The sequence below is a fragment of the Gilliamella sp. Pra-s52 genome, from assembly GCF_009795805.1.
Taxonomy (GTDB): domain Bacteria; phylum Pseudomonadota; class Gammaproteobacteria; order Enterobacterales; family Orbaceae; genus Gilliamella.
This window is the reverse complement of record NZ_WTEY01000002.1, coordinates 1-230,686: the sequence shown is the minus strand read 5'-3', so window position 1 is coordinate 230,686 and position 230,686 is coordinate 1. Positions and strand designations below refer to the sequence as shown.

The 230,686-nt window shown below is 35.0% G+C and carries 207 protein-coding genes, 6 tRNA genes, 1 other RNA gene, 1 CRISPR repeat array and 1 riboswitch (1 of these 216 cut by a window edge); of the genes, 123 read left to right on the top strand and 91 right to left on the bottom strand.

Annotation, left to right across the window (positions count from 1 at the left end; genetic code table 11):
• Positions 1 to 1,105: the 3' portion of a bifunctional D-glycero-beta-D-manno-heptose-7-phosphate kinase/D-glycero-beta-D-manno-heptose 1-phosphate adenylyltransferase HldE gene (gene hldE, locus GQ594_RS03220; protein WP_160411409.1), read on the top strand. The gene continues 320 nt to the left of window position 1, outside the view; only the last 1,105 of its 1,425 coding nucleotides appear in the window; its start codon lies off the left edge, out of view; it ends in the stop codon at positions 1,103 to 1,105.
• 301 nt (positions 1,106 to 1,406) lie between these two features.
• Positions 1,407 to 2,759 (top strand): glutathione-disulfide reductase, encoded by a 1,353-nt coding sequence (gene gorA, locus GQ594_RS03215; RefSeq protein ID WP_160401332.1) that lies wholly within the window; start codon positions 1,407 to 1,409, stop codon positions 2,757 to 2,759.
• A gap of 64 nt (positions 2,760 to 2,823) precedes the next feature.
• On the opposite strand, the gene GQ594_RS03210 is transcribed toward gorA, so the two are convergent.
• Positions 2,824 to 4,173, bottom strand: coding sequence for an MFS transporter (locus GQ594_RS03210; RefSeq protein WP_160401331.1), 1,350 nt, complete (start codon positions 4,171 to 4,173; stop codon positions 2,824 to 2,826).
• Between the two features lie 238 nt (positions 4,174 to 4,411).
• On the opposite strand from GQ594_RS03210, the gene GQ594_RS03205 reads away from it, so the two are divergent.
• The 3 genes from GQ594_RS03205 (at position 4,412) to mnmE (ending at position 7,079) form a co-directional block, all read left to right on the top strand.
• Positions 4,412 to 4,981 (top strand): DNA-3-methyladenine glycosylase I, encoded by a 570-nt coding sequence (locus GQ594_RS03205; protein WP_160401330.1) that lies wholly within the window; start codon positions 4,412 to 4,414, stop codon positions 4,979 to 4,981.
• A 4-nt stretch (positions 4,982 to 4,985) separates the two neighbouring features.
• Positions 4,986 to 5,579 (top strand): YdcF family protein, encoded by a 594-nt coding sequence (locus GQ594_RS03200; protein ID WP_160411408.1) that lies wholly within the window; start codon positions 4,986 to 4,988, stop codon positions 5,577 to 5,579.
• 138 nt (positions 5,580 to 5,717) lie between these two features.
• Complete coding sequence (mnmE, locus tag GQ594_RS03195; protein WP_160401328.1) at positions 5,718 to 7,079, top strand: tRNA uridine-5-carboxymethylaminomethyl(34) synthesis GTPase MnmE; 1,362 nt, start codon at positions 5,718 to 5,720, stop codon at positions 7,077 to 7,079.
• A 131-nt stretch (positions 7,080 to 7,210) separates the two neighbouring features.
• Here the strand turns inward: mnmE and GQ594_RS03190 are convergent, their stop codons facing one another.
• Together GQ594_RS03190 and GQ594_RS03185 are read right to left on the bottom strand one after the other, a co-directional pair.
• Complete coding sequence (locus GQ594_RS03190; protein ID WP_160411407.1) at positions 7,211 to 8,242, bottom strand: AI-2E family transporter; 1,032 nt, start codon at positions 8,240 to 8,242, stop codon at positions 7,211 to 7,213.
• Between the two features lie 517 nt (positions 8,243 to 8,759).
• A complete protein-coding gene (locus tag GQ594_RS03185; RefSeq protein WP_160411406.1) occupies positions 8,760 to 9,701 on the bottom strand; it encodes a hypothetical protein in 942 nt (313 codons plus the stop codon).
• Positions 9,702 to 9,828: 127 nt separating this feature from the next.
• On the opposite strand from GQ594_RS03185, the gene GQ594_RS03180 reads away from it, so the two are divergent.
• Positions 9,829 to 10,035 carry a heavy-metal-associated domain-containing protein gene (locus GQ594_RS03180; protein ID WP_160411405.1) on the top strand — a complete coding sequence of 69 codons (207 nt, stop codon included), beginning with the start codon at positions 9,829 to 9,831 and terminating at the stop codon, positions 10,033 to 10,035.
• Between the two features lie 60 nt (positions 10,036 to 10,095).
• The gene (locus GQ594_RS03175; RefSeq protein WP_160411404.1) at positions 10,096 to 10,542 is read left to right on the top strand and encodes an STY0301 family protein; all 447 of its coding nucleotides are present in this window, start codon (positions 10,096 to 10,098) and stop codon (positions 10,540 to 10,542) included.
• A 67-nt stretch (positions 10,543 to 10,609) separates the two neighbouring features.
• On the opposite strand, the gene thiD is transcribed toward GQ594_RS03175, so the two are convergent.
• The 13 genes from thiD to GQ594_RS03110 all read right to left on the bottom strand — a co-directional run bounded on the left by thiD (position 10,610) and on the right by GQ594_RS03110 (position 22,613).
• Positions 10,610 to 11,404, bottom strand: coding sequence for a bifunctional hydroxymethylpyrimidine kinase/phosphomethylpyrimidine kinase (gene thiD / locus GQ594_RS03170; protein ID WP_160400210.1), 795 nt, complete (start codon positions 11,402 to 11,404; stop codon positions 10,610 to 10,612).
• A complete protein-coding gene (gene thiE, locus GQ594_RS03165; protein ID WP_160411403.1) occupies positions 11,401 to 12,057 on the bottom strand; it encodes a thiamine phosphate synthase in 657 nt (218 codons plus the stop codon). The genes thiD and thiE overlap by 4 nt, the downstream gene beginning before the upstream one ends.
• 8 nt (positions 12,058 to 12,065) lie before the next feature.
• A complete protein-coding gene (gene thiM, locus GQ594_RS03160) occupies positions 12,066 to 12,854 on the bottom strand; it encodes a hydroxyethylthiazole kinase (protein WP_160400208.1) in 789 nt (262 codons plus the stop codon).
• 65 nt (positions 12,855 to 12,919) lie between these two features.
• Positions 12,920 to 13,021: riboswitch (TPP riboswitch) on the bottom strand.
• A gap of 38 nt (positions 13,022 to 13,059) precedes the next feature.
• A complete protein-coding gene (gene trkA, locus GQ594_RS03155) occupies positions 13,060 to 14,421 on the bottom strand; it encodes a Trk system potassium transporter TrkA (protein WP_160411402.1) in 1,362 nt (453 codons plus the stop codon).
• A gap of 106 nt (positions 14,422 to 14,527) precedes the next feature.
• On the bottom strand, positions 14,528 to 15,523 hold the full coding sequence (trpS, locus tag GQ594_RS03150; RefSeq protein WP_160400206.1) for a tryptophan--tRNA ligase: 996 nt from the start codon (positions 15,521 to 15,523) through the stop codon (positions 14,528 to 14,530).
• A 23-nt stretch (positions 15,524 to 15,546) separates the two neighbouring features.
• On the bottom strand, positions 15,547 to 16,242 hold the full coding sequence (locus GQ594_RS03145) for a phosphoglycolate phosphatase (protein ID WP_160400205.1): 696 nt from the start codon (positions 16,240 to 16,242) through the stop codon (positions 15,547 to 15,549).
• Complete coding sequence (gene rpe, locus GQ594_RS03140) at positions 16,235 to 16,912, bottom strand: ribulose-phosphate 3-epimerase (protein ID WP_160400204.1); 678 nt, start codon at positions 16,910 to 16,912, stop codon at positions 16,235 to 16,237. Before rpe ends, GQ594_RS03145 begins: the two co-directional genes overlap by 8 nt.
• A gap of 35 nt (positions 16,913 to 16,947) precedes the next feature.
• Positions 16,948 to 17,769, bottom strand: coding sequence for a Dam family site-specific DNA-(adenine-N6)-methyltransferase (locus tag GQ594_RS03135; RefSeq protein ID WP_160400203.1), 822 nt, complete (start codon positions 17,767 to 17,769; stop codon positions 16,948 to 16,950).
• A 48-nt stretch (positions 17,770 to 17,817) separates the two neighbouring features.
• On the bottom strand, positions 17,818 to 18,639 hold the full coding sequence (locus GQ594_RS03130) for an SPOR domain-containing protein (protein ID WP_160400202.1): 822 nt from the start codon (positions 18,637 to 18,639) through the stop codon (positions 17,818 to 17,820).
• 70 nt (positions 18,640 to 18,709) lie between these two features.
• A complete protein-coding gene (aroK, locus tag GQ594_RS03125; protein WP_160400201.1) occupies positions 18,710 to 19,231 on the bottom strand; it encodes a shikimate kinase AroK in 522 nt (173 codons plus the stop codon).
• Between the two features lie 185 nt (positions 19,232 to 19,416).
• Positions 19,417 to 20,379, bottom strand: a complete 963-nt coding sequence (gene gutQ / locus GQ594_RS03120) for an arabinose-5-phosphate isomerase GutQ (RefSeq protein WP_160400200.1) — start codon at positions 20,377 to 20,379, stop codon at positions 19,417 to 19,419.
• 158 nt (positions 20,380 to 20,537) lie between these two features.
• Positions 20,538 to 21,161 carry a LysE family transporter gene (locus tag GQ594_RS03115; RefSeq protein ID WP_160400199.1) on the bottom strand — a complete coding sequence of 208 codons (624 nt, stop codon included), beginning with the start codon at positions 21,159 to 21,161 and terminating at the stop codon, positions 20,538 to 20,540.
• Between the two features lie 9 nt (positions 21,162 to 21,170).
• Positions 21,171 to 22,613 carry an LTA synthase family protein gene (locus GQ594_RS03110; protein WP_160411401.1) on the bottom strand — a complete coding sequence of 481 codons (1,443 nt, stop codon included), beginning with the start codon at positions 22,611 to 22,613 and terminating at the stop codon, positions 21,171 to 21,173.
• A 216-nt stretch (positions 22,614 to 22,829) separates the two neighbouring features.
• Between GQ594_RS03110 and GQ594_RS03105 the strand changes: the two genes are divergently transcribed.
• The 10 genes from GQ594_RS03105 (at position 22,830) to GQ594_RS03060 (ending at position 32,295) form a co-directional block, all read left to right on the top strand.
• The gene (locus GQ594_RS03105; RefSeq protein ID WP_160400197.1) at positions 22,830 to 23,462 is read left to right on the top strand and encodes a nitroreductase family protein; all 633 of its coding nucleotides are present in this window, start codon (positions 22,830 to 22,832) and stop codon (positions 23,460 to 23,462) included.
• 16 nt (positions 23,463 to 23,478) lie between these two features.
• Positions 23,479 to 24,681 carry an FTR1 family iron permease gene (locus tag GQ594_RS03100; protein WP_160411400.1) on the top strand — a complete coding sequence of 401 codons (1,203 nt, stop codon included), beginning with the start codon at positions 23,479 to 23,481 and terminating at the stop codon, positions 24,679 to 24,681.
• A 72-nt stretch (positions 24,682 to 24,753) separates the two neighbouring features.
• Positions 24,754 to 25,317: an iron transporter gene (locus GQ594_RS03095; RefSeq protein WP_160411399.1), complete on the top strand. Its 564-nt coding sequence runs from the start codon at positions 24,754 to 24,756 to the stop codon at positions 25,315 to 25,317.
• Positions 25,318 to 25,418: 101 nt separating this feature from the next.
• Complete coding sequence (locus GQ594_RS03090) at positions 25,419 to 26,669, top strand: Fe-S-containing protein (RefSeq protein ID WP_160411398.1); 1,251 nt, start codon at positions 25,419 to 25,421, stop codon at positions 26,667 to 26,669.
• 23 nt (positions 26,670 to 26,692) lie between these two features.
• On the top strand, positions 26,693 to 27,979 hold the full coding sequence (locus GQ594_RS03085) for an ABC transporter permease (protein ID WP_160400193.1): 1,287 nt from the start codon (positions 26,693 to 26,695) through the stop codon (positions 27,977 to 27,979).
• A gap of 16 nt (positions 27,980 to 27,995) precedes the next feature.
• The gene (locus GQ594_RS03080) at positions 27,996 to 29,138 is read left to right on the top strand and encodes an ABC transporter permease (RefSeq protein WP_160411397.1); all 1,143 of its coding nucleotides are present in this window, start codon (positions 27,996 to 27,998) and stop codon (positions 29,136 to 29,138) included.
• A 10-nt stretch (positions 29,139 to 29,148) separates the two neighbouring features.
• A complete protein-coding gene (locus tag GQ594_RS03075; RefSeq protein ID WP_160411396.1) occupies positions 29,149 to 29,808 on the top strand; it encodes an ABC transporter ATP-binding protein in 660 nt (219 codons plus the stop codon).
• A gap of 20 nt (positions 29,809 to 29,828) precedes the next feature.
• Positions 29,829 to 30,332, top strand: a complete 504-nt coding sequence (locus tag GQ594_RS03070) for a DUF4418 family protein (protein WP_160400190.1) — start codon at positions 29,829 to 29,831, stop codon at positions 30,330 to 30,332.
• Between the two features lie 86 nt (positions 30,333 to 30,418).
• On the top strand, positions 30,419 to 31,630 hold the full coding sequence (locus tag GQ594_RS03065; RefSeq protein ID WP_160400189.1) for an ABC transporter permease: 1,212 nt from the start codon (positions 30,419 to 30,421) through the stop codon (positions 31,628 to 31,630).
• Complete coding sequence (locus tag GQ594_RS03060) at positions 31,630 to 32,295, top strand: ABC transporter ATP-binding protein (protein WP_160400188.1); 666 nt, start codon at positions 31,630 to 31,632, stop codon at positions 32,293 to 32,295. The genes GQ594_RS03065 and GQ594_RS03060 overlap by 1 nt, the downstream gene beginning before the upstream one ends.
• A 24-nt stretch (positions 32,296 to 32,319) precedes the next feature.
• Here the strand turns inward: GQ594_RS03060 and GQ594_RS03055 are convergent, their stop codons facing one another.
• Together GQ594_RS03055 and GQ594_RS03050 are read right to left on the bottom strand one after the other, a co-directional pair.
• Positions 32,320 to 32,901: a Maf family protein gene (locus GQ594_RS03055; protein ID WP_160411395.1), complete on the bottom strand. Its 582-nt coding sequence runs from the start codon at positions 32,899 to 32,901 to the stop codon at positions 32,320 to 32,322.
• A gap of 1 nt (position 32,902) precedes the next feature.
• Positions 32,903 to 33,307: a GNAT family N-acetyltransferase gene (locus GQ594_RS03050; protein WP_160411394.1), complete on the bottom strand. Its 405-nt coding sequence runs from the start codon at positions 33,305 to 33,307 to the stop codon at positions 32,903 to 32,905.
• Positions 33,308 to 33,441: 134 nt separating this feature from the next.
• On the opposite strand from GQ594_RS03050, the gene GQ594_RS03045 reads away from it, so the two are divergent.
• Positions 33,442 to 33,870 carry a universal stress protein gene (locus tag GQ594_RS03045; protein ID WP_160400185.1) on the top strand — a complete coding sequence of 143 codons (429 nt, stop codon included), beginning with the start codon at positions 33,442 to 33,444 and terminating at the stop codon, positions 33,868 to 33,870.
• Between the two features lie 243 nt (positions 33,871 to 34,113).
• On the opposite strand, the gene GQ594_RS03040 is transcribed toward GQ594_RS03045, so the two are convergent.
• The 8 genes from GQ594_RS03040 to raiA form a co-directional block, all read right to left on the bottom strand.
• Positions 34,114 to 35,193, bottom strand: a complete 1,080-nt coding sequence (locus GQ594_RS03040; RefSeq protein WP_160411393.1) for a hypothetical protein — start codon at positions 35,191 to 35,193, stop codon at positions 34,114 to 34,116.
• Positions 35,194 to 35,788: 595 nt separating this feature from the next.
• Complete coding sequence (locus tag GQ594_RS03035) at positions 35,789 to 36,340, bottom strand: MltR family transcriptional regulator (protein ID WP_160411392.1); 552 nt, start codon at positions 36,338 to 36,340, stop codon at positions 35,789 to 35,791.
• Positions 36,341 to 36,346: 6 nt separating this feature from the next.
• Positions 36,347 to 37,510 (bottom strand): mannitol-1-phosphate 5-dehydrogenase, encoded by a 1,164-nt coding sequence (locus GQ594_RS03030; protein ID WP_160411391.1) that lies wholly within the window; start codon positions 37,508 to 37,510, stop codon positions 36,347 to 36,349.
• 70 nt (positions 37,511 to 37,580) lie between these two features.
• Positions 37,581 to 39,458: a PTS mannitol transporter subunit IICBA gene (locus GQ594_RS03025; protein WP_160411390.1), complete on the bottom strand. Its 1,878-nt coding sequence runs from the start codon at positions 39,456 to 39,458 to the stop codon at positions 37,581 to 37,583.
• A gap of 385 nt (positions 39,459 to 39,843) precedes the next feature.
• Positions 39,844 to 41,964, bottom strand: a complete 2,121-nt coding sequence (rlmKL, locus tag GQ594_RS03020) for a bifunctional 23S rRNA (guanine(2069)-N(7))-methyltransferase RlmK/23S rRNA (guanine(2445)-N(2))-methyltransferase RlmL (RefSeq protein WP_160411389.1) — start codon at positions 41,962 to 41,964, stop codon at positions 39,844 to 39,846.
• Between the two features lie 253 nt (positions 41,965 to 42,217).
• Positions 42,218 to 43,255: an A/G-specific adenine glycosylase gene (gene mutY, locus GQ594_RS03015; RefSeq protein ID WP_160411388.1), complete on the bottom strand. Its 1,038-nt coding sequence runs from the start codon at positions 43,253 to 43,255 to the stop codon at positions 42,218 to 42,220.
• Between the two features lie 4 nt (positions 43,256 to 43,259).
• The gene (gene pheA / locus GQ594_RS03010) at positions 43,260 to 44,411 is read right to left on the bottom strand and encodes a bifunctional chorismate mutase/prephenate dehydratase (RefSeq protein WP_160411387.1); all 1,152 of its coding nucleotides are present in this window, start codon (positions 44,409 to 44,411) and stop codon (positions 43,260 to 43,262) included.
• 99 nt (positions 44,412 to 44,510) lie between these two features.
• A complete protein-coding gene (gene raiA / locus GQ594_RS03005) occupies positions 44,511 to 44,843 on the bottom strand; it encodes a ribosome-associated translation inhibitor RaiA (RefSeq protein ID WP_160400361.1) in 333 nt (110 codons plus the stop codon).
• Positions 44,844 to 45,162: 319 nt separating this feature from the next.
• Between raiA and trmJ the strand changes: the two genes are divergently transcribed.
• The gene (trmJ, locus tag GQ594_RS03000; RefSeq protein ID WP_237398356.1) at positions 45,163 to 45,852 is read left to right on the top strand and encodes a tRNA (cytosine(32)/uridine(32)-2'-O)-methyltransferase TrmJ; all 690 of its coding nucleotides are present in this window, start codon (positions 45,163 to 45,165) and stop codon (positions 45,850 to 45,852) included.
• Positions 45,853 to 45,949: 97 nt separating this feature from the next.
• Here the strand turns inward: trmJ and cysS are convergent, their stop codons facing one another.
• Positions 45,950 to 47,344: a cysteine--tRNA ligase gene (gene cysS / locus GQ594_RS02995; RefSeq protein ID WP_160411386.1), complete on the bottom strand. Its 1,395-nt coding sequence runs from the start codon at positions 47,342 to 47,344 to the stop codon at positions 45,950 to 45,952.
• Between the two features lie 113 nt (positions 47,345 to 47,457).
• Here cysS and GQ594_RS02990 point away from each other — a divergent pair, with 113 nt between their 5' ends.
• Positions 47,458 to 47,790: a hypothetical protein gene (locus GQ594_RS02990; protein WP_160411385.1), complete on the top strand. Its 333-nt coding sequence runs from the start codon at positions 47,458 to 47,460 to the stop codon at positions 47,788 to 47,790.
• A 47-nt stretch (positions 47,791 to 47,837) separates the two neighbouring features.
• Here GQ594_RS02990 and GQ594_RS02985 read toward each other — a convergent pair whose 3' ends face one another.
• A complete protein-coding gene (locus GQ594_RS02985) occupies positions 47,838 to 48,080 on the bottom strand; it encodes a GlsB/YeaQ/YmgE family stress response membrane protein (protein WP_160400365.1) in 243 nt (80 codons plus the stop codon).
• 948 nt (positions 48,081 to 49,028) lie between these two features.
• Here GQ594_RS02985 and GQ594_RS02980 point away from each other — a divergent pair.
• Positions 49,029 to 49,529 (top strand): GNAT family N-acetyltransferase, encoded by a 501-nt coding sequence (locus tag GQ594_RS02980; RefSeq protein WP_160411384.1) that lies wholly within the window; start codon positions 49,029 to 49,031, stop codon positions 49,527 to 49,529.
• Between the two features lie 619 nt (positions 49,530 to 50,148).
• Here the strand turns inward: GQ594_RS02980 and GQ594_RS02975 are convergent.
• Positions 50,149 to 50,236 (bottom strand) — tRNA-Ser (locus GQ594_RS02975).
• A 193-nt stretch (positions 50,237 to 50,429) separates the two neighbouring features.
• On the opposite strand from GQ594_RS02975, the gene GQ594_RS02970 reads away from it, so the two are divergent.
• Genes GQ594_RS02970 through GQ594_RS02945 form a run of 6 tightly spaced genes read left to right on the top strand, consistent with a single transcriptional unit; the run spans position 50,430 to position 53,944 of the window.
• On the top strand, positions 50,430 to 50,747 hold the full coding sequence (locus tag GQ594_RS02970; RefSeq protein ID WP_160400151.1) for a TusE/DsrC/DsvC family sulfur relay protein: 318 nt from the start codon (positions 50,430 to 50,432) through the stop codon (positions 50,745 to 50,747).
• A 21-nt stretch (positions 50,748 to 50,768) separates the two neighbouring features.
• The gene (gene ftsB, locus GQ594_RS02965; RefSeq protein ID WP_160400150.1) at positions 50,769 to 51,065 is read left to right on the top strand and encodes a cell division protein FtsB; all 297 of its coding nucleotides are present in this window, start codon (positions 50,769 to 50,771) and stop codon (positions 51,063 to 51,065) included.
• Complete coding sequence (gene ispD / locus GQ594_RS02960) at positions 51,062 to 51,778, top strand: 2-C-methyl-D-erythritol 4-phosphate cytidylyltransferase (RefSeq protein ID WP_370516479.1); 717 nt, start codon at positions 51,062 to 51,064, stop codon at positions 51,776 to 51,778. The genes ftsB and ispD overlap by 4 nt, the downstream gene beginning before the upstream one ends.
• A 4-nt stretch (positions 51,779 to 51,782) precedes the next feature.
• Positions 51,783 to 52,268, top strand: a complete 486-nt coding sequence (gene ispF, locus GQ594_RS02955) for a 2-C-methyl-D-erythritol 2,4-cyclodiphosphate synthase (RefSeq protein WP_160400148.1) — start codon at positions 51,783 to 51,785, stop codon at positions 52,266 to 52,268.
• 15 nt (positions 52,269 to 52,283) lie between these two features.
• Positions 52,284 to 53,312 (top strand): tRNA pseudouridine(13) synthase TruD, encoded by a 1,029-nt coding sequence (gene truD, locus GQ594_RS02950; RefSeq protein WP_160411476.1) that lies wholly within the window; start codon positions 52,284 to 52,286, stop codon positions 53,310 to 53,312.
• A 5-nt stretch (positions 53,313 to 53,317) separates the two neighbouring features.
• Complete coding sequence (locus GQ594_RS02945) at positions 53,318 to 53,944, top strand: protein-L-isoaspartate(D-aspartate) O-methyltransferase (RefSeq protein WP_160400147.1); 627 nt, start codon at positions 53,318 to 53,320, stop codon at positions 53,942 to 53,944.
• A 103-nt stretch (positions 53,945 to 54,047) separates the two neighbouring features.
• On the opposite strand, the gene pnuC is transcribed toward GQ594_RS02945, so the two are convergent.
• Complete coding sequence (pnuC, locus tag GQ594_RS02940; RefSeq protein ID WP_160411383.1) at positions 54,048 to 54,737, bottom strand: nicotinamide riboside transporter PnuC; 690 nt, start codon at positions 54,735 to 54,737, stop codon at positions 54,048 to 54,050.
• Between the two features lie 2 nt (positions 54,738 to 54,739).
• Positions 54,740 to 55,975, bottom strand: a complete 1,236-nt coding sequence (gene nadR / locus GQ594_RS02935; protein ID WP_160411382.1) for a multifunctional transcriptional regulator/nicotinamide-nucleotide adenylyltransferase/ribosylnicotinamide kinase NadR — start codon at positions 55,973 to 55,975, stop codon at positions 54,740 to 54,742.
• A 244-nt stretch (positions 55,976 to 56,219) separates the two neighbouring features.
• Here nadR and GQ594_RS02930 point away from each other — a divergent pair, with 244 nt between their 5' ends.
• Both GQ594_RS02930 and recD read left to right on the top strand, forming a co-directional pair.
• Positions 56,220 to 57,791, top strand: coding sequence for a DUF4139 domain-containing protein (locus GQ594_RS02930; protein WP_160411381.1), 1,572 nt, complete (start codon positions 56,220 to 56,222; stop codon positions 57,789 to 57,791).
• A 24-nt stretch (positions 57,792 to 57,815) separates the two neighbouring features.
• Entirely contained in the window at positions 57,816 to 59,669 is a 1,854-nt protein-coding gene (recD, locus tag GQ594_RS02925; protein ID WP_160411380.1) for an exodeoxyribonuclease V subunit alpha, read from the top strand.
• Between the two features lie 49 nt (positions 59,670 to 59,718).
• Here the strand turns inward: recD and GQ594_RS02920 are convergent, their stop codons facing one another.
• From GQ594_RS02920 to GQ594_RS02875, 10 genes are all read right to left on the bottom strand, one after another.
• Positions 59,719 to 60,444: an amino acid ABC transporter ATP-binding protein gene (locus tag GQ594_RS02920; RefSeq protein ID WP_160411379.1), complete on the bottom strand. Its 726-nt coding sequence runs from the start codon at positions 60,442 to 60,444 to the stop codon at positions 59,719 to 59,721.
• Positions 60,441 to 61,142, bottom strand: a complete 702-nt coding sequence (locus tag GQ594_RS02915) for an ABC transporter permease subunit (protein WP_160411378.1) — start codon at positions 61,140 to 61,142, stop codon at positions 60,441 to 60,443. The genes GQ594_RS02920 and GQ594_RS02915 overlap by 4 nt, the downstream gene beginning before the upstream one ends.
• Before the next feature lies 1 nt (position 61,143).
• Complete coding sequence (locus GQ594_RS02910; protein ID WP_160411377.1) at positions 61,144 to 61,878, bottom strand: amino acid ABC transporter permease; 735 nt, start codon at positions 61,876 to 61,878, stop codon at positions 61,144 to 61,146.
• Between the two features lie 87 nt (positions 61,879 to 61,965).
• On the bottom strand, positions 61,966 to 62,874 hold the full coding sequence (locus GQ594_RS02905; protein ID WP_160411376.1) for a glutamate/aspartate ABC transporter substrate-binding protein: 909 nt from the start codon (positions 62,872 to 62,874) through the stop codon (positions 61,966 to 61,968).
• 227 nt (positions 62,875 to 63,101) lie between these two features.
• The gene (gene lnt / locus GQ594_RS02900) at positions 63,102 to 64,643 is read right to left on the bottom strand and encodes an apolipoprotein N-acyltransferase (RefSeq protein ID WP_160411375.1); all 1,542 of its coding nucleotides are present in this window, start codon (positions 64,641 to 64,643) and stop codon (positions 63,102 to 63,104) included.
• Entirely contained in the window at positions 64,636 to 65,508 is an 873-nt protein-coding gene (gene corC / locus GQ594_RS02895) for a CNNM family magnesium/cobalt transport protein CorC (protein ID WP_160400137.1), read from the bottom strand. Before corC ends, lnt begins: the two co-directional genes overlap by 8 nt.
• 120 nt (positions 65,509 to 65,628) lie before the next feature.
• Positions 65,629 to 66,096 (bottom strand): rRNA maturation RNase YbeY, encoded by a 468-nt coding sequence (gene ybeY, locus GQ594_RS02890; RefSeq protein WP_160411374.1) that lies wholly within the window; start codon positions 66,094 to 66,096, stop codon positions 65,629 to 65,631.
• A gap of 26 nt (positions 66,097 to 66,122) precedes the next feature.
• Positions 66,123 to 66,593, bottom strand: a complete 471-nt coding sequence (rlmH, locus tag GQ594_RS02885; protein WP_160400135.1) for a 23S rRNA (pseudouridine(1915)-N(3))-methyltransferase RlmH — start codon at positions 66,591 to 66,593, stop codon at positions 66,123 to 66,125.
• A gap of 4 nt (positions 66,594 to 66,597) precedes the next feature.
• The gene (rsfS, locus tag GQ594_RS02880) at positions 66,598 to 66,915 is read right to left on the bottom strand and encodes a ribosome silencing factor (protein WP_091346127.1); all 318 of its coding nucleotides are present in this window, start codon (positions 66,913 to 66,915) and stop codon (positions 66,598 to 66,600) included.
• Between the two features lie 1,094 nt (positions 66,916 to 68,009).
• Positions 68,010 to 68,387 carry a hypothetical protein gene (locus tag GQ594_RS02875; RefSeq protein WP_160411373.1) on the bottom strand — a complete coding sequence of 126 codons (378 nt, stop codon included), beginning with the start codon at positions 68,385 to 68,387 and terminating at the stop codon, positions 68,010 to 68,012.
• A 185-nt stretch (positions 68,388 to 68,572) separates the two neighbouring features.
• Between GQ594_RS02875 and rnr the strand changes: the two genes are divergently transcribed.
• Both rnr and rlmB read left to right on the top strand, forming a co-directional pair.
• Positions 68,573 to 71,020, top strand: coding sequence for a ribonuclease R (rnr, locus tag GQ594_RS02870; RefSeq protein WP_160411372.1), 2,448 nt, complete (start codon positions 68,573 to 68,575; stop codon positions 71,018 to 71,020).
• 27 nt (positions 71,021 to 71,047) lie between these two features.
• Positions 71,048 to 71,809: a 23S rRNA (guanosine(2251)-2'-O)-methyltransferase RlmB gene (rlmB, locus tag GQ594_RS02865; RefSeq protein ID WP_160411371.1), complete on the top strand. Its 762-nt coding sequence runs from the start codon at positions 71,048 to 71,050 to the stop codon at positions 71,807 to 71,809.
• A 101-nt stretch (positions 71,810 to 71,910) separates the two neighbouring features.
• Here the strand turns inward: rlmB and GQ594_RS02860 are convergent, their stop codons facing one another.
• On the bottom strand, positions 71,911 to 72,324 hold the full coding sequence (locus GQ594_RS02860) for an ester cyclase (protein ID WP_160411370.1): 414 nt from the start codon (positions 72,322 to 72,324) through the stop codon (positions 71,911 to 71,913).
• 324 nt (positions 72,325 to 72,648) lie between these two features.
• Between GQ594_RS02860 and GQ594_RS02855 the strand changes: the two genes are divergently transcribed.
• From GQ594_RS02855 to GQ594_RS02830, 6 genes are read left to right on the top strand one after another with little or no spacing between them, the layout of a single operon-like run.
• Positions 72,649 to 74,739, top strand: coding sequence for a BglG family transcription antiterminator (locus tag GQ594_RS02855; RefSeq protein WP_160411369.1), 2,091 nt, complete (start codon positions 72,649 to 72,651; stop codon positions 74,737 to 74,739).
• 26 nt (positions 74,740 to 74,765) lie between these two features.
• Positions 74,766 to 75,068 (top strand): PTS sugar transporter subunit IIB, encoded by a 303-nt coding sequence (locus GQ594_RS02850; RefSeq protein WP_160411368.1) that lies wholly within the window; start codon positions 74,766 to 74,768, stop codon positions 75,066 to 75,068.
• Positions 75,069 to 75,089: 21 nt separating this feature from the next.
• Entirely contained in the window at positions 75,090 to 76,379 is a 1,290-nt protein-coding gene (locus tag GQ594_RS02845; protein ID WP_160411367.1) for a PTS sugar transporter subunit IIC, read from the top strand.
• Between the two features lie 14 nt (positions 76,380 to 76,393).
• Complete coding sequence (locus GQ594_RS02840; protein ID WP_160411366.1) at positions 76,394 to 76,801, top strand: DNA replication initiation control protein YabA; 408 nt, start codon at positions 76,394 to 76,396, stop codon at positions 76,799 to 76,801.
• Positions 76,802 to 76,812: 11 nt separating this feature from the next.
• Positions 76,813 to 77,670: a class II fructose-bisphosphate aldolase gene (locus GQ594_RS02835; RefSeq protein ID WP_160411365.1), complete on the top strand. Its 858-nt coding sequence runs from the start codon at positions 76,813 to 76,815 to the stop codon at positions 77,668 to 77,670.
• An 11-nt stretch (positions 77,671 to 77,681) separates the two neighbouring features.
• Positions 77,682 to 78,293 (top strand): AAA family ATPase, encoded by a 612-nt coding sequence (locus tag GQ594_RS02830; RefSeq protein ID WP_160411364.1) that lies wholly within the window; start codon positions 77,682 to 77,684, stop codon positions 78,291 to 78,293.
• A gap of 959 nt (positions 78,294 to 79,252) precedes the next feature.
• Here GQ594_RS02830 and GQ594_RS02825 read toward each other — a convergent pair.
• The 14 genes from GQ594_RS02825 to GQ594_RS02760 all read right to left on the bottom strand — a co-directional run bounded on the left by GQ594_RS02825 (position 79,253) and on the right by GQ594_RS02760 (position 94,852).
• Positions 79,253 to 80,713, bottom strand: coding sequence for a catalase (locus GQ594_RS02825; RefSeq protein WP_160411363.1), 1,461 nt, complete (start codon positions 80,711 to 80,713; stop codon positions 79,253 to 79,255).
• Positions 80,714 to 80,993: 280 nt separating this feature from the next.
• Positions 80,994 to 81,539, bottom strand: coding sequence for a 5-formyltetrahydrofolate cyclo-ligase (locus GQ594_RS02820; RefSeq protein ID WP_160400424.1), 546 nt, complete (start codon positions 81,537 to 81,539; stop codon positions 80,994 to 80,996).
• A gap of 31 nt (positions 81,540 to 81,570) precedes the next feature.
• Positions 81,571 to 81,752, bottom strand: a non-coding RNA gene (gene ssrS / locus GQ594_RS02815) — 6S RNA.
• A gap of 65 nt (positions 81,753 to 81,817) precedes the next feature.
• A complete protein-coding gene (zapA, locus tag GQ594_RS02810; protein WP_160400425.1) occupies positions 81,818 to 82,102 on the bottom strand; it encodes a cell division protein ZapA in 285 nt (94 codons plus the stop codon).
• A gap of 7 nt (positions 82,103 to 82,109) precedes the next feature.
• On the bottom strand, positions 82,110 to 83,966 hold the full coding sequence (gene dxs, locus GQ594_RS02805; protein WP_160411362.1) for a 1-deoxy-D-xylulose-5-phosphate synthase: 1,857 nt from the start codon (positions 83,964 to 83,966) through the stop codon (positions 82,110 to 82,112).
• Positions 83,967 to 83,993: 27 nt separating this feature from the next.
• Positions 83,994 to 84,869: a (2E,6E)-farnesyl diphosphate synthase gene (ispA, locus tag GQ594_RS02800; protein WP_160411361.1), complete on the bottom strand. Its 876-nt coding sequence runs from the start codon at positions 84,867 to 84,869 to the stop codon at positions 83,994 to 83,996.
• Positions 84,856 to 85,101, bottom strand: a complete 246-nt coding sequence (gene xseB / locus GQ594_RS02795; RefSeq protein ID WP_160400428.1) for an exodeoxyribonuclease VII small subunit — start codon at positions 85,099 to 85,101, stop codon at positions 84,856 to 84,858. Before xseB ends, ispA begins: the two co-directional genes overlap by 14 nt.
• Before the next feature lie 156 nt (positions 85,102 to 85,257).
• A complete protein-coding gene (rmuC, locus tag GQ594_RS02790) occupies positions 85,258 to 86,613 on the bottom strand; it encodes a DNA recombination protein RmuC (RefSeq protein ID WP_160400429.1) in 1,356 nt (451 codons plus the stop codon).
• A 2-nt stretch (positions 86,614 to 86,615) separates the two neighbouring features.
• Positions 86,616 to 87,590: an elongation factor P--(R)-beta-lysine ligase gene (gene epmA, locus GQ594_RS02785; protein WP_160411360.1), complete on the bottom strand. Its 975-nt coding sequence runs from the start codon at positions 87,588 to 87,590 to the stop codon at positions 86,616 to 86,618.
• A 61-nt stretch (positions 87,591 to 87,651) separates the two neighbouring features.
• A complete protein-coding gene (mdoH, locus tag GQ594_RS02780; protein WP_160411359.1) occupies positions 87,652 to 90,012 on the bottom strand; it encodes a glucans biosynthesis glucosyltransferase MdoH in 2,361 nt (786 codons plus the stop codon).
• 21 nt (positions 90,013 to 90,033) lie between these two features.
• Entirely contained in the window at positions 90,034 to 91,596 is a 1,563-nt protein-coding gene (locus tag GQ594_RS02775; RefSeq protein ID WP_160411358.1) for a glucan biosynthesis protein G, read from the bottom strand.
• A gap of 14 nt (positions 91,597 to 91,610) precedes the next feature.
• Positions 91,611 to 92,273, bottom strand: coding sequence for a hypothetical protein (locus GQ594_RS02770; RefSeq protein ID WP_160411357.1), 663 nt, complete (start codon positions 92,271 to 92,273; stop codon positions 91,611 to 91,613).
• A gap of 200 nt (positions 92,274 to 92,473) precedes the next feature.
• Positions 92,474 to 92,713 (bottom strand): YecH family metal-binding protein, encoded by a 240-nt coding sequence (locus tag GQ594_RS02765; RefSeq protein WP_202112439.1) that lies wholly within the window; start codon positions 92,711 to 92,713, stop codon positions 92,474 to 92,476.
• Positions 92,714 to 92,905: 192 nt separating this feature from the next.
• Positions 92,906 to 94,852, bottom strand: coding sequence for an exoribonuclease II (locus GQ594_RS02760; protein ID WP_160411356.1), 1,947 nt, complete (start codon positions 94,850 to 94,852; stop codon positions 92,906 to 92,908).
• 135 nt (positions 94,853 to 94,987) lie between these two features.
• Here GQ594_RS02760 and GQ594_RS02755 point away from each other — a divergent pair, with 135 nt between their 5' ends.
• Positions 94,988 to 95,737 carry an alpha/beta fold hydrolase gene (locus GQ594_RS02755; RefSeq protein WP_160411355.1) on the top strand — a complete coding sequence of 250 codons (750 nt, stop codon included), beginning with the start codon at positions 94,988 to 94,990 and terminating at the stop codon, positions 95,735 to 95,737.
• A gap of 21 nt (positions 95,738 to 95,758) precedes the next feature.
• On the opposite strand, the gene GQ594_RS02750 is transcribed toward GQ594_RS02755, so the two are convergent.
• The 4 genes from GQ594_RS02750 to GQ594_RS02735 are packed head-to-tail and all read right to left on the bottom strand — an operon-like array spanning position 95,759 to position 97,607.
• Complete coding sequence (locus tag GQ594_RS02750) at positions 95,759 to 96,088, bottom strand: prepilin-type N-terminal cleavage/methylation domain-containing protein (RefSeq protein WP_160411354.1); 330 nt, start codon at positions 96,086 to 96,088, stop codon at positions 95,759 to 95,761.
• Positions 96,081 to 96,521 (bottom strand): DUF2509 family protein, encoded by a 441-nt coding sequence (locus GQ594_RS02745; RefSeq protein WP_160411353.1) that lies wholly within the window; start codon positions 96,519 to 96,521, stop codon positions 96,081 to 96,083. Before GQ594_RS02745 ends, GQ594_RS02750 begins: the two co-directional genes overlap by 8 nt.
• Positions 96,505 to 97,068: a prepilin peptidase-dependent protein gene (locus tag GQ594_RS02740; protein WP_160411352.1), complete on the bottom strand. Its 564-nt coding sequence runs from the start codon at positions 97,066 to 97,068 to the stop codon at positions 96,505 to 96,507. The genes GQ594_RS02745 and GQ594_RS02740 overlap by 17 nt, the downstream gene beginning before the upstream one ends.
• A complete protein-coding gene (locus GQ594_RS02735; protein WP_160411351.1) occupies positions 97,062 to 97,607 on the bottom strand; it encodes a prepilin-type N-terminal cleavage/methylation domain-containing protein in 546 nt (181 codons plus the stop codon). The genes GQ594_RS02740 and GQ594_RS02735 overlap by 7 nt, the downstream gene beginning before the upstream one ends.
• Before the next feature lie 313 nt (positions 97,608 to 97,920).
• Between GQ594_RS02735 and dapD the strand changes: the two genes are divergently transcribed.
• From dapD to yqfB, 7 genes are all read left to right on the top strand, one after another.
• On the top strand, positions 97,921 to 98,745 hold the full coding sequence (dapD, locus tag GQ594_RS02730) for a 2,3,4,5-tetrahydropyridine-2,6-dicarboxylate N-succinyltransferase (RefSeq protein ID WP_160411350.1): 825 nt from the start codon (positions 97,921 to 97,923) through the stop codon (positions 98,743 to 98,745).
• A gap of 95 nt (positions 98,746 to 98,840) precedes the next feature.
• On the top strand, positions 98,841 to 99,332 hold the full coding sequence (locus tag GQ594_RS02725; RefSeq protein WP_160400441.1) for a YajQ family cyclic di-GMP-binding protein: 492 nt from the start codon (positions 98,841 to 98,843) through the stop codon (positions 99,330 to 99,332).
• A 259-nt stretch (positions 99,333 to 99,591) separates the two neighbouring features.
• Positions 99,592 to 101,877, top strand: coding sequence for a beta-glucosidase BglX (bglX, locus tag GQ594_RS02720; RefSeq protein WP_160411349.1), 2,286 nt, complete (start codon positions 99,592 to 99,594; stop codon positions 101,875 to 101,877).
• Positions 101,878 to 101,929: 52 nt separating this feature from the next.
• Positions 101,930 to 103,624, top strand: coding sequence for a sensor histidine kinase (locus tag GQ594_RS02715; protein WP_160411348.1), 1,695 nt, complete (start codon positions 101,930 to 101,932; stop codon positions 103,622 to 103,624).
• Complete coding sequence (gene btsR / locus GQ594_RS02710) at positions 103,624 to 104,343, top strand: two-component system response regulator BtsR (RefSeq protein WP_160411347.1); 720 nt, start codon at positions 103,624 to 103,626, stop codon at positions 104,341 to 104,343. The genes GQ594_RS02715 and btsR overlap by 1 nt, the downstream gene beginning before the upstream one ends.
• Positions 104,344 to 104,643: 300 nt before the next feature.
• A complete protein-coding gene (locus GQ594_RS02705) occupies positions 104,644 to 106,794 on the top strand; it encodes a carbon starvation CstA family protein (RefSeq protein ID WP_160411474.1) in 2,151 nt (716 codons plus the stop codon).
• A gap of 180 nt (positions 106,795 to 106,974) precedes the next feature.
• The gene (yqfB, locus tag GQ594_RS02700) at positions 106,975 to 107,283 is read left to right on the top strand and encodes a N(4)-acetylcytidine aminohydrolase (protein WP_160411346.1); all 309 of its coding nucleotides are present in this window, start codon (positions 106,975 to 106,977) and stop codon (positions 107,281 to 107,283) included.
• Positions 107,284 to 107,343: 60 nt separating this feature from the next.
• On the opposite strand, the gene GQ594_RS02695 is transcribed toward yqfB, so the two are convergent.
• Both GQ594_RS02695 and GQ594_RS02690 read right to left on the bottom strand, forming a co-directional pair.
• On the bottom strand, positions 107,344 to 107,808 hold the full coding sequence (locus GQ594_RS02695) for an NfeD family protein (RefSeq protein ID WP_202112437.1): 465 nt from the start codon (positions 107,806 to 107,808) through the stop codon (positions 107,344 to 107,346).
• A gap of 108 nt (positions 107,809 to 107,916) precedes the next feature.
• Positions 107,917 to 108,825 carry an SPFH domain-containing protein gene (locus GQ594_RS02690; RefSeq protein ID WP_160411345.1) on the bottom strand — a complete coding sequence of 303 codons (909 nt, stop codon included), beginning with the start codon at positions 108,823 to 108,825 and terminating at the stop codon, positions 107,917 to 107,919.
• Between the two features lie 430 nt (positions 108,826 to 109,255).
• Here GQ594_RS02690 and GQ594_RS02685 point away from each other — a divergent pair, with 430 nt between their 5' ends.
• From GQ594_RS02685 to GQ594_RS02630, 12 genes are all read left to right on the top strand, one after another.
• Positions 109,256 to 110,818: an anthranilate synthase component 1 gene (locus GQ594_RS02685; RefSeq protein WP_160411344.1), complete on the top strand. Its 1,563-nt coding sequence runs from the start codon at positions 109,256 to 109,258 to the stop codon at positions 110,816 to 110,818.
• Positions 110,818 to 112,449: a bifunctional anthranilate synthase glutamate amidotransferase component TrpG/anthranilate phosphoribosyltransferase TrpD gene (gene trpD / locus GQ594_RS02680; RefSeq protein ID WP_160400448.1), complete on the top strand. Its 1,632-nt coding sequence runs from the start codon at positions 110,818 to 110,820 to the stop codon at positions 112,447 to 112,449. Before GQ594_RS02685 ends, trpD begins: the two co-directional genes overlap by 1 nt.
• 15 nt (positions 112,450 to 112,464) lie before the next feature.
• Positions 112,465 to 113,847, top strand: a complete 1,383-nt coding sequence (trpCF, locus tag GQ594_RS02675) for a bifunctional indole-3-glycerol-phosphate synthase TrpC/phosphoribosylanthranilate isomerase TrpF (protein WP_160400449.1) — start codon at positions 112,465 to 112,467, stop codon at positions 113,845 to 113,847.
• Positions 113,848 to 113,872: 25 nt separating this feature from the next.
• Complete coding sequence (gene trpB / locus GQ594_RS02670) at positions 113,873 to 115,066, top strand: tryptophan synthase subunit beta (protein WP_160411343.1); 1,194 nt, start codon at positions 113,873 to 113,875, stop codon at positions 115,064 to 115,066.
• Positions 115,063 to 115,869, top strand: a complete 807-nt coding sequence (trpA, locus tag GQ594_RS02665) for a tryptophan synthase subunit alpha (protein ID WP_160411342.1) — start codon at positions 115,063 to 115,065, stop codon at positions 115,867 to 115,869. Before trpB ends, trpA begins: the two co-directional genes overlap by 4 nt.
• A 238-nt stretch (positions 115,870 to 116,107) precedes the next feature.
• Positions 116,108 to 116,184 (top strand) — tRNA-Met (locus GQ594_RS02660).
• A 191-nt stretch (positions 116,185 to 116,375) separates the two neighbouring features.
• The gene (rimP, locus tag GQ594_RS02655) at positions 116,376 to 116,837 is read left to right on the top strand and encodes a ribosome maturation factor RimP (protein ID WP_160400452.1); all 462 of its coding nucleotides are present in this window, start codon (positions 116,376 to 116,378) and stop codon (positions 116,835 to 116,837) included.
• 17 nt (positions 116,838 to 116,854) lie between these two features.
• Positions 116,855 to 118,330 carry a transcription termination factor NusA gene (gene nusA, locus GQ594_RS02650; protein ID WP_160400453.1) on the top strand — a complete coding sequence of 492 codons (1,476 nt, stop codon included), beginning with the start codon at positions 116,855 to 116,857 and terminating at the stop codon, positions 118,328 to 118,330.
• 17 nt (positions 118,331 to 118,347) lie between these two features.
• Entirely contained in the window at positions 118,348 to 120,984 is a 2,637-nt protein-coding gene (gene infB / locus GQ594_RS02645; protein WP_160400454.1) for a translation initiation factor IF-2, read from the top strand.
• 66 nt (positions 120,985 to 121,050) lie between these two features.
• Complete coding sequence (gene rbfA, locus GQ594_RS02640) at positions 121,051 to 121,428, top strand: 30S ribosome-binding factor RbfA (protein WP_160400455.1); 378 nt, start codon at positions 121,051 to 121,053, stop codon at positions 121,426 to 121,428.
• Positions 121,429 to 121,494: 66 nt separating this feature from the next.
• A complete protein-coding gene (truB, locus tag GQ594_RS02635; protein WP_160411473.1) occupies positions 121,495 to 122,400 on the top strand; it encodes a tRNA pseudouridine(55) synthase TruB in 906 nt (301 codons plus the stop codon).
• 871 nt (positions 122,401 to 123,271) lie between these two features.
• Positions 123,272 to 124,354: a hypothetical protein gene (locus tag GQ594_RS02630; protein ID WP_160411341.1), complete on the top strand. Its 1,083-nt coding sequence runs from the start codon at positions 123,272 to 123,274 to the stop codon at positions 124,352 to 124,354.
• Between the two features lie 826 nt (positions 124,355 to 125,180).
• Here GQ594_RS02630 and GQ594_RS02625 read toward each other — a convergent pair.
• From GQ594_RS02625 to trxB, 4 genes are all read right to left on the bottom strand, one after another.
• Positions 125,181 to 125,747 carry an NAD(P)H-dependent oxidoreductase gene (locus GQ594_RS02625; protein ID WP_160411340.1) on the bottom strand — a complete coding sequence of 189 codons (567 nt, stop codon included), beginning with the start codon at positions 125,745 to 125,747 and terminating at the stop codon, positions 125,181 to 125,183.
• Between the two features lie 690 nt (positions 125,748 to 126,437).
• Positions 126,438 to 128,072 (bottom strand): heme ABC transporter ATP-binding protein/permease CydC, encoded by a 1,635-nt coding sequence (gene cydC / locus GQ594_RS02620; RefSeq protein ID WP_160411339.1) that lies wholly within the window; start codon positions 128,070 to 128,072, stop codon positions 126,438 to 126,440.
• Positions 128,066 to 129,781 carry a heme ABC transporter permease/ATP-binding protein CydD gene (cydD, locus tag GQ594_RS02615; RefSeq protein WP_160411338.1) on the bottom strand — a complete coding sequence of 572 codons (1,716 nt, stop codon included), beginning with the start codon at positions 129,779 to 129,781 and terminating at the stop codon, positions 128,066 to 128,068. Before cydD ends, cydC begins: the two co-directional genes overlap by 7 nt.
• A gap of 15 nt (positions 129,782 to 129,796) precedes the next feature.
• Positions 129,797 to 130,750: a thioredoxin-disulfide reductase gene (trxB, locus tag GQ594_RS02610; RefSeq protein ID WP_160411337.1), complete on the bottom strand. Its 954-nt coding sequence runs from the start codon at positions 130,748 to 130,750 to the stop codon at positions 129,797 to 129,799.
• A 359-nt stretch (positions 130,751 to 131,109) separates the two neighbouring features.
• Between trxB and GQ594_RS02605 the strand changes: the two genes are divergently transcribed.
• Positions 131,110 to 131,295, top strand: coding sequence for a hypothetical protein (locus GQ594_RS02605; RefSeq protein ID WP_160401520.1), 186 nt, complete (start codon positions 131,110 to 131,112; stop codon positions 131,293 to 131,295).
• Positions 131,296 to 131,379: 84 nt separating this feature from the next.
• Here the strand turns inward: GQ594_RS02605 and GQ594_RS02600 are convergent, their stop codons facing one another.
• Positions 131,380 to 132,042, bottom strand: coding sequence for an NAD(P)H-dependent oxidoreductase (locus GQ594_RS02600; protein WP_160411336.1), 663 nt, complete (start codon positions 132,040 to 132,042; stop codon positions 131,380 to 131,382).
• A gap of 8 nt (positions 132,043 to 132,050) precedes the next feature.
• Entirely contained in the window at positions 132,051 to 133,313 is a 1,263-nt protein-coding gene (locus tag GQ594_RS02595) for an AmpG family muropeptide MFS transporter (RefSeq protein WP_160401523.1), read from the bottom strand.
• 219 nt (positions 133,314 to 133,532) lie between these two features.
• Between GQ594_RS02595 and GQ594_RS02590 the strand changes: the two genes are divergently transcribed.
• On the top strand, positions 133,533 to 134,522 hold the full coding sequence (locus GQ594_RS02590) for a 2-hydroxyacid dehydrogenase (RefSeq protein ID WP_160411472.1): 990 nt from the start codon (positions 133,533 to 133,535) through the stop codon (positions 134,520 to 134,522).
• A gap of 55 nt (positions 134,523 to 134,577) precedes the next feature.
• A complete protein-coding gene (mltB, locus tag GQ594_RS02585) occupies positions 134,578 to 135,651 on the top strand; it encodes a lytic murein transglycosylase B (RefSeq protein ID WP_160401524.1) in 1,074 nt (357 codons plus the stop codon).
• 84 nt (positions 135,652 to 135,735) lie between these two features.
• Here the strand turns inward: mltB and GQ594_RS02580 are convergent, their stop codons facing one another.
• Complete coding sequence (locus tag GQ594_RS02580) at positions 135,736 to 136,542, bottom strand: sulfite exporter TauE/SafE family protein (protein ID WP_160411335.1); 807 nt, start codon at positions 136,540 to 136,542, stop codon at positions 135,736 to 135,738.
• Positions 136,543 to 136,754: 212 nt separating this feature from the next.
• On the opposite strand from GQ594_RS02580, the gene GQ594_RS02575 reads away from it, so the two are divergent.
• Positions 136,755 to 137,381 carry a LysE/ArgO family amino acid transporter gene (locus GQ594_RS02575; protein WP_160411334.1) on the top strand — a complete coding sequence of 209 codons (627 nt, stop codon included), beginning with the start codon at positions 136,755 to 136,757 and terminating at the stop codon, positions 137,379 to 137,381.
• A gap of 209 nt (positions 137,382 to 137,590) precedes the next feature.
• Here GQ594_RS02575 and GQ594_RS02570 read toward each other — a convergent pair.
• The 3 genes from GQ594_RS02570 to GQ594_RS02560 form a co-directional block, all read right to left on the bottom strand.
• Positions 137,591 to 137,666 (bottom strand) — tRNA-Lys (locus tag GQ594_RS02570).
• A gap of 9 nt (positions 137,667 to 137,675) precedes the next feature.
• Positions 137,676 to 137,751, bottom strand: a tRNA-Val gene (locus GQ594_RS02565).
• 36 nt (positions 137,752 to 137,787) lie between these two features.
• Positions 137,788 to 137,863 (bottom strand) — tRNA-Val (locus tag GQ594_RS02560).
• Between the two features lie 203 nt (positions 137,864 to 138,066).
• Here GQ594_RS02560 and GQ594_RS02555 point away from each other — a divergent pair.
• The 6 genes from GQ594_RS02555 (at position 138,067) to tusA (ending at position 142,343) form a co-directional block, all read left to right on the top strand.
• Positions 138,067 to 139,017: a PilN domain-containing protein gene (locus tag GQ594_RS02555; protein ID WP_160411333.1), complete on the top strand. Its 951-nt coding sequence runs from the start codon at positions 138,067 to 138,069 to the stop codon at positions 139,015 to 139,017.
• Positions 139,007 to 139,480, top strand: coding sequence for a hypothetical protein (locus GQ594_RS02550; RefSeq protein WP_160411332.1), 474 nt, complete (start codon positions 139,007 to 139,009; stop codon positions 139,478 to 139,480). The genes GQ594_RS02555 and GQ594_RS02550 overlap by 11 nt, the downstream gene beginning before the upstream one ends.
• Complete coding sequence (locus tag GQ594_RS02545; protein ID WP_160401533.1) at positions 139,480 to 139,848, top strand: hypothetical protein; 369 nt, start codon at positions 139,480 to 139,482, stop codon at positions 139,846 to 139,848. The genes GQ594_RS02550 and GQ594_RS02545 overlap by 1 nt, the downstream gene beginning before the upstream one ends.
• A complete protein-coding gene (locus GQ594_RS02540) occupies positions 139,841 to 141,166 on the top strand; it encodes a secretin N-terminal domain-containing protein (RefSeq protein ID WP_160411331.1) in 1,326 nt (441 codons plus the stop codon). Before GQ594_RS02545 ends, GQ594_RS02540 begins: the two co-directional genes overlap by 8 nt.
• 115 nt (positions 141,167 to 141,281) lie before the next feature.
• On the top strand, positions 141,282 to 142,088 hold the full coding sequence (locus GQ594_RS02535; protein WP_160401564.1) for a Cof-type HAD-IIB family hydrolase: 807 nt from the start codon (positions 141,282 to 141,284) through the stop codon (positions 142,086 to 142,088).
• Positions 142,089 to 142,106: 18 nt separating this feature from the next.
• Positions 142,107 to 142,343, top strand: a complete 237-nt coding sequence (gene tusA, locus GQ594_RS02530) for a sulfurtransferase TusA (RefSeq protein ID WP_160401535.1) — start codon at positions 142,107 to 142,109, stop codon at positions 142,341 to 142,343.
• Between the two features lie 46 nt (positions 142,344 to 142,389).
• Here the strand turns inward: tusA and GQ594_RS02525 are convergent, their stop codons facing one another.
• Entirely contained in the window at positions 142,390 to 142,794 is a 405-nt protein-coding gene (locus GQ594_RS02525; RefSeq protein ID WP_160401536.1) for a protein YgfX, read from the bottom strand.
• Between the two features lie 269 nt (positions 142,795 to 143,063).
• On the opposite strand from GQ594_RS02525, the gene GQ594_RS02520 reads away from it, so the two are divergent.
• From GQ594_RS02520 to GQ594_RS02485, 7 genes are all read left to right on the top strand, one after another.
• Positions 143,064 to 145,589, top strand: coding sequence for a PBP1A family penicillin-binding protein (locus GQ594_RS02520; protein WP_160411471.1), 2,526 nt, complete (start codon positions 143,064 to 143,066; stop codon positions 145,587 to 145,589).
• Between the two features lie 13 nt (positions 145,590 to 145,602).
• Entirely contained in the window at positions 145,603 to 146,166 is a 564-nt protein-coding gene (gene rsmD, locus GQ594_RS02515; RefSeq protein ID WP_160401538.1) for a 16S rRNA (guanine(966)-N(2))-methyltransferase RsmD, read from the top strand.
• Positions 146,166 to 146,423 (top strand): DUF1145 domain-containing protein, encoded by a 258-nt coding sequence (locus GQ594_RS02510; RefSeq protein WP_160401540.1) that lies wholly within the window; start codon positions 146,166 to 146,168, stop codon positions 146,421 to 146,423. Before rsmD ends, GQ594_RS02510 begins: the two co-directional genes overlap by 1 nt.
• Positions 146,424 to 146,495: 72 nt before the next feature.
• Positions 146,496 to 146,571: transfer RNA gene (locus GQ594_RS02505), tRNA-Gly, on the top strand.
• A 255-nt stretch (positions 146,572 to 146,826) separates the two neighbouring features.
• Entirely contained in the window at positions 146,827 to 147,126 is a 300-nt protein-coding gene (locus GQ594_RS02500; protein WP_160411330.1) for a transposase, read from the top strand.
• A gap of 163 nt (positions 147,127 to 147,289) precedes the next feature.
• A complete protein-coding gene (locus GQ594_RS02490; RefSeq protein ID WP_337189475.1) occupies positions 147,290 to 147,970 on the top strand; it encodes an IS3 family transposase in 681 nt (226 codons plus the stop codon).
• Between the two features lie 367 nt (positions 147,971 to 148,337).
• Entirely contained in the window at positions 148,338 to 149,219 is an 882-nt protein-coding gene (locus GQ594_RS02485) for a LysR family transcriptional regulator (RefSeq protein ID WP_160411327.1), read from the top strand.
• A gap of 123 nt (positions 149,220 to 149,342) precedes the next feature.
• Here the strand turns inward: GQ594_RS02485 and GQ594_RS02480 are convergent, their stop codons facing one another.
• From GQ594_RS02480 to GQ594_RS02455, 6 genes are all read right to left on the bottom strand, one after another.
• Positions 149,343 to 149,891, bottom strand: a complete 549-nt coding sequence (locus GQ594_RS02480) for a phosphatase (protein ID WP_202112431.1) — start codon at positions 149,889 to 149,891, stop codon at positions 149,343 to 149,345.
• 151 nt (positions 149,892 to 150,042) lie between these two features.
• Positions 150,043 to 151,230 (bottom strand): MFS transporter, encoded by a 1,188-nt coding sequence (locus GQ594_RS02475; protein ID WP_160401552.1) that lies wholly within the window; start codon positions 151,228 to 151,230, stop codon positions 150,043 to 150,045.
• A 289-nt stretch (positions 151,231 to 151,519) separates the two neighbouring features.
• On the bottom strand, positions 151,520 to 151,669 hold the full coding sequence (locus GQ594_RS12380; protein ID WP_160411326.1) for a beta-ketoacyl synthase N-terminal-like domain-containing protein: 150 nt from the start codon (positions 151,667 to 151,669) through the stop codon (positions 151,520 to 151,522).
• A 15-nt stretch (positions 151,670 to 151,684) separates the two neighbouring features.
• Positions 151,685 to 151,879, bottom strand: a complete 195-nt coding sequence (locus GQ594_RS02465; protein ID WP_160411325.1) for an acyl carrier protein — start codon at positions 151,877 to 151,879, stop codon at positions 151,685 to 151,687.
• Between the two features lie 7 nt (positions 151,880 to 151,886).
• The gene (locus GQ594_RS02460) at positions 151,887 to 152,846 is read right to left on the bottom strand and encodes an AfsA-related hotdog domain-containing protein (protein WP_160411324.1); all 960 of its coding nucleotides are present in this window, start codon (positions 152,844 to 152,846) and stop codon (positions 151,887 to 151,889) included.
• A gap of 768 nt (positions 152,847 to 153,614) precedes the next feature.
• Positions 153,615 to 153,995 carry a VOC family protein gene (locus GQ594_RS02455; protein ID WP_065580414.1) on the bottom strand — a complete coding sequence of 127 codons (381 nt, stop codon included), beginning with the start codon at positions 153,993 to 153,995 and terminating at the stop codon, positions 153,615 to 153,617.
• Positions 153,996 to 154,122: 127 nt separating this feature from the next.
• Between GQ594_RS02455 and GQ594_RS02450 the strand changes: the two genes are divergently transcribed.
• Positions 154,123 to 155,076, top strand: a complete 954-nt coding sequence (locus tag GQ594_RS02450; RefSeq protein ID WP_160411323.1) for a helix-turn-helix transcriptional regulator — start codon at positions 154,123 to 154,125, stop codon at positions 155,074 to 155,076.
• A 413-nt stretch (positions 155,077 to 155,489) separates the two neighbouring features.
• Here the strand turns inward: GQ594_RS02450 and GQ594_RS02445 are convergent, their stop codons facing one another.
• On the bottom strand, positions 155,490 to 156,716 hold the full coding sequence (locus GQ594_RS02445; RefSeq protein ID WP_160411322.1) for an MFS transporter: 1,227 nt from the start codon (positions 156,714 to 156,716) through the stop codon (positions 155,490 to 155,492).
• A gap of 197 nt (positions 156,717 to 156,913) precedes the next feature.
• On the opposite strand from GQ594_RS02445, the gene gap reads away from it, so the two are divergent.
• Both gap and GQ594_RS02435 read left to right on the top strand, forming a co-directional pair.
• Entirely contained in the window at positions 156,914 to 157,915 is a 1,002-nt protein-coding gene (gene gap / locus GQ594_RS02440; RefSeq protein WP_160401594.1) for a type I glyceraldehyde-3-phosphate dehydrogenase, read from the top strand.
• 49 nt (positions 157,916 to 157,964) lie between these two features.
• Positions 157,965 to 158,549, top strand: a complete 585-nt coding sequence (locus GQ594_RS02435) for a TetR/AcrR family transcriptional regulator (RefSeq protein WP_160401571.1) — start codon at positions 157,965 to 157,967, stop codon at positions 158,547 to 158,549.
• Positions 158,550 to 158,629: 80 nt separating this feature from the next.
• On the opposite strand, the gene GQ594_RS02430 is transcribed toward GQ594_RS02435, so the two are convergent.
• The 3 genes from GQ594_RS02430 to GQ594_RS02420 all read right to left on the bottom strand — a co-directional run bounded on the left by GQ594_RS02430 (position 158,630) and on the right by GQ594_RS02420 (position 161,542).
• Positions 158,630 to 159,472: an aldo/keto reductase gene (locus GQ594_RS02430; protein ID WP_160411321.1), complete on the bottom strand. Its 843-nt coding sequence runs from the start codon at positions 159,470 to 159,472 to the stop codon at positions 158,630 to 158,632.
• A 71-nt stretch (positions 159,473 to 159,543) separates the two neighbouring features.
• Positions 159,544 to 160,689, bottom strand: coding sequence for an iron-containing alcohol dehydrogenase (locus tag GQ594_RS02425; protein ID WP_160411320.1), 1,146 nt, complete (start codon positions 160,687 to 160,689; stop codon positions 159,544 to 159,546).
• Between the two features lie 37 nt (positions 160,690 to 160,726).
• On the bottom strand, positions 160,727 to 161,542 hold the full coding sequence (locus GQ594_RS02420) for an SDR family oxidoreductase (RefSeq protein ID WP_160411470.1): 816 nt from the start codon (positions 161,540 to 161,542) through the stop codon (positions 160,727 to 160,729).
• Between the two features lie 135 nt (positions 161,543 to 161,677).
• On the opposite strand from GQ594_RS02420, the gene GQ594_RS02415 reads away from it, so the two are divergent.
• Positions 161,678 to 162,562, top strand: coding sequence for a LysR family transcriptional regulator (locus GQ594_RS02415; protein ID WP_160411319.1), 885 nt, complete (start codon positions 161,678 to 161,680; stop codon positions 162,560 to 162,562).
• A gap of 235 nt (positions 162,563 to 162,797) precedes the next feature.
• On the opposite strand, the gene GQ594_RS02410 is transcribed toward GQ594_RS02415, so the two are convergent.
• Positions 162,798 to 163,901 carry a phosphoethanolamine transferase gene (locus GQ594_RS02410; protein WP_160411318.1) on the bottom strand — a complete coding sequence of 368 codons (1,104 nt, stop codon included), beginning with the start codon at positions 163,899 to 163,901 and terminating at the stop codon, positions 162,798 to 162,800.
• A gap of 720 nt (positions 163,902 to 164,621) precedes the next feature.
• Between GQ594_RS02410 and GQ594_RS02405 the strand changes: the two genes are divergently transcribed.
• The 21 genes from GQ594_RS02405 (at position 164,622) to GQ594_RS02305 (ending at position 191,042) form a co-directional block, all read left to right on the top strand.
• Entirely contained in the window at positions 164,622 to 164,837 is a 216-nt protein-coding gene (locus GQ594_RS02405) for a Flp family type IVb pilin (protein WP_160411317.1), read from the top strand.
• 142 nt (positions 164,838 to 164,979) lie between these two features.
• Positions 164,980 to 166,287 (top strand): CpaF family protein, encoded by a 1,308-nt coding sequence (locus GQ594_RS02400; RefSeq protein ID WP_160411316.1) that lies wholly within the window; start codon positions 164,980 to 164,982, stop codon positions 166,285 to 166,287.
• Positions 166,284 to 167,210 carry a type II secretion system F family protein gene (locus GQ594_RS02395; RefSeq protein WP_160411315.1) on the top strand — a complete coding sequence of 309 codons (927 nt, stop codon included), beginning with the start codon at positions 166,284 to 166,286 and terminating at the stop codon, positions 167,208 to 167,210. The genes GQ594_RS02400 and GQ594_RS02395 overlap by 4 nt, the downstream gene beginning before the upstream one ends.
• A gap of 3 nt (positions 167,211 to 167,213) precedes the next feature.
• Entirely contained in the window at positions 167,214 to 168,086 is an 873-nt protein-coding gene (locus tag GQ594_RS02390; RefSeq protein ID WP_160411314.1) for a type II secretion system F family protein, read from the top strand.
• A gap of 28 nt (positions 168,087 to 168,114) precedes the next feature.
• Positions 168,115 to 169,548, top strand: coding sequence for a tetratricopeptide repeat protein (locus GQ594_RS02385; RefSeq protein ID WP_160411313.1), 1,434 nt, complete (start codon positions 168,115 to 168,117; stop codon positions 169,546 to 169,548).
• Positions 169,549 to 169,595: 47 nt separating this feature from the next.
• On the top strand, positions 169,596 to 170,459 hold the full coding sequence (locus GQ594_RS02380; RefSeq protein ID WP_160411312.1) for a hypothetical protein: 864 nt from the start codon (positions 169,596 to 169,598) through the stop codon (positions 170,457 to 170,459).
• A gap of 2 nt (positions 170,460 to 170,461) precedes the next feature.
• A complete protein-coding gene (locus tag GQ594_RS02375) occupies positions 170,462 to 171,892 on the top strand; it encodes a type II and III secretion system protein family protein (protein WP_160411311.1) in 1,431 nt (476 codons plus the stop codon).
• An 18-nt stretch (positions 171,893 to 171,910) separates the two neighbouring features.
• A complete protein-coding gene (locus tag GQ594_RS02370; RefSeq protein WP_160411310.1) occupies positions 171,911 to 173,074 on the top strand; it encodes a hypothetical protein in 1,164 nt (387 codons plus the stop codon).
• 29 nt (positions 173,075 to 173,103) lie between these two features.
• Positions 173,104 to 173,568, top strand: a complete 465-nt coding sequence (locus tag GQ594_RS02365) for a TadE/TadG family type IV pilus assembly protein (protein WP_160411309.1) — start codon at positions 173,104 to 173,106, stop codon at positions 173,566 to 173,568.
• 23 nt (positions 173,569 to 173,591) lie between these two features.
• Complete coding sequence (gene tadF, locus GQ594_RS02360; RefSeq protein ID WP_160411308.1) at positions 173,592 to 174,374, top strand: tight adherence pilus pseudopilin TadF; 783 nt, start codon at positions 173,592 to 173,594, stop codon at positions 174,372 to 174,374.
• Between the two features lie 24 nt (positions 174,375 to 174,398).
• Positions 174,399 to 176,363, top strand: a complete 1,965-nt coding sequence (locus tag GQ594_RS02355) for a TadE/TadG family type IV pilus assembly protein (protein WP_160411307.1) — start codon at positions 174,399 to 174,401, stop codon at positions 176,361 to 176,363.
• 96 nt (positions 176,364 to 176,459) lie between these two features.
• Positions 176,460 to 177,674: an RCC1 domain-containing protein gene (locus GQ594_RS02350; RefSeq protein ID WP_160411306.1), complete on the top strand. Its 1,215-nt coding sequence runs from the start codon at positions 176,460 to 176,462 to the stop codon at positions 177,672 to 177,674.
• A gap of 2 nt (positions 177,675 to 177,676) precedes the next feature.
• Positions 177,677 to 178,129, top strand: coding sequence for a prepilin peptidase (locus GQ594_RS02345; RefSeq protein WP_160411305.1), 453 nt, complete (start codon positions 177,677 to 177,679; stop codon positions 178,127 to 178,129).
• Between the two features lie 587 nt (positions 178,130 to 178,716).
• Entirely contained in the window at positions 178,717 to 179,952 is a 1,236-nt protein-coding gene (locus tag GQ594_RS02340; RefSeq protein ID WP_160401578.1) for an NRAMP family divalent metal transporter, read from the top strand.
• A 14-nt stretch (positions 179,953 to 179,966) separates the two neighbouring features.
• Positions 179,967 to 180,743, top strand: a complete 777-nt coding sequence (locus GQ594_RS02335) for a 5-oxoprolinase subunit PxpA (RefSeq protein ID WP_160411469.1) — start codon at positions 179,967 to 179,969, stop codon at positions 180,741 to 180,743.
• A 120-nt stretch (positions 180,744 to 180,863) separates the two neighbouring features.
• On the top strand, positions 180,864 to 182,450 hold the full coding sequence (locus tag GQ594_RS02330; RefSeq protein WP_160411304.1) for an urea amidolyase family protein: 1,587 nt from the start codon (positions 180,864 to 180,866) through the stop codon (positions 182,448 to 182,450).
• A gap of 16 nt (positions 182,451 to 182,466) precedes the next feature.
• Positions 182,467 to 184,221: an acetyl/propionyl/methylcrotonyl-CoA carboxylase subunit alpha gene (locus GQ594_RS02325; protein ID WP_202112427.1), complete on the top strand. Its 1,755-nt coding sequence runs from the start codon at positions 182,467 to 182,469 to the stop codon at positions 184,219 to 184,221.
• 288 nt (positions 184,222 to 184,509) lie between these two features.
• Positions 184,510 to 185,757, top strand: a complete 1,248-nt coding sequence (gene sstT, locus GQ594_RS02320; RefSeq protein WP_160411302.1) for a serine/threonine transporter SstT — start codon at positions 184,510 to 184,512, stop codon at positions 185,755 to 185,757.
• 143 nt (positions 185,758 to 185,900) lie between these two features.
• Positions 185,901 to 186,896: an acrylyl-CoA reductase (NADPH) gene (gene acuI / locus GQ594_RS02315; RefSeq protein WP_160411301.1), complete on the top strand. Its 996-nt coding sequence runs from the start codon at positions 185,901 to 185,903 to the stop codon at positions 186,894 to 186,896.
• 447 nt (positions 186,897 to 187,343) lie between these two features.
• Complete coding sequence (locus tag GQ594_RS02310; RefSeq protein WP_160411300.1) at positions 187,344 to 188,783, top strand: hypothetical protein; 1,440 nt, start codon at positions 187,344 to 187,346, stop codon at positions 188,781 to 188,783.
• Between the two features lie 442 nt (positions 188,784 to 189,225).
• A CRISPR array of direct repeats spans positions 189,226 to 189,613; the repeat unit is 28 nt; unit sequence CTTTAACGCCGTGTAGGTGGTTTAGAAA.
• A 232-nt stretch (positions 189,614 to 189,845) separates the two neighbouring features.
• Positions 189,846 to 191,042: a sugar efflux transporter gene (locus GQ594_RS02305; RefSeq protein ID WP_160411299.1), complete on the top strand. Its 1,197-nt coding sequence runs from the start codon at positions 189,846 to 189,848 to the stop codon at positions 191,040 to 191,042.
• A 73-nt stretch (positions 191,043 to 191,115) separates the two neighbouring features.
• Here the strand turns inward: GQ594_RS02305 and ypfJ are convergent, their stop codons facing one another.
• Positions 191,116 to 191,973, bottom strand: coding sequence for a KPN_02809 family neutral zinc metallopeptidase (gene ypfJ / locus GQ594_RS02300; protein ID WP_160411298.1), 858 nt, complete (start codon positions 191,971 to 191,973; stop codon positions 191,116 to 191,118).
• A gap of 219 nt (positions 191,974 to 192,192) precedes the next feature.
• Between ypfJ and GQ594_RS02295 the strand changes: the two genes are divergently transcribed.
• Both GQ594_RS02295 and proP read left to right on the top strand, forming a co-directional pair.
• Complete coding sequence (locus tag GQ594_RS02295; RefSeq protein ID WP_160411297.1) at positions 192,193 to 193,086, top strand: DMT family transporter; 894 nt, start codon at positions 192,193 to 192,195, stop codon at positions 193,084 to 193,086.
• 323 nt (positions 193,087 to 193,409) lie between these two features.
• Positions 193,410 to 194,915, top strand: coding sequence for a glycine betaine/L-proline transporter ProP (proP, locus tag GQ594_RS02290; RefSeq protein WP_160401179.1), 1,506 nt, complete (start codon positions 193,410 to 193,412; stop codon positions 194,913 to 194,915).
• 104 nt (positions 194,916 to 195,019) lie between these two features.
• On the opposite strand, the gene GQ594_RS12345 is transcribed toward proP, so the two are convergent.
• Positions 195,020 to 195,886 carry a helix-turn-helix domain-containing protein gene (locus tag GQ594_RS12345; RefSeq protein WP_160411296.1) on the bottom strand — a complete coding sequence of 289 codons (867 nt, stop codon included), beginning with the start codon at positions 195,884 to 195,886 and terminating at the stop codon, positions 195,020 to 195,022.
• Positions 195,887 to 196,067: 181 nt separating this feature from the next.
• Here GQ594_RS12345 and GQ594_RS02280 point away from each other — a divergent pair, with 181 nt between their 5' ends.
• Positions 196,068 to 196,412, top strand: coding sequence for a fructose PTS transporter subunit IIB (locus GQ594_RS02280; RefSeq protein ID WP_160411295.1), 345 nt, complete (start codon positions 196,068 to 196,070; stop codon positions 196,410 to 196,412).
• 75 nt (positions 196,413 to 196,487) lie between these two features.
• Here GQ594_RS02280 and ptsP read toward each other — a convergent pair whose 3' ends face one another.
• Positions 196,488 to 198,989: a phosphoenolpyruvate--protein phosphotransferase gene (ptsP, locus tag GQ594_RS02275; protein WP_160411294.1), complete on the bottom strand. Its 2,502-nt coding sequence runs from the start codon at positions 198,987 to 198,989 to the stop codon at positions 196,488 to 196,490.
• 338 nt (positions 198,990 to 199,327) lie between these two features.
• Here ptsP and GQ594_RS02270 point away from each other — a divergent pair, with 338 nt between their 5' ends.
• From GQ594_RS02270 to GQ594_RS02240, 7 genes are all read left to right on the top strand, one after another.
• Positions 199,328 to 200,413 (top strand): PTS fructose transporter subunit EIIC, encoded by a 1,086-nt coding sequence (locus GQ594_RS02270; RefSeq protein WP_160411293.1) that lies wholly within the window; start codon positions 199,328 to 199,330, stop codon positions 200,411 to 200,413.
• A 30-nt stretch (positions 200,414 to 200,443) separates the two neighbouring features.
• Positions 200,444 to 200,758 (top strand): PTS fructose-like transporter subunit IIB, encoded by a 315-nt coding sequence (locus tag GQ594_RS02265; RefSeq protein ID WP_160411292.1) that lies wholly within the window; start codon positions 200,444 to 200,446, stop codon positions 200,756 to 200,758.
• Between the two features lie 94 nt (positions 200,759 to 200,852).
• Positions 200,853 to 203,150 carry a formate C-acetyltransferase gene (locus GQ594_RS02260; protein WP_160411291.1) on the top strand — a complete coding sequence of 766 codons (2,298 nt, stop codon included), beginning with the start codon at positions 200,853 to 200,855 and terminating at the stop codon, positions 203,148 to 203,150.
• A gap of 16 nt (positions 203,151 to 203,166) precedes the next feature.
• Positions 203,167 to 204,048, top strand: coding sequence for a [formate-C-acetyltransferase]-activating enzyme (locus GQ594_RS02255; protein ID WP_442903521.1), 882 nt, complete (start codon positions 203,167 to 203,169; stop codon positions 204,046 to 204,048).
• Positions 204,049 to 204,110: 62 nt separating this feature from the next.
• Positions 204,111 to 204,773 carry a fructose-6-phosphate aldolase gene (gene fsa, locus GQ594_RS02250; protein ID WP_160411289.1) on the top strand — a complete coding sequence of 221 codons (663 nt, stop codon included), beginning with the start codon at positions 204,111 to 204,113 and terminating at the stop codon, positions 204,771 to 204,773.
• 147 nt (positions 204,774 to 204,920) lie between these two features.
• Positions 204,921 to 205,727, top strand: a complete 807-nt coding sequence (locus GQ594_RS02245; RefSeq protein ID WP_160411288.1) for a siderophore-interacting protein — start codon at positions 204,921 to 204,923, stop codon at positions 205,725 to 205,727.
• A 17-nt stretch (positions 205,728 to 205,744) separates the two neighbouring features.
• Positions 205,745 to 206,326 (top strand): acyl carrier protein phosphodiesterase, encoded by a 582-nt coding sequence (locus GQ594_RS02240; protein WP_160411287.1) that lies wholly within the window; start codon positions 205,745 to 205,747, stop codon positions 206,324 to 206,326.
• 120 nt (positions 206,327 to 206,446) lie between these two features.
• Here the strand turns inward: GQ594_RS02240 and GQ594_RS02235 are convergent, their stop codons facing one another.
• Both GQ594_RS02235 and ilvY read right to left on the bottom strand, forming a co-directional pair.
• Entirely contained in the window at positions 206,447 to 208,684 is a 2,238-nt protein-coding gene (locus GQ594_RS02235) for a 3-hydroxybutyrate oligomer hydrolase family protein (RefSeq protein WP_160411286.1), read from the bottom strand.
• 128 nt (positions 208,685 to 208,812) lie between these two features.
• The gene (gene ilvY / locus GQ594_RS02230) at positions 208,813 to 209,715 is read right to left on the bottom strand and encodes an HTH-type transcriptional activator IlvY (protein ID WP_160411285.1); all 903 of its coding nucleotides are present in this window, start codon (positions 209,713 to 209,715) and stop codon (positions 208,813 to 208,815) included.
• A gap of 208 nt (positions 209,716 to 209,923) precedes the next feature.
• On the opposite strand from ilvY, the gene prfC reads away from it, so the two are divergent.
• From prfC to ihfB, 7 genes are all read left to right on the top strand, one after another.
• Positions 209,924 to 211,516, top strand: coding sequence for a peptide chain release factor 3 (prfC, locus tag GQ594_RS02225; protein WP_160401184.1), 1,593 nt, complete (start codon positions 209,924 to 209,926; stop codon positions 211,514 to 211,516).
• Positions 211,517 to 211,613: 97 nt separating this feature from the next.
• On the top strand, positions 211,614 to 214,505 hold the full coding sequence (ptrA, locus tag GQ594_RS02220; RefSeq protein ID WP_160411284.1) for a pitrilysin: 2,892 nt from the start codon (positions 211,614 to 211,616) through the stop codon (positions 214,503 to 214,505).
• 114 nt (positions 214,506 to 214,619) lie between these two features.
• Positions 214,620 to 215,492, top strand: a complete 873-nt coding sequence (locus GQ594_RS02215; RefSeq protein ID WP_160411283.1) for a helix-turn-helix domain-containing protein — start codon at positions 214,620 to 214,622, stop codon at positions 215,490 to 215,492.
• A gap of 26 nt (positions 215,493 to 215,518) precedes the next feature.
• Positions 215,519 to 216,802, top strand: a complete 1,284-nt coding sequence (aroA, locus tag GQ594_RS02210; protein WP_370519410.1) for a 3-phosphoshikimate 1-carboxyvinyltransferase — start codon at positions 215,519 to 215,521, stop codon at positions 216,800 to 216,802.
• A gap of 1 nt (position 216,803) precedes the next feature.
• On the top strand, positions 216,804 to 217,484 hold the full coding sequence (gene cmk / locus GQ594_RS02205) for a (d)CMP kinase (protein WP_160411281.1): 681 nt from the start codon (positions 216,804 to 216,806) through the stop codon (positions 217,482 to 217,484).
• Positions 217,485 to 217,600: 116 nt separating this feature from the next.
• Positions 217,601 to 219,283: a 30S ribosomal protein S1 gene (gene rpsA / locus GQ594_RS02200; protein ID WP_160411280.1), complete on the top strand. Its 1,683-nt coding sequence runs from the start codon at positions 217,601 to 217,603 to the stop codon at positions 219,281 to 219,283.
• 98 nt (positions 219,284 to 219,381) lie between these two features.
• Positions 219,382 to 219,672 (top strand): integration host factor subunit beta, encoded by a 291-nt coding sequence (ihfB, locus tag GQ594_RS02195; RefSeq protein WP_160401190.1) that lies wholly within the window; start codon positions 219,382 to 219,384, stop codon positions 219,670 to 219,672.
• Positions 219,673 to 219,928: 256 nt separating this feature from the next.
• Here ihfB and GQ594_RS02190 read toward each other — a convergent pair whose 3' ends face one another.
• The gene (locus GQ594_RS02190; RefSeq protein WP_160411279.1) at positions 219,929 to 220,645 is read right to left on the bottom strand and encodes a GntR family transcriptional regulator; all 717 of its coding nucleotides are present in this window, start codon (positions 220,643 to 220,645) and stop codon (positions 219,929 to 219,931) included.
• 250 nt (positions 220,646 to 220,895) lie between these two features.
• On the opposite strand from GQ594_RS02190, the gene GQ594_RS02185 reads away from it, so the two are divergent.
• From GQ594_RS02185 to GQ594_RS02155, 7 genes are all read left to right on the top strand, one after another.
• Positions 220,896 to 222,224, top strand: coding sequence for a 6-phospho-alpha-glucosidase (locus tag GQ594_RS02185; RefSeq protein ID WP_160411278.1), 1,329 nt, complete (start codon positions 220,896 to 220,898; stop codon positions 222,222 to 222,224).
• 123 nt (positions 222,225 to 222,347) lie between these two features.
• Positions 222,348 to 223,925 carry an alpha-glucoside-specific PTS transporter subunit IIBC gene (locus GQ594_RS02180; protein WP_160411277.1) on the top strand — a complete coding sequence of 526 codons (1,578 nt, stop codon included), beginning with the start codon at positions 222,348 to 222,350 and terminating at the stop codon, positions 223,923 to 223,925.
• A 430-nt stretch (positions 223,926 to 224,355) separates the two neighbouring features.
• Positions 224,356 to 226,665, top strand: coding sequence for a DNA internalization-related competence protein ComEC/Rec2 (locus tag GQ594_RS02175; RefSeq protein WP_160411276.1), 2,310 nt, complete (start codon positions 224,356 to 224,358; stop codon positions 226,663 to 226,665).
• A gap of 100 nt (positions 226,666 to 226,765) precedes the next feature.
• Positions 226,766 to 227,773: a tetraacyldisaccharide 4'-kinase gene (gene lpxK, locus GQ594_RS02170; protein WP_160411275.1), complete on the top strand. Its 1,008-nt coding sequence runs from the start codon at positions 226,766 to 226,768 to the stop codon at positions 227,771 to 227,773.
• A gap of 3 nt (positions 227,774 to 227,776) precedes the next feature.
• Positions 227,777 to 227,962: a Trm112 family protein gene (locus GQ594_RS02165; RefSeq protein WP_160411274.1), complete on the top strand. Its 186-nt coding sequence runs from the start codon at positions 227,777 to 227,779 to the stop codon at positions 227,960 to 227,962.
• 18 nt (positions 227,963 to 227,980) lie between these two features.
• Positions 227,981 to 228,745 (top strand): 3-deoxy-manno-octulosonate cytidylyltransferase, encoded by a 765-nt coding sequence (gene kdsB, locus GQ594_RS02160; RefSeq protein WP_160411273.1) that lies wholly within the window; start codon positions 227,981 to 227,983, stop codon positions 228,743 to 228,745.
• A gap of 3 nt (positions 228,746 to 228,748) precedes the next feature.
• On the top strand, positions 228,749 to 229,441 hold the full coding sequence (locus GQ594_RS02155) for a DUF2461 domain-containing protein (RefSeq protein ID WP_160401195.1): 693 nt from the start codon (positions 228,749 to 228,751) through the stop codon (positions 229,439 to 229,441).
• A gap of 22 nt (positions 229,442 to 229,463) precedes the next feature.
• On the opposite strand, the gene GQ594_RS02150 is transcribed toward GQ594_RS02155, so the two are convergent.
• Positions 229,464 to 230,126 carry a MarC family NAAT transporter gene (locus GQ594_RS02150; RefSeq protein WP_160401196.1) on the bottom strand — a complete coding sequence of 221 codons (663 nt, stop codon included), beginning with the start codon at positions 230,124 to 230,126 and terminating at the stop codon, positions 229,464 to 229,466.
• Between the last annotated feature and the right edge of the window lie 560 nt (positions 230,127 to 230,686).

Below are 230,686 nucleotides of genomic sequence, written 5' to 3'. Positions count from 1 at the left end.
GCGGGTCTTATCACGCAATCAACAACTGATCCGAATTGATTTTGAAGAAGGTTTTGGCAATGTCGAGCCTGCGCCTATTCTTGAACGTATTCAAACAGCCTTGAAGACCAATAAAGTATTAGTTCTGTCGGATTATGCCAAAGGTGCATTATCAGCAGTTCAAGCAATGATTAAGCTGGCAAATCAAGCCAATGTGCCAATTTTAGTTGACCCAAAAGGTACCGATTTTGAGCGTTACCGTGATGCAACATTATTAACACCAAACATGACTGAATTTGAAGCGGTAGTTGGGCATTGCCAAAATGAAGAAGAGATTATCGAAAAAGGTTATCAACTTATCAAAAAGTATGATCTCAAAGCCTTGCTTGTCACGCGTAGTGAAAAGGGCATGACACTACTCCAATTAAACAAACCGATTTACCACCTGCCAACTCAAGCCAAAGAAGTCTTTGATGTCACTGGTGCAGGCGATACCGTCATTGCGACATTAGCCGCAGCCTTAGCTGCTGGGCAGTCTTTAGAAGAAAGCTGCTTTTTAGCCAATGCCGCAGCGGGTGTGGTTGTGGGCAAACTTGGTACATCGACCGTTTCACAAGTCGAACTAGAAAATGCCATCCGCGCTCGAGCTGATGATGGTTTTGGCGTTATGAGCGAAGACGAGCTAAAAGAAGAAGTCAAAAAAGCACGAATGCGTGGCGAAAAAATTGTCATGACTAATGGTTGTTTTGATATTTTACATGCCGGACATGTCTCTTATTTAGCAAATGCTCGAAAACTTGGTGATCGACTAATTGTTGCAGTAAATAGCGATGCCTCGGTTAAAAAACTAAAAGGCGAATCAAGACCAATTAACCCACTCATGCAACGAATGATTGTACTAGGTGCACTTGATTCGGTTGATTGGGTTGTTCCATTTGAAGAAGAAACCCCACAACGACTCATTGCTAATATCTTACCTGATGTCTTAGTCAAAGGTGGCGACTATAAACCCGAAGATATTGCTGGGGGTAAAGAAGTTATTGCGGCTGGCGGAAGCGTTAAAGTGCTTAATTTTGAAGATGGTTGCTCAACGACCAATATTATTAATGCAATCAAAAATCGCTAAATACGACTATCAAGCAAATCGGTTACTTCAATAAGTAACCGATAACAAGTAACCGATCTGTTTTAAAACCGCAAAACTCAGTTGTTTATCTTCTTATTTTAATAGCACTTTAAAGCAAATTAGAAAGTCATCAAAAAACACGCACAACGTTAATCACATCTTTAATAAAAGAAGCGATATCAGTTATTGTATAATCAATCGTTAATAACTATCATTAAATTTAAAAATTAACACTTTTTTTATTATTCACTTTATGCAAAGCTATTACACAATATAGAAAAATCAGTACAGAGGATATTTAATGACCAAACATTATGATTATATCGCCATTGGTGGTGGTAGTGGGGGGATAGCATCAGTTAACCGAGCTGCGTCTTATGGCAAAAAGTGTGCGATTATTGAAGCAAAATTATTAGGTGGCACATGTGTTAACGTTGGCTGTGTTCCAAAAAAAGTGATGTGGTATGGGGCGCAAATAGCTGAAGCTATTAATCATTATGGACCTGATTATGGTTTTGATACGACTATTAATCAATTTAGCTGGGATAAATTAATTGCCAGTCGAAGCGCTTATATTGATCGAATTCACCAATCTTATGATCGTGTGCTGACTAATAATAACGTTGATGTGATTCAAGGTTATGCTAAATTTGTTGATGCTCATACTGTTGAAGTCAATGGTCAGCAGTATAGTGCCGATCACATATTGATCGCTGTTGGTGGAAAACCAACCATTCCTAATATCCCTGGCGCGGAATATGGTATTACATCGGATGGTTTTTTTGCGCTAAACGCATTACCTAAACGGGTTGCTGTTGTTGGGGCTGGCTATATTGCTTGTGAAATTGCCAGCGTACTGCATGCACTTGGCGCGCAAACGCACCAATTTATTCGCCATGCCACACCATTGCGCACTTTTGATCCATTAATTATTGAAACCTTAATGGAAGTCATTAAAACAGAAGGGCAACAACTTCACACTTTTGCCATTCCAAAATCTGTTACTAAAAATAGTGATGAATCATTAACTCTAACGCTAGAAAATGGTGAAACTTACACTGTAGATTGCCTTATTTGGGCGATAGGTCGTCAGCCAGCAACAGAGGATATGAACTTAAATGCAGCAGGTATTCATGTTGATAATAAAGGCTTTGTTATCGTAGATAAATACCAAAACACCAATGTGTCAGGTATTTATTCTGTTGGTGATGACACAGGGGCTCTAGCACTAACACCTGTTGCTGTTGCAGCTGGTCGCCGCTTATCAGAAAGACTTTTTAACAATAAACCTGACGAACATTTAGACTATAATAATATTCCAACAGTGGTATTTACTCACCCAGCTATTGGAACTGTGGGCTTAACTGAACCAGAAGCTGTACAGCAATTTGGTAAACAAAATGTCAAAGTTTATACCTCCACTTTTACTGCTATGTACACCGCAGTAACAACGCACCGTCAACCATGTAGAATGAAATTAGTCTGTGTCGGGGATAATGAAAAAATTGTTGGCATTCATGGTATTGGTTATGGCATGGACGAAATGTTACAAGGCTTTGCGGTAGCACTAAAAATGGGTGCAACGAAAAAAGACTTTGATAATACCGTTGCTATTCACCCAACTGCAGCTGAAGAATTTGTGACTATGCGCTAATTTAATTATGATTGTAAAAATAAAAAAAGCAGGCAATTGTCCTGTTTTTTTTATTTTTTATTAACTAATTGGTCGATTGATCACGCCAACCATTTTTGGCTAATGGATAAAAACCGACAGCTACTGCAATTAATGCCACAAAAGAAATATAAATGCCTGCTCCCAAATAACTATACTCTCCTAATAAATGTTCAGGACTTAATAGATAAAGTGTTAATGTTGGTGTAATAGCACTAAATAACGCATAAGCTAAATTATAAGAAAACGACAAACCAGAATAACGGATTGCAGGGGGAAACGTTCTTGTTCCAATAATTGGTGTCATAGCGACAGATCCGATAAAAAGCCCAAACACTGCCCAAATTACATAAAGTTTGGCGATTGACATATCAGGCGATAAAGAACTATAAAAACATAAACTAGAAATAGCAAGTCCACCCCAACAAATGATTACAGTTTTTGTTGAACCGAGCTTATCATCTAACCAACCAAAAACGATACAACCTAATGTCAAGGTTAAAGCGGCAATACAGCCACCGATCCGCCAATCAAGGTTAGCAAAATGATACATATTGCCAACTATACGTCCCGGCGTAATTAAAATTCCCACCATAATTGCTGTGGACAATGACCATGTTAACAATGCAACAATCAGGCAAGCCGTTTTGTGTTTTTGTAGTACAGTAACAACAGGAATATTTTTTTCAATCGCCTTGCGTGCGGCTAATTCCTTGAAAATGGGGGTTTCAGACAAAAAGCGGCGCAAATAAACGGAAATCACACCAAAAACACCACCAATAATAAACGGAATACGCCATGCATAATCTAAAATATTTTGTTTAGTAAAACACAAATCAATAATAATTGTGACAATAAAACCAAGTAAAATACCGCCAGTAATTCCTGATGTTAATGTACCTACACCCAGTCCATAACGTTGCTTTGGTACATGCTCGGCAATGAATACCCAAGCTCCGGGCATTTCGCCACCGATGGCGGCACCTTGCAACATTCTCATGATCAAAAGCAATAGTGGTGCAAAAATACCGATCATTTCATAAGTCGGTAAAACCCCGATGATAAACGTCGGTAGCGCCATCATTGCGACACTAAGGGTGAACATCTTTTTACGTCCCACCTTATCGCCAAAATGCGCCATAATAATACCACCCACAGGGCGAACTAAATAACCAGCAGCAAAAATACCCCAAGCAAACAAATCTAACGTTAAAGGCGATAATGTATGAGGTAAAAATAGTGGTTTAACGATGGTATCAATATAAAGTGCGTAAATAACAAAATCATAAAACTCGAGTGTACCGCCTAAAGACGATAAAAATAATGTTTTTAAATCCTTACTATTTAATGGCCGCGCATTGGGTTGCCATTGTGCATTGATTTCAGACTGATTCATGAACTAACCTTATTCTTATTGTTAAATTGAGATAGAAAATCAAGAAAATGTATTTTTTTTGACTGAATCTTATAAAGAGTCCTCATTTTGCCACAAAAAAAAGTCTTTTTTTCCATCATAAAAAAATTTAATGAATGACATTAAACTGCATATTTGGTTTATAATCTTAAATTATTTATATTTTATTGGATAACCGATCTCATTATTTATCATGTGGTTAATCTAAAAGGATCATTTAATGACAAATCAAAAAGTAAAACGTTGCAGTTGGGTTACAAACGATCCGCTCTATATTGCTTATCATGACAACGAATGGGGCATTCCCCAATATGATAGCCTTAAGTTATTTGAAAAAATCTGCTTGGAAGGGCAACAAGCGGGGTTATCTTGGATCACAGTACTGAAAAAACGAGACGAGTATCGCCGTTGTTTTTTTGATTTTAATCCTGAAAAAATTGTTCAACTCACTGCACAAGATATTGAATTATTTATGGAGAACAAAGGGTTAATACGCAATCGCTTAAAGCTCAATAGCATAATCAAAAATGCCCAAGCTTATTTATTGATGCAAAAAAATAATGAAGATTTTTCTCAATTTATTTGGTCTTTTGTTGATGGTAAACCGATCACTCATCATTACAAAGACAAAAGCGAATTACCAGTTAGCACTGAAACATCTGACAAAATGTCAAAAGCACTTAAAAAGAAGGGCTTTAGTTTTGTTGGCTCTACTATTTGTTATGCATTTATGCAATCTATGGGATTAGTCAATGACCATTTTGAAGATTGCTTTAAAAAAGGAATTTAAGTTAATGAAAATGATACAACTAGTAAAATATGCCATTATTGCCATATTAAGTTATTTTATTGTCTGTAATGTGGTTATTTTTATTTATGCCGAGCAAAAACCACAAGACAATGCCGACACCATGGTGATTTTAGGATCACAAGTAGTGGGAACACCTGCGCAGGCTCCTTTGACATTACAAGCTCGTTTAGATGTTGCAATTAGCTATTTGCAAAATAATCCCAATACAAAAGTTATTGTTTGTGGCGGGCAAGGTAAAGATGAGTCAGCAAGCGAAGCTAGTGTAATGGCTGATTACTTAATCAACAAAGGCATTGAATCTTCAAGAGTTCATATTGAAGATAAATCAACCCGAACTGCTCAACAATTTATATATGCAAATGACGTATTACCATTAGGAAACACGGTTATTGTAACGAATGATTTTCATCTATTGCGCTCAATTATGTTAGCTAAACGCTCGGGTTTTAATGAAGTATCAGGATTATCGGCACCGTTAAGTTGGACTAATTTTGATAAATATATTGCAATGATAAGAGAACCACTTGCATTAGCAAATTCTTGGGTATTTGATCATCCTAAAGCTAAAAAAAGCTAATGCTTGTGATTAAATCAAATTTTTTACGATTTTTTTAATTCAATCAGCTAATCGTAGCATCACCATAAGCAACAGCTGTTTTTACTTGTTGTCCATGATATTATGGCAACATTGCTGTTTAATTTAAAAATGAAAAGAATGAACTTAGATACGATTGTTGCACAAGCAACCCCGCCAGGGCGTGGGGGGGTTGGTATTTTGCGTGTTTCAGGGCCTCAGGCTCAAACTGTCGCTCAAGCCGTATTGGGCAAATTGCCTAAACCTCGTTATGCCAATTATTTACCTTTTTTAGCATCAGATGGCAGCACGTTAGATGAAGGCATTGCCTTATTTTTTCCTAATCCCCACTCATTTACGGGTGAAGACGTGCTTGAATTACAAGGTCATGGTGGGCCGATTATTTTAGATTTACTTTTAAAACGCATTCTTGAAATCCCAAGTGTCCGCATTGCTCGGCCGGGGGAGTTTTCAGAGCGTGCATTTTTAAATGATAAATTAGATCTTGCTCAAGCCGAAGCAATTGCTGATTTAATTGATGCCAGTTCTGAGCAAGCAGCAAAATCGGCTATTTCATCGCTACAAGGTGTCTTTTCAAAGAAAATAGATGCACTTGTTGAATCGTTGATTCATCTAAGAATTTTTACCGAAGCGGCGATTGACTTTCCTGAAGAAGAAATCGACTTCTTATCTGACGGCAAAATTGAAGCTCAACTTAATGAAGTGATTGCACACTTAAACGAAGTTAGGCAAGAAGCTAAACAAGGATCGCTACTTCGTGAAGGTATGAAAGTTGTCATCGCAGGTCGACCAAATGCAGGTAAATCAAGCTTACTTAATGCCTTAGCTGGACGTGACGCAGCCATTGTTACCGACATCGCTGGCACCACGCGCGATGTACTGCGTGAACATATCCACATCGATGGCATGCCACTGCATATTATTGACACCGCAGGACTACGCGAGGCGAGTGATGAAGTGGAACGAATTGGTATTGAACGTGCTTGGCAAGAAATTGAACAAGCCGACAGGGTACTGTTTATGGTAGACAGCACAACCACAACAGAAACCAACCCCGAAAAGCTATGGCCAGAATTTATTGAACGTTTACCTAAAAATATGCCAGTAACTGTAATTCGTAATAAAGCCGATTTAACGGGTGAAGCACTAGGATATAGCAAAGTAAACGGCTACTCACTCATTCAACTTTCGGCACGAACAGGCGAAGGGATTACCTTATTACGTGAACACCTAAAACAGGCCATGGGCTTTACTAGTAGTACTGAAGGTGGATTCTTAGCCCGACGTCGCCACCTGCAAGCACTTGAAAAGGCAGCAGGGCATTTAAACAATGGTAAGCACCAACTTATCACATTCCATGCTGGTGAATTACTTGCCGAAGAATTAAGATTAGCGCAAGAAGCTTTAAGTGAAATTACAGGGCAATTTACTTCTGATGATTTGTTAGGTCGTATATTTAGTTCGTTTTGTATTGGAAAGTAGAGATAAACTACTTGATGGTCACATTATCTAGTTTCATAACAAACTAGATAATGCCCATAAAATGAATTAGATAATTTATTTTATAAAAATTAGGTAAATATTAATTTATACAAATCTTAATTTGAATAAATTTAAAGAATTCTTAGTTCTTTTAATGACAATTTTATAAATGCATAAAAAATAGGTGCAAAAATTAAACCAATCACGCCAAAAAGCGTCTCTAAAAAAAGCATCGCAATTAACAATTCACAGATACCCGCATGAATTTTAGTCCCAACTATTTTTGCATTAAGCACATATTCCATTTTATGAATTAAAATTAAATACACAATAATTACCATTGCAACGGTAAACGATACCGTAAATGCAACAAAAAAGATTAATACATTGACGATCAAATTTCCAATAATAGGAATAAGCCCAAAAACAAATGTGGCTAGCACTAAACTTTTACTAAACGGTAAATGAATGCCAAACATAGGCAAAATAATAAATAGCAAAATGGCAGTCATTATCGCATTAAATAAAGCAATCACAACTTGAGACATAGCGACATATTGGAATACCACAACTAATCGGTTTAAACTAGCCTTTAACGCTTTAGTTAATGGCCTTTGTGTCACTGAATTATGAACTGTATTACGTTGGTTTTCTTTATAGCCTAAAATTAATCCAATAATCATTCCCACAATTAATATGACGAAATCATGGAATACTTTTTTGATAATCGATTGTAAATAAAAAACATGCTCTTTAAGATAAACCATAATAGTTGATTCAATTTCATCAATATTATCAGGCAAATAATGGGTAACGTTTGTTGGTAAACTGTTTATTACATTGTTTACGATTAATCTTATATTGGTTAACGTTTCGGTTGGATGCTTGACCATATCAACAAACCAAGCAAACAAATACCAAAAACCACCAATAAAAATACCAATAATCACTGTCGTCAGTACTAATACCGAAATTAATTTTGACTGATGACTAAACCGTACCATTTTTCGTGACAAAAAATCATCTAATTTTTGTGTTAACGTATAGGTCAACAACGCCGCTATCACTGCTGGCATTAAATGTACTTGCATTAAAATAATGAAACTAACGGAAAACAGCGCCAAACAAAATAGACCTAATTTTTGATTGTTATTAAGTAGCATAAAGAAAAATATCCTTTAATAAACAAATTGTTTAATTAAAACCGAGATAGATATAACGATAAAAATAAAAGGCGATTATAGCAGATGGCTAATTGTTAGTCCGCTTTTTGTTACTCATTAAATATAAACTACACATCACTAATTAAGAATATTTAATAGCCTAAAAAAAATTACACACCCAAGCAAAATACCGACAGCTAACAAATCAGCAAAACCAAAAATAGCACGTCTAAATAACAGTTTTTAACCTAAAAAATCAGTCAGGAAAGGTATTGATTTTATTGGATTTTTTATTTAACTCTTTTCAAACAAAATCAACCACTTGCATAATTAGCGTTGAACACCAACAACTAGCAACCTTACAAACCAATAAAAGTACGCTTTGGATAACAGCACTTAACTGCAAAAAATCCGTCAGAAAAAGTATTGATTTTATTTAATTTTTTATTTATAAATCCTTAACCAAAAACAAAAAAGGCTGCTTAGCAGCCTCTATTTATCGAAATAATACCCAATACTATTTAATTACATAAAAGTTAATATCACGAGTATTTCGGATAGCATCAACAAATTGTCTTAATGCTTCACTATAAGTTTGCTCTGGATCGTTTTCTTTTGTACATAAACTTTTTGTTTCGTAGTTTTTATGAATTGCATCACTTGATGCTAAATTATCGTATGATTTTGTAAAATCACTACCTTTTAAGGTAATAAGATGATTCCAATCATTTAAAAGACCTTCCATATATTGGCGACCTTCTTTACACTTTATGCTATTTAAATCAACATTAGGAATAACATATTGATTTATTTCGCTGAATTTTTTAGGATGATGAGCAAAGCTAATTTCTACCTGATCAAAATCTTTTTTTAAGTATTCAATAAAATCGCTTTCACGATATAATTTTTTAAATGTTTCATGATAAGTTTGATTTTTTCCTAATTTTAGATCTTGGGTTATTTCTTCAGGAAAAGGTTGATCATAAAAATAAGTCCAACGATTATCACTCTTTTCAATCAATACATCGTTGACTAATTTTGTAGGAAGCTCAATTTCAGTTTCTTCACCGTTAACAGTGATGGGAATGTTATGAAGTTCTCTATCTTCTTTTAGGATTTTATCATATTGTTCATCATTCATATCAGATGTTGAATAAATGATGGTGTGTATAAAATAGTTGCTTTGTGTTGGGTTAATAAAACCTGATTCACTGAATTGAGCTGGTTTTACAACAAAAGTGAAATCGTCATTATTATACGATAAGGTGTGCTTGCCATATTCAAAGGTATAATTAACCCCTGATTTTGCTGGGATGGTTAGTTCGTTTCCGTCAATAGTGACTTTGATTTCATTATTGGTGGGGTTGTCAATCCAACGTTCAATAGAGCTAGGCTTAGAACAGCCAATAAGTGTTAGGCTAAAGGTTAATAGTAAACTGTATTTTATTTTTTTCATCATAAGCGTTTTTATTAATGTTAAAAGAAGTATGATATTATCATATTTTGGGCGAAAAAGTAGCAATTTTAGCTTTTTTATGTAACGCTTTATTATTCTAGTTATTCATTAGCAAAAATAGCGAGGTTTTATGAAATTAATCATTGATGAGATGAGTTGTCAGCATTGTGTGAAAGCAATAACAAAAGCGATCAATGAGATTGATCCAGCGGTAAAGGTGTCTGTTGATTTAACTAAGCACGAGGTTGATATTACAAATAGCACTATATCGCAAGCTGCCGTTATTGATGCGGTTAGCAGAGCTGGCTATACGTCTGTTAAGGTTGTGACATCTTAGCAAGGTATATCTGTTTGTTTATATGTAGTTATTAGTAGGATATCGAATATGAAAGGAAAAATGTTGAACATGACAGTGGCTGTTGTCGCTTGGTTTGGTGGGGTATTTGGGGCTCATACTTATCAGATTGATTGCCCTAAGCAGTTCAATGTTAAAGAAGAAGTTGAAAATATGCCTGATGGGTGGCAGGTTTCTAATGATATAAATAATTTGAATGTATCGTTTAGTAGTATGATGGTTTATTATGATAAGCCTTCTAAAATGGCAGCTTTAGTACCGGCAAAAGGGACGGTTGATGGTAAGAAACATGAGTTAATATGGGAAGTTAATTATAATACAGATGTTGAACCTTATTATGTTAGTTGTTCTTACAGTGGAAGCAGGGTTGAGCTGATAAAACAAATTGATTTATCAATGAAAAGTTGTTGGGCTGATTATTTTGAAGACGATCAAGGAAAAAGTGGATCACTCAGCTGTAGTACAAGTGAAGCAAAAGATCTGCATTAGTTGTGGTATGGGATTTGTTGTTATATGTAATCGTTGATAACATAAATCCCATTAACGTTTTGAACAATTACCACCAGCGGTAAAAATGGTGCGTTGGTCCAATTCCTTTCCCTATATTTAAATCATCAGCATGGCTAATTGCGCCTTGTAGGTAATTTTTTGCTTGGGCGATTGCGTCTTTTAGGTTATTTTTGGGTAATAATGCTGCAATCGCTGCTGATAATGTGCACCCCGTTCCGTGAGTATTTTTAGTTTGAATGCGTGGAAAGGTCATTCTTATTATATTATTGTGTGTTATCAAATAATCGGGGCTTTCCTTGCTTGGTAAGTGTCCGCCTTTCATTAATACTGCTTTGCAACCTAGTTTGAGTAATTTTTGCCCTTGGTTTTGCATTTCATCTTCGTTTTTTGCCTCATCACAATCAAGTAATGCCGCAGCTTCGGGTAGATTGGGAGTGATGATGGTTGCTTGGGGTAATAAGAGCTCACGAATGGCTGTTACGGCATCGGATTTTAAAAGGGGGTGTCCACCTTTGGCGACCATTACAGTATCTAGTACGATAGTTGGAATCGGGTTTGTTTTAAGAAGGTGGTGAACTGTTGTGACTATTTCTTTATTCATCAGCATGCCTATTTTTAGGCTATCAATTTTGATATCTTGATAAAGCGTATTAAACTGGGCTTCGATAAATTCGGGCGATATCGCAAGTACTGCATCAACGCCTTGTGTGCTTTGTGCCGTTAGTGCGGTGATAACTGACATGCCATAAGCACCAAGTGCCGAGAAGGTTTTTAAATCGGCTTGAATACCTGCACCACCGCTAGGGTCTGATCCTGCAATGGTGAGTGCAATTGTTGTCATGATAGTCTTTCCTGTTTAGCTTGTTTGATTTTGTTAATAAGTGATAATGTTGCTTGTTGAATATCTTTTTTCCCACAAATTGCCGAAACGACGGCAACTCCATCAATACCCGTGTGAATGACGTTAGTGATATTGCTGTCATCAATGCCTCCTATGGCAACTGCTGGGCACTGTTTTAGTTTTACTAATTCGGCTAATTGCTCAGTACCAAGCGCTTTGGCGGCATTTTTTTTGGTTGCAGTTGGATAGATTGGACCAATTCCTAAATAATCCACTTTTTGCCAAGGCACAGCATTAAGTTGCTGGTGGTTTGAGATTGAAAATCCTAACCATTTTTTATTGCCAATAAGTTGTCGTGTAACATCGACAGGAAGATCGCTTTGCCCTATGTGTACACCATCAGCATCAACAGCAAGTGCGATATCAACATGATCGTTTATAAATAGTGGTACAGGTGTGCCTTCTAGTGTTTCTTTTAATGCTAATGCGGCGTAATACCAATCTTTACCTGAAAATGTTTGTTCTGATCTTAATTGAATTGCAGTTACACCGTTGGCAATGGCAATTTTGGTGGTGTTTACCATGCCATTAATTCCTTCGCATAATAAGGGATCAAGAACTAAATAAAGAGTAAGATCGAGTTGCTTTTTCATTTGTTTCCTTATTCGTGCGTTGGGTTAAATGTAGAGAGTTGATCTAATATTGAAACAGCAAAAGTGCCTAGTCCTTGCTGTTTATTGGCAAGCTCGCCTGCTTTTTTCATCATTAGGCATGCTGATGCGGTGGCTTGTAATAGATCGGGTGAGTTTGCAATAAAAGCCGCTACCATGGCAGATAATGAACACCCCGTTCCTGTCACTTTTGTTAATGCTATATCACCACCTGTTATGCTATAGGTGGTGTTGCCATCGGTGATGTAATCGACATCACCCGTCATAGCAACAATAGTTTGGTATTGTTGTGCAAGTGCTTTGGCTGTATTTAAAGCCGATTGGGTTGAGTCTTGGCTATCTGGTCCTTTCGATGAGGCGTTTTGTCCATTTAACGCAAGTATTTCTGAAGCATTACCGCGTATTACCGTTGGATTAAATGATAATAATTGATGCGCAATATTGGTTCGATAACTAAGCGCTGGTCCAACTGCGACAGGGTCAAGTACCCATGGGGTTTGTGTTTGTTGGGCTTTTTGGGCTGCAAGTCGCATACTGTTAGCTGTGCTGTTGTGGATGGTGCCAATATTAATCAGTAAACTATCGGCAATGGTGACAAATGATTCGACTTCTTGTTCGGCAATAATCATTGCTGGCGATGCACCAATAGCAAGGAGTACATTAGCGGTAAAGTTTTGGACTACGTCGTTAGTAATACAATGTACTAGTGGACATTGTTGCTTTATATGATTGATAAATGTGATTGCTTGCGCAGTTTGGAATGGTTGAGCTATTGGCATATTTTTCCTTCCTTTTTATTTATTAATCGATAAATGCTGGGAAGAATGTGCCAAACTAAAGTTGGGGGGTATGGCTGAGACTTCCCTACGCTGGTATTATCCAGATCAGGTGCAACGGGTAAGATCTCAGTTTTTTGTTAGAACAAAAAACACCCCGAGTCAAAATTTATTGGTTATTATGAACTGACTATTTGTTTTTAACAAGCTATTGTAGTAATTTTTCTATATCAGTAATTGTCTTTCTATCCGGTAAGAAGATAATCAGGTGATCGTTGTCTTCAATGGTTAGATCGGTATTGACAATAATGATATCTTCACCACGAACTACCGCACCAATAGTTGCCCCCGAAGGGAGTTTTAGGCTATTAATATTTTTGCCAACAAGTTTTGAGGTGTCATTATCACCATTAGCAACGACTTCGATAATTTCAGATTCGCCCTGTCTTAACGAGACAACTTTAACTACGCCTGTTTGCCTTACATGACTTAATAGTTCTGAAATGGTGGCATGTTGTGGGGAAATGGCAATGTCAATCACACTGTCATTAATCAGTTCAAGATAGGCTTGGCGTTGAATTAATACAATGACTTTTTTAGTGCCCATTCTTTTGGCAAGCATGGATGACATAATATTGGATTCATCATCGCTAGTTACCGCAATAAATAGATCGGTAAGCTCGATTTGCTCTTGGGATAATAATTCTTGGTCAGATGATTCCCCATGCAATATAGTGGTGTTTACAAGTTGCTCGGCAATTAATTCTGCACGCTCTGCATTTCGCTCAATTAGTTTGACTTGATAGTCATTTTCTAGACGTTTTGCTAAAGCAACGGCCACTCCGCCACCACCGCTGATAATAATTCGTTTATAGGGTTTTTCTAATCGTTGTAATTCGCTAGTAACAGCTTTGATATTGACTGGTGGGGTAATGAAGTAGACCATATCACCGGCTTCTATTAAGGTTGAGGCAAGTGGGCGAATAAAACGATTTTTACGATAAATAGCAACGACACGAGCTTCAACATGCGGTAAATGCTCTTTGAGCTCGGATAGTTCGTTGCCCACTAAAGCGCCACCATAATAGGCAGTTACAGCCACTAAACAGACACGATTATCACAAAAAGAGGCAAATTGCAGTGAGCCTGGGTATTGTACTAGTTGGCTAATATGGTTGGTGATAAGGTTTTCTGGAGCAATAATATGATCAATGTTAATACAGTCTTTGTTGAAGTAGGGGTAATCTTCGTCATTGTATTCAGGCTCTCTGATACGCGCGACTTTTTGGGGAATGTGAAACATTACATGCCCAATTTGGCAAGCTATCATGTTGATTTCGTCTGAGTTAGTAACGGCAACAAGCATGTCTGCTGATTCTGCACCTGCGTCTTTTAATACTTGCGGATAAGATGGTTTGCCACAAATTATTTGTAAATCAAAGCGTTCTTGCAAAGATTGCAATTTGTCGTGATCTTCATCAACTACTGTAACATCGTTTTGTTTTTCGGTAACGAGATATTCAGCAAGCGCACTACCTGTCTGTCCTGCACCAAGAATAATAATCTTCATAACTAACCTGTATCGTTAAATGGCTTTAATGGTTGTTCGTTTATCTAGTTTATTAAAGCCATTACATACTATTTTATTTTGTAACAATGAGGTATTGTTTTAAGAATTAAACAAAACCGATCGCATCATAGACCTTTTTCAATGTTGGTTCGGCTTTTGAGCGTGCTTTTTCAGCACCTTCTTGCATAATTGAAAATAGGTAGCTTTCATCATCACGATACTCATGATATTTGGCTTGCAATATGTTTAACATGTCAATAACTTGGGTTGCCACTTCGGTTTTTAAGTGACCATACATTTTGCCTTCAAATTCTTTTTCAAGTTCAGCAATTGGTTTCCCTGTGATACCCGTTAAAATATCAAGCAGGTTTGATACGCCAGCTTTATTTTTTATGTCGTAACGAACGACTGGTGGTTCATCAGAATCAGTCATTGCTCGTTTTATTTTCTTTTCGATATCTTTTGGGGTTTCGAGTAATCCTATTACGTTATTGCGGTTTTCGTCTGATTTTGACATTTTTTTAGTTGGTTCTTGTAATGACATAACGCGTGCCCCAACTTTAGCAATAAAGGGTTCTGGAACGGTAAAAACATCCCCATAAAGTGCATTAAAGCGCATAGCAATATCACGTGATAATTCAAGATGTTGCTTTTGATCATCGCCCACAGGTACTAAGTTTGCTTGATAAAGCAAAATGTCTGCAGCCATAAGTACAGGATAGTCAAATAGACCTGCGTTAATGTTTTCGGCGTGTCGTGATGATTTGTCTTTAAATTGTGTCATACGGCTGAGTTCGCCAAAATAGGTATAACAATTTAATGCCCAACCAAGTTCAGCATGTGCAGGGACGTGTGATTGTACAAAAATGGTGCTCTGTTTGGGGTCAATTCCACAAGCTAAATAAAGGGCAAGTGTATCTAATGTGGCTTTGCGTAATTTGTTGGGATCTTGACGTACTGTGATCGCATGTTGATTGACGATACAATAAACGCAATCATATTCACCTTGCAGAGCCACCCAATTTTTTAATGCACCTAAGTAGTTGCCAAGTGTTAGTTCTCCTGATGGCTGAGCGCCACTAAATACAATCGGTTTACTCATAATTTATTCCTAATCTATGCTAATTATTTCTTTGCATCAGCTTTGGGCTGAGGCAATAATGTTAATATGTCTTTAAAATCATCCAATAAAAAATCAGGATTGCTCGTGGCGATCGAGATGCCATAGTTATAACCATAGCTTAATGCCACTGTCGGGCAGTTGGCATTTTGTGCTGCTGTAATATCGTTTTTAGAATCACCAACAAATAGGAGCTGATCACTAAACAATCCAAATGTTGCCATAACTTGATATAAAGGTGCTGGGTGTGGTTTTAATTTAATCACATCTCCACCACCAAGCACTAATGAAAAGTACTCTTTTATACCTAAAGAAGTCAGTAAAGCTGGTAAAAATTGTGCAGGTTTATTGGTTACTAATGCGAGTGGATAATTATTATCATAAAGTGCTTTTAAGGTCTCTTTAACGTTGGGAAATAGTTTAGTTTCTGCATCAATGACTTTATCATAGTGCTGATTAAATAGATCTTTAGCTTTGGTAAAGAGTTCTGTTGATGGATCAACTTCAATTGCTTTAAACACTCTTTCTAGCATAATATCAATACCATTACCTACAAAGTTTTTGATTTGTTCATTGTTGATTGTTGGTAGGTTTAAATCTGCTAGCATTTTTTGTGAGGCCAGCGCAAGCCCTGGGACACTATCGACAAGCGTACCATCTAAATCAAAAGCTACAGCCTGAATGTCATTTAATTTACTCATGTTTAACTCCTGCTAACTCTTTTCGCATTGCATCAATAACAGTTTTATAATCGGGTTGGCTAAATATGGCTGAGCCAGCCACAAACATATCTGCACCAGCTTTTGCTATTTCAGCAATATTTTCTACTTTTACGCCACCATCAATTTCTAATCGAATATCACGTCCAGATTCAATAATACGTTTTTTTACTTGTTGTAATTTTTTTAAGGTTGATGGAATAAATGATTGTCCACCAAAGCCGGGATTAACGCCCATTAATAAAATAATATCAACTTTATCCATGAGATAATCTAAATAGCTTAACGGGGTTGCAGGATTAAATACAATTCCTGCCGTACAACCATGATCTTTTATTAATTGTAATGAACGATCTAAATGAATAGTGGCTTCTGGGTGGATTGATATGTTGGTTGCACCAGCGTTGGCAAAAGTAGTTATTAGCTCTTCAACTGGTGATACCATTAAATGCACATCAATAGGTGCGCTAACGCCATAGTCGCGTAAAGCTTTACAAAACATTGAACCCATGGTTAGATTGGGAACAAAGTGATTGTCCATTACGTCAAAATGGATAACATCAGCCCCCGCATCAAGCACTTTTTGAGTATCTTCACCAAGACGAGCAAAATCGGCTGATAATATTGATGGCGCAATAATGTATTTTTTCATAACCTACCTCTAATAACTTTTACTGTAAAGCTTGCTTATGACTTTTTATATAACGCTAAAATCTCGTCAATTTTTTTACGGCCTTCACCAGCACAGCTGATTGAGCGTCGCATTTCTGCCCGATAAAGCTCACTTGCTTTGCTGTAAAGGGTCATTGTGTAATCAGTATAATGATTAGAAACTAGTACGGGTATATTTTTTTTATATGCCATGGTTTCAGCTAATTTTGATAATTTTTTGTGTTCTTCAAATCCAAATATATTTGAATAATAAGCCGTAAACCCCGCTGATTCATTCGGTGATATATAGGGTGGATCACAATAAATTACTGAATTTTTTTTTGCTTGTTTCATGACTTCATGATAAGGCGCACAAATAAACTGCGCTTTTTGTGCTTTTTCTGCAAAAAAATAGAGTTCCTTTTCAGGAAAATAAATTGTCTTATAACGCCCAAATGGGACATTAAATAGCCCACTATTGTTATAACGGCATAAACCGTTATAACAGTGACGATTTAAATAGACAAATAGAAGTGACCTAAAATATTGGTCTTTACTGCCGTTAAATAAATCACGTAGCTGATAAAATGCATCGGGATTATTATTTTGAGTAGCAAATAGCAATCGAAGATCACCAATAAATTGATCAGGGCTTGATTGCAGCAATTTAAATAACGAAATTAAATCGTGATTAATATCCGCTAAAATATAACTTTTGTAGTTAGTATTTAAAAATACGGAGCCAGCCCCGACAAAAGGTTCAATTAGTTGTTCGCCTTCTGGTAGATACCGTTTAATTGTGTCCACAAGCTCATATTTTCCTCCAGCCCATTTTAAAAAGGCTCGTTGCTTCTTCAACGGAAACTCCTATTTGTCGTCGATCGGATAAATAAACGATATCCTTGATTATTTTGCTGCTTTTTCTTTATTAATCGTTGCACCAGATTTAACCCATGGTTTGTCTTTTTGTAGTGCACTTGGTAAAGACTTGATTGCTTTATGTGCTTCTTCAGATGATGAGTAGTTACCTTTAATTAAAATGTACCATTTTTCATTATTACGTTTAGTTTCATAAATTTGGTAATTAGTTATTTTATGTTGGTTAACATATTTTTTTAGGCCATCAGATGATTTAGATGCAGTAAGTTGTATAGTATAGCTATTATTACTTAGCTTTAAATTATCGCTTGAAGATACATTTTCATTAGGTTTATGAGAAGGTGTTTTTTTATTGATACTGTTTTTATCAAGGTTGTCTTTATTTGTGCTAGTTTTAACTGAATCTGCATTTGTTTTAATATGATTTGAATCTGTAACGCTATTTATATTGGGTGGCGTTAATGGTGTAACCTGATTAGAGGTTACGTCTGGTTGTTGTTGATTATTAGGTTGGTTACCTTGCGTATTGGGCACTGTATTTTGCTCTGAACCAGTTTGGTTTGTATTGATGGATATATCGTTTTGTCCATGTATAGTTGAATCATTCGTAGGCAATTGTGAACCATCAACACCATTAATTTCAGGTGGTGTTAATGGTGTTGGTTTGTTTTTATTTGAAGAATGAAACAAAGCCAAGCCAAGTAATAGCAAAATAGCGGCAACTGCCAGAACAAGAATAATCTGCTTTTTCTTAGAACAGTCTTGTAGCAATTTTGGTAATTTTGATGAGAGTATAGCGCCTTTATTAGGTTGTTCAGTTGTATAACGATCCTCTTTATCTACACGCATTTTTACTCCTTAACCTACTAATAGGTTTATTGCCTTGCTATAACTTGTCATCATCAGTAAAAATGATGGTTTAAATTTGCTCTATTTTATCAATAATATAACTAGCAACGCCTTTGGCACTTTGTTCATCTGTTTTTATTGTAATATCGGCAATCTCTTCGTAAAGTGGTTCGCGTTTATCGGCTAGTTCTTCGTAAATTTCACGGGGTGTGTTACCGCCTTGTAATAGTGGACGACGCTTATCTTTTTGCGTTCTTGCCATTTGTTTTTCAATAGTTGTTTCAAGGTAGACTACGATTCCCCGAGCAGATAATCGATTGCGTGTCTCTTTAGATAAGACCGAACCACCACCTGTTGCAAGTACGACGCCTTGTTTTTCAGTCAATTCGTTAATGACTTTTTCTTCTCTGGCACGGAATCCTTCTTCCCCTTCTAGGTCAAAAATCCATGCGATATCTGCACCAGTACGTTTTTCAATCTCTTGATCTGAGTCAAAAAAATCCATGCCTAACTGTTGTGCAATTTGTCGGCCTATTGTGCTTTTTCCTGCCCCCATAGGGCCAATTAGAAAGATATTTCGCTTTTCTGCCATTGTAGTTTCATCATCTATTAATTTTGGTTAAAATATACAACACAATATCAATCTGCTATGACTTTATAGCGTCATTTGCATTATTACTGTGTAACTTTCTTGGATCTCCGTCTAACGACAAAAATTTAGGTCGGTAATTATCTCAATAGATAGTACCTTTTGGCAATAGGTATTTACCAATAGTTTTAGCTAATACCGGCTTGATGCAAATCATGGATGTTTAATACGCCCACTAATTCGTCTTTGCTATTAACAACTGGCGCAGCAGTAATGTTATGATCATTAAATGATTTTAGTGCTTCAACTGCTTTCCAATTTTCTGGAATCCGATGCCCAGGGCAGGTCATAACGTCTATAATATTATCTTGTAATGTTCCCTTTTTTAATAATAATCGACGCAAATCACCATCGGTAAATACACCAACTATTTTATTATTATCTTGACAGATTGCAACTAATCCTACACCTGTTCGGCTTAATTCTAACATTGTATCAAGAACTGTTGCTGTTTGTGGTACTTTAGGTATTCGATCTCCTGTTCGCATTACGTCTCGTACATGGTTGAGTAATTTGGCGCCTAAACTACCAGCAGGGTGAGATCGTGCAAAGTCTTCTTCCTTAAAGCCCCGTGTGCGCATTACTGCAATTGCTAGCGCATCACCCATTAATAACGTGTTGGTTGAACTTGATGTTGGTGCAAGTCCCATTGGGCAGGCTTCTTTTTCAATTGAAATATCAAGAATTGCTTGAGCTGATTTAGCTAGTGGTGAATCTAATCCTCCGGTAATGGCAATAACGGGTACATTCATTTCAGCAAGAATAGGTAAAATAAAATTAAATTCTTTCGCTCGACCAGAATAAGAAATTAAAATGGCTACGTCGTTTGGAGTAACCATCCCTAAATCACCATGCAAGGCCTCCGATGGATGCATAAAAAAAGCTGGGCTGCCTGTACTTGCTAGTGAAGCGGCTATTTTTTTTCCTATGTGCCCAGATTTTCCAATACCTGAAACAACAACTTTACCTTTGGTACTTAAAATAAGCTGACAAGCATTAATAAAATCTTTGCCAAGTCGATTGGGTAATTTTTGGGCTTCTTGTAACTCTAGTTCTAGAAGCTCTCGACCATATTGTAATATTTTATCCATTTTAATTAGCCTATCGAATAAAAATAAATGAACGGAGAATATAATCGGTGAATAGAGGCAAAACGATTATAAAAGCTAAATTGGTGTTAGTTTAACAATTAATGGTTGAATATTCAAAAAAGTATCATATCAATATCTATTTGTTAACTTTTAATAATCTAAAAACCTAAAGCAACTTTGATTCCTAGTGTAATTAAAATGATACCCAGTAATTTATCAATGATAAATTGAAGTTTAAAGTAACGGCGTTGTACGCTTTGCGTTTGAAAAATAAATACCACAAAAGGCCACCAAAAAATAGCTTCAATCAAAATGATAGATGCGACAATGAGCTTATCAAATATTGATGATTCTGTATTGAGTACTTGAGTAAAGGTAGCTAAAAAGAATAATGTTGCTTTTGGGTTAAGTAAATTACATAAAAAGCCTTGCATAAAGGCTGATTTACTAGGAATTGACTGTAAAATCTGTTGGTTACCAATATAGGTAATATTTGCTTTTTTAGCCAGTAATGCTTTTATGCCAAGCCATATTAAGTAAGCAGCACCAGCATAACGTAAAGCGTTATAAAGTATTGGTGTGGTGGTGATAAGCACTGCAACACCCGCAACACAATAGCTCATATGAACTAAGATGGCGGTGATTACACCTAAACCAGTGAATAAAGCTACTTTTCGGTTATAACTCAAACTATTTTTTAATACTAAAAAGAAATCAGGCCCAGGCGAAATCATACCCAAAAAGTTAATTGTAGTGACTAAAATTAATGTATCAAACGTCATTTTGTTGACCTATTTGTATATTTGTGCTGAATTATTGATTGTTGCAATATTGGCTTTGTTTTGCTCAATAAAGTGTTTTTTATCAAAATTAGGCTCGGTTAAATAGTCTGTCAAAAACTTGGCATTACTTTGCACTTTTGCACCATTTAAAATCAAACGAGGCAAATCAATTTGGTAAATAGTTTGATCAGGTGTTTTTTGTAGATCCTGAGTATTAGCATTCGTTAATAAGTAGAGTTTGCGCTCTTTTTGTGACAGGCGATTGATCGTCGGTGTGCCTGACCCCATCATTAAATGATCTGGAAAAATATAAAATACGGTGTTTTCCAATAATCCTTCATCTTTTAAACTTTTGATAAAAATTCCTAAATTATGATCCAAAGACGCAGCAACAAACGACATATTATCAGATTTAGGCGAAATAATTGTTTTCATTCTTTCATCATCAAATCCATTTGGTGCATGGGTTGAAATTGTTGACACAAACAAGGCAAAAGGTTGGTTGTTTTGACGCATTTGCGTAATTTGTTTTTTCGCTATGTCAAAAATATCTTTGTCATATAATCCAAATGGTGCAGATGGATATTGCCCAACGTAGTTTTTTTCTGAAATGACTTGTATACCTAGCATATCCACTGTATGCCCAATGCCTGCAAAATCAGGTCCTGCTATTACATAACGAGTTTGGTAGCCGGCTTTTTTTAGTACATCCCCCAAACTAACGAGGTTTGTTTCGTTTGCACGCATTAATGGTGATGTTGTGTAGCCTCCAATTAAAAAAGGCATGCCAGTCATATAGGTGTACATTGATGCGGTAGTCCAGCTACTACCAGGGCTCATTGGCATATTAGCGAAAAAAGTATAGTCTTGGCTAAGCGTTTGTAAATTGGGCGTTATATCTTTAAAATCTAAAAATCCTTGTTCAAACGATTCTAACGATAACACAATAATATTTTTACCTTGATGACTAACAAGCTGATTTTTATTAGTGTAGTTAGTCATGTTGAGTGATTTTAGTGCTTGCTCAAATGGTTCTCGTGGGGCACTAGTGACTTGATATATTTCGTATAAACGGCTTAATGGTCCATTGTGATAACTAATTGAGATGATTGCTACAACGGCTAATAATAAACGAACAATGAAATGACATTTACGTTTGCACCAATTTGCTAGTTTTGATAGCAAAAAAATAAGTGTAAAAAAGACGACAATAACTAAGAGCGCTTGTAATTTAAAAATAAATAGGCCTTCTATAATGTCATTGATATTTAAATTGACATAAAACTGGTAATCAATAAATCCACCACTAAAGTAGATGGAGGTGAGCTCCATGACGATAAATATCGTGAATAACGTTATACTTAAAAGCTGCCACTTTTTTTGTTTAAAAAGCGAAGCAAAAACAATGGTAATAATAAAAAGTGGTAAAACAACCAGTGTCGATAATGGCATAAAATATGTTGCTCAATCTATTCAATAATCAATTTTGCCTAAGTATATACTTAATGCATAAAAAAATAAAAATATTGGCTAATTTGTTTAACAAATTACAACATAAAATATGTGATCCTAATATTTGAAATGATACTTGTTATTATTTAATATTGATAATTAATGTCATTCGCAATAATATATCCCTATCCCATTCTTATAATGTTAGGAATTGTTATGCCGTGTTTTGTACGGAAAGTCATTATTATTTTATCTTTATTTTGCTTTTCTTTTTGTTATGCCGATATCACATTACCGACACCGCAAACTAAAGATGGTATGAGTTTATTTGAAAGTTTAAAAAAACGATCTTCAACATCTGGAGGCGGTTTTCCTGCTGGTCAGGTTTCTGATAATGAACTGTCAACTGTACTTTGGGCTGCAAGTGGTTTAAACCGAGGCAAAAGCGGTTGGACAGTGCCCATGGCTAATGGAAATTCTCCTTATGTGCGGATTTATGTCGCTAGCGAAAAGGGAACTTTTTTATATGAATGGGAAGGTCATTATCTAAAAGAAATTAATAATAAAGATATACGTGCCGATATTGGTTTACAAAATTTTACTAGACGAGCCGCTTATTCGTTGATTTTTGTGTCAGACGCTAGTGCATTTACTGGTATCAATCCAGAACAGATTACTAACTTTAGTTACACTGCTGTTGGTGCCATGAGCCAAAATGCTTATTTAGCAGCGGCAGCGTTAAAATTAAGTGCCCGTTATATTCACTCCATCAAACCCGAAGTCATAAGCCAAGAGCTACAATTACCGGAAGGCAGTAAGCCACTTGGTATGCTCTTATTAGGAAAATAACAGGTAATAATAGAATATGAAACGATTTTTGACACTTGTTTTTTTCCTTGTTCTAAGCTTAATGGCTTTTTCTCAATCGTCTTATGCGGCGGAAAAAAAATATGAAAGTTGGAACGCCATTGTTGATGAAATGGATGTAATTTTAAATGATGCTTATGATATCTATTTTATGAAAGATGCTGAGCGTGCTAAAGCTCGAGTCAATAATGCTTATTTTGGCTTTTATGAAAAGCATGGGGTAGAGCGTGCGGTGATGTCTTATATTTCAGGAAAACGAGGAACCGATACCGAATACCAATTTGCTAAAATCAAACGTTTGATGAGCAGTGGAGCTCCGAATAAAGCTGTTCGTGTTGAAATCGATACAATTTTAAAAATGTTACACGAAGATGCGAATGAATTAGATGGTAAAAAAGAGAGTGGTTGGAGTGTTTTCTTTGCTTCATTTATTATTATATTTCGGGAGGGCTTAGAAGCGATTTTAGTGATTGCGGCAATTTCGGCTTATCTTGTCCGTTCTGGAAATATAGCAATGGTGAAAGTGGTTTACATGAGCTCGCTTGCTGCCGTTTTTGCCAGTGTGCTTGCTGCAATAGCTTTGCGTTCTGCAATTAAAATCAGTGGTGCTAATCAAGAAATTATCGAAGGTTCGGCAATGTTACTTGCGACAATAGTCTTGTTTTTTATTAGTAACTGGATGTTTTCTAAAGCCGAGGCCGAAACATGGAAAAATTATGTTCAAGACAAAGTGCAAACAGCAATTTCATCAGGAAGCCGGTTTGCATTAGGTTTTGCCGCTTTTTTAGCTGTTTTTAGAGAAGGAGCTGAAACAATTTTGTTTTATCAAGCCATGTTAGCTGATGCTCAAGATCATATGGATAAGGTTTGGTATGGTCTCGCTGTTGGAACAATTGTTTTGGCGGTAATTTTTATGGTGATTCGTTTTGGTTCGATGAAATTACCTATTAAGCCATTTTTTATCGGTACTAGTGTGTTGATGTATGTTATGGCTATTGCTTTTGCAGGCGGTGGAATGAAAGAGTTACAAGAGGCGGATATTATTTCAGTTACTCCAGTTGATTTTGTTCATTCTGTTGAAATTTTAGGTATTTATCCAACGCTCGAAACATTAATTCCACAAATAATTATGGTGTTAGTTGTGGTATTTTCGGTTATGTATTACACATTTGAACGTAGTCATAAAAATTACAAATTATAAAAAATTCATAATATTAAATAATTAGAAATAATTATTAAAAAAGTCTTTAAAAACAAAGTGAAGGAGTTTTCAATGAAAAATTTATTCTTATCAGCAAGTATTGCTTCAATACTGGCATTATCTTCATTTGCTCATGCCGCAGCACCAGCCCCAGGTGAACAAAAAGGTTTCGAAGAGTTCCCTATTGGTGATGAAGTTACTGTTGGTCCATTACATATTGGCGCTGTTTATTTCCAACCTGTTGATATGGAACCGGCTGGAATTGGTGGCTTACCTGCATCCAAATCAGATATGCATATTGAAGCAGATATTTCGGCAGCCGAAGGTAATAACTTAGGTTATGGCGTGGGTGATTTTATCCCTTACTTAACAGTTAAATACAAAATTAAAAAAGAAGGTAGTGATAAAGTTCTTGAAGGTAACTTTATGCCAATGAGTGCATCAGATGGTCCTCATTATGGTAACAATATTAAGTTAGAAGGGGCGGGTAAATATAAAGTGACTTTTATTATTGAAAATCCTGAAAAACAAGGTTATTTATTACACGTTGATAAAGAAACAGGTGTAGAAGGTCGTTTCTGGACTAAACCGATTGAAGTTTCTTGGGACTTTGATTATATTCCACGTGCATGGTAATTGTTTTTTTATACTAAATATAATTATATTTCAATAATTAATAGTCAATTGTGGTGAGCATTATGCTCACCAATAGCATTTGTAATCACTAGGCAATAAATATGCTTCAATACCTTATCAATATTACCGATAACACTTTCGTTCCAGCCATGATAATGGCACTACTTAGTGCAACGATTGTCAAATCAATACCTAATTACAGTAAAAAAATTATTTTATTCGGTTTTATTGTGGGATTTATTGCAGCATTGATCTATGCCGTTTTAAAACGTAATACAGGTTTTGCTGTTCGTGAATTTTATGATTTAGGCGTAATTATACCTTGGGTTATTATTGCTATACCGCTTATTATTGTTATTTACTTACAAAAATCGACTCATAGCCGAACAGCTAAATTCTTTTTTATACTGCTATTTGTGCTTAGTATTGGTTTGATAAGTGCCCAGTTTTTACCTAATTTAATGCTTTATCCATTCGAATTTGCAGTTGGTATGGATTCCATTTTTAATCATGATTACTTGTTTAAGTGGGTAGGCTATGGAATTGCTCTGTTGGTAGTTTTGTTGACGGGGTTATTTGTTTATCGTACTTGTGGTCGATTATCAGCTCAATTTGTGTTTGTCATTACTTCACTGTCGATTGTTATTTTTACCCTGCAAAATAGTATTAATATTTTACAAATTTTAATTGTTAGGCGTTTTATTTCATCGCAACCATGGATGATGAAACTGGTTATTTTTATCCTTGGTCATGTTAACTTTTTTACTTTTATATTTATCGCTATTGTGCTTTTTTTAGCTATTGTTTTATACGTCAAATCGAAAACAATCTCGTTGATCGGTAGTAATCCTGCTCAAATTCGCAAACTTAAAGCACAATTACGCAGCGATAGACGATGTGCTTTAATGATTATGGCTGGTACAGCGATAACCGCTTATACCGTAACTCGCGCTCGCTATATTTTTGAAAAAGGAGTAGAGCTCACACCTGCTGAGCCAGTAACACCCAATGCCGATAATTTAATTGTTATTCCCCTTGACAAAGTAAACGACGGCAATTTACACCGCTATGGCTATCAAGCCACGGATGGTACATTGGTTCGTTTTATTGTTATTAAAAAAAGTGAAAATGCTTATGGTGTTGGTTTTGATGCTTGTGATATTTGTGGTGCAAGCGGTTACTATCAACGTGGTGATCAAGTGGTTTGTATTTTGTGTGATGTGGTAATGAATATTGCAACTATTGGGTTTTCTGGTGGGTGTAATCCTGTGCCACTTAAGTATGAAATTATTGACGGTAATATGGTGATCCGTCCTGCAAATCTTGAAGCAGAAAAAAGCCGTTTTAAATAAAAGCGAATTAAAAGGAATAGATTATGTTTCGCAGAATGTTACTCAGTGTATTAGTTCGCCAAAAAAAGAAACTCTTTCTTATTGCTTTAACCGTTGCTTTAGGTGTTTCGCTTGCTACTGCTATGCTAAATGTAATGTTTGACGTAGGTGATAAAGTTAATCAAGAGCTAAAAGCCTATGGTGCTAATCTTAATATCGTTCCTCGTGGTAGTGCTGTCATTAATGAAATGTACCAGCTTGATAACAATGATAGTGGGCAAGCTGTGCAGTATATTAAAGAAGATGAACTTGTCAAAATTAAGATGATCTTTTGGGCTTATAATATTGTTGATTTTGCGCCTTTCCTAACAACTCAAGCGACATTTCATGATAAGCCAATTACTGTGGTGGGTACTTGGTTTAATAAACATCTTAATATTCCAACAGGCGATCAGGTTGATACGGGTATGTTGGCTATGAAATCGTGGTGGACCATTGATGGTAAGACCATGACAGATGACAATGTGCAAGGTGCGATGGTGGGTGAAACTGTTGCAAAACAGTGGAATTTAAAACTAGGTGATAAAATAGATATTATTTCAACGCACACAAATAAAAAACTCACGCTCACAATAAATAATATTTTTCATAGTGGGAGCGTTGAAGATGCTCAAATTTATGTTTCCTTACCTGTTGCACAAGATCTTGCCGATAAAAATGGACTAGTTGAACGTGTTGAGGTGAGCGCATTAACCACTCCCGAAAATGAATTAGCGCGCAAAGCAGCACAGGATCCGAATAGTTTATCTAGAACAGAGTGGGATACATGGTATTGCACAGCTTATATTAGCTCGATCGCTTATCAACTTGAAGAATTAATGCCTGATGTTAGAGTTAAAGCCATTATGCAAGTGGCTGAATCTGAAGGTTCTATTTTACAAAAAACACAATTACTAATGTTATTACTAACCGTTTTGTCATTGATTTGTTCGGCGTTAGCAATTTCCAATTTAGTGACTGCGAACGTTATAGAGCGTAGTACCGAAATTGGTTTATTAAAAGCACTAGGCGCAACAAATATGGCAGTATCTTTGCTCATTTTTAGTGAACTATTTATTATTGCCTTTTTAGGTGGAATTTTGGGATATTTTATCGGGATTGGTTTTGCTCAAGTGATTGGTTATACAGTATTTGGATCGTTTGTCGAACCCAAAATGTTGATTATTCCATTAACCATAATAATGGTCTTTTTAATTACACTCTTGGGTAGTTTACCTGCACTTCGGATGATGATGTTTTTACGCCCAACTGATGTATTACATGGTCGATAAGGTGAAAGGAAGTCTCATGATTAATAAAAATAGACGCTTTATAATTAAAACCGTGTTAAGTTCACTTATCCGTCGTCGGTCTCGCATTGCTGTTGCTTTGCTTGGTGTAGCTATTGGTGCAACAGTACTTCTTGGTATGATCACACTTTGTTATGATATTCCACGGCAAATGGGACAAGAATTTCGTTCCTATGGTGCTAATCTTCTGTTGTTGCCTGCTAATAATCAGCCAACGGTAGCAATGACGGATGTTAATAAAGCTGTGAGTTTTTTACCAAAAGATAAATTACTTGGCGTGACACCTTTTCGTTATGAGTCGATTCGCAGTAATCAGCACCCTTATACTATTGTGGGTACTGACTTTAAACAAGTAACCAAAACCAGCCCTTATTGGCACATTGAAGGCGCATTGCCACAAAATCCACATGAAATAATGATTGGTACAGATATAGCTAATTTTGCTAAGTTAAGCGTTGGTGGTACTATGCCAATTTCAGGTAAATCTAAACAAAATTCACGTTTTGATGAGGATCTAAAAATAACCGGAATTGTTAAAACAGGACGAGCAGAAGATGGTTTTATTTTTATTGATCTACATGATTTAGAAAAACTATTAGAAGAAAATGAACAAGCCGAAGTGGTTGAAGTAAGCATTACGGCGACTGAAGCGGAGTTAAATCAGTATATTCAAAACATCAAACAACAATCCACTACAATAACCCCACATTTGATCAAATGGGTGACAAAATCTGAAACATCGGTGCTTGGTAAATTGTCCTCATTACTTTATTTGGTCACTTTTGTGGTATTAGTACTAACTATGATTTGCGTGGCCACAACAATGATGACAGTTGTCATGGAACGCCGTAAGGAAATTGGGCTTAAAAAGGCAATTGGCGCTAATAACCAAAGTATCGCCAAAGAATTTTTAGCTGAAGGGACCGTTTTAGGTATCCTTGGTGGCATTATTGGGGCAATTTGTGGGCTTATTTTTGCACAAATCATTAGTACCAATGTGTTTGGCCGTTCAATTATTATTGAGCTTTATCTGATTCCAACCACAGTTATTATCTCTGTGATAGTTACGGTCATTGCGTGTTTAATCCCGGTAAAACGAGCACTAGAAGTCGAACCTGCGTTAGTTTTGCGAGGTGAATAGGATATAAAGTATGAATATACTCGAAGTAAATAATGTGTCTAAAATTTATGGTTCACTACATGCACTATCTGAAGTGAATTTAGCGGTTGAAGAAGGTAAATGGCTATCAATTATGGGGCCATCTGGTAGTGGTAAAACAACCTTGATGAATATCATTGGTTGTATGGATAAGCCTTCCCTTGGTTCAGTTTATTTTGATGGACAAGATATTACTCAGCTTTCTTTGCCAGAATTAACTGAAATCCGCCGAGACAAAATAGGCTTAATTTTTCAACAATTTCACTTAGTATCATATTTAACCGCACTCGAAAATGTCATGGTTGCTCAGTATTATCATAGTATGGTCGACGAAAAAGAAGCCATGCAAGCTCTTGAACGTGTTGGGCTTGCTGCTCGTGCTAAGCACTTGCCAAGGCAGTTATCGGGTGGTGAACAGCAGCGAGTTTGTATTGCTAGAGCACTGATTAATTATCCAAAATTAATTTTAGCCGATGAACCAACGGGTAATTTAGATGAAAGCAATGAAGCGATGGTCATGGACTTACTACATCAACTGCACGAAGAAGGCAGTACAATCATTGTGGTTACTCATTCACTAGAAGTGTCGAAACATGCACAAACCACGGTAGTACTGGAGCACGGCAAAGTCGCGCGTGTAATTAACAACTAATCAACAAAAGGTTGTCGTATATGAAAAACCGTATTATTTCATCAAGTATCTTTATTATTATTGGCGTATTAATTATTTTGTTTCCATTATATATCTTACCTGTTTGCCCATTGCCAGAGGCGATTGTGACACCCGTTGACACTATGAGCCATGGTATGAGTGCAATGAACGGTGCTAGTAGTGAGCTTGCACATAGTGGACATATGCATGCTAGTACAGGAAAAATTATGAAATGTTTTTGGACAGCAAGAGCCGAAATAGGGATCGGTTGTTTAGTGATAGTCATCGGTGCATTACTACTGATTAGTCGTACGGCTTTTATTCGAATGGGATTAAGCATGGCGACAGCTTGCATATCGTTGTTAGCCGCTGCAATTCCAACGATCCTAATTGGTGTCTGTTCTAACGAAATGATGCGGTGTAATATGGGTGCTAAACCCGCCTTAGTATTATTATCAGGCTTATTATTTATTGCCGCAGTGGTTAATACCTATTATTTAAATAAAAAAACAAAAAATCGATAGCCTTTGTTAGCAAATAAAAACCATACTTATCTTTACCTGATATTAGGTAAAGATAATATTTAAATCCAACAAGCAGGGAAGTCAATATGCACGAAAAACCGATCACCATGGCAAATTTGGCATGGCGAAATATTCAGCGGCGACCGTTTAGAAGTTGCTGTTTGATTATCATCATTATGCTTTTTTCGGCAACGTTGTTTGGGGGAAGTGTATTGATGAAAAACCTTAGTCTTGGCATTTCAGGCATGGCTAATCGATTAGGTGCAGATATTCTTATTGTACCTTATGGTTATGAAAAAAATATGGAAGTTGCCCTATTGCGTGGTGAACCGAGTAGCTTTTATTTAAAAGTTGATTTGATTGATAAAATAAAAGATATCAAAGGGATTGATGCGATTTCACCTCAGCTATTTATTGCCTCATTAAATGCAGGATGTTGTACAACAAAAGTGCAACTAATCGGCTTTGAACAGCAGAGTGACTTTGTCATAAAACCATGGCTACAATCACAATTGACTCAGCCTTTAACTGACAATCAGGTAGTAGTGGGTGCCAAAATTAATTCACAAGTCGGGGATGAAATTATGTTCTTTAATCATCCTTTCAAAATAGCTGCTAAAATGGATAGCACGGGTATGGGATTTGATTCCTCTGTCTTTATGACTATGCCAGCAGCCCAATCATTAATGAAAAATGCAAAATTAATTGAAGGGGATGTTGAACATTTTGCTGATTATGCCTCGTCGATTTTTATTAAGGTCAATCCTAATTATCAAATTAAGGATATTGTTAATCAAATTATGCCCAAATATGCTATTGGCTATAATATCGATTTTGTTATGACTAAAGGAATGCTAAGTAATATATCAAAATGGTTAACAGGCTTTTCAACTATTGTATATAGTTTATCGGCTATTTTTTGGGTTTTGGCCACTATTGTGATTTTTGTCATATTTTCTTCAAGCTTAAATGAACGTAAGCGTGAAATGAGCTTATTACGAATATTAGGCGCTTCACGTCGTGATTTAGTTAAAATGTTGCTTCGTGAATCTTTAATTATTAGTGCATTAGGTGGAATTACAGGCATAGTGATTGCTGCTGTGTTACTTTACGCCTTTAATCTATTAATCTGCCAGTCAATTGGTTTACCGTGTGTGAATATTTCACTATTTGATGCGCTGTTGTATGCAATTGTTGTTTTCATTCTTACACTAATTATTGGACCTTTATCAAGTTCTTATAGTGCCTTATCAATGACTAAATTTGATACTTATAGCACCCTTAGAGAGGGCGAATAATGTTACTGAATGTTAAAAATCTACGTAAAGATTACACTAGAGGACAGCAAATCTTTTCAGCTGTGAATAATGTTAGTTTTTCAATGACAAAAGATGACTTTATTTGCATTATGGGAAAATCAGGCAGTGGTAAAACCACTTTACTAAATATGATTGCAGGCTTATTAACACCAACACAAGGTAACATTACCATTAATCAGACCAATCTGTTTGAGCTTAATGATCAGCAAGTATCCGCCTTTCGTAATCAGCATATTGGTTATATCCCTCAAGGTAGCAGTTTACTGCCTAATTTAACCGCAATTGATAATATTCGACTGCCTTTTTATTTAACTAAGCGAGCAAATCAAAATCCACTAAATGAAGCAAAAAGTCTGCTTGAAAAGGCCAAAATAAGCCACCTGCAAGATACATATCCTGCCCATATGTCAGGTGGTGAAATGCGTCGTATTGCGATATTGAGAGCACTGATTTGTAAGCCCCAAATCATTATTGCTGATGAACCAACCAGTGATCTTGATGAAGAAAGCGCAGCTGAAATCATGCAACTACTGTCTGAAATTCATCAACAAGGTACAGCGTTATTAATTGTCACTCATGATCATGATGTTGCCCGTTATAGCCAAAAAGTTATGAAAATGTCAGCTGGACGATTTATTGACTAATGGGTTTAGTTATTAACTGAATTGTTATATTAAAAGTGGATTACAACCCATTTCGATCATGATTTTATTAAGTTTTAATAATGGTAATCCAACTAATGAATTAATGTCATCACCTTCAAGTTTATCAAATAGGGTGATGCCTAGTTCATCACATTTAAAACTACCAGCACATTGTAGTGGCTTCTCTTTGCTAATGTAGGCATCAATTTCTGAATCAGTTAAATGCCGAAAAGTCACTTTAAATGGTTCGCAAATGGTGATTTGTTGTTGTGTTTTGGTATTAATTACTGTCATCCCAGTATAAAAATAGAAAGCTTTACCACTACTTTGTCGAAGCTGTTTACGGGCATTATCAATTGTATGTGGTTTGCAAACAATATTACCGTCTAACACACCAACTTGATCAGAGCCAATAATTAAACTATCAGCAAACTGCATAGCTAATGATTGGGCTTTAAGTTTAGCTAGCCGAACGACCAATTGCTTAGCTGACTCACCTGCTAGTGGTGTTTCATCACATATAGGAGGCACACACTCGAAAGGAATAGCTAATTTTTCAAGTACTTTTTTACGTGATGGTGAAGTCGAGGCTAATATGATTCTCATTTTAATTATCTCTTAAAATCCAAGCTGAAGGATGCGCATTAAAACCGATATGACCATAATAATCAACTGCTTGTGGCGCTGCTAGCAGAGTAATTGAACATGATTTGCCTGTATTATTTTTTACTTCTTTAACTAATTGCTTTCCGATACCTTGTCGTTGATAATTTTCATCTACTGCGAGATCTGCCAAATAAGTGATATAAACAAAATCCGTTAAACAACGTGCAATACCAATCAGTTTATCATCATGCCAAGCAGTTACCACCAAATTAGCATTATCTAACATAGCTTGAAAGCGTACGGTATCGGTAAGTGGACGACGCTTACCTAATGAACAGTGACGATAAAGGGTAATAGCTTGTTCGAGTGTCGGTTTGACATCAGAACGATAAATAATGCAATTCATGTTGATCTCCATCATAAATTGGATAAAAAATAATTAAAGATTAAAGTTAAAATGAGTATCATACTAGCAAGGTAAAACCTATTTTAGGTCCGCTAAATATATAATTGAATCTATAACAAAGCAAGGAGGGAGTTATGTACAAAAAAATTTTGGTTCCTATTGATGTGCTTGAAGATGAATTAACTAAAAAAGTGATTCCACATGTAGAGTGCTTAGCCCGATTGTCTAATGCTGAAGTAATATTTTTTCATGCCTTGCCTGTTTCATCAGCTATTATCAATGCTTACTCTTTTGGATTTGATGAATTTAAAGATCATGCAACAGTACAAACAGAACAATATCTTCATCAATTAATGAATTCGATTAATTTACCGCATGAACATTTATCGTTTTCTATTGCATTTGGTCATCCAAGAGATGAAATCCTTGCATTAGCTGACGAAATTAAACCAGACTTAATAATTTTAGGTTCACGTCGTCCTAATATTTCAACGCATCTTTTAGGATCGAATGCTTCAGGGGTTGTGCGTGGAGCTAAAACGGCGGTGCTTGTGATTCGGTAGGTTTAGCATTATATGTTAAGTATGTTTTTTAGAGGGCACCTTTGTAATCTAGATTATTTTTGGACAGCATAGTTAGATAAGCAGGAGGAATTTAATGTAAAAATTCCCCCTGATAAATAATTTGAGCTTTTAATTTTAGTCTCTAAACGTGTAATTTATAAAAGATGCAAAATCAATTAATTCTATCTTTTTTGTCGATATTGATGATAGGACAAAATTAAGCTCTAACTTGGTAAGTTAACGCTAATCATCATCTTCTTCATCCTCATCTTTTTCTAAGCTTACTAATGATCGTTTAAAGTACTTAGTTAATAATTCATTGATGCTTATCATATCTTTTAATTGAACAATATTTTTTCTTGTTATTTTTTGGCTGACGTCTTGCAGATCTCCATAAAATACTATTTTTGCACTTTTTTTGTCATTAAGCCATTTTATATAATCTGTTATCTTTTTATCCAAATAGAAATGACACTTTTCAATTACTTCTTGCTTGGTGAAAAGCAACTCATATGCTGTAAGCTTTTCATCAGAGCTGATAGTATAACAACGCGTATTAATAGAAGAATATGTTGCCTTATTTTGATTGATAGTAAACCTTCTAATAAAAGCCTTAGTGCCTTTATATGTAATATCTACTTCGGGATAAACCTCTAGATTTGTATCAATAAGTATGTCAATTTTTATAGGTGATGTTGAATTGTCCATTGAAAATAAATATTGATTACTATATGTTGTTGTAAAAGATAGTTGGTGTTTTTTCATATAGTGAATTAATAATTTTAAATCATCTTGGTTTGTGATTTTTTTGCTTAAATTGAGAAAATCATTGAGATATTCTTTTTGTATTTGTAACCCATTTGAAAAAGTAACTTCATAAATATCATCTTTTGTGACAGTTACGGTTTTAACCACAACATCATTTAGATTAGGAATTTTTATTTTTTTCAAATCCTGTACATTTTTCTCTATTTCGCTGTATTTTTCTGGTTGAACTAGGTAATCTAGTCCATTAAATTCAATTTCTTTTGAAGAACACCGTTCTTTTAAATAAAAAATCTCATCATTTTCTAGATTAAATTTATAGAATACACAATCGTTTGCTACAAAGACATTAGCTAAAACAACTTTCATTGCACTATATTTATTTGCTGGCAAAGATATTTTGGTATCTGTAAGTGGATCTGTGTAGAAATGCGAGTATTCGCCAGTTTTTATAACACTGGGTTCGTATTTGTTGATTATAAATTCAAGGGCTAATGATGTGCTCGAAATAAAATTCGACAATAACATCAATACCAAGTAAAAAATTATTCTTTTCATCCATATCCTTATAAATAATTGTTAGTAATATGTAATTTATGTTGTATTGGCAATAATAAAGTAGCAAAGGTAATTTGATAAATGAGACTAGCTGTATTTTATTATTTCTACTTATTATAATTAAGTACTTTTTAATAAAAAATTAAAAATAAAATCATTTAAAAAACGTTCAGGAAAGGTATTGATTTTATTTAAGTTTTTTATTTCAACTTATTTTTAATAAATTAACCGCCTTATGGCGGTTTTATGTTTATTGATGTTTTACAATAAAACAGCAGTGAATTTTTTTATTGCGTTTAAAATCAAGCGATAGCGTTTTATTGGTAATTTCTTGTGGTTTTTTCACACCAATACTATCCATTCTAAAACTACTAGGACATCAAAGATATTATCCATATGTTTTGAGTTTGAAAATGTTGGTAGAATAATAAAATTTAAATCGAATTATTGAGAGGTTTGAGATAAATAAAGCAAACAATCAGCTTGAATGAATCGATGTTTTTACTAGTTAAATCATTTTATTTTAAATTAACAATAATTTTTTTAAACAAAAATAAATAACATATCGAAAATAGCAAATTTACACCCAATATTATTATGGGAAATAGTCAATCTTTTGTTTATTAATAATGCGAACCGTTAGCTCAGTAATCGCGATGATGAGTGCGGAACGTATCATTTGCTGATAGCGATTTTGATATATTGAGGATTTTAACGTATCTACAATTCCTATTTCTTTGTCTTCATCTTGTTGCAAAGTCCAATTGGGCGGTAATACCATGTCATGTAACAAGCTGATGGGACCTAGAATTTCATCATCTAGATAAGTGTATTTTTTATCGTCTTGGTTTAATTCATCTAAAATAGCTATTAGCAATTCAATGTCTTCATAATCTTCACGAGTGATGATGCCAAGAGCATAAAGTAATTTTAAGCAAACAGCTGTATCATTAAGTGGACCATTTTTACCAATTAACGAAGGGATGACAAATTTAATGGCATGAGGTTCTTTTCGAAAAACTTTAAGAATTAATTTGTCGATATTGTCATTGATTAACTTAATAGCAACTACCAGCAAGCTATGAATATCAGCTTGCTGGTTGAGTTTTTCTAATATCGTATCTTCTTGTAATATCGATTCGGGCATTAGAGATTATATAAAATGATGATTTTGCATTGCAGTATAAAATTCTTCAACCTGCTTAACAATAGAATTATTAAAATCAATCCCCGAAATTTGGCAAAAAGCATGTTTAACACCTTTTTCAGTAATGAGGTTAGCCAATTCAACCGCTTGTTCATCATCATTATTGCGATAATTAAGCGCAGCAGCGATACCTACTAATAAATTCGTATTTTTGACTTGATATTCAAATGTTCCGAGCAATGGTTTTATTAGACGGTCGTTAGTCCCTAATTTACGAATTGGTTGACGACCAACACGAGCAGTATCATCATGTAAATAAGGATTTTCAAAACGAGTTAAGATTTTTTCAATGTAGGCCATGTGTTTTTGCTCATCAAAATTGTAACGTTTAATGAGTACTAGACCACTTTCTTCCATAGCACCACGTACAACTAAACGAATTTTTTCGTTTAAAATTGCATCACGAATGGTAGCAATACCATTATAAAAACCTAAATAAGCTGTGATTGCATGTCCTGTATTTAAGGTAAATAGCTTGCGTTCGACAAAAGCCATTAAATTATCAACAGGTTGCATTCCATTAATTGAGGGGATATTACCGACAAATTGTGTTTCATCAACAATCCATTCCGAAAAAGTTTCAACAGTGACTTCGAGAATATCACCTATTTTTGATGTTGCAGGTGGTACAATGCGATCCACGGCTGAATCGACAAAACCGATATGAGAATTTGTCCATTGGTGAAGATCTTCTGGTAGTGTTTTAAATATTTCTTGTTTAAATTGGCTCGTACCACGAACCATATTTTCACAAGCAATAATGTTAAGTGGTGCTGTGTTTCCCTGTTTGTGCCTTGCAATAATTCCCTGTGCGACAGTAGGGGCGATACGCGCTAAAATTTGTGGACCAACAGCGGTGGTAACTAAATCTACTTTGGCAATATAATCGATAACTTCATTAGAGGTACTGTTAATTCCATCAACATTCTTAACTATTTCGGTGGTAGATTGTTCACCAACAACATTTACTGGATATTCATGACGAGTGGCTATAGCATCAATAATTTGTTGATTTACATCAGCAAATGTGACCTGTACGCCAGCATCGGATAGTAATTTACCTATAAAACCTCGTCCAATGTTACCTGCGCCAAAGTGTAGTGCTTGCATAATAATAATCCTTAAATTTAATTTAACTGTTTAACTTAATTTCCCGCATCAAGCGGGAAATAGAACTAGGTTAGCTGAGTATTGCTAAAACTTCTTCAACACTATTTGTTGTTGCTAGCTTTGCAATAATAGTTTCATCATCTAATGCATTAGTTAATTTTGCTATGACATCAAGATGTTCATTATTGCGAGCAGCAATACCGATCACTATTTTTGCTTTATCGTCTTCTTCATCACCAAATTGAACTCCAGCTGGGTATTGGCAAAATACGATACCAGTTTTAATAACATCGTCTTTTGATTCAATAGTACCATGTGGGACAGCTATTGATTCTCCTAAATAAGTTGATGTTAGTTTTTCACGTTCTAGCATTGCTTCTATATAGGTAGTTTCAACATAACCATTATCGACTAATTTTTGCCCAGCGAAGCGAATGGCTTCTTCTTTATTTTTAGCTGTTAGTCCTAAAAAGATATTTTGTTCTGATAATTTAAATAAAGGGGCATTATCAGTCGATTGATTGCTTGCAGATGCTGTTTCTATTGTGCCACTATTCGCTTGAGAACTTAAAAGGTCAGCCACGAGTTGGCTATATAATTGGCTGTCTAAAAAGTTAGTCAATGAAATATGATGTGCATTTGGTGCATGTTGTTTTGCGCGATCGGTTAAGTCTTTATGTGTGATAACAATGTCAACATCATCTGGTAGATTATTAATCGCTACATTAGTGACAAAAATATCCAAATCTGCATCTTGAACTTTTTTGCGTAAGACACCGGCGCCCATAGCACTTGAGCCCATTCCTGCATCACAAGCTACTATGATTTTCTTAACTTTAGCAAGATCAAGGATACCATTAACAATTCCTTTTGATTCATTTTTCATTGCAGAAATATTCGATTTTGCATCTTCAAGACTTTTATCAGTTTCTTTTGTAGTTTTTAGTAAAATAGCTGAAACGATAAACGTTACTGTTGTTGCCGCAATGACAGAAATAATTACACCAAGCATTGATGATTTTGGAGTGACGGCAAGAACGGCGATAATTGAACCTGGTGATGCCGGTGAGCTTAATCCTGCACCAAATAGTGTCAAAGTAAATACGCCTGTCATTCCACCTAAAATTACTGCAATAATTAAACGAGGGTTCATTAAGACATATGGAAAGTAAATTTCATGAATTCCCCCAAAGAAATGAATGATTGCTGCGCCACCAGCTGAACTTTTTGCAGAACCTTTACCAAAGAACATATAAGCGAGTAATAAACCTAAACCAGGACCAGGATTTGCTTCGATTAAAAAGAAAATAGATTGAGAATACTCAGCGGCTTGTTGAATACCTAATGGTGAAAATATACCGTGGTTAATCGCATTATTTAAGAAAAGAATTTTAGCTGGTTCAATGATGATCGAAGTTAAAGGTAGTAAATTATGCTCAACTAAGAAATTAACGGCAAGGGTTAATTTACCAGATGCAATAACGACAGAAGGTCCAATTGCAAAAAAAGAAAGCAATGCAAGTAACATACCAATAATACCGGCCGAGAAATTGTTAACTAACATTTCAAAACCACTTTTGACTTTTCCATCGATGGCTTTATCAAATTGTTTTATTATCCAACCACCTAGAGGGCCAACTATCATTGCGCCTAAGAACATTGGGATGTCTGCGCCAACAATAACTCCCATTGTTGTGATTGCACCAACAACGGCGCCTCGTTCACCGTGAACTAATTTACCGCCAGTATAACCAATCAACAGTGGTAATAAGTAAGTAATCATCGGTCCAACCAATTTGGCAATGCTTTCGTTTGGGTACCAACCCGTTGGAATAAAAATAGCGGTAATAAATCCCCAAGCAATGAATGCGCCGATATTTGGCATGACCATATTACTTAAGAATCGCCCAAAATTTTGGACTTTTAATTTGATGTTTGAATTTGTCATAATATAAAACTTTCCTTATTGATTGATATAATCATCATGTTGCTATTGTAGAAGGATTTAGTTATTCAATTCATTAAAAAAAATTGATAAATGTGATGAGTGTCACATTGTTAAAATGGGTCTTTTTTTTATTTTTGTGATTAAGATCACTCTTTTGGAAGGTGGTAAGAGAAAATTATACTAAAACGTATAGTTTCCTGAAAATTTTTTACAAGATTGAATTATTATTAATAGTGATTACTTTTTGTATAATTTTTTAGCAAAATAAGCAACCTGATAAGGTTTCATTTTGATTAAAAAATGCTCGGGAAAGGTGTTGATTTTATTGAAGTTTTTTATTTCAACTTATTTTTAATAAATTAACCGCCTTATGGCGGTTTTATGTTTATTGATGTTTTACAATAAAACAGCAGTGAATTTGTTTATTGCGTTTAAAATCAAGCGATAGCGTTTTATTGGTAATTTCTTGATAGATTAGCCCTAAGTTTTGCATACCAATATTATCCATTTTAAAACCACGCTTATTGTTGGAGAAAATGATAGTACCATTAGGTCTTAACAGACGTTTTAAATCCGTCATCAATTTTAGATGATCGCGCTGAACATCAAAGGTATCGTTCATCCGTTTCGAGTTTGAAAATGTCGGCGGATCGATAAAAATTAAATCGAATTGCTCATCAGCTTGAGATAAATAGAGCAAACAATCCGCCTGAATTAATCGATGTTTTTTACCCGTTAAACCGTTTTGTTTTAAATTACGATCAGCCCATTCCAAATAGGTGCGAGACATATCGACCGTGGTGGTTGATTTTGCTCCGCCAAGTCCAGCATAAACCGTTGCACTACCGGTATAGGCAAATAGGTTTAAAAAGTCTTTGCCTGCACTCATTTCACCAATCATTTTTCGTGCTAAGCGATGATCTAAAAACAATCCCGTATCTAAATAATCGGTCACATTAACCCAAAATGCGGTTTTGCGCTGATTAATCGGGTATTCATGGACTAAAAAATAGTCCTGTTTTTGTCCTAGTTTTTGGTATTGCTGTTTGCCTTTTTGCTTTTCTCTTGTTTTTAATACTAACTGATCGGCGGTAAGCTCAAGCACTGACATGGTGGCATTAATAGTATCAAAAAGCCGTTGGCGAGTTTTTTGTGGATCGATGTTTTTCGGCGCTGCGTATTCTTGCATTACTATTTTATCTTTATAACGATCGATAGCGACATTGTATTCAGGCAAATCTGCATCATAAAGCCGATAGCATTCTAGTTGTTCTTGGGTTGCCCACTTTTCTAATTTTTGTTTATTTTTGCGTAATCGGTTAGCAAAATCCGCAGCCGGCATAGTGGAATTTGTGATTGCTTCTTCAGTATTACGCTTAGCAATGACATAATTTTTTTGTATACAGTCGAGAGGACCATTTTTTGCTTTGAATTGTCTTTCTGCTCTCATTTGTAAGCAATCTAACAACTGTGGCGCACCGCTAAATAATGATAATCGCCATCCACCAAAATTTTGTTTGATTTGTCGACCAAGTGCCGTATGCAAAGCAATAAGCGCAGGTTCGCTTTCTAAGCGTTCGCCATAAGGTGGATTACTGATGATCATGCCTACCGTTTCAGTTGGCAATGGATTGGTTAGTTGTGTCACATCTTGCATCAAAAAAGTAATTAAATCCCCCACACCTGCTTGGAGCGCATTTTGTTTGGCTCGTTCAAGTACTGTCGCATTATTATCATAACCGATAAATGCAGTGTTTGTTTTAGATACGTTATGTTTTGCAGTGAAGAGCAATTCGTTCCACAATGTCGGGTTAAAGCCTTTCCAAGCAAAAAATCCCCACTGTTTACGATGTAAACCGGGTGGGATTTGTGATGCGATCATTGCCGCTTCAATTAGTAATGTACCTGAACCACACATCGGATCGAGCAATGGTTCATTTGCTTTCCAACCAGAACGCATAATAATAGCTGCCGCTAGGTTTTCTTTTAGTGGAGCTTGTCCTGTTTGTTGGCGATAGCCACGCTCATGTAAACTATTACCACTTAGATCTAAAGATAGTGTGACGCGGTTTTTATTTAAATAAGCATGAAGTCGAATATCGGGATCTTGTTTTGCGACATTAGGACGTTCATTAGTATGACGCAAAAAGTGATCAACAATCGCATCTTTGATCTTTAGCGCACCATATTGACTATTGCGGATAAACTCGTTGACGCCAACAAAATTAATTACGAAAGCGTTATCAACAGCAAAAATATTTGGCCATTTAATATTAAACACACAAGAGTACAGATCCAAATCGCTATAGATATCGAACTCGGCAATGGGTAGTAAGATTCGAGATGCTAAACGTGACCACAATAATGATTGATATAGTATTTTTTCATCGACATCAAAATAAACACCGCCTTGCGCAATTTTACAATTAATTGCACCAATTTGTTCTAACTCTTTTTTTAATAACTCTTCAAGCCCACGTGATGTGCTGGCAAATAATGTTTTCATGTATAGCTCACTTAACAATAAAATTGCTAGCATTATACTGGCTAATTGCAATGGTGGGAAATTGAGTCTGAATTTAGTTAGAGGAATATTTGATTTAGTTTGTTAATAATCAGAAAGGTTTGTTGGTAATCAAAAGAGAGTATTCGTTCATAAATAACAACTTTTGACATAATCCTTTACTTTACATGAAAGTAATCTTATTTAACAGATTTTTGTATATTATTCATTTTTTGTTCTCTTTTTTAGAGGATAGTTATAATTGTTTTAATAAGTTATAAATAGGTGTAGCAAGTCCAATTTTGTTATTTTTCGATTTAAGGTTATACCAGTATCCATAAGATTTATCCCAATATTTTGTCTTTTTTTTGATAACACAATGAAAAGGAATAATATTTAAGTGAAAATGACTAAATGTGTGACGAAATGCAATAAGCTGTTTTAGAGGTAAGGTTTCGATACCTTGTTTTTTTAACCAGTCAGTTATTTCTTGTTTACTTGAAAACTGTGGTAAGCAATATAATCCTCCCCAAATGCCTGTTGGCGGTCTTTTTTCTAACCAAATAGTTTGATTATATTCAAGCATTAAAAAATAGGCTGTTTTTTCAGGAATAGTATTTTTAGGTTTTTGGGTTGGATATTGTTGCCAACTTTCCGTTTTATGTGCAATGCAATTGCTATGCAAAGGGCATAAAGAACATTTAGGTTTAGTGCGTGTACAAACCATCGCACCAATATCCATCATAGCTTGATTAAATTTTGCAACATCAATTTTGGGAGTAACTTGTTCACTTAAATTCCAGAGTTTATTTTCGACAGTTTTTATACCAGGCCAGCCTTGAACAGCAAAATATCGAGTTAATACACGTTTTACATTACCATCTAAAATAGGGTAATGCTGATTTTGTGAAAGAGATAAAATTGCCCCTGCAGTTGAACGTCCTATACCAGGTAGGGCGATGACGTTATCAAATTGTGTCGGGAATTCGCCATTAAATTTTTCGGTTATTATTTGTGCTGTTTTATGTAAGTTACGAGCTCTTGCATAATAGCCAAGCCCAGTCCAAAGATGCAATACATCATCAATTGATGCCTGTGCTAGATCTGTTATCTTTGGGAAGCGCTCAATAAAACGGTTGAAGTAAGGAATAACAGTTACAACCTGAGTTTGTTGTAACATGACTTCTGATAACCAAACATGATAAGAACTTTTGCTGATTTGCCAAGGTAGCGATTTTCTACCGCACAGTTCATACCAGTTAAGTATAGATTGCGAAAAATATTGCATAGTCATATTATTATATTACAGCAACAACAGAATCAGTTGGATAACATCCGAGCACTTTGGTGTATAGCGTCATTGAAGTGAGTTCTTTAAGCGCTGTTTGCATTTCATAAGAATGGATGTTGCCTTGCAAGTCAATATAAAACATCTCTTCCCATGGTGTACCATGAATTGGACGTGATTCAAGTTTAGTCATGATAATATTATGATTACGTAATACTAATAGCGCATCAACTAAAGCACCTGCTTGCTGACCAGTCTTCATTAAAATTGTAGTTTTAGCTGGAAGTTGATCAGATACTTCGATAGGCTGGCGGGCTAACACAATAAAACGAGTAATGTTTTCTTTTTGATTTGCAAAATTATGTTCAAGTACTTGTAACCCATATAATTCACCGCCATCTTTATTCCCCATTGCTGCAACATTAGGTTTATTCAATTTAGCAACTGTTTTCATTGCTGATGAAGTACTATCGCAGTATACAATTTTCCAATTTGGATAGTTCTCTAAGAAGTTACTACATTGTTGGAACGGTTGTGGATGGCTATAAATGGTATCAATTTTTTCGAGCTGTGAATTTGGCATGGCAAGAATACAATGATCAATAGGCAAAGATAGTTCACCAATAATATGCAAATTAGTTTTTTGCAATAAATCATAAACTTCATTTATTGAGCCAGAACTAGAATTTTCTATTGGTAAAATGCCATAATCTACAGAACTATTTTCGATTTGTTCAAAAACTTCTTTAAAAGTTGAACAGCTTAATTCAACCATTTTATCTAAGTGAGTACTAGCATAGCGACGAGCTGCAGAATGTGAATAAGATCCTTTAGGACCTAAAAATGCGATTTTGGCAGTAGTAATTGTGTTGTGATTAAGTTTTTCTTGTAAGATTTTTTGTTGTAATAGTACAGAATCTTCAATAATTAATTGGTATAAGCGTTTTATAAGCATATCATCAAGATGATGATGTTTCCCTTGATTGATTAAATTTCTAATAAGTGAACGCTCACGCTCAATATCGCGTACAGGAATATTAGCTTCAATTTTTGTATGAACCACTTGCATTGAAAGCTTACGTCGCTGGGAAATAAGTTCTAATAATGTTTTATCGAGTTCATTAATTTTATTTCGTAAAGGTAATAAAGGATTTGTAGTCATTTTTATTAAATATTAAAAGAAGATAGTATGTATTATAACAAGCACAAAAATAAAGGCACCATTAAAGTGCCTTTTTATTTAATTAAGGAAATAGATTAATTAAATTTCTTCTTCTAATACTTTGTCTTTTATGCTACTTATAGCACGACGAGACTCACCTTTATGTTGCAGTTTATTAAGTTGTTTTTCAAGTTTATCAATAAGATCATTAATTGCTGCATACATATCAATATGTTTGGCAGATGCAACTAATGGGGTTCCTTTAGTTGTAATTGTTGCATCAACAATAAATCCATCTGGTTCTTTGGATAAAATAAAATGAGGGTTGATCAGCTGTGCTTTCCATTTATCTAACTTTGAAAATTTATCTTCTAGATAGCTACGAATTGCGGGAGTAATGTCCATTTGTTTACTGGTAATACTTAAAGTCATAATTGATCTCCTTTCTTTTATCAACAAGCTAAGATTTATAATGTTGTTGTTACTACATTGGCAAATTATTTCAGTCTCGTCAATAAGATATTTATTATTAAACTCATTTTTATGAATTTAAATTAGGGAGAGATTCAATTAATTAGATATTGTATAACAGAAGAAGCCAAAACTGATTTTTCAATGATTTTAATATATACTTATTTTTTAAGAATATAGTTTATTCTATTGTTATAGAATGTTATTTAATAATGAGGACGATGTGAGTTATTTAGATAATGTGAAGATTGTTTTGGTTGAAACATCGCATACTGGTAATATGGGATCTGCTGCAAGAGCAATGAAAACCATGGGATTAACTAATCTTTGTTTAGTTAACCCAGTCATAAAACCTGATTCTCAATCGATTTCGTTAGCAGCAGGTGCTAGTGATATTATTAAAAATGCACAAATCTTCTCGTCGATGGAACAAGCTATTGCTGATTGTACTTTAGTGATTGGTACTAGTGCACGCTCTCGTAGTTTACAGTGGCCCTATTTAACGCCAAAAGAGTGTGGTGATAAGATTGTTCAAGAAGCTTCAAATCTCCATACTCAAACTGCTTTGGTATTTGGGCGCGAACGGGTTGGTTTAACTAATGATGAATTGCAAAAATGTCATTATCATGTTGGAATTCCTGCCAATCCTGATTATAGTTCTTTAAATCTTGCCATGTCAGTGCAAGTTTTGTGTTATGAAATTCGTATGTCAATGTTAAACCTTGATAATAAACTGTTTGAATCAAAAGGTAAGAATATGACCGAAACTAAGTTTCCTATAGATGCCGATATAGAGCGTTTCTACCAACATTTAGAACAGACTTTATTACAGACGGGTTTTATTAATAACAATCATCCTGGACAGATTATGGGACGTTTGCGACGGTTATTTACTCGCGCACGCATTGAACAACAGGAACTAAATATTTTGCGAGGTATTTTGACCTCAATTGATAAATCATTACGATGATCATAAATAGACCCACCACAACATTGTGGGGGCTATTTTAGTTGATTAATTTAATGCGTTATTTTATTTATTCAAAAAAATTGTGCTTTTTAAAATATTAGCTTTTTTTGCGCCATGTTGTACCATTAGCTCCATCTTCAAGCACAATATTCATTGCATTTAATTTGTCGCGGGCTTCGTCGGCCAGTGTCCAATTTTTATTTGCTCTTGCTTCATTACGTTGTTTTATTAAAGCTTCAATTAATGTAACATTAACGTCATTTTTTTGATTACTTTGTAAAAAATCAACAGGATCTTGCTCTAATAATCCAAGTACTGCCGATAAGTAACGCAATTGAGCTGCTAATTCATTAGCGAGTAACATATTATTATCAGCTTTGGCCTTATTAATTTCACGTGCTAGGTCAAATAATATTGAATACGCTTCGGGAGTATTGAAGTCATCATCCATTGCATCACAGAATTGACGGTAGTAATTACTGTCACTCGGAGTTATATATGGGTAAGTTGGATCTGTGTCTCGCAGGGCGGTATATAGTCTTTCTAGTGCCATCCTTGCTTGTTTTAAGTTTTCTTCACTATAATTGAGTTGGCTACGATAGTGACCAGATAGTAAAAAATAGCGTACTGTTTCAGCATCATAATGCTTTAATACATCGCGAATTGTGAAAAAGTTATTTAGTGATTTAGACATTTTTTCTTGGTCGATCATCACCATACCCGAGTGCATCCAATAATTGACATATTGCCCATCATGGGCACAAGTTGATTGGGCAATTTCGTTTTCGTGATGCGGAAACATTAAATCTGAACCACCGCCGTGAATATCAAAGTGATTACCTAATTGATAACTGTTCATAGCTGAACATTCAATATGCCAACCTGGGCGACCTTTACCCCATGGAGAATCCCAACTAGGTTCGTTAGGTTTTGACATTTTCCATAACACAAAATCCATTGGATTACGTTTAACATCAACCACATCAACACGAGCACCAGCTTGCAGTTGCTCTAAATTTTGGCGAGATAACACACCATAATTAGGTGCACTATCAACTGCAAACATTACATCACCATTTTCGGCAATATAAGCGTGGTTTTTTTTAATTAAGTCTTCAACTAATTGAATTATTTGTGGCATGTGATGCGTTGCTCTAGGTTCAACATCAGGGCGTTTTATATTCAGTGCATCAAAATCGGCATACATCTCTTGTAACATGCGATCTGTTAATTGTTCGCACGTTTCTCCATTTTCCAATGCTCTTTTAATTATTTTATCATCAACATCAGTGATATTACGGACGTAAGTTAAATCATAACCTAAAAATCGTAAATAACGTGTGACAACATCAAATGCAACAAAGGTACGTCCATGACCAATATGACAAAGATCGTAAATAGTCACACCGCAAACATATAGCCCAATTTTATTGGGGGTAATTGGTTGGAATATTTCTTTTTCTCGGGTTAATGTATTGAATATTTTTAGCATTATAATTACTATTTATTAATAAGTGATTTTTGAATATTAATATAACAAAAATCTAGATACGACGAAATTACTTATTAACATCTTTACAACAAAAATGAAAGGAAATATCGGTTATGCCATTTGCTATTTTTGATGCCATAGACGCAGGCTTGGAAGCTATAGGTATTGCTCTTGATGCTAAACCTAAAAATAAAGTTATGAAAATTTTATATTGGTTAGTATTGATTGCTATAACAATAGTTTTTTTTATACTTTTTAATACTATAACACATATCGATATTATTTACTTTATACCAGTACTTTTTGTCTGTTTTACTTTAGCATTAATTACATTTGGCTTCTTATGGGCAATGACATTTTTTTCTTTATGTATAGGTTATGTTTGTTTTTGGATATTAAAAAAATTATTTAAATTGATGGCGAAAATAATTTCTTTATTTATATAAATCAAACTTGGCGGAAGAATTCAACCAAGTTTGATTGAGACATGATTTTATTTTAAAAGACGATAAAGATATATCAGTAAAATAGCACCCAAAACAGAAATAAATAAGCTTGGGAAATTAAATCCTGTCACACTACCCCAGTCAAAGAAGGTGCTAATATAGCCACCTACTAAGGCACCTGCAATACCTAATAAAATAGTTTTAATTACACCTATACGTCCAAGTGGCATAAAAAATTTTGCAATCCAGCCGGCAATTAATCCTAGAACTATCCAACTTATGATACCCATGATAATTTCCTTTTGTTATTGAAATTGAGTTTAGTTTACTTAAATAAGTTAAAAAATCTAACAGGTGCTGTTGTTTAATATAATAGCTTTAATCGATTGTTCAAAAGTGAGAAATAATATGTAAAATATAAAAGTCATTATCATTAATTAAGTATGAAAATAGATAATTTAATCTGAAGAATAACTATATAAAAATAAGAAATAAATAGAAAATTATATTGTCTGTTTTGGTGTTTCTATTCAATAAATACCATATTGTTTAAATGTTTATTTGATGTTTCGGTATTGTAAATGGTTAGCTGTTATTTTGTTATTTATCTTGCTTCCCCTAGGCTAAAAATCTAACATTATCGGTTCGATAAGTACAATTAAATTGTTCAATGTAACCTGTTTTGATACTAGCTTTACTAGAAATTCCGGCTACTGCTTCTTTTTAATATTGACACAATTTGGTGTTTAATCACCTTTTTCATGATCAAATTTTTTGTTACTTTTATAATGGAGAATTTTTTGTTTTTGGGGTGTACTGATTTAGGAGGTAGTTACAATTATACGAATGATAATTTAACTTGACAGTATCATTGTTTGTACTATTTTTTATGTAATAAAATTTTTTATAAAATAACCTTTTCTAAAATAGCTACTTAGTATTTAGTAGCATTTAATGAAAATTAGGTTGTGAGAATAAAAGCGATATTTGGTAAATATTAGGGGATAGTTACAACTTTCTAATTACACCAAATATAGCAATAAGACGAGAGGACTATTCGATATTTCGTTATTGACTCGACAGATCTTAAAGTTTTGGTAAATGTAAAGTAAAAAAGCAGAACATGGCGCAAACCATACTTAGCTATTGATGTGGATATTCACGAAGCTATTAAACGGAAGCCAGCCATGTCAATGTTGGCGATATTGAAGTGTAAAGTCTTACTAGGGTAAATCATAATGAAAGTAGGAAACAAATTGGGTAATGTTGCATCTAAAATCGAAGTAAAACCATACTCTTCACTCTATGCCACTGAAATATGCGATTTGTTTCATTCGTCCATTCATGCTATTGATACCGATATTTATAGCAAAGCACAGCAAGAAGCATGGTGCTCAACACCACCAGATTATCAGAAGTGGTTAGAACGTTTAGATAACACTCAGCCTTGGATGGCTATCTTTGGCTCAAGCCTTGCGGGGTTTATTGAACTTAGAGATGATGGTTACATAGACTGTCTGTATGTGCATCCTGACTTTCAAAAGTGTGGCATAGCTAGAAAACTCTATGACCATGTGTTTGACTTGGCCCACCAGAAAAAGCTTTCACAATTAAGTGTAGATGCTTCAAAAGTGGCCATGCCAATTTTCAAAAAATGGGGTTTTAAAATAAAGCGGGCTAATAAAATATCCAGAAAAAACCAGATACTTATAAATTACCATATGTATAAACCACTTTGATTTTTATTGAGACCTTTGTGCGGTAAAGCTTCATTCAACTGTAGTAGCTCAAACTAAATTTTTAACTGCGCTTTTTTTGCGGAATTTAGGGTTATATTTAGACCTAAATACCTCTAGATAAGTGACTATTTATCGCCATTCCCCCTGTTTTGGGCGCAACTTTCCTTCTGTACAGATACTCTCGTTTGATATCAAAGAATTTTAATGCCAATAATATACGATTTGATAAATAACTTAACTTATTGATTTTTTTATATCATAATTACTATTAATAAGCTCGCATTTGAAATTCGGTCTCGCTTAATCATAATCATCTCATAAGAAAGGTGTTACTGTTGTCATACTTTTCATATTATGACTCTTGCTTTGAGCAAGAATTTTGTCACATTGTTTTTTTGTTAGTAATAGGATATTAACTTTAAATTAAATAACTATTGCTAATTTTGCTAAATTAGCAGGATGGATTAGCTAGTAATTAATACTTAGTAAATGTTAACATGTTGAGGATAATTGATAAACGACATATTATAGTGTTGTGTAATACTATCTAAAACTAAATGGTACACTGAATAATATTTTTATTTTATGTTATTGCTTTTTAACATGTACTTAGGAAAGATGGCGGAAGCGCAGAGATTCGAACTCTGGGAGGGTCGCCCCTCGCCGGTTTTCAAGACCGGTGCTTTCAACCGCTCAGCCACACTTCCGCAATGGCTGTGAATATTAAAGGAGACTTGCTTATTTGTAAATAGCTATTTTAATATTTTTTATCGTTTGCTTTAAATTTCATCAAATTTTATGGAAATCAGGCAATCGAAGCTGCATTCCTCATCAAAATTAGTGTTGGTTTTTGATTAATTGAGTATAATACAATGCAAATTAAGTAACGTATTTTAAAAAATGTTAGAACAGATAGAAACCGATGATAAAGGTTATTTAAAAAATTGGCAGGATTGGACTGTTGAATTGGTTCCTGAATTGGCCGTAAAAGAGGGAATTAATTTAACGGATGCACATTGGGAGGTAATTTTATTTGTTCGCGATTTTTACTTAGAATATAAAACCTCGCCAGCTATACGCGCATTAGTTAAAGCGATGGAAAAAAAGTTTGGTGTAGAAAAGGGTAATAGCCGTTATTTGTATAAGTTATTTCCAGACGGTCCTGCTAAACAAGCAACTAAACTTGCCGGTTTACCAAAACCCGTTAAATGTATATAGATAAAGGATAATATTAAGCTCATGATAAGATGGAAGCTCCCTTTATTGCTATTGGCTGTGCTTGGTTATTTGCAATATTCTTTGTGGTATGGCAAAAATAACGTGTACGATTATCAAGATAATGTTGATATGTTAATCGATTTGCGTGCTGATAATGAAAAATTAAAAGCTCGTAATGAGCAAATGTTTGCTGAAATTAACGATTTACAACGCGGTTATGAAGCAATAGAAGAGCGTGCGCGCAGTCACTTAGGAATGGTTAAACCTAATGAATATTTTTATCGAATTATTATTGATTCGGATACAAAAAAACGATAATGCATAACGTAAATAATCTTAATGATATCATCGCTATCGTGCCTGCAGCGGGAATTGGTAGCCGTATGAATAGCCAAATTCCCAAACAATATCTAAAAATCGGTGCAAAGACGATTTTAGAACATACGTTATATAAATTATTAACACATCCTCAAATTACACAAGTTATTGTTGTAATTAGCCCTGAAGATCATCTATTTAGCACTTTTTCGATCGCTTTGCATGATAAAATTAAAATTACATTAGGCGGTAAAACTCGAGCTGATTCTGTATTAGCAGGATTACAACTATTAAATGATAAACAGTGGGCGTTAGTTCATGATGCAGCAAGACCTTGTGTTGATCATGATGATATTACGCGCTTGATTGAAACGGTAACAAATAAAAAACAAGGTGGCATATTAGCTACGCGTATTAGTGATACGGTTAAGCGTGCTTATCAAGATAATGATACGGTTATTGATTATTCTGAAGACCGAACTTATTTATGGGGCGCAGCAACCCCTCAATTATTTAATGCTGGCGAACTAAAAACATGTTTGCAACACGCTTTAAATGACCGTATTGCCATTACTGACGAAGCTTCAGCCGTTGAATATTGTGGTGGACATCCTTTATTGGTTGAGTGTCGTCGAGATAATATAAAAATAACTCGCCCTGAAGATTTAGCTTTAGCAACTTTTTATTTAACTAAGCAAACTCCAAATAGGTAAAAGTATGAGAATAGGACAAGGTTTTGATGTGCATAAATTTGGTGGTGAGGGACCAATAACCCTTGCTGGTGTCAAGATCCCTTATCACTATGGTCTTATTGCTCATTCTGATGGTGATGTTGTATTACATGCCATAACCGATGCGTTGATTGGCGCGTTAGCGTTAGGTGATATTGGTAAGCTATTTCCTGATACAGATCCAAAATATAAAGGTATCGATAGTCGAATATTATTGAAAGAGGTGTATGCCCTTGTTCAGGCGAAAGGCTATGAGTTAGTAAATTTAGATACCACAATTATTGCACAAGAACCCAAAATGCGCCCCCATGTTGATCAAATGAGAGTAAATATTGCTGAAGATCTAAATGTCCATTTTGATCAAATTAGCGTTAAAGCAACAACGACAGAACAATTAGGCTTTACAGGGCGTAAAGAAGGCATTGCTTGCCAAGCCGTCGTATTATTAACCAAGAAGCTCAAAATAGATTAAATTTTAAAATAGGTAATACAGGTGTTAGCACAACTTAATTATTTATATGGAGAACCAACCACTACAGGACAATATAAACAGCAATACGAAGATTTTATTGTTACAGAGGATTTAGGTTTTGAATTAACTGGCGACGGTGAGCATGTTTTAGTTTTTTTGCAAAAACGTGATTGTAATACCCTATTTGTGGCAGAACAGTTGGCCAAATATGTTGGTATTTCACCAAAGTTAGTGAGTTATGCTGGGTTGAAAGATCGTCATGCCGTAACTCAGCAGTGGTTTAGTTTACATATGCCAGGTCAGCAAACACCTGACTTTTCGGCATTTGATTTAGCCGGTTGTGAAATATTAGACGTTACTCGACATAATAAAAAATTAAAAATTGGTGCTTTAAAGGGTAATTATTTTAAAATTATTTTAAGAGATTTAAGTGAACAATCCGAAATCGATTCTAAATTAGCATTAATCAAACAACACGGTGTGCCTAATTATTTTGGCGAACAGCGTTTTGGTCGTGATGGAAATAATATTACTCAAGCCATAAGTTGGGCTAAAGGCGAAATTTCGGTAAAAGATCGCAAAAAACGCAGTTTTTATCTTTCGGCAGCACGGAGTGCAATTTTTAATGATATTGTCAGCCAACGAATTGCTCAAAATTTACAGCAATCCGTGCTTGATGGCGATATATTACAATTAGCACAGCGCAGTAGTTGGTTTGTTGCACAGAATGATGAATTAATACTGTTACAACAGCGCTTAGATAGCGGTGAACTTAATATTACAGCCCCTATGATAGGTGATTCACCACTTGGTACATTATGTAAAGCGTTAGAGTTTGAGCAAAAATGTCTAGAAAATTGGTCTGAATTTAATGATCTGTTTAAAAAAGAGCGAATAGAAACAGCAAGGCGGTCAATATTGTTACGAGCACATCAGCTTAATTGGCAATGGCTAGATTGTTGTACTATTGAGCTTGAATTTTATTTGTCATCCGGTTGCTATGCAACAAGTGTGATTCGTGAATTAATAATAGAAAATGAGTAGCCCAAATGCAAAGTTTAAAAATGCAATCCCTAATTAAATCTTTGCGTCAACAAGGCATAAAAGATGAGCGTGTTTTAAATGCTATTGCCTCTGTTCCTCGAGAACATTTTGTTGACGAAGCACTTTCGCATCAAGCCTACGATAATCGTCCGCTACCAATTGGCAGTGGTCAGACTATTTCCCAACCTTATATTGTGGCAAAGATGACAGAGCTATTAAGATTAGAACCTCACTCCAAAGTGCTTGAAATCGGCACAGGATCTGGATATCAAACTGCCGTTTTAGCTAAATTAGTTGAAAATGTCTGTTCGGTAGAACGAATAAAAAGCCTACAATGGAATACTAAGCGCCGTTTAAAACAACTTGATATTCATAACATTGCAACGCGTCATGGCGATGGTTGGTTAGGTTGGCCTGAGCGTGGACCATTTGATGGCATTATTGTTACCGCTGCTGCATCTGAGGTGCCACAACGCTTGCTAGAACAGTTAGCCGATAAAGGTCGATTAGTGATTCCTGTCGGCGAACATAAACAGGTCCTGCAATTAATTGAGCGTAATGGCGATAGTTTTGTAGCTAAAAATATGGGCGAGGTAATATTTGTGCCTTTGGTTAAAGGCGATATAGAATAATGACTTTTCATCATAAATAAAAAATAGAAAATAAGTGCTTTATTTTCTATTTTTTTATATTTAAACGTAATTTTTTTAAAAATTTCTACAAAATTTTAGATAGTTATTCTTTTTGTGCAGAACGCTTCCATTCACAAATTCCATAAATAGCATTAAATAGGTAAATTAAGTATTGTGTTGTGATAATAATATTGTTGGTATAGATATTTAAAACAATGACCAATAAATTTAAGATTACCCATAAATACCAGTTAAAAGAGTATCTCATCATCAGTAATAACTGAGCAACCATACCTAATCCAAAGATGAAACAATTAATAACAAGTTGGTAAGTTGTATTCGGTGCGCCAATTTTATCAGTTAGATAAATATTAATAAAAGCTGCAACAATCAGAAAGATGAGAGTATATAAAAAGCTAGTTTCACTTAGTGAACGGACTTTAACGTTTTTATCATTATCCATGTTCTTTTTCCATGTAAGTAAACCATAGATATGTGAACAAAAATAGTAAATTGATGGTAATCCTGCACCAATATTGCCACCAAGAATATTAGCAGAACATTCTGCAACGCCAGCAAACATGCCTAATACATTACCCATGTTTTTACGCTTTGCTAATAAAATAACACAGACTAGACCACAAAAAGAGCCTATGTAAGAAACCGTATAGCGTATATCAAATTGAGTAAATGGATCAGTGTATAAAAATACCAATGTTACACATAATATACAAAATAATGGATAGAATTTATTGCGTCCGATTAAAATAATAATGTCGCTTAATTTATTCATAATTAATACTCTTCATTGTTAATAAGTTGGTTAACGAGTTCAATACAGCGCAAATAGCGCTCTTCATAGTCGGGCGAATCGATTTGAATGTAATTAATATTATTTTTTTCAAGAATCGAAATGAGTAGTCGTTGAAAGTCTTTACGTTGTTTCGGGCTACCTAAATGGCGTAAACCATCAGCTACCCAAGGGGTGTTATTGCCTAATAAAATCACTAAATCAAAACGGTAATTATTAATCATCGCTTGTAAAAAAGGATGCTCCTTACCCTCGTATTTTTTACAAAAGGCTTGTGTGGTGACAAAATCGGTATCAATAAACGAAACTTTATTGGCATGTTTTATGGCAAAATCGATATATTGTGCATGACCTAAGGCGATTTTATCATAATCGGCATATTGCAAAGCACGTTCATCGCCACCAAGATGTGAAAACACATAATCTCGTCCATATTCCCAAGCACTGGTAGTATTAAATACATTAGCGAGTTTGTTAACTAAGGTTGATTTACCACTTGATTCACCGCCTAAAATAGCCACCGTTCTAACAAAAAATGGTCTAACTTCTGTTGGAATATATTGCCAGTTTTGGAGCGGAGCTTGACGAATTTGTGTACCGCTCACTTGCATAAATTGGCGGTTGGGATCAATGAGCACGGTGTTTAAATTAAATAAATCTTTATACATCGCAACATCCTGTGGTTCGCTTGAGTAAACGCTATCAGGATTTATGCCTTTTTCTTGAAACAATTTTTTGACGCGTTCACTCCATTCATGCCAACCATTAGGATAAGCAGGGATACCGTCTTCTTCTAATAATTCAATGTGGATATTTTTTTGATATTTAAAGGTTTGTAGTAACCAGCGAATGCGGTCATTAATTGTTGGTTGGCGAGACATGGCGCTTTGCTCAAATAATGCCATATCTCGAGTTGTATCAGAACAAAGTATCACATACAACTCATCCACTTGGCTAATTGCTCGTTGAATAAGGTAAATATGCCCAGTATGTAAAGGATAAAATTTACCAAAAATAACGCCCACTTTTTTGTCTTTGGCAGGCTTTTCGATTTGTAAATATTGATGGAGTGATTGCAATTTTTGGGCACTAGGATTTTTAATTTTATCATTAATAAGCTGACTTAAATAACCTTTAGTCATTTGACATGCATCAGCCACAGTTTGTAGTGACAAATTTTTTCGTTTGATTGTTTTCTTTAAATAACTAAAACTACTCATGAAAGTCTCCTTATTTTTTGTTTTTTATTTTTAACGTAATATACATCAAGCCTTATTTTTGTTCAATATCCTAAACAAAAATAATTTGTTTTTATATCAATTTATTAAATTTTATAGAAATTAATCTTAAAATAGTGAATACTTATTTATTATTAATAATATGAAATAACATTATTTTTTAACTGAGATATAAGTTATTTATATTCAAATTTTTAATTTGAATAATTTATTTAAAAGGAATGGTATGAAAATTCAAAAATTAGCTTTTTTAATTGCATTTGCTTCTAGCAGTGTTTTTGCAAATAGTAATGTAATACTTAATAAAGTAACGCTATTTTTACAAGGTGCAGAATTGCAAGGACAATCAACAGTATCGTTGACTAAAGGTGAAAATGAAATTTTATTGACTGGAATTGCCAATGACGTTAAAGCTAATTCAATCAATGTCGGATTTGATAATAATGCTAATGTGAAAGTATTATCAACAACATTCAATAATAACTATATTGATGACAGTAAAGAAAGCCAAGAAATTCAATCTTTACTTGACGAATTACAAAAGTTACAAGAAAAACACGATACAGTCGAAATTCAATTAAAAGCAGTATCAGAACAAGTTACTCTTTTGCAAGGAAATCGTTTAGATTTGTTAGTTAAAGGTGCCAATGATGATTTAAATGGAATGCAAAATGCACTAAATTTTATTAAAACTAATTTAGTTACAGTACTGAATGAACAAAACAAACTACAAAAACAAATCGATCAGATAGATCAGCAGATAGTACAATGTAAAAATAAGATTGATAAACAAAAAGCATCGGCAGAAAACACAAAAAATGCAATTATTGTAAAAGTTTATTCTGATAAAGATATTACACTGCCAGTTAACTTGTCCTATGTGACTAATAAGGCTGGTTGGACACCGATTTATGATGTGCGTGTTGCTGATATCAATTCACCATTACAGTTAACTTATAAAGCGGATATTTATCAAAATAGTGGTTTAGATTGGCAAAATGTTGATTTTAGTTTATCAACTTCAAACCCTAGTGATGGTATAACGGCACCTAATTTATACCCTTGGCGTATTGATGTCTATTCTGAAAAAGGGGGCTTCTTCTTTTCCTCATATGATGATATGAGTGCCAAAAAATCAAAGTCTGTAACTCCTAATGATAATACGCGAACCAATACATTAGGAATTAATACGCGTTTTGAGGTTAAATTACCTTATACAATAAAATCAAATACTCAAAGTAATATTCTTACACTACAAAATAAAGAAGTGGAAGCACAATACCATTATACAGCTACGCCTAAATTAGATAGCAGTGTATACTTACAGGCACAAATTACTGATTGGGATAGACTTAACCTTTTACCAGGAAAGTCGACGGTCTTTTTTAATGGTAATTATGTTGGTGAAAGTTTTATTACCACTAAAAATCTAAAAGAGACGTTAGATATCTCTTTAGGAAAAGATAAAAATATCTTTATTGCTCGTAATCGTAATGTTAATGAAACATCAAAACCTTCGTTATTTGGTAATGATATTTCACAAAGATATGCTTACACCATTGATGTAAAAAATGCCAAAACATTACCTATTGATATTATTGTTTATGATCAATTACCAATTATAGTCAATAAATCTGTTTCACTTGATGACGCTAAATATGACGGTGCAACCTATAATAAAGAAACGGGTGAATTACTATGGAAATTTAAGTTAAATCCAAACGAAAATAAAAATCTTAATTTAAGTTTTAAACTGACTTATCCAAAAGACAAAGTTAACGATATAATTGGCTTATAAGTAAGTGAATAACAGAAATAGAATATGTTAAACGAGTGGTTAAACCAATTTAAACAAGATAGCCAAATTAGTTTGCTAGATATTCATTTGGCAACGTTTTTGACGAATAAAGCGATGTTAAGTGATGATATTACTGCGAAACGTTTTAGTTTTTTGGTTTTATCGCTAAGTAAAGAGGTTAGAGCAGGACACGTTTGTCTTGATCTGACACGCCTAACCACTCCAACTATAGATGCATCACTTTGGTTAGCTTTAGCGTCACCAAACGAACAAGATTGGATCTTCACGCTTGAACAAGCACGCCATAGTCAGGTTGTGAGCGATGGCACAAACTTGTCGCCTCTTGTATTTATTGAAAATAAACTCTACTTTCAACGAATGTGGTTGGACGAAAAGAATGTCGCACAATATTTCAATCATACGACTTTTAATGAACAACCCACTGATTATTCTGATTTAAACACTATACTGAATCAGCTTTTTACTCAGCAGCAATCTCAAATTGATTGGCAAAAAGTAGCTGTTGCAGCGGCATTAACACGCAAAGTGGCAATTATTTCGGGCGGACCGGGAACAGGTAAAACAACCACTGTTGCTAAGATTTTAGCAGGAATTTTATTAACCACTCCTAATGCTCGAATTGTAACGGCAGCACCAACCGGCAAAGCGGCATCAAGGTTAACAGAATCACTGAGTCGAACAATAGAACAACTCAATTTTACATCATTAAACCTAAAGGCCGAGGCGATCACTTTACACCGTTTATTGGGGGCAAAAGCCGATAATAGCTCATTTACACACAACAAAAATAATCTATTACATATTGATGTGTTAGTTATTGATGAAGCCTCAATGGTTGATTTAAATATGATGGCAAGAGTAATAGAAGCGTTACCCGTTTCAGCACGTTTAATTCTGCTTGGTGATAAAGATCAGCTTTCATCCGTTGAAGCTGGAGCTGTATTTGGTGACCTTTGTACTTTTATTACTCAAGGTTATAGTCAACCTCGTGCAAAAGAGCTAAGCCAATTAACTGGTTATAATGTGCCTTCTTGCGAACAAACAGCAACAATTACTGACAGTATTTGCTTATTACAAAAGAGTTACCGTTTTAACGAATCATCAGGCATTGGTTTGTTAGCTAATGCTGTGAAAGAAGGTTGCTTAAGTACCGTTAAAAAACTATTAACAGATAATGAGTCGCTAGAGGATATCCGCTATCATCCGCTATCATCTCAGCAGGTTTATGAAGACGTTTTACATGATAGCATTCATCACTATAAACATTATTTAACTGTTATTAAACAAAATGGAACTAACGATATCGCATTAGTTTTAGCCAAATTTGCTGAATACCGATTACTTTGCGCAGTAAGAGAAGGCCATTTTGGCGTAGAAGGTTTAAATAAACAAATTGAATTACTATTAGCCAAAAATAAGTTGATTCAATTAAAAAACAAAGAAACATGGTATGTAGGGCGACCGATTATGATTTTACGCAATAGCACTTCATTAGGGCTTTATAATGGCGATATTGGCATTACATTAATGGCTGAGCACGACAGTTCAAAATTGCGAGTATATTTTCCTTTTGCTGACGGTTCAATTAAAGGATTTTCACCATTTCGATTACCTGAACACGAAACAGCGTATGCCATGACTATCCATAAATCGCAAGGTTCAGAGTTTGATCATGTCAATATTATTCTGCCAACTGATTATTCGCCATTGCTAAATCGTTCATTGCTTTATACCGCCATTACTCGTGCCAAAAAAACGGTTTCTATTTATGCGACTGAACCGATTTTATTACAAGCAGTCAAAAGTCAAACTCAAAGGCATAGTGGTTTGGTGAATTTATTACAGAATAATAATTAATACTAAAGCTTAGCAAATAAAAACAGGGCAGTTAAGCCCTGTTATTTTATTAGTGGATGATCTTAGCTAAAAAGTCTTTAGCACGATCGGATTGTGGATTAGTAAAGAATTGTTCTTTTGACGTATCTTCAATGATTTCACCCGCATCCATAAAGATCACTCGATGAGCAACTTTACGAGCAAAGCCCATCTCATGAGTAACCACCATCATTGTCATGCCTTCATAAGCGAGCTCAACCATCACATCTAATACTTCGTTAACCATTTCAGGGTCGAGTGCTGAAGTTGGTTCGTCAAACAACATAACAATCGGATCCATACACAGTGCGCGAGCGATTGCTACACGTTGTTGTTGACCACCAGAAAGCTGAGCAGGGTATTTATTTGCATGGGCAAGTAAACCAACACGCTCTAAAAGGTTAAGGGCCTTTTCACCCGCTTCTTTATCTGAACGGCCTAACACTTTAATTTGAGCGAGTGTTAGATTTTTCAAAATTGTTAAATGAGGAAATAACTCAAAGTGTTGAAACACCATACCCACTTTAGAACGTAATTTTGCTAAATTCGTTGACTTGTTAGTAATTTCTGTACCATTAATAACAATTTTACCTTGTTGAATAGGCTCTAAAGCATTTACGGTTTTTATCAGTGTTGATTTCCCTGAACCTGAAGGGCCACACACAACAACAACTTCGCCTTTACCTACTCGCGTGGTGCAGTTTTTTAATACCTGAAATTGTCCATACCATTTTGATATATTTTCTAAGGAGATCATCGATTTATCCCTTTTTTAAAATAATTAACTAAACATGAAGCAGTAAAACAAATTACAAAATAACTTGCTGCTGCAAAAATAACCATTGAATATTTATCTGTACCACCTTGGGTGCTCCCAATTTGAGTCACACTTGCGCCAAATAAATCTATTAACCCCATAACATAAACTAAAGATGTATCTTGGAATAAGATAATACCTTGGGTTAATAATAATGGCACCATTGATCTAAACGCTTGCGGTAAAATAATTAAACGCATTGCTTGGCTTTTAGTCATTCCTAGTGCATAAGCAGCGTGGTATTGTCCTTTTGCAACAGCATTGATACCCGCACGAATGATTTCAGAATAATACGCAGCTTCAAATAGCGCAAAAGCAATCATCGCTGATGCAATACGCACATCGGCATAGGGTGGCAAGTTAAATAGGTACTTAATGGCTTGAGGTAGTGCTAAATAGAACCATAGCAACACTAATAAAAGAGGTATTGAGCGAAACAAAGTAACATAACTTTTCGCAAAAATATTTAATATTTTAATGTTAGATAAGCGCATTAACGCCAGCACGGTTCCCCAAACAATACCAAAAACAACTGCAATAAACGTGATTTTAGTTGTTAGCCATAATCCACTTAATAATAATTCATAATTATTTAATACTAATGAAGGTATATTGGCAATCCAATTAATTAACTGCATATTATCCTCCATGACTCATGTTAGGTAAGCGAGTATATTTTTCAACAATTCGCATCACAGTAATTACCACATAGTTAATCAGCATAAAGGCAATAGTCACACCCAACAATATTTCAACAATGCTATTAGTTGACTCATTGATACGATCGATTTGACCAATCAAATCAATTAACCCAATTGTTGAAGCAACCGATGAGTTTTTAATAATATTAGTCATCTCTGAAGTTAATGGTGGAATAATACGTCGATAAGCATTTGGTAATAAAACATACATATAAGCTTGTCGATTCGTTAAACCAAGAGCAATAGCAGCATAGCGTTGACCTTTTGGTAACGTTTGAATACCGGTTCTTACTTGTTCAGCGATACGTGCTGAAGTAAACAAGCCTAGTGCTATTGCAGCAGTAATAAATGCGCTTACATTGGGCGATAAATCAGATATAAACCAAACTTTTACACGACCACTTAACATTACAGGTAGAATCATATACCACAAAAACATTTGCACAAGTAATGGAATGTTACGAAATAGCTGAATATAGCTTGCTGCAAAGTTGTTTAAAAATTTATTGTCTAATGTTCTACATATCCCAACAAGCGATCCTAGTACAAAAGCAATGATCCACGCAGTAAAAGCTAATGAAGCTGTGACGATAACACCGTCTAAAAGCCAGTTTAAATAAATTCCACTACCATAAGGAGTGGGTTGAAAAAATAGTGTCCAATTAAAACTCATAATATATTTAATTCACTGAATTAGATTATGTACTAAATGCTAAAAACAAAGCACTTAGTACATTGGATTAGAAAGATAAGAAAAGTATTAATCTAATGCTTTATCATTAGGGTTAGCAAATAGCTCAACCATTTTTGGTGAAATTTCAAGACCCATATTTGCACCTTTTGGTGGAACAGGTTGAGTAAACCATTTGTTATATGATTCTAATGCCTTCCCTGATTTTTGTGCATCAGCAATAGTTTTATCCATCAATTGTTTAAATTGAGTATCGCCTTTTCTTAACATACAGCCATAAGATTCATAAGAAAGTGGTTCACCAATAATTTTCCATTCCGCAGGATTAATTGCTCGGGAACGCTCACCAGCAAGTAGTGCATCATCCATTAAAAATGCCACGGCACGGCCTGTTTCAAGCGCATTGAATGCATCGCCATGATCTTTTGGCGTAATAATACGAATACCTAAGTTATCTTTATTATTGATTTGATTTAAACGGATTTCTGACGTTGTGCCAGCGGTTGTTACCACATTTTTTCCTTTTAAGTCTTCAATGCTATTGATATTGCTATCTGCTTTGACTAAGAATCGAGTACCGACAATAAAAATACTGTCTGAAAAATCAACTGTTTTTTGACGTTCAAGGTTATTTGTGGTTGAACCACATTCAAAATCATAAGTATAGTTGTTAAGTAATTGAATACGAGTCTTCGAGGTGACTGGTAAATATTTTACTTGAAGGTTTGGTAAATTTAGTTCTTTTTTAACTGCATCGACAATCAAATTAGAATAATCTTGTGAATAACCAATAACTTCTTGTTTTTCACCATAATAGGAAAATGGAATCGAAGATTCTCGATGACCAACAACAATAACACCTGTATCTTTAATTTTGGCTAATGTACCGCTTAGCTCTTCTGCAACAGCTGAACCAGTCATTAAGCCTAACATTGCAAATGATAGCACTAATTTGGTTAATTTTGTCTTTTTGTTCATACTCATCTCCTACTGTTTAGTTTGTATCATATTAAATAATTTTAATATTTTTACAAAGGCCGTATATTATAACTTATTTTTTTGCATAAAAGTACTTTTTACTGTTTTATTTATCTATCACGGAGCTAGATGTAATCAATAATTAGCGTGTTTTTGCCAATGATTAATCACACCAAAACTTCTTAAACCTAATTATATTTAAGCAAAAATTATGCCAGTATCATAAATTATGAACGTCTTTTTATAAAAAGTGAGATAAGCATAAATGCCATAATAACAAAGTAAGGAACATTCCCCCATCTTGCATAAGGCGTTAATCCTGTTGTTGGCGAAACAGAAGCTGATAAAACATCTGTTTTAAATTGAGGCAATTGTTTAACAATATTACCATGCTGATCAATAATTGCCGTAATACCTGTATTAGTACTACGAATTAACGGCCGACCAAACTCAAGCGCTCTAGCTTGTGCCATTTGTAAATGCTGTTTGGGACCAATACTATCACCAAACCACGCATCATTGGACACCGTCAATAAAAAATCACTATCAGGGGTAAATTTTTGTCGCATTAAATCCGACAAAATAATTTCATAACAAATAGCGGGTGTAAATTTAAAGCCTTTTATAACTAATTGTGGTTGTTTTGCTTGGCCAGACCTCATTGATGACATAGGAATATTAAGTAATTCAGCAATCGGCTCAAGTACTGACTCTAGTGGTGTAAATTCACCAAAAGGCACTAAATGGTGTTTTTGATAACGATTTATTGTTGGGTATTGATAGGGTTCCTTTTCGCCCAATACTAATAGCGTATTATAGATATCACCATTGGATTGATAACCATCCTCACCAAATCGATAATCAATAATACCAACAGCGATTTCAGCATTATGGGCTCTGGCTTCATTATCCAAATGTTGTAAAAAAGACTGCTGATTAATTTCGTAATCGGTAATGCTAGCTTCTGACCATATAATAATCTTATTGTCTTCAAGATTATCTAGAGTTAGTTTGGCATAGGTCTGTAAGGTATTATTCAGCTGTTCTCTTGTCCAACGAATTGACTGTGAAATATTTCCTTGAATTAAAGCAAAATTAGCCGAACGGCTGTTATTGACGGTTGTCCAATCGACATTTTTGAATGAAATTGGTGCAAAAAAGATCATGATTAGTGCAATAAACGCACCGAAAACGAACCTTTTAGGTGTTTTTGTGGTGGCGGTCTTTATACCATAAACTAACAAGCCACATAACACCGTTAAAATCAAATTAACACCATCAATCCCAACGACAGAAAAGTAAGCACGCAAAGGACTATCAAGCTGACTATAACCTAATTGCAACCAAGCAAAACCTGTCAAAATATAGCCACGTAAAAACTCGGTAACTTGCCAAACAATCGGTGCGACAAGCACAAGCTGTTTAAACGAAAATGGTGTAGCAAATCGATTTGTCACTCTTAACAAAAAAGCAAATAGCATTGGATAGAGCGACAAATACAAAACTAAAAGTCCCAAAATAATTATGGCAACAAAAGGCGGTAATTCCCCATACTGTTTAATACTAATATAAACCCAGTGAACGCCAGCCAAAAAGTAGCCAATTCCCCAACTTAATCCAAGCATCACGGCTTGTTTTTTAGATTTATCAGCTATAAGCCATAACAGCCCTGCAAACGACACAAAGGCCAAAGGCCAAAGATGAAAAGGGGCATAGCTAAAAACCGCTATACTACCTAAAAACAAGCTTAATAAAATTGGTTTAAGCATTTTCTGGTAACTCTAAATTAGGTACTTTTGCACCATCAGGGATTGTTACATGCAGTTGAATAATACGCCTTCTATCGGCAATGGTTACTTTAAATTGATAACCATCAATTGTAATACTCTCACCGCGTAAAGGTAAACGACCAAAATGTTGCATCACTAGCCCGCCAATGGTGTCCATTTCGTCATCGCTAAAATCAGTGGCAAAGATTTCATTAAAATCTTCAACGGGTGTAAGTGCTCGAACAGTATAAACCGAAGGGGACAAGCGACGGATATCACGATCTTCAACTTCATCATATTCATCTTCAATATCGCCAACGATCAGTTCTAAAATGTCTTCGATAGTCACAAGACCCGACACACCACCAAACTCATCAATAGCCATTGCCATATGATAACGCTGCATACGAAACTCTTTTAGCATATGATCAACACGTTTACTTTCAGGCACAACAACGGTTGGTCTAAGGATTTTTTTCAAATCAAAGTTATCGACACCTTGGCGAATAAAAATCAACAGATCCTTTGCCAATAAAATCCCTTCAATATGATCGCGATCTTCACTAATAACCGGATAACGGGAATGCCCATGTTCAGAAATAATATCTAAACATTGATCAAGCGAATAATTGTCTTTAATGGTAACAATTTGAGAGCGGGGGATCATAATATCGCGAATACGTTGCTCGGCAATATCCATAACGCCTTCGATCATATCAAGCGTATCGGGATCGATAAGCTCGTTTTCTTCGGCTTCGCGGATCACTTCGATCAGTTCTTCTTTATCTTTTGGTTCTGAATGAAATAACTGACTTAACCATAATGCAAACCCTTTTTTAGGTCTCCGGTGATTATCATCACTCATTTGTTCTTTTCCTTTCTTACTTTATTATTAATGTAATATCTATTTTATGCTTAGTTTACTTAATCTACTTACTAAAAGCGCTTACAAAATAACATAAAACCAAACAGTTTATCATGCATTTTACTCGTCAATGGGTTGATAAGGATCTTCAAACCCCAACTGTTGCATAATATCAATTTCGATATTTTCCATTTCTTCAGCCTCGTCGTCAAGGATATGATCATAGCCTAATAGATGCAAACAACCATGCACAATCATATGTGCCCAGTGCGAAGTTAATGATTTATGTTGCTGAGTAGCTTCAGCTTCAACCACTTGCTGACAAATCACCAAATCGCCAAGCAAAGGAACATCAATTTCAATGGGGGACTCAAATGGAAAAGATAATACATTGGTTGGCTTATCTTTATGACGATAAGTATTATTTAATTGCTGACTTTCTTGCTCATCAACAATACGAATAGTGAGTTCAGCATTATCCACAAATTGCGGCAAAATAACCCCTAACCATTGTAAAATTTGCGCTTCGGTTGGCAGATTTTGGTTATCTTCGGTAGCAATTTGCAAATCTAAAATTATTGCGCTCATTCTATTTTGATTACCTTAGGTTATTATTATTCACGATGATAAGGGTGATTAGTCGTTAAACTCCATGCACGATAAAGGCTCTCGGCCACAATCACGCGCACTAAAGGGTGAGGAAGCGTAAGCGGGGACAGCGACCAACTCTGCTCAGCTGCTGCTTTACAAGCAGGCGATAACCCCTCAGGGCCACCAATCAACAAACTCACATCTCGCCCGTCGGCTTTCCAACGTTCTAATTGTTCAGCTAAATTATGGGTTGTATAAGGTTTACCGGGAATATCGAGTGTCACAATACGATTACTTTTACCGCAGGCACTTAACATCAATTCACCTTCTTTATCTAAAATGCGTACAATATCGGCATTTTTAGTACGCTTACCGGCAGGGATCTCAACAAGCTCTAACGGCATATCTTTAGGAAAGCGAGCACAATAATCATCAAAAGCTGTTGTAACCCAACTTGGCATTTTAGTGCCAACAGCAATAAGCTGAATTTTCACGCCATTAACTCCAAAGTTTTTCCAGTTCGTAAAGCTGACGGCTCTCTTCTTGCATAATATGCACAATCACCGAATCCATATCAACCACAACCCAATCAGCATCAGTTTTCCCTTCACTACCTAATACTAAATGCCCTTGTTTTTTAGCTTCATCAAGTAAATGATTGGCAATAGACGAAACATGACGGTTTGAAGTGCCCGTACAAATAATCATATAATCAGTAATGCTCGACTTACCACGAACATCAAGGGTAACAATATCTTTGCCTTTTAGATCATCAATCTTATCAATAATAAAATCTTGTAACGACTGCTGCAAAATAAACTCTCTATGGTTAAAAAATAAAGCGCTAGTATACCACGAAATTATAAAATAACGGCTATGCAAAAATAGAAACAACATTTAACGGCATAAATGACTGAATCAATACTAACCTTCGGCCTTTAGAATAAAAACAGACTAACAATAGCTAATCAATTACTTCTTATCAAAAAATTGGTCAGGAAAGGTATTGATTTTATTAAAGTTTTTTCTGTCCGTTTTTTTGAATATAAACCTCTACAAACCCTTTTTTTTACAATAATTTAAAATTCAATAAAATCAAAACATTATAAAACAGCTTAAAAAAAGGGTTTTCAAAGTCAAAATTGTTGTTTATCTTTATATAACAAGATTTATCAAATCTTGAGTTCTCCCTTAACGCCGTATAGGCGGTTTAGAAAACAATGTAAACATGCAAGCGCAACTTTTTCTGCCTTAACGCCGTATAGGCGGTTTAGAAAATTTACTAAATCAACCAACTTTTTATAATAAACCTTAACGCCGTATAGGCGGTAATTAAAAAAACAAAATTAATCATATAATTATAAAAACAATCGGCTATGCTATCTGCCTTATTCCGGCGTCAGAATGCGCCGACAACAGAGTGAGGTTAGCACGCCAAACAGGACGTTTGGCGAGTTTGTGGCGCGCTTGACAAATTTGTCTGGAACAAATTTGAACACCTGAGCACAGCGAAGGTGGCCTCGCAGAGGCGAGTATCAGGATGATACGAGTAATCGCACAAACGGTGCGTTAAGACCGAGCGACGTCGGACAAATTTGTCTGGAACAAATTTGAACATCTGAGCACAGCGAAGGTGGCCTCGTAGAGGCGAGTATCAGGATGATACGAGTAGTGCCGAAGGCCACATTCTGACGCCAAAGCGTGGGTTGTCAGGGAATTCGCTTTAATTCCCTGACTCGGACGTGTTCACAACAGCTATTTTATTCACAAAAAGTCAAAACGTCCGAAACCACAGCACTTAATTTATTCTATGCACCAACAAAAAAATCATCATTTTGATAAAAAAATCGGTCAGGAAAGGTATTGATTTTATTGAAGTTTTTTTGCGCGGTTTTTTTCCAAAAAACAAACTACATTGACATCGATGTTAAAATAGCTGGTAGCATATTTATAATTATAAAAAGTCCAAAAGCCATTAAATTATAAAAACCATACCCCCTAACAAAATAAGCAACAGGCGGTGATAAAATTGCAATATAGGATGTTGCTACGGTGATCATTATTGATGAAGTAAGAAAATTACATACGTCTTCATGATATAGATTTAATGAGAAAAATATCATTAATACAGAAATAATTAACAAAAGAGAAATTAAAATAATATTTTTATGTATTAATTCAAAGCAACTGTTTGCTGAGTAATCGAACAAACTTGCTCCTAACAACCCCGGTAGTATAATTAAACTCCAATGCACTATTTTTAATACTGATGGTAGGGTTTTTTCCATTTTTTTATTTCCTTATTTTTAACTGTTATTATTTTAATTATTTTTACTATAACTCAGATACTGAACTATTCTTTTAAAACTAAGCTAATAATCAATTGATTCTTGTTTATTAAATAGAATGTTGATGTTAACTTATACCACTCTATGTTATGCTAGCACTAATATTAGTCACAGGATATTCCTTTATGATAAAAGACCCATTTTTTGACCGCGAAGCCGAGAAGTATGATTCCCCAATTGCCAGTCGAGAGCTTATTTTAGATTACCTTAAACAAGAAGCAAAGCCTGCCAGTTTAGAAAAAATTGCTCAAGCTGTCGACATTAAAAATGATGAGCAAAAAGTGGCATTGCACCGTCGTTTGCGTGCGATGGAGCGTGACGGTCAAGTGGTGTTTACGCGTCGTAAGTGTTATGCCCTGCCAGAAAAGTTCGACATGGTTAAAGGTAAGGTTATTGCCCACCGTGATGGTTTTGGTTTTTTGCGGGTAGAGGGTAATCCTGAGGACTATTTTTTAGCACCAGAACAGATGAAGAAAGTCTTACAGGGAGATGTGATTTTAGCCCAACCTATCGGTACGCAATACCGTGGTAAAACCGAAGCTAGGGTAGTGCGAATTTTAGAGCCTCGTAGTAATCAAATTGTTGGTCGTTATTTTATCGAGCAAGGCGTTGGTTTTGTGGTGCCTGATGATAGCCGTTTGAACTTTGATATTTTAATAACGGGTAAACCCGATCGCACCGTACGCATGGGGGCTGTTGTGGTGGTTGAGTTACAACAACGACCAGAGCGTCGCCAAAAAGCGGTGGGTGTGATTAAGGAAGTGCTTGGCGAAATGATGGGCACAAATTTAGCCATTGATATTGCTTTGCGTAATCACGAAATCCCTTATGAACTACCTAACGAGGTTGAAGCCGAGGCCAGCAAATTTACTGATCAAGTTCCCGAAAGCGCCAAAAACGGTCGTAAAGATTTACGAAATTTGCCATTAGTGACTATTGATGGCGAAGATGCTCGTGATTTTGATGATGCGGTTTATTGTCAAAAAAACCGTGGCGGTGGCTATCGGTTGTGGGTGGCGATTGCGGATGTGAGTTATTATGTTAGGCCCGGCAAAGCGTTAGATAAAGAGGCTTGTTTGCGTGGTACGTCGGTTTACTTTCCATCGCGTGTGGTGCCTATGCTTCCTGAAGTTTTATCTAATGGACTGTGTTCGTTAAATCCGCAAGTGGATCGCTTGTGTTTGGTTTGTGAAATGACGGTGTCTAATCGTGGGCGGTTGACGGGGTATGAGTTTTACGAAGCGGTGATGAATTCGCATGCTCGGTTAACGTATACCAAAGTGGCGAAGATTTTGGAGGGAGATGAAGAACTTCGCGAACATTACCGTGACTTGGTTCCTCATCTTGAGAACCTTTACGGGCTTTATAATGTGCTTGATAAAGCACGGGTTGCTCGTGGGGCGATAGGGTTTGAGTCAGAAGAGCCTAAATTTATCTTTAATGCTGATAAGCGTATTGAAAGTGTCGAACTAGCACAACGTAATGTGGCGCATAAAATCATTGAGGAGTGCATGATTTTAGCCAATGTGGCTGCGGCAAAATTAGTGATTAAAGCGGATATTCCTTCATTATTCCGTGTGCATGACAGGCCTGATGAAGATCGCATTAATAATTTGCGTAGTATTTTAAGTGAACTTGGGTTGTCGCTTGGTGGAGGCGCTAATCCTAAACCTAAAGATATCGCCGAATTAATGACGGTGGTTGAAACGCGTCCTGATCATGATATGCTGCAAACGGTTATTTTGCGTTCCATGAAGCAGGCTATTTATGATCCTGAAAACCGCGGACATTTTGGTTTAGCACTTGAGGAATATGGACATTTTACTTCGCCAATTCGTCGTTATCCTGATTTGCTTTTGCATCGTGCGATTAAATGGATTTTAGCGGATGAACAACAAAAGACCAGTAAAACAGGTGGCTACCGTTATACTACCAGCGAAATGCTCTATTTTGGTGAGCACTGTTCCATGACCGAACGACGTGCGGACGAAGCGGTGCGTGATGTAGTTGATTGGCTTAAATGTGATTATATGCAAGATCATGTCGGCGAGGTTTTTAACGGTACGATTTCGAGCGTGGTGAATTTTGGTTTCTTTGTGCGGTTAGATGATCTATTTATTGATGGCTTAGTGCATGTGTCATCGCTAGAAAATGATTATTATACGTTTGATGGTTCACGCAATCGTTTAATTGGTGAAAATACTCGCTTTACTTATCGTTTGGGCGATAAAGTGCAAGTTAAAGTCGATAACGTCAATCCAGAAGAGCGTAAAATTGATTTTTCGTTAGTGGGTAGTAATAATAAGCCAAAACGTCAAGGTAAAACGGTAAAAGATAAGTCTAAACAAGCCCAAAACGCTCAACAAGCTGACTTACCCGTTAAGCGAAAAGACAAAAAATCAACCAGTAAAAAAAGTAGTACGAAACCAAATACTAAGCCAAGTACTAAATCAAGTACCCCAAAAAAGGCAAAATCGAGCGCTAAATCAAGCATGAAATCAACGGCTAAAGTTGAAGTGAAAGCTAAAAGTAAAAAACGTAGTAAATCAAAATCAACCAATAAAACCAAATAGTTAATAAGATAAAAGAGTAACAAATAAATGAGTGAAACAGTTTATGGCCTGCATGCCATTGAAGCATTATTAACACGTTCGCCAGAAAGAATCATTGAAGTATTTATTATTAAAGGGCGTGAAGATAAACGCCTTCTTGCTGTTGTGCGCCAATTAGAGCAGCTTGGCTTGCCTGTAAAAATAGCTAATCGTCAATGGTTAGATGAAAAGTCAAAAAACGGCGTACACCAAGGTATTTTAGCCATGGTAAAACCAAACCGAGGTTATCAAGAAAACGATATTCCGCTATTAATGGAACAGCAACCAAGCCCCGTTATTTTAATTTTAGATGGCGTGACCGATCCGCACAATTTAGGTGCTTGTATTCGTACTGCTGATGCCGCTGGGGTTGATTTTATTATTGTGCCAAAAGATCGCTCCGCACCGCTGAATTCGACCGCACAAAAAGTTGCCTGTGGTGCAGCTGAAAGCGTACCTGTAGTTAGAGTGACCAATTTGGCGCGTACTATGCGTATGTTGCAAGACGAGTATCAAGTTTGGATTGTGGGCACCGCTGGTGAAGCTGAGCGTACGCTTTATCAAACCGATTTTTATAAAACATCAACTGCAACGTCACTTGCTTTGGTAATGGGAGCTGAAGGTGAAGGTATGCGCCGTTTAACTAAAGAACACTGCGATGAGTTGGTTAGCATCCCAATGGCGGGCATTGTGTCATCGCTTAATGTGTCGGTGGCAACAGGTGTGTGTTTGTTTGAGATTGTTCGGCAAAAAGTAGCTATCAGGATGTAATTTCAATCATTCAGGGTATTCAAGTACGAAAATTTGATATTAACTGGTGACAAAATGAATTGTCACCAGCAGAATGGTTTTATTTAAATAGTGGTGAACTACTAATTTATTGCACCTATTTGTTTTAGTAATCCAAATATATCAGGTTGTCCATATTCTTTGATAATTTTGCCATGTGAAAAATAATAAAAATTCATGGCAGTTACTTCAATTTTCTTTCCTGATGGTTCAATTCCAAAAAAATGACCTTTATGCGTGCCGTTTAGTGTAAAGCGAGTTGCAACAATATTTTGTTCTGCAACAACTTCATCTAGTTTCCATTGAATATCAGGGAAAGCGCTTCGCATCATATTTAGTACACACATATAGCCTGAAGGTCCTTTCAATGGTTCTGGGCTTGTTGGTGCATAAAATATGGCATCTTCTGATATTATTTCTTTAGATAACTCAACATTCCCTGTATTAATAAATTCTAAAAATTTTTGTATAGCCATTTTATTTTCTTTGATTGACATAATTTCTTTTCCTTATGCTATAAATCTTATTAGGTCTGTTGATCACTTTTAGATGGGAAAGATACACAATAAAAAAGGGTTTGCAAAGTGGTTTTTATAGAGTTCGCTAATTTGTAAAGTAGGTAGGTTAAATTTAGTTGATTTTTTAAAATTAATTATAATCAATAGGTTATATTTTATTTTGGACGTAATGTTATCTACTTTCAATCTCCCTTTCCTTTTTTGTTAGTAATTTTTGCAAGTTTTATTGGCAAAAATACCAACTAGGTAAGCAAATTTATCTCACTTATACTTAATTTATGAAGTAAATAGGTGAATAAGTTTATGCGAACAAGAACCATTGAGTTATTTAAAAAATTTATTTCAATCGACTATCCAATCACCTCTGAAATGCTATCGGATGAATTTCAAATTAGTGTACGAACCATTCGCAATGAAATCCAAGAAATTAATGCGTTTTTATCGCAAAGACAGTTTCCTTTAATTTCAACAATACGTAGTAAAGGTTTTATAATAAATGCGTCACAAGATGAAAAACAGTTAATTTATAATGCATTATTGGGGATACCAATCTCATCGATTTTAAGTAAAGATGAACGCCAGTTTGATTTGTTATTGTCTATCGCTTTTTCTGCTTCTCCTACCATTTTAAGCCATAAAGAAGATGTATATTTTGTATCAAAAAGTGTTTTAGATGAAGATGTTAGAAAACTTAAAGCACGACTTAAAAAATATGATATTGAATTAATTAGCCAGCCAAAACAAGGTATGCAGTTCGTGGGGTTGGAGCGTTCTATTCGTTTAATGATGTATGAAGCCATTAATCAGTTTTTGGGAAATCTTGAATTAGATAAACCACTAAATGAGATGAGTTTGATACAGCAGTTACTGTTCAATTATATTCCTCAAGAATTAATAGATAGTCTATTACGACTTGCTCATCAAACACTTAGTCAGATTCATGATGAAATTTATGTTCAGCAATTGGTTGTTTTTACTGCTATTTGGGTAATTCGAAATCAACAGCAACATCACCTTACCATGATAAGAACTGATTTTAATAATAATGATTTGGGAGAAATAGCGAGGTTTATTCATTTAACTTGTCAACAGATTGCTTTGCAGGTCAGCAGGCAAGAGCAACAATATATTATTTATATGTTAGAAGCGTTTAATACCAAGGATATTAATAACTATGTAGAATGGGTAAATGCGCAGTTATTAGCCATTAAGCTAGTTAATTATGTAGAAGAAAAAACGCAAATTCCTTTTTCAACCAAACAAGAGCAATTGTACGAAAATTTATGTAAACATTTAGCAGGGCTTATTGCCCGAGTGAGTAATAATATTCATATTGTTAATCCTTTACTTGATAATATCAAACAAAACTATGGTGAAATTTATTCAGTTATTGCGATGTTTATGCAACAACTTGAAAATACCTTAAGTCATAAAGTATCTGATGATGAAATTGCTTTTTTAACTATTCATTTTTCTACCTTTGCGAGCGCAATTAATCAAGAGCGAAGTTACTATTTTAAAGCGGTGGTCTTTTGTGACCATGGTATAGCAACCTCTAACTTATTAGCAGAAACACTTAAAGAGTTTTTTAATATTGATGTGCTAGCCATTTTGGGACGTAATGATCAGAATTTATTAGCTCAACTCGATTTTGACTTAATTTTTTCCACCTTTCCATTGCAGCACTTAGCTCACCCTGTATTGGTGTTAGAACCCATTTTAAAAGAGAAAAATCATCCTATTATCACTGATTTTTTAGCTAAGCACAGTGCTAATCAACGCGTTGTAAATCATTTGGTTGATGCGACCGATCTTTTCTATTCACTGGTTGATTTGATTCAACAAAGTGGCGGTATTGTGTCTGCTCCTATCTATAACCAACTTGAAAAGTGTTTAGCAATCAATAATCTTAAAATTAATAAAAGGAAAATCCAGCCTATGTTGAAAGATATTCTTACCGATAATGACATTATCTTGCAGCAAGATTGTTCTGATTGGCAACAAGCGATCAAAATTGCTGCTGAACCATTATTAAAAAAACAATTTATTTTACCATCCTATATTGAAGCCATGATTACCTCGGTCGAACAATATGGCCCTTACATAGTCATAGGCAAATATTTAGCTTTGGCACACGCTCGCCCTGAAGATGGCGTAAATCAATTAGGAGTGAGTGTGCTCACCATGCGACACCCCGTTGATTTTGGTAATTATGAAATGGGACCTGTGAAAATCATATTTTGTTTAGCCGCTATCGATTCGTTTTCTCATCTCAATATTATGCGTAGTTTGATTGAATTAATTAATGATGAACAAAAACTTGAATGCTTAACGATGTGTGATTCTGTACAGCAATTTAAAACCATTTTATTTAATGAACCGAATTTAGATTAAACCATTAAATTGTAGGAGGATTGAAAATGAGTAATTTAAAAATTTTATTTGTTTGTGGTGCGGGGCTAGGCAGTAGTTTTGCTGCACAAATGGCAACCGAAGATGTACTAAAAACTAAAGGTATTGAGGCTAAATTAGATCATACTGATATTTCATCTGCCGCGGCAATGAACGCCGATATTATCATCACGGCTGAAAATTTTCGCCCTCAATTTGCTAAATTCAATATTAGTGAACAGACCTCAATTGTCTACCTTAAAAATATTGTTTCAAAAGCCGAAATTGATGAAAAGTTAACCCCAGTGTTGCAACAAAAGGGACTACTTTAAATTGCAAAATAGGAGAATATTATGAGCGTAATTAACTTTATTATTGATAATATTTTAACTCAAGCCTCAATAACCATTAGCTTAATTGCTATGTTTGGGTTGATTTTACAACGTAAATCAGTCGGACAAATTATTTCAGGATCGCTTAAAACATTATTGGGCTTTCAAGTGCTTAATGCAGGGTCAAGTATTATTGTGGGCAGTTTGACCTATTTTGGTCATATTTTTACTGCTGGTTTTAATATGCAAGGGATTATTCCTTCTATTGAAGCGATTAACGGGCAAGCAATGAATCAGTTAGGCTTAGGCCGTGATATTGCTCTTACTTTTTTGATGATCTTTATTTTTAATATTCTTATTGCTCGTTTTACACGCTGGAAATATATCTTTTTAACTGGTCAGGCAATTCTTTGGATGGCAACCATGACCACGGTATTTGGTAGTTTTGCTGGACTTTCTGGAGTCGTGTTAATTGTAGTCGGCGGTTTGGTTGGTGCACTTTTTGCGGTATTTATGCCCGCTATTGCACAGCCGATTATCCGTAGAGTGACGGGATCTAATGATATAGCTCTTGGCCATTTTTGTACAATCGGTTACTTATTTGAGGCAGGTGTTGCCTATGTGGTCGGCGAACGAGGTGAAAACAAACGTTCGATTGAAGAGATGAAATTACCTAAATCATTTGAATTTTTGCAAGATACTTATTTATCAGTCATGGTAGTTATGATACCGCTTTATATCATTACTGTTCTTTTTGCCGGCGAGGAGTATGCCTCGACATTGTCTGGTAGCCAAAATTATGTGATTTATGCCTTTACACAAGCGATTATTTTTGTTGTAGGGATCTATGTGTTATTAGCTGGTGTTAGGTTATTGCTCGGCGAAATTGTGCCTGCATTTAGAGGTATTGCAATGAAAGTTGTACCTAATGCCATACCAGCGCTTGATTGCCCTGTATTTTTCCCTTATAGCCCTAATGCGGTAATTTTAGGTTTTATTACCACGTCAATTGGTACGGTGATTGCGATGTTGACCTTGCCAGTTTTTGGATTAGCCATGATTTTACCAGGCATGTTAACTAATTTTTTTGCAGGCGGTACCGCTGGCATATTTGGTAATGCGGTAGGCGGGCGTCGTGGGGCTCTCATTGGTGGGATCGCACACGGATTCTTTATTACTTTGTTACCAGCATTACTCGTGACTATCTTTAATCAAATGGGCTTTATTAATGCAACAGCCACCGATGTTGATACGGTTACGGCGGCATTGCTCTATGCGTGGATTTTAAGTCCGTTATTAAAGAATTTTTAGTTTAGGAGATTGATATGTTTAGTTTTTTTAAAAAAATTCACCCTAAAATAGAATCAAAAAATAAACCAGAAATAAAAGTCAGTCTGACATCATCACAAATAGACCAAATTGAGCAATCAATTAGTCAATTGTTGCAACAGATTGATTATACAAAGGATGCGGTAACTTTAGCCACATTATATGAAAAAACAGGATTACTTTATTGCCAATTAGATCATGTTGACGTTGCGATTGAATATTTAGAAAAGAGTTTACAACATAAAAAATCAATTGGGGAGGGGTATAAAGCATTAATGAATTTGTACAACCATAAACGTGCCGATGCAGCACAACATGGTTCAATAGACGATATTGATTTTTGGATGAATAAGATGGATTCAATGCGCAACATTGCCAAACAAGTTACAGTTCAACGAGATTAAAGGAAATTATTATGTATACCACACTAAAAGATGTCACATTATTAGCTCAAAAACTCAATTTTACCGTGGGTGCGTTCAACACGCATAATTTAGAGATGTTGCCCGATATGCTACGTGCAGCGAAAGAAGTTGGTGCGCCAATTATTATACAAACTAGCGTTGATACTGCACGTTATATTGGTTTTAAAGTACTGGTTAATGCGGTAAAAGCTATTGCCGATGAAGAGATTGTTGATGCTGTATTGCACTTAGATCATGCAAAAAGTTTTGATGATATTAAAGAAGCGATCGATAGTGGTTTTACCTCGGTGATGTTTGATGGTTCTTCTTTACCATTTAAAGAAAATATTTTAAAAACCCGTGCGGTAGTTGAGTATGCACATGCGCGTGGCGTATCGGTTGAAGGTGAGTTGGGTACAATTGGTGGAACTGAAGAGGGTATTCATGTTGATCCTAACGATCGAATCTATACCAAACCAAATGATGCTTTAGAGTTTGTTAAAGCAACGGGTATTGATGCATTAGCTGTTGCCATTGGTACTAATCATGGGCAGTTTAAATCAAAAACAGAGGTAAATATTCCTTTATTGAAAGAGATTCACGCTATGGTAGATATTCCACTGGTGATTCATGGCGGTACAGGCGTTAAAGAAGAAGATTATCCTGAGCTGATTAATAACGGTATTCGTAAATTTAATGTAGGTACTGAACTATTAGTCAATTGGACGAAAGTTGCTAAAGAAAGATTTGCTGATACCGAAGTGAATAAATCGTTAAGACATAATATTATTCCAGCCAATCAGGCTGTTAAAGAAATTGTCAAACATAAGATGAGTTTGTTTCTTAATGTTAGTAGCCGAATTAATTAAGGTACGTAAGTATGCAGAAATATTTAATTTTACTGGCAGGTTGTCCATGTACAGGAAAAACCTATTTAGTTAATCAATTGCAACAGCAATTTAAAGATAGCTTTGTTATAACCCCCGATGAAGCTAAAATTTTATATGCTGAGTCTATTGGCTTTAATTGTAAAACCGAAAAAGAAGCGTTAGAACACAAAGTTTGGCCGTTTTATTATGGTGTTTTACAACTGTATATGGATGCAGGTAAAAGAGTGATTATTTCTGAATACCCATTTAGTGATAAACAAAAAAAGCAACTGAGTGAATTTGCTGAACAATATCATTATCAAGTGATAACCATTCGCTTAGTTGCTGATTTTGATGTGATATGGCAACGTCGTTACTTGCGTGATCGTTCACCTGAGCGCCATTTATGCCATATTATGCAACATTATCATTATGGCGATACGTTAGAAAATCGAAATCTTGCTGATGATTTAATTACTAAGGAACAATTTTATCAAGTTTGCCAAACACGACAGTATGATCAATTTGTTTTAGGTAAATTGATCGAAGTTGATGTAACCGATTTTACTAAAGTTGATTATTCAGGATTACTGAATGAGTTGAAGCAAATAATTAAATTATAAATAGCACTATTATAAAAATGATAATGCTGGCTAAGTTTAGTCAGCATTATGCAGGTGGTTAATCGTTCGCTCACGCCACAATGTATTGGCTAAATAAGTAATTCATTTTCGTGAATACTGCCTAATATTTTATTTGCAGGAAACATTTATTATTGCTTGAAAACATATTTCTTATATATTTTTTCAATCCCAAAAATCGTGTAATGACAGCACAATAAAATAGCTGGGTATATGATAAAATTAAGCGTGATCCATGATGAGATCAGAAAATCAATACCAATCGAATTGATTAAATAACGATGATATAGATAAGGATATCGAATTAACTGAGGGATAATCATAAAAATAAGGCTAATTAAAATGCCAATAAGTAAACCGCAAATGACTAGTTTTGATGGTTTTTTTATTTTGTTTAAAATGAAGATTGAAATAAGAATAAAACAGAAATAACACAATCCGTAATATATTAAATAATAATATTCAGGTGTATGGTATTGTTTTTTGATAAAGCGATAACACCATTGATAACTTAGCAATCCTCCGGCACAATTAAACAATAATATAACAGCTAGTTTAATGGCTTTCATTGGTTAGTCCTTTTTATCTTCAATCTTTTTAACTGACTTATCTAAAACTGTATATGTACAATATAAACGATCAAAAGGAATTGTTCATTATTATTTTTAGTTGTAATAGATTCTTTAATAAGAATAAATTTAATATTTTTGTTTATTGTATGCAGTTATATTGCTTAATATAACCATTTTGATAACGGTTGACTAATTTAATGATAAGCTATGGCAATACTGTGTAGCCTAGTGGGTGAAAGCTTTCCTGTGAATTTTTGTCATTATTGATGTGTATTTTTAGTCGGTAAGTACAATAGATAGTTATAATAAGTCGTTACAGCTAACAATCTAAAATGCCGACTAGGTTAGCCGGCATTGCTATTTTGTGTACTAACTTTTTATTAGGTCAATATCAATGCCTAATCCTTTGGCAATTCCTGAACCATAATCGGGATGCACTTTGTAGAAGTGTTTGAGCTGTCTGATTTGAATGTCTCGATTTACGTTTTTCATCGAGCCAACGATATTATCAATAAGCAGTTGTTTTTGATCTGGTTGCATTAAATTAAATAATGCGCGTGGTTGTGAGTAATAATCGTCATCAACACGATGATCATGCTTGTCCATTGTGCCAGCCGGTACATGCATTGGTGGTTCGGCATATTGTGGTTGTTGTTTTGGTGCGCTGTCGATGCTATTAGGCTCATAGTTAGGTGCATTATCAGGAGTATAAAAACGCATTGCGCCATCACGTTGATAATTATGCACAGGGCATTTTGGCGCATTGATTGGTAGTTGTTGATAATTAGTTCCAATACGATAGCGGTGCGCATCAGCATAAGCAAAAACACGTCCTTGAAGCATTTTATCTGGTGATAAGCCCGTACCTAGAACCACATTACTTGGTTCAAAAGCTGCTTGTTCAACTTCGGCAAAATAGTTTTCAGGGTTTCGGTTTAATTCCATTACGCCCACTTCAATTAATGGATATTGTTTTTGTGACCAAACTTTAGTGACATCAAACGGGTTTTCAGGGTGGTTATTGGCTTGTTCTTCGGTCATGACTTGCATATAAAGTCGCCATTTTGGATAGTCACCACGTTCAATGGCTTTAAATAGATCTTCTTGTGCTGAATCTGGATTAGTGCCATCCATTTCTGCGGCTTTTTTAGGATGAATATTTTGGATACCTTGTTCGGTTCTAAAATGCCATTTTACCCAAGTACGAATGCCATCTTTATTGATTAAGCTATAAGTATGGCTACCATAACCATGCATATGCCGGTAACCATCAGGAATACCACGGTCAGAAAATAGAATAGTGACTTGGTGAAGCGATTCTGGCGATAAAGACCAAAAATCCCACATCATTTGTGGATCTTTTAAATTAGTTTTAGGATCACGCTTTTGAGTGTGAATAAAATCAGGAAATTTGATTGCATCACGAATAAAAAAAACAGGGGTATTATTGCCGACGATATCCCAGTTGCCTTGATCTGTGTAAAATTTTACTGAAAATCCACGGGGATCTCGCGCTGTGTCAGATGAACCACGCTCTCCGCCAACAGTTGAAAATCTTGCAAAAACAGGTGTTTTTTTGCCAACATTAGCAAATAAGCTGGCATAAGAATAGTTGGTGATATCATTGGTGACTGTAAAGGTGCCATGAGCACCAGATCCTTTGGCGTGAACTCGTCTTTCTGGGATATTTTCACGGTTAAAATGGGCGAGTTTTTCGATAAGTTGAAAATCATCTAACAACACTGGACCACGAGGCCCCGCAGTTCGGGAGTTTTGGTTATCGGCTATTGGTGCACCGTTATTAGTGGTTAGTACTTTTTTGTCTGACATTGCAACACTCCTTTATTTTATATTAAAAAAGCTTTTAAATATGAAAGACTCAATTACTTTTGAATATTATGTATTAGAATTAGAACGGTAGTACGTCGTAACAGTAGTACATGGTAACAGTAGTGCATAGTAATAAAGTTATATTCGATTATTTCTATATTCGAAAAATGCATTTAGCCTTAAGAATAAAATCAGTTTTATTACTAAAATATTAATCTAGATTATTTGCACATTGCTACTTGTTATAAATTTTAGCTATTTTAATTTGTTATTATTAAATTTAAGCGTAAATAATTTCGGGTAGTTTGATATCCCAAGGTTTGTTGTCAATATGTTGTACCTTTTGACAAGCAAAAGCAAGCCCAATAGGTAAGATTTTTTTTGTTTGGTAATTTGCTAGTAATCGGTCATAAAATCCACCCCCCATCCCCATTCGATAGCCACGTTGATCAAAAGCAACTAGTGGTGTAAAAACGATATCAAGTTGGTTGTTAGGTAATACGTCTAATACGTTTAACTTTGGTTCAAATATGCCAAATTTATTTTTAATCAGTTGGGTTTGACTAGTGTATTTTAAAAAGAGTAAATGTGTAGAGACAAAAGGGTGAATAATGGGTAAATAGACAGATTTATTTTGTTGCCATAAATATTCAATGATGGGGGTTGTTTCGACTTCACCATCAAATGATAAAAATATGGCAATATTTTTTGCGGTATTAATGGCTTGATGGTGAAAAATTTGTTGATATATCGTTTGCTGAGCAATATTGCGTTCAGTGGAGGATAATTGCCGTCTTTTTTGACGAATTATTTGCCTGATGTTCACGCCATTTTTACCTTTTAGAAAAAGGTTGAAAGGAAACTCCAAGATGTCGTTAGGGTCGTAACCCTTGAACCCGAGGTTCAAGGTGAACATTGTGTTTTAATTTTTAGGTTTCCTTACAAGTAAGGCATACTCACCAATTAAAAATCACTCCGTTCCTAAGATAAGATTATCGGCTCAGGGGACTAACCCATATCGCGATCATCTCAGAGATGTTTATCATGATACAAAATTTATCAGATCATACAATACTATTTGTATTAAATTTACAATTTAAATGGTTAATTGTTGGTATTTAGTGCAGAATCAAGTAACTGTTGTAACATTTTTAGTCGATCGCCAAATTCGTTGCTTTTTTGTTTTTCTTTTGTCAGTTCGTAAGAAATATTCAGTGCTGCAGTAATAATAAGTTGATCACTGCTAATCTGAGGCGATTTTTCTCGTAAATTTGTTAAGCGCGCATCTAAATCTTTTGCGGCACTATTAAGTGCGTCGACTTCATCAACAGGACAATTGAACTTTAATGTTCGTCCAAAAATTTGAATAGTGACAGCTTGAGTTTCCATATTTAACCTATTGATTCATAAAATTATTAATTTTATCGATAATGTGTTTTTGATCTAACCCTATTTCTTGTCTTATCTCACTTTGAGATCCTTGAGGAATAAACCTATCAGGGAGTCCAATATTTAAAATATCACATTTTATTTTTTTCGATAATAGATATTCATTGACGCCGCTACCGGCACCACCTTTAATACTGTTTTCTTCAATGGTGACAAGTATATTATGAGTTTGGCTTATGTGCAAAAGGACTTTTTCATCCAGTGGCTTAACAAAGCGCATATCGATGACTGTAGCATTAATTTGCTCAGCAGCTTGTAAAGCTTCTGAAAGTAAAGTGCCAAAATTTAGTAAAGCAATGTTTTTCCCTTGTCGACATAATCTAGATTGTCCTAATGGAATGGCTGTTAATGGCATAAGTTGTGCACCAGTGCCTTCACCACGAGGATAACGCACTGCAGCAGGCCCATTATGTAAATAGCCTGTGTAGAGCATTTGTCGGCATTCGTTTTCATCGCTTGGGGTCATGATAACCATATTGGGTACACAGCGTAAATAACTTAAGTCAAATGCACCTTGGTGTGTTTCGCCGTCGGCACCTACAATACCAGCGCGATCGATGGCAAATAATACAGGTAGGTTTTGAATAGCAATATCATGTATTACTTGGTCGTAAGCACGTTGTAAAAAAGTTGAATAGATGGCAACAACCGGTTTTAGATCACTAATAGCAAACCCTGTGGCAAGTGTTACTGCATGTTGTTCAGCTATCGCAACATCAAAAAACTGGTCAGGATAACGATTGGCAAACTCTACCATGCCTGAACCTTCACTCATTGCTGGCGTTATTGCCATTAGACGTTTGTCATTTTGCGCTATTTCGCATAGCCAATCGCCAAAAATCTGTGAATAAGTTGGCGCTACTTTTTGGGTAGTAGGTAATATTCCATCGTTAGGATTGAATTTGGGGACGCCATGCCATAATGTTGGGTCTTTTTCAGCAGGCGCATAGCCTTTACCTTTTTGGGTAATAACATGAAGTAGTTGTGGGCCTTTTAATTGTCGAACCCTTTGTAGGGTTGCAACTAAAGCGTCAATATCGTGCCCATCAACAGGGCCAATATAATTAAAACCAAGTTCTTCAAATAATATTGCGGGGGTGACTAAACCTTTTAAGTGTTCTTCTGTTTTTTTTATGAGCTCTTTTAATGGTGGAATATTTGCTAGCATACGTTTGCTACTTTCACGAAAAGAGGTATAAGCTTTACTTGCTAATATTTGAGCTAGATGTTGTTTAAGCGCACCAGTATTTGCTGAAATTGACATATCATTGTCATTTACAATCACTAACATGTCGGATTTGATATGCCCAGCATGATTCATTGCTTCAAATGCCATTCCTGCTGTTAATGCGCCGTCACCAATAATGGCTACTACTTTTTGCCCTGATTGTTTTTTTTGCTCACTAATTGCAATCCCTAATGCAGCACTGATCGAAGTTGAAGAATGACCCGTGGTAAGCACGTCATATTCGCTCTCACTACGGTGAGGAAACGGGTGTAAACCACCTTTTTGGCGGATAGTGAGCATCTGATCTCGGCGACCCGTTAAGATTTTGTGTGGATAAGCTTGGTGACCTACATCCCAGATGATTTTATCAAACGGCGTGTGATAAACATAATGCAGTGCAGTGGTTAATTCAACCACACCTAATCCCGATGCTAAATGCCCACTTGATTGACTAACGCACGTTAGTAAATATTGTCTAAGCTCTCGACAAATAGCCGATAACTGTGACTGAGGAAACTGCCTTAAATCCTTGGGCGAGTTTATTTGTTTTAACAAAGGATAATTATCTAAATTCATTATGTAATGTTATTTTTTAATTAGCTGTTAGCTATTTCGATTAATAATAAAACCAGCCAGTTCTTGTAGTGGCTGACTATTATAAGGTATTTGTTTTAGACTATCGATAGCTTGCCGATAAAGTTGTTCGGTGAGTTTTATTGCGTTATCAAGTCCAACTAATGCAGGATATGTGCTCTTTTCATGAGCAAGGTCTGATCCTTTCGGTTTGCCCATAATTGATTGTTCACCAATGATATCTAAAATATCATCTTGAATTTGAAATGCCAGTCCAATTGCTTCGGCGTACTGATCAAGCATTAGGTAATAAGGTTTTGCAATTTCACCGCATGCGAAAGCGCCTAGACGGATGGATGCTTTGATTAATGCTCCAGTTTTATAACAATGTATTTTTTGCAAATGTTCAATATCGATTTGTTGATGTGTCGCTTGTAAATCTAGTGATTGTCCAAGGCACATACCAGCAACACCACTAGCATGAGCAAGCTCGGTTATCATATTAATTTTAGCTTCTGCATCAATGAGCTTACTTTTTGCCAACAACGAAAAGGCTAAACTTTGCAAAGCATCGCCAGCAAGGATTGCTTCAGCTTCACCAAATTGGATGTGGCAAGTTGGTTTTCCACGGCGTAAATCGTCATTATCCATGGCAGGTAAGTCATCATGAATCAATGAGTAAGTATGAATAGATTCGATAGCTGCTGCGGCTTCGTCTAATTTAGAAAGTGAGCAATTGAACATTTGACCTGTCAAATAGACCAAAATAGGTCGTATTCGTTTTCCTCCTGCTAGCAAGCTGTACTCCATTGCTTGTTGAAGTGTGGATACTTCGATTTGCGACATGCAAGCAGTTAAAAACGAATCAATTCGTTGTTGTAATGGTTTTAAACTATTCATTATCATCAATTAAGAATTCTGACAGTTCGGCGTCACTATTTTCAGATAATAAAATCTGAATGCGTTGCTCGGCTTGTTGTAACTGTTTTTGTCCTGTTTTTGCTAATTTAATTCCTTTTTCAAACTCACTTAGTGCTTCATCTAATGGAAGATCACCATTTTCTAGTTGAGTTACGATAGTTTCAAGTTGCTTAAGTGTCTCTTCGAAACTTGGTTCCTTGTCTTGTTTTTTGGTCATATTCAATTCCTCTTTACATTCGATGAGTATACACTTATTTCAAATAATCGTGAATCAAGGCTTTTACTTATTTATCATAATGTAATGCTAAAATATAATTTACAACTAGTTAAATGGTACAATGCGTGTTAACTCATTAGCAATGTACTAATTGATTTATTCACTCTCATCATTTTTATTATTTGACTCTTCCATTGAAAGTGAGGCGATGTCCGGATTAATCGGTTTTTTAACTTCAATACCCATTTCACGGAATCGTTCAATTTGTCCTATAACGTTGCCACGACCTTTTGATAATTTATTCATGGAGTTTTGATAAGTTTGTTGTGCTTTGTCTAAACAACTGCCTAGGTTTTCCATATCTTCAACAAAGCCCCGCATTTTGTCGTAGAGTTTGCTTGCTCTATCAGCAATCAGTTCGGCGTTACGGTTTTGATACTCAAAGCGCCATAAATTGTGGATAGTTCGTAATGCAACTAACAAGGTGGTTGGGCTGACTATCATAATGTTACTTTTTAAGGCATCATTGATTAATGCGGGATCATTATCGATTGCACTTAAAAATGCAGGTTCGACAGGAATAAACATCAAAATATAGTCTAATGAATTAATACCAATAAGTTTATGGTAGTCTTTTTGACTAAGCTGTTTTAAATGATTACGGACCGCAGCTAAATGTTCAGTCATCGCTTTTGCTTTGACGGTTTCGTCATCACTATTAAAATGTCGTTCATAGGCGACTAAGGTGACTTTGGAGTCAATAACCACGTCACCGCCTTGCGGTAAATGAACAATGACATCAGGCTGTAATCGTTGGTTGCTTTCGTTGGTTAAGTTGACTTGAGTTTCATATTCATAACCTGAGCGCAATCCTGAATTATCTAAAATCTGGCTTAAGATGAATTCTCCCCAGTTTCCTTGGGTTTTGTTATTGCCTTTTAATGCATTGGTTAGGTTGGTTGCTTCTTTGCTCATTTGTTCATTAAGCTGTTGCAAGTTACGAATTTCATGGGTTAATGTGTGGCGTTCTTTAGCTTCTTGCCCAAAACTATCTTGAACTTGTTTTTTGAAACCTTCTAACTGCTCTTTAAGTGGTGAAAGTAAAAAATCAAGGCTCTGTTTATTTTGTTGTTCAATCTTTTTACCACTGTGTTCAAAAATACGATTGGCCAGGTTTTCAAATTGAGTCGTAAGCCGTTGTTCGCTTTGTTCTAGTATAGTTTGACGTTCTTGTGTTGCACTTAATGTTTCTTCTAAACGAGTTTTGAGTTCGCTAATTTTGACGTTTTGTGCCAAATTCTGTTGTCGATACAGTTCTAACTCATGCTCTAATTGTTTTACTTGAGTTGTTAAAGTTTGGTTTTCTTCCTTTTTTTGTAACAATTGCAGATCAAACAGTTGATGTAAATTATTAATCGTTAGTTGAGACTTTATAATTAACACCAATAAAATTAAGGCGAAAATGCCAATAATAATGGTAAACCATCCACTTAGTCCTAAAGTGCTGAACATGATTAAGCCCTTTCAAAAGTAAATGAAATGACGTCATCTAAGTTGTTGCTTTCTAAGGCGAGCATAATTAAACGATCTAACCCTACGGCAACGCCTGCACAGTCTGGTAGTCCTGCTTCCATTGCGGCTAGTAGCTCAATATCAATATTTTGTGGCGGTAGATTTTGGTTAGCGCGATCTAAATTATTTTGTTCAAAACGCATGCGTTGTTCTTGTGGGTTAGTGAGTTCTTTAAAACCATTGGCAAGTTCAACACCTTTATAATAAAACTCAAAACGGCTAGCAACACGATGATCTTCTGTGCTGATAGCGGCTAATGCGGCTTGTGATGCCGGAAAGTTAAATACTGCAACAGGTTTATCTTTACCTATATGGGGTTCAACGCCAAAAGTAAATAAGCATTGGAGTAATCCATCTTTATCATAACTATCTGTATTAATCCCAATATCAAGTTGTTTGGCAGCATTGATTAACGTTGTATGATCCGCTTCTAAAGGGTCGATATTAAGATGACGCTGAAATGCCTTTTGATAAGAAATTCGTTCAGCAGGTTCACAATCTAGAATGGTTTGTAGTAAGTCATCGACTTCATTGATCATTTGCATCATATCAAATTGGATACGATACCATTCAAGCATGGTAAATTCAGGATTATGATAACGACTGGTTACTTCATGATTGCGGAAACATTTGCATATTTGATAAATAGGACCACTACCAGCGGCAAGTAAACGCTTCATATGGTATTCAGGGCTAGTAATTAATGACATTTTTTGCCCTTGTTGTTCGTCGAGTTCCCCTGGTTTTAAATATGTAGTGTGGAAAGAACTTAAATATACGTCTGTTACAGCATATTGGCTTAAGGTCGGCGTTTCGACTTCTAATATACAGCGATCAGCAAAAAATTGCCGTACTTGAGAAGTAATTTTTGCGCGCTTAAGTAAATTGTTAATAGATGCAGAAGGTTGCCAAGTCATAAAAAATATCCATGGAATTTGATTATTACTAAAAAAGAAAATAGGGCAATAGCCCTATTTTTTATTGTTGGCGTTCATTTTGCCATAAAGTGAATAGATTGTCGTATTTTTCTTGCTGTTGCCAAATATGACGATGTAAAGTTGAAAGAATAATAGGATCTTCTAAAATCGCTAACTGTTGTTCTTTACTTATTTTTTCTAAATCTATTTGTTGATACTGAGCAATAAGCTCATTGCGTTTTTGTTGGTTTTTATTATTAACTCGATGCCGTGATGTTGATAATGCACAAGCAAGCGCATTATAGATAGGATCGACTAACGCCATCACAAAACCGTGTTGCATAAAAGCCGCTTCGGTTTTAACTAGATATTCACCCGTCAGTGTGACTGCTTTTGCAGGGTGGGTTTCTTCCGGTGTTAAAAATAATCCTAATTTTTGGGCTTTCATACCAATACTTGAAAGTCCTGATACTCTAATCACTAAAGGGGAAATAGTTAAAGGTATTAATATGGCAATATACCAATAAGTAAATTGTGGATTTAACCAGATAATCACCCATAACCACACAATACCTAATAATGATAGTGGCCAACAAAAATAACATGACTCGCCCCATGTTAATGCATCGTCACTTCGAGATGGTGATTTCCATTGAATTTTACTTCCCATCCATGCTTTAAGTACAAATTTACTATGAAAGATCATACGTATTGGTGCTAAGATCATTGACCAAATCATTTCAATAAATATTGATAAAGTTAATTTAAATATGCCACCAACATCTTTTGCCCCAGTTCGGGCTATAATAATGCCATAGCTAAAGAATTTTGGTGCAAATAGCAAAACCATGGTGGTGGACAGTAGCTGAATCGCCAATTGTTCATCCCATCTAGGCCAAGTTGGATAAAATTGGTTTGGTTGGAAAAAATATTGAGGCTCAGAAATATTAAATACCAATAACAATAGTGTTGAAAATATTAAAAACACTAACCACAATAATGATGAAATATACGCCATACCACTGGTTGCAAACATGACTCGGTGTGTTAATTTTATGCCACTTTTAAAGATTAGTCTTAGATTGATTAAATTACCCATACACCAGCGGTTATCACGTTTAAGATCTTCAATCATATTACCAGGTAGTTCTTCGTAACTACCATTCATATTATAAGCAATCCAAACGCCATAACCAGCACGGCGCATTAGTGTTGCTTCAACCAGATCGTGCGATAAGATGTGTATTGGACCTTTTCGTTTTTGCAGTGGCGATAGTATGCAATGCTCAATAAAAGGTTTTAAGCGAATCATTGCATTGTGTCCCCAATATTGTGCTTCGCTTAGCTGCCAAAAGTGTGTGCCAGAGCAAAATATATCACTATAAATCTGGTTGGCAAATTGCTGAATCCTTCCGTAAAGTGTCGTCATTCTGACCGATTTTGGCGGTGATTGCAAAATGCCGGCTTTAGGGTTCATTTCCATCATGGCGATCATTTTTAATATACAATCACCTGTCATAATGCTGTCGGCATCAAGGATCATCATGTATTCGTATTGATGCCCCCAACGACGGCAAAAATCATCAATATTACCACTTTTACGTTTAACTCGGCGTTTGCGATGACGATAAAAAATATTGCAGCCATTTTGTTGTTTTGTCGCATTAAATTCAGCCCATGCTTTAAGTTCGTTTACATAAAGATCGGGATCATTTGTATCACTTAAAATATAAAAATCACAACAAGCCGCATGACCTGTTTCAACCAAGGATTGATAAGTGGCTTGCAATCCCGCAAATACTCGAGCGACATCTTCATTGCAAATTGGCATAACAAGTGCAGTTCGATGTTTAGTATCAATATGTGATGCTGGATCATTAGGAATAGCAATAGTATAACGGTCTTTACCCATTACCGCTAATATTAGCCCCATAATGCTGGTCCAAAAACCAATTGAAATCCAGAAAAATAAAATAGCAAATAGGACTATAATTGCACCTTGTATAATATAAGGTATTATGCTGTAAATGGCTAATTCAGGATTGATATCCCAATTGGCCATAAAATTGATTTTTTGCCAACTTTGATAAGGTAGTAAAGAAGCAAGGTAAGTGGTTCCGTAATATGTTTGTACGGCAATAAGTGCAAACATAATAAGACGACGAATGATGGCAAGAATATTGATGCCATGTTTTGACTTGGCGGTATAGCGTTGGTTCCAGATTTGAGGTTGAATTGAAACACGGTCAACTTCAGGGTAACTTGGCTGTTGCCTTCGCTCATCAATAAAAGAAGTAGTGTCACCGACTTGATTTAAACGATATTTTAAAAAATTGACATCGTCAGGCGATATTGCATTGTTTTCTGATTTCTGACGCCAAAGCTCAGCGTCAGAAAGATTGGCAAAGTAATCTTTTTTCATATTTTTATCATATTATAATAATTATTGTGCGGGATATTGCCCACTCCACGTTTCAGAAATCACTTTATTGGTTTCTTGCGAAGCGAGTTGCACGCGAATATCAGTTGCTTTTTTACTGTCTTCAACATTGAAGCGAACAATGACCCGCCAGCCTTTAATTTCCGGATTATATTGTGCCTCAGAACTGACTATAGAACCATTGTTCATACTTGAAATTACTTTAACTGGCAATTTTTCTGATAACTCAGGGCCTGCAAAGTCGATTACATAAGCATTAGAACCGTCAAGTTTACGAATCAGATTGGCTTGTTTTATATCACCAAGCGATAAACGTGTGCTAACCGCTCTTGCAACATCGTTAGGATAACGCTTATTTTCATTTAATGAATAATGTAAGCGATATTTTATGTCAAGCATATCGCCCTCTTTGTATTGCTTTTCAGGCACCCAAAATGCAACGATATTATCGTTAGTTTCGTCAGCGGTTGGAATTTCAACTAATTCAACTCGACCTTTTCCCCAATTTCCCAAAATTTCAGTCCAGACGCTTGGTCGTTTTTCATAGTGATCATCAAGATCTTGATAATCATCAAAGCCTTTATCTCGCTGAATTAAACCGAACGCTTTGGGGTTCTCTAAGCTATAGGATGAAAACGATAAACGCTTAGGATTATTTAATGGACGCCAGATCCACTCGTTATTATTAGCTAAAATTGACAGACCATTAGAATCATGCATAGCTGGACGATAGTTTAGTAATGGAGAGGGTTGATTAGGTCCAAATAAAAACATACTAGTTAATGGGGCAATACCCAATTTTTTTACCGAATTACGGAAAAAGATTTTTGCTTGCATTGTGATAGTCGTATCCACACTTGGAATCAGTGTAATTTTATAAGCACCGGTGACACTTGGTGAGTCGAGCAAAGCATAAATAACTAAGTGTTTTTGATTGGCTTGCGGTCTTTCAATCCAATACTCTTTAAAACGAGGGAACTCTTCACCCGACATTTCCCCCGTATCAATGGCAAGCCCTCTAGCTGAAAGACCATAGTGTTGATCTTTACCTACGGCACGAAAATAACTACCTCCGAGAGCTGAAAATATTTCATCGTCAGTTTTTGTTGGGTTATTGATTGGATAATGAATTTTAAAGCCTGCAAAGCCAAGGTTTTTAGTTTCAAGTTTATCAAGATTGATTTGGCTTAGATCAAAATAGCTAGGGTCATATTGGATTGGATTAACTTGATTATCAACAATTTCATTAATTTTTATTGGAACATCAAAGTACATTCCTTCGTGATAAAATTCAAGTTTAAAACGGCTCTTTCGATCTCCCCAGTAAGCCTTTTGATGATTAAATAAAATTTTTTGATAATCCACAAATTGCAAAGATGCCAATTCATTGGGAATATTTTTAGACGGTTGAACGTAATTTTTTTTTGATAATTTTTCAGCTTTTGCAATCACATCATCAAATGAAAAAGCCCACGAAGAAAAGCTAATGCAAGAAACGCAAGCCACACAAAGCGCCTTGTAAATTAGTTTTTTATTAAACGAATTATTGGGTAATAAATTGTACATAAAGACTCGCATTATTATCTAAAAATATTAAAGTAGTTGATAATATTATCTTTTGGGTTATTCAAGCATTCTTCAACATAATCAGCTTTCATTTCTTGAAGGATGCTAGGGTTTTCTTCGATCAGAAATAGAGAATAGTTATCCTTGGCTATCTTTGTTTGTAAAGATAATATGTCTTGAGCAGACATTTTAAATTTCGGTTGAAAATACTGGGTTATTTTATTTGTATCTTTCGTATAAATTGCAGTAACAAAATCAGCGGAGTATTGACAATAGTTTTTAATATTGTTTTCAGTTACTCTTATCTTTTTTAGTTCAATATTATGTTCAGCTTGATTTTCCTCAACTACTTTTTTGAGTTGCATATCGTACTTTAACTTATAATATTCATTCAGGTAAAAGTTCAAGACACAAGATGACTGATTGTTATTACTTTGACAATTTAAAATGCCATGTTTGATAATATAGTTATCAAAGTTTTTGCTGCCAACAAATTGAATCAATTGATTTCTAGCATCAATAACGTAAGGGTTGTTAATTTCAGTTTTTTGTTTCAATAAAGATATTTGATCCGCTTGCGAAATCGCTTCCTTAGTTTTTGTTGGCAAACTTTTTTTTGCACAACTTACGACAAGAATAGAAACAATGGTGCATATAAAGATATTACTTATTTTCATTTATCAAATTCCATGAATATATTCTTGAATATAATTTTAAAGTAAATAACTCTACTTTTAATATCATCGCATTATTAGCCATAATAATACGACTAACGGTTATTATTGCAAAAAATTATATACTCTTATTTTTTCAAAAACACTAGTAGATTAAACTAAATTTATAAAAAGCGTATTATATATTAGGTACAGTTGTTTTTTTAATGTTTACATATTTTTTTATTATCTACTGTAAATTCAGATTCATGAGCAACAGAAGGTTTAAATTTACCTTTTGCTTTTAAAAAGGTGGTAAGTTGCTCTGCATTCATGTCAGATTGAGAACAAGTATGAAACCTTGCATCTGCTCCAAACTTGTCGTTGATAGCATTAAGTAAGGAAGCTTCCGTGTAACTATTTCCGTCCATCATACGCAATACTTCATGTCCATGAATTGACATTATCGCCCCCCAAGTTGTTGTTGATTCAGATTTTAAAATTTATCATTTTGAGCCGTGAAAGATAGCAGATATTTTTAATAAAAAAAAGGGGGGGAAAGATTAAAAAATATTGTTAATTTGGGTTTGACTTGCCCTGATTTATATCGGGGCAAGCAGTGGTGGTAAAGTCTGTAAGTTCAGATAAAAATAAACTTACTTTTTACCTTCATCAGCAAACTTGGCGATGATTGATTGATTTTGGTTTTTAACTTGGCGAATAATAACAGTAACGATATCAGCAAGTTTATAACACACCTCATCTTTTATTTTGATAGTGCCTTCATCTGGATATGGTGTAATCTCTTCCTTGATTGGGTGAATCATTGAAATTGGCACAAAAGCAAAGGCACCGATATCGCATAAACGTACACGTGCCCCGCCACGATTGATATCGACAATTTCAGCCGAGTAACTTTGATCGATTTTATTTGCTAAATATTGAGCATAAAGGTTTTCGGTCATATCACGTTCAGCAAGCCGTAACATTTTACGCCTTTCATTCATACTTTTTAGGTGCTCTTTATCTGGCGTAGTTAATTCTTGTGAGCGGATATATGCTTTTATTAATCGATGGTTAACCATATCGCCATATTTACGTATTGGTGATGTCCATGTTGCATAGGCATCAAAGCCCAAGCCAAAATGGGGTTGTGGTTCAATTGAAAAATCAGCAGGACTTTGGAACTTACGAAGCTTGGTTGCTAAAAATGGTTCATTATCTATAATACGTCGTAATTTAATATAACCGTCAAAGGATAATAGCGATTCTTTATCAAATTCAGAAATTCCGTTGTCGTTTAAAAATTTTACGACTTGCTCGATATATTTATTATCAAAACCAGAATGAATATTAAAAATCCCAAAACCAATGTTAGTTTGTAATTGTAACGTTAAAGCCTGATTGGCAAGAACCATGGCCTCTTCAACGATATGATTAGCAATTCGACGAGTTTCTTTAATTATTGATTTTACTTGGCGGTTTTCATCTAGTTCAAAACAATAATCACCGTTATCTTTAAAAACCAATGCATGGTTTTGTCGCCATGTGATACGAATTTTAGCTAAGTCAGCTAACCAATGAAGTTGCTGTTTAATAGTAGGGTCACTGGTTGCCAATTCGCCATTATTTTCTAAAAAATCAGAAACATTATTATAAACTAGCTTAGCCTTTGATTCGATCCAAGCCGGCATAAAGGTTGTATCATCGTTAATAATATTGCCAATATTGTCAATGCGCATTTTACAGATCATTGCAGGGCGTTTTTGATTGGCCTTTAATGAGCAGAGTTCATTGGCGAGCTCTTTGGGAAGCATAGGGATATTAAAATCAGGTAAATAAGTGGTAAAATTCCTAGTTTTGGCCACGTTATCAAGTTTGCTATCTTGTAAGATATAAGCTGTAGGATCAGCGATAGCAACCATTAGTTGATAAAAACCCTGTTCATCTTTAGAAACCGCAATAGCATCATCCATATCTTCGGTGTTTTCACTATCGATGGTAAAAAAGTGAATATCGGTTAAATCTTGACGGTTATCAAGTTCTATATCACTAATAGTTAATTCATTGGCTTGAGGGGAATGTGTTTCTAAATCATAGCGTGCTAGAGTTTTTAACCAAAGTTGATAAGGTGAATTACCGTCGGCAACAAAACGAGTAACCTCGGCAAAAAAATGTTTAGTTTCTTTTTGTAAAGGATGAGAAAGTAACGTTGCAACAACCCAATCGCCTTCTTTTAGTTTTTCACTAACCTGCTCGTTTATTTTGCAACGAATAGCAAAATGAGTAGGCATGTTTTCAGGGTAAACAACCATTGCACGATCTTGAAAGCCTATTTTGCCAATAAATTTTTGTAAGCTACTTTCGATCAATAATTCGGGTTCAAAAAATTCTTTATCGTTATTACTGATAATTGATCCTGAAACTTTATCGCCATTACAAACCGTTTTCATTTTAGCAACTGGGATAAAATAACTTTTTTTACTATCGGTATCTAAAAAACCAAATCCTTTTTCATGAGCTCGAACAATACCTTCAATGCGAGGGGTCTGTTCGTGGAGTTCTTGTTTTAATTGTGCAAGTAGAGGATTATTTTGAAACATATGGCTTAACACTAGTTAAAAAGTTGGTGTTAAATTCTATCATATTTATACAAATTATGGTTATTGAATTAATCGGTGATGGTATTGAAAATAGACGTATAATAATGCCACTTAAATAATGAGTTGAATTAAAATATGAAATTAAACTATAGATTACAGGGTAATGGACAACCGATTGTATTTTTGCATGGGGTTTTTGGTAGTTTAGATAATTTAAATATGCTAGCAAAAGAGTTTGCAAAGCATTATCAAACCGTGCAAGTTGATTTGCGTAATCATGGGTATTCGCCTTGGTCTGATAAAATGGACTATCAAGTGATGGCCGAAGATGTGGCCGAACTTTGTCATGATTTAAAGTTAAAAGAGATGATATTAATTGGTCATTCTATGGGCGGAAAGGTTGCTTTGCGATTGTCACAACTGCTCTCTAATGATATTCAAAAAATAGCCGCAATTGATATTGCGCCGATAAAATATTACCGCTCAGCCAATGCGATTATTCTAAGAGTATTAACTTATTGTCTTACAAACCATATTACCGATAAAAAACAGATCATGGATTTGATGAAACAAGCCGGCATTAATGATGCAATCATTCTTTTTTTATTAAAGTCGTTTAAAAATGAACGTTGGTTATTTAATGTTCAAGCTATTAATGATCAGTATGAACATATTTGTGATTGGCAAATAATTTCGCCTTGGTTAAAACCAACGTTATTTATACGAGGTGGCAATTCAACTTATATTACGGATGATGCTTATCAAGCTATTTTTGATCAATTTCCTAACGCGAAAATCGAAGTGGTTGAAGGAGTAGGGCACAATGTCCACGCCGAAAAAACGCAACAAGTTTTACAACTTTTGCATAACTGGTTAGGTGACTAAATGATGTTTAATTGATAAATATTAATGTAAATCACAAAAAAAGCGCTGTTGCTTGGCGACTTGTTTATTCGGTGTGCTAACTGTTATCATCACCATTTTACACTGGGCATTATAGATTTTGTTTGTGATCTTATATTGCCAACCAGAAGGGATAATTTTGTGGCTAGTATAGGGATAACTATCAAGTAGCTGAAACGCAATTTTATTGGCACGTAGATTGTTGGCAAAGTAGCGATGTTTATTGAGTAATGTTTGTTGGTAATTAATAAAACCCAACATAATAATTGAAAATAGTAGTGTAGCTATCATGACTTCAATCAGACTAAAGCCAGCAAAATTTTTATTATTCACAATAAATAGCCTTTTTTTCAGGGCAATAGTCGAGCCAATGGCCTTTTTCAACAATCAATCGATTATTATCAAAATGTGCAAGCGTATATAGAAAAAAATCTTCATCTTCGGCTTCGCCTCGGACTAATACATAATTATCAACTTTTAATAAAGATCGCTTTATACAGGCCTTTAAATGATACGTTGGTTCGGTCATACAATGCCAATTAGCCTTAGGGGCTTGCCAATTTTGAGTTATTGCCCAAGTTAAAGATGAATTAGCTTGATTAAATTGCCGATAATATTGATTTTCTATTAAGATGGCTTTTTGCCACGAGCAAATAAGTAAATTGAAACCAATTAATAACACCAACCCAACAACCATCAAAATGATCATCATCATAATGGTGCTAAATCCAGACGAGGCGGAGTTTGAGTTAAAATCGATTTTCATTTTTGATAATTTCAGTGGTGTGATATTTAATTTGCTTATTTTTTATTAATTCTGCTGTAATTGATAAACTAATTGCATCGGGGAGCTGTTTTATTGCAAAATCGATTACTTTGATTTCGTTTGAATCAAATAAGTTTTCCCATTTTCTCCCAAAACAATTTAATGATCCTGTTCTATAGGCTATGTTGTTTTCTTTATAGCGATAGGTAAAAACATCTGATTTCATGGGGTTTTCAATGTTCCAAACCCAAGAATTGCGGATTTCACTGTCATATCGAAGGATAATACATTTCATCCGTTCATTAATTTCAATCGCTTTGGTTGTCATTTTTTGAGGATCATTTGCAATGAAACCTGCTCGCTTGATATCTTTTTTCATGCCAGCTAATCCAAGATCGATTGCCTGCTGTAAACGTGTTTTTTGGTAATATTGCATAATATTGGTTTGTAATTGAATATAAAATGACGTCATTCCCATAATAATAAGGCTAGATAATATGATGCTAATAAGCATTTCAAATAAGGAAAATCCAGCTATTTTTAACATGGTGGTAGGCCAGGTATATGACTGTTTTCTGCGCAAAAACGAATGCGCCCAAGAAAGGAAACAAAAACTCTGCTGGTACCTATTTTATTTTTTAATTGAAAAGACATCGTTTGTGCTAAGTTACGGCGTCCTAAAATTAAAGCGTCTTTATTGTTTGATAGTTCACTAATTTCAACAGAATTATCTGGTTTTATAAAATAAAGCACACCTTCATTACACGAGGTGGGTTTTTCATCTTGAGTAATTGCGATGCACCATGGTGATGTAAATTGGTGAATAATATAATTTTCATTTTTAGTTGAAGCTTTTACTTGAACTTCATATATAAAATAAGCAAGTTGCTTCGTTGTAGATGCTAACTCGTTTTGAAGTTGCTGTTCTTTCCAATACTCAATACCAATAGCGGCTAAAATAGCACTAATGCAGACAGTTATTAACAACTCCAGTAATGAAAATCCCAAATCTTGCATAAGATTGTCTTTGTAAATATCACGATGCAAGTAGTGTATATTTGAATAAAATAACTGTTTATTTGACATGCTAAATTTGTGATGCATCATCCAAATAAAATATGTTTTTTTCGACAATGTTTTATTTTTTCTTTTAATAAAATTAATTAGTTAAGAATTGCACTAAAAACAGTTCAGGAAAGTTATTGATTTTATTGAATTTTTTATTTTAGGTGTTTTCCCATTATTTGTATTGCATCTGCTAGCATTTCGATTGTTTTGGATTGCTCTTATATTGATCTTGACGATCTGATTAAACCACTTAAAAAGCAGGAAAGATTATATTATACTGTTTGTTCATTTATTATTTGCCAACGGATTTATAAGTTAAAGGAAACTTGAGATGCAACAATTACAAACTATTATTGAAGCAGCATTTGAACGACGTGCTGAAATTACACCATCAAATGTGGATACCGTAACTCGTGATGCAATCAATCAATGTATCGCTTTATTAGACAGCGGTAAGATGCGTGTCGCCGAAAAAATCAATGGCGATTGGGTGACTCACCAATGGTTAAAAAAGGCTGTTTTGCTCTCTTTCCGTATTAACGAAAACCAATTAATCAATGGTGGGGCGACTAACTATTATGACAAAGTGCCATTAAAATTTGCTGAATACGACGAATCAAGATTCCAACAAGAAGGTTTCCGTGTTGTTCCATCTGCTATTGCTCGTAAAGGGGCTTATGTTGCTCGTAATACTGTATTAATGCCATCTTATGTCAATATTGGTGCTTATGTTGATGAAGGTACTATGGTTGATACATGGGTAACTGTTGGTTCTTGTGCACAAATTGGTAAAAATGTTCACCTGTCAGGTGGTGTGGGAATTGGTGGTGTTTTAGAGCCGTTACAAGCTAACCCAACAATTATTGAAGATAACTGTTTTATTGGTGCACGCAGTGAAATTGTTGAAGGTGTAATTGTTGAAGAAGGCAGCGTAATTTCAATGGGCGTGTTTATTGGTCAAAGTACTAAAATTTACGATCGTGCAACGGGTGAAGTTCATTGTGGACGTGTGCCAGCAGGTTCTGTGGTTGTTTCTGGTAATTTACCAACCAAAGATGGTAAATATAGCCTCTATTGTGCGGTTATTGTGAAAAAAGTGGATGCTAAGACTTTAGGTAAAGTTGGCATCAATGAATTACTTCGTACTATTGATTAATTTTACATTTGTTTTTTTAAACCGCTTAACTTGTTAGGCGGTTTTAATATTATTTTATAACCATTAAGTTTATAACCATTAGAAGAGGAGAATTTATGCCTTCTTTTGATATCGTTTCTGAAATCCAAATGCCTGAAGTTAAAAATGGCGTTGAAAATGCTACTCGAGAGCTAACCACCCGTTGGGATTTTAAAAATGTTGAAGCATCGTTTGAGTTAAATGAAAAAAATGAAACGATTAAAGCAACGAGCCAATCTGATTTCCAAGTACAACAATTACTTGATATCTTACGAGATAAACTTGCTAAACGTGGTATTGATGGTGGTGCACTTGAAATCCCTGAAGAAATGGAGCACAGCGGTAAGCTTTATAGTATTACGGTTAAACTTAAGCAGGGGATTGATAAAGAGTTAGCTAAGAAAATTGTAAAAGCAATTAAAGACAGCAAAATTAAAGTACAAGCCCAAGTGCAAGGCGAACAAGTTCGTGTGACAGGTAAATCACGCGATGACCTACAAGCGACGATGGCGTTAGTTAAAAACGGCGAATTTGGTCAACCATTCCAATTTACTAATTTTAGAGATTGATGCTTTTTGTGAGTAATATTGCCGATATTTATCGGTAATATTATCTTTTCCAACTAATTGTTTACCTTCATTTTTGTAAAGAATTTTAAATAAAATAAAGAAAGATTAAGAAAAGGCCTCATTTTAAGCATGATTGTTTATAAAATAAAACGATAGTGCTTTAAAACTTATACATAAGTAGCTTAAAGAGCAAGATTTTTTTTGATGAATACGTTATGCTATTTACTTGTCTATCCTCTTAATTATAACAATATTTATTATGATAAAAAAATTAGCTCTATTTTTATTTTTTCTTGTCTTTTCTGGTCCTTTATTTGCGCAAGAACTAAATGGCAAAACAAACGCAGAAAAGAAAGTCTTTATTGATAATCTATTATCAAAAATGACGATCCAAGAAAAAGTGGGGCAACTGCGTTTAGTCAGTGTTGGTGGTGGTCTAACATTAAATAAAGTACTTGATCAAATCGAAGCAGGTGAAATTGGTGGTATTTTTAATACTATTGTTGAGCCAGATCTTTCTCAAATGCAGGAACGTGCTTTAAAATCCCCTAATAAAATTCCTCTCTATTTTGGATTTGATATCATTCACGGTCATCGAACCGTGTTTCCAATTAATTTAGGTATTGCATCAACGTGGGATCGTAGTGCGATAGCTAAAGCTGCTGAAGTATCAGCCGATGAAGCAACATCGGATGGATTAAACGTTACTTGGGCACCGATGGTTGATATTACACGCGATCCAAGGTGGGGCCGTGTGTCAGAAGGATTTGGTGAAGATCCTTATTTGACATCAGAGGCGGGACGAATTTTTGTTGAAAAAATGCAAAAGCAGTCGCTTGCAGATAAAAAATCTCTAGTTACTACAGTAAAACACTTTGCACTCTATGGTGCAGTTGAAGGCGGACGTGAATATAATAGTACGGATATGAGTGAACGTAAAATGTTCCAAGAGTATCTTGTGCCTTATAAAGCCGCAATTGATGCTGGTAGCCGTGCTGTGATGGTTTCGCTTGTGAGTGTTAATGGTATTCCTGCGACGGCAAATCATTGGTTATTAACCGAAGTATTACGTAATCAGTGGCATTTTGATGGCGTTGTGGTAAGTGATCACGGGGCGATACGTGAACTGATTAATCATGGTGTGGCCAGTGATCCGAAAGATGCCGTGCGAGTTGCGATTAAAGCGGGTATTGATATTAGTATGAACGATGAATACTTCTTACAATTTTTACCTGAATTAGTTAAAGAAGGGGCGATTACCGAAGATGAAATTAATCAAGCTTGCCGTCATGTTTTAGAGTTAAAATACGATATGGGGTTATTTAGTGATCCTTATCGCAATTTAGATCCGAAATTAAATATTGAAACGATGTTTGCTAACGATCGTTTGCATCGTGAGGAAGCGCGTGATGTGGCTCGACGTAGCATTGTTCTATTAAAAAATAACAATGAAATTCTACCATTAACTAAGAATAAAAAAATTGCAGTTATAGGTCCATTAGCTGATTCACAACGTGATATTTTAGGTAGTTGGTCAGGAGCAGGGCGTGCTAATTTGGCGGTAACGCCATTAGAAGGCATTAAACGTGCAGTTAATAATTCAAAATCAGTAAGTTATGCATTTGGTGCTAATCTTTCAGATGATGCAAATTTGTATCGATTTTTAAATTTATACGGAGAAACCACCAAATTTGATCATAGATCAGCGAAACAAATGATTACCGAAGCCATTGGTATCGCTAAAAAATCGGATGTTGTAGTTGCTTTTGTTGGCGAAGCTGAAGGTATGGCTCATGAATCATCAAGTCGAACAAATCTTTCTTTGCCCGCAACCCAAAAACAGTTACTTAACGCATTGAAAAAAACGGGTAAACCGTTGGTTATTGTCTTAATGAATGGTCGTCCATTAACGTTATCTGAAGAATATGCACAAGCTGATGCTATGCTTGAAACGTGGTTTTTAGGAACGGAAGGTGGTAACGCTATTGCTGATGTGTTATTTGGTGATTATAACCCTTCAGGAAAGTTGCCGATGTCTTTTCCTGATAATGTTGGACAAATCCCTGTTTATTATAGTCATCTAAATACAGGACGTCCAAGAGGTACTGAAAATATGGGCAAATATACGACGTCGTATTTTGATAGTCCAAATGATCCGTTATTTCCATTCGGTTTTGGTTTAAGTTATACCAACTTTGCAATGGACTTTTCATTATCGAGTTCTGAAATGAACAAAGATGGCGAAATTATTGTTAAAGTGAATGTTGAAAATATCGGTAATAAAGAAGGGATGCAAACGGTGCAACTTTATTTGCAAGATGTGACAGCATCAGTAAGTCGCCCTGTTAAAGAGTTGATTGGTTTTGAAAATATTAATTTAAAGCCTCATGAAAAAGGCGAAGTTGAGTTTGTTATTAAATATGACATGTTAAAATTTTGGAATGATAAAATGGAATATGTTGCAGAACCAGGAAAATTTAATGTGTTTATTGGTAGTGATTCAAGAACGCAAGATAAGAAAACCTTCTCTTTGCTTGATAAATAAATTTTAATTTCCGTCGACAGTTGTCGACGGTTTTGTTGCTGTGGTCAGTATTATGTTTGAATTTGATCTTATTTTACAGCTTCTTCAACAAATGTGTGTTTATTTAGTGATAGCTTATTTGCTAAGTAAAACACCTATCGTTATTCCGCTTATGCAAGTGACAGTGCATTTGCCTCATAAATTAGTTTGTTACTGCATTTTTTCATTATTTTGTATTATGGGTACCTATTTTGGCCTGCATATTGAAGACACTATTGCCAATACACGAGCCATTGGTGCTATTTTAGGCGGTTTACTTGGTGGCCCTGTCGTTGGTCTGTTGGTTGGGATCACAAGTGGTATTCATCGTTATACTTTAGGGGGAATTACAGCTGAGAGTTGTATGCTATCTACTATTTTAATTGGGTTAATTAGTGGGTTATTGCATTATGTATTGATGAAAAAGGGGCGTGTTGATCTGATTTATAATCCACTTTTAGTTGGTATGTTAGGTTTATTAGTTGAATCGCTTGAAATGATCTTAGTCTTACTTATCTCTCGACCTTTTGATGTAGTGTTACATGCTGTTAGCAGCATTGCAGCTCCCATGATTGTAGCCAATAGTATTGGTGCTGCGATGTTTATGAGGATTTTACTTGATAGACGCGCGATGTTTGAGCGTTATACTTCAGCTTTTTCAGCTAAGGCATTAAAAATCGCTGTGAGTACCGAAGGTTTGTTGCGTGATGGTTTTAATCAGCAAAATAGTACTAAAGTTGCCAATATTATTTATCAAGAACTTGATATCGGTGCTGTTTCAATTACCGATCGGGAAAAAATACTCGCATTTATTGGTATTGGTGATGACCATCATTTGCCTGGAACATTGATAACATCTAATAGTACTTTAGAAGCGATCGAGAAAAATGAAGTGCAATATCTTGATGGCATTCATCAGCCTTATCAATGCTCAATCAATAAAAGCTGTCGTTTAGGATCGACTCTCGTGATTCCTTTGAGAGGAGAAAATAATACTGTTGTGGGGACAATTAAACTTTATGAAGCAAAAAATACGTTATTTAGTTCGATCAATCGAACCCTTGGCGAAGGAATTGCAAGTTTATTGTCTGCACAAATTTTGGCTGGTCAAAATGAGCACTATAAGCAACTGTTATCTAGAACTGAAATTAAATTGTTGCATGCGCAAGTTAATCCTCACTTCTTATTTAATGCCTTAAATACACTATTGGCGGTTATTCGGCGTGATAAAACACAGGCATCACAATTAGTACAAAACTTATCAACCTTTTTCCGGAAAAATTTAAAACGAACAGAAGAAATTGTTACATTAAAAGATGAAATAGAACACGTTAATGCTTATTTACAAATTGAAAAAATGCGTTTTATGGATCAGTTAACTATCAAAATTGATATTTCCCCTCAACTAGAATATGCACAATTGCCTGCTTTTTCATTGCAACCGATTGTTGAAAATGCTATTAAACATGGTACATCTCAATTACTTGGTGATGGTAATGTAACTATTTGTGCTTATAAGTCAGATCAATCATTGGTTTTAGAAGTGATCGATAATGCAGGTCATTATCGTGAACATAAAAAAGATACCAAAGGTTTGGGGCTTAATTTAGTTGATAAACGAATTAAGATTCGTTATGGTGAAAAGTATGGTATAAAAATAGTATGTAAACCTGATGAATATACTAAAGTTATGCTAATACTACCTTTACAAGAGGATATCAGTGCGTAATGTTAAACGTTATTATTGTTGATGATGAATTACTTGCCCGTGAAAATTTACGCTGTTTGCTTGAAACTGATCCTGAAATTAGTATCGTGGCTGAATGTAACAATGCAATTGAAGCGATTCGTGCAATTCATCGACTTCAACCCGATGTCGTGTTTTTAGATATCCAAATGCCTAAAATAGATGGTATGGAAATGTTATCAATGCTTGATCCTGAAACTATGCCAAGAATTGTGTTTTTAACAGCTTATGGTGAATTTGCGGTTAAAGCATTTGAAGAACAAGCATTTGATTATTTGCTTAAGCCTGTTGAACAAGAACGATTAAACAAAACTTTATATCGTTTGCATAATCATTGTTCTTCAGGAAATATCAATCAATTAAATGGCATTAATCAAAATCTAAAATATGTCCCATGTGTTGGCCATAACCGAATTTATTTATTGAATTTTGATGATGTATTTTATGTCTCCTCCAAAATAAGTGGTATTTATGTATTTAATCAAGAAAATAATGAGTATCTAACCGAATTAACATTAAAAACTCTTGAGAATAAAACGGACCTGATCCGTTGCCATCGGCAATATTTGATTAATCTGAAAAAACTTAAAGAAATTCGTTTTAATCAAACTGGAGGGGTTGATGTTATTCTTATCAACGATGTTTCTGTGCCAGTTAGCCGTCGTTATTTAAAATCACTTAAAGAGCTATTGGGATTATAATAACCTTGATATCTTTTTGCCCTATTACTATTTCTTTTACCGCTAAGTTGCCAATTTTAACCACTCATACTCTTTATCTAACCTATAACCTAAATATTGTTATCATTCTTAAAAACAAAAAATTACTATACGCTTGAACACAAAAAGGTCTTTAGTTGTTGCTTATTTCTTTAGTTTGTATGAAAAATAGGTTTCGATATCGGTAAAATTTCCGTTTTATCTTGTCACAATGCCTTTTAACAATACGCATTATGGTACTAAGTAACAAACTAATTAATCTTATAAATCACAAAGAGAATCATTATGAATAATAAAATCTTTAAGCATATTCCATGGTTCATCCTAGCTTTTGTTGGTGCATGTTGTTTAGCTGTTGTTGCACTACGGCGAGGTGAACATATTAGTGCACTTTGGATTGTTGCGGCGGCGGTTTCGATTTACTTAGTCGCATATCGATACTACAGCTTGTATATTGCTAAAAAAGTAATGCAATTAGATCCAACTCGTGCAACTCCAGCAGTCCTCAATAATGACGGTTTAAATTACGTTCCAACAAATAAATATGTATTGTTTGGGCACCATTTTGCCGCTATTGCAGGTGCAGGACCTTTAGTCGGTCCAGTACTTGCTGCGCAAGTAGGTTATCTACCTGGTACGCTCTGGTTACTGGCTGGTGTTGTTTTTGCTGGTGCTGTACAAGATTTTATGGTGCTATTTTTATCTTCTCGTCGTAACGGCTCATCTTTAGGTGAAATGATTAAAGAAGAAATGGGACTAATACCAGGCACGATTGCGCTATTTGGTTGCTTCTTAATTATGTTGATCATTTTAGCTGTATTGGCGCTAATTGTGGTTAAAGCCTTGGCGGAAAGTCCATGGGGTGTTTTCACAGTTTGCTCAACTGTGCCGATTGCTCTGTTTATGGGGATCTACATGCGATTTATTCGACCAGGTAGAGTAGCTGAAGTATCTGTTATTGGTATTGTACTACTTGTTTTATCTATCTGGTTTGGTGGTGTTATTGCTCATGATGCATATTGGGGCCCAGCTTTAACCTTCAAAGCAACAACGATTACTTATGTATTAGTTGGTTATGCATTGGTTTCTGCAATGTTACCTGTATGGTTAATTTTAGCGCCACGAGATTATTTGGCGACTTTCCTAAAAATTGGTGTTATTGTTGGTTTAGCGATTGGTATTGTTATTTTAAATCCTGATTTAAAAATGCCAGCTGTTACACAATACGTTGATGGTACAGGACCTGTTTGGAAAGGGTCGTTATTTCCATTCTTATTTATCACTATTGCCTGTGGTGCAGTTTCTGGTTTCCACGCATTAATTTCGTCAGGTACTACACCTAAATTACTTGCTAATGAAAACGATGCCCGTTTTATTGGTTATGGTGCAATGTTGATGGAATCGTTTGTTGCTATGATGGCTTTGGTTGCGGCGTCAATTATTGAACCTGGTCTTTATTTTGCAATGAATACACCACCTGCAGCATTAGGTATTACTATGCCTGATCTTCATAAACTTGGTACTGAAGATGCGCCGATGATCATGGCTCAATTGCAAGACGTAACAGCACATGCTGCGGCAACAGTGAGCTCTTGGGGGTTTGTTATTTCTCCAGATCAAATTATCCAAACCGCAAAAGACATTGGTGAACCATCAGTACTAAATCGTGCCGGCGGTGCGCCAACATTAGCAGTAGGAATTGCGCATGTGTTCCATCAAATTCTACCTGGTGCAGATATGGGCTTTTGGTACCATTTTGGTATTTTGTTTGAAGCGCTATTTATTTTAACAGCACTTGATGCAGGTACCCGATCTGGCCGCTTTATGCTACAAGATTTATTAGGTAATTTTGTTCCATTTTTGAAAAAAACAGACTCACTTATTGCTGGTTTTATTGGCACAATTGGTTGCGTTGGTTTGTGGGGCTATTTACTCTATCAAGGTGTAGTTGATCCATTAGGTGGCGTTAAGAGCTTATGGCCATTATTTGGTATTTCTAACCAAATGTTAGCCGCGGTTGCATTAGTCTTAGCAACAGTTGTATTAATCAAAATGAAACGAGCGCAATATATTTGGGTAACTATCATTCCGGCTATCTGGTTATTGATTTGTACAACATGGGCATTATCATTGAAATTATTTAGCAATAACCCGCAATTAGAAGGTTTCTTCTATTTAGCGAATGAATACAATCGTCGCATTGCTAAGGGTAGTGATTTAACCGCACAACAAATTGATAATATGCACCATATTGTTATTAATAATTATACCAATGCGGGTTTAAGTATCTTATTCTTATTGGTTGTTTACGGTATTATCTTCTTTGGTATTAAAACGGCGTTAAAAGTACGCAATAATAAACAAAGAACAGATAAAGAAACGGCTTATGTGCCAATTCCTGAGGGTGGCGTGAAGACATCGATGTCGCATTAAATACTAAGCAATAGGATACTATTAATTATAGTATCCTAGCCGTATTATCTAGAATCAATTTGCTATTTTATACTCAACAATCTTAAGTCTATTGTTGAGTATTTTTTTAGGTAATAATGGTTATATACTGTTGTAAAAATAAAATCTAAAGCTAATTAACTTTTTACATAGGATGATACCGTGCAAAATGATATTACTTTTTATCAACGTTTTAAGTCTGATATATTAGCAGGTCTAAAAGTCATTACTATCAGAGATAGAAGTGAATCACATTTTAAAGTTGGTGATAAGCTTCGTGTTGGAACTTTTGAAACTGATGGGTATTTTTGTACTATAAAAATAATTAGCGTTACACCAATTACTCTTGAACAATTAACAGAAGAACACGCAAAACAAGAGAATATGACATTAAGTGAATTGAAAAAGGTGATTTCAAATATTTACCCAAATGAAAATCATTTTTTTGTCATTCATTTTTCGCTCTTATAACAAAAAGACGCATTGTTAATGCGTCCTGTTTATTTTTATAACCAAATAGAATGAATAATATTAATGATTTATAGGCAGTACATCCAAAGTTAAACCATTCACACCAATAACTTCAACTGTTTGGCCAATATCTAAATCTTGATCACAGCTAGCTGACCACGTTCCATCTTTGATTTTTACTCGACCTGAACCATTAACAATAGCATCAGTGACAACTGTTTTAATACCAATTAAATCTTGTTGTGGTTGATTGATTTCGCCTTTACTAGATTTATCTTTACCTTGCTTTTTGAGCCAAAGCCACCAAAGGTAAGCAGATACAAGCGTTAGAATTGCAAATAAAATCCACAAAGTTGGCCAAGAAAGGGGTAAAACCCAAGCAATTAGACCAACAATAATGGCTGCAATTCCACTCCAAAGCCCGTAGCCACCCGTGCCAAGTAACTCTGCAATCAGCAGTAAACCTCCTAAGGCAATAAATACCCAATGAGGCGAATTATAGAAAACCATAAAAAAATCATTCATTATCAATTACCTTTAAAATTCATTCAGTAAAAATCTTAAACATAGCGTTTATAAATTTTGTCAAAAAATTTTAGGAAAACACTATGTTTAAGTATAAAAATTGATTTTTTATTTCGTATTTTTAATCAATTCAGCAATACCGCCAATGCTACCCATTAAACTTGACGCGTCAAGTGGCATCATAATCACTTTACTATTATCAGCTGAGCCAATTTGTTGTAACGCTTCAGTATATTTTTGGGCAACAAAGTAGTTAATTGCATTAATATTACCTGCTGCAATTGCATCAGAAACCATTTGAGTAGCTCTTGCTTCTGCTTCAGCAGCACGTTCACGAGCCTCAGCTTGTAAAAAGGCAGATTGTCTTTCACCTTCTGCTTTTAAGATTTCAGATTGCTTTTCACCTTCTGAGCGTAAAATCGCTGCTTGGCGAACACCTTCCGCTTCAAGAATTTCTGCACGTTTATTACGTTCTGCTTTCATTTGCGCATTCATCGCAGCAATTAATTCTGTTGGTGGGCGAACGTCTCGAATTTCAATACGAGTAATTTTAATTCCCCATGGGCTAGTTGCATCATCAACAATGCTTAATAACTTAGAGTTGATGTGATCACGTTGTGATAACATTTCATCCAATTCCATGCCACCAAGCACGGTACGGATATTGGTCATCATTAAATTAATCACCGCACGTTCAAGCTGATTAACTTGATACGCAGCCCTTGCAGCTTCTTGCACTTGAATAAAACATACCGCATCGATTTGCACATTGGCATTATCTTTTGAAATAACTTCTTGTGATGGAATATCAAGTACCTGTTCCATCATATTAATTTTACGACCAACACCATCCATAAACGGAATAATCATATTTAAACCAGGTTCAAGGGTATGGGTATATTTACCAAAACGTTCAATAGTATATTGATAACCTTGTGGAACGATCGTAATTGCTTTTAAAACCGTAATTAACGCAAGTAAAACAATAACACCAATGACGATATAAAATACTGGCATAGTTCAAAAATCCTTATAATTTTTTATAATAAAAATGAGTTAACTATTTTATAGGCTATTGAATTTTTTGACTAGTTTTAAATAAGAAGTTTTTTATTTAAGTCTTTTTTTATTACCTATTTTAAAAAAATAGTGAGTTATTTAAATTGATTGGTTTTTCATCATAAAATTAAATTTAAATCCTTGACATTGAATCACTGAACTAGTTTAATAGTACAAAGTTTATTTTTAATCGATAAAAATTATGAAAGCACAATATTTACATCTTATTACTCGTCAATTCATTCGTTTTGGTTGGTGGCGTATGACTTTTTGTGGGTGATGTAATGAGATTATCTTATTTTACGAAACCCGTTTTATGCGGGTTTTTTAGTTTTTGGATGTTAAACGAATCAGTCTAAATAAAAATTTAAACAGTAGAGAGTCAACAATGAATAAGCCGACATTAACACAAATAACCCAAACCATCGGTTATTATCAAGATCCAACCCAAGTGTTTTATCAGTTATGTAATAGTAAACCGGCAACATTGTTGCTTGAATCAGCTGAAATTGATAATAAGCAAGGGATTAAAAGTGTAATGATTGTTGATAGTGCATTGCGTATTACGGCAATCAACAATGAAGTCACTTTCCATGCGTTAACCTCTAATGGTGAAAAGCTGTTACCGTTATTACAACAGGCTTTTGCGAATAATGTTGTGGAGCAACGAGTAAATGAGCAAAAGTTAACGTTAGTTTTTCCGACTATTGATAATTTGCAAGACGAAGATTCACGTTTAAAATCGCTATCTGTCTTTGATGCATTAAGAATGCTGTTAACTGTAGTAAATCTACCTTTGACAGCAAGCTCTGATGCGATTTTTGTCGGGGGATTATTTGGTTATGATCTTGTCGCTGGATTTGAAAACTTACCTAAGTTACCTACTGAGCAGCGTTGTCAAGATTTCTGTTTTTATTTAGCTGAAACATTACTAGAAATTAATCACAAAGATCATAAATCCATTTTAAAAACGACGGTTTTTACTTCTGATTCAAAAGAAACTGAGCGTTTAACACAACGGTTAGCTAATTTACAAGCAACATTAAATAGCCCAATGAAAACCATTCATACTCAGTCCCTTGCTAATATCGATGTGACATGTAATAAAAGTGATGATGATTTCAATACAGTTATTAAAAAAATGCAAGATGCAATTGAGCAGGGAGAAATATTTCAAGCTGTGCCTTCGCGGCGTTTTAGTTTACCTTGTCCACAACCGTTATCGGCTTATCAGGTATTAAAAACCAATAATCCAAGCCCTTACATGTTTTATATGCAAGATAGTGATTTTGTGTTATTTGGCGCCTCGCCTGAAAGTGCACTTAAATATACTAAAGCAACAAATCAGATTGAGATATATCCCATTGCAGGAACACGTCCACGAGGTCTAACTGCTAATGGCGATATTGATTATGATTTAGATAGTCGATTAGAACTCGAAATGCGTACCGATAAGAAAGAACTGGCAGAACACTTAATGTTAGTCGATTTAGCGCGCAACGATTTAGCGCGTATTTGTAAACCCGGTACTCGTTACACCAAAGATTTGTTAAAAGTCGATCGTTACTCTTTTGTGATGCATTTAGTTTCAAGAGTTGTTGGGCAACTGCGTGATGATTTAGATGCCCTTCATGCCTATCAAGCAACCATGAATATGGGAACTTTAACTGGGGCACCTAAAATTAGAGCCATGCAATTAATTGCTGAGTCTGAAAAAGTAAAACGTGGTAGTTATGGTGGTGCAGTAGGCTATTTTACTGCTAATGGCGATCTTGATACCTGTATTGTGATTCGTAGTGCCTATGTAGAAGATGGCATAGCGACAGTACAAGCTGGTAGTGGTGTTGTTTTAGATTCGGAACCGCAATCTGAATCAGATGAATCACGAAATAAAGCACGAGCAGTTATTCGAGCTATCATGGCAGCGCATAATGTAGAAGGTGTATTCTAATGGCTAATATCTTATTTATTGATAATATTGATTCTTTTACTTATAACTTGGTCGATCAATTACGTAATAGTAAGCATTGTGTGACGATTTATCGAAATACTATTCCGGCTGATGTGATTATTGAAAAATTATCGCAAATGCAAAACCCTATTTTAATGTTATCACCAGGTCCAGGAGCACCAAGTGATGCAGGATGTATGCCAGAGCTGTTAAAACGTTTAAAAGGTAAATTGCCTATCATTGGTATTTGTCTTGGTCATCAAGCTATTGTGGAGTCTTATGGTGGTAGTATTGTACCTGCTGGTGATATTTTACATGGCAAGGCATCGCTGATTGAGCATGACGAGCAAGCCATGTTTAAAGGGTTACCAAATCCGTTACCTGTTGCACGTTATCATTCTTTAAAAGGGGAGAATATTCCCAAAACACTTACTATCAATGCACTTTGTAATAATGTTGTTATGGCGGTGCGTAATGATGAAGATCGCATTTGTGGTTTTCAATTCCATCCAGAATCGATTTTAACTATTCAAGGCGTAAAATTATTAGAGCAAACGATAGAGTGGGCACTTACGCCACCTCAAAAAGAAGAAAAACCAAAACAAGAAGCCATTGTCGATAAACAAGAATACAATGTTCAATCCATTTTAAATAAATTATATTTGGGGCAAGTGCTCACTCAAGATGAGAGTAAAATCCTCTTTAATTTAATTATTCAAGGTAAGATTGAACCCACCGTCTTGGCTACCGCAGTGATTAGTATGAAAGTTCGCGGTGAAAAACCTGATGAAATTGCAGGTGCCGCTCAAGCCTTACTTGAAAATGCTGATGCTTTTGATATTCCCGATTATGATTTTACTGATATTGTAGGGACAGGTGGCGATGGTACCAATAGTATTAATATCTCAACAGCGAGTGCTTTTGTAGCAGCTGCATTGGGCTATAAAGTGGCAAAACATGGTAATCGTGGGGTATCAAGTAAATCGGGATCTTCGGATGTATTATCTGCTTTAGGTATTAAATTGAATATGCCAGCTCAAGCATCTCGTCAAGCATTAGACGAACTTGGAGTATGTTTTTTATTTGCGCAGCAATATCATTCAGGATTCCGTCATGCAGCACCAATTCGCCAACAGTTAAAAACGCGTACCATTTTTAATGTACTAGGACCATTAATAAACCCATCTCGTCCTAAACGTATTTTATTAGGCGTGTATCATCCTGATTTAATTAAACCAATTGCTGAAACGTTAAAAATGTTGAACTATACCCATGCTTATGTGGTGCATGGTGCAGGAATGGACGAAGTTGCTATTCATGGTGAAACTCAAGTTGCCGAAGTTAAAAATGGCGAAATCCATTACTTCTCAATTACTCCTGATGATTTTGGTTTACCAACATTTACCTTAAAAGATATTGAAGGCGGGACACCAGAGCAGAATCGTGATATGTTGATTGCCATTTTACAAGGTCATGGTAAACCAGCTCATCAGGCAGCTATTGCGGTTAATGTTGCGATGTTAATGAGTTTGTTCGGTGAGGAAGACTTAAAACAAAATGCGCAGCGTGCAATAGAAATGATGCACAGTGGTAAAGCTTATACGCTATTACAACAATTAGCAGCAAGATAATGAGTGGAGAATAATATGGCAATTGCAGCATTAGTAAAAAATGTTGAAATGGCAACAGTATTGAAAAAAATCATTGAGGATAAACAAATTTGGTTAACTGAGCAGCAAGCAGTAAAGCCAGTTAATACCTTTAAATCAGCGATATCCCCTAGTGATCGCAATTTTTATCAGGCGCTAAATCAACCTAAAACTGTCTTTATTTTAGAATGTAAAAAATCGTCACCATCAAAAGGATTAATTCGAGATGACTTTAATCCAGCAAGTATAGCTAAGGTTTATAAAAATTATGCTTCGGCTATTTCGGTGCTGACAGACGAAAAATATTTTCAAGGTAGTTTTGAATTTTTACCCATAGTTCGAAATGAAGTTACACAACCTATACTTTGTAAAGATTTTATTATTGACGAATATCAGATCTACTTGGCACGTTATTATCAAGCTGACGCAATACTTTTAATGCTATCAGTATTGACGGACGATGAGTATCGTCATTTAAGTCATATTGCTCATCAACTTAATATGGGCATATTGACTGAAGCCAGCACCGAAGACGAAGTTGAACGAGCAATCGATCTTGGGGCTAGAGTGATTGGGATTAATAATCGTAATTTACGTGATCTTAGCGTTGATTTAAATCGCGTAAAAAACTTATCTAAATTGATTCCTAATGATCGTATTATTATTAGTGAGTCAGGAATTTATACTCACAATCAAATTAAAGATCTTAGCCATTATGCACATGGCTTTTTAATTGGCAGTGCGTTAATGTCAGAAGCCAACTTAACGTTAGCAATTCGCAAAGTAATGTTAGGGGAAAATAAAGTCTGTGGCTTAACCCGTGCGGAAGATGCGGTTAGTGCTTATCAAGCCGGTGCGGTTTATGGTGGTTTGATTTTTGTTACAAATTCAGCGCGTTATATCCAACCCATTAAAGCAAGAACAGTTATTGCCGCAGCACCACTTAACTGGGTTGGGGTTTTTCGCAATGAAGATATTGAAACCGTATGCCAAATAGCAAAACAGTTATCTTTATATGCAGTGCAATTGCATGGGGATGAAGATGAAAACTATATCAAAACATTGCGCCAAGAATTACCCAAAACTTGTCAAATTTGGCAAGCATTAAGTATTGATGGTGCTGTACCTGAACATGCCAATCCATTAGTGTCTCGTTATATCTTTGATCACGGTACTGGCGGTACAGGGAAAAGCTTTGATTGGTCGCTACTTGATAATCAAGATCTAAATAATGTCATTTTAGCTGGAGGCATTAATCCAGAAAATATCAAATCAGCTTTAGCGACGAATGTGATTGGTGTTGACCTTAATTCAGGGGTTGAAGTTTCACCCGGGGTTAAAGATAAACAGAAGATCCAAGCAGTATTTGAAAAAATTTAATTTTTTAATTTAAAAAGGAATGGTTATGTCTAAATTAAATCCTTACTTTGGCGAATTTGGTGGGCAATATGTTCCTCAAATATTAATGCCAGTACTTGAGCAACTTGAGGATGCCTTCATTTCTGCAATAAATGACCCAAGCTTCCAAAAAGAGTTTAATGACCTATTAGTTAATTATGCTGGTAGACCAACCGCACTGACATTATGTAAAAATTTAACTGCAGGAACTAAAACTAAGCTTTATTTAAAACGAGAGGATTTAGTTCATGGTGGTGCACACAAAACAAATCAAGTATTAGGGCAAGCCTTACTTGCCAAAAGAATGGGAAAAACCGAAATTATAGCTGAAACAGGCGCAGGTCAACATGGTGTTGCATCAGCCTTAGCTTGCGCATTACTTGGTTTAAAATGCCGAATTTATATGGGGGCAAAAGATGTTAAACGTCAAGCCCCAAATGTGTTTAGAATGCGATTAATGGGGGCAACAGTGATCCCTGTTGAAACGGGATCAGCAACTTTGAAAGATGCCTGTAATGAAGCATTGCGAGATTGGTCTGGTAGTTATGAAAAAGCCCACTATATGCTTGGTACAGCAGCTGGACCACACCCATTCCCCACAATTGTGCGTGAATTTCAACAGATGATAAGCCGTGAAGCTAAACAGCAGATTCTTGAAAAAGAAGGACGCTTGCCTGATGCTGTTATTGCTTGTGTTGGTGGTGGTTCAAATGCTATTGGTATGTTTGCTAATTTTATTGACGATAAATCGGTTAGATTAATTGGTGTTGAGCCTGGAGGGCATGGTATTGAATCAGGTGAACATGGCGCATCGCTTAAACACGGCAAATTGGGGATTTATTTTGGTATGAAATCGCCAATGATGCAAACCGACGAAGGACAAATCGAAGAATCCTATTCAATATCAGCAGGGCTTGACTTCCCATCGGTTGGACCACAGCATGCTTACTTAGATAGCATAGGGCGAGCTGATTATGTTTCTATTACTGATGAAGAAGCGTTAGAAGCATTTAAAGCCTTATCACGTAGTGAAGGCATTATTCCTGCATTAGAATCATCGCATGCATTAGCCTATGCCATGAAAATGATCAAAGAAAACCCAACTAAAGATCAGCTATTAATTGTTAATTTATCAGGTCGTGGTGATAAAGATATCTTTACCGTTTATGATATTTTAAAAGCAAAAGGAGAAGTGGAATGAACCGTTATCAAAAACTGTTTACTAAGTTAACAGCTGAAAAACGAGGTGCCTTTGTTCCTTTTGTTCCTATTGGTGATCCAACACCAGAATTGTCGCTTAAAATTATTCAAACATTAATCGAATCGGGTGCTGATGCGTTAGAGCTTGGAATTCCATTTTCAGATCCCATGGCCGATGGTCCAACTATCCAAAATGCCAATATTCGTGCATTTAATGGTGGAATAACGGTTGAAAAGTGTTTTGATATCTTAACCAAGATTAGATCGCAATATGCTGATATTCCAATTGGGTTATTGATTTATGCTAATTTAGTTTTTAAAAAAGGTATTGATAATTTTTATGCCAAATGTGCCAAGGCAGGGGTTGATTCAGTCTTAATTGCTGATGTCCCTGTTGAACATTCATCAGAATTTACAAATTCTGCCGAAAAATACAATATTGCTCCTATTTTTATTTGTCCTCCTAATGCTAACGATGAAGTCATTAAAAATATCGCAAGTCAAGGTAAAGGCTATACCTATTTGGTATCAAGAGCAGGCGTCACAGGTACTGAAAATCGTGCCAATAAACCACTTGCACATTTATTAAAGAAATTAACTGAATTTGGTGCACCACCAGCGATTCAAGGATTTGGTATTTCAGATCCTGAACAAGTGGCCCAAGCCATTAAATCAGGTGCGGTAGGCGCAATCAGTGGCTCAGCAACGGTTAAAATTATTGAGCAAAATCTTAATAATTCAGAACAGATGCTTAACCAGTTAGCCCATTTTGTTAAAACAATGAAAAAGACAACTAATAAGTAATTTATGTAAGTAATTTATGGCAATGAGTTATAGGCACAATAGTTGCATTGAAAATCAAATTATTGTGCTTATATAAACTCAGCTATTATTTCATTTTAAGGAAGCAGGCACCCATACAATGTTAAACACGAAAAAATTAATGTGTAATATTTTTTGTGATTTTAAATCATATTAATAAAACTACCGTGATTTCCAGTTGCATTTTATTCAAAATACCGTATAATTCTCACTCATCTATCGCGGGGTGGAGCAGCTTGGTAGCTCGTCGGGCTCATAACCCGAAGGTCGTTGGTTCAAATCCAGCCCCCGCAACCACTTAAATTTTCATTCATAAACCAATCTACCCTTTTTTATTTATGAAAGTTCGAAACAAGTGGCTTCATTATAGTTAGTATTTAAATGTAAGCCTCGCATGTCGAGGTTTTTTTTCGTGTTATCATTTAAACGTAAGTTTAAAAAAATGTTGGGCTTTATGCCCTTTTTTATTTTCTGCAGTGGAGGTTTGTTTGGCTAATATAGAACAACAATTAACCGGCATTATCCAAGAGCCAGTTAATGCACTTGGTTTTGAATTAGTCGGGGTTGAATATATTCGTGGTCGTTATCCTGTATTACGAGTCTATATCGATAGTGAAAATGGTATAACGGTTGATGATTGTGCTGATGTTAGCCGACAAATCAGTGCAGTTCTTGATGTCGAAGACCCTATCAAAGATGCTTACAATCTTGAAGTTTCATCGCCAGGAATGGACAGGCCTTTGTTTACGCTTGAACATTATCAGCGTTTTATCGGCGAAGAAGTTACAGTGAGTCTGCGTATTCCTGTTGCTAACCGTCGCAAATGGAAAGGACGAATTAAGTCTATCGACAGTGAAATGATCACATTAACTGTTGATGATAATGATGAAGTGTTTGCTTTTAGCAATATACAAAAAGCAAACATTGTACCTAATTTTAACCTTAAATAGAGTACGGATGTAAAAGGATGAATAAAGAAATTTTAGCTGTTGTTGAAGCAGTATCAAACGAAAAAGCGCTTACGCGCGACAAAATTTTCGAAGCACTAGAGACTGCATTAGCAACGGCCACTAAAAAGAAACATGCTGTTGATATTGATGTTGTCGTAAAAATTGATCATAAAACTGGTGACTATGACACATTCCGCCGTTGGCTAGTTGTTAATGACGTTACGCAACCAACGAAAGAAATGACGTTAGATGCAGCACAATACGAAGACCCATCAGTACAACTAGGTGATTATGTTGAAGAACAAATTGAATCCGTTGCTTTCGATCGTATCACCACGCAAACGGCTAAACAAGTGATTGTACAAAAAGTACGTGAAGCAGAACGTGCCATGGTAATTGACATGTTTAGACATCGTATTGGCGATATTGTGACAGGTATTGTTAAAAAGACCAATCGTGATAGTGTGATTCTTGATTTAGGCAACAATGCTGATGCTATGATGTCACGTCATGACATGTTACCGCGTGAAAATTTCCGTATTGGTGATCGTGTTCGTGGTATTTTATATCTTGTAGAGCAAAATAATAAACCTGCCCAACTTTGTATTAGCCGTTCAAACCCAGAAATGATGGAAGAATTATTCCGCATTGAAGTGCCTGAAATTGGTGAAGAAACGATTGACATCAAAGGCGTGGCTCGAGATCCAGGTTCCCGTGCTAAAATTGCCGTAAGCAGTAACGACCGCCGTATTGATCCTGTTGGAGCTTGTGTAGGAATGCGTGGTGCACGTGTGCAAGCCGTATCTAATGAGTTCGGTGGTGAACGTATTGATATTGTTTTATGGGACGACAACCCAGCACAATACGTTATTAATGCTATGGCTCCAGCCGACGTGGTTTCGATCGTTGTTGATGAAGATAAGCACACCATGGATGTTGCGGTTAATGTCGACACTCTACCACAGGCCATTGGTCGAAACGGTCAAAATATTCGCTTAGCATCGCAACTTACTGGTTGGACATTAAACGTAATGAGTACCGAAGATTTACAGGAAAAACATCATGCTGAATCTTTTGCGGCAATCAGTAATTTTGTAAAACATTTGGATATTGAGGAAGACCTTGCTCAATTATTGGTTGAAGAAGGTTTTACTTCGCTTGAAGAACTTGCCTATGTACCGGTTGATGAATTGCTTGAAATCGAAGAACTTGATGAAGATCTGATTGAAGCATTAAGAAGTCGAGCAAAAGATGCATTAACAACACTTGCACTAGCAAATAGTGGTGAAAAACAACCAGCTCAAGATTTACTAAATCTACCTGGTATGACACAAGAGTTAGCTTATCAATTAGTACAACATGACATCATTACTTTGGAAGATTTAGCAGAACAAGGTACTGATGATTTAGCTGATATTGAAGGTATAACAAAAGAACAAGCTGGCGATTTTATTATGGCTGCACGTAATATTTGTTGGTTTGCAGATGAATAATTGAGGAAAAGTAATACATGACCAAAGTATCAATCGAAACACTGGCTAAAGAGATCAACACTCCAGTGCAAACTCTTTTGCAACAGTTTGCCGATGCGGGGATGAACAAATCTGCATCTGATACTGTGACACAAAAGGAAAAAGAAGCTTTGCTTGCTCACTTAAAACCTCAGCAAGGCCCAACAAAGTTAACATTGCAACGTAAAACGCACTCAACCTTGAATGTGTCGAGTGGGGGTGGCAAAAGCAAAGAAATTAAAGTAGAAGTTCGTAAAAAACGAACTTTCGTTAAACGCGATCCCGCCGAAATTGCCGCAGAGCAAGAAAAGGCTCGCCTTGAAGCTGAGCAAAAAGCCCAAAAAGAAGCGGAGGAAAAAGAAAGACTAGCCGCACAAGAGGCAAAAAAACGCGAAGAAGCACAAGCTAAAAAGCGTGCACAAGAAGAAAAGGCAAAAGCAGCGCAAGAACAATCTACTGATCCAAAAGTAAAAAAAGCACAAGAAGAAAAAGCACGATTAGAAGCGGAAGCAAACGAAATTAAACGTAAAGCCGAAGAAGAAAATCGTCGAAAATTAGAAGAAGACGCTAAACGTATGGCTGAAGAAGCACGTAAATTAGCGGAGCAGTATAATGATGTTGATGAAAGCGAAACTACCGAAGAAGAAGATTATCATGTAACAACATCGAAATATGCCCGAGCAGCTGAAGATGACACCGACCGTGAAGTTGAAAGCGCACGTGGTCGAGGTCGCAGTGGTAAACAGAATAAACAGAAAAAAGGTAGCAAATTATCAGAAGGTAAAGCAGAACGCGAAGAAGCACGAGCAGCAACTCGCAGTGGTCATAAAAAGAAAGGTAAAAGTACCTTACAACAAGGCTTTAACAAACCAGTGCAAGCGGTTAATCGTGATGTTGTGATTGGTGAAACGATCACAGTTGCTGAACTTGCAAACAAAATGGCAGTAAAAGGCTCTGAAGTGATCAAAACCATGATGAAAATGGGGGCAATGGCAACCATTAATCAAGTTATTGATCAAGAAACTGCGCAATTAGTTGCTGAAGAAATGGGACATAAAGTGGTATTACGTCGTGAGAATGAACTTGAAGAATCACTCATGAGCGACCGTGATACAGGGGCTGAAAAGGTTTCTCGTGCACCAGTTGTTACTATTATGGGACACGTAGACCATGGTAAAACCTCATTACTTGATTACATCCGTAAAGCCAAAGTCGCATCAGGCGAAGCTGGCGGTATTACTCAGCACATTGGTGCTTATCATGTTAAAACTGCAAGCGGTGAAATTACCTTCTTAGATACTCCAGGGCATGCGGCATTTACCTCAATGCGTGCTCGTGGTGCTAAAGCTACTGATATTGTGGTACTTGTTGTTGCTGCCGATGATGGCGTGATGCCACAAACAATTGAAGCTATTCAGCATGCTAAAGCCGCAAATGTACCAATCGTTGTTGCTGTTAACAAAATTGATAAACCAGAAGCCGATCCTGAACGGGTAAAAGGTGAGCTTGCACAATATGGTGTAATGTCAGAAGATTGGGGTGGAGATACTCAGTTTGTTCATGTTTCAGCAAAAGCGGGAACAGGTATTGATCAACTACTTGAGGCGATTTTACTACAAGCAGAAGTTCTTGAATTAACTGCATACGAAACAGGTATGGCAAGTGGCGTGGTAATTGAATCATTCCTTGATAAAGGTCGTGGTTCGGTAGCAACTGTTCTTGTTCAATCAGGTACTTTGCGTAAAGGTGACATCGTTCTTTGTGGATTTGAATACGGACGTATCCGTGCAATGCGTAACGAACTTGGTAAAGAAGTGACTGAAGCAGGTCCATCAATACCGGTTGAAATTCTTGGCTTATCTGGCGTACCATCTGCCGGTGACGAAGCCACTGTTGTGCGTGATGAAAAGAAAGCCCGTGAAGTTGCCCTTTACCGACAAGGTAAATTCCGTGATGTAAAACTTGCTCGTCAACAAAAAGCGAAACTTGAAAATATGTTTAGTAACATGACTGAAGGGGATGTTTCTGAACTTAATATTGTCTTAAAAGCAGACGTTCAAGGTTCTACTGAGGCGATTTCCGACTCATTACTTAAACTATCTACTGACGAAGTTAAAGTTAAAATTATTGGATCTGGCGTAGGTGGTATCACTGAAACAGACGCATCACTTGCTGCGGCATCGAATGCGATTATTTTAGGTTTCAACGTACGTGCCGATGCCTCTGCGCGTAAAGTGATCGAATCAGAAAACTTAGATCTACGTTACTATTCTGTTATTTATGACTTAATTGACGAAGTTAAACAAGCAATGAGTGGTATGCTTGCACCAGAATATAAACAAGAAATTATTGGTCTTGCTGAAGTGCGTGATGTGTTTAAATCACCTAAATTTGGTGCTATTGCTGGCTGTATGGTCACTGAAGGTGTGGTTAAACGTCATAACCCAATTCGTGTACTGCGTGATAACGTTGTTATTTATGAAGGCGAACTTGAATCATTACGTCGCTTTAAAGATGACGTTAATGAAGTGCGTAACGGAACAGAATGTGGTATTGGTGTGCGTAACTACAACGACGTTCGTGTCGGCGATACGATCGAAGTCTTTGAAACCATCGAAATCAAGCGTACTATCTAATTATTACGCAACATGTTATAAGCAAGGTTTTAGGCCTTGCTTATTCATTTTTTAAGGAAAATAGATATGGCAAAAGCATTTAATCGTTCATCTCGAGTAGGACATGAACTACAAAAAGAAATTGCAATTATCTTACAACGAGAAATTAAAGATCCTCGTCTTGGTATGGTAACGGTTTCAGGTGTTGATATCTCTCGCGATCTTGCCTATGCTAAAGTGTTTGTCACTTTTTTAAATGACGACGATCCTCAAGTGATTGAACAAGGTTTAGCGGTACTTAATGACGCTAAAGGTTATATTCGCACTTTAATTGGCAAAGCGATGCGTTTACGAATCATTCCCGAAATCAAATTCCTTTACGACGAATCGCTAGTTAAGGGGATGCAAATGTCGAGTTTGGTAGCAGATGTTATCAAACAGGATAATGAACGTCATAAAGATTAATATTAAAAATAGCCCTGATTTTGTCAAAAATTTCAGGTAACTATATATTTGTGTATAAAATAAATGATGAATATAAAAAAAACTCGCCGTGATCTTCACGGCGTTTTATTACTAGACAAACCACAAGGCATGACATCTAATGATGCATTGCAAAAAGTAAAATGGTTATTTAACGCTAAAAAAGCGGGGCACACAGGTGCGCTTGATCCATTAGCGACAGGCATGTTACCTATTTGTTTTGGCGAGGCAACCAAGTTCTCGCAGTATTTATTGGATTCAGATAAACGCTACCGTGTGATTGCCAAACTTGGTGAACGAACCGATACATCTGATGCTGATGGTCAAATTATTTGTACTAAACCAGTCAAAGTGACTGAATTACAAATTAACCAAGCATTAACGCATTTTCGTGGCGATATTTTACAAGTGCCAACCATGTTTTCAGCACTAAAATATCAAGGAAAACCACTTTACGAATATGCTCGCCAAGGCATTGTCATTGAACGTGAAGCAAGACCTATTACCGTTTACGAAAATCGATTTATTGATTTTAACGCCAATAATCGAGAATTAACGTTAGAAATACACTGCTCTAAAGGAACTTACATTCGAACGATCATTGATGATTTAGGTGAATTACTTGGTTGTGGGGCACATGTTATTTATTTAAGGCGTTTACAAGTATCCAATTACCCGATTGAAAACATGGTCACCTTAGAGCAGCTACAAAATATCGAACTTAAAGATGATTTACTAATGCCGATAGACAGCCCATTGCAAGAACGCCCAAAAATCATCCTTAGTAATGCGCAAGGTAAAGACATATTATTAGGACGAAGCATCGAACTTGAAAGCTCTGCGCAAGTTGAAACCTTAGTGCGAATTTATCAAGGTAAGCAATTTATCGGTGCAGGAATACAGCTGTATCACAAATTATCGCCAAAGCGTTTAATATCAACATTCATCAACTAGTTTTGCTTAGTTTAAAGCTAACCACAAAAAACAAGTTCTTCAAGCTAGTGTTTTTTAATGACTTGGTTAGATATGAAACGGTATAAAATCCTGAATCTTTTTTACAAGATAATAAGCAATACCAATGTAAAAAATGGGCAAATAGTACCGCAGAAGTTGTGATTGTAAACTAGATTCAGAAAATCTCTGCTTAAACTATAATTTTAATATAAAGACGATTTGGTACTGTGTTATTCTTACCAAAGCGAATGTACTACTTTTTGCTGTACTATTTTAGAGGATAGTTGCATTTACTTTTTCAAAATGAACAAGATTTTCATTAAAAATCTCTATTCCTTTGCTTTGTTCAAGTTGGGCTGTCATTTGCTATCCTTCAACTTGAAAACGTGTATTGTTTTCATGAATTTTTCATTTTTAATCAACATATTATGAAACAGTCTTGTTGCCACAGAATTTGCTGCAATATCTATTTCTTCTAGTTTAGAAAATGTGCCTTGTTTAACCACAATTTTTACGGTTATTCCATTATATTTTGTGAATATCATTATCTTCATTATAATATGTGGAAATATGCAATAGCTGAAAAAATTAGGACATGCGAATTTTTGTTACAATTTTACTCACAATTGAATGCCTTATTATTTTTTCTAGACTTGGTCAAGATAGTAATCTTATACTTAGTGATCAAAAAATAACAACGTTTCTAATTATCGTTTTATTTATTTTTAATTCTCTTGTCGGTGTATCTTACTTACTAATCAAATTCAACAAAAAAAAAGGTGACTATATAACAATTACAATGTTATTTGCGATTATCTTTTTTATCCCGATAAATAACTCAATCATAGAAAATAAAACGCAAAATTATTTTGTGGCAAAAAAAAATCTTAAAGAGGAACTACTTGGCGATACTTTAAAACCTTTCTATCAAGATACTGGGACACCAGATGAAAAACGGATTCAAAATCTAAGAGAGAATTTCGCTGAAGGCTATGCAACAACCGATAAAAAATTTTATTATTACAAACCCAACTATGACAAACCAATTTGTCATAAATTTAAACACTCTTTTGTTACCAACGACCAAATGTACATTATTTTAACCTGCCAAAATCCAGATAACAGCGTACTAAGTTATGCGCTGGCTACCCAAAAAGGTAATTCCTCATTTATTAATCCTTGGTTTGGCGGAGGGTTAGATAACTATGAAGAATATTTTGTTCCAGAATATCCTTATGTTAATTTACTCAATGATGATGATTATAGCATTATCTATACAGATCCTGTTGATGGAACCAGATATGGTAAATATTATGACCAACTATATGTTATACCTATTCTAGATAGGAACAATAGTGAACTAAAATCCCATATTAGTGATAGTATTATTAAATTTCAAAAACAACATACATCCCAATTCCCCCATGATAAAGTAATTAAATTGGCTTACTATTTACTTGCCTCAAATCAATGTCAAGCAATAGAAAATGTTAGCTTATTTGGTAATGATAGGTTAATCATCAAATGTAATCAAAAATCTTTTACCGTCAATTATAAAAAACTTTATCAACCATCCTCCGCTCCATCTTTAGTGATTCCATTAGAAGTATTTGGTGAAAATCAAACGAATGATCAGCAAGACTGTTTAATTTGTGCTTGTTCAAAAACAGGTCAAGCAAATGTGGTAGAAGAACCTGATTTTGATGCATCAGAACTAAGAGAAAGTATTGCTGAACGATGTGAAAATGATAACAAGTGGCCTTATAATCAGTGCGTCGGTATTTATTATGAGAGTTTATTAAAAACCGATTTTGGTAATTACTTAAGAGTATCTATCGTCCATGTAAAAGAGGATACAAAAGTGGCTGAATGTATTGTGGAAGTGTCAGAAAAGAAGTTTACAGCAATACAAAAACAAACTGGACTGAAAACGGATGGCACTAGTCGCTTGTAGCACTTTCCGCCTCTAGTTGTAGTAGTTCAAATTTAACCTGACAATTCTAGTCCATATTAGAGTATTTGTTATTAAAAAGTGATAGTTAACTATGTCACTAAACATAAAAAACACATTAACTCACTATTTTTACTCACAAAAAATTAGTCAGGAAAGGTATTGATTTTATTTAAGTTTTTTGTAATGACAAAGATGATTTTGATAGCAAGGTTGGCAATAACACCGAATTAAAAGCAACAAACAAAGGCCCGTCTTAACCGACAAGTAGTAACAAAAAATCTACGAAGACGCCTACAACAAGCCCATGAACGAAAGGATGTCGGCGATGGGCAGTGACCGTCGCCAAGGCATTGATATGGTGGTTAGCATCATCAACGGCTTAATTGGTGGCAACATGATAGGACTTTATTTTTTGCTTTAACCTTGCACAAGGAAAGTCTGGTGCTGGAGTATCCCTTGCCAGTTTAGTGGAATGTTAGAAGTTATAACTCACAAATATTCTTTCATTCTTTTATATAAAAATTAGTAGTATAAAATTTACATTTAGTAGATGGAAACATAATATATATTGGACATTCTCTATTATCAAATTTTGTGTAATCAAAATAATATAAATCACGAAAATCTTTTTGAATAACAACAATTTGAGTGTCTTTTAGTATATTATTTTTCAGATCAATGAAACGCATAATCAACTGATTGTTATTTGAATTCGACGCTAAATTTTTTAACCGTGATATTTTTCTCTTATGATTTGTATTTATATCATAGCGGTGACTTCTGTACACTTTTTGGTGAGGATCAATCACGGATTTAAGAAGACAAATTAAAATTTGATTTTTTTCAAAAATAGCTGTCTCTTCTCTTGAGAAGTATTTTTAATTTGTCCCATATTTTTCCAAGTCACATTCTTAATTCCTAATTGTTTCAAAGTTGAATTAATAAAAACAGATTTAATGCTGTTTCCTGCAAAGAAACGGATAAACCAAGTAGGGGCATCAGAAGTGGTTAAAACTGTAGTTGAGTTGATATGATTAATCTTACCCTTTATTCCCGTTGGAGTATCAATGTAAGAAAAGTTCTTTTTAAATACTTTATCAATAAAACCTTTTAAGATCGCTGGTAAATCATACCACCAAATAGGAAATATAAAAACGATATCAGATGCATCCGTTATCATTTTCTGATATTTTTCTACTAAAGGATCTGTTGTTTGTCCTGTACTGTATAACCTTAATTCTTCGGGAGTGTATATTGGATTAAAACCGTCTTTATATAAATCAATAATATCAAAGTCTTTTCCGCTTTCTTTTAAAAGAGATACAGTTCTTTCCAAAATAGCATGATTATAGCTCTTTTCATAGGGATGAGAATAAATTATTAATGTTTTCATTGTAAAATCTCATTGTTTTTTAAAAATAAATTTGATCCTAGCCAAAAAATGGACAAAAGTTGCCTCTATGATATAAACAAAACTCATAGGAGACAAATATTATGGTGAAAAAGTTTGACATCGAATTCAAACAACAATCAGTCGATTATGTGTTATTTCTGGCACACTTTCCATAAGTGAACTTAACCACCTAGGTGAGGTAAATCAACTCAACTCTAGATAAGTGGATTAGGCAACTTGCCCCAATAAAACCAGCCGTCGAGAGTCAACGGTTGAGCAACAGCGGATTATAACCTTAGAAAAAATTAAAGAACTGAAAATGGCCAATGACACACTAAAAAGGCACATGTGTACTACATCAACAACCCAAGTCGCTGAAATACGCTTATATAAAAAATTATTTAACCTTCTATCCCATTATCAGGATATGCTCGTTACTTAGTGTCAGTATGTCGGGTTATTATGCTTGGCTAAAAAGCTCCAATAAATCAGTCAAACTTTACTTACAAAAAATCGGTCAGGAAAGATATTGATTTTATTTAAGTTTTTATATAACAAATAAAGTGGTAACAACTTTTGGGCTGTTTGTTAATTTTTTTGGTTTAAAGGTGTAATGGTGGGCATTTTTTCACAAAGATGGAAACGCCCATAACTACACTTTCGATCCTATTTATCTATTATACAAAAAAACTATCCCATCGAAATCACCCGATCAAACAACGGATTATCTGTCAATCGATGTGTCACCATTAGCAACGTTTTACCGTTACAGGTCTTTTTAATTAATTGAATCATTTGCTGTTCTGTTTGTTGATCAAGGCTTTCTGTTGGTTCATCCATTAAAATTAATGGCGAATTATGTAGCAATGCTCTTGCAAGACCAATACGGCGGATTTCGCCACCTGATAGGGAGCGACCACCTTGTCCAAGGAGTAAGTTTAACCCTTGTTCAGTGGTGAGCAGTTTATCGAGTTCGACTTGATGTAATACCGCTATGAGTTGTTCATCAGTTGCTCGTTGGTTTCCGATTAATAAATTGTGCCGTAGGCTATCACTAAAAATAGTAATTACTTGCGGAACAACGGCAATGGCTTGGCGAAGTGTGGGTTCATCGAGTTGGTTTATTGGTTTGTCGTTAATAAAAATTTCCCCCGAATTGGGTTCCCAACTGCGCGTGATCAAACTTAATAAAGTGGATTTGCCACACCCCGTTTTGCCAATTAAGCCAATATGTTCGCCAGCTTTGACTGTTAAGGAAAAATCAGTTAATACCGCAAAAGGTTGATTTGGATAGCTAAAGTTGATGTTGTTTAACTGTAATTTAGCCGATTTTAGATCAATTGGTTGTCCTTGCGTTGTAAATTGTACATCAGGTTTTTGATTGAAAATAGCGGTAGTGCGAGTAGCCGATGTGAGTACTTGCCCTAAAAAGATAAAAGCGCCAGGAATGGGCATGAGTATTTCAGCACTGGCAAGACTGACAAAGACAAATAACGCCACTAAAGGCGATAGGGTGTATTGTGTGATTAGCCATAGTACTAATAAGGTTAAAAATCCTGCAATTAATAAGACAAGTGCACTTGATAGTGCCATTAGTGTTGATTGGCGTTGTTGGTTGTAAAGCCAACTCGATTCAAGTTCATTAAGTTTTGCACGATAGCGTGATTGTGCATTAAATAAAGTAAGTTCGGCTTGTCCTTGTAGGTAGTTAACTAATAGCAGCCGATATTCACTTTGTTGCTTTGCCAGTGTTATTCCTAATTGCTTACCTGCTTGATAAAAGATAACAGGCACCACCAGTAAGGTAGTAGTAAGAATAATACTGATGGTTAAAGCAATCGGTAAGTTTATATTTGCTAACCCAATAAATAAAATACCAATAGTAACAAGTGCGGTAACAATAGGCGAAAACAGTTTTAGATACAGGTGATCAAGAGCATCAATATCGACAATAAAGCGATTAAGTAAGTCCGCCTTTTGATATTGGGCAAGTTGATTGGCACTGAGTGGTAGTATTTTTTTAAACGCCAAGGCTCTTAAATAAGAAAGCAGTTTAAACGTTGTGTTGTGATCAACTAAGCGCTGCATATAACGGGCAGCGGTTCGCGTTATTGCTGCTGCACGTACGCCTGCTGCAGGTAGCATATAGTTAAAGGTATATAAGCCCGCTACACCAACAACAGCCGTGGAGGCTAAAAACCATCCCGATAATGATAGCAAAAATACGCTAGCAAATAGGGTTAGAATAGACAGCGATAATCCCAATAAAATTTGCCCAAAATAGTGTTTGTAAAGTGCAATATAGGGGCGCAGAGTAGTTAGCATGTACTCTCCTTGTTATGATAATGCAGTTTTCCTTCTGATAATTGCCATATTTGATCAAAATATTGCATATCATCATTTTGATGGGTGATGGTGATGCTATTTGTGGCGATATTTTGCTGATCTAAGTTTTGTATGGTTTGTTTATCTAAACTAGCTGTTGGTTCATCAAGGATCAATAGTTGGCAGGGTTTTAACATAGCTCGAGCTAATGCTATACGCTGTGCTTGTCCGACTGATAATCTAATGGCATCTTCTCCAACTTGTGTCTCTAAACCAGCCGGTAATTTGGCGATGACTTCGGTTAACTGCGATTTGTGAATCACTGCTTCAATTTCCTGTTCTGATGCATTTGGTTTACCAAGTAAAATGTTGTCACGCACTGAGCTGTTAATTAAATACGGACTTTGACCAATCCAGCTAATTTGTTGTTGCCAAGTTTTGATATCGAGTTGGTTAAATTCAATACCGTTAATTTTGAGTGATCCTTGATAAGGTAAAAATCCTAGTAAAACATGCATTAACGAGGTTTTACCTTCACCACTTTTTCCAATGAGTGCTAATTTAAAAGGCGCACGTAACGAAAATGATAACGGTCCAACAAGGGGGTGACCTTCGTTTGATATTACAACTAAGTTATCGGCCTGAATGGTTTGTAAGGATTGAGCAAATGGGATATTGGATAATGCTACGTTAGCGTGTTGTTGTGGTGATTTTTGGGTTAAGAATGCTTCGATATTGTCGGCAGCGGCAATGGCTTCGGCTTTGGCGTGATAATAAGTTCCTAGATCTCGTAACGGTTGAAAGTACTCGGGTGCTAAGATCAGCGCAAAAAATCCCGCAAATAAGGTAACTGTTCCGTTATAAGCACCAAAATTAAATTCGCCTAAATATGAAAAACCAAAATAAACGGCAACCACAGCGATCGAAATTGAAGTAAAGAATTCTAATACCGCTGATGATAAAAACGCCATTTTTAATACTTGCATGGTTTTAATGCGAAAATCTTCTGACGCTTTGGCAATTTCGTTGGTTTGTTTATCACCTTGGTTGAATAGGCGAATAGTGCTTAAACCTTTAAGGCGATCTAAGAAGTGACCACTTAAATAAGCAAGTGCTTTAAAATGACGGCGGTTAATATCAGCAGCACCCATGCCTACTAATATCATAAAAATAGGAATGAGTGGCGCAGTACAAAGCAAAATGGCTGCAGCAGCCCAATTAAATGGCAATATTGCAATACTGATTAAAATGGGCGTCATGCTTGCCAATCGCATTTGTGGTAAGTAACGAGCAAAAAAATCATGTAATTTGTCGACTTGTTCAATCAGCAAGGTGCTCCATGCACCAGTGGTGCTTTGATTTAAATAGGCAGGGCCATGCAGTTCAAGTTGATTAATTAATTGGTGCCGAATTTGTTGGCGAACTTTTTTACCTATAGCAAAGTTAATTTTTTCGCGTAGATAAACAAAACACGCCCGTATTAGCAGCACAGCCATTAGTGCACCCAAAAAGGGTAGAATGTCCACAAAATGGTGCTGCTCAATAATGAGTTTTTGTAAGATAATAGCAAGCAATCCAGCTTGGGTTATAACCAAGATTGTTAACATAAACCCCGTTAATGTTGACGCACGCAAATCACTTTTATGTTTTTTTGCCTGCTGTTTTAGCCAGCCTAGTAGATATGTTTGGCGTTTTTTATCTAATGACATGTAGATTGTTACTTTTTATTTTAAGTTGTCTAAATAATTTTCCGCATCTAAAGCAGCCATGCAACCAGTTCCTGCTGATGTAATGGCTTGTCGATAAACATGATCCATAACATCACCTGCAGCAAAAATACCTTCGACACTAGTTTGTGTGGCATTGCCTTGAGTACCTGATTGTACTTTGATATAACCACCATTTAGTTCAAGTTGACCTTCAAATATAGTGGTATTGGGTTTGTGACCAATGGCGATAAATACACCTAAAACTGAGATGTCTTCGGTTATGTTAGGGGCTTGTGTGCTACGGATCCTAACACCTGTTACACCCATATCATCACCTAATACTTCGTCAACGATGCGATGAGTATGTAAAATCACTTTGCCTTCTTTGACTTTTTCAGCCAAGCGATCCATTAATATTTTTTCAGCTCTAAAGCTGTCTCGACGGTGAATTAAGTGTACTTCACTCGCAATATTGGCTAAGTAAAGTGTTTCTTCAACAGCTGTATTACCACCGCCTACGACAGCAACTTTTTGGTTGCGGTAAAAAAATCCGTCGCAGGTTGCACACGCAGATACGCCTTTACTTTTAAACGCCTCTTCAGATGGTAGACCAAGATATTGTGCCGAAGCACCTGTTGCAATAATGAGTGCATCACAGCTATATTCAGTCTCACTACCAAAAAGCTTATAAGGCTTAGTGCTAAAATCGACACGATCAATTTGATCTAAAATAATTTCAGTATTAAATCTTTCGGCATGTTCTTGCATTTTGAGCATTAATTCAGGTCCTGTTAGATCAGGTGCACCTGCTGGCCAGTTTTCAAGGTCGGTGGTGGTAGTGAGTTGCCCACCTTGTTGCATTCCTGTAATTAATACGGGTGAAAGGTTAGCTCGAGCTGCATAAACAGCAGCAGTATAGCCAGCTGGACCAGAACCAAGTATTAATAGGCGTGCGTGTTTGGTTTTCATGTTTAAATCCTTACTTATTTTTAATTTTGATTATTTTAAACAAAATTAACTTAATTTATGACTGATAAGTCTAACATTATCAATCTTCAAGGTGCAAAATAATTCATTATTGTAGTGATAGGCTGTAACAATAAGAACGATTTACTTTGTTGTATTGGTTGTATTGAGCAAGGTTATCTTTTTATTTTCAATTGCTTTATATATCTTTGTTATTTTTTTAAATTATGTTTATTTTTGTTTTTTTATTTTCTGTGTTTAAAATATGCACTTTTATTTTTAACTTTATTTTTCCATTATCTGATAATCTTTTTTGATTATTGGTTTATTTTATATCCTGACAAAAGTAAGGGGAAGACGATATGGATAATCCTTCAAAGGATAATGCAGAAGCCGTGCTTAGAAAAATTAATTGGGCACAAGAGATTTTAAATTCAGTACAACAAAATGTTAGTGACCCTCAAATTGGTAATATTTTATCGGGTATTTCATTTATTATGGATTCGGCCTCAATGGATGCTGAAGCACTTTATCAATCCATTAAGTAATATTCAATAAAGTAATATTTATACTTACTGCCTTCATTCGTTGTTTGGTAATAAAGGACGAAGGTAGTAAGTGGTTAAATTGATTTAACTGTTATCTGATAGATGCGTAGTTAAGTCTGAAAGCGACCAACGGATATGTGCAGTAGGTTCGTTGATTCGGTAACCAAAAGCCAAACAAAGTCCAACACCAAATGAGTCACCGCCAAATTGGGGAATGTGTTTTTCTAGAATTTTTATGACTTTATCATGATCAAATCCACCAATAGCACACGAGTCAATACCACGAAATGCTGCTGCCGTCATCATATTGGCACTAGCGATATAGTTTTGCATTTCTGACCAGTGGTTGATGGTTAAGCCGTCGGCTAAGCCTTGTTCGCAATAATTGATAAAGCCTTGGCAAGCAATATCAATATCGGTTTGATTATTGGGATCGGGTAAGGTGCGTGCAATTGTTTGTCGTAAATAATCGCTCTGTAACGTAAAATTATTCGCTTTGCGGTAAAGCACAATTACAAAATGCGAACAGCTTGTGACTTGCTCTTGGTTGTAGCAAACATTGCGTAATTCAACTTTTATTTTGTGGCTATCAACCACTACAAAATGCCAAGGTTCCATACCAAATGATGAAGGAGATTGTCGCCCTGCCTCTAATATATATTCAATATCATCATTGTTGATCTTTTTTGTGTCGTCAAATTTTTTACATGCATGTCTAAAGTCGAATGCTTGGGTTAGCTTGTCCATATTTTCTCCTAAGATTGGCTATTCCACGGGGCAACTTTTAATAATAATAACATACCAGGAATGGCAAGAATAAAACATAAACAAAAAAAGTTTGTCCATCCTAAATATTCAACCATAATACCTGTAGATGCATTAATTAACGTTCTAGGTATTGAAGCAATACTAGTAAATAAAGCAAATTGGGTTGCTGTATAAAGTGGGTTAGTTGTTTTTGCAATAAATGCGACAAAGGCAGCAGAACCAAGACCTACGCCAAGTGATTCAACTCCAATTACTATGGCTAATAATGTTTTTTGAAATGTTCCTATTGTAGTAAATGGTCCTTCTATCGAAAGCCAAACAAATCCTAAAATTGATATAACTTGAACAACGCCAAAAGACCATAGTGCTCTGTTTATGCCTATTTTGATCATCAAAATACCGCCCATTAATGCACCAAACACACTTGGCCATAACGAGGCATTTTTTGCAATCCAACCAATATCGGGGCGACTGTAACCCATTTGTAAATAAAAATTTGTAGCTAAAGCGGTTGCCATGCTATCGCCTAGTTTATATAAAAATATGAATGTTAAAATTAATATGGCTGTTTTAAGTCCATTTCGAGTAATAAACTCACTAAATGGCTTAATGATGATATCTTCAAAAGTATGATTTTGGGGTGATTGGTTAATCGGCTCTTTCACTAATAGTGTCATGATGATGGCAGGTAGCATAAAAAGTGCTGTGATAATAAAAACACTATTCCATGGTAAGGTATTGGATAATATCAGCGATAATGACCCTGGTACTAAACCTGCAATACGATAGGCATTAGTATGAATACTATTACCAAGTCCTAATTCTTTATCAAGTAATAACTCTCGTCTAAAAGCATCCAGTGCAATATCTTGTGTGGCTGAAAACAGCGCAATAATAAAGCAAATAGTAGCTATTAACCAAATATTTAATGAAGGTGAAAAAAATCCCAATATTGCGATCGAAAATAAAAGTATTATTTGTGAACCAAGCATCCAACCACGTCGTCGCCCTAAATTAAAGAGTGAAATGTTATCCATCAATGGTGACCACATGAATTTTAAAATATAGGGGATCTGTGTTAATGAGAAAGCACTAATCGCTTTGATATTAATACCATCACTTTCTAGCCATGCAGGTAATAGTTGTAATAATAAATAAAAAGGAAGACCAGAAGCAAAACCCGTAAAAATGCAGATCATCATCTTGGTAGTAAAAATGGTTTTTAAAAGTGAATTTTGCGAATTATTCATTATTTAACTTTAATGGTTAGTTTTTTTGCAAAGTGTTATCATATCACACAACACCAAAAAATAATTCTACAAGCCAAGATAAACCGTTACCTAAAGTCATTTTTCAAAAAACCAAGAGTGGTATTGAATAAATATGTTTCAGTATAAAATTTAATGCCAATATTCAGTTAAAAATTAACTAATTATCATCAAAAGGGGTTCAGTAATATGAAAAGTTCAATCAAAGTTGCTGTCTTTAGTAGTAAGCATTATGACAAAGAACATTTAGACATCACAAATAAAAAATTTGGTTTTGATATTGAATATTATGAGCATAAATTAAGTCATAAAACAGTGGTTACTGCCCAAGGTTATGATGCGGTCTGTGCATTTGTGAACGATGAAATAGATAAAAAAGTACTTCAAAAATTAGCCAGTTTTGGTATTAAAATTTTAGCACTTCGCTGTGCTGGGTTTGATAATGTTGATTTAGGCGAGGCTGAAAAACTAGGCATTACTGTTGTCCGTGTTCCTGCTTATTCTCCCGAAGCTGTTGCGGAACATGCAGTGGCATTAATGATGACACTAAACAGAAGAACTCATAAGGCTTATCAACGAACTCGTGATGCAAACTTTTCGTTAGATGGCTTGACTGGCTTTAATATGCACAATCGTACTGCTGGGGTTATTGGTACTGGCAAAATTGGTCAAGCTGTTATCCGCATCTTGAAAGGTTTTGGTATGCATATTCTTGCTTATGATCCTTATCCAAATGATATTGCAGTTGAGTTAGGGGCACAATATGTTGAGTTAGATGAGTTATATGCAAAATCAGATGTGATTACGCTACATTGCCCAATGACGCCTGAAAATTATCATTTATTGAATAAAGAATCTTTTCAAAAGATGAAAGATGGTGTGATGATTATCAATACCAGTCGTGGAGCATTACTTGACGCAACAGCCGCAATTGATGCATTAAAACAATCAAAAATAGGTGCTTTGGGGATGGATGTTTATGAAAATGAACGTGATCTCTTTTTTGAAGATAAATCTAATGATGTTATTTTAGATGATGTTTTTCGCCGTTTGTCTTCTTGTCATAACGTTATTTTTACTGGTCATCAAGCCTTTTTAACACAAGAAGCGTTATTGAATATTTCTGATACCACGTTAAATAATATTAAGCAAATATCTGAAGGTAAACCATGTCCAAATATTGTTAAATAACAATAAATATTTTATGATGTTGTCGATTTTTCAACTACTTAAAATATGGTTTTTTATGCAACGCATTATCGTTTTTGTTAGTTTAATTTTATTACTTACAGCTTGTAGTAATAAGCGATCGCCAACATCACCAATGAAAGAACACCGTGGACATACCAATGTCAAAGGTGGGGTTTATCTTGAAAAAGATCACAATCAGGAAAAAAACACAAGTGCCCCATTAGCGGTCGATCAAGAAAAGTTTATCGATAGAATGGTTAGTAAACATGGTTTTAACCGCCAACAGTTGCGTAATGTGCTTGCACAAGCCAATAAGCTTGATTGGGCCATTAATTTAATGGATAAACAAGCGCCAAAAGCAGGTTCATCAACAGTACCAAATGGCGCTTGGATTCGATATAAAAATAAATTTATTACTGCAAGTAACCTTCCTCGAGGTGTTGAATTTTGGAATCAATACCAAAAAGAACTACAGCGTGCTTATAATGAATACGGTGTTCCACCCGAAATTATTGTTGGTATTATTGGTGTCGAAACCGGTTGGGGCAGAGTAATGGGTAAAACCAAAATTATTGATGCTCTATCAACGCTGGCTTTTTATTACCCAAGGCGTGCACAGTACTTTTCTAATGAGCTAGAAGACTTTTTGGTAATGTGTCGAGATGAAGGCGTTGATCCTTTTGATTTAAGCGGATCGTTTGCCGGAGCAATGGGATATGGTCAATTTATGCCTTCAGCATTTAGACGTCACGCTGTCGATTTTAATCATGATGGGCATATTGATTTATGGGATCCTGTTGATGCTATCGGTAGTGTAGCTAATTATTTTAAATCACATGGTTGGCAACGAGGTAAAAAAGTAGCGGTCATTGCTGATGGTCAAGCTCCATCTCTTAATACTGGTTTTAGTACCAAATACTCAATTGAAGAGCTTGCAAAATCGGGATTAAAGCCTCGAAGCTCTTTAGATGGACATACGCAAGTTAGCTTATTACGGCTTGATGTGGGGGATAGTTATCAATTTTGGTATGGATTACCAAACTTTTATACTATCACCCGTTATAATCACAGTACACATTATGCCATGGCCGTTTGGCAATTAGGGCTGGCGGTAAAAGACGCAAGATAACGATTTTTTGCTTAGTACTAATCGAATATTGGCTTGTGTTATAGGTTTAAGGTCGCAATTGCGACCTTTTTTGTGGCAATAATACTAAGAAATGGTTAACTTTATGGCTAGCAATAATAGAAAAAGACCAAAAAATCGGATTAATTTTTTTATTGATAATTTTTGCGCAATTTGCACACCTACTTTAGCCATCGGTATACTTGCTAACATAATAACTAATGCTGCAGGTAAATAAACAAAACCTAAACAATATTGTGGCAATTGTGAGTTATTCCAACCAGCTATTATATAACCAATGGTTCCACCAATCGCAACTGGTAAGGTAAATGCGGCCGATGTCCCAATTGCTTTACGCATATCTACACCACACCTTTTCAAAAAAGGAATAACTAATACACCGCCACCAACGCCGACAAGAGCGGAGAAAATACCAATTACAGTGCCAGCAAATACAAAAATGTAATTATTAAAAGAAGTATCTTTACTGAATTGATTTTCTTGTTTTTTGTCTATCTGTAAAATAAATTTAACACTTACATAGATAAGAAATAGAATAAAAATCCATTTTAACCAATTTCCTGGAATATAAGGCGTCATATACGAACCACATAACGTACCAATTATACAACCTAAAACCATTTTTTTTAGGATTGGCCACTGAATATTGTGGTTTTTATTGTGTATATAGCTAGATGATAAACTAGTGCCAATAATTGTGGCTAATGATGTCGCAATAGCAATATGGTTAATCCATGCCTCGCCCAGATTGAAATAACTCAAAGTGAAGATTAAAGCAGGCACAATTAATGCGCCACCCCCAACACCAAACATACCCGCTAATAACCCTGCGGCTGCACCAATACAGAGAAAGATTAGAAACTCAAAAATCATATTCAATCCTTAAGGTGACGCTAAACAAATAACCAGTTTATTGGTCGTTAAGTGAAAATTGAAGCTAGGATATATTCGTTGCAAAATTCTCTTTATTTTACCTGAGTTATTTAAGATATATCAATGTGTCGATTAGTAGTTTATTGACGATTTACAAAGGAGATGATATATATTCTCCCCCTGTTTTACATTTGCATAACAATTATCACAAAATGCTATCAGAAATATTACGAGGTGCATTAATTTCAGCAAGTCTAATTATTGCCATTGGGGCTCAAAATTTATTTGTGCTTAAACAAGGGATATTAAAAAATTATATCTTTTTTGTAGTAGTAATCTGCTTTGTCTGTGATTTTGCACTAATGTCAGTAGGTATTTTGGGAGTGGGGACATTTATTAGTACTAATCTGCTAATAACTCGTATTCTTGCCACTTTAGGAGCGATTTTTTTGAGTTGGTATGGTTTTTCAGCTTTTAAAAGTGCCGTTCAAGGTAATAGTTATTTGCAAATAGAATCTCAAAATTTGCAAAATAGTCGTTTATCCAAAGTGATACTAGCAACCTTGGCTGTTACTTTACTCAATCCTCATGTTTATTTAGATACCGTTGTTATTGTGGGTGGTATTGCTAGTACATTAACAAATGAACAAAAATTGGCTTTTTTAATTGGTGCTGTTTGTGTTTCGTTCATTTGGTTTTTTGGGATAGGTTATGGTGCAAGACTGCTAACACCGCTATTTAAACAAAAAAAGGTTTGGATCATATTGGACTTTTTGATTGGGTGTACGATGTTTTATATCGCTTATCAATTAGCTTGGTATGTTTTTGATAGTTATTAATATTATGGTACTTTATAAGATAAAAAGAACTGTTTTTTCTTTTTATCTTAAAGACAAATTTAACCATGAATGGAAAACCTTAAAAAGGTTGTTATGATTTTTGTAACTATTTGTTGTTTTGGGGAGATTTTCTAACGTTAGCGTAGTGTTATCTTCGATTTTTTGTTTAATTAGATTAATCTGATTTGTTTTGGAATAGTATAATCAAATGGTGGGTCGTGAGCGATTCGAACGCTCGACCAACGGATTAAAAGTCCGCTGCTCTACCGACTGAGCTAACGACCCATCTTAAGATGGTGGGTGATACCGGGTTCGAACCAGTGACCCCCTCCTTGTAAGGGAGGTGCTCTCCCAACTGAGCTAATCACCCCAAATGTTTTTATTTCTAAAACGTCACGGTAAAGATTGGTGGGTGATACCGGGTTCGAACCAGTGACCCCCTCCTTGTAAGGGAGGTGCTCTCCCAACTGAGCTAATCACCCTTACCGTGTGGATGTGCATTATAAGGCACGTCTTATTTCAGTCAACCTTTTTTTTTAAATTTCTCTAAAATCGGCTTTGTTCGATTTAATTTTAAACATTTTTTGGGTGATAGTTCGCAAAAATTACTTTTCTCTATTTTTATTTAGTAAAGAATTACTATGATGAAGCGATTCGGTTATCACAAATAAAAAGTTAATCAATCATGGTTTTTAATAAAGAACGTGTCATTATTTATGTTCAGCCCACTATTTTACGATATAAGACAGTGAGCTCTGCCAAGCAAGTCACTACATTAGATATGAGCGATGATTTAGTTGCATTTCATTATCAAAATGAAGCTGATATCGATTTATTTTTAAGTGATTTACAAAAGAAATTTGTGGGACGGACTGAATTTGAACTTAATTTGGACGTCAATTTAATCCAAACACAACAACTTACTTTACCAGACATAAAGTTAAAATTAAGTGAATTAATTTTATATATTGAAGCTAACATTTATAAATTATTTCAATTACCCACTAAAAATGTATTTTTTGATTTTGTTTATCCAACCAAACAAAATAAATACGTTACAGTGATGATAACTGAGCGCAATAACATTGAAAATTGGGTAAATATTTTTAAAAAATATGAACTACGATTAACATTTGTTGGTTGTCGATTTGACCATGCTGAAATTAATTTTTTACCTTGGCGACAAGAAAAGCAAATAAAACATCAACAGCAATTAGCGTACACAATTGTTAGTTTTATCGGCATAATTAGCTGTTTGCTTTGTTATTGGTGGATTCAAGCGCGAAATGAACAGCAATATTATGAGCAAAAACTACTAGAACAACAGCAGGTAGTACAAAAACTCACGGCTGAATTATCTAGTTACTTACCTAACCCATCATTAAGTCAAAAGCAGATCCAAAATGCATTATTGTTGTTTTCAGAACAATTGCCTTCGGTTATTTGGTTGAATTCTTTTTATTATGAACACCAAAAAATTAGGATTGATGGGCAAAGTTTTAGCTATGTTGAATTAACTAATTTTAATCAGAATCTGTTAACAATGAAAAATATCAACAACAGTCAAATAAATAGCGTCTTATCTAATAAAACGAACTTAGTTTTTGAAATGGAAATGCGCCTTAATGAACAATGATTTTTTTAATCGCCCAATTTGGCAACAATATCTGCTGTCTATATTTTGTTGTTTGGCAGTTTTTGCAGTTGTTTATCTATTTTTTATCCACGATATTGAGCAACAAGCTAGATTAAATGCCAACGCATATCAACAAAAAATCACTGAAACGCAGCTATTACAGAACAAAGTGAATCGTTATCAAACAAGTAAAAATAGTTTATATAGTTTGATATCAGAACAAGAGCTAGCACAGGCGATCGAACAACATCACCTAGTGTTAAGTGCCTTTAAGCGCTATCAAGCAGACCAAACAGTGAACTGGGATATAGAGCTAAATGGTCAGTTTTTTAATTTTATGAATTTAATTTCATCATTAACCAATGATTTTTATTTTCTTGATTTTCAAAACCTAAAAATTAGTAAACAAGATCAGCAGTTACAGATCACCTTTACATTATTGTTTAAAAAGGATAATGAGTGATGCGTTATTTATTTTTATGCATCGGTTTATTGTTTTTTGTCTGTTTTGACCTAAAAGCAGACAAGCCTTTAGAACGGGATCCTTTTCAACCATATTATTCGATTTCTTGTAGTGAACAAACCGAACAACTGCTTGAACAAATTCAAATTTGGCATTTTAGGGGAATAATGAAACAAATAGATCAAAATTATCAACAGATTTGGCTAGTATCCGATAATCAATGGCTAGCAATAACCGATGATGCTGTGCCAAATGTCTTATTTCCTTGGCATGTGCAATCTTTACTTAACGATAAAATTATTTGGCAAGCAAATCTACCTGATTATTGCCATAACACTGTATCATGGACAATGCCTATCAATGAATAACAATGTTAAGAACCAACGGCTAAATCACTATATTAGCCTTATTACTCAAACTAAAAGCAATTTGGCAATAACAATTATTTTTATTTTTTTTATCATTGGAATAAAAGCCTGTTATGCCCATATCGATCAATCATTAAATGCCAAACAGCAAAAAAATGTCTCAATGACATTTTATCAAACCGACATTGCCATCATTTTACAGGCACTAGCTGATAGTAAACAGATGAATTTGGTTATGATAGAAGATTTACCCATAAAGCAAACCATTAAACTAAATAACGTTGATTGGAATAAAGCATTAAAGATCGTATTAGATTCAGCAAATTTACACGCAGAAATTGATGACAATATTTTGTTTATTTCTAAATCACCAGATCCTGAAATATTGTTACAAAAACAACAATTAGCGCAAAAAGAACAAGAGTTTAACCAACCGCTTAGCTCGTTATCAATACCGATTAATCATGCAGATCCAACAACGTTAATCGAGACAATTCACCAGCAAGGGCTACTTTCAGAAAGGGGAAAGGTAGCACTCGATAAACGTACCAATTCACTGATTATTACTGATTTAGCTAAACAATTTACTCAAATCAAAAAATTGGTAAAAACACTTGATAAACCCATGCCTCAAGTTCATATTTCAGCTCATATTGTCACTATGAGTGATGAAAGCATGTCACAGCTTGGTATTAAATGGGGGTATGCTGGTAAGTCATCGCAATTATTGGATCAGTTTGATGTTAGTCTTGGTGTAGCACATCCTACTACAACGGTGGGGTTTAATTTAGCAAAACTATCGGGAAGTTTGTTGAATTTGGAATTATCAGCGCTTGAATCTGAAAATCAACTAGAAATTATTGCTAGTCCAAATTTACTTACTTCTAATCAAAACATGGCATCGATAAAACAAGGTACCGAAATTCCTTACGAAGTGTCTAGTGGTAGCAATGGCGCGACATCGATTGAGTTTAAACCAGCGGTATTGGGGTTAGAAGTGACCCCTAAAATACTGTCTGATGATCGCATGATTTTAGATTTATATATTACACAAAATACAGCAGGGCGTTCAATAAAACGTAGTGATGGTGGCGAAGCGCTTGCAATTGATACACAAGAAATCAAAACACAAGTGCAAATAAAAAATGGGGAAACCCTTGTATTAGGGGGAATCTTTCAACAGGTTAATACTAATAACAAACGTAAAGTTCCAGGTGTTGGTGACGTGCCTGTAATTGGCAATTTATTTATACACAACAGCAAAAAACAGCAAAAACGTGAGTTAGTTATTTTTATTACACCACAATTAGTTGAGTAAATGTTAACGGAGTTGTATTATACTTTGACCTATTTTTGTTTTACTTTGATGCCTCATTACAGTTCAAAGTATATTATCTTAGTCATTATTATCATTTATTATAAAAGTCGAGAATATTATGCATGTTGTTGCTTCTGATTTAGACGGGACTTTATTAACGCCTGAACATAGCTTATCACCTTATACCAAACAAGTTCTTCAAGCACTCCGTAATAAAGGAATTCATTTTGTGTTTGCAACTGGCAGACACCATATTGATGTCGCACAAATGCGCGAAAATATGGAAATAGATGCTTTTATGATAACCTCAAATGGCGCAAGGGTGCATGATAGTCAAGGTAATTTAATCTTTAGCCAAAGTATTTCCCCCTTGCTTGCGAGTGAAATTGCTCAAATGAGTATGGATGATCCATTAATTTATACTCATTTATATCGTGGTGATCATTGGTTGATTAATAAAGAGGATACTTTCTCGTTAGAATTTTATCGTGATACACAGTTTACTTATCAATTATTCAATCCACTTGATTTTGATACTAATGATATTGCTAAAATTTATTTTACAACAACCGATGATGCACTTTATCCACATCTTGTTCAGTTAAAAAATCGACTAGAGGCTAAATTTGGCAATAAAATTAGTGTTGCCTTTTCAACATTAAATTGTCTTGAAGTCATGTCAGAAAATGTTTCAAAAGGCAGCGCATTAAAAAAAGTTGTTGAGAAACTCGGTTACAGTTTAAAAGACAGCATCGCTTTTGGTGATGGCATGAACGACTACGAAATGCTAAAAGTGGCAGGTAAAGGATGTATAATGCAAAATGGTAGTGCAGAATTAAAGAAACTATTACCAGAATTAGAAGTGATTGGATCGAACGCTCAAGATGCTGTTCCTCATTATCTAAGTAAGCTATTTTTATAATTATCAATACATTAAAAAATGAACATAACTATAGACAAAGAACTCAATACACTTGGATTGCGTTGTCCTGAACCTATTATGCTAATTAGAAAAACCATTCGAGAACTTGCTATAGGGCAAGTTCTTTATGTTATTGCCGATGATTTTGCTACGACGCGCGATGTTCCTAGTTTTTGCCGCCACATGGATCACGAATTACTCTCATTACAGATAGAATCAGAACCATATCAATATTGGATTAAAAAATCGCATTGATTAACAGTCATCTTAATAAAAAATTTTAGAAAAGTATGTCGTTGCATCAAGTGAATTCAATCTGTTTTAAGTAAAAACGTAATGTTCGCCAGTCATTCGGTTGGAGGTTATCAACCATTAGCCAAAGTGTACCGTTTTTTCCGTTTCGTCGAGATTTTAAATTTAAAATAACAACATAACGGAATATCAAAGGTTTATGCATTAGATGCCAGCGTTGTTTGTGCCAATATATTTGATTAATATAATGAAATAGTGCAAATTCACCTTTAATTATTTTCAAATAATGCAGGCAACGCCACCATTCTATTATTAATAATGGAATGATAACAGAAGTACAACAGTTGAAAGCCGTGTTAGCAAACAAAACTAGACAAAGTGTTATTAGCACTGTATAAAAAAGCGTTGCAATGCATAATTGTTGCTTTGATATGCTAAGTTGTGTGCTCCACATAATACTTGTTTAACCTCAATTAAGTAAAAATAGAATTATTTCAAAATTCTGATAAAAATAGCTTAAAATAAAACTAAATATGGGAGATAATGCGCACAATTTTTTGTGATTTAATCAATGAACGATCGAATATTTGCATTTTTTGAAATGCTAAAATGAAGATCCTTACCTAAAGATAGGTTACGAACATTGGCGCAGAAAATTCTGATGCCATTATTTTTGCCTTAAAAAAATCTAAATAGGAAAGATTTGTGATATTAGTTAGAGTGTTGAAATTACTTCTAAAATTATTTATTGGTGCATTTCTTTGTGCTGTAGTTATTGGTATTGCAGGTTATGCTCATTATTCAAAAGAGCTTCCTGATGTTGCTACATTAAAAAATGTTCGCTTACAAACACCAATGCAAGTGCTAAGCAAAGATGGTGAATTAATTGCCATTTTTGGTGAACGACGCAGAACGCCGTTAAAATATGACGAGATCCCACCAATAGTCGTTAATGCCGTTATCGCAACAGAAGACTCACGCTTTTACGAACATTTTGGTATTGACCCGATTGGTATTGTTCGAGCCATGTATATTGGCTTAAAGCAAAAAGGGTTCTCCCAAGGTGGTAGTACTATCACTCAGCAAGTTGCTAAAAACTTCTTCCTAACACCTGAAAAAAGCATTGCACGGAAAGCAAAAGAGATAATCCTTGCGATTCGTATGGAAAAAGAACTATCAAAAGAAGAGATCATGGCACTATATCTTAACATGATCAATTTTGGTTCAAGAGCATACGGCGTTGCGGCAGCATCTTACACCTTCTTTGGTAAAACACCCGATCAATTAACAATTGATGAAGCGGCTTTATTGGCAGGCTTACCTAATGCACCATCGGCATATAATCCCATTTCTCATCCAGATCGTGCATTAATTAGACGTAATTGGGTATTAGGACGTATGTTAGATCAATCTTATATCACCCAAGCGCAATACGACGAAGCTATCAAAAAACCAATTAACGTAAGTTATCACTCGCCACAAATTGAATTTTCTGCCCCTTATGTTGCTGAAATGGCGCGTCAATTTATGTATGATAAATTTGGTGAAAACGCCTACACAGATGGCTATAAAGTCTATACAACTATTTCAAGAACCGATCAAATAGCAGCAACAGAAACAGTAAAAAAACATATTATTGATTACGACATCAGACATGGCTATCGTGGTGCTGAAAAAGTTCTATGGCAACCTAACGAAACTGCATGGGAAACAGATAAAATTCAACAAGCGCTTAACAAATACATATGCTATAGTGGCATGTGTCCTGCGGTTGTCATGACATCATCAGATAAAGAAGCAACAGCGATACTATCTGATAAAAGTAATATAACCATTACATACCAAAACATGAAATGGGCACGCCCATTTATTAGCGATACAAGACAAGGTGCATTTCCGAAAAAAGTATCTGATACGCTCAAAGCAGGACAACTTATTTGGGTTAAAAAATCGGCTGAAGACTGGGAGCTAGCACAAATCCCTGCAGTTAATTCTGCGCTGGTGTCACTTGATTCAGATAATGGTGCAATCAAAGCGATAGTGGGTGGTTATGATTTTAACTTAAGCAAATTTAATCGAGCCACACAAGCACTAAGGCAATTAGGTTCTAACATTAAACCATTTATTTATGCTTCAACTTTAGAGCAAGGGCTAACAATGGCGACACTTCTTAATGATGCACCTATTGTTCGTTCAACGGGTAGTGCTACTTGGCGTCCTAAAAACTCACCACCAACTTATGCTGGACCATTAAGATTAAGAATTGGTTTAGGAATGTCTAAAAACGTCATGATGGTAAGAGCCTTACGTGCTGTTGGTATAGATTATGCGGCAAATTATTTAGAGCGTTTTGGCTTCCCTAAAGAAAACATCTCGCATAATGAATCATTAGCATTAGGTTCGGCATCGTTTACCCCGTTACAAGTAGCAAGAGCGTATTCGGTTATTGCTAATGGTGGTTACTTAATTACACCATATTTGATTGAGAAGATAGAATACAGTAATGGCACAGGTATGATTTATCAACATCAACCAATGATTGCGTGTCCAAGTTGTAATGACGATGTTGTCCCCGAGGATATCAAACCAGTGGTATCGTTAGATAATGTCGAAAACGAAGCTAACCAATCGGATAACGAAGAGCCAGAACAAGCTAACCTTAAGGCTGATGACGATTTAGTATTGCCTAATATCAACCCAAATGACAATAATACAGACGGCACACCAAAATATGCTCCACATACACTAAATAGTGGCATTGCATTTATTATGAAAGATGGCCTTCGCTCTATTGTATTTGGTGGTTCAGATTGGCAAGGTACTGCATGGCGAGTAAAAGCGCTCGGTCGTAAAGACGTTGGTGGTAAAACAGGAACAACCAACTCATCTAAAGATGTTTGGTTTTCGGGCTTTGGTGGCAATATTGTGACCACTGTATGGATGGGATTTGACGATCACCGTCGTGATTTAGGTCGAACATTCCGAGCCGAAGCAGGCGCTGTAACAGCAAATCCTATATGGGTTGATTATATGAAAGTTGCTCTAAAAGATGTTCCTGTAAAACAAGATGTAAAACCTGACAATGTGATTTCGGTCACTATTGACCAAAAAACAGGATTATTACCTAGTTCTGGCTCTAAAACCATGTCAGAATATTTTATCAAAGGTACTGAACCAACAGGTTATGCGACAAAAGAAGTGGGTACAAAAGTAACAGATTCAGAGGGCAACACATCAGAACTATTCTGATAAAGGACTTAACATGAATGGTTCAATAAGAATTATTGGCGGAAAGTGGCGTGGGCGAAAATTAGCGGTGCTTGACAAGCAAGGACTACGCCCAACAACTGATCGCATTAAAGAAACCCTATATAACTGGTTAATGCCAGTTATCCAAGGTAGCTATTGTTTGGATTGTTTTTCAGGTAGCGGATCACTTGGCTTTGAAGCCGCATCAAGAGGTGCAAAAAGCGTTACCCTGCTTGAAAAAGACAAACAAGTTGCCATGCTACTCAACAAAAACAAACAACTGATTGCTAGCGATGCTATTGATATTTATCATACTGATACTCTAAAGTGGCTAAACAAACCAGCATCAAAACAGTTTGATGTGGTCTTTATTGATCCGCCGTTTCACCAATCATTGGTTGCCAAAACAGTTAGCCAACTTGAGCAAAATAATTGGCTCAAACCATCGGCTTATGTCTATATTGAAACAGAAATAGGGCACGACCTAACAACTTATATCCCCATTCACTGGCGCTTACATCGCGAAAAAACCGCTGGCCAAGTTCACAGCTACCTTTTTATACGGGAAGATAATTAATGTTCATCTTTATTGGCAAAACTTTATACTCATTAATGTGGCTATTTTTATTATTTAACTTAATCCACCCTTACCCAAAACCGGCGAATGTGGTTGCTATTATCGGCTTAATCGCTTTTGCGGTTACTCATGGCTTACAAGCATGGATGTTAAACTCAACCATGACCAAACAGGAAAAACAACAAGACAAGTTCAAAGTATTGCGCCTGTTCTTATTTGGCGTTTTTGAATCACTTAGTTGGAAAGATAAAAAATAATAATAAAAAGTGGTTGCTAGATACAAAAATTTTTGTATAATGCTCACCACTTCTTTTGAAGCACCTCAATAAGCGGGAATAGCTCAGTTGGTAGAGCACGACCTTGCCAAGGTCGGGGTCGCGAGTTCGAACCTCGTTTCCCGCTCCAATATAATATCCAGTATACTTCATTAAAGTTCGCAAATTTTAGCGTTTGCAAGTGATATATAACGGTTTTACTTTCCAGTATGGAACCGAATAATCCTGAGTCATCCAAAATAATTTAGTCCAAAAATCCGTCCAAAAACGGAATGAGTTTTTTGGGATTAGTCCAAAAAATGTGTGATTGTGATATGTAACGGTATACTTTTCTTGTAGACATTCTTAGCGGGTATGATAAATCCTCAACAAAGGAGATTATCTGATGACAAGACAACTAAGTAGTGAATTTAAACGAGAGTGTGCAGAATTAGTTCTGAATTATGGTTATGCACATAAAGATGCCGCAAAAACAATGAATGTTAGTATTTCATCAATCCAGCGTTGGGTAACGCAATATAGAAAAGAACGACAAGGTATTACGCCTAAAAGTAGTGCGCTGACACCTGAGCAAAAACGAATACAAGCTTTAGAGAAACAAGTTAAACAGCTGCAAAGTGATAATCAATTATTAAAAAAAGCTTCAGCCTTCTTCGCAATGGAAATGACAAGCGGCAACAAATAGCGTTAATGTTGAAGAAGGCAGGAAATAAACTATCTCAAATCTGCCGATGTTTATTAGTGTCACCCAGTACTTTTTATTATCGAACTCAACATCGTGCATTTAAATTGATTAATACTAGGCTTGAAATAGCCATGAAATCAATTCATAACGAAATGGATGGCATATTGGAAAAAGAAGAATGCTCGTTGAACTGATTAAAAAAGGGTTTAAGCTTGGTTTAGATAAGGCCAGACGCTTAATAAAGACATTAGGTCTCGTTGCAAAAAGACCGAAACAACATGTCTATCCTAGCGGTGGTAAATCGTCGACACTTGCACCAAACCATTTAAATCGACAATTTAATCCTGCGACAATTAATCGATATTGGACTGATGATATTACCTATATTCGAACAAGGCAAGGCTGGTTTTATCTGGCTGTTGTCATGGATTTATGCTCTCGGCGTATTATTGGATGGGCTTTTTCTGACAAGCCTAATAGTAACCTTACGGTTAAAGCATTAAATATGGCAATACAGCGGCGTAAAGGAGAAAGCCCAACTTTATTTCATTGCGATCAGGAAATTCAATATCGCAGTGAACAGTCCCAACGGATATTAGCATCTTATCAAATTACCTTTAGCATGAGCCGAGCAGGAAATTGCTTAGACAATGCCGTGACTGAGCGATTTTTTAGATCATTAAAATCAGAAAGGAGCAACTATCGAGATTATGTAACCAGAGAGCAAGCAATAGCTGATATTATTGATTATATCGAACCTATTTATAATCAAAAAAGAAGACATTATAAACGGGAATTTATTTCACCTGCAGAATTTGAATACAATTTACTAAAAACTGCCTAAGATTGTCTCCAAGTTTTGTTGACTGTTACACAAGAAAGCTGGATACTTAAACAAAAGGAACATTTCAGAATGTCAATCTACAACATTAATATTTTCAGCAAAAGAAAGCATATTTAAAGCCGTATTTAATCAAACTAATGGCAATATTCACCTTAAATCTTCGGCATTAACAGATCTCGATAATGTATATAATATTCTTTTATTTAAAATTGATCCTGAATTAGTAAAAAAATATAAACTTCCATCTTTAATTAAAGTTAATTATTTGTTTTGTCCTCCATTTGTTAGAACAGGCGTAATCATTAGATCAGAAAAATCTAAGAAATGAGATATAAAATAACACAATGTAAAATTAGAGGATTTCTTAATGTATGTAAAAAAAATCAAATCATTTATTGTATTGGCTACTAGTACTAGTTTTCGAGACGCAGCCGATAAATTAAATATCACGCAACCTACACTTACGAAGCAAATTCAGCTTCTTGAAGAAAGATTAGGTTTTCTCTTGTTTCTTAGAGATAATCAAGGTTGTTATTTAACCGATGAAGGAAAGATAATATATAATTATGCAATTAATTTAACTAATGAACTAGATAAATTTCTGTGTGTCGCGAAAAAAATAAAGACAGGCAGAACAGGCATTTTGAATGTTGGCCATACATTCTCATTTATAAACATATTACCTAAACTCCTAAACAAATATACTGAGCATCATCCAATGGTTAGAATCAAAATATATGATTTAAACTCAGGAGAGCTAGAAAAAGGATTAATATCAGGTAAATTAGATGTGGCTTTTATGGAAAAACCAAGTAATAAACAATTAATGTTTGAAGAGATGGGGACAGACCATTTATTAATTATCTCGAACAAAGAGAATAATTTCCAACTCAACCAGCTTGCTGACTTAATTCCAATTTTAGATAAAAATACTCTTTGTTTACCTAACAATAAGTTACATTCTGATTTATTTCAAAAAATTTCAAAATTTCTTTCTGCAAATTCACTACATTCTTCGAATATACACTATACAAATAATATTTACAGTACTATATCTATGACGGAACTACATTCCAATATAGCTATATTAGCCAATAGCTTAGTCCAGAATATTAAAACACAAATTAAGTATGAACGTCTTACTGGGCGAGGAACTAAGTGGAAAATAGGAATGTGTTGGAATGAAGTAAAAGCCAGTACACAGGCTCTTACTTTAATCAATGAGATAAAAAATGGAAACAATGACTAATTGTTTCATTTTGAACTAGACTAAATTGAATCTTAAATATTTAACTAGGACACAACCAATGCCTTATCACTTCATTATTTATTTTTTCAGTCTAATATTTCTTAATAAGAATAGAAAATACTACTAATTTTTAATTTTTTTATACTTAAAAAAATTGACTACTTTATTTACACTATTATTTAAAACCATTTCCTTATTAAAATTCATTTTTCTAATTATTGACTCACAATAATCTAGATCCCCAACCCTAGAACAAAAATGAGCGTCAGATCCCAAGGATATATAACCGCTGAATTTTTCTACAGCTTTTAGCATATCAATACATTTTATATCACTACCTGGCCGAGCCAATACAGACCCCGAATTAAATTCAAGTGCAACGTTATTTTCATAAGCAGCTCTGGCAACTTCATCAAAATCAACAGGGTATTTAGGATTGTCAGGATGGCTAATAATACTAACAATTGGATTTTTAATTACATTCAGCATTGCTTGGGTATTTTTATAAATATCTGTACTTTCAATTAATGGATAATGGAAACCAGCCATAACAAAATCTAAATTCTGAAACATCTCGCCATCACAATCGATGTTCCCATCGATATCTAAAATGTTAGCCTCAATACCTTTGAGAACTATGACATTATCTACCTCGTTAGGTATTGAGTTCATATTTAAAAAATGTCATCTATGAGGTGAGTCATCAAGTTTAGGTCCATGATCGGTTATAGCAATAAGTTTAAGTTTTTTTTGCTTAGCAATCATTATATTTTCATATACGTAACTATATGCATGAGCACTTGACATTGTATGTACATGCAAATCAATTAGAAACACTATCATCTCCTTTTGAGTATCCAACGCCATTCTTACCGGAAGCTAAAACTATTAAAAGCGCTAATGTTAATAAAACGAACATCACAATAGGCAACACCCTAGCATTTGAGATATTTAGTAATACACCACCAAAGAAACCACCTCCCGCGATTGCTAGATTCCAAAGCGAAACCAGTAATGATTGTGCTATATCAGCAGAATTTCCTGTGATTTTTGCTGATGCTGTTTGAAATAAAGTCGCTCCACCACCAAAAGCTAATCCCCAAAGAATAATTGAGATGAGAATTAATGAATATGCACTGTCAAACACATAAAACAATATTCCTGATATAGCAAACAAACATAAAGATGAAATAATTAATTGGCGTAAATATTTATCAATAAAAATACCAACAATAGTAATACTTATAATTGAAGAAATACCAAAAATTAACAAAATAATATCTACATTGTTTTCATTACCAGAAAGTTGCAAATATGGTGATATATAGGTATAAAAAATATTATGTCCAAAAGCAAAAACAAAGTTGATTATTAAGACAGATTTTACGTAGGGAATAGCTAATACAGAAAAAATTGGATTCTTTTTCTCAGTTTTCAGCGCAGGTAAGTTAGGTAGTTTTAACCAGATAAAAAATACTAAGACCAAAGATATTATTGTAATTAACTGAAAAGTTAATCTCCAACCAATCAGTTTACCAATAAAAGTACCCAATGGAATACCAATTGATAAGGCTATAGGAACTCCTAGCATAACAACAGTTATTGCTCTTCCTTTTTTTTCATCACTAACCATTCTTATTGCATAGCCAGCCACCATCGCCCACAGAAGACCAGCAAAAACACCGGCCAAAAATCTAGATACTAATATTAAAATAAAAGATGCTAAATAAGCTGTCATAAAATTGGTGATTGTAAAACCTAGCATTATCGTTATTAACAATTTTCGCCTATTCCAACCTTGTGTTACAATTGTTAATGGTATAGCGGATATCAAAGACCCTAATGCATAAAGAGTAACTAATTGACCAGCTTGTGACTCGGTAACACCTAAATCCTTGCTTATTAGCAATAAAAAGCCTGCTGGTAGTGCTTCTGTCATTATTGAAATAAATAATGCTGTAGATAACAGAAGAAGATTAAATGTTGGGAAAGTATTACTTTTTATTTCCATATAATTCACCTATAATTATAAATGTTATTTTTAAAATTGTTTATTCATCAAGACAATATGTATTCATGTCTTCCTTCGGATAACGTTCTCCATAAATAATAAACGCAGCTATATTTTGTTCTATAAGATCATAGCCCTCATGACTTAAATTAACATTGGAAGCTTCAATGTTTTCAAGTAAATGGTTCAATTTTTTGTCCCTGGTATAGGGATAATTTGCTTAGGTTTACTTAGTAATCAAGCTAAACATAATTGCGAAACAGTACACTCATTTTTTGTGCAATAGGCGTCAGAACAGTGTCTTAAGTATTGGGTCAAATTTACAAGCACTTACTCCAGATAAAAGATTATTCCAAGAATCATCTACACCTATGCCCAATGGGGTTACCAATCCAAGTCCCGTTACAGCCACGTGGCAATTATTTTTAAGTGAATTCATAATGCAAAAGAAGCCTTATTGATTTATATTTTCTATATAATTGACCACATCTCTTAAATTTAGCTGTGCATTTATTATCCCGTCAGGAATTTCAACATTAAATTTTTGTTCAAGATCGAAGTGAATATCTAGGCTCACAATTGAATCCCCCCCCAGTTGTTCAAAAGTAAGCCCTTTATTTAAATCTTCATTATTTACTCTCCTTTTCATTACACATTTAAAATACAAAACATAAACTTGCTGCTAATTTTTCTTTTTGCAAAAAATTAATATCTAATTGATTTGAATATGAATATTTTTTATCAACCAAAATAGTTACTGTAGAATCAAACTCAACATAGTTAAAAAAATGAGACTGAATACTTTTTGGACAAAGAGTATTAAAATTTTTTGTTTTATGAAAATATAGCGTACATAGTTGTCTTCCTACCTCCATTAAAATCATTGCTGGATAATGGTCTTGATGATGGTCAAAAAAACTAACATTAGTGAAATCAACATTAAGTAAAGCTGCAAAATTTTGCTCATCGAAGTTGCAAGAACTAATAACTACATTTTCATTTCTTGTTCTGGACAATAATTGAGGAGAAACAATATTGTTATAATCTTTTCTTTTCAGATTTTTTATTAGATTGAAATTAGAAATATTTAAGTCGCTATTTGGTCTAATTTTTCTATATTTTTTATCTGGCACATAGCTTACATTCATTTCAATTTGGCAAATTAAATCATTATTAGAATAAAGATTCACTTCATATTGCTGTTTATATAAAATATTTTTAACTATTTTTGTGTCATATATGAATGTCTCAATTTTCAATTCAGCGTTTAAAGAGGACATTTTGAGGTTAGCTATATAATTAAATGACCAATTATTTAGTACGAATTTTGTAGTTAGCGGTATATCATAATAAGCATGAGCTATATATGTTTCAACTTGACGAGCGCATTCTAATAAGAAAATAAAGTCTAATGATTCATTTTCATAATGATCATTAAAGTAGTTATGATTTTGGGGAATAGTTGCTTTTGCATAGTAACAGTCTTTTTTTTCTAAAAAACATGATTGTAGAAAAGTTTCTGGACTGTGCAATCTATGAAGAAATCTTCTATCAATTTTTGATGATTTATTAAATAAATTTGTTGATGTTTCAATTTTTTCATTACCTATGCACATAATTTTTCTCGATAATATTCTTTTAAAACAGACAAACGAGCTAACCCATCTAGAGTAAAATAATGCTACCAAATAACTTTCTAACTGTATAATTCCAATGCTTTATTGCATAATAGAAATTATTTATCACAATCAATACCATAAGTAATGATATAGATAAGACTACGTTACTTAAAATAAAGAAATGAAGTAAATAAGACTGTTTTGTTGAAAGTGGTCGTTTAAAATGCCAGATAATTCGATAGAATTAATCTAAAACTTAAATTTTATATTTACCGAAATATAAAAAGATCGAAGAATAATTAACTGTAACTTTCTAGTACTTCAACGTTTTTCGATTCAATTGACACGACTATTTTATTAAATTAATAGAATCTAATGAAAATAACTTGTCAATAAATGGCTTAGTGCCAAAAAATGAGGGTTCGAGGATTAGTAAAAAAGTGGTTCTTTGTACTTTGAGTCCGTGGCAGTCCATAAAACCCCATTAAGCGCCACGAAGAACTAGTCCAAAAATCCGTTCCAAAAACGTGTTGTAAATCCCCTAAAATAGTACAGCAAAAAAGTAGAAAACTCTCTATGATAAAAGTAAAGGGGGGTTTAATTATAAAAAAATGACTGAACATCAAATTGTAGCTATTTTAAAAGAAGCCTTTGCCGTAGATAGGGTATGTGGGCAACTCGACTTTTTCTAAATGGTGAGAATCACGGCCTTGTTTCCATTTTTACAGGGCTAAAAAGACCATAACCAGCTTTTATGATAATTTTCTATTCAAATTTTGAAGTGTCTGTCGCACAAACTCGAAGACGATGTCCATCAGGATCATTACCCACGAAAGTGTACCCAAAATCGAGCATTTGGGGTTCAAGTTCAATTTTGACGTTTAGTTCCTTCCATGTCGCATAAATCTCATCTACATCATTTTTTGTTACATCACTAAATGACAACTCAAAACCACCATAATGATTGGGTGCCTTTGGAGTTATTTCATCAGCCCCTTGTAGCCCCAAAATAAAATTATCATTCAATAAAAATACAGCGAAGCCAGGATAAGTTTCAATAGGTGGGCGCCCTAGTATTTTTGTGTAAAATTCAGTACTAGTATCGACATCTTTGACATAAACAATAACGCTATTAGGTTTAAACATTTTTTGTTTCCTCTTGGTGATAAAAATTAATTTACTTAATTTTGGTTATCTATATTATGATGTTGCATTGATGACATCTGTATGTCATATTTAAAATTTAATGTAAATTATTTTGTAAACATAAAGCATGAAAATTAATCGTATAATTACTATCATCATGGTATTGCTTCAAAGAGAAAAAATAAGTGGTAAAGAATTAGCAGAAAAATTAAATGTATCATTGCGTACTATTTATCGAGATATACAAGTTATTGAGGGAGCTGGTATACCCATTATTACGTATCAAGGAAGTGCGGGTGGAATAAGTATTTTAAAAAATTATAAAGTTAATAAAGGTTTATTCACTAAAGAAGATGTCATTGTTTTATTAAAAGGCCTCAACTTATTATCCTCACCGGTTTTAAAAGAAAGTGAAAATTTAAGAACACTTGAAAAAATTAAGAGTTTTTTATCAGAACAAGAACTTGATGAAGTTACAAATAACTTAAATCAACTTATTGTTGATATATCACCTTGGTTTTCCAAACAAAATATTAATAATAAAATTTCCATTATAAGACTGGCACTGAATGAGCAACTACTTTTATCGTTTGATTATTTGAGTGTTAAAAATAAACAAGCATCGCGTTTGGTTGAGCCATATAAACTTATTTTTAAGGAAAAACAATGGTATTTACAAGCTTTTTGCCTAAATAGAAATGATTTTCGTATATTTAAATTGTCAAAGATGTCAAACATTAGAGAAACTAATACTAAATTTATTAGTCAGACAACTCCTGAAGTATTTTCTTTATTCGAAAAGGATATGAAAAAAAAGATTTTTAAAATAAAATTACTAATAGATGAATCTGTTTTAACTCGCATTTTAGATTTTTGTGATGAAAAAGACATTAAGAAATTAAACGAACAACAATATCTTGTAAATTTTAACTTTATTGATGATGACTACAGTTATGGCATTTTGCTGAGCTTAGGTCATAAATGTATTTGTTTAGAGCCTGAGCATATACGTCATGAAATGGTTAAACGAGCGGAAGAATTAGTTAAATCTTATAAAAAATCTGTCAATTCATTTATTTAATTGATTAGATATTTTATTAAATAACTTGTCAATGAATGGTTTAGTGCCAAAAAATGAGGGTTCGAGGATTAGTAAAAAAGTGGTTCTTTGTACTTTGAGTCAGTCCGTGGCAGTCCATAAAACCCCATTAGGCGCCACGAAGAACTAGTCCAAAAATCCGTCCAAAAGGTTAGCTAGCACAGTAGATAACAAAGAGTAAGTGTTTTATTTTCAAATGGTTACATATTTTAGTTTGGAGTGGGTTTCCCGCTCCAAATTTCAAAATTCTTATAAAAAATAACGAAGATGTTAATCAATAATTAATGGAAAAATTACTATCTAAAAAATGGTCAGGAAAGGTATTGATTTTATTAAAGTTTTTATTTTCTATTTTTTATACTAACACTCAAACCTTACCTAAATTTTTAATATTGCTAAATATCTTCTGTTGAAAGTAACGCTTTCTTCTTTTTTGTGAATGAAATAAAACACAACAACGAAGCAAATGTCATAACCGAAACAGTCCCCCAGACTATACTCCATCCATAACAATGAATAATATAAGCAATGATAAGTGGTGTTAAAAATGAAGTGATAAATACAGTAGTGCCAATCATGCCTAGTGCCGTTCCTACCCGTTCAATACCCGCTTTTACAGCCGCTTCAGTGTAAGCAATACCATGCCATGCATGCCCAAATAAACCAGTAAGCACAAGAAACGTAATGCCCATATAAGTGTTATTAACGACTAAGCACAACACTAAAGAAGTTATCCCTCCTAATATGGCGTAGTACTTTAATAATGGGATTCGGTTATTTTTTTTGTCAGTATAGTAACCAGACCAGATTCGCAGCATTCCACCCCCTATTTGTACGCCAATAAGAATAATTGATATTGATGTTAAACTGATGTTTAAAATATCTTGCATATAAATACTACCAAATGTCAGCACTGACATTTGAGGGACAGTTAGAAAACCTGCTACTATAACAATTCGCCATACTTCAATATTTTTTAATGGTGAAGATATTACGTTTTTTGATTGGTTTGTATGCTTCAACTCGCTATGTTTGGTATTGATAAATAATGCAACCACAACACCAACACTTGCGCCTGTAATAGCTAATACAATAAACATTAGTTCGAAACCATATGAATACGCTAGCCAAGGAAGTAATCCTGTACCAATCGCACCACCAACAGGAATAGCGGTTTGACGAATACTCATAGCAAAACCGCGCTCTTTATTACTAAACCATGACATTATCGTTCTGCCTGATGATGAATTAATGCTACCACTAAAAAAGCCTGCTATTGCTAAGGCAAATCCTAATTGTAAATATTGAATGTTGCCAACCGATACTTCAGGTGTTAGTAGTATGGCTATTAAGGCATAGACTATTGATGATGATAATAGTCCTAGAATTAATACGCGCTTGTCCCCCAGTTTGTCAGTCAAGATCCCCCAGATTATTTCTGAAGCGGCTACCCCTAATCCCATTGAACCTAAAACAAAGCCAAGTTCGTACAATGAAAAATGATAAGCGTCTCGCATTAAAATTCCTGTAATTGGAATACCTGCAAACCCCATCGCAAATGTTGCTTGTGCAAGAACACCAATGCCAAGCACAAACCAACGATAGTTGCTTTTTTCATTCATTTTTATTTTCCTTATTTTATTTTTTACATACTAATTGGTATGTATTTTATTTATGGTATTCTTGTTTTGAGTATAAGTAAATTTTAATAAATTGTTTTTTTATAATTATATGTAAATTAAAATTATTTTAATTAGGGGATAAGGTGCTTTTGTGCTACCGTACCAGTTGGTATTTTTTATTAATCTAATTGGAGGTAATAATGACTAATGTAGCAATTAATGGCTTTGGCCGTATCGGACGTAGTTTTATACGCACATTACAAACATGTTCAGACGATATTAACATTGTAGCGATCAATGATCTGGGTTCAATTGAACAACTTGCTCATCTTTTAAAATATGACACCGCTTTTGGGCGTTTTGCTAAAAGTGTTGATGTAAAGAGCGGTTGTTTAATTATTGGTGATCAAAAAATTGCTGTATATCAAGAACGTAATCCTGAAAATCTACCATGGACTAAACACCAAGTTGATGTGGTACTAGAATCAACGGGTGTTTTTAATGATGGTAAAAAAGCACAAGCTCATCTTAACGCTGGCGCTAAAAAAGTGCTTATTTCTGCACCAGCAAAAAACGTTGATTTGACCATTGTTCAGGGAGTGAACGAGCACTTATATAATAAAGATGTGCACCATATTATTTCTAATGCTTCGTGTACCACTAATTGTTTAGCTCCTTTAGTAAAAGTGTTACATGATAATTTTGGCATTAAATCTGGTTTTATGACGACTATTCATGCTTATACACAAGATCAGCATCTTCAAGATGCTCCCCATCGTGATATGAGACGAGCACGTTGTGCTGCTCAAAATATTGTGCCAACTTCAACGGGGGCTGCGCAGTCAATTGGACTTGTTATTCCTGAATTAAAAGGAAAACTGGATGGTGGTTCGGTGCGTGTGCCTGTCATTACTGGCTCTATGATAGATCTCACATTAAATCTAGAGAAAGAAGTGACAGTACAATTAGTAAATGATACGATCAAAAAGGTCGTAAGCTCGAAAAAAATGGCGGGTATTCTTGCCTATACAGAAGATGAGATTGTTTCTTCTGATGTGATTTGTAATCCTGCTTCTTCTATTTTTGATGCAAAGCTAACGAAAGTGATGAATGGTACTTTACTCAAAGTTGTCAGTTGGTACGATAATGAATGGGGCTTTTCGAGCCGTTTAGTGGATACCATTTTACAAATCAAATAATCAATTAATTAAACATACCATCTATTGATGGTGTGTTGAGTTATAGGACATGAATAACGAACAAAAAACCAAACAAAACTCCAGAGAAAAGCTCATTATTGCTATGGCTGATCTTTTATTAGAAAAAGGTCTTGCTAACACAAGCCCCAAAGATATTTTAGAACGGTCAGGCGTTGGACAAGGTAGTCTTTATCACCATTTTAATGGTAAAGAGGATTTAGCTTTGTATGCCATAACTTACAATGTAAAGCAGTTAATAAGCATTAATGATTCGGTACTAAATATTGATACCAATGCCTATAATAAACTGTCAAATTTGCTATTAAAACCGCGTAATATAGAACGAGGTTGTTTAGTTGGTCAAATGGCACGAGATCGGTCTATTATGACAAATCCTCATTTAGCGGCAGAAGTTACCCGCGGATTTTTAACAATGAAACAAACGTTAGAAAATCTTATAAGAATGGGAATTTCTGATGGTAGTATTTCTAATATTCTTGCCCCCTTAGAGGCGGTAACACTTATCATATCCACTTTGCAAGGCGCTTATATTTCTGCAAAAGGTTTACAAGATGAGTCTTATTTTTATCTAACCATTAATTCATTATTGAAAATATTCACACCAAAAACATAGCGCAATTTATATTGACTGCATAGGTAAATTTTAGATTACCTACGCAGTACCGAATAAAAACAGTATTTATTACCTTTTTACTATTTTAAAATGGACATAAACCATTCCACGGTTTTGGGATCTTGATGCGAGAAGAATAAGCTATTGCCCGTATCCAAAGCCGCTATACTTGCCATTTCTTGATTTGAAAGCGAGAAGTTTAATACGTCAAAATTTTCTATCATTCGTTCTTTTTGAGTCGATTTTGGAATGACCACAATTCCATTTTGAATCAAAAAGCGTAATGCAACTTGAGCAACCGACTTTTGGTGTTTTTTGCCGATTTCAATAAGCTCAGAGTTTTGAAAGAAGTTGTTTTTGCCCTCGGCAAAGGGAGCCCATGAGACAATTTGTATATTTAGTTTTTGCATTACTTCGCGGGCAACTTTTTGTTGTTGAAAGACATGAGTTTCAATTTGGTTGACAGCAGGTTTTATGCGCACAAAATGTTCTAAATCAATGAGGCGATCTGGATAAAAGTTACTGACACCGATTGCTTTAGCTTTGCCTTGTTCGTAAGCGTCTTCCATTGCACGATAAGTGCCATAGTAATCGTTAAATGGTTGATGAATTAGGAGTAAATCAATATAGTCGGTTTTTAATTTGCGTAATGATTCATCGATCGATTGTTTGGCTTTTTCGTAGCCAGCATTAGTGATCCATATTTTGGTGGTAATAAACAACTCTTGACGAGGGATGCCACATTTGATGATGGCATTGCCAACTTGTTCTTCATTACCATAAGCTTGTGCGGTATCAATGGCACGATAACCGACACTAATGGCATCTAATACACATTGCTCACATGCTTCTGGAGGAATTTGGTAGACGCCATAACCAAGAATGGGCATTTTTATGTCATTATTTAATGTGATATTTTCCAAACTACTTCTCCTTTTTTAATGAGTAATCATTGAAGATGATTTTTGATAAAAGATGGTGCAAGTACAACGGATCACTTCGCTAAATCAAAAATCCCCGCAATAACTTGCCGACTATAAACATCACTCATTTGCCAATCAATCGCATTTTGCGCTGCGTTATCAATCACCCGTTTTAAGTCATGCTCATTTATATTAAGTTGCCCAAGCGTGGTTGGTGTGCCGATTTTGTTAAACCAAGCTCTTAATGCTTCAATACCTTGTTCAGCCGTTGATAAACCAAAAATCTCTTTAGCAAAACGTTGGAACTGTTTGGGGTTACGGTTGTGATACCATGTCATCCAAGCAGGCATAACTACCGATAATCCCGCACCATGAGGGACATCACAAATGGCGCTCATAGCGTGTTCAATCATATGGTTTGGGTAGCTAAATCCTGCGGTACCGACATAAGTTATACCATTTAAAGCTAATGTTGCAGCCCAAGCAAATTCACCACGCGCCTCTAAATCCATTGGATCTTGTAGTAACTGTTCAGTTGTGCGCATGACGGTTTTTATGTTGGCTTCGATTTGTAAATTAATCAATTCGGGTTGCACAGTTGCGGTGAAGTATCCCTCAATAGAATGCGCAATAATGTCAGCGGCAGAATAGACTAGATAATCACGGCTGATGGTAGTTTGTAATTTAGGATTAATCACTGACACTTTCGGAAACAAACTAAAACCATGAATTGGATATTTTTGTTTTGTATCTTCGTTGGTGATAACGCCGCCATTGTTCATTTCGCTACCGGTTGCTGCGAGTGTCATGACATCAAAAATATTAAGCGCTTTGGTTACTTGGGTTCCAGTAAAAAAATCCCAAACATCGCCATCGTACAAACTACCAGCTGCGATCGCTTTTGCGCTATCTAAGCACGATCCACCACCAATGCTAAGTACACTATCAGCACCAAATTGTTTAGCTATTGCAATCCCTTCACGAACTTTGCTTAAAACAGGGTTGCTTTTTATTTTACTGCATTCGGTAAATTCAATGCTGTTTTCGCGTAGACTGGTTGTGATATCATCAAATAAACCAGACTTTTTAATGCGATCACTGCCAAAGAGGATAACGACTTTTTTTGCGCCAAACGCTTTCATATAGCGCCCTATGTTTTTTTCTTTATCAATACCAAACTCTATACGCGTTGGATTTTGAAAACTGAATTCATGCATGATTTATTCCTTTAGATAATATAATGTTCATTCAAAATTAATTGTTGTTATCCCACCAATATTTTGCTGTGGCGCCACCATCGATTAATATGTCACTGCCTGTTATATAGGCCCCTTTATCTGACATAATAAATTCGGCAAGATTAGCGATTTCGTCAGGTGTACCACCTCGGCCAGCGGGAAGTTGTTTTAGCATATTGCGATAAAAGTCCTTGCGTTCACCATTAAGTTCGTCATTTGCTAATGGTGTGTGGATAATGCCTGCGCTAATACAGTTTATTCTGGCACCACGATGCCCCCATTTAACCGCTTCCACTTGCACTTTTATAGCGTTGCCACGCTTGGCCAGTTGATAAGCTTTTAAGGTATCGTTAACGTTTTTTATAAATGGTAAATCAAGCAAAGATTCTGTTGGGGTTAAGGCTAGGGCTTGGGTTTGTTCTTGTGTTAGTGGTGCTAAGCGGTGCGAAGATTGTGAACCAATGACTAACGCTGAAGATCCTTTTTCCATAACAGGGGCAAAAGCATCTAATAATAGTGCATTGCCGTATAAGTCAACGTTAAATATTTGGGCTACAGATGCTTGCGATGGTGATACCCCAGCCGTATTCACTAAGCCCATTATTTTGCCTAGTTTTGTGGCTGTTTCGACTAATTTGTTGACCGATTGTGGGTTTGATACATCGCAAGCTGTGGTGTGCACATTAAACCCGGCATTGCGTAGTTGTTGTGCTTGATGTTCTGCATGTTCTGGGTTTTTGTCGGCTAATAGAAGTTGTTTGCCTATTGCTATGCGTCTGACGATCGCAATGCCTATCGCACCTGATCCACATAATACAATCACGTCTTTTATCATGATCTCCCCCTTAATTTTGTGGGTTATTTATTTTGGATGTAATTAGTTGCTATTTTAACGAGGGCTTTTATTGAGATAAATAGGGGCTTGTTTTATAGTGTAGTGAATTAAATTCACGAATAGGGACTGATTATGTATAACCTAAATGAGTTGAATTACTTTATTACCGTGGCGCAGACGTCTAGCTTTGTTAAAGCTGGGCAATTGTTGGGAGTGACTTCATCAGCACTGAGTCATAGTATGCGAAACCTAGAAACTCGGTTAAATCTGCGTTTATTTAATCGCACCACGCGTAATGTTTCACTGACCGAAGCAGGTGAACAGCTATATCGGCAAATTTCGCCGTTATTTGATTCTATTCATCAAGAAGTTGATGCGTTAAGTCATTTTGTTAATACGCCATCAGGAACAATCCGAATTAATGCCCCAAGCATTGCGGTTGAACAGATCATTTATCCTAAATTACGCGACTTTTTGCCCCGTTATCCACAAATTAAAATTGAAATTCAAGCCGATAATAGCTGGGCGGATATTGTTAAACAGGGCTTTGATATGGGATGTCGTTTAGGGAGCGATATCGCTAAAGAGATGATTGCCGTAAAAATATCCCCGCCATTAAAAATGGCCTTAGTCGCTAGCCCCCATTATTTGCAGGAAACGTCTGAACCAACATCCGTTAACGATCTAGATAATCACCGTTTAATTGGTATGCGAATATCTTCGGAGCATGGTATCGAATTGCCGTGGGAATTTTTACAAGCAGGCAAAATGGTTAAATACCATCCGCACTCGCAATTTATGATTAATAACCATTTACGCAAGCAAGCAGCATTAGATGGTTTAGGTATTACTTGGCTTGCTGATTCTAGTGTTGAGCAAGAATTGGCATCGGGTCAATTAATTGAGTTGTTGGCCGATTTTGCGATTACTTATGATTCATTTTACCTTTACTACCCAAGTCGCAAAGGGCATTCGAATGTTTTTAAGTTGATTGTTGATTTGTTAAAGTGTGAGTAATTTACTTAATTAATATCTTGAATTAAAACGCAATTATTGTTGAGTGTGATGCTTTTACTTGTTTTATCTGCGATGATTATCTAACTTCGTATAGTAATTCAACGGTTTTAGTGGCAATAGTTAAGTTCAGAATATAATGATAAAAAAGGGGGCAGTTAGCCCCCCCCATTTAATGTTGTATAAAATCTATAATAGATATTCCTAACTCATTACTCAACGTATAACAAGTAACAACTTAATGTTTGTTAAGAATTTCTGAAAAAGGTCTGACAGTACTATTAGGCATAAATACGCGATCATTGCTTTTTTCTTTATCAAGGATAGTCTGATCAATCTCATAACCCAGAAGATTAGATAAAATATATTTATTCATCAGGCCACTTAAATAGCCAGTTTCTCCTCGAAACGACTCAATAAACTGGCAGTTATAGTTCGGATTGGTTGATATAAACATAAAAGGGATTAGAAACTGATCAACGTTGTCCCCTATACCATGCCCAACATTGACAATTTCACCATGATCCGAGGTATAAATTATTGTATAGTTATCACTGTATTTATTGATAACATCATACAACTCCTTAACCGCACGATCGGTATGATGAATAGTCAGATCATATTCTTCGGCATCAGGTAAAGCCTGTTTATCAATATCATCATAACCTGTTGCATAAGGTTGATGGCTACCACGTAAATGTAAAAAAATAAATTTTTTCGGAGAATTATCTTTTTGTAGCGTTTCTTCTAATAATGGACTTAAAGTAGTATCAAGACGGTTTTTACTAAAAGACACAACATCGCTTTTACGTGCAATAAAACCAAATTTAGTATTAAATGTCCCTTTAATTGCTTGCCCAGCCGATGCTAACCAATAGGTTTTGTAATGATTGGATTTAGCCATTTCAATAATCGATTTATTATTAAATAAATTATCATCACTTTCAGGTGTATTAAATGAAAGTGTCATGGGTATCGAATCTCGAGTAAAGGCGGCAGCTGAATGACTGTTTGGAATAATACATCCCTCATTTTGGCTAAAAATGTTGGTCATCAAAGGCGTAGTTTGCTTATGATATCCATAGGAACTATAGCGATTAACGAAAGAAGATTCCCCCATGATAAAAACGATCAAGTCATTAACTGGTTTGTTAGGAGGTAAAATAACCGCTTCATTGAATTTTTCTATTTCATGAGTATTTGAATAAATATCTGTTGAAGTGTAACTAGCTAAAATATAGGATAAATCACCCAGTACTGCAGGGAAAAATTCACGAATGATAATTGCACCACCTTTAAGGTAACCTTTTTTAATTTCGGGTATTATTGATGTTTGTTTCATTAGATATAAATTACTCCCTAACACCGCAAAATATAAAAATAGAGGGATATAAAGCTTAAATTTAATAAAAATTAGTTTTTTAAAAATAAACAAAATAAAGACAGTTGCGATAAATGCAGGACCCATTATGACTAGAGTTTGCTTAGCCATTGATAGAACTTCGTGAGAATTAGTCTCAACAATAGAATCAAGCACACCTTCTGATATTCTTTCTCCATAAAAAAAGAAATAACTGATTTCAGATAAAAAAAGAAATAAAAATAAAGCGCCAAAAGCTACAATAAGGTTATGATGGCTACAAACACATCTATGTATTAACAGAATAAAGCATAAAGTTGTTATTATTACTATATAAAAAAGAATATCTTCCAAAAAAGAAAGAGAGCTAGAGCTAGAGCTAGAGCTAGAGTTAGTAATATAGCTAAAAGAAATACTAATTAAAGTGTAAATTAATAGCAAAGTTAAGCGTTGATTTATTTTGATTCCATATGATTTCATAATGACTCTTTAATTATTAAAATTTTTATTATGAATAATTATAATAATCGGTTATTTTTATTGCAAATAAATTAATCTCAATGGGGAAATATTATAATTAATTGAATTTTTATTGATTAGATACTAGTCATTTTTATTAAAATAGTATACTATGTGAAAACTTCTTGAAAAAGAGGTATAAATAAATAGTAAAATTTAAGAAATATTTAAAGGAGAAAAATAATGATGTATTTATCAGCAGTCCGTGCTCAAACAAGAGCTTTTTTAGGTAAATTTGTTAAAAGTGAGAAAGGTGTTACAGCGATCGAATATGCAATCGTTGCCGCTGGTGTTGCCGCTGTTGTATTTGTTATCTTTGGGAATTCAGGTCCAGTCAAACAAATGTTAGATGGCGTATTCAATAAATTAAGTAGTAGAATGAGTAGTATGATCAGCTAACCCTTAAAAGCTAAAATAAGCAACATAGTATCTTAAACATATATTTTGAGGATGCTATGTTGCTATTTTGGGTGAAAGTGAGGTCTCTAGCTTAAGAAAAAACTAGTGACTGTTGTTGATATTAAAATAATATAGTAATGTTATGGCTAATGAAGAATCTAGATTTTCTAAAGAATGGGGTAAGGTTCGTGACTTGGTTTTTCAAGTTATTGACCTTGACTTAATTGAGCAGTTAAGGACAGAACCCAACCGGGTCTTGCGTGAAATTCAAACAATAATCAGAGATATTGTTAATTCTGGCAATGCTTATATTACTGCTGATGAATCTAGTGTATTGGCAGGTATGATTTGTGATGAGATTGTTGGTTATGGTCCAATTGACTCCTTGATGAAAGACGAATCAGTTAACGATATTTTAGTTAATGGTCCTTATAGTATTTATGTTGAGCGTGGCGGAATTCTTAGTAAAACTGATAAATTTTTCATCAACGAACGTCAACTGCTGGATATTGCAAGGCGTTTAGTCAATAAAGTTGGCAAAAATATCGACGAGGCACATCCTCTTATCGACTCACGAATGCCCGATGGAAGTCGCCTTAATGTTGTTATCCCACCAATTGCCATTGATGGCACCTCGATGTCAATTCGTAAATTTGGTACTGGTCGCCGAACGTTCCATGACTTAATCAACTATGGGTCACTAAATGAAGACATGGCTAATTTTTTAGTGATTGCAGCTCGTTGCCGAATGAATATTATTATTTCAGGAGGAACAGGTTCTGGTAAAACGACGATGCTTAATGCGTTGTCTGGATTTATTGGTGAAAATGAGCGCACTATTACACTCGAAGATGCTGCTGAATTAAGGTTGCAACAAGACCATGTACTTAGAATGGAAACTAAATTAGGTGGTGAGGATGGACGTGGAAGAGTAACCATGCAAAATCTATTAGTTAATGCATTGCGGATGCGACCTGATAGAATTGTTTTAGGTGAGTGCCGAGGTGAAGAAGCTTTTGAGATGCTTCAAGCAATGAATACTGGTCACAATGGTTCAATGTCAACGTTACATGCTAATAGTGCTAAAGATGCTTTATCCCGACTAGAAAGCATGATTATCATGGCTCAGCCAGAGTTACCTATTGTTGCAATTAGGCATTATATTTCTTCCTCTATTAACTTTATTATTCAAGTTTCTCGTCTTCCTGATGGACAACGTAAGGTAATGAGTATTACTGAAGTTATGGGGATGGAATCTGAAAATATTATTACTCATGATGTGTTTAAATTTAAAATTCATGATGAAAGAGATGAACAAGGTAAGATTCAAGGCGAATTTATTTGTAATGGATTAGTTAGGCGCTCTGCACTTTATGATAGTGCTCAATATTATGAAATGTCAGATACATTAGAAAAGTTAATGTTAAATGCGGTAGGTATAGAAGTATGATTCTAATTCTTTCTATTGTACTTATTTTAGTTGCCATTATAAATATTTTTACATTGGGTCGTCGTAAGGGGCGATTGCAGGTTTTTTATAATGTTGAAACTAAAAATACTTCGTTATCTAGCTTGGTTGAAAACCAGTTATCTCAGCAGCGACAGTCGTATTGGAAGCGTATTAGCTTCGATTTTGGAATAACGATTAGATCCTATTACAGTTTACTTATAATAGGGCAGTCTAAAACGCAGTTGTTTATTTACATTTTTGTAGGTACAGTTTTGGGTATCATACTGAATCAAAGTTATATTAATTATAATAGTTATGTTGCGGTTTTAGTCAGCTTTATTTGCTCGATCGCTGTAGTGATCTTTATTAAAAAGAGAAAGTTGAAAAAAGAGTTTTATGAAACATTTCCTGAAGCGTTAAATACTATTGCAGGGGTTGTATCATCGGGGGGAGCGATAGTAACAACTTTTAAAACGTGTGGAAACACTATTAGTGGTATTGTTGGGAAAACTATGAAGGATGTGGATAGCCGAATAGAAATTGGCGAAAATATTGAAGATGTCTTAATAAGATCTTATTTACGGCTTCCTTTTCCAGAATATTACTTTTTTATTTTAACTGTAATGGTGAATCTAGATAGTGGTGGAGAGTTAAAAGAAGTTCTTTCTCGTTTAGCAAAAATGTTAGCAAGTAATAGAATTTTAAGTAAAACAAGAGACGGTAAAACTGCTGAATTAAGAATGAGTATGAGGATATTAGGTTGTATGCCTTTTGCTTTTGCTCTTGTTCTTAAATTTCTTTCAGAGGATAATTATAAATATTTAGTTGATACAACGGTTGGTCACTATATCTTTTATTATGTTATTGGTAGTGTGGTTGTTGGTATTTTCATTATAAAGGGGATGATTAGCAGGATCATTTAAATTATGATTAGTTTACTAAATATATTAATTCCTATTATTTTAATTTATATTGCAGCTAGAGAGTTAGCCAACTTTTATTTATTGTATAAAAGAAGAGAAAAGCTTAATTTACTATTAAATAGTGAAACCCAAGAAAATAAAACAGCTAAAAAGAATATTAATCAGAATAATCTTGCTTTTGAAAAAATTGCTGCAAAAAATAGTATAAGCCTAAATTTTTTGCGTCGCTTTCAAGAGCAAAATACTTGGAAGATTTATGCTGTTGTTATCGTATTTTCGTTTTTTTATCTTATAAATCAACTGTTTTCTTTTATTGAAGTTAGTTCTAATGGATTAATAATAATGCTAGTTCTCATTATTATTGCAGTTATTGTTTTACCAGATAGGTTGGTAAAAAGACAAACAGCAAAAAGAATTGCAAGGATTTCAAGAGACTTACCATTGGTCATTGATATGATGGCTATTATGATAAAATCTGGCATGACAGTTGAAAATGCTTTTAGGTATTTAAGCACTAGAGTAAAACCAATTAATAAAGATGTGGCAGCTATTTTAGAAAGGGCTTGTTTAATGATGGACGTCAATGGGATTGAACTTTCTATTGACTTAATTCTGCGTGAAGTACCTTGTAAAGAGGTTAGAATGTTTTGCATCACTTTAAAAAGAAGTATTAGTTATGGTAATTCTATTTATGATGCTTTATTAGAGTTATCAGCTGAAATCAGAGAGTTGCAAAGATTGAACATAGAAGAAAAAATAGCTGCTATTGCGGCTAAAATGACAATACCAATGATGGCATTCTTTTTAGCACCTGTTCTTGTTATTGTTGCAGGACCTGTTGTCATGAATATTATATCAGTAATGGGCAATCTTTGAGTAATAAATAATTAAGGATCTAGAGATAATGAATGATTTTTCAAAATGCTGTAAATTAAGAACGTTAATAAATTCAAAGTTTCTTGTGGTATGTTCAGTGTTGTTTGTTGCTACTGGATGTCAAAATAGCACTATCAAATATGATTTAAATGAGAAACAAAAAATTTATATTCATGAAACAACGAAAAATTATGGTGGTTTAATCGAACTTTATAAACAACGTTTGCAACGTTCAGATAGCGAAGATACAAGATATAAACTTGCTCAAGTCTATTACCTGTCTAATGATTATGAAGCGGCAAAAAGAACATTAACTCCAGTCCTAAATAAAAGTAAAAATGATAATCTTTTTGTTTTATATGGTCATGTTGAGTCAAAAATGGGAAATAACGACATAGCATTACAGTATTTAGACAAAGCAATCACAATTAATCGTAAAAATGGTGAGGCATATAATGTAAAAGGTATTGTTTTATTAAAGAAAAAACAATATGATGCGGCACGGTATTCGTTCAATCTAGCTAGAGAAAATTTTTATGACGAGAACAAAGTCACAAATAATCTAGCAATGCTATCAATTTTGAACAAAGACTATAATGAAGCTTACAAGCATTTAAATATTTTATATACAAAAGGATATCGTGACCAAACTATTCTTCATAACTTGCTTTATACATTAGTTAAATTAAATAAAATGCAATTAGCTAAGTCATTTTGTTTAGGGCATCGATTATCTAATGAGCCTGAAATTTTAATCCAAGAGTTAAAGCAAGTCGAGCCAGTTGATGCGATTAAATTTAATGAAATTGTGCCAACGCAAAGTAATAATCAAAAACAGTATACAATTGAAAAAATAGCATCACAGCAAATTACTAAAGCAGGTAAAGCTGTTAAACCTGGAAAGATAACTAATTTGCCATCTACTAATAAGTCACAGATTAGCGCTAAATTATCGAAAGTCACTAAATTGAAAACCGATACAGAACCTGAATCTAAAACAGAAAAAGAAGAAGCTTCTCAACAATCTATGGTAAGTAATTCAGTAACTTCTGATAATAAAACAAGTTCTAAGAAAAATAATCTAGTTAATCAAGTAACGACTACGTTGAATATTTTAGCTGTCCGATCTGGAGAACACAAAGCATTTAGCCGAATCACCTTTGAAACAGCTAATCAATTGAGCAAAAATCAATATAAGATTGAAAAAATATCACCAACAGAATTTAAATTATCATTTTATGATGTAACGCTACCTAGCAAAGGAATAAATCATATCATTAATCTAATTTCTCGTAGTGATCGTGATTTTGCTAGTGTGACAGGAACTTTAACTGCGGAAAATACATTAATTCTGCAAATAAAAACTAAAAAGGACTCAATTGTGAAAGATTTTGACGCAGGTCCTAATTCTAATGGTAGAGCACATTGTTTTGCCTTTGATTTTTATTCAGAAAATAAATAAGTGCAAAAAAAATAATAACAATAAATATAAAATCTTACGGAGCTTGCATGAAACAAAAAAAAATAATTATTCTGTATATATTAATGCTATTTGTCGGACTAGCATTACTTTTTACAAAATCATCTCCTACACCTGTTGCTGAACCAGTGGTTCAACCTCAAGTTGAAGTTAAAGAAAAACCGAAAACAGAGAACATAACAGTAGCAGTTGCAAAACACGATATTAACAAAAAAACAATTTTGACTAAGGATGATTATTATTTTAAATCAATAGAGATTGCTATTGGGTCTAATGAAAAATCTAAATATATAGGTGATGCGGATGAAATTGATGCTTATGTCACTAAAAATAATATTTCGAAAGATACGATTATAGAAAGTAACTTTATAGCTTCTCCTAATTCAGAAGATTATATATTGTTAGCTCTAAAGGAAGGAAACTATATGTTTCCGTTTAAATTAGATCAATTTGATTCTTATTTGGTGAAAAATTTAAAAGGTGGCGATCTTGTTGATCTTTACATATTTTATAGTGATGAAGAATTGGCAAATTCTAATGCTAAAAATTATAAAGAGAGTAAATTAGTTTCACCTAGTGATGATTTTATAAAAAATCGTATAAAGCCGATTATTGTAGGTAAAAAAATTCTTTATATTGATGTTGGTGAAGAGATTGACCAAAAATTTCAGAAGAATGATATTGGTAAAATCCAGTTAGAGCTTTCAAATCAAGAAATTAAACTGCTAAGAACACTTATGACAAATTCTAAAATCATAATGTATCCGAGTACTTATGAAAGAAATATTGATGATGGTTTACGTTTGTTAAGTGATAAAGAAAAAAACTGGCCATTAACTGATAAAGCTATTTTTTCAAAGAGAAAACAGATTAATTTACTAAAAGGTAACTAAGAATGTTAATAAAAGTTAAACCAATTATGAACATAATCAATAAGCTAGTTTGCTTATTATCAATTAGCTTTTCTTCATTGGTTTTTGCTAATACACATAATTTGCAAATAGGGCAAAGTAAAACTATTGCTTTACCTGAAAACGTGGGCACGGTTTTCATCAGCCAAGATACTGTAGCGAATTATGAGCTTATTGATGGTAAATCATTAATTATATATGGTAAGTCAAATGGTAAAACCAGCTTGTTGGTTTATGATGATGCAAATAATATTATTATTAATGATACTATTAATGTTGATCCGCTTTTATCTCAAATTACGCATAGACTGGCACAAAATTTTCCAAATAGCAGTGTAACAATCGATCGTTATGATAATGGTGATCCAAATGGTAGATTTGTTTATGTATTAAATGGCACTACACCAGATACTACTACAAAGACTAAAATTATTACGCTTGTAGGTTCACTCGTTGGACAAAATGCAGAGCGTATAAGAAGCAAAGCATCAGATGAATTCGGAGATAGGGAACTTACATTTCAGGATTATTATGTATATAACAATATTATAGATAATATTAGGGTGATTGAAGAGTACCAAGTAAATGTAAAATTGACATTTGTTGAAGTTAGTAAAAAATTTACTGATTCATTAGGTATTGAGTGGCAAAGTTTAACATTAAATAGTATGGGTAAAGGCACCGATTTTGCTTCGAACAATATTGGTGAATTTACGTTATTAGGTTTAAAAAAAGGATTTGATATCCATAATATTACTACAATGATTCGCGCAATAAAAAATGATCAATTAGCTAAAATTTTAGCGCAACCTAATTTATCTGTATTATCTGGTGAAAATGCATCATTTCTAGTTGGTGGAGAGATTCCCATTGTAACTAAAAACAAAGATGGTGATGCGAATGTTACTTATAAAGAATATGGTATTAAATTAAACATTAGTACTAAAGTAAATAATGATAAACGTATTAGATTATTTATTAATAATGAAGTAAGTTCCGTAGCTGGTTCATATGCTTTTAATAATTATAATATACCAACCTTACAAACTCGAAGAACAAGTTCTACCATTGATTTATCTGATGGGGACAGCTTTGTAATTGCGGGATTAATTAATGAACAAGACACAGAAACATTATCTCGTATTCCTTTTGTTAGTGAGATTCCTATTTTAGGTGCATTGGCTCGTAGCTCCTCAACAGGTCGTGAAAAGACTGAAATGGTCGTATTTGCGACTGTTAATTTGGTTACACCAAATAATAGCTTTAGTGGTGTAGAGTTACCGATTCTAGAACGAACAGATGTGATTAACAGTTTCTTTAATATTAAAAATAATATGGATAAACAACGACGAAAAACAATACCCGTGTCTAATGAAAGTGAAAAGTTTATTAGCGATATGGGTTTTATTGAATAAAATATTAGTGAGATTCTTATGCAATTATTTGGTAATAAAAAAGATAAAGATATATTAAAAGGACAATCGCAAGAATTTGTAGTTGGACGTATCTCTGGTTTTCAGGTCGCTATTTTAAGTAAAAGAACTGAATTGGTAGAAAGTATTCGTTCCGTACTTTTCCTTTACAACGTATTAGGTATGGAGATCTTTTCGTTAGATTTATCTGATTTAAAAGAAGATTCATGTTGGAATAAGTATGATGCTATTATCTTGGATATTAAAGACGAAGATGATGCTGAACTATTATCGGAAAATATTAATCGTTTTTTTCCAATTCAAGCATCTACAATACTTATTGGTAGCCATGATTCAATTCAGTTTTCTGAATTTTTGTTAAAAAAAGGGATTTATTTTTTATTAGAAAATAGTCAATTAGAGAAAATTCCTGATATCTTACACACAAGAAGTATCACACCACCGGGTTCAAGCCTAAGAGTAGGTAGCGTTATTACATTTTTAGGTTGTAAAGGGGGAATTGGTACATCGTCATTAGCGGTTCATACGTTAAAAAATATCAGTTCATTAACAAACTACCCACTTCTTTATATTCAAGGTGCAACAACAAGCCCTAATGCTGATTTTTTGTTTGAAGCACCGATACCTCAAGATGGTTCATTAGTTGATGTAGAAATGTCTTTGCAGGTAAAAGTTGAATCTACTGATAAGGCTTGGAAATATGATGATTTGAATTCAGGTCAATTCAATATTACTATTATTGATCAAAATATGGCGTTACCATCTTCATTTAAACATTTTGATGATATCGTCAAACTTTCAAATATTGTTTTCATTGTAATAAATAGAGATCCTTTCTCAGTTAAAGTAGCTAAAAAGCTTCTAGAAGAAATTTCGCGTGCTACTACACAAAATTCTGATTTATTGAATAAACGTTTTTTAGTTTGCTTAAATGATAATTTCCCTTATGATAAAAAAAGTGCTTTACAAAATGAGGATATTGAAGAATTCTTAGGTAGAAGTATCGATTTTACGCGTAAATTTATCCCAAGAATGGATAAATTTCAAAAAGCACATAGTAGTAGTGAAATAAGTGAAATAGCTATGGCCATTATCGGTAATAAAACAATCAAAAACAATAAGCAAAAAAAATCTTTTTCAATATTAAAGAAAAAGAAAGATTAATCCTTAATATAATAGAATAGAGCAAAATTATGTTGAAATATTGGAAATTATTATTTCGTCAAAAAAAAGCAAGCGTTTCGATAGAATTTGCAATTGTTTTTCCTTCTTTAATTGTACTATTTTTGTTTGTTCTTGAATTTAGTCGAATTATGTTTATTGGTTCTGCTTTGGATCTTATGACTACTGAAATCACGAGAAAAACAGCGATTTCTGAACAGCAAAATTATGATGAACAACTACAGAAATTAATTAAATCCGAAGCACCTTTGTGGCCTTATATAGCAGATCCGAAAAAGCTTCATATAACTGTAGCATTTTGTGAAACTATCGAAAAATCTATTAATAATAATTGTCAAAATTCTCCATCTGATGATACTCATATATTATTATTTGAATTGAAGTACGACTATTACGCCATATTTTCTCAACTATTTAGTCGTATTCTTGACACCTCATTGGAAAAGAAAACTATTGTTTACCGTGAGTTTTATTAAAATAAAAAGGAATCAAATGACAAATGAAATATTCTGGTAATTTCTTTCATAATAAAGACGGTATAATTTCAATAGAATTTGCGGCATGCTTTTGTGCATTTTCAGTTTTAGTATTCATTATCTATGATGTGTATAGTAGCATCATGTTGCAAGATAAATTAGAACGAGCTAATTATACTGTAGCTTCTATTTTTCGTGAAAGATCATCTATTTACCCAGTTATAGATGATAAAAATGGTCTTAATGGATCTTTATTATGCCAAAAGTCTAATTCTGCTTCTTGTTTTAAATCTTACGAGTTGTTTGATAATACTCAAGTGAAGGAACTTAGCCAACTAGCGACTTCATTGCTCAATGGGCGTAATGTTATTTTAAAGGTGGATGCGTTATATATTTTGCAAGATATTAATAATCCTGCAAGTTTAGAACATGCTAAACTAGTTACCTTAGAGGAAGCATCTTGTTCTGATAGTGTTTGTAATAATAATAGTGGAATTAATGGATATTTTTCTTCCTTACCTAGCATGACGGATCGTTCAAATAGCACACGTGCTGATTATACCAAACTTGTTCCGTATGTTCCAAGAGTTGTGGATCCCTCAAATGGATTAGCAGGGCGTTGGATACCTTTATATCGAGTTAGTATGTGTATTGTTAATGAAGAAAGTCTTTATTTGAAATGGATTAATTCAAATAGAGCAACATCAAATAGCTTGCCAAATTTATGTAGTAATGTTGTTGTGTTATCGCGTTGTGATGATATTATGAATCCTAATAATACAGCTTGTCCAATTTATCATCGCTAATCAATACCCTTTTTAGAGGATTATATGAGCAATAATAAACTTAAACAGAATTATCATAAAAAATCTTTTTTTAGGTGTACCTTAGGAAGTGTTGCTATTGTTTTTGCGATTATGCTTCCAGCTATGCTTATTTCTATGCTAGTTTCGATTAATTATGTTCAAGAAATGCGCGATCGTGCTAGACTTTCTGAAGCAACTAACGAAGCATCGTTGGCTATTGTAGCTTTAAACAATAAAAATATTGATGCTCCTGCAATTGAACAAAATCGTAAAATAGCATTAAACTATATCAATTATTCTATCTATCAGAAAATTAACGATGATTTGGTTAAAAATAAGGATGCAACTATTGATATAAAATATGATAGAAACAAAAAAATATATAGTGTAGTCTATAAACAAAAATTTGATTTCCTAACTAGTGATAAAGGCAGTGGAAAAGGTAATGGATCAGAGCAGTCGATGATTGTTGGCAATAAAACAAACACTTATGGGAATACAAAAAAATTTGAACGTCGTGACTCATTTGATATCGCTTTCATTAGTGATTTTTCAGGTTCAGTAACATGTAAATACAGAGATACTTCGTGTAATGCCTATTCGGAAACTCATCCTGATACGCAGCGCCTTAAATATATGAAAAAAGCAATAGGTGACATTATTGATAAGTTTAAACAGTATCCAGAATATAAGTTTGCATTAGTTCCTTATGATATTGGAGTACCTGTTCAGCAAAACAATAAAAACCCAGCAGGTGGTGAAAGCTATGGTTGTTCGGTTATGTATAAAATGAAAAGTCCTTATGACCAAGTTGATTATAGTTTTTGGGCAAATAAAAATATTGCATATCGAAAATGGAGTAATTTAAAGGCAAAGAATATTATTACTGATTATTTAACCTATAATTATTTCGATAAATTTAAGAACACAGTTTATTATAATTTAGATTATTTTTATTACCGCTATTATTCACAACTGATTGGTCCAGCTTTGGGATATGATAGTGATAAAAAATTGGTAGATAGTGGGTTATGTACTGTTCGGCATAGGATTGAGCAACTTAATATGGGTTCTGCACGATATGCTTGTGGTAAAAATAATGCTGATTATCCATTAAAAAATAGCAATAAAAGGACAGTTGAAGATCAATACGCTAAAGTAGTTCAACTGTATGATTATATGTTTTCAGGAGATCATCCTGATGTACATTATTCATTTGCTAACACTAAAACAGTTGATGTACAAGGTACAATTGATACATTGTTTAGTGATATAAATACTAATACTATAACATTTAATCGATCTATTTCTCCAACTGTGGCTGATTTTTCTCCATTTCAGGGAATGTGTCAATCACCATTATATAACAATGGCATTATGAGTAAAAGTATAGCGGAAATGAAAAAAAATCATAAAAGGTTTGCTGAAGCTGCTAAAAAAATGAAGAAATTTAAGTTATCACCTTATTTAGTTCCCTTTAGTCAAGATGAAAATCATAATGCTAATCTTTTAAACTCTATTAAAAAAGCAGACTGGAAACCAGGAGGAGGGACTGATACTATAACGGCTTTGTTAAGGACTGTTCCTGTAATGGCAAGAGGTGGTGCTAATAATAAAATAATGATTATTATTACTGATGGCAAAGATGATAGTGGAGCAGATATTCTTAGAGATCAGTTTTTGGATGCTGGTGTTTGTCAGACAATAACGAGTGGATTAACTTCATTAGATAACAAAAATAGAGGTTATATTGATATGCCGGCTGAAACAGCGACAATTCACTATATAAAAATTGACCCAAGAGCACGTAATTTGACAACAAATTCTGAGTATGAAGCTGCATACGGTAAATGGTTTACTAAATGTATGAATGAAAATAAACAATATTTGCATGAAGTTCAAGATTATCAATCATTGTATGATACAATGGAAAAAATAATTTTGAGTGAGACGGGAAATTTTGTTAATAAAAATAAAAATAAAAAATAACAGAATAGGAGTTATCGATAAATGAAACTAAAAAAAGTCGTAATATTTATATCCTGCTTATCCTTTTCATTATTAGCAAAAGCTAGTACAGATGCTGTGATTTTAACAACAAAATCAGAAATAGATGTTCCTACAGCAACTAACATGGTTGATACAGGCATAACAATAGAAAATGGTGATGTCTGGGTTTGGGGATTTAGAAACTCATCTCAGCAAGGAAATGGACGAGAAGATGTTTCTTCAACTACTCCTCCTGCTAGAGTAGAGACCTTTGCTAGAGAGGGACTTACTATTACACAAGTAGCCGCTGGAATATATCATATTATTGCATTAGATGATAGAGGCAATGTATGGGGGTGGGGACAAAACGGATATCATGAGGCAAGCGGTGGCAAGCCAGCGAATGGGAATTACCCAAGCTTACCTGTTTTAGTTTTAGAAAATAAAGATGTCATTATGATTAATGCAGGGGAATATGTCTCTTATGCATTAACGAGGGATGGCGATGTTTATTCTTGGGGGCATGGCATATATGGTCAAGTAGGGAATGGTACCTACAACGCGATAAATGACGTTTATAAAATTCCTCGGGACAAATTTAATGGTCGTCCAATAGTATTAATAGGTGCTGCTTACGAAAATGGATATGCTATTGATGATAGGGGAAATATTTATGCATGGGGTGATGAAGAAGCTAATGCATTTGGTCGTGAAAATGTCCCTGATCATAGATATCCTAACGAGCCAGTCGATATTACAAATTATATTCCAATTAATGGTGAGGATATAGTGCATATTACGGGGGGGAATTCTTTTACTGCTTTTTTAACCTCGTCGGGTGAAGTTTATGGTATGGGAGCGGCAAATCATTTAGGACTTGGTTTGGATGAAGAAGCTGTCTATGACCCAGATGGTACTCTTATAACGCCCACAAGAAGGTTAGCTAAGCCGCAGTTTATCACGGATAATATTAATATGCTTTATTGCCGATATGCCGGGTGTGCTGCTCTTAATGAAAATAGAGAATTACTGACATGGGGAATAACTGCTGGAGCTTTTCAAAAGCAAGTATATGGATCTAAACCAACACCTAGAAGCTACCTTGGTAATTTAACTAAAATTGATGGAGGCAAAGAGCATCTAGTGTATTGGAATGATGAAGGAAAAGCATTTGGCGTTGGATATAATGTTCAAAATAAATTTGGCGGAGGTTCTAGTCCAGTAAATTGGCCTGGAAAAGAACTTGAATTTGTTGTTGATGAAATGAAGAAAGTTTATGGTTCAAATTATGTTCCAGGTCAAGGACTATGACGGTGAGTCAAGAATTAATTAATGATATTATTCTTTTAGCTATTTGGATGTGTTTGTTAGTTTCTTGTTATACGGATTTAACATCTCGGACTATTTCAAATAAGATTGTTATGATAATATTCATTTTGGCTATTTCAAACTTTTTATTTGGGCAAGGGCAGCTAAATTATGGCGCATCAGCAATATTTTTAATTTGTGGTTTGCTTATGTTTTATTGCCGATTAGTCGGTGCAGGGGATATTAAGTTAATTACTGCTCTTTTAATAACTATTTCAGTAAATAATGTCTTGTCTTTTTTGGCTGTAATTACATTTTTTGGTTTGCCATTGGCAATCTTTGCAATTATATATAAACGTTTTAAGAAAACAGAAGGTGATGTTACATTACCCTATGGACTTGCAATTAGTGCGAGCTACTTTTTAACATCAATCACGCTGTTTAAAGTTATATTGTAATAATAGGTTTTTTGTGTTCACGTTAGTTATGCAATATGCGCTTTGACAATAAATATTAGTGTTTCTCATTCTAAAGCAAAAGTTTGAGAAACATTCCTTCCTTACATTAACTAATATACGTTAAATCTGAACGGTAATTACAAAATATAAACCTAAATACATAAAGAATTAAGTTATTATTGGATTATTTACAAATCTTATACACTAATATGACTTTTTATTTTAAAAGATAATTATTTTTGTTTTACGTAATAAAAACAAATCCTTTACATTAGGATTAGTATAATATGAGTTTTTATATTGAAACGTAGTATTTCCTAAAATTTTTTACAAAAATTATTATGTTTAGTCATATGAATTAAAGATCTTATATAAAAGATATCTTTGTACACATTTTTTATTCATGCCAACTTTTTAGAACATTATAATTATTTTTTATTAGTCTTTTACTTAAAAAACAGTAATTATATTTAACTGCATTATCAAAAATAGTTGAAATCACGGCATAGTTATCGCCTATAAATAACATTATATGCAATTATATTTGTATTGATAATTATAGAAATAAATTAAGAGGAGACATGCATATGGAAAATCATAGCAGTAGTACCGTTGCTTTTGTTAAAAATCGGCGTGCTTCATTAATTAGTGCCATTTTTTTAATGGCAACATCGGCAATTGGTCCAGGATTTATTACTCAAACCGCTACGTTTACCGTTACGCTTGGTACTGCCTTTGGCTTTGGTATTTTAGCTTCTATTATTATCGATTTTGTTGTTCAGCAAAATATTTGGCGAGTGGTTGCGTTAACTAAAATGAATTCGTCTGATATTGCCAATGCCACAATTCCATTTAGTGGTTATGTGCTTGCAGTGCTAATTATATTTGGTGGGTTAGTGTTTAATATTGGTAATATTGCCGGTGCAGGATTAGGTTTAAATGCGTTGGTTGGGCTTGATTCTAAATGGGGTGGGGCAATTAGTGCATTTTTAGCGGTTTATATCTTTTCATCGCGTAAAGCTAGCAATTTTATTGATCGTTTAATGATTGGTTTTGGTTTGCTAATGATTGTTTTAACGTTATTTGTGGTGTTTGCATCTCACCCTCCAGTTGGTGAAGCGTTAAAAGAGACCGTTTTCCCGAGTGATATTAACTTTGCTTCAATCACAACTATTGTTGGTGGAACCGTTGGGGGATATATTTCTTATGCCGGCGCTCACCGTTTACTTGATAAAGGTATGGTTGGTGTAGAGCATATTGATTATGTTTCGGGGGCGGCAACTAAAGGGATTGTGGTTGTTGGTTTAATGCGTTACATTCTATTTTTAGCGATTTTAGGTGTCGTGGCAAGTGGTGTGACAATTGATATTTCAAGCTATGCAGCCAACCCCGCATCGCAAGCGTTTCAGGTTGCTTTAGGCGAGTTTGGATTACGTCTTTTTGGTTTGATTTTATGGGCGGCAGCCATAACCAGTGTGATTGGAGCCGCTTATACTTCAATGACTTTTATTACACCTTTTAAACGAACAATTACAGATAGACAACGCCAATTTGCCACCATTATCTTTATTGCTGTTTCGCTTGTGATCTATTTAGCTATGGGGACAGCACCAGCATCATTACTTGTTTTTGCCGGTGGCTTTAATGGTTTAGTGTTACCGCTTGGTTTGACCATTTTTGTGTATATTGGTTGGCGGCGAGCTGATCTTATGTCTGGATATCATTATCCAAGATGGTTATTACTTTCAGGTGTCGTTGTGTGCGCAATTACTTGGTATATGGGCATAATGTCGGTTGCGACTATTTTTAACTATTTAAAATAGAGGACAATATGACAATCACCAAATGTATTGATTTAAACAGTGACCTTGGCGAAAGCTTTGGTCAATGGCAAATGGGTAATGACGAGGCAATGCTAAAAGTTGTTAGCAGTGCCAATGTCGCTTGCGGATTTCATGCTGGTTCACCAGCAGGTATTTTAAAAACATTGAAAGCGGCCAAAGCCAATAATGTGGAAGTGGGTGCTCATGTTGGCTACCCTGATTTAGTGGGGTTTGGTCGCCGTAAGATGGATATAGCAACTGATGAATTAACCGCTGATGTGATTTATCAAATTGGCGCACTTAAAGGATTAGCCACATCAATCGGCACCAAAATAAGTTATGTTAAGCCACATGGTGCATTATATAACACCATTGCGCATGATAAACGTCAGGCAATGGCGGTGATCGATGCGCTTTGTGCGGTTGATTCCACATTGACTTTGGTTGCTCTTGCAGGCTCAAAATTGATTGAATGGGCTAAAGAAAGTGGCTTGAGCGTCGTTGCCGAAGCGTTTGCTGATAGAGCATATCATGCCGATGGCACATTAGTTTCGCGTAAAGAAGCCGGTGCTGTATTGCACGATCCTGATTTGGTTGCCGAGCGAATGTTGCAATTAGTTAATGACGGTAGCGTGATGTCTATCGAAGGGCAATTTGTGCGTATTGAGGCAGAATCAATTTGTGTCCATGGCGATAGCGTTGGTGCTTTAGCAATGGCACAAAAAGTTCGACAAAAACTACAACAAAATGGCATTCATATTGCCTCGTTTACTAAAAGTAATAATAACTAAATTAGTTAATGTTTTGAAAAATTTAATTAAATTAATAAGAAAATAAAAATATGATTAAACAAAACAATATAAAATATGTGTTGTTAGTGATTGGATATTGATCATATTTCGAGGTACTTAATGCGATTTTTACCCGTTAATATCGATGCGTTTATCGTAGAATTAAACAGCCTTGAGCAAACCATGGCGCTTACAGATGTGCTTCAAGGTGTTATTGCTGAGTGGCATATCAATGAAATAATCCCAGCGGCACGAACCCTATTAATCCGTTATAACCCCATTGTGACCGATGCTAATATACTTGCAAAGCAAATTGCTCAATTAGATATTTCGGCAAACGTTATGCAATCTGGCGAATTGGTAACAATACCGGTTCGCTATAATGGCGAAGATTTACCTCAAGTGGCAGATTATCTTGGCATAACAGTTGCCGAAGTGATTGCAAGGCACACCAATAACGAGTATCAAGTGGCTTTTTGTGGCTTTGCTCCGGGGTTTGCTTATATGGTATCTAAAACGGTTCAACTTAATGTGCCACGCCGACAATCTCCACGCGTTCGCATTCCAGCAGGGTCGGTTGCTTTAGCAGGGGAATTTAGTAGTGTTTACCCACAATCAAGCCCAGGTGGTTGGCAACTTATTGGTATTACCGATACCGCCGTTTGGGACATCTATCGTGATGAGCCAGCGCTGTTCAAACCCGGCACGCGGGTTCATTTTATTGATGTGAGCCAATCGAAAACAACTTATCATTTACCTGCTCATTTATCAGTTTCTAAAAAACAAGATAACACTGTTGAGCCGCAACAAGATATAACCGTATTAACGACAGGACTACAAACATTGTTCCAAGATAATGGTCGAATTGGTCAGGCAGCGTTAGGTATTTCTGAATCGGGAGCGATGGATAAAAGCGCATTACACAGCGCTAACCGTATATTAGGTAATTCAATTAATGAACCGGCGTTAGAAATTACTCAAGGTGGTTTTAGCGCACAAATAAACCGTTCAATGCTAGTTACAATAACAGGAGCTGTATGTGATATCACCATTACCACCGCCCAAGGCGAAACCTATACTTTGCCCATGTATCAGCCAATTCAATTAGAAGTAGGCGATATTATCCGCTTAAGTAATGTAAAATGTGGCACTCGTAGTTATTTAGCGGTGCGTGGTGGTTTTCAAGTATCGCCAATTTTAACCAGTTGTGCGTTTGATACGCTTGCACAAGTAGGTCCATTGCCACTAAAAGCAGGGCAAACATTGGCAATAAAGCAAACAAACACATTAAAACCAGTTTTATTAACCGAAACCCCTACTATCAATTACCCAACTAGCCAAGATGTGGTCGTCTTAGATATTGTGCTTGGACCGCGTACCGATTGGTTTACTCAGCAAGCGATAGAACTTCTTACTTCACAGTTATGGCAAGTAACGCCAGCGTCTAATCGTATTGGATTACGCTTATCTGGTGAACAACCATTAACTCGTGAAAAACACCAAGAATTACCAAGTGAAGGGACTTGCATTGGAGCAATTCAAATTCCTGCTAATGGACAACCTGTGTTATTTTTGAATGATCATCCTTTAACGGGTGGTTATCCTGTTATTGGCGCAGTCTGTAATTATCATTTAGATTTGGCAGGTCAAATTCCAGTCAATGCCAAAATAAAATTTAATCCTATAGGGATATTTAAAGAATTTTAAGGGAGTGATGTTGATCATGTCTAAAAATAATCAAACAATAACGCATAAAGTATTAATTGCTAACCGTGGCGAAATTGCCGTACGCATTGTGCGTGCCTGTCGTGATATAGGTTTTTTGTCTATTGCGATTTATGCTGATGCCGATATTAACGCACTTCACGTACAAATGGCCGATGAAGCTTATGGACTAGCAGATAATATACCAAGTGAAACGTATTTAGATATTGATAAAATTATCGCTATAGCTAAAAAATCAGGGGCAACGATGGTTCACCCTGGTTATGGTTTTTTATCTGAACGTGTTGAATTTGCAAAAGCGGTGCAAGATGCAGGGTTAATTTGGGTTGGTCCCAACCCCGAAACGATCGAAATATTAGGCGATAAAGTCAAAGCAAGGCAGCTTGCATTACAGGTAGGTGCCCCTTTGGTTGTAGGAACAAAAGAACCTGCTAAAAATGCTAAAGAAGCCGTCGAATTTGCTCATGCCCATGGCTTGCCTATTGCTATAAAAGCTGCATTTGGTGGCGGTGGTCGAGGCTTAAAAGTTGCTTGGCAAATAGACGAAGTGGAAGAGCTTTACCATTCCGCCGTGCGTGAAGCAACTGCTGCTTTTGGGCGTGGAGAGTGCTTTTTAGAACAATTCTTACATAACCCTAGACATGTCGAAGCACAAATTATTGCCGACAAATTAGGGCATATTGTTGTGGTTGGTACACGCGATTGCTCACTGCAACGACGTAATCAAAAATTAATTGAAGAATCACCCGCTCCTTTTATTAGCGAACAATTAACTGAACAAATAACCCAAGCATCAATAGCCATTTGTGCTAAAGCAAATTATGTTGGTGTCGGGACGGTTGAATTTTTACTCAGCCAAGATGGTAAATTATCATTTTTAGAAGTCAACACACGGTTACAAGTAGAACATCCCGTAACAGAAGAAACAACAGGCATTGATCTTGTTGTTGAACAACTGCGTATTGCCCAAGGTTTGCCATTAAGCATTAATGAAACGCCAAAACCTAAAGCCCACGCTATTGAATTTCGTATCAATGCCGAAGATGCCGCTAATGGCTTTTTACCTGCGGCAGGCACCATTACGCGCTTTGATGTACCATTAGGTGTTGGTGTTCGTGTAGACAGTGGCGTCACGGTGGGCTCAACGATTCCTGCCACGTTTGATTCACTAATGGCAAAATTGATTGTGGTTGGTCATAATCGACAACAAGCCATTGCTAGGGCTCGCCGAGCGTTAGCAGAATTTACAATTGAAGGGGTGGCAAGTGTTTTACCATTTGATCGTGCTGTGATTGAACATCCTGATTTTTGTGGTGATTTTAATGTACATACTCGTTGGATCGAAACTGAATTAAATGCCACAATCACACCCGCAAAAAGGCAAATTCCTGCCAAAGAAGAAGCATTAATAAAAACCGTTATCGAAATTGACGGCAAACGCTGTAAACTGGGCTTACCTGCAAACCTATTTGCTGGATTGGCTATGCAAACCGAAGCAAACGTTACCTCATCGACTTCAACTTCTGCTAATGACGTACTATCCGATTCGATTGTACCATCGCCTGTATCTGGCAACCTTTTCAAATGGCTTATTGATGATAAGCAAAATGTAAACGAAGGTGATGCCATTGGCATTATGGAAGCCATGAAAATGGAAGTACAAATTATTGCACATCGCAGTGGCACAGTAACCAAAACGGTTCAAGAAGGCGATTATGTTAATGCAGGTGATGGCGTTGCTGAAATTAACTAGCCCCTGATTAGCTTCAATTAATCACAATTGGGGTATATCTACAGCCTAATAGTTAAGCTTTAATAACTAGTATTATATAAAGTGATAATACTAGTTTTTTTGTTTATGTTTAGCCATTTTTTGATAGTAAATGATGCTTAAGTTAAGACTGTTTTTAATGAATAATAAAACTTAGTAATTACTTGAAGTAATATATAAAAAAAGATTATTATTATGATTTTTTTATATAAATTTACTATTCAAATATGTTAAGGTCTTGAGCTTATCTTTAATAAACAGGAAAGTAGCATGGCACACTCATCTCATCCTCTAGTTCGATTTTATTTTAAAGTCGGGTTGATTCCACAGATTTTATTGGGGTTAATATTTGGCGTTACACTAGCTGCTGTATCTAAAAATACGGCGCTAAATATGTCATTATTAGGCGATCTTTTTATTAATGCCTTAAAATCAGTTGCCCCTATTCTTGTGCTTATTTTAGTTATTGCTTCGATATCGAATCACCAGCACGGTAAACAAGCGAATATGAGGTCATTAATTGTTCTTTATCTTGTTGGTATGATGTTAGCCGCATTATTAGCCACGGTTGCTAGTTTTTTATTCCCGTCACAGATTTCATTTGGTGATACACTAAAGAACCTTGAACTAACGCCACCTAATGGCATTACCGAAGTATTAAAAACCTTATTAGGTAAAATGATTGACAATCCAATTAATGCACTGATTAATGCAAATTATATTGGTCTTATTGTATGGGGAGTTGGTATTGGCTTAGCTTTAAGACATAGCAGTCAAACCACTAAAACGATGATGAATGATTTGTCTTATGCTATTTCGTTTATTGTCAGAATTATTATTCGATTTGCGCCTTTAGGCGTCTTTGGGCTTGTTGCTTCAACATTAGCCGAAACAGGGTTTAATGAACTCTACAAATATGCGCACTTATTAGTTGTATTAGTTTCTTGCATGGCGATTGTTGCATTGGTTATTAATCCATTGCTTGCTTATCTCGTTATGCGGAAGAATCCATATCCACTTGTATTTACCGCTTTAAAAGAAAGTGCGATCCCAGCTTTTTTTACACGTAGTTCTGCGGCGAATATTCCCGTTAATATTGAAATCTGTAAAAAATATAATATGGATGAAGATACCTATACCGTTGCTGTGCCACTTGGGGCGGCAATTAATATGTCGGGTGCAGCTGTTACCATTACGGTGTTAACACTAGCAACAGTGAATTCAATGCCAGCTAGTGCGGGTATACATGTTGATATCTATTCTGCGGTATTACTATGTATTGTGACCTCGGTATGTGCTTGCGGTGCATCGGGTATTGCAGGTGGATCGTTATTGCTTATTCCTGTTGCCTGCAGTATGTTTGGTATACCGAACGAAATTTCCGCTAAAGTCATTGGGATTGGTATTGCCATTGGTGTAATTCAAGATTCGGTTGAAACCGCATTAAACTCGTCAAGCGATGTGGTGTTTATTGGTGCGGTTTCGTCGGCGGCACAAAATAAAAAAATAACTAGTTAGTTACATATTAAAGTAGAGAGACTTATTTGATACAATGTGATGTAATCCAAATTTAAAATTAGCGGTGTCAGGTTACACCGCTTTTTGTTATTCATCTTTATCACTATTTTAATATTCAATCTTCAATCTAATAAGGAATAGCCATGTCATTTAATGCCATTCTCCTCGAAAAAGAAGCCACAACGGGTTTTGCGAGCTCGCTAAAAAGCGTCAGTAAACAACAACTCTTAGCGCAACAAGGTGACACGTTAATTCAGGTTGCTTATTCAAGCATCAACTATAAAGATGCACTAGCCTTAACCAACAAAAGCCCTGTAGTTAGGCAATGGCCAATGGTGCCGGGGATTGATGGTGTTGGGTGTGTGGTTGAATGTGTTAGTGGGCGTTACCAAAAAGGTGAACAGGTGATTTTAAACGGTTGGGGCTGTGGTGAAACGCATTGGGGATGTTTGTCACAATATGCCTATTTAAAATCGGATTGGCTGATTCCACTACCTAACAATCTAACGCCTTATCAAGCCATGGTCATTGGCACAGCAGGTTATACAGCTGCGTTATGTGTTGAGCGAATTGTCGATTTTGGCATAAAACCCCACCATGGCATGGTGCTTGTGACTGGAGCAAGTGGGGGAGTGGGATCGGTTGCGATCAGTTTACTGGCCAGATTAGGTTATCAAGTTACAGCATCGACTAGTAAAATCGATGAAGCACATTATCTACAAAAACTCGGTGCAGTTAATGTTATTGATAGCCAAACGTTAAAAGAAGTAGGCAAACCATTACAAAAAGAACAGTGGTCAGCGGTTGTTGATGCGGTTGGTTCGCACACTTTAGCCAATGCTTGCGCTCAAACTCAATATGGCGGTATTGTCGCTTGTTGTGGACTTGCTCAAGGAATGGACTTACCAGCAACAGTTGCGCCATTTATTTTACGAGGAGTAACTTTGGCAGGCGTGGATAGCGTCATGGCAAGCTATGATAAACGTGTGTCAGCATGGCAGTTATTATCCCAACAGCTTGATGCGCAAACTTTAGCAAATATTGGTCAAACAGTTACTCTAAATGAATGTGTTGAAGTCGCAAACAACATGGTTGCAGGGCAAATAAAAGGCCGTTTTGTAGTTGATGTAAACAAATAACAAAGCCCCTCGCTAAACAGAGCTATTTTATATAAATATGTACAAAAAAGGTTCAGGAAAGGTGTTGATTTTATTTGAGTTTTTTGGTTTATTTTACCCAAAAACTTCTGTTCAAAAGGCTAATTATCCAAACAATACGCCCAAAAATTAATAAAATTTTACAATTCTTTTAAAAAAACTAGTTATTTAATTATTAACAAGTTATGCTTAATGCTCTTTTAAAAAAGCTCATAAAACGAGCGTGAAATATGAAAAAACAAATAAAACAATAAGTTATTTTAAAGGTGAAATATTATGCTCCATCATGATAATAGGTATTGGCAGCCCTGTACTCTAAATCTTTTTCAATATCACTGTAATCAAAAACAGTCTCAATTCTTATTTTTATCATCAAATTTCGTAAAATTGCCGAATCTATCACTAGATTTATTACGAAGATTGAGGTTTTTGCCTTTCTTATCTAGATTGTCTAACTTACCTAAATCTGCCTTGGTCTTTGCGCCACTGCTTTTATTGTCATATACGCAAGGAACGCAAGCGTTGTCGGCACAGACTTCACAGGTTATACATGGCAGTGCGCCGTATTTAACATTTGATGGTGGTATAACCAAGTCAACCAATGTTGACGAGCTATTATTTATTATATTGCCTGATGGTACAAAACTTACCCCATCGACCAACACTTCAAGTTTCTTAAATCCAATAAGGTTATCTAATATCAAAAATACTTTAGGTGATATCAGCATGGTGGTACCACCATCAAAAAATTCAATCAATTTAAATGACTTAATTATACCAAGCAATTGGGGGGATGATGATGGTGACGGACAGGGGGTAAATGGTGTTACAATAACGGGGAGTATATCGGTATCGTTTAACGATAAAGATAGTAATACCGTTAATCGCGATGATGCATTAAGTATATGTAATGCGCCCTATCGGATAAGCTTAGAAAGTACAAATGGAACTTTAACAACACAGTATGGCGTTCCAAGAAGTAGTACTTTTAGTGAATCTTCAGTGGATTATTATATTAACCCGAATGCCGATGTAAGTATTTGTTCGGTCAGACCGTTTCTAAAGGAAGGTTCAGGCCAGTTTGCAGGCCCATCTAACATATGGAATCCATATAAGGGTTTTTTAGTTCAGTCTACAAATCCTTCTTCTTACAATCTTAATTTTCCGTCGACAGGAGCTGATAGTTTATATTTTGATTTGGATATTGTTGGGGTAGATGCAAGTCAGTTAACTTGGTCTCCTGTTTCTCATGGAGGAGTAACGGCCACAGCAACGATAGTAATGGCTTCTGAGGGGTGGATTGATATTGGTAGGGGGAAACAGGTAACACGTGTTAAGTTAACCGGTCCAAGGGCGGATAATACTCAAATACAATCAAGTAATCCTAGTTCACTTACAGTGCCGCCTTTGCCACAGACGTTTGAGTTGGAGGGAAGAGATAGTAGTGGTAATGTTGTTGTGAAATATGGCTTTGTGTTAAAGCAGTGGTTCGTCAATCGGGGTGATCAAGATAAACGTTATAGTGATCAATTAGCATGGTGTAATAGTTTGGGTTATCGCCTTGCTAAGGTAAAGGATTTAACTAATGCAGTTTGCTCTGGTTGGATGTCTGAAAGTGATTGTCAAGGTGCAGTTGGTGCTACGCCGTCGTCTAGTGATAATGTTTACAAGCGTCACATAGGGGCAGGCTTTTTCACTGAGTGGGGAGGCATGCACTTCTACGTTTATGCTGATGCAGGCTTCGTTGGCAACAACTACTGGACAAGCGACGCATCAGGTAGCGACCAGTTCAGTGTCTACTCGAGTTTCGGTCAAGTCAGTAGCCTCAGCACTTCCAGCAGCGGATATGCTGTTTGCACGACACCTTAGTTTTTAACATTTATTTCTTAATCCTTAGGGCGTGGTGGTAGTTATGGTGCAAATAGAGGTTAATATAGTAAAGAATAAAGCCCTAGCATAAGTTGGGGCATTACCTTAGAATTGCGTTGTTTTGTTAAATCACCTACACGGCGTTAAAGTTTGCGGTGCTTTAGCTATGACTGTCAGCGATTTTCTAAATTGCCACAACAGCGCTATCCACGTCAAACAACTAATCACATTTACAAATAAAAAGTGTTTACAAAAAATATTGATTTTATGTGATTTATTTTTTAGGTATTTTCTGAATACAACCCCCCACAAACCCTTTTTTTAACGATAACTTAAAACGCAATAAAATCAACATATTAAAAAATATCTCAAAAAAAGGGTTTTCAAAGCTAAAATTGTCGTTTATCTTTATACAACAAGATTTATCGAATCTTAAGTTCTACTTTAACGCCGTGTAGGTGGTTTAGAAATTCAACCAAATGGAAGGGGATATGCATAATTTCTTTAACGCCGTGTAGGTGGTTTAGAAATAAGTCAATATTACCCTCGGCAACATTTGTGACTTTAACGCCGTGTAGGTGGTTTAGAAATCGTTTTTGGTCACTTTTTGCTTGAATTTCTGCTTTAACGCCGTGTAGGTGGTTTAGAAAACTCAACCCTTTGTTTTTAGCTGTTAGCGTTACTTTAACGCCGTGTAGGTGGTTTAGAAATGCTTACGCAGAGGATTTATTATCAAGTGGTGCTTTAACGCCGTGTAGGTGGTTTAGAAATGTGCTAATTGGGCATATGGAAAAACAAAGTTCTTTAACGCCGTGTAGGTGGTTTAGAAAAACTTTTCTCAACATCAAGCACTTTTGATATTCTTTAACGCCGTGTAGGCGAAGGACATTATTTTTCACAAAAATTAGTCAGAAAAGGTATTGATTTTATTGAAGTTTTTATTAGTTGTTTTTTTGATAAAAAACAGCACTCTTATCTCCAGATCACTTCTCTTTGAATTTTATTACTTTTATGCCAATTTTAAGTATATAATCGGTACAAATCCCTCTACTATGTATTGTTATGACTAAGATATCTTCGTTTCGTCAAAAACAGAGCATTATTTTTATTGCTTTTTTAGCCACTACGTTTATTGTCGGTATTGCAGGGGCGTTGCAATCGCCTACGTTAAGCCGTTTTTTATCGTTTGAAGTAAATGTTAATCCCCGTTTGGTGGGGCTGTTTTTTTCGGTGAATGCGTTAGCAAGTATTATTGGTAGCTTTTTATTAGCTAAATATTCAGACAAAAAAGGCGATAGGCGACATATTGTTATATTTTGTTGTTTAATGGGCGTTGCTAATAGTGTGATATTTGCCTTTTCTCGGCACTATGTTGTTTTGATTACGCTGGGTGTTTTATTCGCGGCTTTATCATCGGCTGCAATGCCTCAAGTTTTTGCTCTTGCGCGTGAATATGCGGTAAAAACAGGGCGCAATGTGGTGGCGTTTAATTCGTTAATTCGTGCTCAGCTTTCTTTGGCGTGGGTGATTGGGCCGCCACTTTCATTTGGTTTAGCCGTTCATTATGGTTTTACTGCCATGTATTTAAGTGCCATGTCTATGTTTGTTGTGGCAATGTTGTTTGTTGCGTTTTTTTTACCATCGGTTGAAAAAAATCCAACCTCACAACTTGATAATTCGATTGATATAAAATCAACCGAACAACCGCTATTTAAAAATAGAAATGTAGTTTGTTTATTGCTTTCTACTGTGTTTATGTGGACAGCCAATATGATGTATATCATCGATATGCCACTTTATGTGGATTCTGTATTACATTTATCAAATTCATTACCTGGGCAATTAATGGGGTTAGCGGCAGGTATTGAAATTCCTGTTATGTTGATTGCAGGCTATTTAGTCCCAAAATTGGGCAAAAGAAATTTATTTTTTATCGCCATTGTTTGTGGTTTGTTATTTTATATCGGTATGATTTTATTGACTAATAAATTTGCTTTATTTGCTTTGCAACTTTTTAATGCGCTTTTTATTGGTATTGTGGCAAACATTGGTATTATTTATTTTCAAGATCTGCTACCAACAAGAATGGGAGTCGCCTCTACCTTATTTAATAATGGTATTATTTGTAGTGTGATTTTGGCAGGTGTAATTCAAGGCTTTGTTTCTGAGTCTTATGGGCATGAGGTTATTTATTGGATTGCATTTGCGATGGTGGCCATTTCATTGCTGTTTTGTGCTTTGGTGAATGATAAAAGTTGATGACGGTCGTTGCTAAATTGTCTTCCTAATTAAGGAAGACAATTATTAACGTTTTTACTTTTTATTCAGCAAATTATTCGGCAAAGGTATTGCACTGACTCAGCGAACCGTTATCAAATCCTTTTTTAAACCATGTATAACGCTGTTTTGATGAACCATGGGTAAAGCTGTCTGGTATAACATAACCACTACTTTGTTGTTGTAATCGGTCGTCGCCAATGGCTTGTGCCGTTTTTAGTGCTTGTTCTATATCGCCCACTTCAAGGATGTTCTGTTTTTGCATTGCATTACCCCACATACCGGCATAACAGTCTGCTTGTAATTCTAATTTTACCGATATTTGGTTTTTGGTGGTGTTTGATTGTCCTTGTGTTAGTTGTTCGACTTGGTTAAATGTTCCAAGTAAATTCTGTACATGGTGTCCCACTTCGTGGGCGATAACATAACCTTGTGCAAAATCCCCCCCACCGCCAAGGCGTTGTTTCATTTCTTGATAAAAGGAAAGGTCTAAATATACCGTTTTATCAATATTACAATAAAATGGTCCCATCATTGCTTGACCAGTACCACACGATGTTTGGGTTGCGCGAGTATATAGCACCAATTTAGGTGGAACATAAGTTTTGCCTAGGCGTTGGAATTGTTCGCTCCAGTAATCTTCGGTACTGGCTAAAATGATCGAGGTGAATTTGGCCGCTTCGCGGTCATCTGCGGTATATTCCGAGGAGGTTTGTTGTGTGCTGTCTGGGGTTGTTAGGTCGGAACCGAGTAATCCCGTTAAATCAACACCATAATAACCTGCCACTAAAACCACAATAAATAAAGCAATTTTGCCTTTGCCTTTAATAGGGATTACGGTTCCCATTCCACTGCTTGATTGTGAGCGGCGATCTTCGATGTTGTCGCTCTCTCTTTGGTCTTTCCAACGCATAAGGAGTACCTTGTCAATTTTGATTTTGTTATTTTAATGGATAATGATTAAGGATACTAGATTAAGTCAATGCTATCGTTGTGATTTGGAAAAATAATAATGAGCAAAATGATAGTAGTAGGTAAAAAATGTAATGAAAGGGGTTATTCTTTTGCATTAATTTAGGTATATAATGTGGCTAAATTCCATCGTATCTTCATTCTGATATCAGGGTATTATATGCCGTATCTATTGCTGACTTTAGCTGCTTGTTTTTGGGGCGGAAATTATGTTGTTGGGCGTGTTTTGGTAACGCAAGCCGATCCCATTGTTATATCTGAAGGGCGTTGGGTGATTACTGCTGTGTTGTTATTAGGATTGTATCATCATCAAGTACGTAATGATCTTTCTAAAATTAAAAAGTCGATTGGTCCGATTTGTTTATTGGCAATTTTTGGTCAGATCTTGTTTCCTTTAACGCTTTATGTTGGATTGCAATATACTTCGTCGCTTAATGCATCAATTTATCTTTCGGCAACGCCAGGTATGGTTTTGGTGATGAATAAATTATTATTTAATGATTCAATTTCAAAAAATAATATCTTAGGTGTGTTGTTTAGTACCATGGGTGTGATTTATTTGATTTTACAAGGTAATCTAACCAATTTAAATTCATTGAGTCATATTAATAAAGGTGATCTGTGGGCAATGGCTTCGGCAATGAGTTGGGCATGTTATAGTGCCTTTTTACGTTTAAAAGATAAGTCGATTGCAGGTAATGCTTTTGTTACCGTCAGTGCCGTGTTAGGCTCTTTGATGTTATTGCCTATTGCTTTAGTGTATTTTTATTTTTATCCTGTTGAAAATTTAGCGCATTATACTGATAGCAGTTTCTTGCTTGGTATATTGTATATTGCTATTTTTGCTTCTTGGCTATCTTACTTGTTTTGGAATAGGGGGATTGCTGAAATTGGCGCAAACCGTGGGCAGATCTATACTCACATTATTCCTTTATCTGGCGGTGTTTTTAGTATTCTATTTTTGCACACCGAAATTGCCAACTTTCATATTATCAGTACATTATTTATTGTGATTGGTATTTACCTTTGTTCGAAAAAAAACGATGGTTCATAATTACATTTAGCAAAAGCAAAATGAGGGTGTGTAGTGGTTGCATTTTACAAAATGGGATATTTTGTTATACTTGATGGACAATTTTTGTGAAAAGGAATTGTTTTACTGTTATCAAGTCGCAATATAGCTAGTCGAAATTACTTACCTGTTTTTGCTTTTTATTTTCCTCTTTTTTGTTTTATTGGATTTTGCATCAATCTTTATTAACTGTTTTAGCGTATTTTTTGTAATATCAATGATGTTCATTTTGTATTACACAATGATATCAATGGTGTTACTTCGTTATTCCTTTTCTTTGTCTAAATTAAAATAGGCGGTATGTTATGAAAAAAGCAATAAGATTTAAAAGGAAGCCATTAAATATTAATGATATTACCATTATTGATGATAACAAATTAAGAAAGGCAATTATTGCAGCAGCACTGGGCAATGCGATGGAATGGTTTGATTTTGGGGTTTATGGGTTTTTGGCGTATGTTTTAGGACAGGTGTTTTTTCCTGATGCGTCGCCAAGTATTCAAGTTGTGGCTGCTTTAGCGACTTTTTCGGTTCCTTTTTTAGTGCGTCCATTAGGCGGTTTAGTTTTTGGAGTGCTTGGTGATAAGTTGGGGCGCCAAAAAATTCTTTCTGTCACTATTATTATTATGTCACTCAGTACATTTTGTATTGGGCTTATTCCTTCTTATGCCACCATTGGTATTTTTGCACCGCTTTTATTATTACTCGCAAAATTAGCTCAAGGGTTTTCGATAGGTGGTGAATATTCAGGTGCGGCAATTTTTGTTGCAGAATACTCGCCAGATCGTAAGCGTGGATTTATGGGGAGTTGGTTGGACTTTGGTTCGATTGCTGGGTTTTTAGTTGGTGCTGGCTTGGTCGTACTATTATCAAGCATTCTTGGCGAAGTGAAATTCCAAGATTGGGGCTGGCGAATTCCATTTTTGTTTGCCTTGCCATTGGGATTGATTGGTTTGTATTTACGCCACGCATTAGAAGAAACCCCCGCATTTCAGCAACATACCGATGAGATGGAAAATAATGAAAATACAAATACCGCAAATCCTCCTCAAATGACTTTTAAAACGATTTTCACTCAATATTGGAAGAGTTTGTTAGTTTGTGTTGGATTGGTGATTATTACCAATGTCACTTATTATATGTTGCTTACTTACATGCCAAGTTATTTATCGCATAACTTAAATTATCGTGCTGATCATGGTGTGTTGATTATTATCGCTATTATGATCGGGATGTTATTTGTACAACCTATGATTGGTTTGATTAGTGATAAAATTGGACGCAGGCCTTTTATTGTTGGGGGAAGTTTAGGGTTACTGATTCTTGCTTATCCTGCGTTTATGATGATTAACAGTGATGTTATTGGACTTATTTTTATTGGTTTATTGATTTTAGCTGTGCTACTTAACTGTTTTACGGGAGTAATGGCCTCTATTTTACCTGCTATTTTCCCAACAAGTATTCGTTACAGTGCTTTGGCTATATCCTTTAATATTTCGGTACTTATTGCTGGGGCAACACCAACCGTTGCCGCTTGGTTGGTTGAAGCGAGCGGTGATTTATATATGCCAGCCTATTATTTAATGGTAGTTGCGTTAGTTGGGTTGGTGACAGGTTTAAAAATGAAAGAAACCGCCAATAAACCGCTTCGAGGTGCAACACCTGCCGCATCGGATCGCTCAGAAGCCAAAGAGATTTTATCGGATCACTTCGATTCGATAGAGCAAAAAGTGGAAGATATCCAGCAACAGATCGATACTTTACAAAAACAGCGCCAAGATTTGGTGGATCAGCATCCTAAGTTAGATTGATTTTGGTTAGAGCCTCTTAATAAACCAAGTGTATATTAATAATACGCTTGGTTTTTCTTTAGACTTTTGTGTTAATTGGAGATAATAGTTATTATTGTAAGTTACTATTTTAGTATAAGTTTACTGTGATACTGACGTCGATATTCAGTGGGTGTTCGTTCTGTCTTTTTTTTGAAAATCCGACAAAAATAATTACTGTCTTTAAACCCCGATGCTATCGCAACTTCTTTTACATTTAGATCATAATCTTTCAATAACGATTTTGCATATTCTAAGCGGATGTGGTTTAGGTATTCGTTTAGTCCTATTTTGCCTTCGCGTTGAAACAGATGCGATAAGTAATTGGGCGAAATGTAAAACATGTTAGCCAAAAAGTCGCGTGTAATATCTTCACGAAAGTGAGTGTCTATGTATTGGCGAATAGCTACAAATAGGCTTGCCGTTTTGGATGATGTTTCAATATCAACATTGAGTAAGTCAAGTGTATTACTTAATAAGCTTTGAATCAAAAAGTATACCGTTTTGTTTTGTTCAAGCGATTGATTTTGCCAAGTTATTTCTGTTAGCGCTTGAATGATAAATGTCCCTACTCTTGGTCCTCGCCTAGGTTTGTTAACTTGACCACAGGGTATTAACTGAGTACCATCCCAATGCAATAAACTGATTCCGATTTGTTGTTTCCCAAATAAAATACTTAATAATGTAGTAGGTGTTGTCCAAATAGGTTTGTTCCAACTTTGAGCAGAAATATACAATAGATCATTAGCAGTTAAGGTTTTTTCAATCACTTTTCCTTCATTGTCTTCCCATTGCATTTGTTGTTTTCCTTCCAATATGATTTCAATTCTAGGGAAGTTGACTTGGTAGGCAAGCAAAGGGGCATTAGTGCTGTTGTTGGCAAAATAGATGTGGTTATTATTTTTATCATTATTGATAAATTGTTTTAACACTTCTTCAATTGATATTTCCACTTTTTATATCTCTTTGATTTATCAATTAATAATATATTATATACTAGCGCTTATGAGTTGTCACAAAGGAATAATGGTAACGCTATTTTATCGAGATTATTTTTTAAATTACAATTAGATATTGCATTAGATTTTTTAATTCACAATAATAGCCTTTTATGTTCAATAAAGGGTTTCGTGAATGGTAAAATTAAATGTCGTTGCTATTACGGCATGTATTAGCGGTGTTGCGCATACTTATATGGCTGCCGAACGTTTGGCAAGGCTTGCTAAACAAAAAAATTGGACTATAAAAATAGAAACCCAAGGCGCATTAGGTATAGATAATGAGATTACATCTGATAATATTCAACACGCCGACTTAGTGATTATTATCAGTAACGTTAATATTAAAAATAGAGATAGATTTACTATGTGTCGATGCATTGAAATGGATATTAGCCGTTTTTTAATTGATAATAGTGAGCTATTAGACTCTATAAAACGAGTGGCTAAAGCACCTTATGGGACATGTATCAAGCTTTAATATGTTATTGGTTTTAAAGATTTAGTATTGTTCCGCCAGCAATGTCCACTGACGGAGTTTTGTTGTTTTTTAAGGCTAAATTTCTAACTCTTGTTTAAGAATAGTTTCAATTTCTGCTGCAGTTGAACTATTTACTAACGAAGTTCTAAATTCTTCATGCATAATGCGTCTAGCTAATTTTGAAAAGATTCGCATATGCTGATCGCCCGCGGTATGTTTGTTTAAAGTCAACATGATGATAAAACTGACTTCTTCATCTCCCCATGTGATGGGGCAAGGCAATTTTGTGACACTAATTGTTGATTGTTCAATATGTTCTGATTTTGTATGTGGAATAGCAAAACCAAATCCTAATGCTGTCGAAAATACATCTTCGCGTAACCAAATATCTTCGGCTAATTTTTGTGGGTAACGACATCTTGCCGCAATTAACAGGTTATCGGTCATGCCTTTAATCACTTCTTCTTTACTTAACCAATCGGGCTCAATCGTAATTGTTTCTGAAGTGATAAGTGGTAGATCACCTTGTTCCATACGAAATTGAGCAAGTAAATGTTCAACTTCAAGTGATGTTTGGCAGTTCATTGCTTTATTTAACAATATTCGGCAATCTGAACGGCTTAATTTTGCTAGGCGTGCTTTTGTGGCAAGAATATTGGGTGCACTCATACTAAGTTCATCTAATCCTAGACCAACAAGTAGTGGTAATACTGATCCTTTGCTGGCAAATTCGCCACAGATTCCTACCCATTTCCCATAATGATGAACGGTTTTCACAATATGATCTAATCCCCTTAAAAAGGCAGGATTCAGACTGTTGTAATGTTTGGTGACTTTTGCATTATCGCGATCAACAGCTAATAAATATTGTGTTAAATCATTACTCCCAATACTGAAAAAATCAATTTCTTCACAGCATTGATCAATGATAAACATGATAGAAGGAACTTCTAACATTATGCCAAGAGGAATTTTTTCATCAAATGGTATTTTTTCATTGCGTAATGACTGCTTTATATTGGCTAATTCTTCTTTTATCCATAATACTTCTTCCATTGATGAGATCATTGGAATCATGATTTTTAATTTACCATGTGCAGAAGCTTTTAAAATTGCTCTTAATTGTGTTCTAAATAATGTCAAAAACTCCTGATAAATACGAACGGCACGATAACCTAAAAAAGGATTATTTTCACGAGGAATGTTGAGGTAGTTTACTGGTTTGTCACCACCAATATCAAATGTTCGTATAATGATTGTCCGCTGTTTAGCTGCTTCGATTGCTTGACAAAAGGTATTATATAACTCGTCTTCTGATGGTTCATGATGGCGATCCATATACAGCATTTCAGTACGGAATAATCCAATTGATTGAGCACCATTATTAAATGCAGATTGTGCTTCGATTGAATGAGCAATATTTGCAGCGATTTCAATTTTTATACCATCTACAGTTGCACCTGGAGTATTAATAAATGTTTTTTGTTTTTCGGTTAATTGAGCATGTAGATGAGATTCTAATTGGTAATAACGTTGTACTTCTGGTGATAAATTATAAGCAATAAGCCCTAAATCACCATCAACTTTCACTTTCTGATCGATGTGTCTTTTTAGTATATCGATATTGACACCAACTAGTGTAGGAATGTTAAATGATCGTGCTAAAATCACAGTGTGAGATGTTGTTCCCCCTTGTGCCAATAACAGTCCTTTTAGGTGTTTTTTATCTAATTCTAAAAATTGGCTTGGTGTTAGTTCTTCTGCTATGTAAATCGTTGGTTCAGTGATTTTAGGGTGGGTCGAAAATTTGTTTTCGCCATAAATTTGTTGCAATAGTTGTAAGCAAACATCTCGAATATCAAGTGTCCTTTCTTTTAAATATTCACTGCCAGAATTGATGAGTTGCTCACTAAAGAATTTTGCGGTATTGATAATGGCAGCGCCTGCCGTTAAATTTTGTTCAATATGTTGTTCGATTTGTTCATAAAAAGATGGATCTTCTAAAATAGCTAGATGAGCAGACAAAATATCTTTTGACGTTTCTGAAGCACAATCTATTTGCAATGAAATAATTTTTTGTAATTTAGTTAGTGCATTTTTGGCAATACTTTGTTCCTTTTCTATTGATTCAGCTGGGGGGAAAGCGTCAAGTTTGTTCAAGTCGATATAATCAATTTGTTTTAGAATTCCGCTAGCAATACCACCACATACCGCTTTTGCTCTAATAATATGAGGATTTAAATTGCTTAAAGATCGTGGTAGTGGAGTGATTTCTTCGTCATTATTTGTGATTAATTCTTCATCACAAAAAGGTAATTCGTTTTCAATAAATGTGTTTAATCGTATATAAGCTTGTTCTTCATCTTGTCCATTGATCAATAAATGACATTTATCATTTAATAACGTATTTGTACTAATCAAAGATAATACGCTTTTAGCATCAACGATAATATTTGTACGGAGATTATGCCATTGAATTGTACTAATGAATTCGTTACAGATTTTTTCAATATTACTTGCAGGGCGAGCATGTATACCATTTGGTAGTATACAAGTAAATACAATTTTTTTTGCCATATCAATTCTCCTTAATTAATTCTTGTCATATTTAGTTATTAATGTAGTAAAAAGTAATTAAAAGCATAAATAACAATTCGAATTAAACTATATGAAAAAATTGATAATAACTGGATAAAAGTAATGTAAAGATCAATTTGTGATCTTTATCTCATTTTATTAACCAACAAATTTATAAAAATAATTAAATTTTTTGATATAGATCTCATTTTTTTATAGAGAGTACAAAAATCCAGTAAATAACAAGTTTTTCCTCTGTGGTGATTAAGAAACATTTTTTACTATAAAAAACAATAAATGATAAGAGTAAAAATGATACATAAAAGGAGGTATAAAATATGAAAGATCTTATTTCAATATTGAAAAATACCCGTCAACATTTAATGACAGGGGTTTCGCATATGATTCCGTTTGTTGTTTCTGGCGGTATTCTACTTGCGGGTTCTGTCATGTTACTAGGGCAAGGTGGTGTGCCTGATCCTATTAATGACCCTTTTTTAAATAAGCTGTTTCAAATAGGTGAAGCCGGTTTAACGTTAATGATTCCATTTTTAGCAGCTTATATTGGTTATTCTATTTCAGAAAGAGCAGCATTAGCACCATGTGCTATTGGTGCTTGGATAGGTGCATCTTTTGGTGCGGGGTTTTTGGGTGCTTTAATTGCAGGTCTTGTTGGTGGAATTATTGTTTTTTATCTTAAAAAAATTAGCGTTCCAGCGATATTTCGTTCAGTTATGCCAATCTTTATTATTCCTATTATTGGCACCTTTATTACTGCTGGCGCCATGATGTGGGTTCTCGGGGAACCAATAGGTCTATTAACAACGTCATTAACAACATGGCTAAGGGGAATGCAAGATGGCAGTATTGTTGTGCTTGCATTAATTATTGGCATTATGTTGGGGTTCGATTTAGGTGGTCCAGTTAACAAAGTCGCTTATGCTTTTATGTTAATTTGTGTTGGTGAGGGTATTTATACCATTGTAGCTATTGCTGCTATTGGTATTGCAGTTCCAGCTATTGGTACTGGTTTGGCAACTATTATCGGTAAAAAACTATTTACAATAGAAGAAAAAGAAGCAGGTAAAGCGGCAATTGTGATGGGATTAGTTGGTGTGACTGAAGGTGCGATCCCTTTTGCTGCCGCAGATCCGCTGAGAGTTATTCCATCGACCATGCTTGGTTCAGCAGTAGGTGGCGCAATATCTGCATTCTTGGGGGCAGAATGTTATGCCGGTTGGGGTGGTTTAATTGTTTTACCCGTCGTAACTGGGAAATTAAGCTTTATTTTAGCGATAGTAGCTGGTTCGTTAGTATGTGCTTTAACAATCGTATCTTTAAAACGATTTATACGTTCAAAGAATAAATTAGTTGAAGACAAATCAAATGGTGACGAGTTAGATATCTCATTTGATATTGGTTAATCATATTTCTATGATCGAGAGGAGAAAAAAATGGTAAATATTATTGCAGTTACAGCTTGTCCTTCAGGAGTTGCTCATACTTATATGGCAGCAGAATCTTTAGAGCGAGCGGCGAAAGAAAAGGGGTGGTCTTGTAAAGTTGAAACGCAAGGTTCAATAGGGATTGAAAATGAGCTAACAGCAGAAGATGTTGCAAATGCGGATTTTATTATACTCACCAATGATATTGGTATAAAAAATCAAGAACGCTTTAAAAATAAACCGGTCGCACGCATTGCAATTAGTGATGCAGTAAAAAAAGCAGATTTGATTTTACAAAAAATAGAAGAAAATTTAAATAAATAATATCGGTTATTAATATTTATTTGTTATAAACAATATTAAGGCAATATGGTTATAGGAAGAAAAAGCTATAACCTATTGATAATGAGGTTATGTTATGGTTACTCGTATTGAAAAATTAAAGGCAGATTTGTTTAAACAAACGAGAGAAATCTCATTAGAAAGGGCGTTACTTTATACTGAGAGTCATAAACAAACGGAAGGTGAACCTACAATTATTAGGCGAGCAAAAGCCACAGCTAATATTTTGGCTAAAGTTGATATTTCAATTCGAGATGGTGAGCTTATTGCGGGAAATCGAACTATCAAACCTCGTTCTGGTATTGTTTCACCAGAGATGGATCCTTATTGGTTGTTAAAAGAATTGGATGATTTTTCAACTCGACCTCAAGATCGTTTTTATATTTCTGATCAAGATAAACATATTTATCGTACAGTACTTTATCCTTACTGGGAAAAGCGTTCAATGAAGGACTTTATTAATGAGCAAATTCCAGAAAGTGTAAAAGACGCTGAACGTAAGGCTATTTTTAGTATTAATCAAACTGACAAAGGGCAAGGGCATATTATTATTGATTATCCAAGATTGCTTGAAAATGGTTTAAATAATTTAATTGTAGAATTGAACCAATTAGTTGATCAATATCCTGAAAATCACTTTTATCAAGCAGTAAAAATTGTCTTAGTGGGAGCACAGTTGCATATTTTACGCTATGCTGAGTTAGCTAATGAAATGGCAAAAAACTGTCAAGATGTTAATCGTCAACGAGAGTTAAATAAAATAGCCGTTGTCTCTCAAAATATTGCTTATCACAAACCAACAAATTTTTATGAAGCATGCCAATTGTTTTGGTATATGAATATTATTTTGCAATATGAATCCAATGCGAGTTCTATTTCATTAGGTCGCTTTGATCAATATATGTGGCCATTTTACCAAGCATCGTTAGCAAATAATGAGGATCCTCTTTTTTTAAAAGAACTATTAGCATCACTCTGGGTTAAATGTAATGATATTGTTTTATTACGTTCAGCATCTAGTGCTAGATATTTTGCGGGATTCCCATCAGGCTATACCATTTTATTAGGTGGTTTAAATGAGATTGGGCATAGCTGTGTTAATGAGTTATCAACATTATGTTTAGATGCTTATCAGGCGGTTCGTTTACCTCAACCTAATTTAGGAGTAAGGGTGAATGAGTTAATTGATCGACAATTTTTAATTAAAACAGCTGAGACCATTCGTTTAGGTACTGGAATTCCACAAATTTTTAATGATGAAGTTATTATACCCGCTTTTTTAAATCGGGGAGTTGCTTTAGAAGATGCCCGTGATTATTCCGTTGTGGGTTGTGTTGAGTTATCAATACCAGGTAAAACGTATGGTTTACATGATATAGCTATGTTTAATTTGCTAAAAATAATGGAAATTACGTTATTTGAAAATGAAAATAATCCTCATGTTACTTATGAAAATTTGTTTGAACAAATCAAAGAAAATATCCGTTATTATGTCAAATTAATGGTAGAAGGAAGCAATATTTGTGATCTTGGCCATCGAAATTGGGCACCAGTACCGTTATTATCTTCCTTTGTTTTAGACTGTATTGAAAAAGGTAAAGATATTACAGAAGGAGGAGCTCGTTATAATTTTTCTGGTGTTCAAGGTATTGGTATTGCAAATCTAAGCGATTCACTATTTGCACTTAAAGGTATGGTTTTTGATGAAAAAAGAATGTCTTTTAATGAATTATTAGCCGTATTGAAAGATAACTTTAATTGTACTGATGGTCAAAAAATAAGAGCACGTTTAATTAACCGTTTTAGTAAATATGGTAATGATATTGAAGACGTCGATAATATTAGTGCAGAATTGCTACGCGTATATTGTAAAGAAGTAGAAAAATATACTAACCCAAGAGGAGGCATTTTTACACCTGGTTCTTATACAGTGTCAGCTCATGTACCATTAGGCGCTGTTGTAGGTGCAACACCAGATGGTCGTTATGCTGGTGAACAACTTGCTGATGGCGGTTTATCACCCATGTTGGGTCAAGATTTGAATGGCCCAACAGCGGTATTAAAATCGGTTAGTAAATTAGATAATTATCTGTTATCAAATGGAACATTATTGAACGTTAAATTTACACCAAGCACTTTAGAAGGTGAAAATGGTTTACATAAATTAGCTAACTTTTTGCATGCGTTTAGCAAATTAAAGTTACAACATGTTCAGTTTAATGTTGTTAATGCAGAGACGTTAAAAGCAGCACAAATAAAACCTCAAGATTATGCAGGATTAGTTGTTAGAGTCGCTGGTTATAGTGCTTTTTTTGTCGAATTATCTAAGGAGATTCAGGATGATATCATCCGCCGAACTGCTCATCAATTGTAATGATCTATCAAAAAATTTGAGTAGTCATCTTCAGTCGCATCACTCATCGGATACTATTCCGGTGAGTGGCAATAGTGTTGCAAGAATATTTAATATTCAACGCTATTCTTTAAATGATGGTAATGGTATTCGAACAGTGGTCTTTTTTAAAGGTTGTCCGCATCGTTGTCCGTGGTGTGCTAATCCTGAATCAATGTCTCGTAATATTCAGATCATCAAACGAAAATCTAAATGTCTTAAATGTAATATTTGTACTTATGATAGTAATGAATGTCCTAGTGGAGCGTTAGAGAAGATTGGTTACGATATTGATTTAGAAGAACTTATTAAGCAGCTTTTAAAAGATGAAGTGTTTTTCCGCTCATCGGGTGGCGGCGTGACTTTATCGGGTGGCGAGGTTCTTTTACAAGCAAAATTTGCAACACAATTACTTACAAGACTAAAACAATTAGGTATAAATACTGCCATTGAAACGGCTGGTGATGTTCGATTTAATGATTTTTTATCAGTAGCAAGCCAGTGCGATGAAGTGTTATTTGATTTTAAAATAATGGATCAACAAAAAGCGAGTCAAATACTTAATCTTCATTTGCCAAGAGTTTTAAATAATTTTAAACAGTTGTATCAGTTCAATATCAATTTAGTACCAAGGCTACCATTAATTCCTCAATATACTTTATTAAAAGAAAATGTTTTAAAAATATTATCGTTTTTAAAAGCGTTTGAACGAATTAAACAGATCCATATTTTACCTTTTCATAAATTTGGTGAACCTAAATATGCTCTTATTCATCAAAATTACAAAATGAAACATATCCCTATCCCAACTATGGAACAAGTTGAAGATATTAAACAACTCATTGAAAGTTATGGTTATATAGTTATAAAGGGAGGATGAAAATTTAGATTATCAACTACAGATGTAGTTTAGTTATTAATTATTATCAATAGGAGTTAACTATGGAATTATATTTAGACACTGCCGATATTGCGGCAATTAAACGATTAGCCCCGATATTGCCGATTAAAGGAGTAACAACAAATCCGAGTATTGTGGCAAAATCAGGGCGTTCCATTTTTACATTATTGGCAGAACTACAAGATATTTTAGGGCCTGATAAGTTATTATTTGCACAGGTACTTTCAAGTTGTGCAAAAGAAATGATTAAAGAATCAGAGCAATTAAGAAAATCGGTACCAAATCTTATTACTAAAATCCCCGTTACAGCAGAAGGCTTAGTTGCGATTAAAGAACTAGCTCAGCAAGGAATTCCAACATTAGGCACGGCTGTTTATGGTGCAGGGCAAGGTTTTTTAGCTGCGCTTGCTGGGGCTAAATATATTGCACCTTATGTTAATCGTATTGATGCGCAAGGGGGTAATAGTAAAGATACCGTGCTCGAACTGCAAAAATTGTTAGATTTGCATTGCCCGCAGTCAATGGTGTTAGCCGCTAGCTTTAGAACACCACGACAGGCGTTAGACTGTATGCTTGCTGGGTGTAAGGCAATTACGTTACCTGTTGATGTTGCAGAACTTTTTATTTCAGATCCTGCAGTTGATGCAGCAATTGCTAAGTTTGATCAAGATTGGTGTGGCGTTTTTGGGGCGTTAGCGTTTTAAGTTTATTTATTGATGTTTGTTGAATCTTGTTCCATACTTTTGATGGTGGAACAAGTTATCTATTTTTTCGATTGTAAAAATAGCATTGTCCTAACATTTTTTGTTGTATGATGATTTTAACTATTAAAAATGTAAGGATTGACTGCTATGGATGAAAAAAAACAAAAAAATAAAATAAAGAAAAAAACCATTGTTAATTCATTATTAACAGTATTAAAGGTTGAAAAAATATCACCTAGTTTTATTCGTGTGCAGTTTAGTAGCGATAAATCATTTGATGTTAATCCATTATGGATTTGTCCACATTTAAAGCTACTCTTTCCTGATCCTTTAACTGGCAAAATTGCGTTCCCTAAGCTTGATGATAATAATAAAATTGCCGTTGATGATAAGTTACGTCAGCTAGTGCGTAGCTATAGTGTGCGTGAATTTGATAGTGTCACTAGTCAATTTTTTGTTGATTTTGCTATTCATGATACAGGATTGGCTTCGGTGTGGTCTCAAAAAGCTAAAGTTGGCGATCAGATTGGTTTGATTAGTATTGGTAGTAAGTTGCAGTTTACTAATGACTATTTGGTATTAATGGGGGATGTTTCGGCTGTGCCAGCGATTTGTTATACACTTGAACATCTTCCTAAAAGGCAAAAAGCATTTGCTTTTATTGAGGTTAATCATAAGAATGATATGGTGTCATTGTCCGATAATAAAAATATTGAGGTTCGTTGGTTTGTGAAAAATGCAGGTAATCCTTACCAATTAGTTGATGCGGTAATGAATGCCGATTTATTAGGGCACGATAAGCTGTTGTTTTGGGGGGGAATGGAGCGTTCGCTGGCACAATCTGTTCGTCAAGCGGTTAAGGATAAATATATTCATTTGTCGTTAGATGCTTTCCAGATTACTAGCTATTGGCGAGAAGGTTTTGCTGAAGGTGAATTTAAACATCGTGAATAATTGATTGTTATTATTTTATGAATATTCTGGCTCATTTGCATTTGGCTACATTAGCTGATAGTTCGTTAATTGGTAATACCGTAGCGGATTTTATTAAAGGCGATCCTTATGTCGTTTATGATTCTGATATTGCTGATGGCATTATGCTACATCGTAAAATCGATAGTTTGACCGATAATCTATTTGAAGTTAAGCAAGCCAAACTGCTATTTCGAAAATCACATCAACGTGTTGCTTCCATTACATTAGATATTGTGTGGGATCATTTTTTGTCAAAACATTGGGTAAGTTATGGACTACAGGGTAGTGTCGCTGAATTTAATCAAACAACAAAAGCACTTATCCAACCTTATGTTACAGCTTATTCTGTCGAGTATCAGCATTTTATGAATGCAATGTGGCAAGGGCAATGGCTTGAAAATTATGCTTCTATTGATTTTGTTGGTGATGTGTTAAGAGGCATGGCAAATAGGCGACCAAAATTATATTTGTTAAAAGAAACGATCGTTGATATTAAGCAACATTATGCACAATTAGAGTCGTTGTTTTTTTTGTTATATCCTAAAATCTGTTTGGCAGTAAAAGAGGGTATTTTTTAAATGAAGTTGGGCGCTATCGATTTAAATTATTTTTTTATTCTAACTGTTCTTCAGTCTAAATGTTCTTAAGTTTAAATGCACTTAAGTCTAAATTCGATAGCGATTTAATTATATAGTCTATTAATTTGGTAGTATTAAGTTACCCTTGTCATTTTGAATAATTTCTTTGCTATTTGGTAATTGTTTTATCGGCTGTAGAGTTTTATTAGTTAGTGGGGGAGCATAACCACTTTTTCCTCCTCGGACCTTGGCATGTACGACTTGGCTTACTGGTAATGTAGCTTCGTTGGTTAAGTTAGCCCATAACCATTCAATAGCATCTTCGCCATAATAGTCAATAGGTAATAATGTATTGTCAAATGGTGCTCTACCATCTAAGTAGCTTGCGTTTTCAACTTCAATGTATCTTAGTTGAGATTGTTTACCTTCAACCAAGCTATTTAATGCTACATAAGGGCGTGATGTGTAGTTTGGTAGCTGTTTAACATTGTTACGGCCATGTATAATAAAGGTTTTTATACCATGTAAGTTGCCTGATGCCATAACTTGCTTTATGCCTAGTTTAACCCGAGGTTCTTGTGACGTTTTATAGACACAAATTGATCCAGTAGTACCATAATCAACAGTGGTTTTTGATTGTGAACTTGAGTAAAATTCACGTCTTGGTGCATTGAGATCACCATTTTCAACCAAATCCAAAATTGTTGCATTATGTCCATTCCAAAGCGGTAAATGACCGTTTGTCATTCCCCATATCTGTTCAAACGATATTTCTTCTAATGGTGCTACTTTTCCACTGTAGTAAATAGGCGTTTGTTGGGTACTTGCTACCGAAAAATCACACATGTTTTCAGTGACATCATATTTGCCATAAGCGCTAATGTATTGATATGGTAGGTCGATGGATTCGGTGTAGTAGAAATACGGTAGTTGAATATCCATATTTGGAGTCCAACCGTTTTTGTGTAATTTTTCTAAGGCTTCTTGTGGCGTTCCTTTGGTGAGTAATTTTGCTTTTTTTAGCGCATTACACCGTTCTTGTGAATAAAGAAAATAATTTGCATAAGGTATATAAGTATCATCTTTATTAGGTTTTATTGCTGGGATCGCACATGGTATATATAAGGCGCCGTAAGCACTGTAATTTGCAATGGATTTAGCTTCTAGTTTTTGTGAAGCATTATTGCCAATTTTGAGTGTGACCTGCGTTTTATCTATATTGGGTTGAATTTGTGGATTGACTGCCACAATACCATCAATTAGGTTTTGGTCATCTAATTCGCCTGCTTTTAGTGCCGCTCCACCACCGTCGCCGGCACCGTATACTAAAACAAGGGTATTATCTTTGTTGTAGATAATTTGTTGATTGGTTGAAAACATACTATTGAGTTCATAAAAGGCAAACTCAATAGATCTTAATACATGTTCCCCCCAGCGTGCTTCAGCATTTAGTTTTGAGTGCAACTGTTTTACTGCGTAGCGATGAGGGTATTTTTTGATGTATTGTTCTCTATTTTTTATTGAAGGGCCAAATAAAATATTACCATCTTTTACTTCGCCCCATACGGTAAAACCAAGCTTGTGTTTAATATCATAAATACCATTTACTCCTTTGTCGTTATATACCACTGCGCAATTATGGCGAAGTCCCCATAATCCTCGGATTTGTATATCTTTGGCATTGTATATTCCGTCTGAGTCAATAGCAGGAATAGCAACAATGCAAGGTTTGTTTTTATTAAAATCAAGTGGAATTTGTAATAACATGCCTACGCCGTCTTCCCTTTGTACGGCGGATATTTCAGTGCCTGCAATTTTGCCATCAAATAGAGGAGTTAATTCTTGTTTTTTAAAACCAAATAATGTTCCTTCACCAATTTTAGTGTCAATATAGCGGTTTAGCTTGGCTTGACGGCGTTCTTCAAAGTTTGGTTTAGTTGGGATTTCTACTTCTGGTGTAATAATGCTGGTAGATAATGGTGTAAAGCCAAGACCTGCAGTAGCAAGATCGTTTTCATCACCATCATAGTAAGCCAAAGTGCTACGAACTAACCACTTAGGTTTTGTGATAGAACTGCCAATTTGAAAGTTATTATTGGTGTTTACATTAGCATTGGTTGTCAATGCTTGAGGTGAAGTTGTGATTGTGTCGTCATTTTTATTGGCGTCTGAATTAGTATTTGCTTTATTGTTAATGTTTTTATTTTTGTTAGCATTGGTATTTTTTTTCGATGTAGTTGTCTTTGTGCTTTTGTCCGTTTTGGTTGATTTTGTTGGATTGCTTTGTGCGGTTAATGGCATGGAAAAAGCGACAAGAAGTATTAATGAGGTTAATGTTTTTATTGTTATCTGTTTCATTTTTAATTCCATTATAATGACGTCTAGCTATGTTATATTTTGCTAAAAACACGTTGATGACTGGTTAGTTTGTCACACCTATTATTCTGGTTTTAGTCTTTAATTTATGATTATATATTATATTTTAGTTATTCGTTATTGGGCAAATTTAGATTGCTAATTTCCCAGAAAGCAGCGATAACTTTTTCAGATAGTCGCCTTTTTTGCACACAAATACCAACATCAAAGGGTTCCATCAAGTTAGTAGACCATTCGGTTATGCGATCTTTTATCCGTTCTGGGCTGTTGTCCATCACGACTTTTGGTAATAAGGCGACGCCACAACCTAAAGCAACCATTGATACAATGGCTTCGTGTCCTGCAACTGTTGCATAGATTTTGGGATTGGTAATTTTTCTTTGTTTAAACCATAAATCGATGCGGTGGCGGCTTGGTCCATGTTCTGGCAATATAAAGGGAATATTATGCCAATCGGGTTGTTTTTGATGCAATTTATCGCTAAACGAGCTATTAAGTTTCGGGATTAGCAAGACCATTTCAATTTCACCAAATTTTAAAAACTCAATACCAGTTGGAAGTTGTTTAGGTTTGCCTGCAATAGCCAAATCGGCCATATTGGTTTGTATTTTTTTTACTGCATCGGCAGCATCGCCAGTTGATAGTTTAATTTCAATGAGTGGATAGAGACTTCTAAAACGATCCAATATTTCGGGTAAATGGCTATATGCGGCAGTGACTGAACAAAAAAGTGTTAGTTCGCCAACAATTTGTTGATTAGGTTGATCTAAATCGTGTTTTAGCTGTTGGTGCATATTTATTACTTGTTTAGCAAAACGTTTTACCTTTTCGCCTACTTGGGTGATTTGCACTTGTCTGTTGTCGCGAATAAATAGTGGATGTCCAAAGTGCTCTTCAAGTCGTTGGATCTGCCTAGATAAGGTTGATGGGCTAACATGCATTGCATTTGCGGTTACACCGAAGTGGCAGGTTTCGCATAAATGTAAGTACAGTTTTAAATCACGAATGTTCATAATAAATTCCGGTTTTATACTTAAATGCATGCTTTCCAGAAACTTTTTATAAGAAGCTAGTAAGCAGTAAATTTTGTATTACTGATTAGGCAGATATTATGCATAGATAAATAAATAAGGCAAATTACGTTGCGTATAACGTTAATGGCAAAACAGGCAGATACCTGCTAAAATGGGTGATTATTTTTGTGTGGGTTAAAATAGTTTTATGACAGAACAAGCTTATTTAGACGAGGTTAATGCACGTCGCACTTTTGCAATTATTTCTCACCCCGATGCGGGTAAAACAACTATTACCGAAAAGGTATTGTTATTTGGTCATGCAATCCAAACCGCAGGTACAGTTAAAGGGCGTGGTGCTAATGCTCAGCATGCTAAATCTGATTGGATGGAGATGGAAAAGCAACGTGGTATTTCAATTACTACCTCAGTGATGCAGTTTCCTTATAATGACTGCTTAGTTAATTTATTAGATACACCAGGGCATGAGGACTTTTCTGAAGATACTTATCGTACGTTAACAGCAGTTGATAGTTGTTTGATGGTGATCGATGCGGCTAAAGGGGTTGAAGATCGTACACGTAAATTAATGGAAGTGACACGATTACGTAATACGCCAATTTTGACGTTTATGAATAAGTTAGACCGTGATATTCGTGATCCAATGGAATTGCTTGATGAAGTCGAAAATGAACTCAATATAATGTGCGCACCAATTACTTGGCCAATTGGTTGTGGCAAATTATTTAAAGGTGTTTATCATTTAGCTAAAGACGAAACTTATCTTTATCAATCAGGTCAAGGTCATACTATTCAGGAAGTTCGTATTATTAAGGGGTTAACAAATCCCGATTTAGATTTAGCGGTCGGCGATGATCTAGCACAGCAACTACGTGAAGAACTTGAATTAGTACAAGGGGCATCTAATGAGTTTGATTTAGATGCCTTTTTATCGGGCGATTTAACCCCCGTCTTTTTTGGTACGGCATTGGGTAATTTTGGTGTTGATCATATGCTTGATGGTTTAACTGCTTGGGCTCCAACACCACAGCCTCGTCAAAGCGATAAGCGTGAAGTTGAATCATCAGAAGAAAAATTCAGTGGCTTTGTGTTTAAAATTCAAGCCAATATGGATCCAAAACATCGTGATCGTGTGGCATTTATGCGTATTGTGTCGGGGAAATATCAAAAAGGTATGAAGTTACGCCATGTGCGTGTTGCTAAAGATATTAATATCTCTGATGCTTTGACGTTTATGGCCGGTGATCGTGAACATGTTGAAGAGGCTTATGCTGGTGATATTATTGGTTTACATAACCATGGAACAATTCAAATTGGTGATACCTTTACTCAAGGTGAAGATCTTAAGTTTACGGGTATTCCTAACTTTGCTCCAGAATTGTTCCGTCGCATTCGTCTGAAAGATCCGCTTAAACAAAAGCAACTTTTGAAAGGACTTGTTCAGCTTTCAGAAGAGGGGGCTGTACAAGTGTTCCGTCCATTAGCAAATAATGACTTAATTGTGGGAGCTGTTGGGGTTTTACAATTTGATGTTGTGGTTGCTAGATTAAAATCTGAGTATAACGTTGAAGCCATCTATGAGCCGGTTAATGTGACAACAGCGCGTTGGGTTGAGTGCTCAGATGTGAAAAAACTGGAAGAGTTTAAACGTAAATGTGAACAGAATTTGGCATTGGATGGGGGGGATAACCTTTCTTATATTGCGCCAAGTATGGTTAATTTGAATTTGACCGAAGAGCGATATCCCGATGTTGAATTTAGGAAAACTCGTGAACATTAAATGTTCATTTTCTAATGATGAATTTATTAAGATACATTCGTGTTTTGGTAAAATCATTTTTGTATTTTTTTAAAACTGAGGTGAGCTAGCTGATATTATGGTTTATAAAAACAAAAAATTAGTTAATTTTATTTTTAGTGGAATTATTGGGTTACTGCTTATCACTTCTTCGTCTTTTGCCATCGAAAATAAGCTCACAAAGCCAGTTTTGATAGAAAAGGTGCAACAAAGCGAACGTGATAAGCGTCAATATGAAGTTATTGAGCTAGCAAATAAAATGCGAGTGTTACTTGTATCTGATCCTAAAGCCGTAAAATCACTGGCATCATTAGCATTACCTGTTGGTTCGTTGCAAGACCCAAAAGATCAGCAAGGGTTGGCTCATTATACTGAACATATGGTGTTAATGGGGTCAAAGAATTATCCCGAACCTGCTAGCTTTTCTCAGTTTTTAAGTCGTCATGCTGGTAGTTATAACGCAAGTACTGCCTCGCATCGAACTGCGTTTTATTTTGAGGTCGAAAATAGCGCTTTTGATAAAGCGCTTGATCATTTAGCCGATGCTATTAGCGAGCCAAATTTGGATCCTAAATTTGCCGATAAAGAACGTAATGCTGTTAATGCTGAAATGACAATGGCTAGATCGAATGATGGATTTCGTATTGGGCAAGTTGATTCGGAAACAATTAATCAAAGTCACCCTGCATCTCAATTTTCAGGCGGTAATTTAGAAACATTAAGTGATAAAGAAAATAGTAAATTGCAAGATGCTTTAGTGAATTTTCATAAAGATTACTATTCAGCCAATATTATGGTTGGCGTGATGTATAGCAATCAATCGATCAATAAATTGGCAAAACTAGCCGAAAATAGTTTTGGTAAAATCCCTAATAAAAATATTAATGCCCCAATAGTTGATAAGCCTGCTATAACGCCAAATGTGCTAAATAAACAGATTTCTATGGTACCAGCACAACCCAAAAAACTATTGTTTTTACAGTTTCCGATTGAAAATAATCTGGCTAAATTTGCCGATAAAACCGATGAGTATATCACTTATTTAATCAGTAACAGTAGCCATAATACGCTATCTGATCAGTTACAAAAGCAAGGTTTGATTGAAGGAATTAGTTCGTCTATCAATCCTATCCGTTATGGTAATAGTGGTATATTTAGTATTAATGTAAGTTTAACCGACGATGGACTTGCTCAAAAAGATAAAGTCATTGGCGCTATTTTTAATTATTTACAGTTAATTCAAAAGCAAGGAATTTCTGATGCTTATTATGAAGAGCTAAAAAAAGTTTTAGCGTTAGAATTTAAGTATCAAGATGTTGAGCGTGATATGTCTTATGTGGAATGGCTATCTGATCAGATGCTGTTATATCCAGTTCAAAATATACTAAATTCTGATTTTATTGCCACTAATTTTGATAAAACTGCGATCGCTTCACGTTTAAAAAGTTTGACTGCCAATAATGCTAGAATTTGGGTGATTTCGCCAAATCAAACGACTAATAAGATGGCTTATTTTGTTGATGCGCCTTATAAAATTGATAATATCTCTAGCGAGCAAAAGGCAAGTTGGTTAGCGCTAGGCAAAAATTTTACATTTAGTTTGCCAGAACTTAATCCTTATATACCTGATAATTTCACGATTTTGAAACAAAACGGTAATCAAACACAATCAACTAAATTTAGCAAACGAGGTAATCATTTCCATTTTGCTAGCCAATATTTCCATAATGAACCTAAAGCCGCTATTGTGGTTTCGTTACGCAATAACGAAGCTGTTAGTGACGCAAAAGCGGTGGTTGCTTTTAATCTACTTGATTATATTGTTAGTCGTAATTTAGAACAATTACGATTTCAGGCAGGCGTTGCGGGTATTTCGTTATCAACTGATAATGATAATGGTTTAATGATTTCAGCTAGCGGCTTTAGTCAGCATTTACCAAAAATGGTTACGGCTATACTTGATAACTATCGTAATGCTACCATTGATGAGCAAAGTTTAGCATTAGCTAAATCTTGGTATTTACAAGAATTGGATAAAGCTGAGCATGCTAAAAGTTATAGATTGGCGGTTAATCCTGTTAATGCATTGTCGGTATTACCACACTATTTTGAACGAGATGAAAAACGACAAATTACGGCAAACATGACTATTAATGATGTGTTAACTTACCGTGATAATTTATTAACTCACTCAGTACCTTATATGCTTAGTTTAGGTAATTTATCTAATGAGGATTCTTTAGATCTTTATCATTCTATTCAAACAACATTTGTGCATGATGTTGAGTTTATACCTGCTGATAATATTAAGATTAAAAAATCGTTAGATGCTAAAATTACGCAACATGCAAAAAGCACTGATAATGCTTTGATGATGAGCTATATTCCAACGGGGTATGATCGAATTAGCAGTCGTATGCTAAGTTATACACTATCCAAAATTATTTCGCCTTGGTTTTATGATCAGTTACGCACCAATGAGCAACTTGGCTATGCGGTATTTGCTAGTCCTGTTTCTGTGGGGGATTCAGTAGGAATGAGTTTTATCATTCAAAGTAATCAATACGATCCTGCTTATTTATTTAAGCGTTATCAAGAATTTTATCCAGTTATGTTAAGTAAGCTGAAAGCTTTGTCTAAAAAAGATATAGATCAATACAAAAATGCTGTGCTTGATGAATTGAAAATGCCTCCGCAAACATTGGATGAAGAGTTTGGTCGCTATATGGCAGATTACCGTAATTCGCGTTTTGCGTTTGATTCACAGCACAAAAAAATTGAACAATTGAAAAAAATCACTCAACAAGATTTAGTTGATTTTTATAACCGTTCAGTTATGGATAAAAAAGGTTTTGTATTTGCATCGCAAGTTCTTGGTAAGCGTGAAGATAATGCTAAACAACCAGAGGCAATTTCTGAGTTTACTGAATTTGAAAATGTATCGGCATTGCAAAATGAGTTATTAAAATAGGTGTTATTTAAGTTGTTGATGAAAATATAGGCTATACCTGAAACATTTTGCCAAAAATTGGCATTGCTATCACCTTGTGATACACTGCCAAAATCTTAATAATTTGAGTGTATTATGATTACAGGATCGATTGATTATTGTGCTATAGGCCAGCGTTTACGTGCATATCGAATTGCCGCTTCGTTGAAAGCTGAGGATGTTGCAGAAAGTCTTAAAATCTCAAGAGCTGCAGTATATCGGTTAGAAAAAGGTGAAATTGTTAAAATCGAAACTTTAGAACGACTGGCATCTTTACTTGGCACTTCTTTTGCGAGTTTGCTCGGTATTGATACTGAATATTATTCGAGTGGTGAAGGTTTTTTTGAACGTATGCGCCAGTTAGAAGAACAATCAACCCATATCTATTCTCACTTCGATCCCTTTTCATTTTTATTAACTTCCCCTGATTACTTAACTCATTTATCTATGATGTTAAATGAGTCAAACCAGTCAATTGAATCTCAGAAATACTCAGTGATTTTGTCGATTTTAAAAGAACGTAAAAAGCAGTTTTATCAATCTATTCCTAAAGTAATTAATTTGATTAGCTTGCGTAATATTGAACGGTTTTTGCATATTGGCTTAGTGGGTAATTTGACTATTTCACCCGGTAAGAAGTCCGAAAGAATGCTACTTGCTCGTAACGAAATTTATCATTTAATTGAGCTAATAGAACAACAGACTTTTGCTTCAACTATTGCAATTACACAAGAAGCTATTCCATCGATTACATTTCAAATTTTTTACCAAAACGATGACCCTATTTCGTTGGCGATGAGTCCATTTCGTTTAGGTGAATTGCCGAATGTGACAACAGGTATTGCTTCTATTACCTCATCGCAAGATGCTATTAAACGTTATCGTCATCTTTTTGATAAGTTATGGCAAAATAGCGCTAAAGATCATCACGCTATTGATTTGCTAAAAGCAACATTAGATAAATTTTAAATATTTATGAAATCTTAACGAGAGACATTATGTTATCCTTGACGTTACAACCAATAAAATCATTTAGTGGCACTATTAATTTGCCAGGTTCTAAAAGCGTGTCTAATCGTGCTTTATTGTTATCAGCTCTAAGTAAAGGCAATACACGTTTAACTAATTTACTGGATAGCGATGATGTGCGTTATATGCTTGATGCTCTAGCTGCATTAGGTGTGAAGTACCAGCTATCACATGATCGCACTATTTGTGATATTCAGGGTGTAGGGGGGATGTTGCAATCTGACCATGCATTAGAGCTATTTTTAGGTAATGCCGGTACAGCAATGCGTCCACTGACGGCAGCTTTATGTCTTGGTCATAATAATATTGTGCTAACTGGCGAGCCACGCATGAAAGAGCGCCCAATTGGTCATTTAGTCGATGCGTTGCGTCAAGGTGGAGCTAAAATTGATTATCTTGAAAATGAAGGCTACCCACCGTTACATCTTTATGGTGGCTTTGCAGGTGGTAAAATCCAAGTTGATGGTTCGGTATCAAGCCAATTTTTAACCGCACTATTAATGGCTGCACCGTTAGCAAAACAAGACACTGAAATTACTATTATTGGTGATCTTGTTTCTAAGCCTTATATCGATATTACAATCAAAATGATGGCAATGTTTGGTGTGACTATAGTTAATAATAATTATCAATCATTTGTTATCAAGGCAAATCAATATTATCAATCTCCTGGTGATTATTTGGTTGAGGGTGATGCGTCATCTGCGTCTTATTTTTTAGCTGCTGCTGCTATTAAAGGTGGTACAGTCCGTGTTACGGGAATTGGTAAAAAAAGTTTGCAAGGCGATACGCAGTTTGCTCATGTGCTTGAAAAAATGGGCGCTAAAATTACTTGGGCAGATGATTATATTGAATGTTCACGTGGTGAATTGCATGGTATTGATATGGATATGAACCATATCCCCGATGCTGCAATGACTATTGCTACGACAGCGTTGTTTGCTAAAGGTCCTACTACGATTCGTAATATTTATAATTGGCGAGTAAAAGAAACTGATCGCTTATATGCGATGGCAACTGAATTAAGAAAAGTTGGTGCAACAGTTGATGAAGGTCACGATTATATTACCATTGTGCCACCCAATAAATTAATTCATGCTGAAATTGAAACTTATAATGATCATCGTATTGCTATGTGTTTTTCATTAGTAGCGCTTTCAGATACGCCTGTGACAATATTAGATCCTAAATGCACAATGAAAACTTTCCCTGATTATTTTGAACAATTTAAACAATTAAGTGAACAATAAAATGAATAAAATAGTCCCCGTTGTTGCTGTTGATGGGCCAAGTGGTGTTGGTAAGGGTACGTTATGTCAGGCATTAGCCAATCATTTTAAATGGCATCTTTTAGATTCAGGTGCTATTTATCGCGTACTGGCATTATCCGCTCTTGAAAAAAATATTTCATTGGATGATGAAAACCAGTTAGCGAATTTAGCATTAAATTTACCTTTGACTTTTAACTGTGATGATATTGAAGTTAAAGTTTTATTAAGCGGTATTGATGTAACTAAACGTATCCGCACCGAAGAAACTGGTGGCGCTGCTTCAAAAGTAGCAGCACTCAATAAAGTTAGAGTTGCATTACTACAGCGTCAACGTGATTTTAGGCAAGCACCGGGACTTATTGCAGATGGTCGAGATATGGGCAGTGTGGTGTTTAGCGATGCGCCTGTTAAAATTTTTCTTGATGCAAGTGTACAATCTCGTGCCGAAAGACGAATGAAACAGTTGCAACATAAGCAAAATCATGTTAAATTCGCCGAAATTTTGCAGGAGATAACAGAGCGTGATAAGCGTGATCGTAATCGGGCTGTTGCGCCACTTAAACCTGCTGTTGATGCGTTAATAATTGATACTACATCGCTTTCTATTCAAGATGTCTTTGAACAATCTATTGCGTATATAAACAAAAAAATTGCGTTGTAAGTCAGTTTACAGCGTGAGTAAACCAAGCTCCATCACAAGGATGAGTGGAGTATCGTAAATAACCCCCACAAGACATGATGTAATGTGGACGTTAAATTAATTTTAAGTATATAAATATGACTGAATCTTTTGCTCAACTCTTTGAAGAGTCTTTAAATCAACTAGACACTCGTTCTGGTAATATGATCCGTGGTACTGTCGTTGCAATCGACAAAGATGTTGTTTTAGTTGATGCTGGTTTAAAATCTGAATCCGCAATTCCAGTAGAGCAGTTTAAAAATGCCCAAGGTGAACTAGAAGTTCAAGTTGGCGATATTGTTGATGTTGTGCTTGACTCAATTGAAGATGGCTTTGGCGAAACAATTTTATCTCGCGAAAAAGCTAAACGTCATGAAGCATGGATAATACTAGAAAAAGCAGTTGAAGATGCTGCAACAGTTTTAGGTGTTATCAATGGTAAAGTTAAAGGTGGCTTTACGGTTGATCTTAATGGCGTTCGTGCGTTCCTTCCTGGTTCGCTTGTTGATGTTCGTCCATTACGCGATACTTCTCATATCGAAAACAGAGAAATCGAATTAAAAGTAATTAAATTAGACCAAAAACGTAACAACGTTGTTGTATCACGTCGTGCGGTTATTGAATCTGAAAATAGTGCAGAAAGAGAACAACTTCTTGAAAATCTACAAGAAGGTTCAGAAGTTAAAGGTATTATTAAAAATCTTACTGATTACGGTGCGTTCGTTGATCTTGGTGGGGTTGATGGTTTACTTCACATCACAGATATGGCTTGGAAACGTGTTAAACATCCAAGCGAAGTGGTTGAAGTGGGTCAAGAATTACTTGTTAAAGTACTTAAGTTTGATAAAGACCGTTCACGTGTATCTCTTGGCTTAAAACAATTAGGCGAAGATCCATGGGTTTCAATTGCGAAACGTTACCCTGAAGGTACTAAAGTAACTGGTAAAGTAACTAACTTAACTGACTACGGTTGTTTTGTTGAAATCGAAACTGGTGTTGAAGGTTTAGTTCACGTTTCTGAAATGGATTGGACAAATAAAAACATTCACCCATCTAAAGTAGTTGGCTTAGGTGACGAAGTTGAAGTTATTGTTCTTGAAATTGATGAAGAACGTCGTCGTATTTCTCTTGGTCTTAAACAATGTAAACCAAACCCATGGTTACAATTTGCTGAATCACACAATAAAGGTGATAAAGTTAGCGGTAAGATCAAATCAATCACAGATTTCGGTATCTTTATTGGTTTAGATGGCGGTATTGATGGTTTAGTTCATCTTTCAGATATTTCTTGGAATATGCCTGGTGAAGAAGCGGTTAAAGCTTATAAGAAAGGTGACGATATTGAAGCAGTTGTGTTACAAGTTGATGCAGAACGTGAACGTATCTCTTTAGGTGTTAAACAACTAGAAGATGATCCATTTAGTAGCTTTGCGTCTAACTACAAAAAAGGCACTATCGTTAAAGGTACTGTAACAGCTGTTGACGCTAAAGGTGCAACTATCGAAATCGCTGAAGGTATTGAAGGCTACTTAAAAGCTCAAGATATTGCTCGTGAACGTATTGAAGATGCAACAACAGCATTAAAAGTTGGTGATGAAGTTGAAGCTAAGATTGTGAATATCGATCGTAAAACTCGCGCAATTTCATTATCAGTACGAGCAAAAGATGAAGCTGACGAAAAAGAAGCTCTTGCTGCTGTAAATAATACTGCAACTCAAGAAGATGCGTCATTTACTAATGCAATGGCTGAAGCATTCAAAGCCGCATCAAAAACTGAGTAAAGAATATTTATGTAAAGAGTAAAGAGGGCTTGCCCTCTTTTTCTTTTGTGGTATAAAATGAACAAATTACATACCGCATAAATAAATTAGGAGTGATCATGAATAGATCAGATTTAGTAGAACGAATTGTTAACTGGCGAACACATCTTCCTGTTCAACTGGTTGATGATTCAGTTAGAGATATCATCGAACAGATCGCTTTAGCTATGGAAAGTAACGATCGTGTAGAAATTCGAGGCTTTGGTAGTTTTAGTTTAAACTACCGTGCTCCACGTAAAGCTAGAAACCCAAGAACTGGTGGTAATGTTGAAGTTAAACATAAATATATCCCTCATTTCAAACCAGGTAAAGAGTTACGTGAAAGAGTAAATAAGGCAGTAAATGCATAGTCTTTAAATTCTATATTTAGCAAAAAGCCATTGAGTAAAATCAATGGCTTTTTATTTAGAATAACTTAGTGGGACAAAAACTTTAATACATATAAATGGTTGGGCGACTGAGCAAAAATGTTTAGCCAACTATAACAATTATTTTTCTTCATGATATAGGTGCTATATTTATAATAATGTGTTAACTTTTATATATTTGTTATAGCTGTTTGCTAAATTACACGTAAACAACATGGATAGTTTTTACAATTGATATTTATTCTAATCCTCTGCGTGCAATATATTCAAACCTATATTGGAATCCCCTTAAGTATTGAATACTATATTCAAATATTTCACCATTAACTAATTCACTAGTTGAACGTAGGCATAATATAGGATAATTTGTTTCGATATTTAAATGTTTAGCGACAATGCTAGTTGCTAAAACAGGCTTTAAGTCTTGTCTACTCAGAGATATTTGATAACCTTTTTGTTTTTCAATATAGTGATACTTTGATGTTTGCATTACTTTAATACTGAGATCATGAAATAGTGAAAGAGGCATATAACTTTGCTCTAAAATTTCAGGCTCATCGTCTATTGTTCTAATACGTATTATTGAGTATATCAATGTTCCAACTTCAATTTTTAGGTGCTTTGCAATAACGGGTTGTGCTTGTTCTAACTGAAAATGTATTACTTTTGTACTAGCAACTCTTCCTTGTGAGGTAATATTTTCTTCAAATCCTTTTAATTGAAAGGCATCGTGCTTAGCTGAATTACATTTAACATAGGTACCACTTCCTTTTATACGCACTAATAACCCTTGTTTTTCAAGTAGTTCAAGTGCTTTACGAACGGTGACGCGACTAACATTATATATTTCTTGTAAAGATTGTTCTGTAGGTAATACATCTTCAACATCTAATTCGCCAGAACGAATTTTTTTCTCAATAGTTTCAGCTATTTGTCGATAAAGTGGTTTACTCATAATCATATCCTACATATGAAAGTTGTATTATATTAACATCCAATAATCAAAATATCATCAAATGAGCAATATTATTCTACGAATATAACTATTATTGTTAAATATCATTTAAATGACTATTTTCTGATACACATAAAAAATTTTTGTGATCTTTTTCACATTTGTATTTAATAAGTATTATTTAATTTAATACTTATTGATAACATATTGGTGTGTTTTTTATTCACAAATATAGTTGAGGAAATTGGTTATGAAAAAGATTAATTTAACAGTTGTTGGTGCAGGTAGTACTTATACATTAGGTATTATGAGAAGTCTTGTTACAGAAAAACAAAATTTTCCGTTAAAACGAGTTGTTTTTTATGATATTGATGCAGCCCGTCAGGAGCTAAATGCCAAAGCAACTGAAATTATGTTTAAAGAACTTTATCCTGAAATTGAAGAGTTCATCTATACAACAGATAGAAAAGTTGCTTTTGAAAACTCTGATTTCTTTTTTATGCAAATTCGTACGGGTGGTTTAAAAATGCGTGAGCGTGATGAACAAATTCCCTTATCTCACCAATGTGTAGGTCAAGAAACATGTGGTGCAGGTGGAATGGCTTACGGTTTACGTTCCATAGGCGATATGATCGATCTTGTTCATGAAATTCGTTCATATAAAAAAGATGCTTGGATCTTAAACTATACTAACCCAGCTGCGATTGTTGCAGATGCCTTAAACCGGGAATTTCCTAATGATAATCGAATTTTAAATATTTGTGATATGCCTGCAGCAATCATGGTGAGCTACGCCAAATTGCTTGGTTGTGAAATTTGGGATTTTGTACCGGAATACTTTGGTTTAAATCATTATGGTTGGTTTACTAAAATTAAAAATAAACAAGGCGAGGATTTAACTCAACGTATTAAAGATATTATTTTAAAAGAGGGTATTAAAGCGGTTGACTCAATTATTGCTAATGATCCTTCTTGGCAAGCAACGTTTAAAAATATGGAAACGATGTTAAGAGATAACCCTGAATTTTTGCCAAATACTTATTTACAATACTATTTATATCCAGAAAAAATGGTGAGTAAAGAAGATATTAATAATACGCGTGCGCGACAAGTTATCAATGGGCGTGAAAAACAAGTATTTGAAATGTGTAAACGTATTATTGAAAAAAATTCTATTGTTGGTGAACAGCTTCATGATGATATTCATGGTCGTTATATGATTCGTGTTGCTGCATCACTAGCTTATAACAAAGGCGATATCTATCTTGTGATTGTTCCAAACAAAGGCATTATTAGTAACATACAAGATGATGCAATGGTTGAAGTGCCTTGTATGTTAACTTCTGATGGCCCTAAAGCATTTGCTATTGGTAAGATTCCGACATTCCAAAAAGCGATGATAGAAATCCAATTAGGTTATGAAAAATTAGTCGTTGATGCCTGGTATGAAGGTTCTAAACAAAAATTAATCAATGCCTTAACGTTAAATAGAACTGTTGTTAACGTTCCAAAAGCAAAAGTAATGGTTGAAGAAATCTTAAACGAAAATAAAGACTATTTACCTCAGTTTTTTAAATAATTATTTTGTTTAAAACGAATAATGCTAGCGTTTGAGTAAATGCAAACGTTTAGTGTTATTCACAAACATGTACAGAAATATTTAAGAATAACAAAATCATTATATTAATAAAAGGTTAATGTTATGAGAAATACAATTCAACGCTTTGGAGCAGCAATGTTTGTTCCTGTATTACTCTTTCCCGTTGCTGGTATCTTATTGGGATTGACTGTCGTTTTACTTAATCCTAATTTGTTTCCGTTTGCTGTAGAAGGATCCACTTATGTTAAAATTGTCAGTGTATTTCAAAAAGCATCCCTAGTTTTGTTTCAAAATATGCCAATGTTGTTTGCTTTAGGTTTGCCAATTGCATTAGCAAAAAAGGCATCAGGCCGAGCTGTATTAGCCGCTTTTATCTCTTATTTAACATTTAACTATTTTATAGCAGGAATACTTGATATCTGGAGTGAACAGTTAGGTATAAACTATCAAGTAGGGCAAACAGGATTAATTGAAATTAGTGGTGTATTAACATTAGATACTTCAATTGTTGGTTCAATTATGACAGCAGCTTTTACTGTTTGGATTCATAACCGTTATTTTGATTTACGTTTACCTGAATGGGCAAATGTATTTACAGGCACTCCATTAATCGTTATTATCTGTTTTCCTTTAATGTTGGTACTAGCTGTATTGACGGTATTGGTTTGGCCTCCTATTCAAAATGGTATTCAAAGTCTGCAAATTTTCATTTTAAATTCTGGTGCATTCGGTGTATGGCTATTTACTTTTTTAGAGCGCATTTTAATTCCTACAGGATTACATCATTTTGTTTATGGTCCAATCTATTTTGGTCCAATTGTTACCGATGGCGGTACAGTCAATTATTGGATTTCTCATATTTCTGAATTTGCTAACAGCACAAAATCATTAACTGAATTATTTCCTCAGGGTGGTTTTATGTTAATTGGTATGGGGAAGGTATTTGGTTGCTCAGGTATTTCAATGGCTATTTATGCAACAGCAAAACCGGAAAATAAAAAAATGGTATTGGGACTATTAATTGGTGCAACAGTTACCGCAGTTCTGACTGGGATAACAGAGCCCATTGAATTTACATTCCTTTTTATTGCACCTATGTTATTTGTTGTTCATGCTTTTTTAGCAGCGTCAATGGCTGCAATTATGTATATGCTTGGTGTATCAGGAAATTTTTACTCAGGTATTATAGATTTTATTTTCCAAAACTGGTTACCTCTTGGGGAAAATCATTGGATGGCGTATGTTATTCAAGTTACTGTTGGTTTAACTTTTACAGCAATTTACTTTTTTGTGTTTAAATTCTTAATCCTTAAATTCAATCTTATGACTCCTGGCCGTTCAGATACTAATATTAAACTATTTACTAAATCAGATTACAAAAATAGTAAAAAGAATAAATCGCCAAATCAATCTGATACTGAATTTGAAACTAACGATTTGATAATTCAACAAGCAATTGCCTTTATTGAAGGATTAGGTGGTAAAGAAAATATTAGACAATTAACTAACTGTGCAACTCGTTTACGTATTGAAGTAAGTAATCCAGAATTAGTTCAGGAAGTGGCTTATTTTCAAAGTTATGGAGCAATAAATGTTGTATACAAGGGACAATCATTACAAATTATTGTTGGCTTAACTGTGCCTCAAGTTAGAGAAGAAATGAGTATACTATTGAAATAAATAATGCTGATAACTTTTATTAATAAGTAAACCATAAACCATTAATTGACGTGTTTAATCGATTATAAAATATAGATTATTGGTTATTTTTGATTAAACACGCAAATTGTAGGAATTTCCCGCTTTATTTACAGTAATTTGAGAAACTACTGTAATGAATATACATAAAAAATAGAATTAACGCCTCATCACAGACAAGAAATATGGTGTTTGTATCATATAGCCGACTTCTATACGTTTTTTTGTGAGGTCCAGATCTCCGTACTTTCTTATTTTTCCAAAATTTAAAATGCTATGAATAGTTTTAATAAATTTTTTCTAGATTAATAATAAAATTGGAAGCTAGATCTAAAATTTCAAACACAATTCTTTTTTTACGATATCAAGTGATAAGCTGATTATTTATATAAAATAAATATGACAACTTTTAATGCGACAATCTTATTCTCTTGATTTATTAGCTACCATGTTTTCATTGAGTTGCTTACCACTACTGTTTTTACCACATTTATTGTCTGATCTTCAGTGGTATTTTATTGCTATTATTCTGCTTGTTTTGGTATTGTTTGTTCTGGTTAAATTTTGCTGGTATTTATCTATTATTATCGTATTTGGCTTAGGTTTTTTATGGTCTATTGCTTATTCTAAGCAATATTTAACCAATATTTCACCTTATATTGATAAAACGTTAGTTGTTAAAGCAAAAGTTGTAGACATTAATACCCGTCAAAAAACAACTGCAATATCTCCTTATTATTTGTCATTTTCTATTTTTTCTATTTCAGGTTTTACACTTTCTAATAATATTCCCATTTCGGTTTATTGGGATAATCCTATAGCACCAAAATCAGGGCAAACTTGGCAATTAACATTAAAGACAAAAGTTATGCATAGCTATCTTAATGAGGGGGGATTTGATAGCCAGCGCTTTTCAATAGCAAACCGAAGTTTATTATCAGCAAAATTAGTTGATGCAAAATTGTTAGACGACAAATCTAATTTAAAACAATTAATTGTTGATTTGGCACTTCCTTACATCGATTTATTTGATTATCGAGACATCTTGCTTGCTCTTACTTTTGGTGATCGTTCTCAGCTAGATGAATCTCATCGTATGGTAATGATGCAAACCGGGATTGCTCATTTAATGGCAATATCGGGTATGCATATTTTAGTCGTTTTTGGTCTTAGTCGTCTTTTGGTTAAGATTGTTCTGTTTTTTATTCCAAAGCGTTTCATCCATTTTTTTGTGCCTATTGTAATAGGTTGGTTATCTGCATTTTTTTACGCTTGGTTGACAGGATTTAATCCCCCCACTTTGCGAGCTATATTGGCCTTATCTATCTGGATTTATTTGTGTTATAAAAAAAATCAAATTAGTGCATGGCAAAAGGTTAACCGAATTATTGCATTACTATTGTTATTTGATCCATTGATGATTTTGTCTGAAAGTTTTTGGTTATCTTGTTATGCCGTAATTAGCTTAATTTTTTTATTTGAATGGTTACCAATACCTCAAGAAATAAAATATAAAAAGCGTTGGTATATGGTTAGATTATTACATTTGCAATTGGGTTTAACTATGTTATTGCTTCCTATTCAATGTTTTGTTTTTCAGGGAGTTAGTGGCGTTTCTATTTTAACGAATTTAATTGCGATTCCTATTATTTCGTTATGTACTTTTCCTGCTGTTTTATTTGCGTTGATATTTAGCCTTATGGACTGTTTTTATATCGCATTATGGTGTTGGTCAATTGCTGATAAATCATTAGAGTGGTTATTTTTTAGTTTAAATTGGTTCAATTTTCTATGGCTTAAAATTCCTGCAAATTTTTATTTGTTAAGTTTTGTTGGTTGGCTTACTGTCATTATCATACGCACAGGATCTTGGCGCCGTTTTAGCGTTACTTTAGCTGTTATTTTTATGTTATTAATTACGCCTATTTTTAAACAGCCACATTATCGCTGGCGGTTAGATATGCTAGATGTTGGCCATGGATTGGCGATTGTTATTCATGATGGAAAGTCAGCAATTTTGTATGATACTGGCGCAAAATGGGAAAAAAGTTCAGCGGTAGAAAGAATCATCATTCCTTTTTTACAATGGCATAATTTGAATGTACAAGGCATTATTATTAGCCATCAACACAATGATCATGTTGGTGGTTTGGATATGTTACAATATGTTTATCCTAAAGCATGGTTAATGAGCTCTTCTTCTAGTTTTAATAATGACTATCAATGCTTAGCTGGCAATCATTTTATTTGGAACGAACTAACGTTTAGTGTGTTATGGCCTAATAAATTAGTTGATTATGCTCAAAATGAAGACTCTTGTGTAGTGCAAATTAGTGATGGGCGGTTTTCTGTATTATTAACGGGTGATTTAGAGCGTAATCAAGAGTATCAATTAGTGACTAAATACCAAAACCAGCTAACTTCGACTATTTTACAAGCGCCACATCATGGTAGTAATACTTCATCAAGTTATCCATTTTTAAATCATGTTAAACCAGTAAAGTTATTAGTTTCTACTTCTCGGTATAATCCTTGGAAACTACCTTCCTCTAAAGTAATAAGGAAGTATCAAGATTTACAACTAGATAGCTATGTTACGGCTAAAACAGGGCAAATAAGTCTATTTTTTGATAAACAAACTTGGCAGCTAAAAACTATGCGAGGTGAAATTAAACCTAGATGGTATCATGATTGGTTTGGTAGTTTTCCAATTTATGAGTAAAATAAGCTAACTTTGGTTATAAGTTGCTATTTTTATAATTGTGATATCAACATTAAGATATACGCAATTTTACTAAATTTAATCGAGTGATGTTAAAGTTATGATTGAAAAACTATGGTATGGTAAAAATCGTTTATTTTGGTTACTCATACCATTTTCTTTATTATATGGTTTGATTGCTTTTGTTCGTCGCTCTTTATATCAAGTTGGAATTTTAAAAGCTTGGCGTTCACCCGTGCCTATCATTATTATTGGCAATTTATCTGTTGGTGGTAATGGTAAAACACCATTAGTTGTTGGTTTAATTGAATCACTAAAACAAAAAGGGTTACAAGTTGGCGTTGTTTCTCGTGGCTATGGCGGTAATGCTGACAGTTATCCTCTTATTTTAGATAAAACAACAACAACCGAACAAGCCGGTGATGAGCCTGTGCTGATTTATCAACGTACTAATGTGCCTGTTGCGGTATCTCCGCATCGTTCTGAAGCTGTTCAAGCGCTATTAAAGCGATATCAATTAGATGTTATTTTGACTGATGATGGTTTGCAACATTATGCATTATCGCGTGATATTGAGGTGGTAGTTGTTGATGGAAAACGTTTATTTGGTAATGGATGGTGGATGCCAGCGGGGCCAATGCGAGAGCGAGAAAGTCGATTAAAATCGGTTGATTTGATTATTATAAATGGTGATAGTGTAAATGACCTAGCTCAACAGTACCCGAATAAAGCCTATACCATGCAATTAGCACCGCGATACGCAGTAAATTTGCTTACTCAAGAAAGAAAACCATTATCTTCATTACAAAGTATTTGCGCTATTGCAGGCATTAGTAATCCCAACCGTTTTTTTGATATGTTGATTAAAATGCAAACGAATGTGATTAAAACCGTTCCTTTTGCTGATCATCAAAAATTTACGTTGTCATTGTTAAACGATATTGCAAATTGTGACCAAACTCTTTTAATGACTGAAAAAGATGCGGTTAAGTGCAGACAATTTGCTCAACCAAATTGGTGGTATCTTCCTGTTGATGCGGTAATACCCGTGCAAGCAATTGAGCAGATCTGTTCTTTATTAGATAAAATAAATTCCCAAAGAGAGTAAAATATGAAAGAAATCCTTTTGAGTGCACTTGCTTGTCCAAAATGCCATGGGCAACTACAGTACGATGCCAACAATCAGCAACTAATTTGTTCAGCTGATAACTTAGTTTATACAGTAAAAGATAATATTCCTGTTTTGCTTGAATGTGAAGCAAAGCCACTTAATAAACCAGTATCTATTCCAGAATAAAAAGATAGGATATTAGTTATGAATTTTTCGGTTATTATTCCTGCTAGATATGGTTCAAGCCGTTTACCAGCTAAGCCACTAGCGGACATTCATGGAAAACCTATGATTGTGCGTGTAATGGAGCAAGCTCAAAAATCCTTAGCCAATCGAGTGATCATTGCAACCGATCATCAGCAAGTTTTTGATGTGGTCAAAACGCATGGCGGAGAAGTCATTCTTACAAGTGATAAGCATAATTCAGGCACTGAAAGGTTGGCAGAAGTTATTAATGCTTATCAATTTGCAGATGATGAAATTATTGTCAATGTACAGGGCGATGAACCCTTAATTCCGCCTGTTATTATTAACCAAGTGGCTGAAAATTTAGTGCAATATAAAACAGGAATGGCAACGTTGGCCGTACCAATTGACTCTGTTGAAGAGGCATTTAATACTGGTGCGGTTAAGGTTGTGACTGATAAAGATGGTTATGCGCTTTATTTTTCTCGTGCTACGATTCCTTGGGAACGAGATCGATTTGCAAAATCGACCAATCTATTAAAACAGTCCTGCATTGGTGATTTTTATCTTCGTCATATTGGTATTTATGCCTATCGTGCTGGTTTTATTCGTCAGTATATTAATTGGGCACCATCTTTACTTGAGCAAATTGAAATGCTTGAACAACTTAGAGTGCTTTGGTATGGCGAAAAGATCCATGTTGCCGTGGCAAAACAATTTCCAGCGATTGGTGTTGATACTTTGGAAGATTTAGAAAAAGTCAGAGCGTTATTTAAGGAGTAAGCAATGGCAAACTTTACTGGATTTACGCAAGAGGGACTTAATTTTTTACAAGATGCTTGGATAAATAACAGCAAACCATGGTTTGAAGAACATCGTGCTATTTATGATAACGATTTAGTTAAACCATTTAGGCTTTTAGTTGAACAATTAGCACCAGAAATGCTTAAAATTGACGAGTGGTTTGAAACTCGCCCCGCTATTGGTAAAACGATTTCACGTATACATCGAGATACCCGTTTTTCAAATGATAAATCACTTTATCGTAGCCGATTATGGTTGACATTTAAAAGACCTAATAGAGATTGGAAAGAAGCACCTGCTTATTTTTTTGAAATTAGCCCAAGCAGCTATCAATATGGACTTGGCTATTATTGTTCATCAAAACAAACGATGGATATTTTTCGAGATGAAATTCTTAACGATACTAAGAAGTTTTTATCCATGACACGTTGTGTCAAAAAACCATTTGAACTTGTTGGAGAAAGTTATAAACGTCCTTTAATCAAAGAGCAGGATGAAAAAATTGCAACATGGTATAACAGAAAAAATCTTGCAGTTATGGTCACAAGTAATCATATTGAAGATGTGTTAAATAGTGACTTACCCCAAAAATTAGTTAAAGGGTTTAAACAGTTAGTTCCGCTTTATGATTATTTAATGCGAGTAGAAATGATAAAAAACATACCAACTCTTTAGCTTTTTTAAATTAGTTTTAATATTAAATATTAGGAAAATTCAATATAAGCTCTTTAATACCATTAATTATAAACTGTGTTCCAACGCAAACTAATAAAAATCCCATAATTCTTGAAGTGGCTTCAATGCCACTTTTTCCCATAAAACGCATTATACTGCCTGCACTGCGCATACAAAACCAAAGAATAATACATAATAATAAAGGCACTAAAATGGAAGCGGTATATACAACCCAATTTGAAACATCGTAACCGCCACTTTTTACTGTTGATGACATACTAATTATCATTGCTATGGTTCCTGGTCCTGCAGTACTTGGCATAGCGAGTGGTACAAAAGCAATATTATTTGAAATTTCTTTCTTTTTGGCATCGGCTTCAAGGGTTTTATGTGATGGCTGTTGTGGAAACAACATTCTAAAACCAATAATCCCCACAATCATACCACCAGCGATGCGTAATCCGGGGATTGATATGCCAAATGTACTCATTACTAATTGTCCGCAATAAAATGACACAACCATAATCATGAAAACGTAAATGCAGGTTAACTTTGACTGGTAATTACGCTCTTCATTGGTCATATCACCAGATAGACCCAATAAAAGTACTACAGTGGTTAAAGGATTCGTTAGGGGGATAAACAAAATTAAACCAAAGCCGACAGTTTGTATAAGTTCCAACATAAATTTATTTAATTCTATTAAAAATTACAGATAAGTATAATTGAAATAAATAGAAAATGACATATGGGCATAAATTAACTCCTAATATTGTGTAATAAATAAGTGGTAATTTTAGAATTATAATTGTAAATATCCTCTAAAATAGCACAGCAAAAAAGTAGAAAATTTTCCATAATAAAAATAAAAGAGGATTAAAACATAAAAAAGATGACAGAGCATACAAATTGTATCGACAAATTTATAAAAAATTAACCAATTACACAAGTATAGATAGTTTTCAACACTTAACAAATCAGTAACGTTGTAGATGTAATAATTTAATAACCGCAAGTTTAATCACTCAAAAATCGTTCAGGAAAGTTATTGATTTTATTGAAGTTTTTATTTTTCTGTTTTTTCAGGAAAACATATCTTACTCGTTTGCTTCTGATGCCTAATTAGACAAAGCTTATCATTAAGGTCTATAAAGTAAGCAGCCGTCACCTTCCTAGATTGATAAAAATTGATACTCTTCTCTTTTTTCTGGCAAATGTGTTTTTCCTGCTATCTAATTAATCAAT

Excerpts from the sequence above, each read along its gene's own strand:
- cydC (WP_160411339.1), bottom strand. The coding sequence starts at position 128,072 with ATGCTAACTACTCTGCGCCCCTATATTGCACTTTACAAACACTATTTT.
- GQ594_RS02600 (WP_160411336.1), bottom strand. The coding sequence starts at position 132,042 with ATGGACAAGCTAACCCAAGCATTCGACTTTAGACATGCATGTAAAAAA.
- GQ594_RS02605 (WP_160401520.1), top strand. The coding sequence starts at position 131,110 with ATGGATAATCCTTCAAAGGATAATGCAGAAGCCGTGCTTAGAAAAATT.
- GQ594_RS02500 (WP_160411330.1), top strand. The coding sequence starts at position 146,827 with ATGACAAGACAACTAAGTAGTGAATTTAAACGAGAGTGTGCAGAATTA.
- mutY (WP_160411388.1), bottom strand. The coding sequence starts at position 43,255 with ATGACTATGCAATATTTTTCGCAATCTATACTTAACTGGTATGAACTG.
- trkA (WP_160411402.1), bottom strand. The coding sequence starts at position 14,421 with ATGAAGATTATTATTCTTGGTGCAGGACAGACAGGTAGTGCGCTTGCT.
- GQ594_RS02990 (WP_160411385.1), top strand. The coding sequence starts at position 47,458 with ATGCCATTTGCTATTTTTGATGCCATAGACGCAGGCTTGGAAGCTATA.
- truB (WP_160411473.1), top strand. The coding sequence starts at position 121,495 with ATGAATATAAAAAAAACTCGCCGTGATCTTCACGGCGTTTTATTACTA.
- GQ594_RS02740 (WP_160411352.1), bottom strand. The coding sequence starts at position 97,068 with ATGTTAAAAATAGCTGGATTTTCCTTATTTGAAATGCTTATTAGCATC.
- proP (WP_160401179.1), top strand. The coding sequence starts at position 193,410 with ATGAAAAAAGCAATAAGATTTAAAAGGAAGCCATTAAATATTAATGAT.
- GQ594_RS03035 (WP_160411392.1), bottom strand. The coding sequence starts at position 36,340 with ATGCCCGAATCGATATTACAAGAAGATACGATATTAGAAAAACTCAAC.
- GQ594_RS02175 (WP_160411276.1), top strand. The coding sequence starts at position 224,356 with ATGCGACAATCTTATTCTCTTGATTTATTAGCTACCATGTTTTCATTG.
- GQ594_RS02840 (WP_160411366.1), top strand. The coding sequence starts at position 76,394 with ATGTTTAGTTTTTTTAAAAAAATTCACCCTAAAATAGAATCAAAAAAT.
- rlmB (WP_160411371.1), top strand. The coding sequence starts at position 71,048 with ATGAGTGAAACAGTTTATGGCCTGCATGCCATTGAAGCATTATTAACA.
- trpA (WP_160411342.1), top strand. The coding sequence starts at position 115,063 with ATGAACCGTTATCAAAAACTGTTTACTAAGTTAACAGCTGAAAAACGA.
- GQ594_RS03040 (WP_160411393.1), bottom strand. The coding sequence starts at position 35,193 with ATGAAAAGAATAATTTTTTACTTGGTATTGATGTTATTGTCGAATTTT.
- GQ594_RS03045 (WP_160400185.1), top strand. The coding sequence starts at position 33,442 with ATGTACAAAAAAATTTTGGTTCCTATTGATGTGCTTGAAGATGAATTA.
- GQ594_RS02485 (WP_160411327.1), top strand. The coding sequence starts at position 148,338 with ATGTATGTAAAAAAAATCAAATCATTTATTGTATTGGCTACTAGTACT.
- epmA (WP_160411360.1), bottom strand. The coding sequence starts at position 87,590 with ATGACTTGGCAACCTTCTGCATCTATTAACAATTTACTTAAGCGCGCA.
- GQ594_RS02860 (WP_160411370.1), bottom strand. The coding sequence starts at position 72,324 with ATGTCAATCAAAGAAAATAAAATGGCTATACAAAAATTTTTAGAATTT.
- pheA (WP_160411387.1), bottom strand. The coding sequence starts at position 44,411 with ATGACTACAAATCCTTTATTACCTTTACGAAATAAAATTAATGAACTC.
- trpCF (WP_160400449.1), top strand. The coding sequence starts at position 112,465 with ATGGCAATTGCAGCATTAGTAAAAAATGTTGAAATGGCAACAGTATTG.
- GQ594_RS12380 (WP_160411326.1), bottom strand. The coding sequence starts at position 151,669 with ATGAATTCACTTAAAAATAATTGCCACGTGGCTGTAACGGGACTTGGA.
- btsR (WP_160411347.1), top strand. The coding sequence starts at position 103,624 with ATGTTAAACGTTATTATTGTTGATGATGAATTACTTGCCCGTGAAAAT.
- GQ594_RS02945 (WP_160400147.1), top strand. The coding sequence starts at position 53,318 with ATGCAAAGTTTAAAAATGCAATCCCTAATTAAATCTTTGCGTCAACAA.
- prfC (WP_160401184.1), top strand. The coding sequence starts at position 209,924 with ATGACAGAACAAGCTTATTTAGACGAGGTTAATGCACGTCGCACTTTT.
- corC (WP_160400137.1), bottom strand. The coding sequence starts at position 65,508 with ATGAGTGATGATAATCACCGGAGACCTAAAAAAGGGTTTGCATTATGG.
- ftsB (WP_160400150.1), top strand. The coding sequence starts at position 50,769 with ATGATAAGATGGAAGCTCCCTTTATTGCTATTGGCTGTGCTTGGTTAT.
- ispF (WP_160400148.1), top strand. The coding sequence starts at position 51,783 with ATGAGAATAGGACAAGGTTTTGATGTGCATAAATTTGGTGGTGAGGGA.
- GQ594_RS02915 (WP_160411378.1), bottom strand. The coding sequence starts at position 61,142 with ATGCAGTTAATTAATTGGATTGCCAATATACCTTCATTAGTATTAAAT.
- GQ594_RS02580 (WP_160411335.1), bottom strand. The coding sequence starts at position 136,542 with ATGATTTTTGAGTTTCTAATCTTTCTCTGTATTGGTGCAGCCGCAGGG.
- dapD (WP_160411350.1), top strand. The coding sequence starts at position 97,921 with ATGCAACAATTACAAACTATTATTGAAGCAGCATTTGAACGACGTGCT.
- GQ594_RS03175 (WP_160411404.1), top strand. The coding sequence starts at position 10,096 with ATGTTGAACATGACAGTGGCTGTTGTCGCTTGGTTTGGTGGGGTATTT.
- GQ594_RS03050 (WP_160411394.1), bottom strand. The coding sequence starts at position 33,307 with ATGAATTGCATTATTTATCGTTCTGATGTCAAACCGACACTCGAACAA.
- trpS (WP_160400206.1), bottom strand. The coding sequence starts at position 15,523 with ATGAGTAAACCGATTGTATTTAGTGGCGCTCAGCCATCAGGAGAACTA.
- GQ594_RS02355 (WP_160411307.1), top strand. The coding sequence starts at position 174,399 with ATGAGCAATAATAAACTTAAACAGAATTATCATAAAAAATCTTTTTTT.
- raiA (WP_160400361.1), bottom strand. The coding sequence starts at position 44,843 with ATGACTTTAAGTATTACCAGTAAACAAATGGACATTACTCCCGCAATT.
- GQ594_RS02525 (WP_160401536.1), bottom strand. The coding sequence starts at position 142,794 with ATGTGGAGCACACAACTTAGCATATCAAAGCAACAATTATGCATTGCA.
- GQ594_RS03205 (WP_160401330.1), top strand. The coding sequence starts at position 4,412 with ATGACAAATCAAAAAGTAAAACGTTGCAGTTGGGTTACAAACGATCCG.
- rsmD (WP_160401538.1), top strand. The coding sequence starts at position 145,603 with ATGAATGGTTCAATAAGAATTATTGGCGGAAAGTGGCGTGGGCGAAAA.
- GQ594_RS02980 (WP_160411384.1), top strand. The coding sequence starts at position 49,029 with ATGAAAGTAGGAAACAAATTGGGTAATGTTGCATCTAAAATCGAAGTA.
- GQ594_RS02745 (WP_160411353.1), bottom strand. The coding sequence starts at position 96,521 with ATGAAAATCGATTTTAACTCAAACTCCGCCTCGTCTGGATTTAGCACC.
- GQ594_RS02385 (WP_160411313.1), top strand. The coding sequence starts at position 168,115 with ATGAATGATTTTTCAAAATGCTGTAAATTAAGAACGTTAATAAATTCA.
- kdsB (WP_160411273.1), top strand. The coding sequence starts at position 227,981 with ATGAATTTTTCGGTTATTATTCCTGCTAGATATGGTTCAAGCCGTTTA.
- GQ594_RS02875 (WP_160411373.1), bottom strand. The coding sequence starts at position 68,387 with ATGGAAAAAACCCTACCATCAGTATTAAAAATAGTGCATTGGAGTTTA.
- tadF (WP_160411308.1), top strand. The coding sequence starts at position 173,592 with ATGAAATATTCTGGTAATTTCTTTCATAATAAAGACGGTATAATTTCA.
- GQ594_RS02970 (WP_160400151.1), top strand. The coding sequence starts at position 50,430 with ATGTTAGAACAGATAGAAACCGATGATAAAGGTTATTTAAAAAATTGG.
- GQ594_RS02770 (WP_160411357.1), bottom strand. The coding sequence starts at position 92,273 with ATGAAAATAAGTAATATCTTTATATGCACCATTGTTTCTATTCTTGTC.
- trxB (WP_160411337.1), bottom strand. The coding sequence starts at position 130,750 with ATGAAAACCAAACACGCACGCCTATTAATACTTGGTTCTGGTCCAGCT.
- GQ594_RS02455 (WP_065580414.1), bottom strand. The coding sequence starts at position 153,995 with ATGTTTAAACCTAATAGCGTTATTGTTTATGTCAAAGATGTCGATACT.
- gorA (WP_160401332.1), top strand. The coding sequence starts at position 1,407 with ATGACCAAACATTATGATTATATCGCCATTGGTGGTGGTAGTGGGGGG.
- GQ594_RS02855 (WP_160411369.1), top strand. The coding sequence starts at position 72,649 with ATGCGAACAAGAACCATTGAGTTATTTAAAAAATTTATTTCAATCGAC.
- GQ594_RS02425 (WP_160411320.1), bottom strand. The coding sequence starts at position 160,689 with ATGCATGAATTCAGTTTTCAAAATCCAACGCGTATAGAGTTTGGTATT.
- GQ594_RS02595 (WP_160401523.1), bottom strand. The coding sequence starts at position 133,313 with ATGAATAATTCGCAAAATTCACTTTTAAAAACCATTTTTACTACCAAG.
- GQ594_RS02435 (WP_160401571.1), top strand. The coding sequence starts at position 157,965 with ATGAATAACGAACAAAAAACCAAACAAAACTCCAGAGAAAAGCTCATT.
- GQ594_RS02305 (WP_160411299.1), top strand. The coding sequence starts at position 189,846 with ATGACTAAGATATCTTCGTTTCGTCAAAAACAGAGCATTATTTTTATT.
- GQ594_RS02365 (WP_160411309.1), top strand. The coding sequence starts at position 173,104 with ATGTTGAAATATTGGAAATTATTATTTCGTCAAAAAAAAGCAAGCGTT.
- GQ594_RS02265 (WP_160411292.1), top strand. The coding sequence starts at position 200,444 with ATGGTAAATATTATTGCAGTTACAGCTTGTCCTTCAGGAGTTGCTCAT.
- GQ594_RS02260 (WP_160411291.1), top strand. The coding sequence starts at position 200,853 with ATGGTTACTCGTATTGAAAAATTAAAGGCAGATTTGTTTAAACAAACG.
- GQ594_RS02510 (WP_160401540.1), top strand. The coding sequence starts at position 146,166 with ATGTTCATCTTTATTGGCAAAACTTTATACTCATTAATGTGGCTATTT.
- infB (WP_160400454.1), top strand. The coding sequence starts at position 118,348 with ATGACCAAAGTATCAATCGAAACACTGGCTAAAGAGATCAACACTCCA.
- GQ594_RS03180 (WP_160411405.1), top strand. The coding sequence starts at position 9,829 with ATGAAATTAATCATTGATGAGATGAGTTGTCAGCATTGTGTGAAAGCA.
- GQ594_RS02390 (WP_160411314.1), top strand. The coding sequence starts at position 167,214 with ATGATTAGTTTACTAAATATATTAATTCCTATTATTTTAATTTATATT.
- pnuC (WP_160411383.1), bottom strand. The coding sequence starts at position 54,737 with ATGAATAAATTAAGCGACATTATTATTTTAATCGGACGCAATAAATTC.
- GQ594_RS02165 (WP_160411274.1), top strand. The coding sequence starts at position 227,777 with ATGAAAGAAATCCTTTTGAGTGCACTTGCTTGTCCAAAATGCCATGGG.
- ilvY (WP_160411285.1), bottom strand. The coding sequence starts at position 209,715 with ATGAACATTCGTGATTTAAAACTGTACTTACATTTATGCGAAACCTGC.
- GQ594_RS02930 (WP_160411381.1), top strand. The coding sequence starts at position 56,220 with ATGAAAATTCAAAAATTAGCTTTTTTAATTGCATTTGCTTCTAGCAGT.
- xseB (WP_160400428.1), bottom strand. The coding sequence starts at position 85,101 with ATGACCAAAAAACAAGACAAGGAACCAAGTTTCGAAGAGACACTTAAG.
- cydD (WP_160411338.1), bottom strand. The coding sequence starts at position 129,781 with ATGTCATTAGATAAAAAACGCCAAACATATCTACTAGGCTGGCTAAAA.
- GQ594_RS02235 (WP_160411286.1), bottom strand. The coding sequence starts at position 208,684 with ATGAAACAGATAACAATAAAAACATTAACCTCATTAATACTTCTTGTC.
- ihfB (WP_160401190.1), top strand. The coding sequence starts at position 219,382 with ATGAATAGATCAGATTTAGTAGAACGAATTGTTAACTGGCGAACACAT.
- GQ594_RS02545 (WP_160401533.1), top strand. The coding sequence starts at position 139,480 with ATGCGTTATTTATTTTTATGCATCGGTTTATTGTTTTTTGTCTGTTTT.
- GQ594_RS03115 (WP_160400199.1), bottom strand. The coding sequence starts at position 21,161 with ATGACGTTTGATACATTAATTTTAGTCACTACAATTAACTTTTTGGGT.
- acuI (WP_160411301.1), top strand. The coding sequence starts at position 185,901 with ATGTCATTTAATGCCATTCTCCTCGAAAAAGAAGCCACAACGGGTTTT.
- GQ594_RS02695 (WP_202112437.1), bottom strand. The coding sequence starts at position 107,808 with ATGAATGATTTTTTTATGGTTTTCTATAATTCGCCTCATTGGGTATTT.
- GQ594_RS02295 (WP_160411297.1), top strand. The coding sequence starts at position 192,193 with ATGCCGTATCTATTGCTGACTTTAGCTGCTTGTTTTTGGGGCGGAAAT.
- lpxK (WP_160411275.1), top strand. The coding sequence starts at position 226,766 with ATGATTGAAAAACTATGGTATGGTAAAAATCGTTTATTTTGGTTACTC.
- trpB (WP_160411343.1), top strand. The coding sequence starts at position 113,873 with ATGTCTAAATTAAATCCTTACTTTGGCGAATTTGGTGGGCAATATGTT.
- GQ594_RS02245 (WP_160411288.1), top strand. The coding sequence starts at position 204,921 with ATGGATGAAAAAAAACAAAAAAATAAAATAAAGAAAAAAACCATTGTT.
- GQ594_RS03055 (WP_160411395.1), bottom strand. The coding sequence starts at position 32,901 with ATGAGAATCATATTAGCCTCGACTTCACCATCACGTAAAAAAGTACTT.
- sstT (WP_160411302.1), top strand. The coding sequence starts at position 184,510 with ATGGCACACTCATCTCATCCTCTAGTTCGATTTTATTTTAAAGTCGGG.
- lnt (WP_160411375.1), bottom strand. The coding sequence starts at position 64,643 with ATGCTTAAACCAATTTTATTAAGCTTGTTTTTAGGTAGTATAGCGGTT.
- mnmE (WP_160401328.1), top strand. The coding sequence starts at position 5,718 with ATGAACTTAGATACGATTGTTGCACAAGCAACCCCGCCAGGGCGTGGG.
- rlmKL (WP_160411389.1), bottom strand. The coding sequence starts at position 41,964 with ATGAAAACATTATTTGCCAGCACATCACGTGGGCTTGAAGAGTTATTA.
- GQ594_RS02370 (WP_160411310.1), top strand. The coding sequence starts at position 171,911 with ATGCAATTATTTGGTAATAAAAAAGATAAAGATATATTAAAAGGACAA.
- mdoH (WP_160411359.1), bottom strand. The coding sequence starts at position 90,012 with ATGAAAAAAGATTACTTTGCCAATCTTTCTGACGCTGAGCTTTGGCGT.
- ispA (WP_160411361.1), bottom strand. The coding sequence starts at position 84,869 with ATGATAATGAATAGTTTAAAACCATTACAACAACGAATTGATTCGTTT.
- GQ594_RS02735 (WP_160411351.1), bottom strand. The coding sequence starts at position 97,607 with ATGTCAAATAAACAGTTATTTTATTCAAATATACACTACTTGCATCGT.
- GQ594_RS03100 (WP_160411400.1), top strand. The coding sequence starts at position 23,479 with ATGAAACGATTTTTGACACTTGTTTTTTTCCTTGTTCTAAGCTTAATG.
- GQ594_RS02625 (WP_160411340.1), bottom strand. The coding sequence starts at position 125,747 with ATGAAAACATTAATAATTTATTCTCATCCCTATGAAAAGAGCTATAAT.
- GQ594_RS02415 (WP_160411319.1), top strand. The coding sequence starts at position 161,678 with ATGTATAACCTAAATGAGTTGAATTACTTTATTACCGTGGCGCAGACG.
- GQ594_RS02910 (WP_160411377.1), bottom strand. The coding sequence starts at position 61,878 with ATGAGTTTTAATTGGACACTATTTTTTCAACCCACTCCTTATGGTAGT.
- rpe (WP_160400204.1), bottom strand. The coding sequence starts at position 16,912 with ATGAAAAAATACATTATTGCGCCATCAATATTATCAGCCGATTTTGCT.
- rbfA (WP_160400455.1), top strand. The coding sequence starts at position 121,051 with ATGGCAAAAGCATTTAATCGTTCATCTCGAGTAGGACATGAACTACAA.
- GQ594_RS03200 (WP_160411408.1), top strand. The coding sequence starts at position 4,986 with ATGAAAATGATACAACTAGTAAAATATGCCATTATTGCCATATTAAGT.
- GQ594_RS03030 (WP_160411391.1), bottom strand. The coding sequence starts at position 37,510 with ATGCAAGCACTACACTTTGGCGCAGGTAACATTGGACGAGGTTTTATA.
- ptsP (WP_160411294.1), bottom strand. The coding sequence starts at position 198,989 with ATGGCAAAAAAAATTGTATTTACTTGTATACTACCAAATGGTATACAT.
- GQ594_RS02760 (WP_160411356.1), bottom strand. The coding sequence starts at position 94,852 with ATGTTTCAAAATAATCCTCTACTTGCACAATTAAAACAAGAACTCCAC.
- GQ594_RS03060 (WP_160400188.1), top strand. The coding sequence starts at position 31,630 with ATGTTACTGAATGTTAAAAATCTACGTAAAGATTACACTAGAGGACAG.
- cysS (WP_160411386.1), bottom strand. The coding sequence starts at position 47,344 with ATGCTAAAAATATTCAATACATTAACCCGAGAAAAAGAAATATTCCAA.
- thiD (WP_160400210.1), bottom strand. The coding sequence starts at position 11,404 with ATGACAACAATTGCACTCACCATTGCAGGATCAGACCCTAGCGGTGGT.
- nusA (WP_160400453.1), top strand. The coding sequence starts at position 116,855 with ATGAATAAAGAAATTTTAGCTGTTGTTGAAGCAGTATCAAACGAAAAA.
- GQ594_RS02905 (WP_160411376.1), bottom strand. The coding sequence starts at position 62,874 with ATGAACAAAAAGACAAAATTAACCAAATTAGTGCTATCATTTGCAATG.
- GQ594_RS02400 (WP_160411316.1), top strand. The coding sequence starts at position 164,980 with ATGGCTAATGAAGAATCTAGATTTTCTAAAGAATGGGGTAAGGTTCGT.
- GQ594_RS02850 (WP_160411368.1), top strand. The coding sequence starts at position 74,766 with ATGAGTAATTTAAAAATTTTATTTGTTTGTGGTGCGGGGCTAGGCAGT.
- GQ594_RS02375 (WP_160411311.1), top strand. The coding sequence starts at position 170,462 with ATGTTAATAAAAGTTAAACCAATTATGAACATAATCAATAAGCTAGTT.
- GQ594_RS02395 (WP_160411315.1), top strand. The coding sequence starts at position 166,284 with ATGATTCTAATTCTTTCTATTGTACTTATTTTAGTTGCCATTATAAAT.
- cmk (WP_160411281.1), top strand. The coding sequence starts at position 216,804 with ATGAATAAAATAGTCCCCGTTGTTGCTGTTGATGGGCCAAGTGGTGTT.
- GQ594_RS02410 (WP_160411318.1), bottom strand. The coding sequence starts at position 163,901 with ATGAAACAAACATCAATAATACCCGAAATTAAAAAAGGTTACCTTAAA.
- thiM (WP_160400208.1), bottom strand. The coding sequence starts at position 12,854 with ATGCCAATAGCTCAACCATTCCAAACTGCGCAAGCAATCACATTTATC.
- rpsA (WP_160411280.1), top strand. The coding sequence starts at position 217,601 with ATGACTGAATCTTTTGCTCAACTCTTTGAAGAGTCTTTAAATCAACTA.
- GQ594_RS03070 (WP_160400190.1), top strand. The coding sequence starts at position 29,829 with ATGAAAAACCGTATTATTTCATCAAGTATCTTTATTATTATTGGCGTA.
- GQ594_RS02685 (WP_160411344.1), top strand. The coding sequence starts at position 109,256 with ATGAATAAGCCGACATTAACACAAATAACCCAAACCATCGGTTATTAT.
- gutQ (WP_160400200.1), bottom strand. The coding sequence starts at position 20,379 with ATGGATAAAATATTACAATATGGTCGAGAGCTTCTAGAACTAGAGTTA.
- tusA (WP_160401535.1), top strand. The coding sequence starts at position 142,107 with ATGAACATAACTATAGACAAAGAACTCAATACACTTGGATTGCGTTGT.
- dxs (WP_160411362.1), bottom strand. The coding sequence starts at position 83,966 with ATGAATTTAGATAATTATCCTTTGTTAAAACAAATAAACTCGCCCAAG.
- GQ594_RS02475 (WP_160401552.1), bottom strand. The coding sequence starts at position 151,230 with ATGGAAATAAAAAGTAATACTTTCCCAACATTTAATCTTCTTCTGTTA.
- GQ594_RS03130 (WP_160400202.1), bottom strand. The coding sequence starts at position 18,639 with ATGCGTGTAGATAAAGAGGATCGTTATACAACTGAACAACCTAATAAA.
- GQ594_RS02380 (WP_160411312.1), top strand. The coding sequence starts at position 169,596 with ATGAAACAAAAAAAAATAATTATTCTGTATATATTAATGCTATTTGTC.
- GQ594_RS02775 (WP_160411358.1), bottom strand. The coding sequence starts at position 91,596 with ATGTACAATTTATTACCCAATAATTCGTTTAATAAAAAACTAATTTAC.
- GQ594_RS02215 (WP_160411283.1), top strand. The coding sequence starts at position 214,620 with ATGATTACAGGATCGATTGATTATTGTGCTATAGGCCAGCGTTTACGT.
- ptrA (WP_160411284.1), top strand. The coding sequence starts at position 211,614 with ATGGTTTATAAAAACAAAAAATTAGTTAATTTTATTTTTAGTGGAATT.
- GQ594_RS02155 (WP_160401195.1), top strand. The coding sequence starts at position 228,749 with ATGGCAAACTTTACTGGATTTACGCAAGAGGGACTTAATTTTTTACAA.
- ybeY (WP_160411374.1), bottom strand. The coding sequence starts at position 66,096 with ATGAGCGCAATAATTTTAGATTTGCAAATTGCTACCGAAGATAACCAA.
- GQ594_RS02340 (WP_160401578.1), top strand. The coding sequence starts at position 178,717 with ATGGAAAATCATAGCAGTAGTACCGTTGCTTTTGTTAAAAATCGGCGT.
- GQ594_RS02185 (WP_160411278.1), top strand. The coding sequence starts at position 220,896 with ATGAAAAAGATTAATTTAACAGTTGTTGGTGCAGGTAGTACTTATACA.
- GQ594_RS02240 (WP_160411287.1), top strand. The coding sequence starts at position 205,745 with ATGAATATTCTGGCTCATTTGCATTTGGCTACATTAGCTGATAGTTCG.
- GQ594_RS02405 (WP_160411317.1), top strand. The coding sequence starts at position 164,622 with ATGATGTATTTATCAGCAGTCCGTGCTCAAACAAGAGCTTTTTTAGGT.
- GQ594_RS02985 (WP_160400365.1), bottom strand. The coding sequence starts at position 48,080 with ATGGGTATCATAAGTTGGATAGTTCTAGGATTAATTGCCGGCTGGATT.
- GQ594_RS03075 (WP_160411396.1), top strand. The coding sequence starts at position 29,149 with ATGAATATACTCGAAGTAAATAATGTGTCTAAAATTTATGGTTCACTA.
- GQ594_RS03090 (WP_160411398.1), top strand. The coding sequence starts at position 25,419 with ATGCTTCAATACCTTATCAATATTACCGATAACACTTTCGTTCCAGCC.
- GQ594_RS03065 (WP_160400189.1), top strand. The coding sequence starts at position 30,419 with ATGCACGAAAAACCGATCACCATGGCAAATTTGGCATGGCGAAATATT.
- GQ594_RS03110 (WP_160411401.1), bottom strand. The coding sequence starts at position 22,613 with ATGCCATTATCGACACTGGTTGTTTTACCACTTTTTATTATTACCATT.
- fsa (WP_160411289.1), top strand. The coding sequence starts at position 204,111 with ATGGAATTATATTTAGACACTGCCGATATTGCGGCAATTAAACGATTA.
- GQ594_RS02180 (WP_160411277.1), top strand. The coding sequence starts at position 222,348 with ATGAGAAATACAATTCAACGCTTTGGAGCAGCAATGTTTGTTCCTGTA.
- GQ594_RS02690 (WP_160411345.1), bottom strand. The coding sequence starts at position 108,825 with ATGCCAGTATTTTATATCGTCATTGGTGTTATTGTTTTACTTGCGTTA.
- ypfJ (WP_160411298.1), bottom strand. The coding sequence starts at position 191,973 with ATGCGTTGGAAAGACCAAAGAGAGAGCGACAACATCGAAGATCGCCGC.
- GQ594_RS02325 (WP_202112427.1), top strand. The coding sequence starts at position 182,467 with ATGTCTAAAAATAATCAAACAATAACGCATAAAGTATTAATTGCTAAC.
- trmJ (WP_237398356.1), top strand. The coding sequence starts at position 45,163 with ATGGGATCTGCTGCAAGAGCAATGAAAACCATGGGATTAACTAATCTT.
- GQ594_RS02330 (WP_160411304.1), top strand. The coding sequence starts at position 180,864 with ATGCGATTTTTACCCGTTAATATCGATGCGTTTATCGTAGAATTAAAC.
- GQ594_RS02540 (WP_160411331.1), top strand. The coding sequence starts at position 139,841 with ATGAATAACAATGTTAAGAACCAACGGCTAAATCACTATATTAGCCTT.
- aroK (WP_160400201.1), bottom strand. The coding sequence starts at position 19,231 with ATGGCAGAAAAGCGAAATATCTTTCTAATTGGCCCTATGGGGGCAGGA.
- GQ594_RS02845 (WP_160411367.1), top strand. The coding sequence starts at position 75,090 with ATGAGCGTAATTAACTTTATTATTGATAATATTTTAACTCAAGCCTCA.
- GQ594_RS02190 (WP_160411279.1), bottom strand. The coding sequence starts at position 220,645 with ATGAGTAAACCACTTTATCGACAAATAGCTGAAACTATTGAGAAAAAA.
- GQ594_RS03185 (WP_160411406.1), bottom strand. The coding sequence starts at position 9,701 with ATGATGAAAAAAATAAAATACAGTTTACTATTAACCTTTAGCCTAACA.
- GQ594_RS03095 (WP_160411399.1), top strand. The coding sequence starts at position 24,754 with ATGAAAAATTTATTCTTATCAGCAAGTATTGCTTCAATACTGGCATTA.
- GQ594_RS02765 (WP_202112439.1), bottom strand. The coding sequence starts at position 92,713 with ATGTCAATTCATGGACATGAAGTATTGCGTATGATGGACGGAAATAGT.
- zapA (WP_160400425.1), bottom strand. The coding sequence starts at position 82,102 with ATGGAAACTCAAGCTGTCACTATTCAAATTTTTGGACGAACATTAAAG.
- bglX (WP_160411349.1), top strand. The coding sequence starts at position 99,592 with ATGATAAAAAAATTAGCTCTATTTTTATTTTTTCTTGTCTTTTCTGGT.
- GQ594_RS02280 (WP_160411295.1), top strand. The coding sequence starts at position 196,068 with ATGGTAAAATTAAATGTCGTTGCTATTACGGCATGTATTAGCGGTGTT.
- GQ594_RS03080 (WP_160411397.1), top strand. The coding sequence starts at position 27,996 with ATGATTAATAAAAATAGACGCTTTATAATTAAAACCGTGTTAAGTTCA.
- GQ594_RS03190 (WP_160411407.1), bottom strand. The coding sequence starts at position 8,242 with ATGCTACTTAATAACAATCAAAAATTAGGTCTATTTTGTTTGGCGCTG.
- rnr (WP_160411372.1), top strand. The coding sequence starts at position 68,573 with ATGATAAAAGACCCATTTTTTGACCGCGAAGCCGAGAAGTATGATTCC.
- GQ594_RS03105 (WP_160400197.1), top strand. The coding sequence starts at position 22,830 with ATGCCGTGTTTTGTACGGAAAGTCATTATTATTTTATCTTTATTTTGC.
- GQ594_RS02725 (WP_160400441.1), top strand. The coding sequence starts at position 98,841 with ATGCCTTCTTTTGATATCGTTTCTGAAATCCAAATGCCTGAAGTTAAA.
- mltB (WP_160401524.1), top strand. The coding sequence starts at position 134,578 with ATGCAACGCATTATCGTTTTTGTTAGTTTAATTTTATTACTTACAGCT.
- GQ594_RS02920 (WP_160411379.1), bottom strand. The coding sequence starts at position 60,444 with ATGATCTCCTTAGAAAATATATCAAAATGGTATGGACAATTTCAGGTA.
- GQ594_RS03210 (WP_160401331.1), bottom strand. The coding sequence starts at position 4,173 with ATGAATCAGTCTGAAATCAATGCACAATGGCAACCCAATGCGCGGCCA.
- nadR (WP_160411382.1), bottom strand. The coding sequence starts at position 55,975 with ATGAGTAGTTTTAGTTATTTAAAGAAAACAATCAAACGAAAAAATTTG.
- GQ594_RS02715 (WP_160411348.1), top strand. The coding sequence starts at position 101,930 with ATGTTTGAATTTGATCTTATTTTACAGCTTCTTCAACAAATGTGTGTT.
- GQ594_RS02825 (WP_160411363.1), bottom strand. The coding sequence starts at position 80,713 with ATGTCAGACAAAAAAGTACTAACCACTAATAACGGTGCACCAATAGCC.
- GQ594_RS02445 (WP_160411322.1), bottom strand. The coding sequence starts at position 156,716 with ATGAATGAAAAAAGCAACTATCGTTGGTTTGTGCTTGGCATTGGTGTT.
- GQ594_RS02270 (WP_160411293.1), top strand. The coding sequence starts at position 199,328 with ATGAAAGATCTTATTTCAATATTGAAAAATACCCGTCAACATTTAATG.
- GQ594_RS02755 (WP_160411355.1), top strand. The coding sequence starts at position 94,988 with ATGAAATTAAACTATAGATTACAGGGTAATGGACAACCGATTGTATTT.
- GQ594_RS02480 (WP_202112431.1), bottom strand. The coding sequence starts at position 149,891 with ATGAACTCAATACCTAACGAGGTAGATAATGTCATAGTTCTCAAAGGT.
- recD (WP_160411380.1), top strand. The coding sequence starts at position 57,816 with ATGTTAAACGAGTGGTTAAACCAATTTAAACAAGATAGCCAAATTAGT.
- GQ594_RS02835 (WP_160411365.1), top strand. The coding sequence starts at position 76,813 with ATGTATACCACACTAAAAGATGTCACATTATTAGCTCAAAAACTCAAT.
- GQ594_RS02575 (WP_160411334.1), top strand. The coding sequence starts at position 136,755 with ATGCTATCAGAAATATTACGAGGTGCATTAATTTCAGCAAGTCTAATT.
- GQ594_RS02460 (WP_160411324.1), bottom strand. The coding sequence starts at position 152,846 with ATGTGCATAGGTAATGAAAAAATTGAAACATCAACAAATTTATTTAAT.
- GQ594_RS03145 (WP_160400205.1), bottom strand. The coding sequence starts at position 16,242 with ATGAGTAAATTAAATGACATTCAGGCTGTAGCTTTTGATTTAGATGGT.
- rmuC (WP_160400429.1), bottom strand. The coding sequence starts at position 86,613 with ATGTTCAGCACTTTAGGACTAAGTGGATGGTTTACCATTATTATTGGC.
- GQ594_RS02150 (WP_160401196.1), bottom strand. The coding sequence starts at position 230,126 with ATGTTGGAACTTATACAAACTGTCGGCTTTGGTTTAATTTTGTTTATC.
- GQ594_RS02450 (WP_160411323.1), top strand. The coding sequence starts at position 154,123 with ATGAAAATTAATCGTATAATTACTATCATCATGGTATTGCTTCAAAGA.
- GQ594_RS02550 (WP_160411332.1), top strand. The coding sequence starts at position 139,007 with ATGAACAATGATTTTTTTAATCGCCCAATTTGGCAACAATATCTGCTG.
- GQ594_RS03025 (WP_160411390.1), bottom strand. The coding sequence starts at position 39,458 with ATGACAAATTCAAACATCAAATTAAAAGTCCAAAATTTTGGGCGATTC.
- GQ594_RS02555 (WP_160411333.1), top strand. The coding sequence starts at position 138,067 with ATGGTTTTTAATAAAGAACGTGTCATTATTTATGTTCAGCCCACTATT.
- GQ594_RS02830 (WP_160411364.1), top strand. The coding sequence starts at position 77,682 with ATGCAGAAATATTTAATTTTACTGGCAGGTTGTCCATGTACAGGAAAA.
- thiE (WP_160411403.1), bottom strand. The coding sequence starts at position 12,057 with ATGAAAAAGCAACTCGATCTTACTCTTTATTTAGTTCTTGATCCCTTA.
- trpD (WP_160400448.1), top strand. The coding sequence starts at position 110,818 with ATGGCTAATATCTTATTTATTGATAATATTGATTCTTTTACTTATAAC.
- GQ594_RS02465 (WP_160411325.1), bottom strand. The coding sequence starts at position 151,879 with ATGAAAAGGAGAGTAAATAATGAAGATTTAAATAAAGGGCTTACTTTT.
- GQ594_RS03085 (WP_160400193.1), top strand. The coding sequence starts at position 26,693 with ATGTTTCGCAGAATGTTACTCAGTGTATTAGTTCGCCAAAAAAAGAAA.